The organism is Agrobacterium larrymoorei (genome assembly GCF_037722385.1).
Lineage (GTDB): Bacteria > Pseudomonadota > Alphaproteobacteria > Rhizobiales > Rhizobiaceae > Agrobacterium > Agrobacterium larrymoorei_C.
Map to the genome: position 1 here is coordinate 1 of NZ_JBBKAQ010000006.1, position 230686 is coordinate 230686.

The window sequence follows — 230686 nt, forward strand, 5'->3', positions numbered from 1 at the left end:
CGGGATGATGAATGTTAAAAGAGTCATGAAAGCTCCGTATCCCAAGGGTGGCGATTCAGCCTGCTTCTGCAGCCTTGGCACGCGCCCAGTTAATGCCATCTTCGAGAGATGTCGCTTTATAGGACAGGTCCGTTCCGCCTGAAAAAGCGGCCATGAACCGACGAATCTTCCCGTAGTTGTTGTCCAGAACGGCATGCGGACGGCCTGTCAGTAGCGAGCAGATATGCACGTGCAGGCGGTCTGTAACCAACGCCTTGCCGCGCGCAATCTGCGTGATACCGCGATTGAAGCGATGGTGAGCCGCCGCGTCTAGTTTGCGCAACCGCGCTTCGGACGGATGTAGATTGAGCCACGCCGATACGACACCTTTAGCCTTTTCCAGAAGCACCTCGTTGCGGTTCTCGGTGATCCAATCTTCCTTAGGGATATCGGGATAGGCTGAAAAATCTATCGCGCTCACTTGCTCCTTGTCTTCACGGAGCATCGCGAGAACCGGAAATTTGGGGTCGGCAGCCTTAACTTCGCCGATACAGAAAGCCATGTCCGGACACAGGATAACTTCACAATCGAAATGCTTCTGCGCGAAATCGAACGATTCTTCGTCACGAACGAGAAGCGTAAACTTCCCGTGCTTTCCAATAGCGCGCTTGGTTTTTTCCACACGCTCGGCCGATCCGTAATGTATTGACTGCGGAAATTGCACGATAGGACGTTGAGGAAACACTTCCATGACCTGCTCCCGGAAGTCTTGGTGACCAACCCAGATGTCGCCGAAATTGCCGCCGCCATGAATGAAAATCGGCCCTTCCGGCACCGCCTTCTTGAGTGCTTCGGGTGAAAAGTCCCCGGCTCGGCTTACATAACTCGGTCGCTTGCCGAAACGGTCCTTCAGATAGGCCATTTCACCCAACCATATCGCTGAATCGCCGCAATTCCTGATATCGGGAAAATCCAATATCGCCAGCGGCTGTTCAGGCACGACGAATTTCCCAAGGGCGTCATGGGTCTTGTCTTGCAAACTGGCGATGAGAGCTGAGCGGCTTAGAGATAACATCGTCTTTTCAACCTTAAATTATGCTGAGCTAGCTTTTAAAACGGGCAGGACGAAACTTGAGTAAGATCTTAGATATAATTTTTGCAGCTTCCGACTCTGGTCCGTCCGGATATTGCATCATGACCCACAACAGGAAACTTGAGCCGCAATAGCTAACTGCACCAGCGGTTATCAGACCACCAAGTTGCCATGCCAGATCTGAAGGTGTGGATTTCGTACCGAGATAGCGATGAAGTAGCAATACACACGCGGCCATGATTGCAGAACTCAGCAGCGCACGAAAATTCGCCCATAGTTGCGCAGAAACCGACAGGTCGATAAACCGCTTAACTACAAACATATTGACGATGGCTGCGAATACACCTGTAAAGATGCGGCTAATAATCAATCCAGGCAACCCCCACAAGACAAGTCCAATTGTGACAATCGGTACGCGAACCAGAAGCATCTGAGTATCCCTGAAAAACAGCGTCTTGGTTTTACCAAGCGCCATCCCCAGGGGTTGGCTGAGCGATCCGAGCGTCTGGATTGCATACACCGAAGCAAGCGCCTGCATGATGAAGATGACGGGAAGCCATTTTTCTCCAAGCGCGAGCCGCACGAGTGGATCGGCAATCACCGCCGTGCCAATGCCAGCGGGCAAGGCGATTGCCGTTACCAGTGCCTGAGAGCGCTGGTAAGCGGCTGCGAGTCGCTTGACGTCACCGCGAACATTGACGAATGCAGGATAGATCACTGCTGTCAGCGGGGCAGTGGCCTCACGAGTCGGCGTCGCGGCCAGCGTGCCGCCCAAGGAGTAAAAACCGATCGAACTCTTATCGAGAAACTTGCCGATCAACAAATAGTCGAAGCGCCAGTTAAGCGTATTCACAATTTGTCCAGCGGTTATCCAGATAGAAAAGGAAAGGAACTCTCGAATATGCCCAAACTTGATCCGCGGCATGAACGGCATCACCAAATAAGATGCCGCCACCATAACGACCTGCGAAACCACAACTCCGACAACCAATGCCCAATAGCTGTGATAAATCATTGCGACAGCCACGGTTACCACAAAACCTGCGATCTTCTGTGACACGTTGAGTACGAACTCCTGCCAAAAGACCAGATCGCGCTGCAGCATGATCCGTCTGGGATTGGCGAGGCCACCGACGAAGACGGAAAGACTCAACACTATTATGATGCCCGGAAGACGTGGCTCTTCATAGAGGATGGCCAAAGGATAAGAAATAGCGGCTAGGACAAGACTAAGGATGGCCCCTCGCATCGCCGACAAAGTCCATGCAGCGCTGAAATGCGATTCGTTGGGATCAGGATGACGGATTAACGCCTCATTGAGAGACATGTCCGTCACTGTCTGGACGATTACCAGAATGGTCGTGGCAATTGCCACCACGCCGAAATCCGATGGCAGTAGGTACCAAGCCAAAATAATGGTGCTGAGCGTCGAAAGCCCGTTCGTAACGGCTCGCGACACCGAGACCCAAAGGCTGCCTTTTAGAAGTCGATCGGCCACATTGGCCATGTTAAATCCTTGGCGACCGAGGAAATCAGTCTATTTTCGAATTGGCACCAAGAGACTTCCCGCCTCTCATTTCGCATATGCACACAGAACTTTCCGTTACGCAAGTAATCGGGGGCGCCAGGTTTCAAGCGATGGGACCGGTTTACTGCGTTATTCAGAAGCAATCCAACAACGAGCCTCCGAAGCGCGATATCTTTTTTAAATAGCCGATTATCCAAGTCTAACGGCGAGATAATCCATACGGAATACTCATGGTGTTAGACGCGACACAATCTATTTGGTAAGAAACTAGACAAGGCTCAGCCAACGAGGCGGAATTCGTTGCAGTTCTTAAGCATATACTTATTCAAAAAGTGGCGAACCGGAAGGTCCATTAATGTCGTGCATCCCCAAAATTGCTACCACGTTCCTTATTATGTGGTCGCTTTTGTCGCCCGCGACTGCCGATACCGCTGGACGCGATCGTGTAACGAATGGTTCCTTCGGGACAAATGAACTGCGCCCCTGGTGGGCCAAGGGGTATGGTACCGCGATAAAGGCAGTCGATGGCAGTAACGCGGTCTCGCTCCGGTCCGGCATGATCGTCCAAGAACATATACCGGTCACAGGTGGACGCAACTACCGGCTTTCAGCCAAAATATTCAGCGATACAGCACCAGCAAACACGGTTTATGTCCAATATAGTTTCCGCGCCAAAGAAAAGCAAAATGGAAGCTGGCGTGGTCCTGCTTCCGTCTCGGTTGATGACCGCTCTGAGGGCAAATGCGCTATGACGTCGGCGAAGCGGCGGGAAGCAGCAGCCTTCGTTACGGGCGGCGGAGTTGGCTGGCAGAGCCATTCGATCGTTTTTCGGGTACCCGAAGACGTGGACCAGATGGTTCTGTACCTACGCAAAACTATCTGCTCTGCGGGCGAGGCAGCGTTCACTGAAGTGTCACTCACTGAGACTGACGACTCCCCGACAACTGTCCCTGATGTCGGCAAGAACGCTCTTACCAAGCAGCGGTTGTCGCCGCCTGCCGATCCGGTCGCCAATTCCCGACAGTTGACGAGCCAACTTGCGCAGCCCGCGCCGGACGATCATCGCTATCGGCTTGCGGAGAATGGTCAAATGTCGATGCGCGTGCATGTTGGCACACAAGAAGATATCATTACGCTGCAAGCTGCAGCCGATCTATCCGACTTCACAGCTAAGCTCGCGGACGCGACGGCACCTGTGCAGCTGTCTACAGACGAAGCAGTGGCGGCAGAGCCGCTGCTGGTGGTCGGACGCAAAAACGCCATAGCGAAACGCGCTTTCACTGATGCAGACTTCAACGGGCTGGGGGACGACGGATTTTTGATCCGAACCTTTGGCGCGCATATACTGATCGCAGGCGCGACACCTCGAGGTAGTATGTACGGAGTCAATTGGTTTCTCGACCATAAACTTGGCGTTCGCTGGTTGTCTCCCACGTTTACCTATTGGCCCAAGACACCGGATATCACGCTCCCAGAACTTAACGAGCGTCAGGTGCCGCGCTTCGCTTTCCGTGAGGTCCTCAGCGTCGAAGCCGATAACAAACCGTGGAGGCAGCGCAATCTCATGAGCGGGCAATCCCACGGGCCTTCCTTTTTGCCCACGCCGAACGGCATTGACTCCTGGAACGAAAGCTGGGCAACCAGGGGGACCATCTTCAATTTCTACGAGTTATTGCCCAAGAAGATATATCAAGCTACCCATCGTGAGTGGTATGCGGGCGGGCAGCTCGCGATGATGAATAAAGACATGCGCGCGGAAATGGCGCGGGTCGTCGTCCAACGATTGAGAGCCCTGCCGGACTACCGCAAGTTATGGTTCTCGATCCACGACATGGACTGGGGCTGGGACATGGACCCAGCGAGCAGGGCTTTCGCGGCGAAGCACGGTGGCCATCCGTCAGCTCCACGTCTCGACATGATGATAGAGGTTGCCGATCTGGTGCGCGCGGAGCTTCCCGGCGCACGATTGGCGTTCAACGCCTATCACTGGAGTTTTACGCCCCCGGAAGGCATGACGGTTCCAGACTATATCCTCGTCTATCCTATGACCATTCAGGTGAACTACCGGGACGCACTGAATGGTCAATCCAATCAGAAGCTCGGCGAAGATCTGGCGGGTTGGAACGCGATTGCAAAGCACGTTCTGGTGTGGGACCACATCACAAATTTTGCCGGATATCTCCAGCCAACGCCCAATATCTTGCCGATTGGAAACACGGTAAAGTGGCTTGCTTCACTCGATCACGTCGAAGGTTACATGGGCGAAGGAAGCTTCAACACACGTGGTGCGGAATTTGCCGCGCTGCGCGCTTGGATGATCGCCCGGTTACTTTGGGACCCGAACCAGGACCCCTGGGCGATCATTACCGAGTTCTGCGAAAAATATTACGGCCCCGCGGCTCCGCAAGTGCTCGACTACATTCGCCTCATGCATGACAAACTCGCTGCCACGGATGACGTACTTTCCGAAAAGACGACGGTCGATATGGAGATGTTCGACGCAGATTTTATATCGCGCGCCGATTCGCTCTTCGATAAGGCGGAAAAGGCTGTCGTGGGAACGGGGTATGCCGCACAGGTTCATCTGGCCCGCCTGCCAGTCGATTTCGTTATTCTTAGACGACAGTCGGACTACCTGCGAGCACAACACGAGATCGGCTTCGACGTCGTTGCAACTCGTCCGGACCGGCTCAGGCGCTTCTGGCAAACCATAGAGGCGAATAAGATTGGTCAGTATATGCAAGCCAGCAGCGTGAAGGAACTCAAAAGCTTGCTAGAGATGACGACGATTGAGCCAGCGAGCCTTCCAGACATCGTCCGTGATAGCCCACAGTGGAGAGACATCCAGGATATTTCCTTCCAGCGTTATGCAGGATCAAAGAGCACCATAGTCAGCGACCCTATCGCGTCCGATGGCTCAGCGATTGCCCTCGCCCGGAGCTTTGAAGGCTGGAACACCCAACTTGTTTTCGACAAACTACCGAGGGAAGGGGCTTGGTGGGTGTATGTAGCCGTTCGCGGTAAAGGTGGTATCAAAGGGAACGAGGAAATTGCAAGGGTAGGGTCAACACCGCCAATGTCCTGCTTTACCACAGTGCATAATGATCCTGAATCGGGTGACGGATACCGGTGGGTTGAAGCTCCTGGCGGTCCTTTTCGCTTCACAACGGACGGCCGGCACCGGATCTATATCCAGCCGCGAAAAGGCCCTGACGGCTCAGCAGTTATGGTTGATAGGTTAATTGCAGTTTCGAAGCGCGTGACAAGGGGAGTTCAGAGCGCGATTGGTGGAAACTGCCGTTGAGATCGTGGGTCGAATGCGTCTATGATGAAGGCTTTAAGAATGAGTTAGCTGTTCCAGCAAGTGAACTCCAGACCATCAGAGCAGGTTTAAGCGCATGAACATGATCTCGCCGTAGTGGATGCGGCCTACGCAAACGACCGTACCCTTCTCGAGCAGCATCGTATGGTTCCCCATAATGCAATGCACCTGTTTGGGGCGAACGACAGGCTGATTGGTCGTTCACCTTTTGCGGTGGAGCGGCGCGGGAACCCCTCGTTGACCATAAGTGGGGTCTTTATCTGCCGGCCCCGCGAATGACGGGCAGAAGCACTGCATCCTCCGCCTTTTGGCGGGTTCCGCCACGCTATCGATGGCTGTCAATTATCAACATGTTGTCGAAGGGGAAGTTGAGGTGAGCGATTGGCATCTTTGTGTGCACCTCTGACGACAAACAGTGAATAAGGCGTTGACATTCCATCCAAGTGATCGTGAGAAAATGATGGATAGTCGGTCGAGGAGCTACTCTCTCCATTCCTTCGCAGGCTGGTTAGAGTTAATCTTGGTAGAAGGCCTCAATCGCCAAGGCGGCATCTTTGATTGCCCAAAAGCCGAAAACTGGCTCAAGAAAGCCAATGCAAAATAAGTCAAATCAGCCTGATGCAACGGGTTCAGCAGCGACCAAGCTGCAATCGACAAGATGGTGAGCCCTCGCCCGTCTCTTGCGCCACAGAAGATGAATGCCCAATACAGAAAGCCCACTGGCCCAGCTATGATAATCAGGTCGAGAGGAGTAGAAAATACCGCATTCGTGCCTTCGCCGAGGCCTTGTATCGAGTAAGGAAACTCGGACGAAAAATAGTATTCTACGTACCCAAAACCATGCCCGATAGGTTCAGCGAGGATAAGTTCTATGGCAGCGGTCAATGACGCGCCGCGCTCGTTCTCCAACCTTGCTTCGAGTGCGGACTGATCCAACTGAGAACTGAATATGTAAACAGTCGCGATTATGCCCACTCCTACCGCGATCGGCTTCAAGGTCCAGTTAATCTTAGCTGCAAAAAATACGATAAGCATTGAGCAGAGCATCATAACTTTGGAGCCGGATAGCAGTGTGACCGCCAAAATGACTCCCACAAAGATTACCGCATCGCGGCCGTCCCTTCGACCAGCTAAAAAAACTGTCGAGGAAATAAAAAAAAAGAAAAATGCGAGCCAGTTTCTTTCTCGGAAAGTCCCGTGGAGAGCATCCCGCTGAAAAGAAACGTCTTGAAAGATGATCGGAAGCGACAGCTTCTGGCACAACACCTGAAAACACAGAAACCCAACCACGAACTTCCAGCCAATTGGAAAATGGTTTTGTTTGATAAAAAAACGGGCGAATACCAAGCCAAGTAAATAGCTTGCAGGGTAAAGCACACCAAACTTAATGACCTGCTCGAATACCTTGAACTTTTCATAACCAGCAAACAAGGTCACAACGAGAGCCCAGAGCAAAAAAGAGCAATGAATAAGCAAGAAACGGGTGTCAGCGACCCTATATTTCTTTGTAAGAAAGAACAGCAGAGCTACCATGGTGTATACTTGAGATATACGCAAAAACGACAACTGAACAAACTGGAGAGAGCTCACAACAAGAAAAATGATAAACAGTATATCTACCAAATGATATTTCACGGATTGCTCGGCAGATTTTTTCTCACCCATCACTTTTCTCTACCATCTGCCGGGTCGGTCGTGAATTGGAGGGCGCCCACCAGGTCAATTCTATTCTTCTGGACACAAGCGCCATAAAAATAGTGGCAGCGGCGCAACTCAGCGTCGCCACGAGCGGGGCTGACTTGGCAACTCCCAAGGCGACCGAAAGCTGAATGATCGGAAAGTGATACAAATAAATACCGTAAGAAATGTCTGGCAACTTGTCTGGGAGCGACAGATAGGGAGCGAACACCAAAGAAAAAATTATAGTTGCCAGAGCAGGGGGATAAAGGACCTGTAGATCTTCACGAAACCAAACTATCCCAACCGAAAAAAGGATGACAACTAGTCGCACCTCCCAAACCATAGCCCTAAACTTCTCGATGAAAACGCAGAACAATATGCCCGCAACAAGAAACCTGAGCTGCCCAGGAGGTTGCCGCGAAAACACTTCGTATATTGAGTTTCCTGTCAACAAATAAGTGTGCTTCATATAGATGTAATACATCGAAGACGCCACATAAGTTGATATCAAAAGGGTGAAGAAGCCGACCCACCGCGAAAAGAAAAACAATAGTGGGATAGCAGCACAGAAGGAAAGCTCGACCTTCATGGTCCATAAGGCGCCGTTGGCTGCAGGAATAGGATTATCAGTAAAGAGTCCAGGAATATTAGGCGCAATAAAATTGAGAGTTAGAAGATTGAATATCGTGTACTTAAGAATTCCTATTACGTCGATCTTTTGTTGGCTCGCCGATATCCATATGAGCCCTATCAACAGGGTAAACATTATTGCAGCACAGTAGGGGGGATACAGCCGCTCCATACGCCGTTTAAGAAAATCGGATACAGAAGTGGTTTTTTTGTAAGAAAGATACAGAAAAAATCCGCTGATAACGAAGAACGATTGCACGCGCATTTCGATATCAGTGAATGACATAAAGCTTAGAAATTTCACTCCGGCAAGTATATACATGTGTGATAAGAAAACGAATACCGATAGGAGTATTTTAGTGATCTTTAGGTTGGTTTTTCTAGGGACAGAGGCGCTTGTTGATGAGTCCGATAAAATTGTCCTAAAGCGCATTAGAGTTCCTTCGGTCTGATTGCGTTTGTATCTAGCATGCGCCGGCGATCATCGTAAACCCGGATGGGTTGAGCTAGAAAACTCCAAACAGCTAGTGCTGCTGGAGATTAGAGGTTAGGTATATTCGGGCGGGTTTCGGAAAACCAGTTTTTAGGTCTTCTTAGGTGCGTCCGACACTGCATCGCGGTGAAGCTTTCTCATAGATGAGTCGCAGGAAAATCACCGACGCGCTACTTAGCGCACATCGAAGGAAGTGACGCAGTCCTCTATCGAACAAACTGCTATCGAATAAAAACCGCCACACTTTTCAGCGCCGACCAGAAAAGCTGGCGACTATGTTTCGCGTGCCAGGCGGCCGTATCAAAGGAAGACTGAATCTCCTGGCAAATTTCAATAGGCTCTTCAGATGCGTCTTCCCAGCAAAGCTGAATGCGCTGACAGCGCTTGAGCGCTGATGGTCATGCACCAGTTGCGCCTGCGGCAAACATTGGACACGGTACCCCTCGCACCAAACCCGGGCACAGAGATCAACATCTTCCATATAAAGAAAGTAATCGACATCCATGCCACCAACCGCCTCAAGGACGTCACGCCGGATGATAAAGCCCGTGCCCATTACCCACTCTGCGTCAAAAGGAATGTTCCTCGCATAGGCGTCTTGCATGAGATGGCGCTCGATCCGCTTTGGCATGAATGGCGAGAACGCTTTGCTTCGCCGCGCAAAGATATCGAGTGCCGAGTAAAAACGGCGCGCCGAATACTGGCGCGTTCCGTCCGGATTGATGAGATCCAGACCCACAATACCGACGTCCCGATTCTCTTCCATATGAGCAGTTACGGGCGACACACTGTCGTATTCGAAATAAGTGTCTGGATTTAAAATAAGGAGATATTTCGCAGTCAAACCGCGGCAGCCGAAATTGACGCCTGCTCCGAACCCTCCATTTGAGGGCGATTGGATGATCGAGATCCCCGGCAGAGCCGCCGACATCTCTTCGAAAGAAGAGTCGCCAGAGCAGTTTTCAACAATCGTAATTCCGGTCGGCGATACAATGTCGTGGCGTAAGATCGATTCAACGCAACGTATCGCTAGAGCCGGTGTTCTATAATTAACAATAACGACGTGGAGTTGATCTTTTAAGCACATTTGTTGCCCCGTCAAATATGCATTTGTCCTATAAATGCGCCATTTATCGCAGTGCGAAACACAATGTTCCATATGACACGCCAAATACCGTAAAGCAAGCCTACAAGTTTATCGCAGGGCGCTGCGGTAGTTTTATTTTATTATTTGCTTATTTTTAAGATTTAATACAAGCCACCGCTGTTCCAAGGCCGGCACGGTGCAAGATCGGTCTTGAAAGGCGCCATTCGAAACCGACACTCGAGTATTATTTTCTTGTGTTGTAAACTCCAATATCACTGAAGACCTGAACAACAGGTACCGGTGGTTTGCGGGTCACCGTAGCTGGACGTCGATCTTTTTCTCTTTCGGAAACCAACACAGGTCGGTTAGGGCGAGACTGCATTGAAACCCAAATCTCTGGGTTGGAGGACTGCATCTTCAACCAGAAGAGATCAGTTTTGCTCCAATCTTTTACCTGCGACGTGCGATTGTCGAGGACAAGATCTCCTTTTGAGGTTCGAATAACCAGGACAGCGTGCCCCTCTCCGGACGGAGTTATCGCGACTGCCATGCGTAGCGCTCGCGATGGCCATCCGAGTTCGAGCAGCCGTTTGCGTTTTGTCAGCGCATAATCTTCGCAATCGCCTGCGGCGACGTCAACGCTCCACACATCTGCCGTAGGCGAGTCACTCTTTGGCTTGATGCTACGGTTGACCTTTGAATTGACCCCGAAAAGTTCCGCTTGACGAGCGTCCGTTAACTCGACGACCTGACCCCCGGTGTCTCTGCATTGATCCGCGTTTTTCATGCAGAAGGCAACACTCGCCAGAGGGGCCAGTGCAAACTCTCCTTCGACAATCCTTTTGGCGGCGGCTCCCAAATCACGGGCGTAACCGCCTACACCTGCAGCAAGTCCATGCGACGGGCTCGAAGTGAGAATTCCAACGAAAGCGGCGATATGAAGGGTTACGTTTCTTATGGTCATCGGGTTATCCTCTTCAGACATCCCGACTATGGACAAGGTCGTTCTACATCCCGTTCAAATAATCATTAAAATGTTATCGATGCTGAAATTCATGGATCAACGGCTGTTGGATTTAAGGCTTCGAGACGTAATTGTCTGGCGCGGTGCTGTCGTCATTGAACGAGCCCTATGCTGGGATGGAGGGAGAAATGCTCTTCCATCAAACGAGCAAAGAGTCGGTACTAGAGTCAGCAGCATCGGTAACGGTGGCGGGCGTGCAGCTTAATGACTTAGCAGAATCTGATGATATATTAGATGTCGTGGACCGCCTCGCGACCGGTGGATGCAGGTATGCTCAATCGCTGCTCGTTGTCCTAGATTGTTGCGATAGCATACGTGGGAGTTTCATGGAAAAGCAAAAAAGCTTGCACCGCTTGTCAGCGGCGATGACCCTATGAAGTGGATTAAGGGCGCGTTCTTTAAGAAGAAGCAGAAAACCACAACGGCTCGTAGACGAATTGACACTGGCGACCAAGAGCCTAGCTACCCGATATACGCGATTGGTGACATACACGGATGCATCGATCTTCTGCGCGATGCGGAAAGCAGGATTGTCAATGATATGAGCCTATCGGGACGAAGTGGGCTTGTTGTCCTCTTAGGGGATTACGTCGCTAAAGGCCCCGCGTCCCAGACAGTACTGGACCATTTGATACGGCCGAGTAATCACGGCTTGCGGAGACTGGCTTTATGCGGCAACCACGATGATGTCTTCTATAAAGTGCTTCAGCACCCTGACGCTTACCCTACTTGGCTTAGTCAGGCAGGGAAGCAAACATTGCTCTCGTACGGTATAGATCTCGATTATCTAAAACGGCAGAAGGGATTTGGCAGCGCTGCGCTCACTGAGGTTATGAGGGAAGGCATTCCTCAGGAGCATATCGATTTTCTGGCGGGCCTACCGGTCAGCCTAAAGGTTGGACCATATCTCTTCGTTCACGCCGGGATCAAGCCTGGCGTGCCGCTTGATGCTCAGCACGACAGTGACCTCCTATGGATACGTGAGCCGTTCATTTCGCAAGGTCCCGATCTCCCGCTTGTCGTCGTCCACGGGCATACACCTCGGCTGGAGGTATCTTTTGGCCCGGGGAGGATCGGTATAGACACCGGCGCTTTTCAGACTGGAAATTTAACTGTCTTGAAAATAGACCGTGGCGACGTTTCAGTTTTATAGACTCTAAGCGCTGTCGGCGTAGGACCTGGCTCGCGAAGAACCCTAGTGGAAGTCTCTCCATACATTAATTGTCATGTGAATAAAGCGTGTGAGCAACTTACGGGCGTAACACAGAACATCAAGCTTGTGTCTGGTATGATTTGCTGTTGTACAGCAATAGTGCCACACTAAACTGGCAGTCTTAAAGTTCTGCATTTTAGTAAGCTAGCGAAAGGAGGTTCTCGTGAAAACGCTTCTCTTAATTATAACCCTTGCAGGCTTACCAATATCTGCTCAGGGCCAACAGGTGCGTAATCTCGACGTCGAGCCCGACGGAACCGGCGGCTACATGGGCACCTATGGAAACCAAAACTTCCAAGTTCCGCCGAACAACGGCGCATCGATCACACGTGACGGGAGTCGCCGTCGCGTAACGCCACCTCCAGTGATTGTTGTGCCCAACGGAAGCGTAGACGGCAACACGCACAAGCGTTGCTACGTAGATGGCAATGGACAGGCCTCGTGTTACTAAATTTTCCCCGCTGATCGCTACGCAAAAAGACGCAGCAGCGGTAGCTGGAGTTTCGCCCAGTGTGATGATGTGTTGCAGAACTGGTTGTGAGCCCGTCGTTCTGTGGCCTCTATAATCTGGCAGGGACTTTCGCGCGATTAGACTGCAACGTCATGGCACGTCACGAAAAGCCGTGCGACTGCCTCGAGGATCTTCTGGGTGCGGCCATTGCCTAATAAAGCTATCCTCCACCGGCTGTTCATTTACCTTCAACATCGTTGGAAGACACGAAAGATGGCGCTTAATTACCTGATGAACCGGGAATACCATACCAACCTAAGTAAAAGTGCTGTGGCTTTATAGAGCCCGCAACCTTTCTTTAGTTTATGCGTTTTCCATGCCGATTACGGGGAGATAAAGATGTTTAAAATTAACGCAATACTTACGATAATCAGCTTTACCGCATTGGGCGCACTCTTGATGAGTGGCAGCACCACCGCTCTGGCAGCAGATATGATCTCAGACTCTTACTATCGTGAGCAAGCAGCATCAGCGCCGAAAGCCCCTCGCCCTCACAGAATCGTGTACCGCGTTGTATCTCAGCCCCTGACAGAATGCGATTTACTCAAAGTGTCGTACCGCCCCCCCTATGTCCCAGAAACCGAGATTGTAGAAGTCTGCTACAAGCCCCTTGATCTCAGACCTGGGCGCTCCTAGCCAGCCACATGCCGCGTCTGCTCCAGCGAACTACGATATCGCCTCAGGAGGCGGATTAGAGGCTGCGCCCAATATCCAAGAACTTCTGGCGGCGCTCGGCGCGAAGCTGGCTGCCGGTCTGAGCTGTGAGTTCTTTCAGCGCGGATTCGATCGTTCTGCCGGTCGCAGCAATCACGCCTGATGGGTCGCGGTGGGCTCCGCCGATCGGTTCGGCAATGATGCCGTCGATGACGCCGAGCGCCTTCAGGTCGTCTGAGGTGATCTTCATGTTGGTTGCTGCTTCCTTGGCGCGGGTCGAGTCGCGCCAGAGGATGGAGGCTGCACCTTCTGGGGAGATCACCGAATAAATCGCGTGTTCGAGCATGTAGACGCGGTTGCCGGTGGCGATCGCGATTGCGCCGCCGGAGCCGCCCTCGCCGATGACCACAGACACGATCGGAACCTTGACGTTAAGGCACATTTCCGTCGAGCGAGCGATGGCTTCCGCCTGTCCGCGTTCTTCAGCACCGACACCCGGATAAGCGCCGGCAGTGTCAATCAGCGTGACTACGGGAAGTGAGAAGCGGTCGGCTAGTTCCAGAACGCGGATCGCCTTGCGATATCCTTCCGGACGCGGGCTACCGAAATTGTGCTTGAGGCGCGACTTGGTATCGTTACCCTTTTCCTGGCCGATAATGGCGACTGGTTGGCCGTTGAAGCGACCTAAGCCTGCCTGGATGGCGGCATCTTCGGCAAACTTGCGGTCGCCCGCGAGCGGCGTGAAATCCGTGAAGAGCGCGCTGGCATAGTCGATAAAGTGCGGTCGCTGCGGGTGGCGCGCAACTTGAGTCTTCTGCCAGGCATTCAGCTTGGAATAGATGTCCTGCATCGCGTCATTGACGCGCGCTTCCAAACGCGAAATTTCCTCAGACGTATCGATGCTCTCGTCTTCGGCGGCCAGTTTCTTCAGTTCAAGAATCTTGCCTTCCAGGTCCGAAATGGGTTTTTCGAAGTCGAGATAGCTGAGCATGAGATCCGTTTCCGATCGTTTTGCGCAAGGTTTGACCGGGCTCTCCCGGCGGTTCCGGTCGCTCTAATCAAGGTTTTTGCCCTGTTTGGCAAGAGGGTGGTGTGTTTGTACCAACTCTTGAAGGCGTTCTTCCAACACATGTGTGTATATTTGTGTCGTGGAAATGTCCGAATGGCCGAGCAGTTCCTGCACTGCGCGCAGATCCGCTCCGTTCTGCAGAAGATGACTGGCAAAGGCGTGCCGGAGTACATGCGGCGAGACGGCCGATGGTGTCAAACCGGCGCGGATCGCTATGTCCTTCAAGTCGCGAGCGAACACCTGACGGGGCAAATGTCCCTCCTTGCTGGCCGAGGGAAACAGCCAGGGACTTTCTTCTTTCGGCTGGGCCTTTGGCACAAGCTTTTTGCGGGCCGCGTCATATCGCTCCATCGCCTCGATTGCCGTTCGTGACAGCAGGACGACACGGTCCTTGTTGCCCTTGCCACGGATCATCAGGAAGCGACCTTCGTGACGAAGGACCTTTGCCGGCAGAGAGACCAGTTCGCTGACACGCATGCCGGTGGCATAGAGCAACTCCAGCAGAAGATGCATGCGTATACGCGCCAATTGGCCCGGCCCCTCTTGGTCCGCTTCTTCTGCGGCTTTGGCGAGAAGTGCCGTGACGCTCGTGACACTTATGGTTTTCGGAAGCGATCGACCTTTGCGTGGTGCATCCAAAATTCCTGTCGGATCGTCGGTGCGCACATTCTCCGAATAGAGAAACTTGTAGAACTGCCGGAGCGCGGAGAGGCGTCGCGCCTGCGAGGATGCGGCAAAGCCTTGAGCGGAGAGATGGGCGAGATAGGCCGAGAGGTCGGCTGTAGTCGCTTCGGTCAAAGACGCCTGGCGGGAGGAAAGAAACGCCATCAGGTCGGTGAGGTCGCGTTCATAGGAGGCAAGCGTGTTCATCGCCGCCCCACGCTCGGCGCTCATCATTTCCAGAAAGCCTTCCAGCCGTGCATGATCCTGGCGAGACATAATCTAACCCGATCCTCAAGGTGCCGGCGGGTTGAGCCGCTCGGAAGGGATGCGCACTGTCACCTCCCTTTCACGCGGCTTCACCAGCGAAACAAGCGACACCATACTCCCATAAATAATGCCGGCAATCGCCGCGAGGATGAAGATGAAACGGAAAAGGGTGGGCATGGTCACTCCGCAGCACTTGGTCGCCTTGCCTGTGGGAACATCTTGGCAAGGGCATGGCGTCGCTGGCCTTCCCGCATCACAGTGGGCATCATCCGGTCAGGCGATTTCTCTGGCCTATAAGCCGCAATTTGGCTTGACGCTTGGTAAACATTTGAAGATACCGAAGCCAAATGGGCCATCATTCATGAGCGAAACCAATTTATCCCTTCCCCAGAGCTTGGGCGAGAAAGCGCGTGCCGCTCTTGGCAGGCGCAACATCGTCTTCGTCGGGCTGATGGGTGCCGGAAAATCCGCCATCGGCAGGTCGGTCGCGCAGCAGTTGAAGTTACCCTTCATCGATACGGATGACGAAATCGAACGCGTTTCGCGCATGACGATCTCCGAGCTTTTTGCCACCTATGGTGAAGACGAGTTCCGAGCGCTGGAAACGCGCGTCATCAAGCGCCTGCTCCGCGGCGGCGCAAAGGTCGTCTCCACCGGTGGAGGGGCCTTCATCAACGAGAACACCCGCAGACATATCAAGCGCGGCGGCGTGTCGCTCTGGCTGAAAGCCGATCTCGAAGTGCTGTGGGAACGCGTCAACAAGCGCGATCATCGCCCGTTGCTCAAGACCGAGAATCCGAAGGCGACGCTCGCGGCGCTGATGGAGAAGCGTTACCCCATCTATTGCGAAGCCGATATCACCATCGAATCGCGCGATGTCCGAAAGGACATCATCACGACGGAAGTTCTAGAAGCCATCGCCAGCCTCACCAAGAAAGCCTGATGCCATGCCCTCCGCCATCCAGACCGACGAGCGCCTTGTTCATGTTCCGCTGGGTGAACGTGCCTATGACATCCTGATTGGGCCGGGCCTGATCGGCCGCGCCGGTGGAGAGATTTCCTCACGGCTGAAAGGCAAGCGCGCCGCCATCATCACCGATGAGCATGTCGCGCCGCTCTATCTCGAAACCCTGATGGATGGCCTGCAGACCGACGGCATCGAGGCTGTATCTCTGACGCTACCGGCAGGCGAGAAGACCAAGAGCTTCGATCACCTCGTCACCGTGTGCGATGCCATCCTTGCCGCACGGATCGAGCGCAACGATGCGGTCATCGCGCTCGGGGGCGGCGTCATAGGTGATCTGGCGGGCTTCGCCGCCGGCATCGTTCGCCGTGGTGTACGCTTCGTGCAAATTCCAACCTCGCTTCTGGCGCAGGTCGATTCCTCCGTCGGCGGCAAGACCGGCATCAACAGCCGCCACGGCAAGAATCTCGTCGGCGTCTTTCACCAGCCGGATCTGGTATTGGCTGACACGGCCGTTCTCGATACGCTGAGCCCGCGCGAGTTCCGTGCAGGCTACGCCGAAGTGGTCAAATACGGCCTGATCGACAAGCCTGATTTCTTCTCCTGGCTTGAGAAGAACTGGGCTGAGATCGAGAAAGGAGGCCCGGCTCGCATAGAGGCGATTGCGACGAGCTGCCAGGCGAAGTCCGACGTCGTGGTGGCGGATGAAAAGGAAAACGGTGTTCGCGCTCTGTTGAACCTCGGCCACACATTCGGCCACGCTCTGGAGGCGGCAACCGAATACAATAGCGAGCGCTTGGTTCACGGGGAAGGCGTTGCCATCGGCATGGTGCTGGCGCACCAGTTCTCCGCCCGCATGAATCTCGCAAGCCCGGATGATGCGAGCCGCGTCGAAGCGCATCTGAAGGCAGTTGGCCTGCCGACCTCGATGAAGGACATCCCAGGCCAGCTTCCGCCGGTAGAGACGCTGATGGCGGCGATCGCCCAGGACAAGAAGGTCAAGGGTGGCAAGCTGACCTTCATTCTGACCCACGGCATCGGCCAGTCTTTCGTGGCGGACGATGTTGCGGCATCTGAGGTTCAGAGCTTCCTCTCGGAAAAGCATCCCGGCTGACGCACCGCGGCGATCGACGTCTTATCTGATCAGAACCGCGTCGGCTCCCCTGGCGCTGCGGCTTCGATGGCAAGTGCGTGCAAACCTGCATCAAGTTCGGGTTTCAACAGTCCATTGATTGCCCGGTGGCGGTGGACGCGAGACTTGCCGGAGAACTGCTCACACACTATCTGAACACGCATATGCGTCTCGCCTGTGCCGGTGATATCCGGCTGGTGCCCGGCATGCATATGGCTTTCATCAATGACATTCAGGCGATCGGGCGAAAATGCCTCTTGCAGCTTGTTTTCCATGCGTTGGCGCAGGGACATGGCATCCATCTCCTGATTGTCGCGTTGTTAAAAGGGCTCTCTAAAAGCCTGCAACATTCCGCTTTGTCAATTCTTGTTGTGCACCCTTTTGCGCACCATAATTGGGATATCATGAAACTGGATTCGAAATATTTCGACCGCATCCGAACGCGTCGCAAAAGAGAGCAACCGCCGGAGGCTCAGGCCCCTGTCTGCCAGTGGGATGGATGCGACAAACCCGGTAATCACCGCGCACCCGTCGGCCGCAACGCCGAAGGGCAATTCTTCATGTTCTGTTTCGAGCATGTGAAGGAATACAATAAGGGCTACAATTATTTTTCTGGCCTCTCCGACAGCGAAATTGCCCGCTACCAGAAAGAAGCGATTACCGGCCACCGCCCGACATGGACTGTCGGGGTGAACAAGACAGCGCGCGACAGCCCCCTACATTCCACATTGCGCTCGGGTGCTGCAAATGCGCGAATCCGGGATCCTTTCGGCTTCACCAATGGTTTTGGCGACGGAAGGGCGGGCGGCCAGCGCGTCCAGCCGGACCGCAAGCTCAAGACCCTGGAAGCGAAGGCCTTCGACACGCTTGGTCTCGCATCCGGTGCCAAGCAAGATGAGATCAAACGGCGCTATAAGGAGCTTGTCAAAAAGCACCATCCTGATGCTAATGGTGGCGATCGCGGTTCGGAAGAGCGTTTTCGGGCTGTAATTCAAGCCTACCAATTGTTAAAGCAATCGGGTTTCTGCTAAGCCCTTTTGGTGATTGCCTTATGAAGATGTGGCCGGGTGGTTGCTACCCGCCTTGGAGACGTGATGAGCAAAATTGACCTTGATATTACCAACCTGCCGGATACGACTGTTTCTGTCCGTGAGGTCTTCGGTATCGATACGGATCTGCGTGTGCCGGCTTACAGCCAGGGCGACGCCTATGTGCCCGATCTGGATCCGGACTATCTTTTCGACCGCGATACGACGCTGGCGATCCTTGCAGGCTTTGCTCATAACCGACGTGTCATGTTGTCCGGCTTCCACGGCACCGGTAAATCCACGCATATCGAACAGGTGGCGGCGCGCCTGAACTGGCCGTGCGTGCGCGTCAACCTCGACAGCCATGTCTCTCGTATCGACCTCGTCGGCAAAGACGCTATCGTTCTTAAGGACGGCAAGCAGGTCACCGAGTTCAAGGACGGCATTCTGCCCTGGGCCTACCAGCACAATGTCGCGCTCGTCTTCGACGAATACGATGCCGGCCGCCCGGACGTCATGTTCGTTATCCAGCGTGTTCTGGAATCGTCCGGTCGCCTGACGCTGCTCGACCAGAGCCGTGTCATCCGCCCTCACCCGGCTTTCCGCATTTTCGCAACTGCCAACACCGTCGGCCTCGGCGACACGACCGGTCTTTACCACGGCACGCAGCAGATCAACCAGGCGCAGATGGACCGCTGGTCTATCGTTACCACGCTGAATTATCTGCCGCATGAGCAGGAAGTGAACATCATCGTCGCCAAGGTGAAGAGCCTCGACAACGAGAAGGGTCGCGAAACGGCATCGAAGATGGTGCGCGTTGCCGATCTTACCCGCTCGGCCTTCATCAATGGTGATCTCTCGACCGTTATGAGCCCGCGTACCGTCATCACCTGGGCTGAGAATGCGGAAATCTTTGGCGATCTCGCTTTCGCCTTCCGCGTCACCTTCCTCAACAAGTGCGATGAGCTGGAGCGGACACTTGTTGCCGAGCAGTACCAGCGCGCTTTCGGCGTCGAGCTGAAGGAAAGTGCTGCGAACATCGTTCTCAGCGCCTAATCCTTCCGGCGACAACCGGGAAGATCGCTGGAGCAGTTTCACGCAAAGGCGAACGTAGCTTTGCGTTCGAAGTTGCTCCCATTGCATGAAGACGAAGACGCTTCCGCGCGAAGGGCGTAGTGCCCGCGCGGGGCGCTCAGAATCGACAGGAAAGACCATGGCAACGCGCGGCGATAATTCGAGACCCAAATCCGGTACGGTGATCGACACCGAACCGTTGCGCCAGGCGATCACCGGCTGCGTACGTTCGGTTGCGGGTAGCTCTGAAGTCGAAGTGGTTTTCGCCAATGAGCGTCCTGGCCTTGCCGGCGAGCGCATGCGTCTGCCGGAAATTTCCAAGAAGCCGACGGCGCAGGAAGTGTCGATCACCCGCGGCCTTGGCGATTCCATGGCACTTCGGCTTGCCTGCCACGATAGCGATGTGCATGCGACGATGTCGCCGCAGGGTGCTGACGCACGTCAGATCTTCGACGCTGTAGAGCAGGCACGCGTGGAATCGATCGGCGCGCTGCGCATGCCGGGCATGGCGAACAACATTCGTGCGATGAACACGGAGAAATATGCCAAGGCCAATTTCGGCAATATCAACACACAGGAAGACGCGCCAATTGCCGAGGCGGTCGCGCTGCTGGTTCGTGAAAAGCTGACCGGTGAGAAGCCGCCGGAAAGTGCCGGCAAGATTCTCGACGTCTGGCGCTCCTTCATCGAAGACAAGGCGTCCGGCGATCTGAAAGACCTTTCAAGCGTCATCGAAGATCAGAAGGCGTTTTCCAAGCTCGTCCGCAAGATGCTGACCTCCATGCAGATGGCGGAGGATTTCGGCGACGAGAATGACGAGCCGGAATCCCAGGAAGCCGAATCCGACGAAGACCAGCCGCGCAGCAACGAGCAGCAGGAAGAGCAGGTCGAGGAAGAGGCCGGGTCCGATGCCGCTCCTGCCGAAGAGAGTGAGGCCTCTCAGGAGCAGATGGAAGATGGCGAGATGGATGGCGCCGAGATGTCGGAGGACGAAATGTCCGACGATCTCGATGAGGATTCCGAAACGCCTGGCGAAACCCGTCGCCCGAACAGCCCTTTCGACGATTTCAATGAGAAGGTCGATTACCGCATCTTCACGCAGGAGTTCGACGAGGAAATTCACGCCGAGGAACTTTGCGACGAAGCGGAACTCGATCGCTTGCGCGCCTTTCTCGACAAGCAGTTGGCGCACCTTCAGGGCGCGGTCGGGCGCTTAGCGAACCGTTTGCAGCGTCGTCTGATGGCGCAACAGAATCGCTCCTGGGATTTCGATCTGGAAGAGGGCTACCTCGATCCGGCCCGCCTTGTGCGCCTGATCATCGACCCGATGCAGCCGCTTTCCTTCAAGAAGGAACGCGATACGAAATTCCGCGATACGGTCGTTTCGCTCGTCATCGACAATTCCGGCTCGATGCGCGGGCGGCCGATCACAGTCGCCGCGACGTGTGCCGATATTCTGGCGCGCACACTGGAACGTTCGGGCGTGAAGGTGGAAATCCTCGGCTTTACCACCAAGGCCTGGAAGGGTGGGCAGTCACGCGAGCAGTGGCTGGCCAGTGGCAAGCCGCCATCGCCCGGCCGTCTCAACGATTTGCGTCATATCATCTATAAAAGCGCGGATGCGCCATGGCGTCGCGCAAGGCGTAATCTCGGGCTTATGATGCGCGAGGGCTTGCTCAAGGAAAACATCGACGGCGAAGCGCTTATGTGGGCGCATAACCGCCTGATCAACCGGCCCGAACAGCGCAAGATCATGATGATGATTTCCGATGGCGCGCCGGTGGACGACTCGACGCTTTCGGTCAATCCGGGCAACTATCTTGAACGGCACTTGCGTGCTGTGATCGAGCAGATCGAAACCCGTTCGCCTGTCGAGCTTCTTGCCATCGGCATCGGCCACGACGTGACGCGCTACTACCGTCGCGCCGTAACCATTGTAGATGCCGACGAGTTGGCGGGTGCGATGACCGAGCAACTTGCTGCGCTCTTCGAAGACACCAGCGCAAGCTCCGGCAAGCCATCCCGCAGGATGCGCCGTGCTGGATAAGATGCGTCATGGCGGGGGCAACTCCCCCCGCCGATCTTCCGGCCAACTGATCGCCGCGCTGTCCTTTGTTTTTGCAATTCTCGCCCCTGCGGCCATCGGTGCTGCGTCAGCCGAAGTAGCAGTCACCTCCACGCCGATCCGGGATTTCCTCGTCGGGTCGAGCGAGAAGCATTTCGGCAAGCTGCAATTCATCGGCGGGCTGTCGATGCGCTCATCCGATCCCGCCTTCGGAGCGATTTCGAGTATTCGCTTTCGCCCGGATGGACGCAATTTTGTCGCCGTTCTGGATACCGGCCACTGGATGACGGGCAAGATCGAGCGCGATGGCGCATCCGGCATGCTTAATGGCGTCTCCGCGTTGCACATCGATCCGATGCTGAATGAGACCGGAGCGGCTGCGCGCCGAAAAGTGGATATGGATGCCGAAGGTCTCGCGCTTCGCGGCGACCGGCTTTATGTCAGCTACGAGCAGTTTCACCGCATCAGCATTTATCCGGGCCTAGATCTAGCCAACGCCAGGCCCCGCGGTCGGCTCCCTCACCTGATCCGCAACAGCGAACTGCGCCGCAATGGTGGGCTGGAGACGCTTGTCGCCTCGCCGGAAAACTCACCACTTAAGGGTGCGCTTGTCGCAGTTGCAGAAGACAGCATGGATAAGAATGGCGACCTTTACGCCGCCATTCTTGAGGGGCCGTTGAAGGGCCTGTTTTCCGTCAAGAAACATGGCGATTTTGCCGCGACGGACGGCGCGTTCCTGCCCAATGGCGATCTGCTCTTGCTGGAGCGCCGCTTCAACTTCAGCGATGGCGCGGGTATGCGCATTCGGCGTATCGCTGGCCAGGATATTCGCCCAGGCGCTGTCGTTGACGGAGAAACGCTGATCGAAGCCGGCCCGTCCTATCAGATCGACAATATGGAAGGCATGGATGTCGTCACCCAGCCCGATGGGTCGACGCATATTATCATTGTATCGGACGACAACCACTCGTTCCTCCAGCGAAACCTGATGCTGGAGTTCAAGCTGAACTGATTTCAGGCTCGAGAAAAGCCGAGCTCGGCCAGTCGCTTTTGCGCGGTCGGCGGCATCGGCAGGTCAGGATTGTTGCGCGCCGTCTCGATGAGCAACTCGTCGCTGGCCTTTTCCGTTACGTCGATTAACGTCTTGAAGAAGGTATCGGGGTCGAGCCCCGGCTGGATTGGCGGCAGGATACGCACCTTGAAGTGGCCGGGATAACGCATGGTGGACCGGCGCGGCCAGAACAGACCTGGATGCATCGCAACAGGTACCACCGGAACCTTGAGATCGCGATAAAGGCGTGCGATGCCGTAGCGATATTCAGGCTCCGCTCCCGGAGGGCGGCGCGTGCCTTCGGGATAGATGATGAGCTCGCGACCCTTCGCCATCTCCTCTTTGGCTCGTTCCATCACCTTCAGCATCGCCTTGCCACGGGCGGCACGATTGACGGGGATCATCCGCTGCTTGGCGACGTACCAGCCAAAGAGCGGGATCCACATCAGCTCACGCTTCAGGATATAGACGGGGTCTTTCAGATCCGGCAGGAGCGCGTAGGTGTCCCAGAAAGACTGGTGCTTCGGCGCGAAGATGCAGCCGGTTTCGGGAATGTTTTCCAACCCCTCGACCTCGAATGTCGTTCCGACAATCGTCTTCATCAGCCAGTGATTGGAGCGCGCCCAGTTCTTTGGAATTTCAAAAGCAAGCTTGCGCGGCACGATGAAGTAGATCGGCGTCAGCACGATCATCCGAACGATGAGATTGAGATAAAAAAGCGTGTTGAACAGAACCGAACGTAGTCTGAGCATGAACCTGGCGTCTCCGGGCGCTTGAGCCGAAGACGGGTACCTCTTCACGCCAGCGCAGATGGGCAACGCCTACACGAAACGAGGGTCATGCAGCAAGACCTATCCGTGGCAAGGCCAGTCCAAACGCGTCAAGGCCTCAGTCTCTCAGGCCATTGCCCTTTCCGATGCCCGTCAGGTCCCGCAGCGCGGCGACGACGAATTTAGCGTACTCATACATCATGGTGCGCAAAACATCCGGATTGGCAAACCAGTTCGTGCGGCTCAAATCCGAGTTGATGACCGGGTAGGCGATGAACTCGGTATCGGGGCTGGCGCTGCGCAGTTCATGCAGACTGCGATGCATATGGTAGTTGTTGGTGACGACGACGACCGAAGTGTAGCCCTTGTCGCGTATCCATCCTGCTGCCTCATTGGCATTGCCGATAGTGTCGATCGCCTTGTAGCCCATATCGACGCAGCAGGCGAAGAGATCAGGAGAACTCTGCGTCATCTTGCGGATTTGCGCGCGCGTCGTGGATGGGTTGACGCCGGAAATCAGCAGCCGCTTGCCGACCTTGTCACGCAGCAGGCCGACTGCCTGATCGATCCTCTGATAGCCGCCCGTCAGAACGATAATCCCATCGGCTCGCGCGCCCTCCGGCGGGCGCATCGTCGCCACGGAATCCGCGAACCATAAAAATCCACCGAATACCGCACCGGCAATGACGACAAAGGCCAGGATGGCAATGCGTACGAAGCGGCGCAACGGTCCGCGTCGCGAGAACATTCGGTTCCGCGGCGAATCAGCCATGTGATCGTGCCGGTCTATGCGACTCATTGCCATGAGTTACCATAAGCACGGACTATGGCAAGGAACAGGCGGTTGTACCCCACCCCCTTGACCATAGACGCCCTTACAAGCCGTCGCTCTTCGACGGGTCGGAACGGATGCGGTCGATCTCGTCGATGGTCCGGATCACCGTCATGCGCGCCGTTATCGTCGTCAGCAGCGAGATGATGATCATCGTCATCAGGATACCAAGATAGCCATCGATGCCGACCGAGAAGGAACCGAACAGGGCTGTTGCCTGATCGCTCTGCGGGGTGGCAAGCGATCGCGACTGCCAGAAGCCTGCGGCGAGGAAGACGAGTGCGGCAACAGCACTCCCGGCACCCGATCCCTTCAGGCTGATCTTGAGAAAATGCTTCTGGAATTCGCGCGCGACAAAGCCGCTCTCAGCGCCAACGAAATGCAGCACCTCGACAATGTGCCGATTGCCGGAGAGTGCACCGCGGGTGGCGAAGATTACCGTCAACACCATGGCCGTGAAGACGAGCACCAGCACGCCCACACCGATCATCACTGTCGTATGGGCCATGGACACCAGACGATCCACCCAGGTGCGGTGGTCGTCGAGAAAGGCCTGCGGGATTTCCGTCTTCAGCATGGCTCGCATGGCTTCGAAGTCTGGAGGATTGTTTTCGTCAATGGTGATGATGACAAGACGCGGCACCGGCAGCTCGGACAGATCGAGACCTGAGCCGAGCCATGGCTCCAACAGACGGCTTGTCGCAGCATCGTCCATGATCGTGCCTTCGCGCGTTCCAACGAAACCGAGCGCCAGATTGCGGGCCTTGTTGAGCGCCGCATTCATATCCAGTCCCTCTTCCGGTTTGATCTGAATGGTGATCTCGCGCGAAATCTGGCTCTGCCAGCTGGAGGCGGTGGCGCGCACCATGCTGACGGCCCCCAAGGTCAGACAGGCTAGAAACGCCATGATGGCGATGACGACGATCAGCGCATTGCCCTGGATGTTGGACGGCGGGAGGATCGGCGCCATCGGGCGGATACGCATTTGCGGTGCACCCTGCTGCGGCGCTCTCGGCTTCAGCGTCTTGCGGTTCATCTCATTCATAGATGTCGAGCCGCCCTTCGGTCAGAATCATCCGACGTGCATCCACCTGGTCCATCAAGCCGAAATCGTGAGTGGCGATGACGACAGCGGTGCCGAGCCGGTTGAGCTCGAGGAACAGATTGAGGAGCCGCTTGGCCATGGGCGGATCGACGTTACCTGTCGGCTCATCGGCAAGAAGAATTTCCGGCTGATCCATCAGCGCTCTGGCAATGGCCGCGCGCTGCTTTTCTCCGCCCGAGAGAATGGCAGGAAGAACATTGATGCGCTCTCCGAGCCCAACCCACTTCAAAAGCTCGATCACATCGTTGCGATAGACACTTTCCTCCTTGCCACGGACGCGCAGAGGCAATGCAACATTCTCATAGGTCGTCAGATGGTCGAGCAGGCGAAAATCCTGAAAGACGATACCGACACGGCGACGCAGCATCGGAAGCTCGCTTCTCGGGATGCGCGAGATATCGCGGTTGAACATGCGAATATGGCCGCGTGTCGGCTGCAGCGACATCAAGAGCAAGCGCAGCAGCGTCGTCTTGCCCGCACCAGACGGACCGGTCAGAAACTGAAAGGACCCTTTGGGAATATCGAAGGTCATGTCCCTCAAGATTTCCGGGCCCATGCCGTAGCGCAAGCCGACATTTTCAAAATGGATCAACGCTTTTCCAGTCTCTTTCTTTTCCGACCCGCCACTGACTTCGGCACCCCTTGTCAAGACCACAATCGCCGCAAAGCGCGACGTGATGTAAGCGATCTTTGCGAAGCGTTAACCAATTAAATTTACGACTGGACAAGATTCCTTTCAATGCCCGGGTCAACCGGGCTGAAAACCTGACCAAGGGAACTTCATGGCTATGTTCCGTCCATTCCGCAAACACACGGCACATGATTACGACCTTTTGATGCCACATGCGCCCGTCGCCCGGCTAAAGCCGAGAGCAGCGAAGCAGCAGGAAACAATCGACGCCGACTTCGTGACCGTAAAGGAAACGGTCTATCGTGACTATGGCAACGACAATCGACGCGCGGCTTATCAACAAGGCAAGCGCCGGACGATCGGTGCATTCGAGACGTTCGAAGCAATGATCGCGTGGGTTGATCGCAAGCTCTCGTCGCTTTCGGTCGACGGCTACTCTGCCGTCGTTGCAGCCGCTGCCGTCGCGATGTTTTTCATGTCCGGTGGCTTTTCCGTGTTGCCGACGAAAACGCATGCTGTTGCGGCACCGCCGGACCCACTCGCCATCACTCATATCAGTATCACCCCGCAATATGCCGGTGGCATGGAAGTTCTGGTGATCAACGGGATTGTCGACAACAGGACGGACAATATCCAGGAAGTTCCTTCGATCCGCGCCGATCTCTTTGCTGCCAAGGGAGAAAAGGTCGCCAGCATGCTGATCGAGCCACCGATCCTCGAGATTGGGCCCGGCCAAAGCCACGGCTTCTCGGCAAAACTGCGCCATCCCGGTGGAAAAACGCCGGAAATCAAGCTTTCCTTTATCGAAACGGATGCTTCCGCCCGCTGACTGTGCTACCGCAGCCCCTTCATTTCATCCGCCGGCAGGATCTGTCTGGCTGCGAAGCAATGCAGGAGACACCATGCCCGTCGTTCGTGGAAAAAATATCGAGCCGCTTTACACCGCCGAACAGATCGCCGAGCGCAACCGCGACATGGCAAAGCATATCGCTGAAGGTCCGACGAAGGACCTGCTGGTGATCGCGGTTCTGAAGGGCTCATTCATTTTCGCCGCCGACCTCATCCGCGCGCTACACGATAGCGGACTTGCACCGGAAGTCGAATTCATCACACTCTCCAGCTACGGAACCGGCACCGTGTCGCAGGGTGTGAAGATCGTCAAGGATATCGACAGCGACGTGAAGGACCGCGACGTTCTTTTGATCGACGACATTCTGGAATCCGGCCGCACGCTGCGTTTTGCCAAGGAACTGCTGTTCGAGCGTGGCGCGCGTAACGTCTCCATTGCCGTGCTGCTGGACAAGAAGGTCAAGCGCAAGGAAGACCTGGAAGCGGATTTCGTCGGCTTCGAATGCCCCGATTACTTCGTCGTCGGCTACGGCATGGATGTGGCATATGCCTTCCGCGAACTGCCATTCGTCGGTGTGGTCACCGGCGACGCGGAATAAGCCGCCTCTTATCAAAAGACGACAACGAACAAAGGGCTCCCGAAGGAGCCCTTCATCATTTAGGCGGCGTCTGCCACCCCATCATGAGCCGAGGTGTGCTTGACCTTGAACAGCAGCCTGTCGGTACCGGAGGTCACCTTGACGGTGGATCCATCCGGAACCTCGCCACCCAAGATCATCTCGGCCAGCCTGTCCTGAACGGACTTCTGGATGACACGCTTCAGCGGGCGCGCACCATAGGCCGGGTCGTAACCCTTGTTGGCGAGCCAGGTCCGTGCATCCTCGTCCAGGTCAAGCGTGATCTTGCGATCGCTGAGCAGCGAGACAAGACGACGAAGCTGGATATCGACGATCGCGCCCATCTCATCGCGGTGCAGGCGATGGAAGAGAATGATGTCGTCGATACGGTTCAGGAACTCTGGGCGGAAGTGTCCGCGCACGCGCTCCATCACCATCTCTCGAACCGAGTCCACCGTGTCGTTATCACCCATCTGCGTCAGGAACTCCGAACCGAGGTTCGAGGTCATGATGATGATGGTGTTCTTGAAATCGACGGTTCGGCCCTGGCCATCGGTCAAGCGGCCATCATCCAGCACCTGCAGCAGCACGTTGAACACGTCCGGATGCGCCTTTTCGATCTCGTCGAACAGCACGACCTGATACGGACGGCGGCGAACCGCTTCCGTCAGCGCTCCACCCTCTTCATAGCCGACATAGCCAGGAGGCGCACCGATCAGCCGGGCAACGGAGTGCTTCTCCATATATTCCGACATGTCGAGGCGAACCATCGCGGTTTCGTCATCGAAGAGGAAGCGAGCCAAGGCCTTGGTCAGTTCCGTCTTACCCACGCCCGTAGGGCCAAGGAAGATGAAGGAGCCGATTGGACGGTTCGGGTCCTGAAGACCGGCACGCGCACGGCGGACAGCCTTGGAAACGGCTTGCACCGCTTCGCCCTGGCCGACGACGGACTTGCCGAGTTCGTCTTCCATGCGCAGCAGTTTCTCGCGCTGACCTTCGAGCATCTTGTCGACCGGAATACCCGTCCAGCGGGAGATGACATGGGCGATGTTGTCCGCCGTCACCACTTCCTGAACCATGGAGGCCGCACCGCTGCTGTCGCGTTCTTCCGCCGCAGCCAGCTCCTTTTCCAGGCCTGGAATGATGCCATAGGTCAACTCACCGGCGCGCTGGAACTGACCGTTGCGCTGGGCAATCGCCAATTCGTTGCGTGCTTCGTCAAGCTGCTTCTTCAGATCCGCGGCATGCCCAAGCTTCTGCTTTTCCGCCTGCCAACGGGCGGTCAAGGCATCGGCTTTTTCTTCCGTATCGGTTAGCTCATCCTCAAGCTTCTTCAACCGGTCAGCCGAAGACGCATCGGTCTCCTGCTTCAAAGCCTCGCGCTCGATCTTGAGCTGGATGATGCGACGATCCAATTCATCCAGTTCTTCCGGCTTGGAGTCCACCTGCATGCGAAGACGCGATGCGGCTTCGTCCATCAGGTCGATGGCTTTGTCCGGCAGAAAGCGATCGGTGATGTAGCGGTTCGAAAGGGTCGCAGCCGCAACCAGGGCCGAGTCCGAGATCCGGACCTTGTGATGCTGCTCATATTTTTCCTTCAGACCGCGCAGGATCGAGATCGTGTCCTCGACCGTTGGCTCGTCGACAAGCACCGGCTGGAAGCGTCGGGCAAGCGCCGGATCCTTCTCCACATGCTTGCGATATTCATCAAGCGTGGTCGCACCAACGCAATGCAACTCACCACGCGCAAGAGCAGGCTTCAGCAGGTTGGACGCATCCATCGCGCCATCCGCCTTGCCGGCACCCACCAGCGTGTGCATCTCGTCGATGAAGAGAATGATGCCACCGGCTTCGGCCTGAACTTCGTTCAGCACAGCCTTCAAACGTTCTTCGAACTCACCGCGATACTTCGCACCGGCAATCAGCGCACCCATATCGAGCGCCATCAGCTTCTTGTCTTTCAAGCTTTCCGGCACGTCGCCATTGATGATGCGCAAAGCCAAACCTTCGGCAATCGCCGTCTTACCGACGCCGGGTTCACCGATGAGCACGGGGTTGTTCTTGGTCCGGCGCGACAGAACCTGGATGGTGCGGCGAATTTCGTCGTCGCGGCCGATCACCGGGTCAAGCTTGCCTTCGCGCGCTTCCGCAGTCAGGTCACGGGCGAACTTCTTCAGCGCGTCAAAGCCTTGTTCGGCATTGGCGCTATCGGCCGTGCGGCCCTTGCGAATGTCGTTAATCGCCTGATTGAGTGCCTGCGCCGTCACGCCAGCCTTTTTGAGCGAGGAGGACGTGGACGCGGATGTCTCGATGGCGAGAGCTTGAAGCAGACGCTCCACGGTGACAAAGCTGTCACCTGCCTTTTTCGATAGATCTTCAGCCGTCGAGAAAACCTTGGCAAGCGGTGCCGTCAGCGAAAGACCACCACTACCGCCCGAAACCTTGGGCAATTTCGCCAGTGCTGCGTCGTTAGCCAGCCGTGCTTCCTTGGCATCGCCACCGGCACGCTCGATCAGCGAAGACGCCATACCCTGGTCGTCGTCAAGCAGGGCTTTAAGCACATGCTCCGCCGAAAATTGCTGGTGGTTCTGCGCCAGCGCATAGGTCTGGGCAGATTGCAAGAATCCGCGTACCCGTTCTGAGTATTTTTCAATGTTCATATCCATAACCTCCTTTGCCGGCCTGCCCGCTTTCGGCACAGATCGGAACGTTGGGATTGGAGCCCCCGTAAGCGGCAGACCCCTTTTCGGCTTCTCACATCTTGGATTTGCGAGTGCCGTGAAGCCTTGGCGGGTTCAATCGCCGCGGCTTGCTTAGCAAGGATATGGTGGGTGTTTTCATGCCTTTAAAGAGCACGCGGCAGTCACGCATGCAAATTTCTGCGGCCTGTTACTGGCATAAGGCGAAAGCCGCAGAAGCGTCAGGTTCACAAACCCATCGCGCATCCGTTCAATGGTGCGTCAGGCCGCGAGCGCGCGCGCTACGGCAAGACGGATGTCCGGCAATGCGAAGGGCTTGGGGACGACGTCGATAATCTTGGTGACGAGATCGTCGGCGCGTTCACGCTGCTCGGCGTAACCCGTCATCAGCAAGATTTTGAGGTTTGGATATTGCGTCGAGGCTCGATGCGCCAGTTCAATCCCGTCCATTACCGGCATGCGGATATCGGACAGGAGAAGATCGAAATCCTGTTCGCACAGTTTTTCGAACCCCTGCTCGCCATCGGCGGCCTCATGGGTTTCGTGTCCATCCAGGCGAAGTGCCCGGGCGACAAAGGTACGCAGAGCGTCTTCGTCTTCGGTAATGAGAATTCTGGCCATCTTCCATTGCTCCTGGTATTCATTCCAGCGAGCCCAAACTCGGTCATTTCCCTTTGCAATAAGTAAATGACAGGATGGCCACCGGTGGCATGGTTAACAACCCATGCCACATTTGCGTTCCACCCCATCACTGGCAGAACCGATAACCGATGAGTGAAGACATTGCAGCAAGAGCGGCCCACAGCGCGGCGATGCGAGAGCGCGCGCAAGAAGATATGGCTCGCATGGGTGTCGATGCGGCATTTATTTCCAAACTGGTCGAGACCTTCTACGAGCGTATCCGCGAGCACGACGCACTCGGTCCTGTCTTCGACAGCCGGCTTTCAGGCCGCTGGCCGGAGCACATGGAGAAAATGAAGAGCTTCTGGTCCTCTGTGGCGTTTAAGACCGGCGCCTATGGAGGAAAACCGGTCCAGGCGCATATGGGTGTCGGCGGAATGAGCGCCGATCTCTTTCCACAATGGCTGACATTGTTTTCGCAGACGCTGGATGAGATTGCGCCGACAGGCCAAGCACATGACTGGTTCATGCAGACCGCCGAGCGGATTGCCAGAAGCCTGACGCTCTCGCTCTTCTACAGCCCCGCCTTCGACGATCCGACGCACCGAGCCTGATCGATTCGTCAATCTCAACTTGCGGTTACGCAAGACTGGCCGAAATATCACCACTATTGTCTTGAAGGCTGCAATCGGACGTGATTATTACATCGGCGGGAGGCGTACCAAGCGGTTCGCCGAAGCTTCATTCAAGGCAATCAGTGATGGATCGCAGATCGTTTATCAGAAACGCAGGCGCCGCTGGCGCAGGCGTTACAGCAGCAGCACTCGCAGCGCCGGCTATCGCGCAGGAAAACCCACAGATCACATGGCGCATGACCTCCTCCTTTACCAAGGGGCTGGATATTCTTTTCGGCGCGGGTCAACTGGTTGCCGATCATGTGAAGGAAGCCACGGGCGGGAACTTCGTCATTCAGCATTTTGCCGGCGGTGAGATTGTACCAGCCCTCCAGGCGGCAGATGCAGTGAGCGCCGGAACGGTCGAGATGGCCCATACCTGCTCCTATTATTATGTCGGCAAAGACCCGACGTTTGCGCTCGGAACCGCCATTCCCTTCGGTCTCAACGCGCGCCAGACCAACGCCTGGTTCAATCAAGCCGGCGGCAACGATCTGCTGAACGCCTTCTTTGCCAAGCACAATATCTATTCCATCCTGCTCGGCAACACCGGCGCGCAGATGGGCGGCTGGTTCCGCAAGGAAATAAACACCATCGACGACCTGAAGGGTCTGAAGATGCGCATCGCCGGTCTCGCCGGTCAGGTCATGCAGAAGGTGGGCGTTACGCCGCAGCAGATCGCTGGCGGCGACGTCTATGCTGCGCTTGAAAAAGGCACGATCGACGCAACCGAATTCGTCGGCCCCTATGACGACCAGAAGCTCGGCTTCTACAAGGTCGCCAAATATTACTACTATCCGGCTTGGTGGGAGGGTGGCCCCGCGGTCCACGCCTTCATCAACCTGGAAAAGTACAATGGCCTGCCGGAAAACTATAAGCGCATCCTGAAAGACGCCTGCGCTGCCGGCAACGCCTACATGCTGGAGCGTTACGACACGCAGAACCCGAAGGCGCTCAAGGAACTCGTAGCCCAGGGCGCGATCCTCCGCCCCTTCAGCCAGGAAATTCTCGACGTCTGCCACAAGGCAGCGGTTGAGACCTATGCCGGTATCTCTGCGGTGAATCCGGACTTCAAAACGATCTACGAAAGCCAGCAGGCCTTCAAGAAGGACGCCTATCTCTGGGCGCAGATCGCTGAATACACCTATGACACCTACATGATGATCCAGCAACGCAACGGCACGCTTTAATCCGTACCGAGGCAGAACCGCGAAAGCCATCCGCCACGTGCGGATGGCTTTTTGTTTTGCAGAACACATGAAAAAGGGGCGCGGCTTTCATCGCGCCCCTTCCTTGTGTTTGTTCTTCCGAAATCAGACGAGATCGAAGCGGTCGGCGTTCATCACCTTGTTCCAGGCAGCAACGAAGTCCTTGGTGAACTTGCGTGCGGCATCAGCAGAGGCATAGACCTCGGCGAAGGCACGCAGCTGCGAATGCGAACCGAAGATCAAGTCGACGCGCGTACCGGTCCACTTCACCGCATTGGTGTTGCGATCTCGACCCTCATAGATGCCCTTTTCGCCGGCGACCGGAGCCCATTGCGTGCCCATGTCGAGAAGGTTGACGAAGAAGTCGTTCGTCAACACTTCGGGACGATCGGTGAAGACGCCATGCTCCGGCTTGCCGACGTTGAGAACGCGAAGACCACCGAGCAGAGCCGTCATTTCAGGACCGGTCAGGGTCAGCAGATGTGCGCGGTCGATCAGTGCCTCCTCTGCCTTCATGAACTGGTGGCGCTTCTCGTTGACGTAATTGCGGAAGCCATCGACGCGCGGCTCGAGTGCCGCGAAGGATGCGACATCCGTCTGCTCCTGAGAAGCATCGGCGCGGCCAGGCGTGAATGGTACCGTCACATCCTGGCCACCGGCCTTTGCGGCCTTCTCGATGCCAGCAGCACCAGCCAGCACGATCAGGTCGGCAAGCGAGATTTGCTTGCCGCCCGTCTGGGCCGCGTTGAAGTCACGCTGAACGCCTTCGAGAACCGCAAGAACCTTTGCGAGCTGCTCGGGCTGGTTTGCTTCCCAGTTCTTCTGTGGCTCCAGGCGAATGCGTGCGCCATTAGCACCTCCACGCTTGTCCGAGCCGCGGAAGGAAGAAGCGGAAGCCCAAGCGGTGGACACCAGTTCCTGCACCGAAAGGCCGGTCGCCAGAACCTTTGCCTTCAGCTCGGCAATGTCCTGATCGTCGATCAGTGGATGATCGACAGCCGGGACGACGTCCTGCCAGATCAGATCTTCTGCCGGAACTTCCGGACCGAGGTAACGAACCTTCGGACCCATGTCGCGATGGGTCAGCTTGAACCACGCGCGTGCAAAGGCATCGGCAAACTGTTCCGGATGCTCAAGGAAGCGACGCGAAATCTTTTCATATTCCGGGTCGAAACGCAGCGACAGGTCCGTCGTCAGCATGGTCGGCAGCTTCTTCTTCGAAGGATCGAAGGCGTCAGGGATCGACGGCTCGGCATTCTTCGCCACCCACTGCTTCGCACCAGCCGGGCTTGTTGTCAGCTCCCACTCGAAACCGAACAGGTTTTCGAAGAAGAAGTTGCTCCACTGTGTTGGTGTCTGCGTCCAGGTGACTTCCGGTCCACCCGTGATGGCATCTTTGCCGACGCCAGTGCCGAACTTGCTCTTCCAGCCGAGACCCTGGTCTTCGATTGCGCCGCCTTCCGGCTCTGCACCGATCAAGGACGGGTCGCCTGCACCGTGGGTCTTGCCGAAGGTGTGACCGCCAGCGATGAGGGCAACCGTCTCTTCATCGTTCATCGCCATGCGGGCAAACGTCTCACGGATGTCGCGGGCTGCGGCAACCGGGTCAGGGTTGCCGTTCGGACCTTCAGGGTTGACGTAGATGAGACCCATCTGAACCGCGCCGAGCGGTTCGGAGAGCTGGCGCTCACCGCTGTAGCGCTCATCGCCGAGCCAGGTGCCTTCCGGACCCCAATAGAGCTCTTCCGGCTCCCAGACGTCTGCGCGACCACCGGCGAAACCGAACGTCTTGAAGCCCATGGATTCGAGCGCGACATTCCCCGTCAGGATCATCAGGTCGGCCCAGGAAATCTTGTTGCCGTATTTCTGTTTGATCGGCCAAAGAAGACGACGCGCCTTGTCGAGGTTGGCATTGTCCGGCCAGCTATTGAGTGGCGCAAAACGCTGCTGGCCCATGCCAGCCCCGCCGCGGCCATCGGTGATGCGGTATGTACCGGCGCTATGCCAGGCCATGCGAACGAAGAGACCGCCGTAATGGCCGAAGTCGGCTGGCCACCAGTCCTGCGAATCCGTCATCAGCGCATGAAGATCGTTCTTCACAGCATCGAGGTCGAGCGACTTGAAAGCCTCGGCGTAATCGAAATCCTTGCCCATCGGGTCGGACAGGCTGGAATGCTGGTGAAGCTTCTGGATATCCAGCTGATCGGGCCACCAGTCACGATTACCTCTTCCACGCGGGGAAGAATGGGCGACGGGACATTTGCCCGCGCTGGCGTTGGGATTATCCATGGTGTTCTCCTGCTTTGCTAAATCAAATCATCAAATTCAATGAAGAGCGGTTGCGGAGATAATATGACCCACGCACTCGCCGCGCTGTCGATCAATCTTCAAGATGGATGCAGCCCGGCGCTCCTCGCGGTTCATGTCTTAGCCAATAGATGTGATAGTTTTAAGTTGGATTTACCGATTGCGTCGATAGGAAATGATTATCAACATTGCCTTCGACCGTGTTCGAACCACGAGCACCAAGCGAGCCGCCAGCGGATGAAAAAAGTAGCAAAAATATTCTCCACGCCAGCATCTTTTTGAACATTTCTGCCGTTTAATGCGTCACGCTTTATGGGATGAGACATCAACCGGAGCGATGTCATCCGGAACACAGGGAAAGGAATACCAATGGGCTTGCTCAAGACAATCGTAACGACGGCCGCAACCACAGTTGCTCTGAACGCCGTGTTGATCTCTCCGTCTGCCGCAGGAGAAAACCTCGATCAGATCAAGTCCTCCGGTGTCATCAAGATCGGCACTGAGGGTACCTATGCTCCCTTCACCTTCCATGATGCCAGCGGCAAGCTCGTCGGCTTTGACGTTGAAATCGGCCAGGCTGTTGCAGAGAAGCTTGGCGTGAAGCCTGAATTTATCGAAGGCAAGTGGGATGGCCTGATTGCAGGTCTTGATTCCAAGCGATACGACGCCGTCATCAACCAGGTCGGCATCACTGAAGCCCGCAAGCAGAAATACGCGTTCTCCGAGCCCTACATCGCGTCGAAGGCCGTATTGATCGTCAGCGATAAGAACACCGACATCAAGGGCTTTGCAGACCTGAAGGGCAAGAAGTCGGCGCAATCGCTGACCAGCAACTTCGGCAAGCTTGCCACCGAAGCGGGCGCAGAACTCGTCGGCACCGATGGCTTCGACCAGTCGATCCAGCTGGTATTGACCGGTCGCGCAGACGCCACCGTCAATGACAGCCTGTCCTTCCTGGACTTCAAGAAGAAGCAGCCGCAGGCACCGGTGAAGATCGTCGCAGAAAAGCCGGATGCAGACTATTCGGGCATCATCGTTCGCAAGGGCGACGATGAACTCGTTGCCGCCATCAACAAGGCGCTGGCGGACATCAAGGCCGATGGCACCTACAAGAAGATTTCCGACACCTATTTCGGCCAGGACGTTTCCAAGTAAGCGCTTTCTAAATAGCGGATGCGTCGCATCTGCTATATCCTTTGTTTATAGATCATTCGCAGACGAAGTCCGGCCACCGCCGGGCTTCCTTTTTGTTTTGAGGGTTTCTTCGTGCCGCACTGGCTGCAATTGATGATGGATTCACTTCCCACGCTTCTGTGGGCCGGGGTGAAGTTCACGATACCGCTGACGCTTCTATCCTTCGTCTTAGGCCTGGCGCTCGGACTTGCAACAGCGGTGGCGCGGCTCTTCGGGCCCTCACCAATTGCTCTCCTCGCACGCTTCTATGTGTGGGTGATCCGCGGAACGCCGCTACTGGTCCAGCTCTTCGTCATTTTCTACGGGCTGCCGAGCATCGGCGTTCTTCTCGATGCTTTTCCAGCAGCACTCATCGGCTTCACTCTCAATGTCGGCGCCTACACATCCGAAATCATTCGCGCAGCGATCTCTTCCGTACCGAAAGGTCAGTGGGAAGCCGCCTTCTCGACCGGCATGAGCTGGCGCCAGGCGATGCAACGTACGATCTTGCCGCAGGCTGGGCGCGTTGCCGTACCCCCTTTATCGAACACCTTTATCTCGCTGGTAAAAGACACCTCGCTTGCCGCCGCCATCACCGTGCCGGAACTCTTTCAATCCGCCCAGCGCATTGTTGCCACGACCTACGAGCCGTTGATCCTCTATATCGAAGCAGCCCTCATTTATCTCGCCATGAGCTCTGTCCTCTCGGCGCTGCAAGCGCGACTTGAAGCCCGCTTTGCCCGATATGGCGGCATGATGGAGAGCAACCGATGATCGAACTCAACAGCATTGAAAAGCGCTTCGGCGACGCCGTGATCCTGAAGGACATCACGCTCAGCTTTCCCGAAGGCAGCGTGACGGCTCTGGTCGGGCCTTCCGGCGGCGGCAAGAGTACGCTTCTGCGCTGCATCAACCTGCTTGAACTGCCAAGCGAAGGGACGGTACGGATCGGCACGGATAGCGTCTCTTTCCATCACGGTCGTAAAGTCGCATGGCAGGAGATCCAGAAAATCCGCCGTCAGACAGGCATGGTGTTCCAGAACTTTCAACTCTTCCCGCACAGAACCGCGATCGAGAACGTCATGGAAGGCCTGCTCGTCGTACAAAAATGGCCGATGGAAAAGGCTCGTGCGAGAGCGATGGAGCTTTTGACCAAGGTGGGCATGGCGCACAAGGCAGCTGCCTGGCCTGCGAACCTGTCGGGTGGCCAGCAGCAGCGCGTCGCTATTGCCCGTGCGCTAGCGCCCTCGCCAAAGGTACTGCTCTGCGACGAACCCACCTCCGCGCTGGATCCGGAATTGTCGGCGGAAGTGGTCGAGGTATTGGGGCAACTGGCGCGAGAAGGCACGACCATGGTCATGGCCACGCATGATCTGCGCCTCGCTTCGAAAATCGCCGGTCTTGTGGTGTTTCTGGAAGCCGGCAAGGTGGTTGAGACAGGCAGTTCCGACGCTATCTTCCGCAGTCCGCAGCAGGAACGGACGCGCCGCTTCGTCTCCTCCATCAACGCGGCTCAGACGCTGTCATAAGGCTCTTTCCAAAGCCTCATGCTCTTTGTGTCTACGCACGGCGCTCCCGTCTCTAGCTCCGCTCGACACCTTCCGCGCGCGCCCTGGTGCGCTCGAGCTAACGCGCCCCCAGCGGCCGCATTGCGCGCCAGCTCGTCGTGTCAAATCTGCGTGAGAATGACGGGAAGACGGCTGCACGGACGTCCGTGATATTGCGCGGCATCTTTTTATAAGCATCTATAACGACACGCATATTATACATCATTAAAATAATGAGAGCGGAATATGCGCTGACGCAAGAAACCGCTTGATTTTAAAAACGAACGTTCGTACTTAAATTTTCTCAAAGGACGTTCCATGGCCAGAACCCGTAAGATCAGCACCGATGATATTCTCGACGCAGCCGAGCGCGTTGTCATGCGCGACGGCGCAGCGGGCCTTTCTATCGACGCGGTGGCTCAGGAGGCCGGTGTCAGCAAGTCGCGGGTGGTCTATGATCACAAGTCGAAAAGCGCGCTTCTGGAAGCTCTCATCGATCGGCACATGTCTGCGGAGGAGACCCGCGTTCGCGAAGCCGTCGGTTCGCACAGCAAGGCTCCTCACCCCGAGCTTTTCGGCCGGATCAGCCTTGCAGAGGAGGCGCCGGACGATATTGATCGAGCTGTGTGTTTTGCTATTTCCGCCGCCATGTCCAGCGAGGAAAATGTTCACGAGCGCATGCGGGCATGGACGAAGGCCGACCTGGAGGCCATGAAAGCCGGACCGCGCCCGAAAGCGGCTCTTCTCGCCTACCTTGCCCTGACGGGTCTCTGTTGCATGGAACTGTTCGATTTCCACCGTTGGGAGACCAGCGAGAGACACGAGATCCTCGACGGCATCAAAGACATCTACGCCTCCCTACCCGATAAAAAATGACGATCGCTCGATAGCGATGAAGACGAGGACTTTATAAAATGCTGAGCAGAAAAGCTTTGCCCCGCCTTGCAAGCCTGTTCCTTGGCGGCATGATCATGCTGTCGGGTCCGTCGCTGCACGCGCAGGAAGGTGGCATGCAGATGCCGCCGCCCGCGGTCGGCGTTCTTGAGTTGAAGACGCGCGCTGTCCCGGTGGTCAACGAGCTGCCAGGCCGCGTCGCCGCCACGCGTGTGGCGGAAGTGCGCGCCCGGGTTTCCGGCATTCTTCTGGAGCGCGTCTTCCAGCAGGGCACGCTGGTGCAGAAGGGCGACGTTCTCTATCGCATCGATCCGAAGCTCTTCAAGGTCCGGGTGGAAAGCGCTCAAGCAGCGCTGCAGCGTGCGCAGGCAACGCAGGCCAATGCCCGCCAGCAGCTTGAACGCCAGAAGACGCTGCGTGAACGCAACGTTGCGACCGGTATCGAATACGACACAGCCGCTGTAAACCTTGCGCAGGCGGATGCCGATGTCGCGCTTCAGCAGGCGGCGCTCGATGAAGCAAAGATCAACCTCGACTATACGGAAGTCCGCGCGCCCATCACCGGCATCATCGGCGCGGCACTGGTGACCGAAGGCGCGTTGGTGACGGCTGACGGAGCGCAGAACCTTGCGCTAATCCAGCAGATCGACCCCATCTATGCCGACTTCACCCAATCGGCACAGGACATGCTGGCGCTGAAGCGCGCCGTCGAAGAGGGTAAGCTGGCAAGCCCCGCCCCGGACCAAGCAAGCGTCCGCCTCGTCTTCGATGACGGAACCGTGTATGCCGATGCCGGCCGCCTGCTGTTTGCCAGCGCCAGCGTCGATGCTACCACCGGTCAGGTGACGCTGCGTGCGGAGTTCCCGAATGCCAAGCGCAATCTTCTGCCGGGAATGTATGTGCGTGTGCGCATCGAACAGGCCGTGCGTCAGGACGCCATCACCATTCCCCAGCGCGCCGTTCTTCGCAACGCCGAGGGCAAGCCGATGGTCTATGTCGCCAAGGAAGACGGCACCGCCGAAGCTCGCCCCATCGAACTCGGACAGGCTGTCGATACGGAATGGGTTGTCGAAAAGGGCCTGTCGGCCGGCGAGAAGATCATCGTCGACGGCGCACAGAAAGTTCAGCCGGGCGGCAAGATCGCTGCAGAACCCTGGCAGCCGCAGCAGCCTGCCGATGCAGCCGCGCAAGCGCCAAAGCAGTAAGGTCACCTCATGGCACAGCTATTCATCAGACGGCCGATCCTTGCCTGGGTCTTTGCGCTGTTCATCTCGATTGCCGGCGTCATTGCCATTCCTTTCCTGCCGATCGCGCAGTATCCAAAGGTGGCGCCACCGCAGCTGACGATCTCGACCAGCTATCCCGGTGCCTCGCCGCAGGAAATCTATCAAGGCGTGACCCGTCTCATCGAAGACGAGTTGAACGGTGTCGAAGGCCTGATGTACTTCGAATCGACGTCAGATACATCAGGCCAGGTGTCGATCAACGCCACGTTCGAAGCCGGAACCAACATCAACCAGGCATCGGTCGATGTGCAGAACGCCATCCGCCGTGTAGAAGCCCGCCTTCCCCGGGCCGTGGCGTCCCAGGGCGTGACCGTTGAAGAAGCCTCCTCCGGCTTCCTCATGTTCATCACGCTCACCTCCACCGATGGCACGATGGACGAGGTGGCGCTTGGCGACTACCTCAACCGAAACGTTCTGGGTGAACTGCGCCGTATCGACGGGGTCGGCCGTGCGCAGCTCTTCTCCGCCCAGCGGGCCATGCGCGTCTGGATCGACGCCGACAAACTCGTTGGCCTCAACCTCACGGCCGCCGATATCAACAACGCGATTACTGCACAAAACGCTCAGGTCGCTGCCGGCCAGATCGGCGCGGCCCCGAACCCCGTTTCCCAGGACCTGACGGCGACGGTTCTCGTCAAAGGTCAGCTCACCGACACCAAGGAATTCGGCAATATCGTGTTGCGCGCCAATCCGGATGGCAGCTCTGTGCGTCTGAGGGATGTCGCCCGCATCGAACTCGGTGCGGAAACCTACAACTTTTCCAGTCGCCTGAACGGCCAGCCGAGCGCTGCCGTCGGCATCCAGCTATCATCGACCGGCAACGCAGTCGCCACCTCGAAAGCGGTAACAGCCAAACTTGAAGAGCTTTCGCGCTTCTTCCCTTCAGGCGTTGCCTATAGCGTGCCTTACGATACCAGCCCATTCGTTTCTGCGTCGATCGAGAAGGTGCTGCACACGCTGGTCGAAGCCATCATTCTCGTTTTCGTGGTGATGTTCGTCTTCCTGCAGAACTTCCGCTACACCGTCATCCCGACACTCGTAGTGCCGGTGGCGCTGCTCGGCACCTGCGCCATCATGTATGCGACAGGGTTCTCCATCAACGTGCTGACCATGTTCGCCATGGTGCTTGCCATCGGCATTCTCGTCGACGACGCCATCGTCGTGGTCGAGAATGTCGAGCGCATCATGGCCGAAGAAGGTCTGTCTCCCAAGGCCGCGACGCAGAAGGCAATGCGCCAGATCACTGGCGCGATCCTCGGCATCACGCTGGTTCTCGCCTGCGTCTTCATTCCGATGGCCTTCTTCCCCGGGTCGACGGGCATCATCTACCGCCAGTTCAGCTTGACCATGGTGGTGTCGATCCTGTTCTCGGCATTCCTTGCTCTGTCGCTGACGCCAGCGCTCTGCGCCACTTTCCTGAAGCCAATTCCAAAGGGCCATCATGAGAAGCGCGGCATCGGCGGCTGGTTCAACCGCAAGTTCGACAGCCTGACGAACGGCTATACGAAGACTGCGACGGGTACGGCCAAACGGGCAGGCCGGATGATGGTGATCTATCTGGCACTGGTCGCCGGTCTTGGCTACCTCTTCATCAACCTGCCAAGCGCCTTCGTGCCGGATGAAGACCAGGGCTTCCTGATCGTCGATATCCAGGGTCCGCCAGAGGCCAGCGCCAACCGTACGCTGGCGTCCATCAAGCAGATCGAGACGATCTTCAAGGCAGACCCTGCCGTCAAGGACATCGTTGCAATCCAGGGATTCAGCTTCTCCGGCAACGGCGCCAACGCTGCCCTTGCCTTCGTGACACTGAAAGACTGGAGCGAGCGTGGTGCTGGCAATTCCGCGCAGGATATCGCCAACCGTGCCAACATGAAGCTCTTTGGCCTGAAGGATGCGACGACATTCGCCCTTTCGCCTCCGCCCATCGAAGGCTTCGGCACCTCCGGCGGCTTCTCCTTCCGTCTGCAGGACCGTAACGGCATTGGCCAGGCTGCACTGTCTGCCGCAGCCGCAGAACTGATGCAGAAGGCCAGCCAGAGCCCAATCCTCACCGGCATGCGTGTCGAAGGACTGCCGGATGCGGCCCAGGTGCTGCTGGTCATCGACCGCGAAAAGGCCAACACCTTTGGCGTGACCTTTGCGGATATCAACAACACCATCACCGCCAATCTCGGATCGTCCTATATCAACGACTTCCCGAATGCCGGTCGCATGCAGCGCGTCATTGTGCAGGCGCAGGACCGCGACCGCCTTCAGGTGGAAGACCTGCTGAAGCTCAATGTCCGCAACGCGAGCGGCGGCATGGTGCCCTTGAGTTCCTTTGCAATCGCCCAGTGGCAAAAGGGTTCTCCGCAGGTGGTGGGCTACAACGGCTATCCGACGATCCGTATTGCCGGCGCACCAGCGCCCGGCAATTCCACCGGCGCTGCCATCACCGAGATGGAACGCATCGCCTCGGAACTTCCGGCCGGTATCGGCTACGAGTGGACGGGTCAGGCGCTTGAGGAAATCAAGTCCGGCTCGCAGGCGCCGTTCCTGTTTGGTCTCAGCATTCTCTTCGTCTTCCTGCTTCTTGCAGGTCTATACGAAAGCTGGTCCATTCCGCTCTCGGTCATGCTGGTCGTGCCGCTCGGCATCATCGGCTCGGTGCTCGCCGTCATGGTTCGGGATATGCCGAACGACATCTACTTCAAGGTGGGTCTGATTGCGATCATTGGTCTGTCGGCTAAGAACGCGATCCTGATCGTCGAATTCGCCAAGGACTACTACGCTGAAGGTAAGTCGCTCCTGGATTCGGCAGTGCAGGCCGCACGCGTCCGCTTCCGCCCAATCATCATGACCTCGCTTGCCTTCACGCTCGGCGTCGTACCGCTGGCGATCGCAACAGGTCCAAGTGCGGCAAGTCAGAACGCCATCGGCACCGGTGTTCTGGGCGGCATGATCTCGGCCACTATCCTTGCCGTCTTCTTCGTGCCCGCCTTCTTCGTCTTTGTCCTGACGCTGATGCGCACCAAGCGGCCGGTCACGGAGCATGAGGAACAAAAGGAGGCTTCGCCGACGGCGCCCCAACCTCACTCGTCCTGAACAAGTTAGACTAAAACACAAACGCCGCGGATCGAAACATCCGCGGCGTTTTCGTTTTCGGGACCTCCCGATGGCACATTATTTTGCCGCAGCATCGTCTTCGACATGCGCAGCAATCTTTTCCAGAAGTGCATCGCGAATGCCGATGGCCTTCAGATGCTCTACAGTATTGAAGACATAATCGGCATTAGGTCCGGAACTGCCTTCGGCCGTGCGGATGATCGAGGCGGCATCATCCACTTCCAGTCCACCGACATATTGCGGGTGGCAAGGATCAGCCACATAGGTCAGGGCGTTGAGCCGCCGCCCGTCCTCAAGGCTCACCATGATCAGGCGTTCCTTGTAGACATTGGTCACCAGTTCCCGCTCTCGCAGGTAGTCAAGCACAGGCTTGCGGCCTGATGCCTTGACCCGGAAAGCAACGCCCAGGCACGAGCCGCCGCGTTCTAGCCCCAGCACCAGACCCGGTCTTTCCTCCGTTCCTCGGTAATGGTTGGAGCGAATGCAGAGCGCTCGCCTGTAGCCGAATAACCGCGCCCGCTGACGCTCCTCAAACGGGAAGCCGGGGTTCCACATCAGCGAACCGTAGCCAAAGACCCAAAAATCGTCCATATCGCACGCCAAATCACTATTCTACGCCGCTCAGCATTGGAGATCATCATGGCAACGTCAAGCCAATCCCGTACAGGCAGAAAATTCCTTTTTCTCGGGCTCGGCATCGTGCTTGTCATCGCCATCTACACGGCTGGCTGGTTTTATGCTGCCAAGCGGCTGGAAGAGACTGTGATCAAAGCAATCGCGCCCGGCGGCACGTCCAGCATTCAGGGCGAGTGCACCGATATGGCCTTCCGTGGCTATCCATTCCGTATCGGCCTCTTCTGCTCCAAGGTGAATGTCGAAGATACCAAAACAGGGGTCACGACGTCCTTCGGCGCTCTGCGTTCGGCGGCACAGGTCTACGCACCGGGCCATATCGTCTGGGAACTGGATTCACCGGCTGAAATCCGCACGCCGCATGGGTTGTCTGTATCGGCGCAATGGGCGGATCTACAATCGAGCCTCGTGACCAAGCTGAAGGGCATCGATCGCACCTCGCTGGTCATCAATGGGTTAAAGGCGCAAGCCATCTCATCCGTCACCAATCAGACCATCGACTTCGATGCGGCAAAGACCGAAGTCCATCTTCGCCAGAACGGTGCCGATCTCGACGGTGCCATAACGCTGAACGACGCCGCGACAGTCGTTCAGGGCTGGCCGCAGATTCTGCCGCGCCTTAACGCCATTGCCGATGTGACGCTCGCTGGCAAGGCTGGCATGATCGACGGCAGCGACACGACCGGGCTTTACGGCACGAGCGGCGAACTGCGCCGGGTGATGCTCGATATCGGCGAAGGTCGCATCATGCGCATCAGCGGCCCGTTTGCTTTCGACGATCAGGGCTATTTGTCGGGCAAGTTCAAGCTGGAGATCGAAAAGCTGGGTGACTGGGCCGACAACGCCAAGCAGGCTTTCCCGCAGCTTCAATCGACCATCGACACCGCCCGCAAGCTTCTTGGCGCACTCGCCGGCGGCGGTGATCGCACATCTGTCGATCTGGTGGTCGATCGCGGCCGCGCTACCGTGAGCGGCTTCATTCCACTCGGCAAAATTCCGCCGATCTAACGATCGGGGCTTCGTGTAGCCTTAAAAGGCGCTATTTCTTCTGGTCCAGTGTATGACGACCGAAATCCGGCGCATCGACGTCCTGGCCTGCCTGGACGATGGAGCGGCGGATATCGCGCGTGCGGGAGAAAAGCTCGAACAGCTTGTCGCCCTCGCCCCAGCGGATCGCGCGCTGGAGATAGGCAAGGTCTTCCGAGAAGCGCGCCAGCATCTCAAGGATCGCATCCTTGTTGTGCAGGCAGATGTCGCGCCACATGGTGGGATCTGAGGCCGCCAATCGGGTGAAGTCGCGAAAACCAGAAGCCGAGTATTTGATGACTTCCGATTCCGTCACCGTCGAAAGATCGTCCGCCGTACCGACGATATTATAGGCGATGATGTGAGGAAGATGCGAGACGATCGCCAGCACCTTGTCGTGGTGCTCCGGGTCCATCTCGTCCACGCGAGACCCGAGCGCCAGCCAGAAGCCCTTCAAGCGATCGAGAGCGGCAGCATCCGTGCCGGGCAGCGGCGTGAAGATGCACCAGCGATCGCGAAAGAGACCGGCGAAACCGGCATCCGGGCCGGATTTTTCCGTACCCGCCAGCGGGTGGCCGGGAATGAAGTGCACATGCTCTGGCATATGCGGGGCCATCTGGGCAATCACGGATGCCTTGGTCGAGCCGACATCGGTGACGATCGCGCCCGCCTTCAAGTGCGGCGCGATCTGCTTTGCCACCTCTTCGGATGCGCCGACGGGAACCGAGACGATAATGAGATCGGCGTCCCCCACCGCATCGGCGACCGAGACAGTGTAGGAGGTGCCGAGTTCCAGTTCCTCGGCACGTTTCAGCGTTTCTTCCCGACGCGTCGAGATCACGACCTCGCGTGCAAGGCCGAGCTCCCTGATGTCGCGAGCGATCGACGAACCGATGAGGCCGATGCCGATCAGCGCGATCCGTTCAAACAGAATGTCTGCCATCACGCCTGACCCATGAACTCTCTGAGCGCGGCGATAACGCCGAGATTAGCCTCTTCCGAGCCGACCGTCATGCGAAGCGCGTTGGCAAAGCCATAGCCACGCACAGCGCGCAGGATATAGCCACGGCGGCTCAGGAATTCGTCCGCATCGGCGGCGCGCTTACCATCCTCATCCGGGAAGTGGATGAGAACGAAGTTGGTAACCGAGGGCGTGACCTTCAGGCCGAGTTCGGTGAAGACCGAGGTTAGCCTGTCGAGCCAGAGCAGGTTATGCGCCACGGCCTGCTGCATGAAAGCCTGGTCGCGAATGGCTGCAGCGCCAGCGGCAATTGCAGGCGCATTCATGTTGAACGGACCGCGCACGCGGTTCAGCGCATCGATGATAGCAGACGGCGCATACATCCAGCCGACGCGCAGTGCTGCCAGCCCGTAGACCTTGGAGAAGGTGCGGGTCATGACCACGTTTGCGTTGCCGGAAACGAGCTCAAGGCCTGCCTCGTAATCGTTCTTGCGCACATATTCGGCGTAAGCTGCATCGAGAACGAGGATGACGTTGTTCGGCAGCGTCGCCTGGAGCCGGCGGATTTCGGAGACCGGAACGTAGGTGCCTGTCGGATTGCCAGGGTTGGCGATGAACACCATCTTCGTGTTTGCCGTTACCGCATCGAGAATCGCGTCGACATTGACCGTGCAGTCGGTTTCCTTGACGGTGACCGGCGTTGCGCCTGCCCCCATGATCTGGATCTTGTAGACCAGAAAGCCATGCTCGGTGATGATCGCTTCGTCACCCGCACCGAGATAAACGTGGCAGAGCAGGCCGAGCAGTTCATCAGAACCATTGCCGCAGATGATGTTGGCCGGGTTCAGGCCATGAACATCGGCAATCGCCTGACGCAGCGCAACCGCTTGGCCATCCGGGTAGATTTCCAGATTGGAAGCTGCCGCCTTGAAAGCCTCGATCGCCTTCGGGCTTGCGCCAAGCGGTGTTTCGTTGGAGGAGAGCTTATAGACCTTCGCAACGCCGTCCACATGCTCCTTACCCGGAACATAAGCGGCGATATCCAGGATGCCTGGACGCGGAACAGGTTGGTTAAGCTCTGCACTCATTTCATCGACCTTCGGAAAAGTGCCGGGAAATCCGGCCTGACAATGCCGAAGGCATTAGACTGGAAGCGGCTCTTTGTCGAGTATCAGCGCGTCTTTTGCTGCTCGCGGCCATGCGTCAAGGTTGTCCGGGTGCTGGGCACGCCCTGCGGCGCAAGCACCGGCACGAAGACACGGCGGGACGCACGCTGCGTCACCGGCAGTCCCTGGTAGAGACGCTTTTGCGCCTCGACGATGATGACGCCGGAAAAGACCGGCCACAGTCTGCGCCCCATCGTTTCCATGTAGCGGCGAAATTTCAACACCGATCGCACTTTGGACGGTGGGAAGAACAGCGCTTCGGAAGAGGCGCCGGGGGTGAAGTTCGTCTCGCGCAGAAGGGCCGTCAACTGGCTGCGGGAATAGGGGCGTCCAGAACCGAAAGGCGTATGCTCCATACGCGCCCATACCCCGCGCCGGTTCGGCACCACGATCACAAGACGCCCGCCCGGCGCAAGCACCCGCCACAGTTCCTTCAGTGCCTCGCGCGGATTTTCGACGAATTCCAGCGAGTGGATCATCAACACGCGATCGATGGACGAATCGGGCAGCGGCAGTTCCTCATCGAAGACCAGCGCTGTAGAGGACAGCTCGCCTGCCGGCCAATTCACCGCGCCCTGCCCGGCCGGCATGAAGGCAAAGGTGCGCTCGGTATCGTGACGAAACCGGTCAAGAAACGGCACCGCATAGCCGAGCCCGACCAGACGTTCGTCCGGCAAGGACGGCCAGAGCGTCGCTAGCGCCATGGTGATCGCCTGTTCGGCAGATCGGCCAAGCGGGGAATGATAAAATTCGCGCAGATCGACGATATCGGTGTTCATGGCTGGAATGTAGCGGCTGTAGAGCGGACTTCAAGCTTGGACTTCAAGCGCCCGTCACCTAAATAGAGGAGATAGATTTGATGCGAAATAAGGGAGCGAACCATGAAGCCGCTGGATATCGAAGTCTTTCAATGCCGCAGCGATAATTTCGGCGTGCTTTTGCACGATGGCGAAAGCGGCACGACGATCTCCATCGACGCACCGGAAGAAACGCCGATCCTGGACGCCCTCAATCGCCGCGGCTGGCAGTTGACCCATATCTTCACCACCCATCACCATCAGGATCACGTGGACGCCAATCTCGCATTAAAAGAGCGCTTCCACTGCGAAATCCGCGGGCCGCATGATGAGGCGATCGCCATTCCCGGCCTCGACAAGACTGCAGCTGATGGCGACGAATTCGAGATTGCCGGACGCCGCGTACAGATCATTGCCACACCTGGGCATACGGCAGGACATATCTGCTACTATTTCCCTGACGATGGCTTGCTCTTTGCAGCCGATACGCTGTTTGCCATGGGCTGCGGCCGCCTGTTCGAGCGCCCAGCCGCCGATATGTGGCACTCGTTCCAGAAGCTGATGGTTTTGCCGGACGATACGCAAGTTTATTTCGGCCATGAGTACACGCTTTCGAATGCGCGCTTCGCGGTCACCGTCGATCCAGAGAACGAGGCATTGACGCGCCGCCTGAGCGAAGTCGAAGCACTGCGCAACGAGGGCCGCTTCACCATTCCCACGACCATCGCGCTCGAGAAGCAGACCAACCCCTATATGCGCGTGGCTGACTCCAGCATTCGCGCTCATCTTGGCTTGGAAAGTGCGACGGACGAAGATGTCTTTGCTGAGATCAGAGCCCGCAAGGACAAGTTCTGATGGCAGCCGTACAGTCTGCTGCCGCCATTATCGCCGCACTTAATCTTGAGCCACATCCCGAAGGCGGCTTTTATCGCCAGACCTTTCGCGATTCCAATGGTGGAGAGCGCGGCCACTCGACGGCGATCTACTATCTGCTCGAAAGGGGTCAGCGCTCGCACTGGCACAAGGTGGTCGACGCAGTGGAGGTCTGGCACTACTACGCCGGAGCACCGCTATCGCTCCATTTGTCTGAAGACGGCAAAAGTGTTTCGACCGTTCGGCTTGGCCCTGCGGTAATGGACGGTGAGCAGCCGCAGGCAATCGTTCCGGCGAGCTGGTGGCAGGCGGCAGAAAGCCTCGGCGACTTTACGCTGGTTGGCTGCACGGTAGCGCCGGGCTTCGTCTTCGACAGTTTCGTGATGGCGGAACCCGGCTGGGAGCCGGGTTAAGGAGCCTTTGTTTAAAAGCGATCAGCCGCCATATTTGGTCGCAGTGATGTAGACTTGGCCGACCTTTGTCGGGATGCGCGCATAGACCGGCGCATAAACATCCATGGTGTTTGCCTTGGCAAACCACACTTCCATGGAGATCGACTTCAGATATTCGATATCCTTGCGGCCCTTTCGGAAGCCGGATTTCGGAACGTAGCGCATGTTGCAGACGACAGCGTCGCCGGCAAAGCCATTGGTCTTGAACGGCTTGGTGCCGCTGGAGCTCAACACCAGATCAAGACGCGACTCACCGTCATAGATCGGCAAGCGGCTCGGGCAAATGCGCCCACCGACCGGGAAGATCAGCCCGGAGATCGGATCGAGCACCGAACGAAGATCGCGATCCCTCACGTCCACCCAATTATCCGGCCGAGATTTTGGCGCGGGATTGACGGTGGTGGAGGTAACGTTGCCATTGCGATACTGCACGTCGTATGTCCGCGTCCGCTTACCGTCCTTGTAGACCAGCGAGTATTCATTCGCTTGCAAGCGGTTGCCGCGCTTGGCGCCGGACACGGTTGTCTTGCCGGAAATGTCTTTGAGCACGCTGGCGATGCCCGCAGAGCTGAAAGAGCCGGAAATCGAATAGGTCGAGCCATTCATCTTGGTCGAGAAGTTGGCGCGCGCGATCGGCAATGGTCCAAGCGCGATCGAATACTCGCTGTCATGGCGCGATTCGGCGGCAACAGCCGGGGAAAGCCCGCAAAACACCAGCGTGGCCGCGGCAAAAAGTCTTTGTGCATTGACGATCATGGAGATATCACCTCGACGGCACCGAAAGCCGCGCATCTGCGGCGATCATATACGCCCACTTGTGGCAATAAAAAAGCGGAAGCCACAGCAAAACCGGTGAAATCGCGCACAAAAAGGCGCGAGCGGCTTGACTGCACCAACGGGTCTGACTATAGAACCGCAACTTTCCAATCATCGGCTGTTGGATTGCAAACCGGATTTTGCCGGAGAGCAGACTGACAGCCGCACAGTGACAACGAATAGGTGTACCCATGTCCCGTGTATGCGAATTGACCGGCAAGGGCGTCCAGACGGGCAACAACGTCAGCCACGCCAACAACAGAACCAAGCGCCGGTTCCTCCCGAACCTCTGCCAGGTGACCCTGATTTCCGATTCTCTCGGCCAGCGTTTCCGTCTGCGCGTTTCCGCAGCTGCTCTGCGCTCCGTTGAACATCGTGGTGGCCTCGATGCCTTCCTTCTGAAGTCTGACGAAAACGATCTGTCGATGCGCGCACGTCTGCTGCGTCGCCAGATCGCAAAGAAGACCGCTGAAGCCGCGTAATCGCAGCTCAGACGTCTATCCTTTTCAAAAGGCTTGAATGGCTCTGCCGCTCAAGCCTTTTGTATTTTGTGGAGGGCAGCCTTGTGCTTTGGCATCCGCTCTTCCCCCTTTTCACGCAAGGCTGCATAGCCGTCTGAGACGCTTGCAGCCTGCATATGTTTTCTCCAACTGGTGGCATCACCCAGGATAAAAAAATGCCTTACCTGCGCCAAACGCTCATCTATGTGTTGCTGATGACTCTCGTCGTCGTCGCATCCAATATTCTCGTTCAATATCCGCTGTCCGGTACGCTCTTCGGCATCAATCTCGGCGATTTGCTGACCTGGGGTGCATTCACCTATCCGGTCGCATTTCTCGTGACGGATCTAACCAACCGGCAGTTCGGTCCCTCCGTCGCGCGCCGCGTCGTGCTGGCAGGCTTTGTCGTCGGCGTGACGCTGTCCTTCTGGACCTCATTGCCGCGCATCGCGATTGCGTCCGGCACCGCCTACTTGATTGGCCAATTGCTCGACATCTCCGTCTTCAATCGTCTGCGTCGCCAGAGCTGGTGGCGCGCGCCGCTGGCGGGTTCAATGCTCGGCTCGGTTCTCGATACCGCCTTGTTCTTCTCGATCGCCTTTGCAGCAAGCTTCGCTTTCGTCGGTCCGAACGATGCTTTCGCCATTGAGAACGCGCCGATCCTCGGTATCTTCTCAGCCGAGGCACCGCGGTGGATATCCTGGGCGCTCGGAGATCTGTCGGTCAAGGTTCTGGTGGGTCTCGTCCTTTTGCTGCCCTATGGCGCTCTGATGAACACGCTGAAGCCCATGCCGCCAGCACGCTCGGCCTGAGCTAGTCTCACTTAATAGAAATCTGCCAGTTCGACATGAAACAGTGAAGGTTGATCGCCTTCGCTGCTTTTGTCGTTTGAAGCCGAAAGCGCCTTAAAACTTCAACCGCTCTCGGAAGAAGACGAACGCCACGAGAAGGCCTGTTGAAGCACCGATCAGCACATCGAGAAAGCGCGCGAGACCCGCAATCTGTGGCCCCATTAACAGCACCAGCATCGCGGATGCGCCAGCCTGGATTGGCACTACCGGCGGCATACCAAAGGCAACCGCGATCATCATAGCGATGAAAGTGGCTGACGCCATCCTGAGCTCTGCAAGTTCCGGCGGAATGACGAGCGCCAGTTCGCCGACCACAATGCCGACGGTGACACCGACGATCAGACCCATGCCTTGGCGAATCTGGCTTGGTATGCCTGGTGCCAGACAGATCAGGGCGCTGATTGCAGCAAAAACCGGCTGCTGATGGCCAAGCAGATGACGCGACGCCCAGAACGCAAAAGCGGCAGCCAAGGCTGCCGCAAGTGCACGGGTAAAAGCTGACTGGAGACGCTCGGCGATCAGCCTGAGCATCGATCAGTCCTTCTTGGACGGAACGACGCGCAGAGCCAGTTCGCGAAGCTGTGTCGGCGTTGCAGGCGACGGCGCGTTCATCAGAAGATCCTGCGCCTGCTGGTTCATCGGGAACAGCGTGATTTCGCGCAGGTTCTTCGCGCCGACCAACAGCATGACCACGCGGTCGATACCGAAGGCGCAACCGCCATGCGGAGGCGCGCCGTACTGGAAGGCACGGTAGAGACCGCCGAAACGCTCTTCCACGTCGCTCTGCGACAAACCGACCTTTTCGAACGCCTTGACCATAAGCTCCGGCGACTGGTTACGGATGGAACCGGAAGCGATCTCGAAGCCGTTGCAGACGGCGTCATACTGGTAAGCCTTGATCGACAGCGGATCATGACCGTCCAGCGCTTCCATACCGCCCTGCGGCATGGAGAAGGGGTTGTGGGCAAAATCGATCTTCTTGTCTTCCTCGTTGTATTCGAAGAAGGGGAAATCGACGATCCAGCACAGCTCGAAGCGGTCGCGATCGACGAGGTTCAATTCCTCGCCAGCGCGGGTGCGGGCCTCACCGGCAAACTTGTAGAACTTGGCAGGATCACCAGCCACGAAGAAGCAGGCATCCCCGGCTTCCAGGCCAAGCTGCGTGCGAAGCGCCTCGGTGCGCTCCTCGCCGATGTTCTTGGCGAGCGGACCGGAGCCTGCGATCTTGCCGTCCTCTTCCTTCCAGAAGATATAGCCGAGGCCAGGCTGGCCCTGGCCCTGCGCCCAGGCATTCATGCGGTCGCAGAAAGCGCGGCTGCCGCCGGTCTTGGCCGGGATTGCCCAAACTTCGACCTTTGGGTTCGACGCGATCATGTTTGCGAAGACCTTGAAGCCGGAACCGGCGAAATGCTCGGTTACCGCCTGCATGACGATCGGGTTGCGCAGGTCCGGCTTGTCGGAGCCGTATTTGCGGATCGCTTCGTCGTAAGGAATACGCGGCCATTCTTTCGTGACCGGCTTGCCTTCGGCAAACTGCTCCAGAACCGATGTCATCATCGGCTCCATGGTTGCCCAGACGTCTTCCTGGGTCACGAAGCTCATTTCCACGTCGAGCTGGTAGAACTCGCCTGGAAGGCGGTCGGCACGTGGGTCTTCATCGCGGAAGCAGGGCGCAATCTGGAAGTACCGGTCGAAACCGGCAACCATCAGAAGCTGCTTGTACTGCTGCGGCGCCTGCGGCAGGGCGAAGAATTTGCCTTCGTGAATACGGCTCGGCACGAGGAAGTCGCGCGCGCCTTCCGGCGAAGATGCCGTCAGGATCGGCGTCGTATACTCGGCAAAGCCAGCCTCGGCCATGCCGTTGCGCATGGCGGAGATGATCTGCGTGCGCTTGACGATGTTCTTGTGCAGCGTCTCGCGGCGAAGATCGAGGAAGCGATACTTCAGACGAACGTCTTCCGGATAATCCGGCTCACCGAAGACTGGCAGCGGCAATTCCTTGGCAACACCCAGGACTTCGATCTCTTGCGCGTAGAGTTCGATCTCGCCGGTTGCCATGCCCTTGTTGACGGTGTCTTCCGAACGCGCCTTCACCGTGCCGTCGATACGGATCACCCACTCGCCGCGCACCGTTTCAGCCGCCTTGAAAGCCGGGCTGTCCGGATCGGCAACCACCTGAGTGATGCCGTAATGGTCGCGAAGGTCGATGAAGAGAACGCCGCCATGGTCTCGAACGCGATGCACCCAACCGGAAAGACGAACGGTCTCGCCGACATGAGACTTGCGAAGAGCGGCACAGGTGTGGCTGCGGTAGCGATGCATGATGGTATCCTGAAGAAGGGTGTCATGGCCTCTGCGGCCGACTTTCGAAATTTGGCGGAAAAGCGCATGGCTGAATCGATTTGTCAAGGAAAAGCGCCACGCGCGCGGCTTCGCTGCCGCAGTAGATTGTCCTTAGAAACGCCACGGAGAGCCTGATCAGGGACAAAATACGGGTGAAGATGGACGATTGGCAGGGCAAAGCGCGAAGTAAAGCCGCCTCTCATATTGACATGCGGGCCCCAAAGGGAAAGTAAGACGGAGTGTTTTCCAGGACTGGCCGAACGTAATGATTGAAACGACAGCAGCACTCGCCGACGCCTGCAGGGAGCTGGCGAAATCGGAATTCGTCACCATCGATACAGAGTTTCTGCGCGAAACCACCTTCTGGCCGCAGCTCTGTCTCGTGCAGATGGCGAGCCCTACGCTTGAAGTGCTGGTAGACCCGATGGCGAAGGGGATCGATCTGACGCCGCTCTTCGAACTGATGGCAGATGCGAATGTCGTGAAGGTCTTCCACGCCGCCCGTCAGGACATCGAGATCATCTATCATCTCGGCGGTCTCATCCCGCATCCGATCTTCGATACCCAGGTCGCGGCCATGGTCTGCGGTTTCGGCGATTCGATTTCCTACGACCAGCTGGTGCAAAAAACCAAGAACGTCCAGATCGACAAATCATCGCGCTTCACCGATTGGAGCCGCCGTCCGCTTTCGGAAAAGCAGCTGGACTACGCGTTGGCCGACGTAACCCATCTGCGCGATGTCTATCTGGCGCTCAAGGCGCAGCTGGAGCGTGAAGGCCGTTCCTCCTGGCTCAAGGAAGAGATGGATATTCTCGAAGCGCGCGAAACCTATGACATGCATCCCGACGATGCATGGCTGCGACTGAAGTCGCGTCTGCGCAAGCCGACCGAGCTTGCCATTCTGAAATTCGTCGCGGCCTGGAGAGAGCGCGAGGCGCGCTCGCGCAACGTTCCCCGCTCCCGCGTGCTGAAGGACGATGCAATTTTTGAAATTGCGCAGCAGCAGCCGAAGGACGCAGAGGCGCTGTCGCGCCTGCGCACCATCCCAAAGGGTTGGGAACGCTCTACCTCTGGCACAGCCATCATCGAGACTGTCAATGCAGCGCTCGCCCTCCCCAAGGCGGACATGCCGCAGGCTCCGCGCCACAGCCATTCTCCGGAAGGCTCTGGCGCCGCGGTAGAATTGTTGAAAGTGCTCTTGAAGCTGACGGCGGACAAGCACGGCGTCGCCGCCAAGGTGATCGCCAACAGCGACGATCTCGACAAGATCGCGTCCGAAGGCGAGAAGGCCGAGGTTCAGGCGCTATCCGGCTGGCGGCGTGAACTTTTCGGTGAGCCTGCCTTGAAGCTCATCCGCGGAGAGGTCGCGCTGCGCTTTGCCGGCAAGAAGGTTGAGGCCGTGGAGATGCCCACTCAGGATCCGGGCACTGCATAACTCGTCGGCACAAGCCGGCCTCTTGCAAAACTGCCACAACTGCAGCTCTTCCTGAGAGATTGCTTAAACATCTCTTTTGGCGGCACCTGATCCGCATTATGATCCCGCACCGGAGGAATCGACCTGCTCACTTGGGAGGAAGTGGCACCCCACCCCTCTTTTAAGGGCAGACGATGAGAAAAATTCTGGCGATGCTGGACTATGTCGTGCTGTTTCTGGCGGTTGCCGGAAGCGGCGTGGTCTATGCATTCCTCGAATATGGCGGCGGTGCATTTATTGGGGCAACCTACGCCCTGTTCGCCTGCGCGCCGATTCTCGCCTTCGAACGTGGCCATATTCTCCCGGGCCTTTCCAAAAAGATCAGCATGCTGCCGACTCCCGCTTATATTGCGGTCGGAATGGTCGTGTATGTCATCCTCGTCTTTTGTGGATTCGGTCTCGGCGGCACCATTCTGTGGGCGACCGGCGTTCTTCCCACAAGCTGGGCGCGCGCCGTGCATGCGGAAATGCAGACGATGGTGTTTACGCTGGGTGTCTGCGCCATCATCGTCTTCATCATGCGTGTGCGCGAGCTCCTGGGACGCGACATCTTCATAGACCTGATCCTGGGACGCTATCGCAGGCCGGTCAGCGAAGAACGCGTCTTTCTCTTCATCGATCTCGTCGGTTCCACCTCCTTCGCCGAAACCCATGGAGACCTCAAGGCACAGGAGTTTCTAGGAGAGCTTTTCTCCGCCTATGCCGCTCCGGTCAGGAAACATGGCGGTGTCATAGACGACTATATCGGCGACGCGGCAATCATCACCTGGCCCTATCATCTTGCGATCCGTCGTGCGGCCTGCATCAACTGCGTCTTCGATATCCTGTCGCAAATCGAAAGCACACGCGCGACCTGGATCGCCAATTTCGGTACGGTTCCAAAACTCCGCTTCGCCATCCATGGCGGACCGGTGATTACCGCGGAAATTGGCGTGGACCATCACAAGATCACCTATTTTGGCGACACGGTGAACACGACAGCGCGGTTGGAATCGCTCAGCAAGATGCTTGGACACCCGATCCTGATATCGTCCGATCTTGCCCATCAACTTTTGCTCCCCAAGGGTATCAGAAGCGAATATCTCGGTGAACACGCAGTCAAAGGTCGTGGTCAGACCCTCGGTGTCTGCGCGCTCAGCCGCCAGCCGGCCTTATAAAAGAACATCGTCATCAAAGCTTCAAAGCGGTTTCGTGCGCCTGTCACAAAGCCCGCCTATCGGTCCGTTGCTCCTCTACAGCATCGGCCCGAAAATCGGAATCGATTTTCGGAAAGCACGATGCGTAGATTCAAAAAGTTAGAGCGTCCTTTTTGCGTCCTGAAAAACGCAAGGCGCTCTATGCAACAGACAGGTACGCTCCATGAAAAAAATCCTGCTTTCTTCAGCTGTTTTCCTCTCGCTCGGCACCCTTCATGCGGTTGCCGCTGAGAAAGAATTTCCGGCAAAGCTCGTGTCGCAGGCCGTTCTGCCAGCCAACACCATCATCCCCGCACCGACCGACGCCCCGGACTTTTTGAAAAGTGCAGGCAAGTTCACCACGGCGGACCGCAAGCGTGCGGACGGCATCGGCACCGTGCCGGGTAAGGATGGCGTTCGACCGACCGGCCTCTCCATGCCGTTTAACGGCCAGGCGATGCAAGGCTTCTCCGGCATCAAGGCGATGGAAGACGGGACCTACTGGAGCCTATCCGACAACGGCTTCGGCTCGAAGTTGAATTCCAGCGATGCGATGCTGATGCTTCACCATCTGAAGTTTGACTGGGATGCCGGCAATGTGAATGCGCTCGAGACGGTCTTTCTGTCCGATCCCGACAAGAAGGCTCCCTTCCCGATCGTCATGGAAGGATCGGACAAGCGCTATCTGACCGGTGCGGATTTCGATGTAGAGTCCATCCAGCCGGTCGCTGACGGTTTCTGGGTCGGCGAAGAATTCGGCCCCTACATTCTGAAGTTCACCCGCGACGGCAAGCTGACGGATGTCATTGCGACCAAAGCCGGCGACATCGACGTCAAGTCTCCGGATAACCCGATGCTTACGCTTCCCGGCAATCCTACGCAGAAGCTGCCTGCCTTCAACCTGAAGCGCTCCGGTGGCTTTGAGGGCATGGCGCTCTCCAAGGATGGCACGAAGCTTTACGGTCTGCTGGAGGGCCCTCTCTACACAGCAGATGGTCAGGTCGAAAAGACGCAAGACGGCGCAACGGGTCTGCGCATCATCGAACTCGATGTTGCCTCCAAGGCATGGACGGGTCGCACCTGGCTCTATCCTCTCGCTGAAGGCGGAGAAGCGATCGGCGACTTCAATATGCTGGACGACAGCACCGCACTGGTGATCGAGCGTGACAATGGCGCCGGCACGTCTGACAAGGCCTGCGCCGATCCCAAGAAGCCGGAGCCGAACTGCTTTGCAGCACCTGCCAAGTTGAAGCGCATCTACAAGATCGAGTTCAGCGACGCCAATGTCGGCAAGGTCGCCCGCAAGATCGGCTATATCGATCTGATGAATATCGCCGATCCAGACAAAAAGGCGAGCCAGGGTTCTGAAAACGGCATCTACACCATGCCGTTCGTGACGATCGAAAATGTCGATCGTGTCGATGCCAGCCATATCATCGTCGGCAACGACAACAACCTGCCCTTCTCGGCCGGTCGGGCACTGGACAAGGCAGACGACAACGAGTTCGTCATCCTCGACGTGAAAGATCTGCTTGACGCAAAGTGACGCGCTGGCAGATCACAAAACATCCAACGCCACCAGGTGGTGGTCAACAACCACCGGGTGGCGTTGGGGCTCTCAAGGCGCAAATGAGCACTCCGCGATGATCGATGACCTGCGCGCCTCATCCCTCCATCCCTGCGATCCTGCGCGCGACAGGCTTCCGCGCCGTCAGCATAGAGCCGGAAACGCCTAACGTGGTATTGCGTATTGTTCTGGCTGGAAGGGAACGGAATGTGGCAGCACGTGTCATGCGGTAAGTTATGCCGTTCACACCTTTGCGGCATTACGCGAGCTGCCGGCCCATTCATCAAGACGTCCTAGAGCCTTAGCCTATGCACACTTTGGTGCCCCCACCAGAGAGACCGCATCGCGAATTCCAAGGTTCGTTCCCTGCCCCCTGGACTGTGGACATGCTCCGCATCTCCGCACAGGATGAAGGTGCCAGCCACCAGGTGGGTGACAAGACGGTGATGGACGCGAAAACGCGAACTCCAGATAATCCGATCGATCCGCGCAGTTTGACGGACGTCGTCACGCTCATGCTGGAGCCGCGGGATAGCCGAGGCATCCGCGTAGTCCGGCGTGTCAGCAAGGGTTGCAACGATGCGATATCGCCCTTGCGATCATCGGAAGATGAAAGAATATAGGATGGCCGTTGCAGAAACAATTGCTGCGAAAATGAGTGTAATACGCAGGTTCCCCGCGTAAGCCTCCCCGGCTGTTTGAACAGGCGTTCCACAGTGAGAACAAACCGTCGATCCCGCTGGAAACCAACCTTCGCAGACGTGGCACATAATCATCTTGGTCTTCGTCATATCGTCACACGCCCCCGAACTGAGAGTGGCTTCAATAGTGAAGTCATGTTGCCTTGCGATGAGAATTATAATGCAAAAGCGGTAGCGCCGCCACGGGAACCATCAGGCGGGCCAAAAAGACAGCAATAGGGGCTTTGACCAAGAGGCAACACATGATTTTCGCGTCCACAAAAGCCGAAACAAACCCAACCCGTCCACAATGTGCGATTTCGCGGATATTGGCCGACTAACAGCGGCCAAAGGTCAAGAAAATGACGGACCCGCGCTTAGAACGAGCGCAATGGAAGCTTTGCGATGAGAACATGGCATGTCTATCGCGTGACGGACATGCCAAGCTCCGCAGAATATCAATCAATAGAGGGGCCCGTGCGCTACGCTGACATTACTCGAAAACGAATGCCAGCCGCTTACCCGTAAGCTTCCCCAGTTGCTGAAGACGGCCCTCAAGACGCTCACCAGCGAAATCGCAATAGTCGTGCGGCACGACGAATTCCAGATCGAGATCCGGGTTGTCAGACTTTCGAAACCGCAGATGATCGACCACACCGGGCATGGAGGCCGAGAACAGGTAGACGACACGCAGTAATCCGCCCAGCAGCTTGGCAAGCTCTAGCAGGCGAGGACCGGCCATGTCGGCAAGCGACTGCGTCGTGCCGTTATCGTTCAGGCCTTCGAAGCGATAGTAATTGGCAAGCGCAATGAAAGCCCGCCCTGGATGGGTGATCGACACGAAGGATGAATGGGCAATGACGTTCAGCGCCTGAAGCCCACGGTAATCTGGATGAGCGCGCCAGCTGATATCTGCGAGCAGGCAAGCTGCTTGCCGGTATCGGCCTTCTTCTTCGGTTTCATCGATGCCGAAAACCGGCACGGTTCTACCGGTCCAATCCGCCAGTTCGCGCGCGTGCTCAGGCGAACGGGCGCGCAAAACCGCCAGTTCATCGGCCGCGACAAGCAGTGGATCGGCAGCTTGATCAGTCTCGGAGAGAAGCGAATAGAGATAACCTTCACGCACACCTTGTGCCGAAAAGGCAATCTTCGCTGGCCTCATGACCTCCAAAACCTCACGCATCGCGATCGCACCAAAGGGCAGAAGCGAGCGGCGGTTCTTGGAAACGGCCTGCCAGGCCGGGTCCTTGCTGTCCTTGGAGGCGATGACCTCATTCAAGAAGTTCAACATTTCCTGAAGCGGAAGCTCATAGCCCTGCATCATATGCAGGGGATAATGGGTGATCTCCATATGCAGCTTGGCGATGTTGCGCCAGGTGCCACCGACGGCATAGAAGGTCCGGCCTTCGCCGGCCGCCAGCAAATCGCCACTCTTCTTGACCTGCTTTTTGGCAAAAGCCGTCGCCTTTTCGAGAGAGCCACCTGCCTGTTCGGAGAGCCTCAAACCGCCGAGCGGCAGCGTGATCCCCTGGCCGCAGATATTTCCCTTGATGTCGATCAATTCGAGCGATCCGCCGCCCAAGTCGCCGGCAATGCCATCGGGATCGTAAAATCCGCTGATGACGCCATAGGCCGAGTAAAGTGCCTCGCGCTCGCCGGAAAGAACTTCGATCTCGCAACCGAGAATGGCTTCCGCATCGCGAATGAAGTCGGGTCCGTTTTCCGCTTCTCGGGCCGCTGCTGTGGCCAGGACGTGCACCTGGGTCGCCTGTGCCTGATCGGACAGTGCGCGGAAACGGCGCAGCGTCATCAGCGCTCGCCGCACCCCTTCGTCGTCCATACGTCCGGTCAGGGCCAAGCCTTTGCCAAGGCCACAGAGAACCTTTTCGTTGAACAGCACCACAGGCGCGCGAGATAGGCCTTCATAAACGACAAGGCGAACCGAGTTCGAACCGATATCGATGACGGAAACGGGAGCATGGCCGACGAGCCGCCCCTGTGCTTCTGATCGTGTCATTCAGCCTGTTTCTTGCGGGAAGAGATCAACCCGGCAATCAGTTTTGGCGCACTGGATTTCAAAGCTTCACCACGTCCGGACAGGCTGGGATTGGTCATGAAATAGTGCTGCGCGTTGAACGGTTCCTCGCCCTTGCGCACCTCGATACGCCTGGACGTTCCGTCGGGAAGTATCTCGTAGCTTTGCTGGTTGTCAATGAGATTGCCGAGCATGATCTGTGAAAGAACCTGCTCATGCACAGTTGGATTGACGAGCGGAACGAGGGTCTCGACGCGACGATCGAGGTTTCGCGGCATCATGTCGGCGGAGCCGATATAGACCAGCGCCTTGTCCGATGGCAGGCCGTGACCATTGCCGAAGCAGAAGATGCGGCTGTGTTCCAGAAAGCGGCCGACGATCGATTTGACGCGAATATTGTCCGATAGACCCGGCACCTGCGGGCGAAGGCAGCAAATGCCGCGTACCACGAGATCGATTTCCACGCCTGCCGCACTGGCGCGGTAGAGCGCGTCGATGATCTCCGGATCGACCAGAGAATTCATCTTCATCCAGATGGCAGCCGGCGCACCATTCTTGGCGTGCTCGATTTCGTCGTTGATGTGCTTGAGGATGCGCGGGCGCAGCGTATAGGGCGAGACCGCCAGCTTCATGCCTTCTTCCGGCTCGCCATAACCGGTGATGAAGTTGAAGATATTGGCCATGTCATGGGCAATCTTCGGATTGCAGGTGAAGAACGACAGGTCGGTATAGATCTTCGCCGTAACAGGGTGGTAGTTGCCGGTGCCGAGGTGGCAATAGGTGCGCAGCTTGCCATCTTCACGGCGCACAACCATCGACATCTTCGCGTGGGTCTTGAGCTCGATGAAGCCGAACACGACCTGCACGCCCGCACGCTCCAGATCGCGCGCCCAGCGGATATTGGCCTCTTCGTCGAAGCGCGCCTTCAATTCCACGAGTGCCGTCACCGACTTTCCGAGTTCGGCAGCGTCGATCAGCGCACGAACGATCGGGCTGTCATTGGAGGTACGGTAAAGCGTCTGCTTGATTGCCAGAACGTCCGGATCGCGCGCGGCCTGCAGCAGGAACTGCACGACAACGTCGAAGCTTTCGTAAGGGTGGTGAACCACCATGTCCTTTTCGCGGATAGCGGCAAGGCAGTCGCCCATATGTTCACGAACACGCTCCGGGAAGCGGGCATTATAGGCTTCGAACTTGAGGTCTTCTCTCGGGGCCTTGGCAAGCTCAGAGATGGTGTTCAGCGCCAGAAGACCAGGCAGAACCGCCACACGATTTTCCGGCACGTCGAGTTCGTGGACCACGAACTGGCGCAAGGAATGCGGCATTTCACTGTCGGTCTCGATACGGATCACCGAACCGCGACGACGGCGTTTCAGCGCGCTTTCAAAGTAGCGCACCAGATCTTCAGCCTCTTCTTCCAGCTCGATATCGCTGTCACGAATAATGCGGAAGGTGCCGAAGCCACGAACGGTATATCCAGGGTAAAGCCTGTGGATGAAAAGACCGACCGTATCTTCCAGCGTGATGTATCGGATCGCTGTCTTGTCGTCGGGCAAGCGGATGAAGCGGTCGAGTGCGGTCGGCAGACGCAAGAGCGCCGTCATCGGCTCGCGGCCATTGACGCTGTCAAGCTGCAGACCCATCGAGAAGCCGAGATTTGGGATGAAGGGGAACGGGTGCGCCGGATCGATGGAGAGCGGCGTCAGAACCGGGAAAATTCGCTCCTCGAACTCGTTCTCAAGCCAGGTGCGGTCTTCGTCCGAAAGCGCGCCGGGGCGAACGATATAGATATCTTCCTTGGCGAGGTACTGCTGCAGGACGGCAAGCGAGGCCTGCTGCTCCATCTGCAGATTGTCGATTTCCTTCAGGATGTCTTCAAGCTGCTCGGCCGGCGTCTTTCCGTCCGGGGTTTTCATGGTCACCGACTGGCGCACCTGGCCTTCGAGGCCGGCGACGCGCACCATGAAGAATTCATCGAGGTTGGCGGCGGAAATGGAAAGGAAGCGCAGTCTTTCCAGAAGCGGATGCGCGGGGTTCAGCGTTTCTTCCAGAACACGGCGGTTGAACTGCAGCCAGGAGAATTCGCGGTTCACAAATCGAGTGGGGCTCTCCCAGAGATTTTCAACCTCCGTTGCCTGTGCCGACTGACCGCCTTCCAACTCTTCCTGCACCGCCGAATCCATCAAGTCGCCCACCCTTTGTCCAGTTTCCATGCCCGTATAACAGTTTGACGACGGAACTATGACAGTCAATCGTCCTGTGAAGCGGCACCCAATTCGTTCAGAACTTCTGCCGCCAACGACCGGCTGATGCGCGTGCCACGAGAAAGCGCCAGTCGATCCAGCCGCTCCACGATGATCTGCGCCGTATCCAGCGACCGCTCCATTCGCGCCACGATATAGCTGACGAGTTTGTCATCCATGTAAAGCTGACGGTCGGCGAAGAGTTTCATCAGCACTTGCGCCAAAAGGTTCTCGTCCGGCTCGCCGATCTCCACCACAGTCGCCGCTTTCAGGCGTGAGCGCAGATCCGGCAGCTTGACGGGCCAGGTAGCCGGCCAATGCCGTGTCGTGATCAAAAGCGACGTTCCGTTTTCCCGCACGCTGTTGATGACGTGGAAAAGCTCGGTGTCGTCGAAGCCGACACGATCGGCATCTTCAAGCAGGACGGGCGCCTTCTCGGCAGCGCGTGCGGCATCCGATCCCGGTTGAGGATTGATCGCCACGGCACCGCTGGTGTTCTTCCAGATCGCAGCAAGATGCGATTTTCCAGACCCTGGAGGGCCGGCAAGAATGACGACCGGAGACGGCCATTTCGGCCATTCATCGACGATACTGACGGCCGCATCCAATGGAGCGGCGACCAGCAAATCCTCGCGACCGGTGGCGCTACTATGAGAGAAGGCCAGCGGCAACTGTTCGGCTTTGGGCCGGAACGGGCCGGGCTTATCACTTTCGTTCATCAATCGGCTCTGGAATCGATCTGCGCATCGATCTTCGGCGAAGGCACGATATCGGGTTGCCAAGGCAGATTGGCCGCGCGTCCATGATAGAGATCGCTTTCCAGATATCGAGACAAGGCAAAGCGAACCAGAACGCCAACCGCGGCCGCTGCCGGCACAGCCACCAACAGGCCGACAAAGCCGAACAGCGCGCCGAAAGCAAAGAGCGCAAACATCAACCACACCGGATGCAGACCGACGCTGCTGCCGACCAACTTCGGCTGAAGAATATTGCCCTCGATGAACTGGCCCGAGAAGAATACTGCCAGCGTCAGGATGACATAGATATAATCCGGCCAGAACTGAACAAGCGCCACGCCAACGGCAAGAACCAGCCCCACCATCGAGCCAATATAGGGAATGAAGCTGATGGCGCCGGCAAACATGCCGATCAGGAGACCGAAGTTCAGGCCGACAAGCGAGAGGCCAACGGCGTAATAGACGCCGAGAATGATGCAGAGCGAGCCTTGGCCCCGGATAAAGCCGGCAATGGTCGCATCCATGTCACGGGCGATTTGACGCACCGTTGCAACATGATCGCGCGGTACCCAGCTGTCGACCTTGTCGATCATTCGGTCCCAGTCGAGCAGCAGATAGAAGGCGACGACGGGGGTGACGACGAGCAACGAAATAACGTCGACCAGCGACTTGCCCGAGTTCCAGATCTGGGTCAGCAAGGTGCCGATAAAACCCGCACCTTCCGTCAAAAGCTTGGAGAAGTTTTCCTTGACGGTGTCGATCTGAGCGCTGACCCAGGACGGAAGCAGATTGGTATCGGCACCGGCAATCAGGTTTTGGAGCGCGGAGATGTAGGATGGGATCCGACTGATGAAGTCCGACGCCTGTGCGGCGATCAACGGAATGATGATGATCAATGACAGCGCGAAGAGGAGCACGAAGGAGATGAGGATGAATACGCTCGCCATCATCCGGCTCAAACCGCGACGCTCCAACCAGTCGGCGACCGGATCCAGGAAGTAAGCAAGCGCCATGCCCGCAACGAAGGGCAGCAAAATGGAGCTGAACACCATCAGGAAGACGACGAAAACGACAAGCGCACCCAGCCAGAAGAATATCTGGCGTCTTAGATTGATGCCTCTGATCTGTGGCTGCATCTCATTTTCCTTCGCGGCACGTGACGCCTCATAACGCACTGCAACGAGATAGGATGCCCCGAGGGGAGAGGTCAAGGGTGACGACAGGTGGTCAGACACCTCAACAGCGCATTGCTCAAGGCCTCGACGCGGGCAAAAAGGCGCGAAAAACATTGGCTGCAGCGCTCTTATGCTTGCATCGACACCCGTCTCATGCGAATGGCGAGCCCAACAAAACCAGCGGAGACGAGAGCCATGAGCCAGTCAGGCAAGAACGGTCTTACCTACAGCGATGCAGGCGTCGATATCGATGCCGGAAACCTGATGGTCGAGAAGATCAAGCCGGCCGTCCGCTCCACTCGCCGCCCAGGTGCAGATGGCGAAATCGGCGGTTTCGGCGGCCTGTTCGATCTCAAAGCTGCGGGCTTCACCGACCCGGTTCTGGTTGCCGCCAATGATGGCGTCGGCACCAAGCTAAAAATTGCGATCGACGCGAATTTCCACGACACCGTCGGCATTGATCTCGTCGCCATGTGCGTCAACGATCTTGTCGTTCAGGGTGCAGAGCCGCTCTTCTTCCTAGACTATTTTGCCACCGGAAAGCTCGATCCGGATCAGGGTGCAGCGATTGTCAACGGCATCGCCGCAGGTTGCCTGGAATCCGGTTGTGCGCTGATCGGCGGGGAGACGGCTGAAATGCCAGGCATGTATTCCGATGGAGACTATGATCTCGCGGGCTTTGCAGTCGGCGCTGCCGAACGCGGAAAGCTTCTGCCGGCAGGCGACATTGCTGAAGGCGACGTGATCCTCGGCCTTTCGTCATCGGGCGTTCACTCCAACGGCTTCTCGCTGGTGCGCAAGATCGTGTCGCTCTCCGGCCTCGGCTGGGATGCGCCCGCTCCTTTCGCCGAAGGTAAGAAGCTCGGCGAAGCGCTGCTCACGCCAACCCGCATCTATGTGAAGCCGCTTCTAAAGGCGATCCGCGAGACGGGCGCGCTGAAGGCGCTCGCCCACATCACCGGCGGCGGTTTTCCAGAAAACATTCCGCGGGTGCTGCCTAAGCATCTCGCCGCAGAGATCGATCTCGAATCCATTAAAGTACCTGCCGTCTTCTCGTGGCTCGCCAAGACCGGCGGCGTTGCGGCGAATGAAATGCTGCGCACCTTCAACTGCGGCGTCGGCATGATCGTCGTCGTTTCCGCCGAGAATGCCAAGACGGTGACGGACGCCTTGACGGCGCAAGGCGAGACCGTCTTCCCGCTTGGGCGCATGGTTGCCCGTGAAGAGGGCGCGCATGGCACGATCTACAAGGGTACGCTCGCGCTATGAGCGTCAGCGCTCCCCGCAAGCGTGTCGTCGTCTTCATTTCCGGCAGCGGCTCCAACATGGTAGCGCTGGCACAAGCCTGCCGTGACCCGGATTTTCCGGCCGAAATCACCTGCGTCATCTCCGACAAGCCGACGGCAGGCGGCCTTGCCAAGGCGCAAGGCTTTGGCATTCCGACGCTGGTCTTCGAGCGCAAGAATTATGCGAGCAAGAGCGAGCATGAAGCTGCAATCCTGGCAGCGCTCGGCGAGCTTGCGCCTGACATCATCTGCCTTGCCGGCTATATGCGTCTGATCTCGGGCGCGTTTATTGCGCCTTATGAGGGACGGATCATCAATATCCATCCCTCGCTCCTGCCGCTCTTTCCGGGCCTCCACACGCATCAACGCGCCATCGACAGCGGCACGAAAATCACCGGCTGTACAGTGCATTTCGTAACAGAGGGCATGGATGAGGGACCGGTTATCGGCCAGGCCGCCGTGCCGGTAACGGCTGGCGACACGGCTGAGAGCCTCGCCGCCCGCGTTCTGACGGTTGAGCACAAGCTTTATCCGCTGTCACTGCGCTTGCTGGCTGAAGGTAAAGTGCGGATGGAAGGCGGGAAGGTCGTCCGGAGTACAGACAGCAGTTCCGAACTCCAGACGCTCATCTCCGTCTAACGGCGGATGTTAGCCAAAAGTCGTGATGACCGGGTCGCCATCCCATATGGAAGACGACCCCACAGCATCCTCACCAGCGCTGCAACCCAAGCAGCTTTTCACCCAGCGGGTTAAGTTTTGCCGTCTGCGCATTGTGCTTTTCCCACTCGCGCGGATCCCCGGGAAATGCATCGCGGCGCGGGTGATCGCGCTCTTTCCACAGCCGAATGCGCTCCAGTCGTTCCGTCTCGTTATCGAACTCGGCAGGATGCATGGAGATGTATTGCGCCATGCGCACCCGATCATCGGAGTGATTGGGTCTAACGCCGTGCGCCAGAAGCGAGTTGAAGAGCATTAGATCTCCCGGCTCCATGTCGATATTGACGATCGAAAGACCGGTCATGTCCGGATGCATCGGGTCACGATCCTCAGGCTGTGTCTCCACCCACTCGTCAAAATGCTCGAAAAGATACGGGACGCATTGGAAGCCCCCGACATCGCCGTCCTGCTTCTGGAGACTGAGCACACCTTGTACGCCAATCGGCAAGGGCCGGATGGACGTATCGACATCCCAGTGGATGAAGCCGTTCGGATTACCCTTCACTTTTTTGGGTGGGTTGAGATTGGCACGGTCAATCGTCACCCACAGGTCTTCCCTATCCCAGATATCGACGAAAATATCATAGACGCGCTGCTCCATGCGGTTATCCCAGAGATACTGATGGTTATAGATCTCCAGCATGCCGGTATTGTTGAGCTCCTTCATCTTGTGTTCGCGCCGCTGCGGCGCGTACCAGGTGGAAGGATCTTTCGGATCCTTCTCGTCAAAGCGCCAAAGCAGATCGACAAGCCGCTCGACATTGGCCGCAGGCACCGCCTGGCGGACAATGATATAGCCCTTGGTAATCCAATGCTCCCAATCGGCCTGCGATAAAACCCGCAGCGGCAAGGTTTTGTGGATATCCTTAAGCTGCGTTGTGGCAGTGGTCGTCGGATGGCTGTCGCGTTTCAGTGCTGCGTTAGCTTGCATGTTCCTCTCCCATCGAAATCTCCCTGAACAACAGGCGATGGATGCAGAATAAGCGATGCGAGCTATTTGTGTTGTCGAAGACGGGCCAATTTTGATACTATTCTGGCGTCTCCAACTTGGTGAGTGCGCGATGCGGCCTTATCTTGAACACCTGCCCTTGCCGCCCGGTTCATCCTGGAGCAGGCTGAACAGGCGTCTTGAAGACGGCATTCCATTCGAGTGGCATCACCATCCTGAATTCGAACTCACACTGACACTGAACTCCCGCGGCCAACGCTTTATCGGCGACCATGTGGATCGCTACGACGATGGCGATCTCGTTCTCATCGGACCGAACCTGCCGCACACATGGGCATCCCGGGATAAAATTCGGGAAGGCGAACCGCATAGCGCACTCGTCTTCTGGTTCAGCCGTGCATGGATTGAGCAGTTGACGACCGAAACGGTGGAGTTGCGCCCCGTCCGCCGCCTGATCGACCGCGCTGGCGGTGGTCTTGCTTTCGATCCGTCCATCGGCCTGTCGCTGGCGGCGGATTTCCAATCCATTTATTCCAGGCCACCAGCCCAGAGCCTCTTCGGCCTGCTCGACATTCTGCTGCGCATCTCGGTACTCGAGGCGCAACCACTTTCAGCAACCGCGCCGCCGCAGGCTGAGGCCAGTCGCGAGCGGATCGATCGCGTGTTGCAGCACCTGCATCATTCCTATCAACAGCCATTGCGCATGGAAGATCTCGCCGAGATCGCCGCGCTCAGCGTTTCAGGCCTCCATCGGCTCTTTCGCAAGCACACGCAGCTCAGTGTTTCGGAGTATCTGATCGGCCTGCGGATCGGCGAAGCCTGCTCGCGACTTTCGGCGACGAACCAGCCCATTCAATTCATCGCGGCAGAAGTAGGCTATGCGTCGCTTGCCAACTTCAACCGGCAGTTCCGCCGTCTGCGCGGCATGTCGCCGCGCGCTTACCGCGCATCGTTTCAGCGTTAGGCGAAGGCAAGGCCAGCTTACAAGCTCGCTCGGTTGAGCATCGCCCATTGCAGCATGATGATTGTCTTGGAGTCGGTGATCTCACCGGTTGCGATCATGCCGTAGGCGACGTCGAGGGACACGGTCAGAACTTCAATGTCCTCCCCCTCGTTTTCGAGACCGCCACCCTCTCCCGCCTTCTCGTCCAGATTGACGCGGGCGTAGAAAAGGCTGACCTTTTCGGTCAATGTGCCGGGGCTTGCATAGGTATCGAAGAGATAGCTCGGCGCGCTGACGGCATAACCCGTCTCTTCCATGGATTCGCGGCGAATGGCCTCATCTGGCTGATCACCATCCGTCAGCCCGGCGGGAATTTCCAGCATGAAGCTTGGATCGCCGTTCGCATAGGCGCCTGGGCGGAACTGGCGCACCAGCACCACTTCCTCCCGTTTTGGATCGAAAAGCAGGATGGCGGCTGCGACGCCGTGGTCGTGGACCTCGCGATGAATGCGGAACGTGCGCCCATCGCGTGCCTGCTGTTCGAAAATCATTGTCTGCAGGTGGATGAAGTTTTTCCAAACTGTCTGCTTTTCGATGAGCTTCACGCGCGCTTCGTCATCGACCTGCGATACTGGAACAGCGGTGGACCAAGTCATGGAAACTCCTGTCAGGCTTTCTTCAGCCACACCTTGTTATCGTGGAACGCCGCGCCGCCATAGGGCGCAACAGCATCGGCGCCCGTCAAGACATTGATGCCCTCGCCATCGAGATGCGCCTTGTTGGGCCATAGCCCTTCAGCGATCAGCACGCCGGGGCGAGCGCCATCGACGATTTTGGCGTGAATGCGCACTTCGCCGCGCGCATTGCCAATCTGCACCACATCACCTTCTGCGATGTCGAGCCGCAGAGCATCGACGGGCGAAATCATCAATTCCGGACGGCCTTCCTTTTGCACCGAGGTCTTGGTTTCCGCAAAGGTCGAATTCAGGAAGTTGCGAGCCGGAGACGTGGCAAGCCGGAAAGGATGTTCGGCGTCCACCCTTTCGATCACATCGACCTGATCGGGGAATTTTGGAAAGGCATCGGCAGGCCCCATGACGCCGATATTTTTCGGAGGCTTGTTGGGCGAAGGTCCGTTCTGCCAGTCCGGGCTGAAACGGAACTTGCCGTCGCCATAGCCAAACCCTTGGAGATAATGGGCAACCTCAAATTCCGGCTGGGCATCGATCCACTTTTCTTCGGCAAGATTGTCGAAGCTGCCCCAACCGCTGGCTTGAAGAATGGTCTCGACGTGGTCGCGTTCACTCAGCCCGAAGCCCGGCATTTGATCGACACTGAGACGCTTGGCGAGTTCTTCGATAACGAAGAGGTTTGTCCGCACAGTCTCAGGCGGCTCGACCAGCTTGGGCCCCAGCAGAATATGGTTCTGGCCACCCGCACGATAGAGATCGTCATGCTCGAGGAACATGGTGGCCGGCAGGACGATATCGGCAATCTCTGCCGTCTCCGTCATGAACTGCTCATGCACGGCGACGAACAGATCCTCGCGCTGGAAGCCTTGGCTGACCAGTCGCTGCTCGGGACAGACATTGGCCGGATTGGTGTTCTGGATCAACATGGCCGTTACCGGCCCGCCACCGCGAAGCGCTTTTGCATCGCCAGTCAGGATGCGACCGACCTGCGACTGGTCGAGCTGGCGGACATTCGGATCGGCATAGGCCGTTCCCATCAACTCCGCCTTGTTCAGCCGGAAGATGTCGCCGTTGTTGTGGAAGGCACCGCCGCCCTCATATTGCCAGGAGCCGAGAACCGTAGCGATCGACAGTGCAGCATGCATGGCAACAGCGCCGTTACGCTGCCTCGCAAAACCATAGCCCAGACGGAAAAAGCTCTTCTTCGTGGTGCCCACGAGCCATGCGAAAGCCTCGATCTCCTCCACCGAAAGCCCGGTGATCTCTGCAGCCCATTGCGGCGTCTTCGACGCAAGATGCACTTCAAGCCCTGCCGGATCGTCGGCGAATTTTTCCATGTAGGCGCGGTCGGCATAACCATCGCGAAAAGCGATATGCATGACGGCGCAGGCAAGCGCCGCATCCGTGCCCGGCCGCACGACCAGCTTCATATCCGCCTGCTTCATCGTTGGATTGTCGTAGATATCGACAACAACGATCTTTGCACCGCGTTCTTTTCGCGCCTTGACCGCATGGGTCATGACGTTGACCTGCGTGGCCACCGCATTGGTGCCCCAGATGACGACGACATCGGCTTTCGCCATCTCGCGCGGGTCCGGCCCGCGCAGCGCGCCGGTGCCCATCACGTAGCCGGTCCATGCCATATTTGTGCAGATGGAGCCGAAGAAGCCTGAATACTTCTTGGCGTGACGAAGACGCTCGATGCTGTCGCGCTGCACCTGCCCCATCGTTCCGGCGTAGAAATAGGGCCAGACGGCTTCCGCGCCATGCGCAGCTTCCGCCTTGATGAAGGCATTGGCGATCTCGTCCAGCGCATCATCCCAGCCAATCTCCTGCCAGTCGCCAGCACCTTTAGCACCCTTGCGACGCTTCGGCGTCAGCAGCCGGCCTGGATGATAAATCCGTTCCGAATAGCGGGCAACCTTGGCGCAGATCACACCTGCCGTGTAGGTGTTGGCATTGGCCCCGCGCACGCGGCCAATGCGGCCATCGGCGTTGATATCGACCTCCAGCGCGCAGGCGCTCGGACAGTCGTGGGGGCATACGGTATGGCCGACGCGGGTGGCTTCGGTCACGGCTTTGGCGGAAATCGGGGTCGCAACGTTCATGGATTTTCTATATGGCATGTCAAAGGCGGCCAAAAGGCCGAAGTGACGCGCATCAAGATAATTCATAAAAGGCATCGTCCCCGATGAACTACCGGCACATCTACCACGCAGGCAACTTTGCCGATGTTCTCAAACACGCCGTTCTCGCGCGGCTCGTCCGATACTTGCAGAACAAGGACAAGGCGTTTCGCGTGCTGGATACGCATGCCGGTATCGGCCTCTACGACCTTTCCTCCGAAGAGGCGCAGAAGACGGGCGAATGGCAGACTGGCATCGGCAAGCTGCTTGAGGCCGATCTTCCGGTCGAGGTGGCCGAACTGATGGAGCCTTATCTCTCAGCCGTGCGCGAATTGAACCCGGAAGGCGGGCTCAAATACTATCCAGGTTCGCCAAAACTTGCTCGTATGCTATTCCGGCCCCAGGACCGGCTTTCGGCAATGGAACTACACCCGGACGATTTTCGCGCGCTGTCACGCCTTTTCGAAGGTGATTATCAGGCGCGCATTACCGAACTCGATGGCTGGCTGTCGCTTGGCGCCCATCTGCCGCCAAAAGAGAAGCGCGGCCTCGTTCTGGTCGACCCGCCCTTTGAGAAGGAAAACGAATATGAGCGCCTGGCGGATGGACTGCACAAGGCCTACCGCCGCTTCGCCACCGGCACCTACTGCCTCTGGTACCCGCTGAAGAAGAACGCGCCTATCAAGGACTTTCATGAGCGCCTGCAATCCTACGAAATCCCGAAAATGCTTTGCACCGAGCTATCGGTCAAAAGTGATCGGCTGGAGGGCTTAAGCGGGTCCGGCCTCATCATCGTCAACCCGCCCTATACGCTGAAGGATGAGCTGCACACGATGCTGCCCGTGCTGAAGTCGATCATTGCGCAGGACCGATACGCGTCGCATCGGGCCTTTTGGCTGCGCGGTGAGGCGTAAAGATCCTACTTCTGTTGTAGCCGCCTCTCTTCGCGCTCGGCAGCTGCAAGCTGCGAACGCTCGAAGAACAGGATGATGAACAGGCCGATGACGAACGGGATGATCAGGTAAAACAGGCGGAAGACGAGGAGCGCGGCAATCACGTCTGCCGGGTTCATATCCGGCAGGCCCATGACGAAGACGAGCTCAAGCACACCCAGCCCTCCCGGCGCATGTGAAATCAGTGCGGCGGAGAAGGAAATCAGGAAAATCCCCAGGATCACCATGAAGCCTGGATTGCCCGCCTCCGGCAGCGCGAAATAGATGATACCGGCCGCGCCGATCAATTCGATCGGCCCGATGACCAACTGCTGCACAACCAGCTTCGGCACGGGGTAGAACAGCGTGAAGGAGCCGATCTTCAGCGGTCTCAGCTTCATGAGGCTGCCCAGAATGTAAAGTGCCACGATTGCGAGCAGCAGGATCCCGGTGGTGCGCGAAGCTTCCACAGGCAGGATATCGACAAAACGCTCGGTGATCTCCGGCTCATAGACCAGGATGAAGCCGACCAGCATGATGGTGCCGATGAGGAAGGTGAAGGAGCAGAGCGCGACCAACACTCCCACTTCCGCCGCACTCAGCCCTCTCGATGTATAGGCGCGGTAGCGTACCACGGCACCTGAAAAGACCGATGCGCCAACATTGTGGGACAGGGCATAGGTGGTGAACGATGTCAGTGTGATGAACAGCCAGCCGACCTTGCGTTTCAGGTGCTGCAAAGCGATGCGGTCGTAACCGGCGAGCGCGGCGTAGGCAACCAGCGTGCAGAGCCCCGACATGAGCCAGTGATGTGTATTGATGGCAATCAGGCTGTCCCAGACATCATCGAGCGAGAGATGGCGCAATTCCTTATAGAGCAGCCACACGGAAAAGCAGATCGTTGCAATCCCAATGACGGGCCAGAGATACTTTTTCATTTTCATGCGGACATGCCCAGGCTCAATCCTCCCTCCGGCTGACAGGTACGCCGGATTCGACAAGCTTATTCACTATACCAACTCCGGTTCAACACGAAGGATGCCGCGGCGATGATTTTTCGGTGGTCTATTTGCCATAGGGGGAAGATGATATAAAACCCGAAGCCTGTTCAACACATCGTCATCCTTGCCAGAAAGACACCGTCCTCGATGAAACAGTATTTCGGTTTTATCGCACTTGGCGCTCTGTCACTGGCAGCTGCTGGCTGGCTTGTCCTCGGTCAACCTCAGCCTGCACCTGGTCCCGTGGTGCCGCGAACTGAGACGCGTCCATCGCCGAGCTCGAGCAACAAAGCAGAAACCTCAGAAGCCGGTTTCGATTTCTATGTCCTGTCGCTCTCCTGGTCTCCGGCCTTCTGCGCCAGTGACGCCGGACGCAATAGCCGGCAACAATGCGGCTCGGAGCGAAAGTTCGGGTTTGTGGTTCACGGGCTCTGGCCTCAAAATACCCAAGGCTATCCGGAATTCTGCGGGGACGACAAACAGGAGCGCGTTCCTGACAATCTCGGTCGAAGCATGTTCGATATCATGCCGTCCATGGGCCTGATCGGCCACCAATGGCGCAAGCACGGCAGTTGCAGCGGCCTGACCCAGAAACAATATTTCGACAAGACGCGCGATGCTTACGACCGCATCAAGCTCCCTGCCGACATCTCGACCGGTGATCGGAGCAAGCGGCTTTCCGCCGACGCCATAGAGGCCGCTTTTGTGAATGCCAATCCAGGCATGACCAAGGGTGGCATCGCCATCAGTTGCGAAGGACCGAGACTGGAGGAGGTCAGGATTTGCCTGTCAAAGGACTTGTCCTTCCGCGACTGCCCTGAGGTCGATCGCCAAGGTTGCCGATCAAATGCCGCAGAGATTATTCCCATCCGTTAGTAAACAGGAAAAACCCAATGGAACTGCTTTATGCTCCAGCCTCTCCCTATTCTGCCAAGGTGCGCATGGCAGCGCGCTATCTGGATATCGGCATCACTGACGTTCGCGTCGACACCAATGCAGAGCCTGCCACGCTGATCGACAACAATCCGCTTGGCAAAATCCCCGTGCTCCTGCACGAAGGCGGCTCAGTCTATGACAGCGTGGCGATTATGCATTATCTCGACCGCGTGTCCGGCGGAAAGCTCTACCCGAAGAAGCACGCCAAGCGGACCGAGGCGGAAATCCTCGAAGCGCTTTGCGATGGTGTGATGGATTGCCTGTTGGCGATCGTCTACGAGAAGCGCTTCCGGCCGGAGGAAAAGGTTCACCAGGAGTGGATCGACAAGCAATGGCGCAAGGTGGTGAAGGCCCTCGATTTCCTCAACGACAATCTGCCGAAGACCGGCAAGAAGCTTCACGGCGGCCACTTTGCGCTGGCCGCGCTGATCGGCTACCTCGACCTGCGGTTCAGTGGTCAATGGGCGGACGGCCGCAAACGGTTGGCAGATTGGCCTGAAAAGTTTGGCAAGAAGTTCAAGCCGTACACCGAACTGAAATCGGCAGGCTGACTGCAGCCCGCTCACTAAAGCATTTAGCGCAAAAGCGTGCAGCGGCTTTGCGTCCCGCTCTGATGTAGAAATAGAAAAGCCGGGGCAAACCCCGGCTTTTCCGCATAGTTTTTGTCAGATTAGAATTTGACGCCGATACCAGCCTTGACGCTGTGATCGTCGAACCCGCGCGAGACATTGCCACCGTTGATGGCGAAGTCCTTGTCCTGATAATCGGTGTAACGATACTCAAGACGTGCCGTGATGTTGTCGGTGACGAGAGCTTCAACACCTGCACCAACCGTGTAGCCGAGAGCCGTCTTGTCGTCCTTGCTGCCGGTTGCGGTGTCACGAATTTCGTTGTTCGAAACTGCAAGACCACCCGTACCGTAGATCAGGAAGGGGTTCATGTCATAACCGACGCGAGCGCGCAGCGAGCCGTTGAGCTTCTGCTTGCCTTCCAGCGTGCCGCCAGCAGAGCCTTTCTCGTCGCCATAAGCGATGTCGGCTTCACCACCGTAAACGATCTGACCGCTCTGCCAGTTGTAACCGCCGTAGAGGCCGCCACCGAAGCCGTCAGCGTCGCGACCGTTGGTGCTGCCGCTGAAACGACCCCAGTCGTAGTTCACGGTACCACCGAGGTAGGCGCCGGACCAATCCTTGATCGGTGCGGGCTGCTCAACTGCGACTGGCGCCTGCGGAACTTCATTGACCGCATCGGCTGCCTGTGCTGCCGAGAAAGCTGCCGCGGCCATGGTAGAAGCCAAAAGTGTTGCAACGATAGTACGCATGCCATTCTCCTTTTCAAACCCGCGGGGGCACTCAAACACTCGGTCCCAAACGCGGTATAAAACAGTTAGTTCCCTGCCCGTCTGGAAATGCAAAATGATGGGGGAATGAGGAAATCACAGAGCCAAAATGTGAATTGATTGAGGCACAGCCGTGACAGAAATTGGACGTTGCCAAAAGGACACAGAAATCCATTAAGGATAATGCATCGTTAATTTAAGCAAAGCGTGTTTTTACTTGTGTTTACATCAAATTAAGCTGGTAAATCTTGCGCCCGATAATTCTGTATAACGCCATCAGAAGGTGGGCAAACCTCACCATTTCGATCTATATCTGAAGCTAATTGTGGAATAAGCAGTGCACAGGTCCGCTTTGACAGAGACTATACCGAAAACCGTCTTGATTACGGGCGCAGCGCGCCGCATTGGCAAAGCCATTGCCGATTATCTTGCTGGCGAGGGGTTTGCGGTTGCGATCCACGCGCGTTCGTCTGTGGCCGAAGCAGAGGAATTCGCTAACACTTTACGGCATAAAGGTGGCAAAGCGGTCGTCCTTCAGGCGGATCTAATGGACGTTTCTTCCACGGCCGAATTGATGGAAGAGGCGACAAAAGCACTGGGACCGGTGGGGGTGCTCGTCAATAACGCTTCTGTCTTTCAAAAGGATGAGGCTGAAACCTTCGACGCCGAGACGTTCGAGGCGCATTTTGCCGTGCATGTGCGCGCCCCTTCCATCCTCTCAGCCGCATTTGCAAGGCAACTGCCGCAAGAGCGTTCCGGCCTGATCGTCAACATCATCGATCAACGCGTATTGGCGCTCAATCCGCGCTTCTACTCCTATACATTGTCCAAGGCAGCACTCTGGGCCGCCACCCAAACCCTCGCGCAAAGCTTTGCGCCGCGCATCAGGGTTAACGCCATCGGGCCCGGCCCGACGTTTAAAAACGAAAGACAGAGCCCCGAGGACTTTCAGGCGCAGGTCGACGCCCTTATATTAAAGAGAGGTCCGAAGCCCGACGAGTTCGGGCGGACGATTCGCTTTCTTTACGATACCCCCTCGATGACCGGCCAGATGATCGCACTCGACGGGGGCCAGCACCTTGGCTGGGAAACCCCGGACGTGGCGGAGATTAATGAATGAACGGAAAGAAGCTGCCGGATGGCGGTGTTCTCTTCGATGAAACCGACGACGATGAAGACGATGTGGCACTCTCCACCGCCGAAACGCCCGTGGAGCGAGACAATGCCGGCATCGACTGGAACGCCGGGTGGAAGAACGAGTCCGGCCTGAAGGGCATGGATCTGATTGGCGAGTTCGTCAAACACCTGCCCAACAATCCCGGCGTCTATCGCATGTTCAACGAGGCTGGCGACGTTCTTTATGTCGGCAAAGCGCGCTCGCTGAAGAAGCGTGTCAGCAATTATGCCCAAGGTCGCGTGCATTCCAATCGCATCGGCCAGATGGTGCGGCTGACGACCCATATGGAATTCGTCACCACCCGCACCGAAACCGAAGCGCTCCTGCTGGAAGCCAACCTCATCAAGCGCTTTCGCCCGCGCTTTAACGTGCTGCTGCGCGATGACAAGTCGTTCCCGTATATTCTGATCACGGCCGACAATCGTGCCCCGGCGATCTTCAAGCACCGCGGCGCCAGAGCCCGCAAGGGCGCCTATTTCGGCCCCTTTGCCTCAGCTGGCGCTGTCGGTCGAACCATCAATTCGCTGCAACGCGCCTTCCTTATCCGCACCTGCACCGACAGTGTCTTTGAAAGCCGCACGCGGCCTTGTCTTCTCTATCAAATTAAGCGCTGTTCGGGGCCCTGCACCCATGAGGTCAGCGACGATGCTTACGCAGAGCTCGTACAGGAGGCCAAGGATTTTCTCTCGGGCAAAAGCCAGAGCGTAAAATCGACGATCGCCCGGCAGATGAACGAGGCGTCGGAAGATCTCGATTTCGAACGCGCCGCCATCTATCGCGATCGTCTTGCCGCACTGTCGCACGTGCAGAGCCATCAGGGTATCAACCCCGCCGGCATCGATGAAGCGGACGTCTTTGCCATACATCACGAAGGTGGTGTTTCCTGCATCCAAGTCTTCTTCTTCCGCACAGGACAGAACTGGGGCAACCGAGCCTATTTCCCGAAGGCCGATCCGTCCCTGCCTGGCTCGGAAATTCTCAATGCCTTCCTGGCGCAGTTCTACGACGACAAGCCTGTGCCGAGACAGATTCTCTTGTCCGAGACTGTAGACGAGCAGGACTTGCTGGCGGCAGCGTTTAGCGAAAAGGCCGGCCACAAAGTCGTCTTGTCGGTGCCACAGCGCGGCGAAAAGAAAGACATTGTCGATCACGTGCTGGGCAATGCCCGTGAGGCTCATGGCCGCAAGCTTGCGGAGACCTCGTCGCAGGCGCGGCTGCTGAAAGGCTTCGCCGAGACATTTGGCATGTCGTATATCCCGCGCCGCATCGAGATTTACGATAACTCGCACATCATGGGCACCAATGCAGTGGGCGGCATGGTGGTGGCGGGGCCGGATGGCTTCGTCAAAAACCAGTATCGCAAGTTCAATATCAAGTCGACGGACATCACCCCCGGGGATGACTTTGGCATGATGCGCGAGGTGATGACGCGGCGTTTTTCTCGCCTGCTGAAAGAGGAAGGCAAGCCCGATCGCGGCCAGCCGGCGTCGCCGGAAGACGCGGCTGACATGCCCTTCCCGGCCTGGCCTGATGTTATCCTCATCGATGGTGGTCAGGGGCAGATGACGGCAGTACGCGCCATTCTGGACGAACTTGGCATTCGCGATTGTGTGACTGCGATTGGCGTCGCCAAGGGCGTTGACCGCGATGCCGGACGCGAGCGCTTCTTTACCGATACACGCAGCGACTTTTCGTTGCCGCCGCGCGATCCCGTTCTCTACTTCGTCCAGCGCCTGCGCGACGAGGCGCACCGCTTTGCCATCGGCTCGCACAGGGCCCGACGCAAGAAAGAGATGATCAAAAATCCTCTCGATGAAGTGAGTGGTATCGGGCCGGGCAGAAAGCGTGCGCTTCTTCAGCATTTCGGCACGGCGAAAGCCGTGTCGCGTGCGGCACTCAGCGACCTGATGGCTGTGGGCGGCATTTCAGAAACTGTCGCAAAACAGATTTACAATCACTTCCATGAGAGCGGCCGCGAGTGACGCGGCGGCTTCTACCGCCGCCCGCTAAAAAAACACAAAGAGGTGTTGACGCTTCCACCTCGGAGCGTCATCAACGCTCTGATATCGATAGACAGGTTTTCCATGGCTTCGCGCGCATATAACATCCCGAACCTCCTGACCTATGGCCGCATTCTGGCCGTACCGGTCATCGTTTTGTGTTTCTTCGTCGAAGGAAAACTCGAAAGTTCGGATTTTGCGCGATGGACCGCGCTGTGGCTGTTCATCATCGCCTCGATCACCGATTTCCTCGACGGCTATCTGGCGCGCATCTGGAACCAGACCTCCAATATCGGCCGCATGCTTGACCCGATCGCCGACAAGCTTTTGATCGCCTCCATCCTGCTGCTGCTCGCAGCCGACGGCACGATTGCAGGCTGGTCGCTCTGGGCAGCCATCACCATCCTTTGCCGTGAAATTCTCGTCTCGGGCCTGCGCGAATATCTTGCGGCCTTGAAGGTGTCCGTGCCTGTAACGCGCATTGCCAAGTGGAAAACCACGATCCAGATGGTAGCAATCGCTTTCCTTCTGGCCGGACCAGCGGGCGACACGATCCTCCCCTACACCACCGAGATCGGCATCGGCCTTCTATGGATCGCAGCGGCGCTGACGATCTATACCGGCTACGATTACTTCAGGGCCGGCCTGCGCCATATCGTGGATGAAGAATAATGACCCATATCGTTTACTTCGCCTGGGTACGCGAAAAGATCGGCAAGTCTGAGGAGGATATCGACCTCCCGGCTGAGGTGAAGACGGCGCGCGAGTTGATCCTTTATCTGAAGACCCTTGGCGAAGAATACGAGGCGGCTTTCGAATATCCGAATGTCATTCGCGTTGCGGTCAATCAAGAGCATATCGAGCACCACGAAAGCATCGTTGGCGCACGGGAGATCGGCATTTTCCCGCCCATGACCGGTGGCTGACCGATGGGCGTGACCCCCACCATCCGGGTGCAGAGGCAGGATTTCGACGCTGCCGCAGAAGCCAGGCTCCTGACCCGAAACGATGCGGGAATCGGTGCCGTCGTGACCTTCACCGGCCTCTGCCGCAACGAGGGCGGGGCGCTTTCTGCATTGGAACTCGAACATTATCCCGGTATGGCAGAAGCGGAAATGACGCGGATCGCGAGGCTTGCCATCGAACGCTTCGAACTTCGTGGCCTGACTGCCATCCACCGCTATGGCAAGATCGCCATCGGCGACAACATCGTTCTCGTCATAGCCGCCTCATCCCACCGCCAAGCCGCTTTCGATGGCGCCAATTTCGTCATGGACTATCTGAAGACCGCTGCCCCGTTCTGGAAGAAGGAGCACGGTACGGATGGTGGCGCGGGTGAATGGGTCTCGGCAAAGGATGCCGATGAGAGCGCCAAGGACAAGTGGCGTTAAAGATCTCGCTCCCCCCAGTGTCATCACTTGGAACCGTCTCAGACTTCGCAGATGAGAAGCCTGAGACATGATCGCTGGCGGTTTTGAGCTGCGCCCTACTTCGCGACCCTGAGCAAGCGTAGCGCATTCATCGTCACAAGCACCGTCGCGCCCGTATCTGCAAGGATTGCCGGCCACAGACCCGTGACACCGATAATGGTGGTGACCAGGAAGACGGCCTTCAGGCCGAGCGAGATCGCAATATTCTGATAGATATTGCGCATAGTCCGCTTGGAAAGATCAATCATCCGGGCGACATCGCCAACGCGCCCATGCAGAATGGCGGCATCGGCTGTTTCCAACGCGACATCTGTTCCGCCCCCCATGGCGATACCGACATCGGCAGCAGCGAGGGCTGGCGCATCGTTGATGCCATCCCCGACCTTACCGACAACGAGACCCTGCTGCTTCAGTTCACCGACGATCCGCTGCTTGTCCTCCGGCAGAAGATCTGCTCGCACCTCAATCCCGAGAGACTTCCCGATAGCGCTTGCCGTGCGGGCATTGTCGCCCGTCAGCATGACGACCTTGACTCCCACCTCCTTCAGCGCCTGCAAACCCTCTGCGGCATCCGCACGCGGCTCATCGCGCATGGCGATCGCACCCGCAAGCCGACCGTCAACAATGAGAACCGACACCGTCTTGCCTTGATCATTGAGTGCGGTGATGGTGGCCTGATCGGCAGCCGGAGTATCGACCATGGCAAGAGCGGCTTTCGCCGAACCGAGAAAGACCGATTGCTCTTCAACGGTTGCAGACACGCCCTTGCCGCCAAGCGCCTTGGCATCCGTTGCGGAGGGCACAAGAATTTTATCTTCGGAAGCCTTTTCCAGAATGGCAATGCCAAGCGGATGGCTCGAGCCTGTTTCAAGCGCTGCTGCCAGACGCAGGACTTCCCGTTCCGACGGCCCGAATGATACCACGTCCGTGACCTTCGGCTTGCCTTCCGTCAGCGTACCCGTCTTGTCGAGCGCCACCGCCGTCAGACGACCGAGCCCTTCCAAGACAGCGCCGCCCTTCAACAACAAGCCTCTGCGCGCGCCTGCCGAAAGCGAGGCGGCGATGGCGGCAGGGGTGGAGATGACGAGCGCGCATGGGCAGCCGATCAGCAGAATGGCAAGTCCCTTGTAGATCCATTCATCCCAGCTCGCGCCCCAGAGAAGCGGCGGTACAAGCGCTACGAGTGCTGCGACGACCACGACGCCCGGCGTGTAGTATTTGGAAAAGCGGTCGATGAAGCGTTCGGTTGGCGCCTTGCTTTCCTGCGCCTCCTCTACCAGCCTGACCACGCGCGCAATCGTATTGTCGGCAGCTGCTGCCGTGACGCGAACCCGCAATGCGGCATCGCCATTGACCGTTCCCGCAAATACGCTGTCGCCAGCATTCTTCTGAACCGGCACGCTTTCGCCTGTGACCGGAGCTTCGTTTATTGCGCTCTCGCCCGAAACGATGACACCATCCGCCGATATGCGGTCGCCCGGACGAACCAGGATGATCGCGCCGGTCTGGAGACTTTCCGCTGGCACTTCACTGGTTTTTCCCGCGTCTTCCAGCAGGGCGGTCTTTGGCACAAGGGCAGCGAGCGATTTGATGCTGTCGCGCGCCTTACCGGCCGCGACACCTTCCAGCAATTCTCCGACCAGAAAGAGAAAAACGACGGCCGCTGATTCTTCCGTGGCGTTGATCGCCAGCGCGCCAACGGCTGCAATCGTCATCAGCATCTCGATGGCGAAAGGCGTGCCAGCCAGCGCCGCCATGATGGCTCGACGCGCAATCGGCACCAGGCCCACCAACATGGCCGCGGCGAAGGCATAAAGCTGAATGGACGGCACGAGATGACCGATTACATAGGCCACCACCAGAGCGGCACCGGCCAGCAGCGTCGCACGGCCCTTCTTGCTTTTCCACCAGGGGCCGTCGCTCGGCCCATGGTCATGGCCATGCAATCCCTCTACAGCAACAGCTCGGTCTCCGTCATCGGGTTTGCCATGTTCGTGGTTATCATGGTTGTGGCCATCGTGCTTGTGGGCATGGCCGGTATGCGTATGGTTCTCACCATCCGCCTGATCATGCGCATGGCCGCCACAGCAGGCGGCGCCATGGCTCACTGACGTTTGGTGATCGACGTGGCGCTCTGCCAGTCGCTCGACCGAGTAGCCAAGGCCGCGAACTTTCTTCCCGATGGCGTCCAGATCGCTCGTCTGATCGTGCCGGATGCTCATGGTTCCCGCGGTGACCGACACCAAGACATCTTCCACGCCCTGCATGCGCCGAACGGCTGTATCGATCTTGCTGGCGCAGGATGCACAATCCATGCCGCCAACCCTAAATCTGGTCTGTAAATCCGTGCTCATCTCGTCGGCCCTCTTAATGCTGACCACGTCTTACGACCTCTAGCCACTAGAGCTACAAGAGCTAAAATGATGTTTTTCGCAGAATACGGCGCGGCATGTGCTACATATATTGTGGCAAGGGAACGGAAGAGATTTGATCCGGCCTTTCCCTTCCACCATTTTTCGCTAAATTATCGGGTGATCAGGCTATCGGCATATCCTCCCTCCCGCCGATATGCCGAGAGAGAGCAATGCCCAGCCAATCGACCGGACTTCTCTACGCCCTCGGGGCGTTCTCAATATTTGCCGTGCAGGATGGCATTTCCAAACATCTTGGCCAGTACTATCCGCCCGTCTTCGTCGTGATGCTGCGCTATTGGGCCTTTGCAGTCTTCGCGGTAATTCTGGCCGCCCGCTCTCACGACGGGCTGCGAGCCACAATGCGCTCCAAGCGGCTATTGCTGCAGATCAGTCGCGGCGTGCTGCTTGCCGCGCAGATCGTTCTTTCGATCTTTTCTTTCAGGCTGGTCGGCCTGGCGCACACGCATTCCATTTTCGCCTGCATCCCGTTGATCGTCGCAGCGCTTTCCGTTCCAATGCTGGGGGAAAAGGTCGGCTGGCGACGCTGGTGCGCCATTCTCGTCGGCTTCATCGGCGTTCTGATCATCATCAACCCTGGCGAAACGGGCTTCGATCTAACCTTCCTGCTGACCTTCGTCGCCGCTTTCATGCTGGCGCTCTATGGCGTGATGACCCGCCTTGCCAGCCGCACAGATACCGCCATGAGCAGCTTCTTTTACACCGGCGTTGCAGGTGCTGCGGCGCTGACGCTGGTTGGCCCATTCTATTGGGTCAACATGGTTCCACACGACTGGCTGTGGATGCTGGCGCTCTGTATTACAGGCATGAGTGGCCACTACTTTTTGATCCGGGCCTTCGAACTGGCGGATGCGGCCTCGGTGCAGCCCTTCTCCTACTATCAGCTCGTGCTCGTCTCCATCGTCGGCGTAACGATCTATGGGGAAGTGCTCACCGCCCATATGGTGATCGGCGCCGCTGTCGTTATTGCAGCGGGTCTTTTCACCATATGGCGCGAGCAACTGACGGCCAGAAAACGGCGACTGCAAGGACTATGACACGGCAGCGGTCTGCTTCTTGGTGTCGGTGGCAGACATGGCCGCCTCGCATCGAAGCAGCATGCCATAAAGATCGCGTGGCTCGTCGGGATCGGCCAGAAGATCGAGTTCTGCAAAGAGACCCGTTTCCTTCAGCTTCGAGCGCACGTAGCGTAGCGCGGAAAAATCCTCGATGGCAAAACCGACACTGTCGAACAGCGTGATCTGCCGCTCGCTCGTGCGTCCGGGAATCTTGCCGGCCATGACCTGCCATAGTTCGATGACAGGATGATCGGCGTCCAATTGCTGGATCTCGCCCTCAATGCGGGTCTGCGGCGGGTACTCGACGAATATATCGGAACGCAGCAGAATATCCCGGTGCAGTTCTGTTTTGCCAGGGCAGTCGCCACCAATCGCATTGATATGGACGCCCGGACCGACCATGTTGTCGGTCAGGATCGTGGCATATTGCTTATCCGCAGTAACGGTAGTGATGATATCGGCGCCTTCGATCGCCTGCTCGGCGCTGTCGCAGATGGTGATTGAAAAGCCCAGCCCGCGTAGGTTTGCCTCGCATTTGCGGCTGGCACCAGGGTCGATATCGTAAAGCCTCAAATGGTCGACGCCGAGAATCGCCTTGAACGCCCTCGCCTGGAACTCGCTTTGCGCACCGTTGCCGATGATCGCCATCGAGCGCGCATCCGCCCGAGCCAGGTGTTTTGCTGCGACAGCCGAGGTGGCAGCGGTTCTGAGCGCCGTCAGGATCGTCATCTCCGACAACAGCATCGGATAGCCGTTGCCGACATCGGACAAAACGCCGAAAGCCGTCACCGTCTGACGGCCGTCGCGGGTGTTTTTCGGATGCCCGTTGACATATTTGAAGCCGTACAGCGTGCCGTCGCTCGTCGGCATCAACTCGATAACCCCTTCCTGAGAGTGGGAAGCAACCCGCGGCGTCTTGTCGAAGCTTTCCCAACGCAGAAAGTCTTCCTCGATCACGTCGGCCAGTTCACGCAGGAAAGTGTCGATGCCAACCTTGAGCACCAGCTTCATCATGTGATCGACGCTGACGAAGGGAACGATGTTGAGTTTCGCAATGGCTGTCATGGTGGGCTCCTCCTCAACCTGCTCGCGTCGGACGGTCGAGAACGCGCTTGCCCATCAGGCTTGCGGTCAGATCCACCATCAAGGTCGCAGTGCGCCCACGTTCGTCCAGAAACGGGTTCAGCTCCACGAGATCGAGGCTGCTGACGAGACCGCTATCATGCAGCATCTCCATCACCAGATGCGCCTCACGAAACGTGGCGCCGCCCGGCACCGTAGTGCCGACTGCTGGCGCAATCGACGGATCGAGAAAATCCACATCAAAGCTGACATGCAGCAACCCATTGGCCGCCTCGACTTTCGCCAAGAACTCCCGCAACAGCACGCCCACGCCATGCTCATCGATCATGCGCATGTCATGCACGGTGATACCGGAATCTTTAAGAGCCGCCCGCTCCGCCGGGTCGACGCTGCGAATCCCGATCATGCAGACATTGTTCGGATCGACAGGATGCGCGAGCGGCGGGAAATAACCGGCAAAGCCACCTCTGCCCGTATAATAGGCGACTGGCGTGCCATGCAAATTGCCGCTCTTCGTCGTCTCCAGCGTGTGGTAATCCGTGTGCGCATCGAGCCACAGCACGAAAAGCGGTCGCGTCTGCTCAGCCGCCCGGCGTGACAGCCCCGCGACCGTACCCGCGGAAAGCGCATGGTCGCCACCTAAGAAGATCGGCATGGCATTCGCACTTTCGCGGTAGGCTGCCTCGATCAGCGCTTCCGTCCAGGCAACCGTTTCGGGCAAGTGATGCACCGCCGCATTCGGATGCTGAAGATCGCGAAGCGGCGTGGGCGATACATTGCCGAGATCGGAAACACGATGCCCCAATTCTTCCAATGCCGCTTTCAGCCCGGCGACGCGCAAGGCACTTGGCCCCATCTCGCAACCAAGTTGCCCTGCTCCGATCTGCAGCGGCACGCCTATCAACTTGCAGTCCATACCTCGTCTCCCATGCTCGAAGCTCGCATCATCACACCACATCAAGATGGCAGGATGAACAGTGAGTATTGGCAAATTTCTCCATCAGGCTTATCATTATGATCAATTGTCCCACCAAAATGGTCTTCGATGGATCAACTCGACGAGAAACTTATCACCCTCCTGCGCCATAACGGACGAAAGAGCATCTCCGATCTCGCTATTGAGACCGGCGCCTCCCGTGCTACAGTCCGCGCCCGCGTGGAAAAGCTTGAGCAAAACGGCACGATCATCGGTTACACCGTTATCCTGCGAGCTGACGCGGTGGAAAATGCGGTGCGCGGTATCATGATGATCGAGATCGAGGGCCACGTCACCGACCGCGTGATCCGCGCACTCGGCGGCATTTCCGAGATTTCCGAAATCCACTCCACCAACGGTCGCTGGGACCTGATCGTCGAACTCAGCGCCGCCACGCTCACCGAATTCGACGCGGTACTCCGCCGCATCCGCCTCGTCCCCGGCATCACCGGCAGCGAAACCAGCCTGATCCTCTCCACCCAGAGATCCACCAAAGCAAGGCTTTGACCTGAACCGAAAAGGAGCTTTGGAAAAAATGCATTTTTCAGCTTGCATAGCCAACCAAATCATCTATATGACGACCCACCAAACGAAAGCGCCCGGCGCTTCTCGGATTGGGGAATAGTTCAATGGTAGAACAGCGGACTCTGACTCCGTCGATCTTGGTTCGAATCCAGGTTCCCCAGCCAATTCTCCCTAAAATGTCTTAATTCCTTGATTTTCCGATTGTGTCGGATATCGCTTTGGCATCATCGACGACCTGATGCCCAGAACTGTAGTCCACAGGTGATGCCCACGCGAAATCGCGCGCTAGCATTTCAGGTGGCAGGCAAGGGCAACAACCTCATGGCGATCCGCCACGACGTCGAAAACCTCACCCGCCGCGGCAATATCTTCTATTGGCGTGCGCGTGTCCCAAGCGCCTTCGGGCAGTGCCGACCAGGCAGCCGGCTTTCATTGAGCCTTCACTGTTCTGATCATAAGAAAGCGCAGGCTATCGGCCGCAAGCTGAACATGCTCGTCGCCGAACTGAAGTTGAAGCGGAAGGAACCCATGTCCAAGGCGCAGCTCCAAAAGCTTTGCGAATACGAATGAGACATGATGCTCACGCATCTGGAAGATGCCTACATGGTGGCGGGGCGCCATGGGCATCCCGCCGAGATAAAATTCAAGTCTCCCGGCAGCCAATTTCGACCGATTTTCTAATCCAAATCTGCGTCCACCTTTCTTAAGAAAGACGACTTCTCAATTACTTCGGCGATCTCAGCCTCGGTTTTTCAAATAATCTCCAGTGTTCGGACGAGGCTGAGAAAATTGGCTGGGGACCCGCGGCACCGGCTGCTTTTGGCCAGAGGATGGAGGAGCGATACAAATGGATGCACCAATTGCAAAAGCAGGATGGATCAGCTTAGCCCGCTTCAATACGAGCAAGTGGCCTGCATGGTTTTGATGTCGCCCCAAGTTGGGCTCTCACCGATGCTGAAACTTGCTCTTGAGCCAGAGAAGGATCGATGGCGAGCCCGCTAGCAACGATCCGCCATCGATCGGAGCGCCGCCTGTGAATGACGTAACAAGAGCCCCCGCTTCCTGAGCGATGAGTTTTCCTGCCGCGTAATCGTAGTGGCTGAGGCCATCTTCGAAATAACCGTCCAGTCTACCCGCACCAATGTAAGCCAGATCGAGTGCGGCCGAACCAAGTCTGCGGACGCCCGCTGTCTCATTGGTGATGGCGTCCAGGCTTTGAAAGAAGGTGCTGCGATCGATTGCCTTCAACTGTCCCTGGATAGGCATGGACAGAGAGAGTATCGCCTCATCCGGACGTTTGTCCTTCAATCGATTAAGCCTCTTTCCGTTGAGCCATCCGCCGCAGCCTCGAATGGCGGTGAACATTTCGTCGCGTAATGGATCAAGGACCACGCCTAGCAGTTCGCCATCGTCGTCGCAGAGAGCGATACTGACGGCAAAATAAGGGATGCCCCAGATAAAGTTGCTGGTCCCGTCAAGAGGGTCGACCACCCAGCGGTGTTTCGCATGCGCATTGCGAGTACCGGTCTCTTCACCGACAAAACCGTAATGCTCACCTGCCTTTGCCAGAATAGCGGCGATGGCCTTTTCGGCGGCGAGATCTGCTTTGGATGCATAGTCCCCCAAAGCTTTTCGTTGAACACCGTCACGCGAAACATCGCCGAAATGCGCCTTTAACTCGGCGCCTCCAGCTAGGGCTGCAGACAACGCCAGCTGCATGAGTTCTTCCAGGTGCAGGTCCGCCATCGCTTATGCTTCCACAGGTAGAAAAGTCATGGTCTCGAAGTCCACACCGACGCGCGATCCCACATCGAGCGCGTTTCGGGTCTCCGCGGAGATGGTCGTACCGTTCTCAAGCCGAAGGCTCTGGGTCCAGGCCTTACCCATGAAGCGCCGATCTTCCACTGTCGCATCAGTCAGCGCGCCGCCGCACTCGCGTATCATCACCTGCTCAGGACGCACTACGAGCGTGCCTTTACCACTGTGGCCTCTTTCTAAAAGAGGCAGCTTTGATCCGTCTGCCATGTGGAAGCCCGTCGCCTCAAAAGTACCTTCGAGGAAGTTCGCACTGCCAACAAATTCGGCCACGAAGCGGTTGGCAGGTCGCGAATATATGGTTTCAGGATCTGCAAGCTGTTGCACGATGCCGTTCTGCATGACCGCGAGCCGGTCCGACATTTCCAGAGCCTCTTCCTGATCATGCGTCACATAGATGGCTGTCAGGCCTAGCCTTTTCTGCAGACTGCGCAGTTCGTGGCGGAGAGATACGCGAAGACGCGCGTCGAGGTTGGACATCGGCTCATCCAAGAGGAGTAGCGGTGGATTGATGACGAGCGCACGCGCCAGCGCGATGCGCTGCTGCATGCCGCCACTCATTTCTGCCGGATAGCGCTTCTCGACGCCGTGCAGTTCGACTTGCGCCAACGCGGCCCGAACCCTTTCCACGACTTCGCCCTTAGGGACTTTACGCAGCTTCAGCCCGTACGCGACATTGTCGAAAACTGTCTGGTTCGGCCACAATGCATAGTTCTGGAAGACGAAGCCGATATTCCTGTCCCAGGCGGCAAGTGAGGTCACATTCTGCCCATTGAACAGGATCTTCCCACCATCGATGGGGTGGAAGCCGGCGATGGCACGCAAAAGCGTCGTCTTGCCGCAACCGGATGGTCCTAGCAGCGTGAAGAATTCGCCAGGCTTGATCGTGACACTAATGTCCTTAAGAACCGCGTGATTACCGAAGGTCTTGGAGACCGCGTCGATAACGACCTCGCAGCCTTGTGTGGGAGCTTTGGGCGATATGCTTTCAACCACCGGATTTTCCTCGAATTTGGCCGTATCGGACGATGAGATAAAGAGGGATGTAGATAATCAGCATCAGGAGAATGGTCTGTGCTGCAGAAACACCGAAATCGGCATCTACTAGCGTGTTCTCGAAGATTACGGCCGTCATCGGTTTCCACGGAGGACGATAAAGGACGATGGTGGACGACAGCTCCGTCACGATGTGGAGGAAGGTGAGCGTCGCCCCTGTCACTGCACCTGCCAGCACGAGAGGCGCAGTTATTGTGACGAACACTCTGAGCGGACGCGCTCCAAGACTGATCGCGGCCTCTTCGAGGGCCGGGTGAACGCGTCTGAGGGCCGCTTCTGACGCCTTGACCGTAAATGGTAGGTTACGAATGAGGTAGGCGAGAACGAGGATGAACCAAGTGCCCGTTAGTTGGACCGGCGCCTTGTTGAACATCATGATGAGGCCGATGCCGAGGACGGTTCCGGGGATGACGTAAGGCATCATGACGGTCAGGCTAAGAACGGGCCCGATGATCCGATAGCGCTTGCGTATGATCACATATGCAATCCCCAGTCCGATCGCTGTCGCCGCCACCGTTCCGGCAATGCCAAGCGACAAGGTCACCCAGGCAGGGCCCATTCCGGTGCGCCACATGGTCGTGTAGTTTGCCAGTGTCAGGTTCGGCGTTGGCAAACCAACCCGCCATTCCATGAAGCTGGAAACAAGTACCGTCAGGTGAGGCGTGAATGCCATGAAAAGGGCAACACCGGTGGCTGCGAGGACTGCGACGTGGCCAATTGGCGATAGTGGCTTGCGCTCCAAGGCGCGCGACGACACCACCGCGAAACCGCGTCGCGCCAGATAGATTTGCTGGGCCATGAGGAACAGGCTGGAGATGGTGATGAGCACCATCGAGCCTGTCGCCGCAAGGGCCGGGTTGCGTCCTGCCTCACTAAGGAAGGACGTGTAGATCAGAACCGGCAGCGCGTTAACGTCGAGACCGATGATGCGAGGTGTGCCAAAGTCCGATAGGGCAGCCATCGTTGCCAGATAAAGACCAGTGATTATGCCGGGAAGCGCGAGCGGAATTTCGACCGTCATTCGAACCCGAGGCGGCCTGGCTCCGAGGCTTTCCGCCGCCTCGATATGACCGGCATCCAAACTCTGGAATGAGCTGTGACTGAGCAGAAAGATGATCGGAAAAACCAGCCAGGTGATAACCCATATGACGCCATGCAAGCCAACGATCGAGACATCGAGACCGAGGTAATTGGTCACAACACCATTTCGTCCCAGGAGCAATCGCCAGGCATAAGCCCCCAAAAACGGCGGAGAAACGGACGCCATGGTGACGAGAAAGACGATGGCCATGCTGCCGGCGACTCGGTAGCGCGCGATAAGATAGGCAAGCGAAACGCCGATCAACGCAGCGAGGCCGGTTGACGTCAAGGCAATCAGCAAGCTGTTGACCGTGGCGGAAAGGGTTTCGGAGCGCGTGAAGAAATCGATGTAGTGAACCGGAGAGAACGACAGCGCCCTGTTTTCGAAAGTGATATAGGCATTTACGGCATGGGATAATAAGACGGAGTTAGGGCCCTGCGCCTGAAGGTCCAGTGGCGCCGGAGCTGTTGTGGCGAAGAGCCCGCGCGGCGCCTGTTGTGAGAGCGCGAACCGAGCGGTACCGAGATCGAGTTCGATGACCCCAGCCTCGTCCCTGCCAAGCGAAATCGGCTCTTGCGACGAGAGGCGAAGCGTTCGGTCGCCCTCGACACTGACAGTCAGGTGGTCGGTCGAATTCAACGCTATGGCGAGCCCGTCTGAAGTTTTCTCCACGCCGTACCGGGCGGTCATTTCCGGCACGGATTGCAAGCCATCCTTATTATGCAGAAGCGTAAAACGGCCACCTTCCTCCAGAAGGGAGGCGGCCATCAGGCGAACTTGCGGGACGATGATCGTCAGGCCGCAGAGCACGAGCGCGACGATTGAAAAGATCAGCCAATTGTCGCGCAGCACCTTCATTGTCCACGAAGCTCCTGGAAGCGAGCAACGACCACGGGCCGGGGATCGACAGCCGACACAATCGTAAGGGTAGACATGTCAGGCAGGGCGGCCGGGGGGGTGACATCCTTGCGCGCTGAACGCCGAACGGTGGCATCGCGAACAATTTCATGCGCCGTCTTGCTGCCCAGGAAATCGATAAAGCTCTTGGCATCGTCAATGTGCTGCGCGCCCTTGACGATCGCCTGAGCATCGATCTGTCCGGTTACGGCGTCGCTCGGATAGACGATATCGATTGGTAGGCCCTGGGCCTTCCACTTTGCGCCGAGATCTTCATTGATCCAGCCCACTGCCGCTTCACCGTCTCGCACGGCGTTGAATGCGTCGTCGGAACCGGGCGCGATGCGCGCACCTTTGGCCATGTGGCCGACGAAATCCCAGCCGAAGTTGCCAGCAAGGGCTGATAGAATAACGTAGCCGGTCCCGGATTTCGCGGGGTCTGGAATGATCAGGCCACCATTTTTCGCGAAATTAAGTGAAACAAGTTCCTTTTGCGTCTTGGGTATGGAGCCGGCCTCGACGCGCTTGGTGCTGACGATCAAAGGCTGCAGCAGCACCGTGAATGGATGCCAGATGTGATTGGGATCGTTGGTCACCATATCGGTGTCCGACTTGCTCTCGTATGCTTGGAAGAGCGCCGCATTTTCCTCGAAAGTCTGTGTCGGCCCGCCCCACATCACGTCCGCCGAGGAGTTGCCGCCTTCGGCACGCAGGCGCTCGATAAGCTCGCCCGTTCCACCGCGCACGACGGTAACCTTCACGTCCGGGTTTGCTTTGGCGAAAGCTTCGAGAATGGGAGCAGAAGTGGCCTCCCCATGAGCTGTATAGACGACAAGCTCTCCTGCATTCGCAACACCAAGGATTGACGCCGACGCCAACGCGCCTGCCATGATCCGCCGCAAGGTCCATTTCAGCATGACTGTGTTCCCTTTTTAAGTCACTGAGAAGTAGGCGACCAATTAATTCCATTAGATGGATTTAAAATCAAGCCGCATTTTCCTCGCTGTATTGGCTTTTGACGACAGTTATATGACAAATTTGCTTGATCAAGTCGATTCTCTCCAACTTGACCCTGCGATCTCAGACTGATAAAATCCATTTAATGAAATAAATAGGATACCGCACCCATGAGCATGATGGGCAGCAACCATACATATTCGGGCCGCTACAACCGTCGCCTGGTTTTCGACCTCATTCGGTCTAGCAATGGCATCAGCCGACGGGACCTTGTTCACGTAACAGGTCTGAAGCCGCAGACGATGTCCAACATATGCAAGGATTTGATCGACCGGGCACTGGTAATTGAATCGATTCAGCAAGAAGGTGCGCGCGGCGCCCCTCAAAAAAGATTGCAGGTGCGCGCAAAGGCAGGATGCTGCCTCGGGATCCATGTGGATCGCGACGGGCTTCTCGGTATTGTATGCGATATAGCAGGGCAAGAACTGGGACGTGAGACGGCGTATGCTTCGCTTGAAGATCCATCCGATACGATCCGCGCGATAGCTGATATCGCGCAGCGCCTGCGTTCGGTTGCGGCAGACCACCCTGCTTGGGGCATCGGTATCGCCATGCCAACGCTGCAGGAACCGGAGTTCGAGCATCCCGTCGGTCCGCCAGGCTGGGACGCCTGGACCCGCATACCTGTGGCGGAAGCTATTGAAGATTCGTGTGGCCTTCCAACGATCATCGAGAATGATGCCACGGCTGCCGCAGTTGCCGAACTCAGGGCTGGCAGAGCCTCAGAACTGACGCACTACGTTCATATTTTCGTCGGCCATGGGCTTGGCGCCGGCATCATAAACGACAGCATGCCGCTTCAGGGATTTTGGAACAATGCTGGAGAAATCGGCCTCCTGACCTGGCCTGCCGAATTCACTAATCCAGATGCCGATGGACAGACTCCGTTCTCCATCGACGAACTCGCGGCAATGCTGTCTTGTGAAAGCAAGGAAATCGCTAGGCCCGGCGTGTTGGAACAACTCTACGCTCAACGCAACAGTGTTTTGATGCGATGGCTCGACCTCAACTCAAAACGCCTCCGATTGCTGGTTTCGCTGCTTGAAAACATCATGGATCCGCAGACGATCATGGTCGGAGGGCATTTTCCGCCGGCGCTCAACAACTCCTTGATTGACCGGGCCTATCCCCTTTTACCATCGGTCAGCGCCCGAAGCCATCGGGATATTCCGCGGCTTTGCGCTGGCGCACTCGGTCCGGAAGCCGCCGCTTTAGGGGCGGCCATGTTGCCCGTGATTGCGCATGGCAGCCCGGACTTCAGGCGTCTCTCATCCAACCGTGGACGCAGCCAGACCATGGATTTCGAAAGACGCTTCGATCGTGTTGCTGGCGCGCCAGCAGATGACGACGAATCCTTATGATTTACCCACTTATCGCCAACAGGACTAAAAAATGAAAATTGCAGTCGCCGGGCTTGGCTTTCGGCTTGCCAATGTCATTGCTTCCTTCGCCAAGGCTTGCCCAGATATCGAGATCGTCGGCCTCATGGACCCCGAGCCCGCGGGACTGCCGGCCATTCTCTCCTCTGGCATGCCAGAGCCGAGACGCTTCGATACAGTTGAACTCATGCTGACGCAAACACGCCCCGATCTTCTTATGGTCGGTTCACCCAATGTTTTTCACCTAGACCACATCACTGCAGGGCTGCGCAGAGGGGCGCGGGTCTTCACCGAGAAACCGGTCGTGATCAATGAAGACCAGACAATGAAAATGGCGCGCCTGCTTGCCGAATACGGCTATGAGAGCGTTATGGTTGGGCTCGTTCTACGGTATTCCGACCTTTACCGGGATTTACGCGCAGCTCAGGCTCAAGGTTACCTCGGCACCATTACCTCGATCGAGGCATCCGAGCATATAGCGCCTTACCACGGAGCATTCTTCATGCGGGATTGGCGGCGGCATACTCGCTATGCTGGCCCATTCATCCTGGAGAAATGCTGTCACGACATTGATCTTTACAGCAGCGTCGTGGGCCAGCGCGCCATGGCGGTTGCCAGCTTTGGGGGCCGTAAGTCATTCGTAGCAGAAAACCGGCCTGATCAGCTCTCCGCGTTTCAACAGCAGGAATTCTACAAGAAGCCGAGCGGGTGGTTGAAGAGCGATGCCGTCTTCGAGAGCGACGGCGATATCATCGACTATCAGACCGCGATCGTAGAATATCACGGCGGAGCGACGATGGCTTTTCATACCAATCTCAACGTTCCAGATCAGTTTCGCCGCTTCTGCGTGATCGGCAACAAGGGGATGGCAGAGGGTGATTTCATCCGTAACCGCTTCGAGGTCCATTCCGCCGTCACCGGCGAAAAGCTTGTTGAGCGGCGTTACGAGGGCCATGAAAGCGATCACTATGGTGCCGATGATCAGATGGCTTCGGATATCTGGAACCATCTTACAGAGGCCACTCCACTCCCCGTCAATATCATTGCGGCTCTGGAAGCAGGACTTGTGGCAATCAAGATCGATGAGGCACGTCGTGCACGGCGCACCATCGAACTTGCCGAGACCTGGCAGCGTTTCGATGACGCGCTTCGAACCCCTCAAGCGGCAGCCTGAGGCCAAGCTCATGAACAGGCCAGCGCCAACATCAGCCGTTGTCATCCGCAACGCCCAGCCTTGCGATGAGGCTGCGATCCTGGATATCTGCCTGCGCACTTCAGACAGCGGGCAAGACGGATCACAACACTACACCGACGCGAGACTTCCCGGATTGCTATGGGCTCTGCCCTATGTCCGCTTCTGCCGCGAAAATGCTTTTGTGCTGACGCAGCGCGGCGTCGTGATGGGTTATTGTGTCGCAGCACCCCATACGACCGTCTATGAAGACTGGCTTGAGGCCGCGTGGTGGCCCGTCTTGAAAGAAGAGCTTCGCGATTTCTCAGCGCGGACGGCAGAGGACAAGAATATTCTTTCTTACATCCAAAGCCCGTCGAGAACATCAGCTCGGGTGACGAAGCGCTATCCGGCACATCTGCACATCAATCTTCTGCCTGAGCTGCAGAATGGAGGTCATGGGTCGTCACTGCTGCGACATCAACTGAATGCATTGATGATGTCTGGAGCGGAAGGGGTTCATCTAGGTGTGAACCAGCACAACGAAAAGGTTGTCGCCTTTTACGCTAAATTTGGCTTTGTCGAAATCGACCGGACACCGTCAATCCTGTTGGCAAAGCGGTTTGTTGATTGAAACGGAAGTGTCTGGAAGCAGTCATTCGAACGCGACAAGCCCAAACACGCCCTGCTGTTCACACCGTGCTCACCTTTTGAAGCCCAAGAAGGCGAGCAAGCAAACCGTTCTGATCAGTGACGGTCCATTCACCGGAAAGGCCGCCCTTCTTCAGCCATAGGAAGATTTCGAAATGTGCGATGGTTCGCCGCTCCGTTTCGAAAGGGCGGAAGCCACCTACCTTCGGCATGGCCTTCGTCATTTGGACAGGCTCACTCACGATGCCTTTTTTAAGACCCCTTATGAAATATTGTATCGGATCAGGCCGCAGAAACCCGTGATCCACTGACGTCTTGATCGTCGAGTGAAAGTGCTCGGCGCCGCTCGCACTGCGCTTCGCCGGTGAAAACAAGGGCTCGTCCTTCAGCATCCCAGGGAAGAAAGGCTTGGCGTCATCAAGATCAAGCTTCTCGGTAACAATAAATCCTTCGGGTTGCCGCGCTTGTCTATGCACGGTGCATAACCGATAACCCCAGCGATTGATCATGCTGTGATCGATCTCGAAGCGGCGCTAATGACACATCTCTTCCTCTTGCGTCTTGTGACAACTAAGCCAAAGCGTTGGATCTGTCGCAACAAAATCGGTGTAAGGCGTTCTCGTCGTGTTTTTTAAATCGAAAACACCAGTGTCGAACTGCCCCGCCTCATCACAAGACTAGTCACTATTTCACGAGCGCCGAGGTTTTGCGGAAAAGATACTTGCCGCCGATCGGCGCAGGGGTGATCGCTGATTCTTCGACAATCGATTGACCACGCAGCATTAGTCGTGTTGGCCATCCCTGCACCTCAAGACCTTCATAAGGTGTGTAGTCCGATCCATGCGCCAAGAGATCATTGGTGATTGTGACGCGCTTGCCAGGATCCCAGATGGCTAGATCAGCGTCAGCTCCAACAGCAATCGTGCCCTTCTGAGGATACAGCCCGTAGAGTTTCGCGTGGTTGGTCGATGTCTGGGCGACGAACTGGTTGAGCGATATACGTCCCTTCATCACACCTTCGGAAAACAGAATGGGCAATCGCGTTGCGACCCCTGGAATGCCATTTGGTATCCAGCGGAAATTCCGCTTTCCCTTTTCGTTCAGCTTGCCTTCAGCGTCCTCATAGCGAAACGGGCAATGGTCGGACGAAAAGAGGTCGAAGACATTCTGCTCTAAGCCCTCCCAGCACGCGTCCTGACTTTCACGATCTCGCGGTGGGGGAGAACAAACATATTTCGCGCCTTCCAGTGCGTTCTGATCGAGATCGGCAGCCGTCAGCATCAAATACTGCGGGCAGGTTTCACCGGCGATCTTTTGGCCGCGCATGCGCGCCCTGCGAATTTCTTCCATTGCCTCGCGATTGGAAACGTGGACGATCACGATTGGGACGTCCACGATTTCTGCAAGCGACAACGCCCGATGAGTTGCCTCTCGCTCGGCCGCAATCGGCCGCGTCGTGGCATGATATTTGGGAGCAAGCTTTCCTTCGTTTTCGTGGCGTCCGATCAGATAGCGGATCGCATCTTCATTCTCGCAGTGGACCATCACGAGCGCTCCGGTACGTCGCGCCGCATCGAGCGTATCCAGTATCTGATCATCGCGCAGCCGAAGCCCCTCATAGGTCATGAAGACCTTCAGGGACGTGTAACCGGCCTCAACCAGCGCAGGCAGTTCCTGCCCCAACACCTCAGGGGTCGGATCGGTGATGACGAGATGGAAAGCAACGTCGGTGTAACATTTGCCCTCGGCCTTGGCGTGATAAGCCTTGAGGGCCTCGCGCAATGTCTGCCCCTTCTCCTGCATGCAAAAGGTCAGGACAGTGCTATTGCCCCCGACAGCCGCTGAGCGCGTACCGCTTTCAAAATTGTCCGCCATGACGATGCCTTCGCCGGACGGTTGATCGAGGTGAACGTGGCTGTCTATCCCTCCCGGCAACACAAAAAGACCTGTGGCGTCAATGACCTCCGCTGCATCGTCAAGTCCGTTTGAAAGGGTCGCGATCGTTCCGTCGAGGATACCGATGTCACAGACAAAGGTATCGCTGGCGGTAGCCACGGTTCCGTTACGGATGATTGTATCGAAGCGCATCGACGCCGTCCTTTCTTCAGCTTACTTTCGCAAATCCCGTTTCGCCGGAAAGAATTTTGTCGAGAGCCTGCGTAAAGCGATCGACCTCTTCCAACGTATTGTAATGGACCATGGACACTCTCAGCATGCCACCATGATCGGTGAGGCCGAGATATTCGGCCAAACGGCGCGAGTGGAAATCGCCGAACCGCATTGCGATATGGTGTTTGTCCATCGCGCGGCATATCTCGGCTGCGTCGCGACCATCGAAGCGGAAAGCAATTGTGGGAACGCGCGAGCTGTCCCCATTATGGCTCTGCCCAACAATCTGGCAGTCGTTTCGCGACCGCAAGTACGACAACAGTCTCTCGGTCAGCGCATCTTCCTGAGCGGTGATTGCCTTGAACGCTGTCGCAATCCGGTCACGGACACTGCCTGTCGCTCCAGCGTGCTCTCCAAGTTTCGTCAGATAGTCCACGATGCCACAGGTGGAATAGGCAAGTTCGTAATTGGGGTTACCGGGCTCGAGCTTTCCCGGAACTTTGTCCTTGCCGTAAAAATAATGGTAAAGCGTATCAAGCTCGAGGAGATAATCGTATTTCCCGTACATGAGCGCGTAATGGGGCCCGTAAGTCTTGTAGAGACTGAAGACGTAGTAATCAGCATCGAAAGCCTGAACGTCGACAAGACGGTGGGGCGCGTAAGCCACCGCATCCACGCATAGCCGGGCACCTCGTGCGTGAACAAAGTCGGCAATCTCGCGTACCGGATTGATCGATCCGAGAATGTTGGAGACATGCGTCACGCAGACGAGCCGCGTGCGCTCGGACATCAAGGGCTGGAGGTCTGCCAGATCAAGGCTCAAACTGGTCTTGTTGAGCGGCCAGAACTTTATGATGACGCCCGCCGACTTCAGCCGGTCCCAGGGACCGATATTGGATTCGTGGTCACTTACGGTCACGATAATCTCATCGCCAGGCTTAAGCTGGCTTTCCATGGCACGCGCGAGATTTTGCAAAAGTGCAGTTGTCGAATTGCCGAAGACGATTTCTTCCGGTCGCGTTGCGTTGACAAGGTGCATGGCGGCCGTGCGCGCTTCGTAAAGGGCCTCCGCGGCCTTTTGCGACACCTCGTACGATCCACCGATCTGGACGTTGCGTTCGACCAGGAAGCTGTTGATGCGATCGATCGCGCCCTTTAGGATTTGCGAGCCGCCGGCATTGTCGAAAAACGTCCAGCCTCGTTCCAGACCGGGAAATTGGCTTCGCACGAATTCCGGATCGAGCGATGGCTTATCGTTCATGGTGTGTCCTCCACAGACATAATTCAGTGATTGAGTACCGCGCGCAGGAACCCGCGCGTTCTTTCTTCTTGGGGATTGTCGAATATCTGCTGAGGGGTACCTATTTCGACCAGCTTCCCGCCATCCATGAAGATGACGCGGTCGGCCACCTGCTTGGCAAAGCCCATTTCGTGCGTCACGACGATCATCGTGACACCGGTTCCAGCCAGACGCCGCATGACGTCCAGCACCTCCCCCACCATTTCCGGATCGAGAGCCGATGTCGGCTCATCGAACAGAAGAACCTTCGGCTCCATGGCGAGAGCCCGCGCGATCGCCACGCGCTGCTGCTGCCCGCCGGATAGCTGTCCAGGATATTTGTCCGCCTGTTCGGAAATGCCGACACGGGCCAAAAGGTCCCTCGCCTTTGCTGCAGCTTCCGCTTCAGCCAGCCCTCGCACACGCATCGGCGCCAGCATGACGTTTCTAAGCACCGTCATATGCGGGAAAAGATTGAAGGACTGGAACACCATACCGACTTCGGCACGAACTTTCGCAAGATCCTTACCGGGACGAACCCTGACACCATCAACGGTGATGGAACTTTCAGCCGAGAAAGCCTCCAGATGATTGATGCATCGGATCAAGGTCGACTTGCCCGAGCCGGATGGGCCGATAATGCAAACGACTTCACCTTCGGTGATGTCCAGATCGATACCGTGCAGCACGGTATATGTGCCATAAGCCTTGAACAGCCTTTCGACGCGGATCAAATTCTTGGAGTGACCAGTCATCTGCGTCTCCCTGCACCAAACCGCATCTCGAGGCGGGAAACGACTGCCACCATAGGCCAGAGCAGGAGGACGTAGATCACCGCCGCACCAATCAAGGGCGTGGGATTGGCGCTCAGAGCTTGCGCCTGTGTTGCCTGCTTCAACAGATCCGGCATCGCGACTACCGATGCCAGCGCGGTATCTTTCAGCACATTGATCGAATTATTGGTTAGCGGCGGGATCACGATCCGGATCGCTTGAGGAAGAATGATGTCAGCCATCGTGTGCCGGTTCGATAGGCCCAAAGCCGCCGAAGCCTCGAACTGACCGGCGGGTATGGCGTCAATGCCTGCCCGGAAAATCTCTGCCGTATAGGCCGCCGAGACAAGCGAGAGCGCTGCGACCGCAGACAAGAATGGCGAAAGCCTGATCCCCACGAATGGAAGTGCGTAATAGATGACGATGAGAAGAACGAGCAGGGGTATGGATCGGAAGACATCCACGTAGATGCGAATGAGAATGACGATAGCGCGCGGCGCGTAAAGCCGGGCTACAGCCAGAACAAGGCCGCCGACGAGACCTGCGACGATGCTGACAATGCCAATCTGAAGTGCGACGACGAGGCCCCACATCAGTTGCGGAAGGCTCTGGAGCAGGACATTGTAATTGAAGAAGGTGTTAATGAGATTCATGCCGAAAAGGCTCCCTCAAGCCAGCGGATCGAAGACCCACTGGCGGCTGTGGTGCTATCAGAGTTTTGGCATGTCCATGACCGTCACAGTCGATGTCTTCTCTTCGGCAGGCGCACCGAACCAAGTCTGATGAAGCTTGGCGAGATAACCGTCCTTCTTCATCTCGGTGATGACGCCATTCACCTGCTCTGCAAGCGCGTCGCCCTTGTTGAACATGACGGAGTATTTCTCGCCTGTCTCGATACGGGCAACCACCTTCAGTTCTGGCTTGTCCTTCACATAGTACAAGAGAGCTGGAATATCGCTGATGTAGCCGTCGATGCGGCCAGCAACAAGATCGAGCATGGCGGGAGAAAGTCCTTCGAACCGCCGGATGTCGGAGAACTTGTATTCGGCCTTATTCTTCTCAGCCCACATGTCGCCGGTCGAGCCAGTGTCGACGCCCACCACCTTGTCAGCTATCTCTTTCAAGCCGGTGATTCCGGACTTCGCTGTCACCGTAAGGGACTGGTCGCTGTCGTAATATGGCTGAGCGAAAGATACCGATTCGAGACGCTTTGGCGTGATGGTGATCGAAGAGATCGCCATGTTGATGCGGCCCGACTGCACCGCCGAAAACAGGCCATTGAATGGAGTGTTTACAAACTCGACCGACTTGCCGAGACGCTTTGCGACCTCGTTGACAAGATCGACTTCGAACCCGACGACCTTGCCGGACGCGTCCTGGAACTCCCACGGCACATTGCCAATATTTGCGCCTACTGTCAAATCAGCGGCGCGCGCTGCCTGCAGGCTCAAAAGAGCAATGCCCGCAGCCAATGAAGCGGTGAAAAATCTTGCTGTCATGCGTTTCATCAGTGTTCCCCTTGTTATTCGATACACGATCACACATTGTGGTCTAACTGGACGGACCAGTTAGACCACACAAGCACGGAGTTTTTGTCTTGGCAAGGCAGCACGTTGAAAATAGATGTTGAGTGAGGAACAGAGGGCGCGCGCAGAATGTTGAACAAAACGCTTTTGCCACAGACCGTGGCGCGCGAAATTCAAACAATGATCCAGACAGGCGTTCTCAAACCCGGCGAGAGGATTCAGTCGCAGCGAGAGTTATCAGAACAGTTCGGCGTCAGCCGTGCTTCGCTTCGCGAAGCCTTACTGACCCTAGAGACGCTTGGCATGGTGAAAACGGAAGCGGGACGCGGCACCTTTGTCACCGCACCAGCAGAACGTGCAGCAGGACCCGCAGCCAACATGGCGCCGTGGCGCTACTCGCAGAGCTACTCTGCTTTCGATGTCTTCCAGACACGCGCACTTCTCGAGGGAGAAATTGCAAAGCTCGCCGCAGGTCGGCTGACGCGCCGCCAACTGGACGAAATGGAGCAAGCAACCGAAACGATGGAACGTTCCTGGGAAAAGCAGGACGTCATTTCCAATGTCGAAGCCGACCTGCAGTTTCACTCGACGATCGTATCCGCCTGCTCGAACGTGATGTTGCAAGCGCTTTACCAGACTGTTCGTGAACTGATCACGGAAACCCAGCGCCAACCGATTCCCATCACTGATCCGACACGAATGAGCAACTCGATCGCCGAGCACCGCCGCGTCATCGAAGCATTACGCCTCAACGATGGAAACTTGGCGAAGGCCGAGATGGAAACACATATTCGTAACACCGCCCGCTGCGCTGGCCTTGATCCTTAAGAGAGTAACCGGAAGTACAACTATTTTGGGCGGCGCACTCGAGGCACCGATTTCTTGCCTGATGAGAATTCGACCTGTACTAAGACCGAACGTCGCCCGGAGCGCAGAGCCCCCACAAACCCCGCGGCACAGTCAGCAACCTCTTCGATCCAAACGGATCATATCCGCTGCCTTCTCGGCAATCATTACCACCGGTGAGGCAGTATTGCCGGAGACGATGCGCGGCATGATCGAGGCGTCGACGACGCGCAATCCTTGGAGGCCTTTTACGCGCAACGCCGGATCGACCACGGCGTCGGCGTCCGCTCCCATGCGGCAGGTACCGATCGGGTGGAAGATGGTCGTGGCAATGTCGCCTGCTTTTTGCAGGAGGTCTTCATCACTCTCGAACTCACGGCCTGGAAGGATTTCCTCTGGCTGATAGGGGCGCAGTGCGCTGGTCGCCATCACCTGCCGGGCTTGGCGGATGGCTGCAATGGCGACGGAACGGTCTTGGTCGGTCGACAGATAGTTTGGCCTTATCTCTGGTTGCTGGTGCGGGTTGGTCGAACTGATGTGGCAGGTGCCCACGCTGCTTGGCCGCAGCTGGCAGACGGAGACGGTAATGGCGGGGAACGGATGCAACGGATCACCGAGCTTGTCGGTGGAGAGCGGTTGAACATGGTACTCGATGTCGGGTCGGTTTGCGCCCGGCGTGGAGCGCGTGAACATGCCAAACTGGCTTGGCGCCATCGACATCGGCCCCGAGCGCATCAGCGCATATTCCGCTGCGATCTTGATCTTGCCGCGCCAAGAATTGGCAAGCTGGTTGAGCGTCACGGTGTTCTTGACCTTGAAGACGGTCCTGATCTGCAAATGATCCTGCAGATTCTCGCCTACCGCGGATTTCGCTAGATTGACCTTGATGCCAAGTGCTTCCAGACGAGCGGGATCACCGATGCCAGATAGTTCCAAGAGCTTCGGCGAGTTGATGGCACCGGCCGCCAGGATTACCTCTCCATCGGCTTTCGCATGGAACGAGCCTTCAGATGTGCGAAATTGCACGCCAGTGACGCGGCTTCCGTCGATCATCAGGCGCTCAACGAGTGCATGCTTGATGAGGCGCAGATTTGGGCGCTTGAGGGCCGGATGCAGGAAGCCGCGCGCCGTGTTCCAGCGCACGCCCTTATGTTGGTTCACATCGAAGAACCCCGATCCTTCGTTGTCGCCATCGTTGAAATCGGCGCGAGGCTCGATACCGAGTTCGCGCGCGCCCGTCTGCACTGCTTCGAGGATTTTCCACTTCAACCGCTGACGGCTGACCTTCCAAGGCCCTCCCGTCGAATGCATGTCGCCTTGCGGCCCGTGATAATCCTCGGATCGCTTGAAATAGGGCAAAACGTCGGACCATCCCCACCCCTCATTGCCGAGCTCACGCCAGCCATCGTAGTCGGCGGCCTGCCCTCGCATGTAGATCATGCCGTTGACCGAGGTGCAGCCACCCAGCACCTTGCCACGTGGATAAGCGAGGCTGCGCCCGTTAAGGCCTGCCTCAGGTGCCGTGCGCATCATCCAGTCAGTCCGCGGGTTGCCAATGCAGAAGAGGTAGCCAACCGGTATTTGTACCCAGTGATAGCGGTCCGAGCCCCCGGCTTCCAGCAGCAGGACACGCACGGATGGATCCTCACTCAGCCGGGCAGCCAGCACACAGCCCGCCGTCCCTGCCCCGACGATCACATAGTCGTATTGGCCGTCCAGGCCTGTCGTTTCCGCCATGCTTGATGTCCTCTTTGGCACCGATGGTCGCGATACATCCTTGCGAACCACCTCCCCTTAATTCTTCAATGCGCTCCAGAAATTGCGCATCTGCCCGGTAAGGGCCGCATAAATGGCGTAGCGTCTACGAAAATGCTCGAACCGCCTTGCTTCAGGACGAAAGTCACGGGCAGCTCGGGTCATCGCCTGAACGGCATCTTCGTAAGATGGATAGTGGCCGACGGCGACTGTCACGCCGATGGCAGCCCCTAAGGCTCCCGTCTCTCTCGCCTCCGCCACGTTGAGCGGGATCTCCAAGACATCTGCCATCATCTGCGGCCAGTGACGGCTTCGTGACCCTCCCCCCGACATGACGGCTCTGCTGACCGATAGTCCGGCATGCTCCAGCACCTCGATGTGGCGACGATGCTCGAAGCAGACGCCCTCGAAAAGCGCCCTCAGCATGTGGCCTTCACCGTGCCATCCGGCCAGCCCATAGAAGCCGCCGCGAAACTCAGCACCCAAACGCGAGCCGAAGATGAAGGGATGGAAGAAGGGATCGTCAGCACGCGGCGCGACCTTGCCGACTTCCTGATTGCAGCGCTCGAACGCCTGGTCGCCATGGTCGCCGCGCATGCGGTGAACATACCATTCAAGATTGGCAGCCGAGGTGGCGCTGGACTCGATGTTGACATATCTGTCCTTGCCGAAGACTGTGACCATGAAGACATTGTCGCTGATAACCGGCTTGTCGGCGAAGACCTGGTTGATGCTCCAGGTTCCCGCCACCACCGAAGCCTCGCCGGCATGTATGACGCCGGAGCCCAGCGCACTCGACACCACATCGAAGAAACCGCCGATGACGGGCGTTCCTTCGGCAAGCCCGGTGGCCTGCGCCGCCTTTGCGCTCACACGCCCAATGATCTGCGCCGACTCGACGCGATCGGGGAAGAAGGATAATGCATCTTCCAAATGGTAGAGGCCAAGCAAGGCCTCGTCGAGCACGCCCTCCGGCATGGCAAGCAGCCCTGCCCCGCTCAGATCCGAAATGTCGTTGGTCAACCGGTCCGTCAGGCAGAAGTTGATATAGTCTTTGCAGAACAGGACGGCGCCAATTCGGGCGTAAAGTTCGGCTTCGTGGCGCTTGACCCAGGCAAGAAGTGTCGGCGTCTGCGATGGCCAGGGCCGTTGAAGGCACCGCGCCTGAAGCGCCGCGCCATTCTCACGGTCGAGTTCGCCTGCAATATCGGAGGCGCGGCTGTCGAGAGACTGGATACCCTTGAGCGGACGCAACTCCTTGTCGAGCAGGTAAAGACCGTTGCCGTGGCCTGCACAGCCGACGCCAAGGATCCGACGTGGATCGACGCCGGAACTGGAAATCACCTCGCGGATCGCTCTGCAGCCATTTGCCCAAAGCTCGGACAGGTCGCGTTCGACATGTCCTGGTTCGGGAAAGCTAGACTTTCCGTCGATCGCGCATTGCGCGATCTGATGCCCTTGCGTGTCGAACAGCACGGCCTTAATGACCGTGTTGCCTACATCGACTCCCAGAACGAAATTTGTCTCAGCCACGGTTATAGATATCCCATGCTTCTTCGCCGCCGGCGCGCTGATGGATAATGGCCATAAGCGCCTTCACGACAGCCTTCGGATTGTCATGTTGATAGATATTACGGCCATAGACCATACCGTTTGCGCCCTGCTCGATGATCGCGGCAGATTTTGACAGAACGGTGCGCAAGTCCTCCTTGCCTCCCCCGCGCACGAGAACCGGGCACCGGGCGGCTTCGATCACTTTGTGGAAATCGGCAGGATCCGTTGTCGGATCGGCCTTGATGATATCCGCCCCCATCTCGGATGCGAGACGCACCAGGGTGACGATCTTCTCGGCATCGCCATCCACCTGATAGCCGCCGCGCACATCATTGGGCAGCATGACCAGCGGCTCGATCATCAGCGGCATGCCGTAGCGGTGGCAATCGGCGCGCACCCGGCTGATGTTTTCAACACACTGGCGAAACAGTTCCGGCTCATCCGGCAGCATGAAGAGGTTGACGACGACGCAGGCCGCATCCATTTCCAACGCACCGATGATCGGCTCTTCATAGTTTTGCAGCTGCGACCACATGCTGCGGTGGCGGGTGGAATTGTATGGATTGCCCATATCGATGCGCATGACGAGTGCCGGCTTGTCGCGCTCCGGCCTGGATTGCAGCAGGTCTGCCTGACCATAAGCCATCTGAATGGCATCGGGTCCCGCTTCAATGAGCCTGCCTACCACGCCAGCCATATCCTCCAGACCGAGAAGAAAGCTTGGTTCGTTGCAGACGCCATGGTCGAGTGCAACGTCAAGGCATCCTCCTTGACGAAACAACCTGTTCATTCTTGCTTTGCGGGAAACGCGCATCATGATGCCTTGTCCTTTTCTCTACATCTATTCTGAAGCATGTCGATCGACACGCCGTAATAGGCCTGCAGTTCGTCGATCACCTGTCGCCGTTCGGCGAGGGCCCGGTCGCCTGTCCAGCCGAGTTCACGCGACGCGACGGCAATCAGCGCATCGAGACTGTCGAGATCGAGATCGCCGGTAATGGCGAGGCTCGTGCGACGAAGGACAAGATCGGACAGATGTCGCACATCCTCAGCCCGGATGAGCCAGGCGATCTCAGCGAGTGTCAAAGCGGTTGTGGCGGAAAAAGAGACGTCGTCGGAGCGCGCCTGGCAGAAGGTCATCAAATCCGAGGCCCGAGACCCGTAGGTCGCCGCTAAATGATCTGCGCGCGCCTTGCCGATGGCGAACTCGCGGGAAAGCTGCACGGACAAAAGATCAGTGTCTCCTGGGTGATTCAAGCCGCCGCCGATGGGGCGGTTGTTAGTTGAGGTCAACCGGGACCGTCCAAGCTCGGCCAAGACCTCGTCAGTCACCTGCTCACCGAATGCGCGGAAGGTCGTCCACTTGCCCCCGACCATGCACAGTTGCGATGGGTCCGACTCCACGCGATGGATCAGGTGGCTGCGAGAAATCTTGCCGGTAAATTCCGCTTCGCTGCGCGGCAAAGGGCGAATGCCGCTATAGCTGAAGACGATATCCGAGGCTGCTACTTCGATGCTCGGAAAGACTGTGCGGACCGCATCGAGAATGTAGTCGCGCTCCTCCGGTTCACAGCGTGTCCGGCTAGGCGTATTGACCTTGATGTCCGTCGAACCAGCGAGCACGCGTCCGAGATAGGGAAAGAGAATGCAAACGCGATTGTCGACATTCTCGAAGAAGATCATGTGCCCATTGAGTGCCTGATAGAGCGACTGATTGGCGAGAATGACGTGGGAGCCCTTGGTACCGGTGACGGTTGGCTCATTGGTCTTGATGGCATTGTCGAGAGCGCCGATCGTCTCGTCGATCCAAGCGCCTGTAGCGTTGACGATCATCTTGGTGCGGATCGTAAGCGGTTCATCCGCCTCTTCCACCGCAAGATGATAAGCACCGCCGCTCCGGTTGAACTCGGCATAGTTCAGCGCGATCGCCTGTGGCGCGTCGCGGCGGGTATCCAGCACCAGTTCCAGTGCCAATCGTTCGGGCTGGCGAATCCAGGCGTCGTAATAGGTCGCAGAAGAGCGCACGCACGCATCGAGCTCCGGCCATCGCGATCTGGTGATGCGGTTGTTGTGAAACTCGTGCTTGGGCAGGAGACGGTTCTTGCGCGTCACGAAGTCATAGAGCGCTAGGCCGATCTTGATGGCTACAGCCCCACGGCTCGCGGGCTTACCCGATGAACCGAAGAACGTCGCTGCAGCATTGAAAAGACCGCCAAAGGTCGAGTAGATGGGAATGGTCGTCGGCAAGGGATGAACCATGTGCGGTGCCAGACGCAGCAGCGTGTCCCGCTCCCTCAGCGATTCTCGAACGAGGCCGAACTCACCGTTTTCCAGGTAGCGAAGACCGCCGTGGATCATGCGCGACGGTGCAGCACTGCATCCAGAAGCAAAATCATTGCGCTCCACCAAGAGCACCCTCAGCCCCTGCAACGCCAGATCGCGATACGCACCGATGCCATTGATACCGCCCCCGACGACGACAACGTCGAAATCGGCATCTTGTCGGATTCGTCTGAGCGCATCCTCGCGGAAATTGGACATGGAAGTACCGTTCGCTGGTTTTCAAGCCAACGTCCCAATCTTGTGTTGCGGTGTTTGAGGCTTAGCGGTCTAGGTCGACCAGATGCTCTACAATGCCGGCGGATATCATCGACATCTCTTCTGCCGTCAGACGCAGATGCGCCGCCCCGGCATTCTCGACGGCTTGTCTGGGATCACGCGCACCGCAAAGGGAGAAGGTGATCCCTGGCTGCGCCACCGTCCATGCAATGACCACCTGCGCGATGCTTGCCTGATGACGATCCGCCACCGGCGCAACCACGTCCATCAGCCGCGCCACCTTCTGGCGGTTGCCGAGGCTGAAGCGCGGGTTTTCCTTTCTCTGGTCGTCGCCGGTAAAGACCCTTTCCGGTCCCATCTTGCCGGAGAGAAGACCAAGCGCCAGCGACGAGTAGCTGAGGATGGAGACGTCATTGGCGAGGCAGGTTGGCACAAAGCTGGTCTCGATGTTGCGCTTCACCATCGAGTACTCTTCCTGAATGGCGTCGAGCGCACCGGTGGCGATGTAGGCCGCGAGATCCTCTTTCGAAACGTTGCTTGCGCCGATCGAGCGGATCTTACCCTCATCCTTCAACCGCACCAGTTCGCCGACGGTGTCTGCAATCGGCGTAGTCACGTCCTGCCAATGGGTGACGTAGTGATCGATGTAGTCGGTCCCGAGCCGTTTGAGGCTTTGTTCAATCTCGTAGCGGATCGAGACTGGACCAAGATAGCGGTGAACGGGCTTGCCATCCTGATGGAAGAAATAGGCGCCTTCCGCCACATGCCAGACCAGGCCGCATTTGGTTACGAGCACCACCTTGTCGCGCTGGCCGGCAATGGCCTTGCCGACGATCGTCTCTGCAAGACCCATGCCGTAAGCGGGGGCCGTATCGATGAGCGAGATGCCGGCGTCGATGGAAGCCCGGATTGCATCGACCGATGCCGCCTCGTCGGTACCGCCCCACATCCAGCCACCGATCGCCCAGGTGCCGAGCCCGACAGCAGACGCTTCGATGCCGCTTTTGCCGATTGGCCGCTTCAAGACATATGCGTCGTTCATTCGTGTAATCCTTCCCCAAAGGTTTCGAGCGTCTTGGCGATTTCTTCATCGACGACCAATGACGTCAAAAACCGTCCTGCAAGCGCTGCGGACACAGGGCCCGCCTTCAAATCCCCGGCCGCAACCCCGATGACGGAGGGGCAATTGGCCAGTTGTTGCGGATCGAGAGCAACGACCCGCGAGTTCAGATCACTCTCGGCAAGCGAACCATCCGCGCGGATGAGATGCGCCAGAAACTCGCCTGCGATCCCGGCATCCATCATCCCCTGGCTGCCCCGTGCGGGATCGGGCAAGAGATCGTAGTAGCCCGAGCCCGGAGCCTGGACCGAGCCGACACCGACCAGCGCGACCGTTGCCCGCCGTGCCAGATCGAACACGTCGCGGATCGAGGCAACATTCATCAGCACGTCGCGCTGCTGCCTGTCTTCAACGAAGAGCGGCGCATGAACCAACTGTGCCGTGCCGCCGAGCTTGTCCGCCAACTGCGTGGCAAGGTGGTTCACATCGGTATAATGCTTCCCCTGCACGCCGCCTGTCAGCGGCACAACCTGCACATCGAAACGCCGTTCCGCCTCTAGACTTTCGACCACCGCGCTGACAGCCTTACCACCCGTTATCGCGATCACATCGCCGTCTCGGATCGTTTCAAGCAGATGGTTTGCCGCAACGCGCCCGACCATCTGCAGGGTCGTTTCGGGATTGTCGGAGACCGTTGGCGTCACCATGGCCTGCTTCAGGCCGAAGCGCCCAACAACCTCGTTCTCCAGATCGACGAGCCGCTGATACGGGCTCGATATGCTGATTTTCACCATGCCCGCCTTGCGGCCAGCGGCAATCATTCTGTTGACCTTGGTGTGAGAGAGATTGAGCTTTTCTGCGATCTCCGACTGCTTCACACCCTCGATGAAATGTAAAACGAGAACGGAATACATCTGGCGCTGCTGATCGAATTCATCTCTGTAGTCCACCATATGCATCGTCTCCTTCTTGGCCGTCGGCACTTTAGCGGCGGCGCTTGACCAGGTAATGGTCGAAGAGCACGGCAGCGAGCAAGATGCTACCCCGAATAATGTCCTGCCAGTAGACCGACACATTGAGCAAAGAGAGCGAGCTTGAAACCACCGAAAGCAGAACGGCACCGAGGATCGCGCCGAGGATCGTACCCGAACCGCCCGATAGGCTTGCTCCGCCAATGACGGCAGCGGCGATGACGTTCAGCTCCATACCGACACCGAAGCTTGGCTGAGCCGAGCCGAAGCGGGCCATGTAGATCACGCCTGCCACGCCACAAAGCATCGAGCAAAGCGTGGTGGTGGCGAAGACGACGCGTCCGACGCGAATGCCGGAGTAGGCGGCAGCTTTCGGATTGCTGCCGACATAGAAGACTTTGCGGAATGCAGTGGTGCGGCGCAGCATCAAATCGAAGGCGACGACGACGACCACGAAGATAATAAGCACGAGCGGAATGCCGTAGACCGATCCCTGACCGATGAACTTGAACTCCAGCGGCAGAGAGAAAAGACTAAGCGGTCGACCACCCGTTGCAAGCAGGCACACGCCTCTGGCAATGACCATAACGCCAAGCGAGACGATGAAGTGATGCAGTCCGACGACGGTCGTCAGAAAGCCCATGGCCATGCCGATACAGGTGGTGGCCATGATTGCGAGGGCTGCTGCGGCCCAGGGGTCGACGCCGTTTAAGAAAAGCCAACCGGCAACCACCATGGCAAGTGCCGTGACAGAACCGACCGAAAGATCGATGCCGCCGGAGATCAAGAGGATCGTCATGCCGACAACGACAATGCTTTCGACCGCAAAGGCCATGGCCATCGCCCGAAGGTTGTCGACTGTCAGGAAGTAGGGCGAGATAAAGGACATCACGGTAAAGAGCGCGAGAATGATGACGATGAGGCCCGTCTCGCGCGCTTTGATCGCCGGTGTCCACCACTGCGTACGGGCTTCATGCCCGCTCGCTACGTGATGCTGTGTATCGATCGTTGCCATGTCTGCCGTTCCCCTCACGCTTCGCAGAGCTGCGATTGACTGCTGATCGATGCGAGATGCATGATCCGTTCTTCCGTCATGTCCGCACCGGTGACCTCGCCGGTGATACGTCCTTCTCGCACCACGAGAACCCGGTCGCTCACCCCAATGAGCTCGGGAAGCTCGGACGATATGACCACGACACCGACGCCTTCATTGGCGAGATCGCGGATCTGCCGGTGGATTTCCGCCTTGGCTCCGACATCGACGCCGCGCGTCGGCTCGTCGAGAAACACGACCTGCGGTTCTACCGACAGCATTTTCGCCAAGGCCACTTTCTGCTGGTTGCCGCCACTCAGCGTATTGACCGCCTCGCCGACATCATTGGAGCGCAGCTTCAGCCGATCGCCGAAGTAGCTCGCACGCGCAGCTTCTTTGCGACGGCTGATGAAGCCGAGCCCGCTGGACACGCGCCCGACATCGAGGGCCGACACATTGGTGGCGATCGACATATTGAGAAACAGGCCGTCCCCCTTACGGTCTTCGGACACGTAAACCAGCCCCTCGCGGATGCTGTCACGATAATCGCGCAACGAAAGCTTGCGCCCCCTGAGGCTGACCTCGCCCTCCGCTTTGCCTTCCAGCCGGCAAATAGCGCGGACGATCTCGCTGCGTCCTGCTCCGATCAGGCCCGCCAGCCCAAGAATTTCACCCTTGCGCAGGTCAAAGCTGACATCGCGAACCCTTCTCCCCTCCTTTAGTCCACGCACCGAAAGGATCACCTCATCCGATCTGGCATCCGGCGCCTGCTTTGGCGGGTAGAGCTTGTCGAGGACACGCCCGACCATGCTGTTGACGACATCCTGCGGGGTAATCGACGCGATATCCGCCGTCTTGATGTGGCAGCCATCGCGCATGATGGTGATGCGGTCGCAATGCTGAAAGATTTCTGCCATGCGATGGGAGATATAGATGATCGCGATGCCGCGCTCCGCTAGGCGATGCATGATCTTGAAGAGTGTCTGCGCCTCGGTCTCGGTCAAGGCCGCAGTCGGCTCGTCGAGAATGAGAATGCGGCAGTCGAGCGTCAACGCCTTGGCGATTTCGACGATCTGCTGCTGCGAGATCGATAGATCGCCGGCACGGCGCCTTGGATCGATATCACCAAGCTCCTTCAGAATGTTTTCGGCACGTTCACACAGCGACCGATAGTCCATCAACAGGGTGCGGCTGCGGCCCGTTTCAGCCATGAACATGTTTTCTGCGACCGAGATTTCCGGGCAGAGTGCGATCTCTTGGTGGACGAAACCGATGCCAAGGCGATTGGCGGCGTTGGGTGAGGATATGCGGGTGGCCACGCCGTCCAGACGAATTTCACCGCTATCCGGCTGCAGGATGCCATCGATGATATGCATCAGCGTCGACTTTCCGGCACCGTTTTCACCTGCCAGAGCGTGGATCTCGCCGCGGCGCAATTCAAGCTCGGCGCCCCGAAGAGCACGGACAGGCCCGAACGACTTATGAATATTCGTCATGCTGAGTACGACCTCGGCCATGACACCCCTCCCGATCGATCATTTCGACGATCCCGGCGATGCAGTCCGCACCGCCGGAGATACTGGAAACACTGTGCATCTCTCGGACGCACGGGGACGCTGGTCAGCGGCCCTTCATGTACGTGTTGAGGTCGAAGGAGTCGGCGTTGTCCTTGGTGATCACCGCAAAACCGTTGTCCATCGACGGGATCTGCATCGGGTTGAAGCCGGAGACCTTATAGTCGTTGAACGGATCGATCAGGTTGGGATGAGCGCCGAGGAACGTGTTGATGAACCCCATGAAGCCCTGAATGCCCTGGTTGGGGTTGATCGCCATATGGATGTTGCCCTGCTTGATCTGCTCGAGCGTCGCTGGCGTGATATCCGCGTGGAGAATAAGGACCTTCTTCTTGGCCGCAAGAACTGCAGCAACAGCACCTTCGGCAGAGCCGGCCTCGGGGATCCAGAGAGCGCCGAGATTTGGATTGGCCTGCAGCATAGCGGAGACCGCCTGATAGGCTGCGTTGGAATCCTGGTTCGTCGCCTGACGCGCCACGAGCTTCATGTCCGGATGAGTGGTGCCCATGTAATCGACGAGGGCGGTGACGCGTAGATCATGATTGCTCTGGCCCGGATTTTCGAGAACGGCATACTCACCCTTCTCGCCCAGAACCTTGACGATTTCGTCAGCCGCAAACTTGGCCTCCGCGACATTGTCTGAGGTGATATAGGCCGTGCGCTTGGACTTTGGTGAGTCAGCCGCAAAGGTCGTAATCGAAATGCCGGACTCAATTGCCTTGTTGATCGGCTCGATGAACGGGTCGGCCTGCATTGGGTGCAGCAGAATGCCCTTCGGCTTCTTGACGACTTCCTGTTCGAAGGAAGCGATCTGCTTGGTGATATCATATTCCGGCGTGCCGGTGAAAACGGCTTCGCAGCCCAAAGACTTGGCGGCCTGCTTGAAGCCTTCAAAGACGGGTACCCAGTAAGGATGGCCGGAGACCATGACATTCATCGCATAGGTTTCACCCGGCTCACAGGCGAACTTTCCTTCTGCATTGGCAGGCTTTACGGACCAGCCGGCAACAGCGACAGCAACCAGAGCCATGGCGGTTGCAGCTTTCAAAGACTTCAGCATTTTCCCCTCCCAGAGATAAATCGGTCAATGAAATAAAATTCTTCGTAAGAAATTTATTGCACGAGAAGACAACTAACGCACGGTCAGTCTTGCGTCAATGCCGTCTGCATAATATTTTCATGCATGAAATTTATTTCAGTGACGAGAAATCGTGATAGGGGAAAACGCATTGGTAAGTATCCGCATACGCATGGGCTGTGAGGCCTCACAAGCCGAAACGCTATTCAGGGAACTGATTATCCTGCAGCAAGAAACTCGCCTGGAGCCAGGCAATATCAGCTTTGACGTCTTCCGATCCAGCGGACAACAAACAAGCTTTCTACTGCTCGAAGAATTTAGAGATGAAGAAGCCGTTGCCGCGCATCGCTCGTCGAACCATTTCGCGGCGTTCAAACACAAAACAGCATCACTGGCGCTCACACTTGAACGGTATATGCCCGCTCCCTGATCTGTCGGGCGTTTGATTTCCTTCGGAACAGGAGTGGAATCCATGAGTTATCTTTGTCCCAACAACAGGAGAAAGATCATGGATCACAGCAATCACATCCGCCTCACCGTTGATGAACTGAGACCCTCAGTGCTCGCAGGAGCCACGGTCTACGGAGCAGACGATCACAAGGTTGGTAAGGTTGACCATGTCCATGGTATTGGTGAAAGCAGCAGCGTGATCATCGATGTCGGCGGCTTTCTTGGCATCGGCGCTAAACCTGTCGCGGTTTCCATTTCTGACCTCGACTTTATGCGCGATGAGGACGGCGATGTGCACGCCGTGACCTCCTGGACCAAGGACCAGCTCAAGGAGATGCCAGAGCATCGAGATTGATTTCTAGCAGAAGCAGAGGCAGCTCGCTTTGGCTGCCTCTCGCCTGCTCTTAATAGCAACAGACTGCCCACCGTCTACCGCAGTCCGACGCCCTCAATCTTCTCACGTTTCCGTTAGATAACGACGTCAGCCTTTGCGTCCAGCTGTGAGCCGCCGGAGCTTGCACGTCGGCGTCGAACAAGACAGACCCTACTTAAGCCGGTCCATAAGTGCGGAAATCTTATCGGACTCTGGCAGATGTGGCGCGTGTTCCAGTTTTGATTTCTGCCGATAGCTCGGGCTCGTTGCATACCATTCGATCAGCGCGGAGGCCACTTCCTGCGCCCTGCCGTCCGTCTTATCGACGCCGTTTTCTTCGCACCACGCATTCAGGAAGCGGTTGACCTCTTCCAGATCATCTGACGAGAGCGGAACGGTTGAGTAGGACGTAGGCTGTGTGTTCATCGTCGCACCAAGCAGTAATTATATATGTGATAACTTCCGCATAAATTATTTTGTTCCCATAAGTATCTGCTGTCGCTCATAATATTGAGGAATTCGCGGAGATTTGAAGATCGGCAGCGAGAGGTCAGACACTGCTGATGACGTAGAGGTACCGGAAATATATGTGATCCACTACGATGTCACGTTATGATACCTGTCTGAACACTTCGCCAACGTGACAGTTTTTAAAACACTTGTCTGACAACCGCACTGCTACTATTCAGTCGGCCATCTCCAGTGCACCACTTTGACCTGAGGGCTTCATGACGCAGACCACCAAACCGACGATCGATAGCGTAAAAACGGAAGAAGCCGCGCTCCAAATCCCGACATTCCACTATGAGTTCGCTTGGACACTCGGAAGCCTGATCCGTGAGAAGGCCGCAGCCGGGAAGCACCCTGTTGCTATAGAGGTTAGGCACGGGAGTGACGTTGTGTTTGCAACACTGCTGCCGGGCGCGACCATCGATAACTTCGGGTGGACTAGGCGCAAATGCGCCGTCGTCCACCGCTTCCACCGCAGTTCACTTCGCATGCGCCTTGAGGCGGAAGCCAAGGGGTATGACTTCAACGCGAAGTTCGGCTTGCCTGTAACGGACTATGTCGCAAGCGGCGGCGGATTTCCGCTTGTTTTAAAAGGCGGCACGCTCGTGGGCTCGGTCGCCGTGAGCGGACTTCCCGATATCGAAGATCACGCCATGATCGTGGAAAGCCTTGGTGAACTTCTGGCTGTCTGAGAGCGATCGGGCCACTCGAACGCAGTTCTGAGCGGAGTTAAGTGACGGTATGGCTAAAGCGAACGCCGCCGCTTTCACACTGCCAGCCTTGCATCCTGATGGTCGCAATGCCAGACAGGGAAGTGGGCTGGTAGACATATGACAGGCAGAGGCAGGATCATGGACAGGACGGTTTATCTCGATGGCGCGTGGGTTGCGGAAGGCGATGCGAAAGTATCGGTCTTCGATCGTGGCTTCCTGTTTGCCGACGCCATTTATGAGGTAACAGCGATCATTCAGGGCAAGCTCGTTGATTATCCCGGCCACCTCGCCCGCTTGAAGCGGTCGCTGGATGCGCTCGGTATTGCCATGCCGGTTGCGGAAGCCGAATTGCTGGAATTGCACAAGGAAATCGCAAGACGGAACAGCATTGAGGACGGCCTGATCTATCTTCAGGTTTCCCGTGGCGTTCAGGATCGCGACTTTGTCTTTCCTGATGCGATGGAGCCGACCTTCGTGATGTTCACTCAGGCCAAGAAGGTGCTGGACAATCCGAAATGGAAGACCGGTCTTTCGGTCAAGACAGTGCCAGAAGGCCGCTGGTCGGACCGGCAGATCAAGACCGTCCAGCTTCTCTATTCGTCGCTTCGCAAGACGGAAGCCAACAGGGAAGGCTACGATGACGTGGTCTTCGTCGAAAACGGCTACATCACCGAAGCAAGCTCCGCCAATTTCCACATGGTCACGCAGGACGGCGTATTGGTCACGCGCGATCTATCGAACGCGCTGCTGCATGGTATCACCCGCGGCTCCATTCTTCACCTCGCCAGGCAGGCGGATCTCCAGGTGGAAGAGCGCGCTTTCACCCCAGAAGAAGCCAAGTCCGCATCCGAGGCATTCGTGACGTCTGCAACCAGCTTCGTCACACCGGTCGTCAGAATAGATGGCGACAAAGTGGGCTCCGGCGAAATCGGCCCGGTCAGCCGCCGTCTTCTCGATATCTACATCCGCGAGCAACTCGCAGCTGGCATTCCCGTCAACGCTTAAAACCTGTCTCGCCGATACTCGATCATTCGCGCTCGGCTTGTCACAAGCTCCACATGGTCATCACCGAGCATGTGGAGGCAGACGCGCTTCGTCCAGGGACCATCGTGAAGAGTGGACAGATAGCGCCCGTTTCCGAGGGCGGTCAGTTCCATTCTTTGCCGAAGCGGGCCGATGCCCATGATGAGCCTACCTGCGATAATCTCGAACTCCGCGCCTTCGTCCGATCGCCAGCGTCCATCGAGCTTTGCCTGATCTTGTTCATCGGGCGCGACGGGCAGGAACCGTCGGGTCGCATGACCGACCTCTCCCACGACTGCCACTCCATCGAAGCGAAGACGAATTGGCGATGACGCTGAACGGGACGAGACCCATCCATCACCATCTTCGTAGAGCGTTTCTTCCGCATCGAGAAAACTGCAGGTGCTGCCTTTGATGTCCTGCCACCATGGCCCGGACTCGGTGACGTAGAGACCATCCGGCAAAGATGCCGCGGGTTTTGGCAACGGCAATCCCGTCAACGCCGCCATGCTTTCGAGTGCAATCTTGAAGCCGTTGGTGTCCTCGCGATTGGAAAGCACAACAAAGCCGGTGCCGTTCTCAGGATCGAGCAGAAAATAGCTCTTGTATCCGGGATGCGATCCGCCATGGCCGACGAAGCGGCGGTTGCCGAGATGGGTCCAGCGCAGGCCGAGGCCGTATTCGCTCAACCTGCCATCGCTGAGCGAACGCGGATCGGACAGTTGGCCGAATACGTCGGCGAAACCTTGCTCGCCCGCCAACAGGCAGCGCAGCCATGCAACCAAGGCTTCGGCACTTCCGGCAAGGCTGCCCGAGGCAGAAAGATGAAGGCCGGCCGCAGACAATTGCCAGCCTGTGTCGGATTTCCAATAGCCTGGGGCGAGTCCACGAACTGGATCATTCCAGACATCCGGAGCGGCCAGGGTAACTCCGATAGGATTGGCGATTCGCTTTTGCACAAAGTCGCCGAAGGGCAGGCCTCTTCGCGCCAACGCGGCCTCGACTAATCGGTAGCCGGTATTGGAATAGGACACTTCCGTGCCGGCTTGAAAATTCAGCCTTGTCTGGCGCGCGACATAATTGAGCAACGGCTCCGATTTGGTCTCGCTGTAAACCGAGAGGCCAAGCAGCGACAGGCATTCGCGCACATCCGGCAAGCCTCCGCTCATATCCAGCGCCTGACCAACCGTGACGTCGCTTAATGGGGATTGTAGTTCCGGCAGATGATCCCCAAGCCTGTCGTCGAGGTCGATGACCTCGCGATGGGTAAGGACCATCGCGCAAAACACATGTTTGGTAAGCGACGCGTAGCGCGCCACTGTCTTCGACGAAAAAGGCACAAGCGTGGAAAGACTTTCGACACCGCCAGCATGAACAAATCGAGTGCCGGATCGATCGTAGCCTATCACGCAGCCACCGGGCTCATTGTCACCCCAGTGAGAGACCAAATCTTCAGCGGCCTTCGATGCGGCGCTCCAGTCCATCGTCTTCACCATCACCCTCATCCTCTTGGTTCGACCAGGCGGCGGATGCCATTCTTGCATTGCATTTGCCCCGCTGTCGGGGATAGAGCAAGAACGCCATGACACCAGTTGGAAGCAATCCTATGACCGATCAAACCGTCCTGCCTGTCTTCGATGGACATAATGATGTTCTGTTGCGATTGAAACTCTCCGGCTATTCCAACCCGGAAGAACGTTTCATTGAAGGCGACAGCGCCGGCCATATCGATCTTCTCAAGGCTAAAAAAGGCGGATTGGCGGGCGGGCTTTGTGCCGTCTACATCCCGTCGCCGCGCGGAACGGATGCGAATGGCGACTTCCTGGCACCGACGCAGCAGACGGCACTGGCCACGACCCTTGCGATGGCCGGTCTGCTGTTTCGCATCGAAGCGCAGTCGAAGGGCGGCCTGAAGGTTTGCCGAAGTGCCGCCGATATTCGCGACGCCATGGCACGCGGTTCCTTTGCCTCGGTCTTCCACATCGAAGGTGTCGAGGCCTTCGACACTGACCTAGAAGCGCTTTACGTTTTGCATCAGGCAGGTCTTCGCACGCTTGGTCCCGTCTGGAGCAGACCCAACATCTTTGCCTATGGCGTTCCCTTCCGCTTCCCCTCTTCGCCCGACATCGGCCCGGGACTGACAGAAGCGGGACGACGCCTCGTCAAGACCTCCAACGAGCTGAAGGTCATGATCGATCTGTCGCACATGAACGAGCAGGGCTTCTGGGATATCGCCAAACTGTCGGATGCGCCTCTGGTGGCCTCGCACTCCAATGCTCATGCGCTCTGCAATCACAGCCGCAACCTGACCGACCGCCAGCTGGACGCCATTCGCGACACCGGCGGTCTGGTGGGTATCAATTTCGGCGTTCTCTTCCTGCGCCGGGATGGCATCAAGAACCCGGATACGGATATTCGCGAGCTGGTTCGCCATGTGGATTACATCGTCGAGCGCATCGGCATCGACCACGTGGCGCTCGGATCCGACTTCGATGGCACGACAATTCCGACGGCCATGCGCGATGCGTCCGATCTGCCGCTGCTTATCGAAGAGCTTCGCAAAGCTGGCTACGATCAAGCGTCGCTGGAGAAAATCGGCCATGGCAACTGGCTGCGGGTTTTAGAGCGCACATGGGGTGCGTAAGCCAGTATTGCCCGAAGAGTTTTAGACAAACGACATACTGTAGATAATCTCGTAAAGATTATGAATTTTCGTATTTGTGAAACCACAACGAATTACTGTCATAATCCTGTGATTGGCAAACTGCGCCTCGCTTTCGTGGAACATTAAATGACAGAGAAGAACGACGTTACGCCGATTGAAGAGGCCGAAGGTGGCCTCAGCGGTTTTTTCGAACGTTACAAACCCCATTTGACGTCGCTGGCGGTGATTGCCGTCTTCGTCATGATGACGGTGACGATCTATCGCCTCACCGCCGAGGTTCGTTATGATGACATCGTCGTCGCTCTTCTCGATACCAGCTGGAAGTCGGCCTTTCTTGCCGTGCTGTTTACGGCGCTGAGCTTTGCCGCGCTGATCTGCTACGATCTCAATGCTATAGAGTTCATCGGCAAAAGGCTAAAAAAACCTTCTGTCATCGCCACGGCCTTTATTGCATACGCCGTTGGCAACACTGCGGGCTTTGGACCTTTGAGCGGCGGCGCGATCCGGTTCCGCGCCTATACGCGCATGGGACTGACGCCATCCGACATCGCCCGTGTTATTGCGTTCGTCACCCTGTCCTTTGGACTCGGTCTATTATCCGTCAGCGCGCTTGCCACACTGATTGTTGCGCCACGTGTCGCCAGCATCATGGGCGTGGACGCGGTCTGGCTGCGCGGCGCGGCGGTGGTGGTCATCCTCATTCTGGCGACGCTGATCTATGTCGGTCGCAACGGGCGTGTTGTTCAGATCAGCCAGTTGAAACTGCGCCTTCCCGACAGCCGCACCTCGTCTCGCCAGTTCCTCGTTTCCGCGCTTGATATCGCGGCTTCGGCTTCGGTGCTCTACGTTCTGCTGCCGGAGACCAATGTCGGCTGGCCGAGCTTCTTTGCAATCTATGCGACTGCCGTTGGTCTTGGCGTTCTCAGCCACGTGCCGGCAGGTCTTGGCGTTTTTGAAGCGGTGATGGTTGCGGGCCTTGGCAATGCGATCAGCCTCGATCAGTTGCTTGGCGGCCTTGTCCTTTACCGCGTCATTTATCACGTCCTGCCGCTTCTCTTCGCCATCATCCTGATGCTGATCACCGAAATGAAGCAGTTCGCCGCAAAGCCGGTGATGGCCGATATCGGCAATCTGGCCGGTCGACTGGCGCCGTCGCTTCTCTCAGCCTTTGCGCTTATCCTCGGCGCAATGCTGATCTTCTCCTCGGTGACGCCGACGCCGAACAGCAATCTGGATTTCTTGTCCAATTTCGTGCCGCTTCCCATCATTGAAGCTGCGCATTTTCTCTCCAGCATCCTGGGCCTTGGTCTCGTCGTTGCATCGCGCGGCCTGAGCCAGCGCCTGGATGGTGCCTGGTGGGTGGCGCTGGTTGCGGCAGCAGGCGGCTTGTTCTTCTCTCTGATCAAGGCAATTGCGATCTTCGAAGCAATCTTCCTTGGTATTTTCATCGTCGCGCTGTTCTTCAACATGCGCGCCTTTACCCGCCACGCCTCGCTGCTGCGTCAGGCGCTTGGGCCAACCTGGATCGCTGCAATGGCGGTGATCGTTGCCGGTGCCGCGACCATTCTGCTCTTCGTCTATCGCGACACGGATTACAGCCAGACGCTGTGGTGGCAGTTCGAGTTTTCCGAAGAAGCCCCGCGTGGACTTCGCGCCGTCCTGGGCCTTGTTCTCGCCTCCTCCACCATCGCCATCTTCAGCCTTTTGCGGCCCGTCATCTACCGGCCGGAGGAGGTCAAACCTGACGACATCGAGAAGGCAACCGAGATCGTCGCCAAGCAGGACGTGGCAGACGCCAATCTGGTGCGCATGGGCGACAAGCACATCATGTTCTCGGAGAAAGGCAATGCCTTCATCATGTACGGCATTCGTGGCCGCTCGTGGATTGCACTTGCCGATCCTGTGGGCGACGAAAGCGAGTTTTCCGATCTGATCTGGCAGTTCGTCGAGACCGTGCGCGCCAATGGCGGACGCGCTGTCTTCTACCAGATCTCATCCGCATCATTGCCCTATTGCACCGATGCAGGCTTGCGCGCTTTCAAGCTTGGCGAACTTGCCATGATCGATCTCAAGCGCTTTGAACTGAAGGGTGGCAAGCTTGCCAATCTGCGTCAGTCTCTCAGCCGCGGCGCACGTGACGGCCTGAGCTTCTCGGTCGTCGACACGCCCGATGTTCCAGCCATCTATGACGAGTTGAGACGCGTCTCCGATTCCTGGCTCGAGCACCACAACACGCGCGAAAAAACTTTCTCGCTCGGCTCCTTCGAGCGTGACTACATTCTCTCTCAGCCGGTCGCGGTGCTACACAAGGACGGCAAGATCACCGCCTTCGCAAATCTGCTGATGACGGACACCAAGAGCCAGGTGACAGTGGATCTGATGCGCTTTGCACCGGATGCGCCACGCGGTTCCATGGACTTCCTCTTTGTCAGCATCATCGAACATATGCGCGAGCAGGGCTACGCCCAGTTTAACCTCGGCATGGCACCGCTTTCGGGCATGTCGAAGCGTGATGCCGCTCCGGTCTGGGACCGTATTGGCGGTACACTGTTCGAGCATGGCGAGCGCTTTTACAATTTCAAAGGTCTGCGTGCCTTCAAGTCTAAATTTCATCCCAAATGGGAGCCACGATATGTTGCCGTCTCGAACGGCACGAGCGCCGCTCTCGCCTTGATGGATGCAACGGTTCTCATCAGCGGCGGAGTGAGAGGAGTGATCGGTAAATGAGATTTTTGAAATGCCTCACAGGCGCATTGGTCACGGCAGCGGTCTTGCTGCCTTCACACGCGCCAGCGCAGGACGCTCAAAAATACGAGACCGGAATGATCCCGGCCGATCACATTCAGCTGCCCGATGGCGACATCACCTCCACCGTATTCCTTGTGTCGGATGGTAACGGCTGGGATGAGAGCGAGCAGAAAGAGGCAGATGCCCTGCTGGAAAAAGGTGCGGCCGTCGTCGGCATCGATTTTCCTGCCTACATCAAATCGCTTGAGACCGACCCGGATGATTGTGTCTATATGATTTCTGATATCGAGCAGCTTGCGCAGGAAATCCAGCGCAAGGCTGGTGTCTCGAATTATAGCCTTCCAATTATCGCCGGCACCGGCGATGGCGGCGCGCTGGTCCTAGCCATGATCGCACAGAGCCCGGTAGCAACGATTGGAGAGGCTGTCGCGGTCGATCCTGTGGCGAGCATTCCATTGAAGAAGGTTCTCTGCACGCCCGCGACGAAAGACAAGGTCGGCGATCGCACGATCTACGGCCTGACCGATGGTCCGCTTCCCGCGCCGGTCACAGTTCTCTTCACGCCGAAGGCCGATCCGAAGGGACGTGCCCATGTCGATGCGCTCTTGAAGGATCATTCGGACATCGACGTCAAGGATGTCACCGAAGATGCGGCGGCAGCATTGACTCAGGTTCTGGAAGACCGGATCGACGCGGCGGCCAACTCCGACAGCCCGCTCGGCCTTCCGCTGACCATTCTCGAAGCCAAGCCCACTATGGATACGATGGCAGTCGTCTATTCCGGCGATGGCGGTTGGCGCGACATCGACAAGGATGTCGGCGACTTTCTGCAGAAGGACGGTATCCCCGTCGTCGGCGTGGATTCGCTTCGTTACTTCTGGTCGGAGAAGAAGCCTCAAGACGTATCCGACGATCTTGCACGGATCATCGACACCTATCGCAAGGAATGGAAGGTCAACAACGTTCTCTTGATCGGCTATTCCTTCGGCGCCGACATTCTGCCTGCGACCTATAACGGGTTGCCGGAGAAGGATAAGGCGCGCGTGGTACAAATGAGCCTGTTATCGCTTTCCCACCAGGTGTCCTACGAGATTTCCGTCGGCGGATGGCTCGGCGTCTCATCGGATGGTGCACAGGACCCGGTCAACGATCTCGCCAAGATTAACCCCAAGATCGTCCAGTGCGTCTATGGCACGGATGACGATGAGAGCGCGTGCCCTGCCCTCAAAGACAAAGGGATGGAGCTTGTCGGCATCGACGGCGGCCATCATTTCGATGAAGACTATGAGGCGCTGACCCGCAAGATCGTCGCTGCGCTGAAACAGCGACTGCAAAAATAACCCTGCCTCGATCGCTGTCGACATCTTGAATACAGGCTGCCGCCTTTGTACTGCTTCAAGAAGCGCGTCGCTTCGATGGGTCATACACCCTTTCGAGACGCTCCTTGAGATCAATGGCCTAAAGCGTGGCGCGCCTGTCTGAGACTTCGCGAACATGCTTTGGGAACAGCAACCAACGTGTGTGACGATGCAATTCCCCAACAAGCCTGCTGCCATTTCCGATGCCGAACGCCAGGAGAGGCTTCAGCGCCTGAGGGTGAAGATGCGCGAGCACGGCTTCAGCGCTGTTCTCCTCGGCTCAACGGAAAGCCTGCGCTATTTTACCGGTCTGGTATGGCACCAGAGCGAGCGTCTGCTCGGCGCGGTCATCACCTTGGATGCTCTCCATTACATCGTGCCGGGGTTTGAACAGAGCCGGGTCGACACGCTTCCCCATATCGAGGGTGAGGTTCACCTCTGGCAGGAGGAAGAAAGCCCTGCGGCGCGCGTCGCGAGTCTCGCTGGCCCATCCGGACTGATCGCGCTGGACGACGCTCTTCCGCTCTTCATCTATCACAGCCTCGCCGCCAAGGTCGGGCCTGATCGTCTTGTGGACGGCGGTCCGATGATCCGAGGTCTTCGGCTTTTGAAATCCGCCGCGGAAATTGCCATCATCGATTATGCGATGAACCTGACGCTGGAAGTGCATAAACGCGCGCACGCGATGATGACGCCCGGCGTATTGGCCTCCGATATCGTGCGTTTCATCGACGAGCAACACCGCGCGCTTGGTGGAGAAGGTGGCTCTTCCTTCTGCATTGTCTCCTTTGGCGAGGCGACTTCGCTGCCCCACGGCGCCGATGGGGAACAGACCTTGCAGGCTGGTGACGTCATTCTCGTCGATACAGGCACGCGGATCGACGGCTATCATTCAGATCTGACCCGCACCTATGTGATGGACGAGCCGAGCACCGATTTTGCTCGCGCCTGGGCCATTGAGCGTGAAGCCCAGCAGGCGGTTTTCGATGCTGCGCAGCTTGGAGAAGCTTGCGAAAGCCTCGATGCTGCAGCCCGCGCTGTGATGGCACGGCATGGTCTTGGGCCGGATTACGCTCTACCCGGACTACCACACAGAGCAGGCCATGGTCTCGGACTGGAAATCCATGAAAGGCCTTATATCGTGCGCGGCAACACGCAGCCCTTGGTAGTGGGCATGTGTTTCTCCAATGAGCCCATGCTGGTCTATCCGCGGAAATTCGGCATTCGCCTTGAGGATCACATCTACATGGCTGCCGACGGTCCGCGCTGGTTCACACAGCCGGCAAACTCACCTGTCCAACCTTTCGGTTAAATTCACTCGTCGAGCCTTTCATCTCCTGTGTTAGCCCTTGCGTAAAATTTATATAATTTCTATCCCAAGAGAGCTTGAGGAGGAATCGATGTCCGTCGCCGAAAAAAGAAAAACAAAAACGCCCATTCTGGCCGATCGCATTGCCGACTTCATTGATAGGATCAAAACAACGCGCAAGGACGACGGCAGCTTTGATACCAAAGCGATCGGACGTCTCTGGGACGACGAGGTCCGGTTTCATTTCGAAAACGGTAGAACTGCCAAGACGCTGGAACTCTACATCGTCAAGTACCGCTATGCGCTGAAGGACGCATTCGGACCGAAGACGACGCCGCTCGCCATCTGCAACATGAAGAAGCTGCGCGAGCGTCTCGATACCTACATAGTTCGAGGCGATTACCCGCAAAGCGGGGTGGCAATGTCGATCGTGGAGAAGATCGAGAGAGCGGAGCATAATACCGCCGGACGCAAACCCCGCTTCCTGCTACGCGTTTCAGACTTCATTTCTGCCATCAACGGTGTCAGCACCAAGGAAGAGATGCAGAGGCTCTGGGACGGGGAAATGGATGCTATGGCCGGCAGAACGCAGGCGACGGTCATTTCCTATATAACCAAATATCGTAACGCGATCCGCGAAGCATTCGGTGAGCAGCATCCGATGCTGCGCATCGCCGCCGGGTCGCCGCAGCTTTACGATGAAGCCCGCAAGGCTAAAATGGCGAAGATTGCCACCAAGCACGGCTCGCTCATCACCTTCGAGCACTACTCCGAAGTGATGCGACGCTGCCGCCGCTTCCTTCACTCGGAGGATCCGTTGACGATCGGCATCGGCCTGATCGGCACCACCGGGCGGCGTCCCTTCGAAGTGTTTACCCAGGCCGAGTTTACTGCAGCACCCTATGGGAACGGCGTCTCGAAATGGAGCGTGCTGTTCAACGGCCAGGCGAAGACGAAGCAGGGCGAAGGCACCAAATACGGCATCACCTATGAAATTCCGGTTCTGGAACAAGCCAAGATCGTGCTGGATGCTTACAAGCGACTGAGAAACAGCAGCGACGGCAAGCTCTGGCTTGGGATGAAGGTGGACGAGTTTTCCACCGACGCCAGACTGCCGCTGCGCGATGCGATGATCGCAAAATTCGAGGATATCTGGCCAAAGGAAGAGCCACCGAAGCCCTATGGGCTCCGTCACCTCTACGCAGAAATCGCCTACCGAAACTTTGCGCCGGCCAATGTCACGAAAAACAGCTATTTCGCCGCGATCCTCGGGCATAACAACAACGATCTGGAAACGTCGCTGTCTTACATGACCTATGCATTTCCCGAGGACGAGCATGAGTCGCGAGCACGCGCCGAGCGGGTTGCTGATCGCACGATCCGACAAATGATCACCGTCAATCAGATTCCCGGCATGGCGGGCGAGTAAGCCGTGGCGAGCATTCGGACGGCCTTTGCGGACCATGACTTCGACGACTTGCGCGTTCCGGGGCTGCCTTATGATCGTATCGGACGATATCTGCGCGCCAGATACATTTCGACGCCTGCTCGCGTAAGGAAAGATGCCAGGCCGACAATAATCGCGACCACCCGGATGCGAAACTCATCGGCTTCGACCTCGGCGTGGCGGGTATCCAGCAAGGTGTGCTCGTTGACGGTGATCTCGCCAATGATCTCGCGGATCCGATCCATCGTTCCAACCGCCATGTAGCCGATTTCGTTCGTCCGTGCAGCGTCTGCACCGACGTCATCATAGAGCGATATCGAGTGCTTCAACTCTTCGAGCTTCTTCTCGATCAAAGCATCCAAGGATTTGACGCGGGCGACCTGGCCGGAATTGTCCGATATCCGGGTCATCAACTCATTCTGAAGCAGATGGAGACGCTCCATCGCCTTCTCATAGGGCGCCAGATAGCGCTTGTCGCCGCTGACGAGATAGCCTCTCTGCCCTGTCTCCGCATCATCGAGCGCGATCAGAACGTCCTTGGTGGTATCGATCGCTTCATAGGTGTGCACCACCATATCGTAATGGCCGCTCAAAAGATCATGCGTCCAGGACGTAGCGAGAATTCCGGCAGCCAAAACAACACCAACCGGTATCGACCGCAGCAGTGTGGGAAAGGTCAGATATTTCTGGCGCAGAGACGTCAAGGACCAGTCAGACATTTACGAGATCATCCAGGCAAGGTAGTTCAACGTCTTCATATCCGCCCAGTGCCCAAAGGGCCGGACGGGTTGGCACGCACTATGCCAGACGGTTCAACGCGATAACAATCAGGAAGTTCAAGCTTCTTCCACTGAATTCGATAAAACCCGTAAGGTCTTAACGGGCCTGGCAAACGTCTTGACAGGAAGCCGCATTTCTCATTTAGATTCAGCCATTCCGAGGGGAGCATTGAACGATGCTGAGATGGCGGTGAGCCGGACCCTTGAACCTGATCCGGTTAATACCGGCGTAGGAACGGAACGGTCGCCATCAGGCACAGCTTTCTTTCCATGCGTCATGCTTATCCGGATCCGCAAACGGCGTGTCTGGAGACGATCGGCTGATGGCAAACTTTCCCACCGCAGAAAAAGCGGCAGAACTTTTAAGCCTCGTGAGGGAGCGACGACCGCGCGTCCACTGCCTGATGAATACGGTGGTGCAGAAATTCACCGCCGACGGCATTACCGCAATCGGCGGCATTCCTTCGATGACATCGTCGGAAGAGGAAATCGAAAGCTTCGTGACCAAAACGGATGCGCTGACGATCAACCTCGGGACGCTGGACGAAGCGCGCCGCAAAGTCATCCGCATCGCGGTCGGTATTGCCAATAGACAAGGCAAGCCCTGGATCGTCGATCCGGTACACTGCGATTACTCCCCTTCGCGACTGGACTTCGCCCATGAGTTGAGCGAGCTGCACCCCTCGATCATGCGCGGAAACGCCGGGGAAATGGCGGTCATCGGCGGTGTCGGCGGCGCACTGCGCATTCAGACGGGAGCGGTCGATCGCTTGGAGGACGCAGACCGCAGGGTCCGGATCGTCAACGGTCACGCCTTGATGGCGAAGGTGACGGGAACCGGATGCCTGTCCGGTGGCGTCATTGCCGCCTTCATGGCTGTCGAGCCGGATGTGATGCTGGCGGCAGCATCGGCGCTTGCCGTCACCGGCGTTTCGGCAGAGATCGCCTCCAGACACGCAAGCGGACCTGGATCGTTCGAGGCGGCGTTTCTTGACGCGCTCTTCAATCTTACAAGCGAAGACATTCTCTCCCACGCCAGGATCGAACATGACGAAGATTGATTATCGACTGAACGCTATTGTGGACGCCTCGCTTGCCGATATTGCGTCACTTCCCGAACTCGCCGTCATTTCCGCGCAACACGGCGCGACGATCATCCAGTACCGCGACAAAACCACTTCGACACGCCAGATGATCGAACGGGCGAAAGGCATCGTCGATGCCCTGAAGGGCACAGGTGTGCCGCTGGTGATCAATGACCGGGTCGATGTGGCGATGGCGACCGGCGCGGATGGCGTGCATCTTGGAGCAGACGATATGGCTGCCGAAACGGCAAGGCGGCTTCTCGGCCCGGACGCGATCATTGGGCTCACCGTCAAGTCGATGGACGACGCCAGACGCGTCGCGCAAGCACCTGCCGATTACGCTTGCATTGGTGGTGTGTTCGAGACCACGTCCAAGAATAATCCGGATATGCCAGTCGGTCTTGCAGGACTGAAGGAACTCAGAACATACCTGCGTGACGAGCAGCCGGCACTCCCCGTCGGCGCCATTGCCGGCATCACCCTGGACCGCGTTCCTAACGTGATTGCCGCTGGTGCCGATGGCGTGGCGTTGATCTCCGCCCTGTTTCAGGCGAGCGATGTCGCGGCGACGGCCCAGGCGTTTCGCAAAGCCGTGGATGACGCGATCGGAGCACGCAAATGACCGCCATCGCATTGACCATTGCCGGCTCCGACAGCGGCGGCGGCGCTGGCATCCAGGCCGATCTCAAGACATTCTCCGCCCTTGGCGTCTATGGTGCCAGCGTCATTACCGCCATCACCGCACAAAACACCAAGGGCGTGAGTGCGGTTGAGGATGTCTCGGCAGCGATGATTGCTGCGCAGATGGATGCGGTATTTTCCGATCTCGATATCAAAGCGATCAAGATCGGCATGGTATCGCGTATCGATACGATACAGGCGATCGCCGAGCGGCTAAGGAGCCAACCCCAGCCGGTTATCATCGACCCGGTGATGGTGGCCACGTCGGGCGACCGGTTGCTTCAGGAAGAGGCGATCGAAACGCTTCGAAGCGAGTTGTTACCGCAGGCGGCGCTTGCCACCCCGAACCTACCCGAAGCGGCACTTCTGACGCGAACCGGGATCGCCACCGATCGTGCCGCGATGCTGAAACAGGCGGAGATGATCCTGACGCTCGGTGCGAAGGCTGTTCTGATCAAAGGGGGACACGGTGGCGGATCAGAGAGCGTCGATCTTCTTGTGGACAGTGAGATGACCCAAGAATTTGCAATGCCGCGCATCGATACGAAGAACGATCACGGCACCGGCTGCACGCTTGCCGCGGCAATTGCAGCCCACCTGGCGCTTGGTCTGCCGCTGACAGACTCCGTCGGTCTTGCCAAAGACTATCTGCAAGGTGCGCTTGCCGCGGGCCGCGATCTCAAGATCGGCGGCGGACATGGACCGGTGCATCATTTTTATCGCTGGTGGACACCCTGACCGAGTTCGACCGTTACGTTTTCCGCTCTGTCGCACGAGGCTTGGGAGCAGCAAGCGCATTGCGGATCGCAAAGCTCGAATGGATGCGCGACACACCCGGAAGCTTCGACAGTATATCCTTGTGGACCCGCTCGAAGTCACCCGCCGTTTCCACCTCGACGCGGAGAAAATAATCCGAGCCGCCGGTCATCAGATAGCATTCCCGCACTTCCGGATAACGTCGCACGGCATTTTCGAAACGGTTGAGAAAATCCTCTGTCTGCCGGTCGAGGGTGATCTGAACAATGACCGAGATCACCTCGCCGCCGGCGGCACTTCCCGTGATTGCCGTATAGCCACGAATAACGCCTTCCCGCTCCAGAATATCGACGCGGCGCAGGCAGGCGGAGGGTGAGAGCCCTACCTCTGCTGCAAGCTTGGCATTGCTGATGCGGGCATTCAATCGCAGCAGACGAATGATGTGACGATCGGTGGCGTCGAGAGCGGACATGATTTCATTTCGTTTACTCGCATAAAGTTGCGAGAGTGATAATTTTATCGAATTTTCTTCGCCTCAGACTGCTTAAATTCAACGATCATTGCAATACCCTGTTATGGTAAGAACAAAGGGAACGACAATGGACATGACCCTCCAGCAGCAGAAAGCTCAGGGTGGCGCAAGTGGCTATTTGACCATCGATCTTGCAGCCCTTCGCGACAACTACCGGACGCTTGCCGCCAAGGCCCCGCATGGGATAACGAGCGCGGTGGTGAAGGCAGACGCCTATGGTCTTGGTGCGGATGTCGTCGCTCCCGTTCTTTATGATGCCGGATGCCGTCATTTCTTCGTTGCCCATATCGATGAGGCGTTATCCCTTCGCCTGCACGTCGCTCCCGACGCAAAAGTCTTCGTTCTCAACGGCCTTCAGCCCGGCAACGAAACCTCCTGCGCGGCGCTCAACATCATTCCGGTTCTGAACTGCCTGGAACAGCTCGCCCAATGGAGCGCACATGCTGCAGCGCTTGGCAAGACGCTGCCTGCAGCACTGCAGATCGATACCGGCATGTCGCGGCTTGGGCTTGCGCCTTATGAGGTGGACACACTGGTGGCGAGCCCGGACCTGCTAAAGGGCATCGATCTCACTTGTATCATGAGCCACCTCGCCTGCGCCGACGAGCCGGATCATGAGGCTAATGCGGTGCAGCTTGCTGCTATGCGCAAGGCGACCGAGCGTTTCCCTGGCGTGCCCGTTTGCTTTGCCAATTCCGGCGGCATCTTCCTCGGGACGGATTATCATAACGCCTTGATGCGCCCCGGCATTGCGCTTTACGGCGGCGCTCCCTTGGCTGCGCATGCCAACCCGATGAAGCCGGTCGTGAGCCTCAGCGTAACCGTGGTCCAGACCAGGACCGTGCCTGCCGAAAGCTTCGTCGGCTATGGCGCATCGCTGCGCACCACGCAAGAGACCCGGCTGGCAACGATTGCCGCAGGCTACGCGGATGGCCTGCCACGTTCGCTCAGCGGCCGTGGCGCTGCCTATTTCAACGGCGTCCGACTTCCCGTTGCCGGACGCGTTTCCATGGACAGCATCACGCTCGACATTTCCGCCCTTCCCGAAGGCACACTGACGCATGGAAGCGTGGTGGAAATCATCGGCCCAAACCAAGCGCTCGAAGAGATTGCCGCCGATGCCAGCACCATCGCCTATGAAATCCTGACGCGGCTGGGCCAGCGCTATCGCCGCCACTATATCTATCCGGAAAAGCAGGCTGCCGCTTCTTCCACCATCACCAGAGACAAGTGAGGCCAGCATGAACATCACCATTCTCGGCGCCGGCGTCATTGGCGTCACCTCAGCCTGGTACCTCGCCAAGGCCGGACATTCTGTCACCGTGATCGACCGGCAGCCAGCCGCCGCGCTGGAAACCAGCTTCGCCAATGCAGGCGAAGTATCGCCTGGCTATTCCTCTCCGTGGGCCGCACCCGGCATCCCGATGAAGGCACTGAAATGGCTCTTCATGCAGCATGCGCCGCTGATCATCCGGCCTACAGCAGATCCTGCCGCCTGGCGCTGGATGATCCAGATGTTGAGCAATTGCACGGCTGAACGCTACAACGTTAACAAGAGCCGCATGGTGCGCATTGCCGAATACAGCCGCGACTGCCTGATGGCGCTTCGTGAGGAAACCGGCATCCAATATGACCAGCGCATGCAAGGAACGCTGGAAGTCTTCCGCACCCAAAGGCAGTTTGATGGCATCGGCAAGGACGTCGAGGTTCTGAAAGCCGGTGGCGTGCCGTACGAAATCCTCGATCGCGCCGCCTGCGTCGCAGCAGAACCCGGCCTCTCCGCCTCGCGCGACAAGATTGTTGGCGGCCTGCGGCTGCCGGGCGACGAAACCGGTGACTGCTTCATGTTCACCTCTGAACTGGCGAGACTGGCCGAACAGGCAGGCGTCAAGTTCATCTACGACACCGGTATCATGGGTCCGGTGGTCGAAGGCAACCGCATCAAAGCTGTCGAAACCAGCAAGGGGCTGATCGAGGCGGATATCTTCATCGGTGCTCTCGGCAGCTACACGCCGCATTTCCTTAAGCATCTCGGCCTTGACCTGCCTGTCTATCCGGTCAAGGGTTACTCCATCACCGTGCCGATCGTCGATGAGGCCAAGGCGCCGATCTCGACCGTCATGGATGAGGCGCACAAGGTGGCGATTACTCGCCTCGGCGACCGCATTCGCGTTGGCGGAATGGCGGAGATCGCAGGCTTCAACAAGGATCTTCCAGCCAAGCGCCAGGCAACCCTGACGCATTCGGTGGAAGACCTGTTCGGCGGTGCCGGCGATCAATCGCAGGCGAAATTCTGGTGCGGGCTGCGACCGATGACGCCGGATGGCACGCCGGTGATTGGCGCCACGCGCTATGCCAACCTCTTTTTGAACACAGGTCACGGCACGCTTGGTTGGACCATGGCCTGCGGTTCGGCGCGTGTCCTGGCGGATCTGGTGTCCGGCAACAGACCGGAGATCGAAACCGCAGACCTCGGCATCAGCCGCTACGCCGCGTAGGAAAACCGCCGCGCGCGCGCGCGTCATGATCAAAGCGCCAGCGCTTCCTTTAGCGCCAAGCCCTCCTTCACGCGCAGATCGAGGTCCGCCTCGATATGATCGATATGATGCATCATCAAGCGACTGGCCTTTTCGCCGTCGCGGGCTTCCAGCGCATCGAGAATGACGGAATGATCGCCGTGTCCGCAGCTTGAAACGCCCGAGCGTCCGTAAAGCGCGATGACCAGTGAAGAGCGGGCAACGAGTTCGCCCATGAATTTTTCAAGAATGGCATTGCCTGCGAGCGAGGCCAGAAGCAGATGAAAATCGCCTGATGCCTTGATCTCGGCACGCCGGGCCGATGGTCCGCGCTCGTGCTGGTGCCGGGTCTCTTCCTGTAGATGGGCGCGAAGGCTGGCGATGCCTTTCGGTGTCAATCGTTCAACCGCGGCGGCAACAATACCTTGTTCGATCAGGCGGCGTGAGGCAAATACCTGGCGCGCTTCATCCGGCGATGGATTGGAGACGAAAGCGCCGCGATTTCGCTCCGTCTTGACCAGACCTTCAAACGCCAGCATCTGCAACGCCGCGCGCACGACCGTTCGGCTGACATCGAACAGCGCTCCCACCTCGGCTTCCGAAAGCTTCGTCCCAGGTGTCAGACGCCGATCGGCGATGGCATCTCTGAGCGTATCGCGGATCGCCTGCGCTCTGTCTTCAGGCGTGTTGTCCATGTCGGGTTGAAGGTGCGAGAGGGTCATGTGGCGGTCCAAAGTTTTCCTCTTCTTAGCGCGAAAGCTGGACGCTTCAAATGCCAAACTGAAAGACTGCTGCGGAGGATTGGATACAATCCTCGCATCAATTGAAAACAATAGCTGCTTTTTTGTGCACACAAATAAAATGCACTGAGCAAAGCAGCGCCACTCAAAATAAAAGCCGCTTGGTTTCAAGCGCTTACGTCAGGCGCCCGCAAACTGGCACGGCTTATGCAAGTTCTTCTGCAACAAGCAGGGGAACACGCATGAGCAAAGCTGCCGAGATAGACATCGCCTTCGTCACCAAGGTCTATGGAAGCACAACCGCCGTTCACGCCATCAGCCTGAAGATACCGGCTGGCAGCTATTGCTGCCTGCTGGGTCCATCCGGTTGCGGCAAGACCTCGACGCTTCGCATGATCGCCGGACACGAAACCATTTCCAGTGGTGATGTGCGCCTTGGAAACACGGTGGTCACAGATCTGCCGCCGGCACGACGGGGCACGGCGATGATGTTCCAGTCCTACGCACTCTTCCCGCATCTCGATCTCATCGACAACGTCGCCTTCAGCTTGAAGATGAAGGGCGTGGACAAGGAAGCACGGCGCGCCAAGGCATTGGACATGCTGAAGCTGATGCAGTTGGAACCCTATGCGACCCGCCGTCCTGCCCAGCTTTCCGGAGGCCAGCAGCAGCGCGTCGCACTTGCACGCGCATTGATCACCGATCCAGAAGCGCTGCTTCTGGATGAGCCGCTTTCGGCGCTTGATCCCTTCCTCAAGATCCGCATGCGCGCGGAGTTGAAAAAGCTCCAGACGTCGCTGGGCATCACCTTCGTTCACGTCACCCATAGCCAGGAAGAGGCAATGGCGCTCGCCGATATCATCGTCGTGATGAATGACGGCCGCATTGAGCAGGCGGCAGCACCGCGCGAAGTGTTCGAGCGCCCTGCGACCGCTTTCGTTGCGCGCTTCATGGGCGATCATAATGTCATTTCCGGACGTTTAAAGTCCGTCGATGGCGGTGTCGTAACGCTGGAAGTGGCCGGCGGCGGCGCTTTCAAGGCCAGCGGCAAGGTGCCAGCGGACGACAGTGTCGATATCGCCGTGCGCACCGACCGCGTACGGATTGGCGAAGGCGAAGAAGGCCTTGGTTTTACCGGCATCGTAGCCAACGTCGAATATCGCGGGGCCAGCGTGAAGCTTGTCGTGACGGGTGCGGGCATCGACGAATTCAACGTGATTTTGACCGATGCGGTCTTCTTCGAAAATCCCATCAAGGTTGGCGATGCCATACCTCTTTCCTGGAATGCGGCCGATGCCATCGTGCTCGGACGGGTAGAGCAATAATCTCAACAAGAACAGCCAGAGGAGAACTTTAAATGACCGATACAACCAAGACGAAAAAGGGTCTGACCCGCCGCGGTCTCCTGAAGGCGGGCGCTGCCGCCACCGGTGCTGCCGTCGGTTCCGGCCTGATCACCGGCTTTCCCACCATCTGGGCGCAGAACCCGATCACGCTGCGCCAGTTCGGCACGGGCGTATCGAACATCAATGCGATTGCCGAAAAGTGCAAGGCGGACCTCGGCATTACGCTTGAAATGACGGCAACGGATTCGGACGCGGCCGCACAGCGCGCCGTGACCCAGCCGAACTCCTACGACATCGCCGATATCGAATACTGGATCCTCAAGAAGGTCTATCCGGCGGGCGTGATCCAGCCGATGGAAATCAAGAAGCTGAAATATTACGACAAGATCGTGCCGCTGTTCAAAACCGGCAAGCTGACGCCAGACAGCGTGATTGCACAAGGCACGGCACCGCATACGGTGGGCTATGTCGAAAAGCCAGGCGACAAGAAGTTCGCCAAGGGTGAAACCGAATACTTCACCATGGTTCCGACCATCTACAATGCCGATACGCTCGGCATCCGCCCAGACCTCGTCGGTCGTGAGATCACCACCTGGGCCGATATCATGGATCCCAAGTTCAAGGGCAAGACGTCGATCCTCAACATCCCGTCCATCGGCATCATGGATGCGGCGATGATCATGGAAGCCATGGGCAACATCAAGTATGCCGACAAGGGCAACATGACGAAGGCCGAAATCGACAAGACCATCGATTTCCTCATCAAGGCCAAGAAGGACGGCCAGTTCCGCGCCTTCTGGAAGAGCTTCGACGAGAGCGTCAACCTCATGGCTTCCGGCGAAGTCGTGATCCAGTCCATGTGGTCGCCGGCAGTTGCCGCCGTTCGTTCCAAGGGCATCGCCTGCAAATACCAGCCACTGAAGGAAGGCTATCGTTCCTGGGGTGGCGGTCTTGGCCTTGCCAAGCACCTCAGCGGTGCAAAGCTCGATGCGGCCTATGAATATATCAACTGGTACACCTCAGGCTGGGTCGGCGCCTACCTCAACCGTCAGGGCTACTACTCCGCCGCCATGGAAACGGCGAAGGAATTCATGACTGCCGACGAGTGGGGCTACTGGGTGGAAGGCAAGCCTGCCCAGGGCGACATCATCGCTCCAGACGGCAAGGTCATGGAAAAGGCCGGCGCTGTGCGCGATGGCGGCTCCTTCGAGGAACGCATGGGCAAGGTCGCATGCTGGAACTCCGTCATGGATGAGGACCGCTACATGGTCCGCCGCTGGAACGAGTTCATCGCCGCTTGATGCAGAAAAGAGACCGGCGGCTAGCTGCCGCCGGTCACGACAACAACAAAGGGCTCCATTGGATGGCGACGGTCAGATTTATAGGCGTTGGCGAAAAGAAAGAGAAAGCGGGCAAGCCCTTTGCCCTGCCCCTGGGGCTAGTGTCCTATATCCAGGCAGCACCTTTAGCCCTGATCCTTGGCTTCTTCCTTCTGTTGCCGATCCTGATGATCGTGGTCGTCAGCTTCTGGGACTATGATTTTGCCCAGATGTATCCGGACTTCGTTACTTTCAACTACACCGAAACGCTTGGCTCCTGGGTAACGTGGCAGACCTATCTCAATACGTTGAAATACGCTTTCATGGTTTGGGCGATCACGCTATTCCTCGGCTTCTGGGTCGCCTATTTCCTCGCCTTCCATATCCGCACCACCACCATGCAAATGGTGCTTTTCCTCATCTGCACCGTGCCCTTCCTGACATCCAACATCATCCGCATGATTTCCTGGATCCCGGTGCTCGGCCGCAATGGGTTGGTGAACAGCGCGCTTGTGAATATGGGGATTGTTACCGCACCCATCGAATGGCTGCTCTATTCCGATTTTGCCGTGGTGCTGGCCATGGTGCATCTCTACACGCTCTTCATGGTGACGCCGATCTTCAACACGCTGATGCGCATCGACAAGTCGCTGGTGGAGGCCGCACGTGATGCAGGTGCTTCAAGTTGGCAGGTGCTTTGGAATGTTATCATCCCCCTAGCGAAGCCCGGCATGGCGATCGGCACCATCTTCGTGGTGACGCTGGTCATGGCCGACTTTTCGACCGTGCAGGTCATGTCCGGCGGACAGAGCGCCTCAGTCGCCCTGATGATGAAGAACCAGATGTCGCTCCTGCAGTATCCGGCGGCGGCTGCAAACGCCGTCGTTCTGCTCGCCCTCGTTCTCCTGATGGTCGCAGGCATTCTGCGGGTCGTCGATATCCGTAAGGAGCTCTGATCCATGCATTCGGAAAAACGCGGTCGCGAATTCTACATCCTCGCCCTCTTCTTTGCCCTTTTTGTACTGTTTCTCTATGGACCGCTTTCGGCGATCCTGATCCTCGCCTTTCAGGGACCGAACGGCGGCCTGACTTTTCCGCTGAACGGCGTGTCGCTGCACTGGTTCGCCAACCTCTTCGAGCAGCAGGCGGTCGGCGATTTTGGCGGCTCCTTCCGCCGCTCCTTCATGCTGGGCGTGATGGTGATGATTGTCACGGTTCTGGTCTCGCTACTCGCGGGTCTTGCCTTCCGCCGAAAATTCATCGGCGCCACGCCGCTCTTCTATCTCTCGGTGGCAAGCCTCGTGGTCCCGTCGATCATCATTTCGCTCGGCATCGGCGTGCTCTTCCAACAGCTCGGCCTCGAGCCTGCATGGAACACCTCGGCCTTCGGCGCGCATCTCACATGGACGCTGCCTTTCGGCGTGCTCATCATGTTTGCAGTCTTCAACCGCTTCTCGCCATCTTATGAAGAAGCGGCGCGCGATCTGGGCGCGAATTCCTGGCAGACCTTCAGCAATGTCGTCCTGCCGATGATCGCACCTAGCCTGATCGGCGTCGGCCTGTTCGGCTTCACCCTTTCCTACGACGAATTCGCCCGAACCCTGATGACGTCCGGTACGTACAATACGCTGCCCTTAGAAATTTACGGCATGACGACGAACGTCACCACGCCGGTGCTCTACGCCCTCGGTGCCGTCACGACCTTCTTCTCGCTGATCGTCATTGGCGTAACACTTGGCATCATCGTCACCATGAACCGTCGCCGCTCGAAAGGCTGAACCGCAGATCATGCGCATTCTCGTCGTCAATCCCAATACCACCCAATCGATGACACGGACGATCGAGGCAGCGGCCAAGGCAGTCGCTTCCGCCTCGACGGAGGTGATTGCCGTAACCTCGTCGATGGGCCCGGTCTCGATCGAAGGCTACTACGACGAGGTCTTCGCCATTCCCGGACTTCTGCTGGAGATCGCCAAGGCGCAGAAGAATGGCGCCCAGGCAGCTGTGATTGCCTGCTTCGACGACACAGGACTCGACGCGGCACGCGCGCTTGCCACCATTCCCGTCATCGGCATCTGCGAAGCGGCTGTTGCGACCGCCGCCTTCATCGCCCAGCGCTTCACCGTCGTCACCACCATGGAGCGCTCCCGCCTGCCGCTTGAGCATCTCGTGCATCGCTACGGCATGGCAGCACGCGCAAAGGTGCGCGCGGCTGACATTCCGGTTCTGTCGCTGGAAGACCCTGCTTCAGACGCCCTGCCGCGGCTGCATGCTCAGATCGCTGCGGCACTGAACGAAGACAAGGCGGAAGCTATCGTTCTCGGCTGCGCCGGAATGGCGGATCTTGCGGCAGAGCTTTCGGACGAATTCGGCGTTCCGGTGATCGACGGCGTATCGGCGGCGGTCAAACATGCCGAGACGCTGATCTCGCTTGGGCTCACCACCGCAAAACGCGGAGCCTACGCCGCGCCGGTTGAGAAGCCTTATCTCGGGCTGATGGCGCCGTTTTCACCAACCCAAATGGCTACAGACTAGATCTCAATCCTGCCACAATTCATTCAGCGACCGTTCAGCCTGCTCGATCTATTTTCTTAACCATCGGATAACAACTGGCGGGAAACCGCCATTTTGATGGAAAACCAACATGGCTTCGATTGCAGCTAAATCCCTTCTGGCTCTTGCGGTCTCTGCAACCATCCTGGCACCCTTGAATACGGCGTCTGCAGGCGACTGGCGTCACAGAAATCGCGACGCAGCCATCATTGGTGGTGTTCTTGGTCTTGCCGCGGGTGTAGCCGTCGGCTCTGCCATGTCGCAGCCCCGCTATGAGGAAGAGCCGGTTTATGTCGAGCCTCCTCCGGTCCGTCGTTACCAAGCCTATCAGCCAAGCTACACATACGATGATCCGGACTACCGCGAGTATCGTCCAGCACCCCGCCCCGTCTATCGTGCACAACCGGTTTACGAGCCCCGCCCTGTCTACAGACAGCGTCAGGTTTATCGCACGATCGAGCCGTGGTCGCAGTCTTGGTATAACTATTGCTCGCAGCGTTACCGCAGCTTCAACCCGAACAGCGGCACCTATATCGGCAATGATGGCAACAGCCACTTCTGCGTAGCAGGCTAACGGCGACAGCCTCGATTGATCAAAACTTGAACCGCTCGGATCACCCTCATCTGGAGACGTAGTCCGAGCGGTTTATATTATGACGCTGCAGTTTGTCGTAGAAGGTCTTACGCGCTATTCCGAGAGCGGCGATGGTCTCGGCAACATCGCCCTGATGCTTTTCCAACGTCTCGCGAATGATGTCTGCCTCCTGCCGATCCATGCGTTCCGAAAGCGTTCCCGATCCACTCGATATCGCAGTAGGGCTGGACGTCGGCGGCTGCCCTCCCTCCAGTCCCAGCACGACGCGTTCGGCGAAATGGCCAAGCTCACGCACATTGCCCGGCCATGGGTGCTCGTTGAGATAGCGGGAGACTGATGCGCCGATCTGCGGCACGGGCATGCCGAAGCGGCTGGATGCCTTGCTGACGAAGTGGGAGAAGAGAAGCGGTATGTCTGCTCGGCGTTCCCGCAGGGGCGGAATAGACAGCGTCACCACATTCAAACGATAATAGAGATCTTCGCGAAAATCCTTGCGTTGCTCGGGATCGCCGAGATCGACCTTTGCGGCAGCAACGACACGAATGTCGACGGAACGCTCCTCGTTCGAGCCGACCGGGGAAACCTCGCGCATTTCCAGCACGCGCAGCATCTTCACTTGAAGAGCGGGCGGCATGCTTTCGATCTCGTCCAGGAACAGCGTGCCGCCGCTGGAATACTCGATGCGACCGATGCGCTTCTTCTGTGCGCCGGTAAAGGCGCCCGCTTCATGTCCGAACAACTCGCTTTCGATAACGGTCTCAGGCAAAGCGCCGCAGTTCAACGCCACGAAGTTTCCGTGGCTGCGCTTTTTGCTCCAGCGATGAAGGGCCGTTGCCACCACCTCCTTGCCGCTGCCGGTCTCGCCTGCCACCAGCACATCGACATCCGTATCGGCAATGTGGCGCAAGGTGTTTCGCAGCCGCTCCATCGCCGGCGTCTGGCCAAGCAGTGGCATATCGTCGATCGACTGTTCCGCCGCCTGCTTCAGCGCCCTGTTTTCCAGTACAAGACGGCGCTTTTCCAGCGCACGGCGCACGCTTTCCACCATGCGTTCAGCAGGAAAGGGTTTGGCGATGAAATCATAGGCGCCGTTCTGGAGCGCGCTGACCGCCATCGGTACATCGCCGTGGCCGGTGATGAGAATAACGGGCAAGTCCGCATCAATCTTGCGCACATGCTCGAAAAACTGCAGGCCATCCATGCCGGGCATGCGCACATCGGTGACGATCACGCCATCGAAATTCTCTTCGAGAGCGCCGAGTGCCAACTCCGCCTTGGGGAATGGCATCACCGTCATGCCTTCGAGTTCCAACGTCTGCCGCATCGCCTTGCGAAGCTGCGAGTCGTCATCCACCAGATAGACCGTTCCCATCACCGTCATGTCATGCCCGCTTCAAATAAACTGAAAAACACGTGCCGCTCTCTCCGGTGTCGACCTCGATCCGGCCACCATAATCTGAGGCGATATCGCTGGAGATAACGAGACCAAGGCCAAGTCCGCCTTCCTTCGAGGTGTTGAAGGGCGAGAAGAGCTGCTCAAGAATAGGCTCGGCAATGCCTGGTCCATTGTCGCGAACCTTCAGCACCACATCATCCTTGTCCTCCTCGACGCGAACATCGACGCGACCATCGTTCTTCTCCTCAACGGCTTCGAGCGCGTTCTGCAAGAGATTGATGACGATCTGCTCCAGACGAATACGACTTCCCATTACTTTGACGCTTTCATCGGGAAGATCGAGATCGAGAATATCCATGCGGCCGGAGAAGCGAGCGCGCAGCAACATCACCGCGCCTTCGACGACCAGCCGGATGCTGACAGGCTCGGCCGCGGTTCGTCCCTTGCGTGCCAGGATCTTGAGATCGCTTGTAATGACGCCGATCCGCTCGGTGAGGGTCGCGATGTTTTCCAGATTCTCGTCCGCCTCCTCACTGCGCTTTCGTTTCAAGAGCACCCGGGCGTTGTCTGCATAGGCGCGGATGGTCGCCACGGGCTGGTTGATTTCATGCGCGACGCCCGCCGCCACCTGTCCAAGGATCGAGAGCCGGTTGGCCTGGACCAGATCGTGCTGAACGCTCTGCAGTTCCTTACCTGTCTGTTCATGGCGCAGGATTTCCGCCTGAAGCTTATCCCGGGCCATGGTGAGGTCGACGGTCCGCTCTTGAACGCGGCGCTCCAACTCTGCCCGGTTTCGTTCTGCAGCAGCCTGCGCCTGCTCCGCTTTTAACCGGCGCCGAAGCCAGATTGCCGAGAGGGCAAAGAGGGGCATGAGGGCGGCCAGAGCGACGGTACGGCTTTCACGGATTGCGGCATTCGTTGCCGGCGTGACGGGCTGAAGATAGTGCAATGACCATCTGGTCGTCGGAACGGGAAGTTCGAGACGAAGATAGTCTCCCTTCAGCGTCGGCGGAGAGTTTACCTCAACCAGTGCCACATCCGGACCGAGTTGCGAGCGCAGTCGCACCGGCATAGGGGAAAGTGCTTCTTCGCCGAACTGAAGACTGGCCGAAATCATCCGCCGCTTGTCTTCATCGATCGAGGCCACAGTCTTGAACCGCCATTCGGGAATGCTGGTCATGAGCACCACCCCATTGGAATCGACGATGTAGACGGGACGCCCGCCGATGTTCCAGTCGCTCTCAAGCCGGTTAAATTCAACCTTGGCGATGACGACGCCGAGCGGCTTTCCATCCGCCCCATCGATCCGCCGGGAGATATAGAGCCCGGGCCGGCGGCTGACATTGCCGAGCGCATAATGCTCCGCCATGCCGGCATCCATCGCTCGCCGGAAATAGTCACGAAAGGCGTAGTTGGAACCGACAAAACTCTCCGAGGTGCGCCAGTTGCTGGATGCAATGGTGACGCCGGTCGCGTCTGTCACATAAATCACCGAGGCCTGCGTGCCTTCGATCAGTCCTTCCAGCTTTTCATCCAGCCGCTGGATGGCAGCACCGCCATTTTCAAGCGCCTCAGTGATATCTCGGTCGCGGGAGAGCACGAGCGGGAGAACGCGCGGGCGCTCCAGGGCCACATTCAGCAACGCCGTTTTCAATTCGGCGTCAGTGGTGGCGTCGGCAATCAACCACTGGGTGGCCTGGACACGGCCAATCTTATCGGCTGCGACGAACGCTCCAAATGCAATGATGACCCACATCAATGCGAAGGCCATCCAGCGGAAGCGGGTGCTATTTAAGAAAACGGACATTGATCACTCGAAACATCGCGCCTTCACTGTGCGGAAATCCACACAAAACACAAGAGATGGCGCGCGGGAAAACACACTCGTGAACCACGGGCCGCGTGGGCTTCAAATAAAATCTTTTATTTTCAATAGTTTATTTCAACCAATTCGAACTGGCACGCTATTTGCTCCTACGATTTTGAACGGCAGAGGGCCGGGCAAAATCAAAGGCAAACCCGGGAGGCCGTCAGGGCAGGGTTAAGCCGAGGAGGAACGAACATGATTGACAGCACAGCCGTGGCTGAAAGCCACGCCAGACTGCCGTTTTACCGGCACCTTTATTTCCAGGTCATCGTCGCTATTGCCGCAGGTATTGCGCTCGGCCATTTTTACCCCGCTCTTGGCGAACAGCTGAAGCCGCTCGGCGATGGCTTTATCCGCCTCGTCAAGATGATCATCGCACCCGTGATCTTCCTCACAGTCGCTACCGGCATTGCCGGCATGAACGACATGAAGAAGGTCGGCCGCGTTGCTGGCAAAGCGATGATCTACTTCATTACCTTCTCCACTCTCGCGCTCATCGTCGGCATGATCGTGGCCAACGTCGTTCAGCCCGGCGCCGGCATGAACATCGATCCGTCCACGTTGGATGGCAAGGCCGTCGCGACCTACGCCGCCAAGGCGCATGAGCAGTCGATCACCGGCTTCCTGATGAACATCATCCCGACGACGATCGTTGGCGCTTTCGCAGAAGGCGATATTCTTCAGGTGCTGTTCTTCTCCGTGCTGTTCGGCATTTCGCTCGGCGTCGTCGGAGAGCGTGGCAAGCCCGTCGTCGATTTCATGCACGCCCTGATGTATCCGATCTTCAAGCTGGTCGCGATCCTGATGAAGGCCGCTCCGATCGGTGCGTTCGGCGCCATGGCCTTTACCATCGGCAAGTACGGCATTTCGTCCGTCACGAATCTCGCAATGCTGATCGGCACCTTCTATCTCACGTCGCTGATCTTCGTGCTCGTCATCCTGGGCGCCGTCTGCCGCTACAACGGCTTCTCGATCCTGGCGCTGATCCGCTACATCAAGGAAGAACTGCTGCTGGTTCTCGGCACGTCTTCCTCGGAAGCCGCCCTTCCTGGCCTGATGAGCAAGATGGAAAAGGCAGGCTGCAAGCGTTCTGTCGTCGGTCTCGTCATCCCCACCGGCTACTCCTTCAACCTTGACGGCACGAACATCTACATGACGCTCGCTGCCCTCTTCATCGCCCAAGCAACCGGTATTCATCTGTCCTTCGGTGAGCAGGTTCTGCTGCTCCTCGTTGCTATGTTGAGCTCCAAGGGTGCTGCAGGCATCACCGGTGCCGGCTTCATCACGCTCGCTGCCACGCTTTCGGTCGTACCGTCCGTACCGGTCGCCGGCATGGCGCTGATCCTCGGCATCGACCGTTTTATGTCGGAATGCCGCGCGCTGACCAACTTCGTCGGCAACGCGGTCGCAACCATCGTCGTTGCCCGTTGGGAAGGTGAACTCGACCAGGAACAACTGGCAACGGTGCTGAGAGGCGAAGAGCCCAAAATCGTTGACGATCCGACAGCACTTGGGGTTCCGGCAGAGTAAGCCACATTTTTCAAGCAATCAGTCAAAGGCCCGCTTCGATCATTCGAGGCGGGCCTCTTCTTTTCTGGCGACGGGTCGGCCATGATGGGTTCTTCCTTTTCTCACCGGCGCTCCATCATGAAAAACCTGTTTCTGTCCTGGCAAGTCTGGGCTTTGCTTTCGGCGGCCTTTGCCGCACTGACCGCCATCTTCGCCAAAATCGGCATCGAAAACGTCAATTCCGATTTCGCGACGTTCATCCGAACCATCGTCATTCTTCTGGCGGCAGCACTAATGGTCTACATCACCGGGAACTGGCAAAGTCCTGCAACGATCGCGCCGCGCACCTGGGTCTTCCTCATCCTTTCCGGGCTAGCGACAGGTGCATTCTGGATCTGCTATTTTCGTGCTTTGAAAATCGGAGATGCCGCACGCGTTGCGCCGATCGACAAGCTCAGCGTCGTGTTCGTCGCAATATTTGCGGTTCTTTTTCTCGGCGAACGGCTCTCTCTTCCAAACTGGCTGGGCGTCATCTTGATTGCCTGCGGCGCGGTGCTCGTCGCCTATCGCGGCTAGAGCGAGGAATCTCTACGACCAAGGCAGCTGTTTCCATTCAACAATTTTGGCCTTAAGACTGCTTGTCGAATGCGATAGGGAGGTCTTATGCGTTCAGTCCTTCAAGAACTTGAAAGCCGCCGCGCCGAAGCTCGCTTAGGCGGTGGTCAGAAGCGTATCGATACGCAGCACGCCAAAGGCAAGTTGACGGCGCGCGAACGCCTCGACGTGCTGCTGGATGAAGGCTCCTTCGAGGAATACGACATGTATGTGACCCACCGGGCGGTGGATTTCGGCATGGCGGATCAGAAGGTCGCGGGCGATGGCGTCGTGACCGGCTGGGGCACGATCAACGGACGGCAGGTCTATGTGTTCAGCCAGGATTTTACCGTGCTTGGCGGCTCCTTGTCTGAAACCCACGCACAAAAAATCTGCAAGATCATGGATATGGCGGTGCGCGTCGGCGCCCCTGTGATCGGCTTGAACGACTCCGGCGGTGCACGCATCCAGGAAGGCGTGTCGTCGCTTGCGGGCTATGCGGAGGTGTTCCGCCGCAATGCGGAAGTGTCGGGCGTCGTGCCGCAGATCTCCGTCATCATGGGACCTTGCGCCGGTGGAGCCGTCTATTCTCCCGCCATGACCGACTTCATCTTTATGGTGCGCGACACCTCCTACATGTTCGTGACTGGCCCGGATGTAGTGAAGACCGTCACCAACGAGATCGTCACTGCTGAGGAACTGGGCGGGGCCTCCACCCACACGAAGAAATCCTCCGTTGCCGACGGCGCCTATGAGAACGACATAGAAGCGTTAGAGGCAGTTCGCGCGCTCTTTGATTTCCTGCCCGCCAACAATCGTCAGAGGTCGCCGACCCGACCGTTCCATGATCACCCGGCCCGCCTAGAGGCGAAGCTCGACACGCTGATCCCGGACAGTTCCAACAAGCCCTATGACATGAAGGAGCTGATCCACGCGATTGCGGACGAAGGTGATTTCTTTGAATTGCAGGAGGCCTTTGCCAGAAACATCATCACTGGCTTTATCCGCCTCGAAGGCGAGACCGTCGGCGTCGTCGCCAATCAGCCCATGGTGCTGGCCGGGTGCCTGGATATCGACAGCTCCCGCAAGGCAGCAAAGTTCGTGCGCTTCTGTGACGCTTTCAACATTCCGATCCTGACGCTGGTCGATGTTCCAGGCTTTCTGCCCGGCGTCGCGCAGGAATATGGTGGCGTCATCAAGCATGGCGCCAAGTTGCTCTTCGCCTATTCAGAAGCGACGGTGCCGATGGTGACGCTGATCACCCGTAAGGCCTATGGCGGCGCTTACGATGTGATGGCGTCGAAACATATCGGTGCAGACATCAACTATGCCTGGCCGACGGCGGAGATCGCCGTGATGGGTGCCAAGGGTGCGGCTGAAATTCTTTACCGCTCAGAACTGTCCGACCCGGAAAAGATCGCGGAACGGACGCGCGAATATGAAGAGCGTTTCGCCAATCCGTTCGTTGCTGCCGAACGCGGCTTCATCGATGAAGTCATCATGCCGCATTCCTCGCGACGCCGCATCGCGCGCGCCTTTGCGTCCCTGCGCAACAAGCAGGTGACGACGCATTGGAAAAAACACGATACGATACCGTTGTGAGGATGAGGCCTATGTTCAAGAAAATCCTCGTTGCCAATCGCGGCGAAATCGCCTGCCGCGTCATTCGCACCGCAAAGAAGTTGGGCATCGCAACAGTCGCAGTTTATTCCGATGCGGATGCCAATGCGCTGCATGTGCGCGAGGCTGACGAGGCCGTGCATATCGGCCCGGCCCCGTCCAACCAGTCCTATATCGTGATCGACAATATCCTTGAGGCCATTCGCAAAACGGGTGCTGACGCGGTGCATCCGGGCTATGGCTTTCTCTCTGAGAATCCGGCTTTCGCAGCGGCGCTGGAAAAAGAAGGCGTAGCCTTCATCGGGCCGCCGGTCAAAGCCATCGAAGCGATGGGCGACAAGATCACCTCCAAGAAGCTTGCAGCCGAGGCAGGCGTCTCCACGGTTCCCGGCCATATGGGGTTGATCGAGACTGCGGATGAGGCTGTCCGCATTGCGTCCGAGATTGGCTATCCGGTGATGATCAAGGCTTCGGCCGGCGGCGGCGGCAAAGGCATGCGCATTGCTTGGAACGACAGCGAGGCACGCGAAGGTTTCCAGTCATCGCGCAATGAAGCCAAGGCGTCCTTTGGCGATGACCGGATCTTTATCGAGAAATTCGTTACCCAGCCACGCCACATCGAAATCCAGGTTTTGGGTGATCAGCACGGCACAGTGCTCTATCTCGGCGAGCGGGAATGCTCCATCCAGCGCCGCAATCAAAAGGTGATCGAAGAAGCCCCCTCTCCTTTTCTCGACGAGGTGACGCGCAAGGCGATGGGCGAGCAGGCTGTCGCGCTCGCCAAGGCAGTTGGTTACTTCTCCGCCGGTACGGTGGAATTTATCGTCGATGGCGACCGCAACTTCTACTTCCTGGAAATGAACACCCGCCTGCAGGTGGAGCATCCTGTTACCGAACTCGTAACCGGCATCGATCTGGTGGAGCAGATGATCCGTGTGGCGGCAGGCGAGCGGCTTTCTCTTTCCCAAGCGGACATCAGGCTCAATGGCTGGGCCATCGAAAGCCGGCTCTACGCGGAGGATCCTTACCGCAACTTCCTGCCCTCCATCGGCCGGTTGACGCGCTATCGCCCACCGCAGGAGGGCCGCCAAGACAATCGCACGGTCCTTCGAAACGACACCGGCGTCTTCGAAGGCGGCGAAATCTCGATGTATTACGATCCGATGATCGCCAAGCTGTGCAGTTGGGGCGAGACGAGGCTCTCCGCCATCGATGCCATGGGGGAGGCGCTTGATCGGTTCGAGGTCGAGGGCATCGGGCATAACCTGCCCTTCCTTTCTGCTGTCATGCAGCATCCTCGGTTTCGTTCCGGCAATCTGGCCACCGGCTTCATCGCCGAGGAATTTCCAGACGGTTTTTCCGGAGTGGAGCCCGAGACGCAAGCCACTGAACGACTGACGGCAATTGCTGCGGTCATTCACCATCAGGTGCAGAGCCGTGCAGCGCAGATTTCCGGTACCATCGGCAACCATCGCCGCATTGTCGGCAAGGACTGGGTGGTTCAACTCGGTAAAACCGAGCGCCGCGCTTCCCTTGATCTGGATGGCGACGGTACCGTGGTTCAGATCGAAGACGGCGAGAAGCTGGCTGTTGAAACGGACTGGATGCCGGGCCGCAGCCTCGGCACATTCCGGCTAGGAGACGCAGTGCTGTCGGTGAAGATCGATCTTTCACCATCGGCGATCCGTATGCGTTGGCATGGGATCGATATCGTCGCCCGAGTTCGCAGCCCGCGCGTCGCCGCGCTTGCGCTTCTCATGCCGCAAAAGCTACCGCCGGATACATCGAAGATGCTGCTTTGCCCCATGCCGGGCGTCATTACCTCGATTTCGGTGGCGGAGGGCGATGAGGTGGAAGCCGGCCAGGCGCTCGTAACGGTCGAAGCCATGAAGATGGAAAACATTCTTCGGGCCGAGCGCAAGGGTCGGGTTTCGAAGGTGGCGGTGAAGGCTGGAGACAGCCTTGCCGTCGACGAAGTGATCCTGGAATTCGAGTGACGATCCCCGCCGCATGGAAATTCCGCTTCCCTGCCACGCCTTTTCTGGAATAGATATTCCAATCCAGGAGAGACGATTTCATTTGTGGGGGAGTGAAACGAGATGCAGGATCTTGCCGCACCGGCAACGGTAAAGGAGTTCGAGGAGAGGCTCGTCGAGGTGGCGCCGAAACTGCCGAAGAGATTGCGGCAGTGCGCGGATTATGTTGCAGCCAATACCGACCGCATCGCCGTCTCCACTGTCGCTGAAATGGCTGAAGCTGCAGGAGTCCAGCCGTCCGCGTTCATGCGCTTCTGCCAAATCCTCGGCTTCTCCGGCTTCTCCGAAATGCAGCGTCTGTTCAAGGAAAGCTATTCGGGTCGCTGGCCGGATTACGATACGCGACTGACCAACCTGCGCGACAAGGGCGAAGATAGTGGTGGCCGGCTTCTGGCTGAATTCGTCGAAGCCGGGCGCGCATCGCTGGAAAACCTGCTGAAAACCGTCGATCAGTCTGCCTTCGAGGCGGCAATTCAGGTACTTGCGGACGCGCAGATGATCCATATCGTCGGCTTGCGCCGCTCCTTTCCCGTCGCAAGCTACCTCGCCTACGCTTTCGAGAAGATGCAGGTGCCCTCCATGCTGCATGCCTCCGTCGGTCAGTTGCAAAGCGCCAATGCGATCCGTCAGGGCGATGTGGTTCTCGCCATCACCTTCGCGCCCTATTCGGCGGAGACAATGGAGATCGTTTCCTCAAGCCGTGCCCGAAAGATTCCTGTCGTGGCCATCACAGATACGGCGGTCAATCCGCTGCGTCAGTTCGATGCCACGGTATTGACCGTATCAGAGGTCGATTTCGGCGCATTCCGTTCTTTGTCGGCAACACTCTGCATCGCAATCGCGCTTGCGGTGGGGGTCGGAACACATAGACAAAACTGAATATTCATATTGAAAATAGAAAAAATGGAATTTATAGTCCAAATGAAAGTTGGGGAGAAAAGCGGCGGATATCCTTAATCCGCCCCAGGCGCCTCGCGGCGCGGAGGAGACAGTTGGTGAAGACACTCGATCTCATCACGATCGGCCGATCGTCGGTCGATCTTTACGGCGCGCAGATCGGCGGACGTCTGGAGGACATGTCCTCCTTCAACAAATATATCGGCGGCTCCCCTACCAATATTGCAGCCGGTGCTGCACGGCTGGGTCTGAAAAGCGGGGTTATCACCCGCGTCGGTGACGAGCATATGGGTCGCTTCATCCGCGAACAACTGGTCCGCGAAGGCGTCGACATCCGCGGCGTGCAGACCGACAAGGAGCGTCTGACGGCGCTCGTCATTCTGGGCATTCGCGACCAGCAGCAGTTCCCCTTGATCTTCTATCGCGAGAACTGCGCCGACATGGCGCTGAGCGAAGACGATATCAATCCGGCCTTCATCGCTGAAGCCAACTGTGTTTGCGCTACTGGCACGCATCTCTCCCATCCGCGCACGGAAGCGGCGGTATTGAAGGCGCTGCGCCTGGCGCGCGAGAATGGTGCCAAGACGGCGCTCGACATCGACTATCGCCCGAACCTGTGGGGTGTGGCTGGCCACGGAGACGGCGAAAGCCGCTTTGTCGAATCGGCCAAGGTTACGCAGAAGCTGCAATCCACCCTCAACCTCTTCGACCTGATCGTCGGCACCGAGGAAGAGTTTCACATCGCAGGCGGCTCCACCGACACGTTGGAAGCGCTGCGTGCCGTGCGGGCTGTTTCCAACGCCACGCTGGTCTGTAAGCGCGGACCGATGGGCGCAGTGGTCTTCCCAGACAAGATTCCAGATAGTCTGGACGACGGCGAAAGCGGCGAAGGCTTTCCCATCGAAGTCTTCAACGTGCTGGGTGCGGGTGATGGCTTCATGGCAGGTCTCTTCCGCGGATGGCTGCGCGGCGAAGACTGGCCGACCACATTGAAATATGCCAATGCCTGCGGCGCATTTGCCGTGTCGCGCCATGGCTGCACGCCCGCCTATCCAAGCTGGGAAGAGCTGCAATATTTCTTCCGCGCCGGCATTCGCAACAAGGCGCTGCGCAAGGACGATCAACTGGAACAGGTGCATTGGGCGACGAACCGCAAGGGCGACTGGAGCACGATGCGCGTCTTTGCCTTCGATCACCGTATGCAGTTGGAAGCTATCGCAAAGGACGTCGGCGTCGACGAGAAGAAGATCGGCTCCTTCAAGGAGCTTTGTCTGAGGGCTGCCCATCAGGTTGCCGGTGGCAATCCCGGCTATGGCATTCTCTGTGATGGCCGGCTTGGCCGCGACGCTCTCTATCAGGCCGCAGGCTCAGGCCTGTGGATCGGTCGTCCCGCCGAATGGCCGGGCTCGCGTCCTTTAACGCTGGAGCCGGACCTTGGACCCGATTGCGGCGGACTGAACGAATGGCCGGCCGAACATGTGGTCAAGGTACTGTGCTTCTACCATCCGGACGATGACGAGGCGATGCGCGCCGAGCAGGAAGAGACGGTCTCGCGTCTCTTTGCTGCCGCACGTCGCAATCGTCTGGAGTTTCTCCTGGAGGTCATCCCTTCCAAGGTGGCACCGATCAATGATGAAACGACTGCCCGCATCATAGACCGCTTCTACGAGATCGGCGTGTATCCAGACTGGTGGAAGCTTGAGCCTTTGAAGAGCGAGGAAGCCTGGCGTCAGGCGACCGATGCGGTAAAACGTCATGATCCTTACGTTCGTGGCATCGTGGTTCTCGGCCTGGAGGCGCCGCAGAGCGAGTTGGAGGAGAGTTTCAGGCTGGCGGCAGGCTTCGATCTGGTGAAAGGATTTGCCGTGGGTCGGACGATTTTTGCCGAGGCCGCGCGCAGCTGGCTTGCGGGCAAGGTGAGCGATGAGGAGGCGGTTGCCGACATGGCAGCCCGTTATGAGGCGCTTTGCCAGATTTGGGACAAGGCGCGCGCCGTGCATGTAAAGGGAGAGGCAGCGTGAAGACGGTACGATTGACGGCGGCACAGGCACTTGTGCGTTATCTGGCAGCCCAGATGAATGAGGATGGCGAGCCTTACATCGCTGGCGTCTGGGCGATCTTCGGCCACGGCAATGTGGCCGGCATGGGCGAGGCTCTTTACGGCATCCGCGAGGAACTGCCGACCTATCGCGGCCAGAACGAGCAATCCATGGCGCATGCGGCGATCGCCTACACCAAGCAGCTTGGCCGCCGCCGGACGATGGCGGTCACATCGTCGATCGGCCCCGGCGCGCTGAACATGGTAACGGCTGCCGCCCTTGCCCATGTTAACCGACTGCCCGTGCTTCTGATCCCCGGTGACGTGTTTGCCAATCGCGGTCCCGATCCGGTGCTGCAGCAGATCGAAGATTTCAACGACGGTACGGTCTCGGCCAATGACTGCTTCAAGCCCGTCAGCCGCTATTTCGACCGGATCATGCGCCCCGAACAGCTTCTGACCGCATTGCCACGCGCCTTCCGCACCATGACAGACCCGGCTGATTGCGGCCCAGTAACGCTTTCCTTCTGCCAGGATGTTCAGGCCGAAGCCTTTGATTATCCGGAAAGCTTCTTCGACAAAAAGGTCTGGCGCCAGCGCCGCCCGGAGCCCGACAAAGCGGAGCTGGAAGAGGCGATTGCCGCACTGAAAGCAGCGAAGAACCCGATCATCGTCGCCGGCGGCGGTGTGCATTTTTCCGGCGCGACCGAAACGTTGAAGACCTTCGCCGAGCGTCACTCCATCCCTGTCATCGAAACGCAGGCAGGCAAGTCCGCGCTCGCTTGGGACCACGAGATGAATTTCGGTCCCGCTGGTGTCACGGGTGCGTCGAGCGCCAATGCGATCGCCGAAAAGGCCGATCTCATCTTCGGTGTGGGGACCCGTTTCCAGGATTTCACCACTGGCTCATGGGCGCTCTTCAAGAACCCGCAGCGCAGGCTGCTGGCACTCAACGTACAAGCCTATGACAGCGCCAAACACGATGCCATCAGCCTGACGGCGGACGCCAAAATCGGCCTCGAGAAATTGACTGAGGCGTTGGGCAGCCACCGCTTTTCCGCACCGGATGCCAGCCTAAAGCAGGACTGGTTCGCCAAGGCCGACGCCGTGACTGCAGCGCCCAAGGAGGCCAACAGCCTGCCCACGGATATGCAGGTGATCGGCGCGGTTCAGCGTGCCTCGCGTGACAATACCGTCGTCATGTGCGCGGCGGGCACCATGCCCGGAGAGTTGCACCAGCTGTGGAAGGCGAAGCTGCCGCTTTCCTACCACATGGAATATGGCTTCTCCTGCATGGGCTACGAGATTGCTGGTGGCCTCGGCATCAAGATGGCAGAACCAGAACGCGACGTGATCGTGATGGTAGGCGATGGCTCGTACATGATGATGAATTCGGAGCTCGCCACCGCCGTCGCCATGGGCGTGAAGATCACTGTCGTCATCACCGACAATCGCGGCTATGGCTGCATCAACCGGCTGCAGATGGGCACAGGCGGAGCAGAGTTCAACAATCTCTACGCCCACACCAACCAGAAGAACCCGATCGCCATCGATTTCACCGCGCATGCAGCCAGCATGGGCGCGGATGCGCACAAGGTCTCGACAATCGCGGAACTCGAAACAGCACTCGATGCAGCCCGCAGCGCGGACGTTCCGACCGTGATCGTCATCGATACCGATCCCTACCCGACACCAGATGCTGGGGGCTATTGGTGGGATGTCGCCGTACCGGAAGTCTCCGAACGCAATGAAGTCAAACAGGCGCGCGCAGCCTATGAATCCGCACTGAAAGAAAGACGCTGATCATGATTCTTTACGGTACAAACCCCATCGCCTGGAGCAATGACGACGACCGCACGCTCGGCGCTCACATCAGTCTTGACCAGTGCCTGGACGAAACATCGAAGATCGGCTTCGACGGCATCGAGAAAGGCCACAAGTTCCCGCAGGAGCCGGAAGCCCTCAAGGCCGTGCTGGAGCCCCGCAAACTGCGCTACGTCTCCGGCTGGCATTCGCTGAACCTTCTGACCAACTCGATCGAAGACGAGAAGGCTGCGATGCAGCCCGCCCTCGACCTTTTGAAGGCGATGGGCTCCAAGGTCATCATCGTGTGCGAAACCTCCAATGCCATCCATGGCAAGGATGCAAAGCCAGTCAATGACCGCCCGAAGCTCGCCGACAGCGAATGGACGCGTTTTGGCGAAGGCGTCGAAGCGCTGGCAAAACATGCGGCCGATCAGGGGATCGCGCTCGTCTATCACCATCACATGGGGACCATCGTCGAAAGCGAAGACGAGATTGACCAGCTGATGGAGAACACTGGCCCGCACACCAAGCTCTTGCTTGATACCGGCCATTGCCTGTTCGGCGGCGGCAACCCGGAGCGGCTGGCGAAGAAGCACATGGGGCGCGTCGGCCACATCCACGCCAAGAACGTACGTCCGGTCATCGCCAAGCAGGTTCGCGATGAAAACCTCTCCTTCCTCGAAGGTGTGCGCCGTGGTGTCTTCACGGTTCCGGGTGACAGCGAGGGGGGCGTCGACTTCCTCCCCGTTCTCAAGGTTGCCGCAGAGCATGGCTATAGCGGCTGGCTGGTGATCGAGGCCGAGCAGGATCCGGATGTGCGCAATCCTTTCGAATATCAGAGCCTAGGCCTCAAATCGCTGCGCGGCTTCGCGAAGGACGCCGGCCTGGACAAGGGCTGAACAGAAAGGTCAAGACATGGCAAATCTGCTGCGCAAACCCACCGGCACGTCCGGCAAGGTTCACGACATCACGCCTGAGAGCGCCAATTGGGGCTATGTCGGTTTTGGTCTCTACCATCTGAAGCCTGGCGAGACGGCGACCGAACAAACGGATGAGACCGAGGTCATTCTCGTTCTCGTCGAGGGCAAGGCGGAAATCTCGTCGGAAGACAAGAATTTCGGCGAACTCGGCGACCGGATGAATGTGTTCGAGCGCAAGCCACCGCATTGCGTGTATATCCCGGCAGGCTCTTCCTGGACCGTGACGGCCACCACCGACTGCACGCTTGGCGTTTGCACTGCACCCGCTCAGCCCGGTCGTGAAGCCCGGGTAATCGCCCCCGCCGGCATCACGCTCGCCGAGCGCGGCAAGGGCGGCAACACGCGCTACATCTTCCCGATCGCCATGGAAGATCGCGATGTGGCCGACAGCCTGCTGGTAACCGAAGTCTTCACGCCATCCGGTCACTGGTCCTCTTATCCGCCACACAGGCATGACGAGGACAACTATCCGGAGATGACCTATCTGGAGGAAACCTACTACCATCGGCTCAACCCGGAGCAGGGCTTCGGCTTCCAGCGCGTCTTCACCGAAGACGGTTCGCTGGACGAGACCATGGCGGTCTCAAGCGGTGATGTGGTGCTGGTGCCGAAGGGCCATCACCCCTGCGGCTCGCCCTATGGCTATGAGATGTATTATCTCAACGTCATGGCTGGTCCGATGCGCAAATGGCGCTTCCAGAATCACCCGGATCACGACTGGATTTTTAAGCGCGACAATCCGTAGGACGTCACCGTCGTTGTTAAACGCGCCGGTCCCCACTGACCTGTTTGACCCGTCATCGTCAGCGGCTATGCTGACGGCCGAGGATCCGCGGAACTGCGGTCCTATGGCGTCGGCAATCGGGGGCTGTCCTTCCAGTCGGTTTGCTCCTCTACCAACGTGGGAAAATTGTAATATACGCAGGCACCCAACGAGTAAAACTTCAAACCGTCAGCGACCTCTTGAGCCGACATTTCCAGCTCAAACATATCCACGTCGTTGCCAGCGCCATACAGCATAGCCATATAGGTCAGTTCCCGCAAAGCGCCTGGAGCTAGCACAGAGCCAAAAGCGACTGCGTCCTTCTTGGAAAACTCTCCCTTGATCACCCGCTGGATTTCCAGTTCCGCACGCACCATGCGAGATTGCAACGGTTCGTCGGCAACGAACCCTAAATCCCCTATGAACAAGGACTTCAATCGGGCTTCCACAATGATCTGCGCCTTCTCGCGCATTTCAGCGCGTGGTGGGCAAGCCTGCATGGCGTAAGACGGGACGGTGAACACCATCATTGCTCCAAGCCATGCAGCCAGCCAGATCTTTGCACGCACCATGTTCTTCATGTAGGCGAAGCCTCTCAGGTGTGGAGTAAAGTTTGGTAGTGCATGACCATTTTTTTCGCCCATCAAGCCTCTACCCGCAACGCAGTCTGGGGAGCATAGCTCTTGTCACCATAAAGGTTGCTGTCTTCCATACAAAGAAACGCTCGCACCCGGAGAAAGGTGCGAGCGTTTCCATTTTATGCAGAGGAATGATCAGACGATCTGAACGGGCTTGCCGGTCTGCCAGCTTTCGGTGGCAGCATCCGCCAGCTTCTGCGCCTGAAGACCATCGAAACCGCTTGGACGTGGCGAGGTGTTGCCCGCATCGACAGCATCGATAAAGGTATTGATTTCGTTGGCGTATGCCTGGGCATAGCGCTCGATGAAGAAGTTCTGTACCGGGTCGCCGGCAATGCCGTTGGCATTCCACAATTCAACGCTGGAATTCTGGATGTTGCGCGCCGAAAGCATGCCGGTCGAGCCATGCACTTCGATGCGCTGATCGTAGCCATACGTGGCGCGGCGGGAATTGGTGATGACGGCGATCCGTCCCGATGCAGTCTGCATCTGCACGGCGGCGGTATCCACATCACCTTCTTCGCCGATCGCCTTGTCCACCAGCGCGGAACCCAGCGCATTGACGACCACGAATTCTTCTCCCATCAGGTAGCGGGCCATATCGAAGTCATGGATCATCATGTCGCGGAATAGACCGCCCGACGATTTCACATAGCTTGCGGGAGGTGGGTTAGGATCGCGGCTGATGATCGTCACGATCTCGATCTCGCCGACATCGCCGTTTCGCAGCCGCTTCTCAACAGTTGCAAAGTTGGGGTCGAAACGGCGGTTGAAGCCGATCATTAGCGTCGACTTGTTCTCTTCCACCACATCCAGGCACTGGTTGATGCGATCGACCGAAAGCGACACAGGCTTTTCGCAGAGAATATGCTTGCCGGCCTTCGACGCCGCTTCGATGAGATCGGCGTGACTCGGTGTCGGCGTTGCGATCAGCACGGCATCGACGTCCGACGCCGCGATAATCTCCTCAACGGATGCGACACGCGCGCCCGTTTGCTGCGCCAGTTGCTCTGCCGCCGCCGGGAACGCATCCGCAACATAGGCAAGCTTCGCCTTGGGATTGGCAGCAATCGTTGCCGCATGCACCTTGCCAATACGGCCCGCACCAAGCACACCGAACCTGATCATTCCATTTGCTCCACGCTAAATTCCTCCTCGGGACGCCAATTCCGAAGAAGCAGTGGCGTCCTGTCATCAACCGATCTTCTGTCGATCATGATCGGTGAGACCCTAGCTCAAGCCAAGGCAAAATCAAGTGGAAATTCCATTAGGAGAATGGGTGAAATATTTATTCTATTCCATCTAACAAACTCTCGGCTTGACCATTTCCATCAATAGCGAATGAGCGCCTTCATGAAGCCGTCCGGTCTGTCGCGCGTTTCGTTCAAGGCTGTCGCGAGTTCGGAGATTGAATAGCTGTGGGTAAAGAGCGGAAAGGGGTTCATGTCTCCGGCCTGCACCGCAGCAACCGCTTGGCGCATGCCTTCGATATAGACGGCGGGATCGCGCTCGTGGGCGTTGATGACATCGATACCCTTCCAGTTCCATGCCTGCATATTGACCTGCCGCGGGCCATCTTGATGATAGCCAGCGATGATGAGGCGACCGCGTTCGCCGGTCAGATCTGCTGCCAAATCCAGCGGCCATTGCTTGCCCACGGCTTCAATGACTCGTTCGCAAAGGGCGCCATCCGTCAGCGCTTTAACCTCCTCGATGATCTTCCAGTGATCGTCCATGGCGATCGTCACGGCCGCACCCGCCTTTTTTGCTGCCTCAAGTGCGTAGGGCCGCCGGGAGATGGCGATGACGCGCGCGCCTTTTCGGGACGCCAGTTGTGTCAGCAAGCTGCCCAGAAAGCCGGCGCCGATGATGGCAACGGTTTGCCCCGCCCTGATGTCGGATCGATTGAAGATGTTCATGGCACAGCCGAGTGGCTCTCCGGGAAACGGCAGGCCTTCCAGTTCAGGCGGCAAGCGCACGAGCATGTTTTCATCGGCGATATCGTGTGTCGCGTAAGCGTGTGACGTCAGAGATGCCACGCGGTCGCCGACCTTGAAGTCAGTGACGTTTTCCCCCACAGCATCGATGATACCCCAACCCTCATGACCCAAACCGCCTGCCTCCGTCGGAAAGGTCATCCAGTCCGGACCGGCCCAGGGGCCAAGGTTGGAAGCGCAGACCCCGCACCCTTCCAGACGAATGCGAACCTGTTTGCCTGACGGTGTCGGTAGCGGCAATTCCTGCACCTCTACCGAACCTGGCCCGGTCACAATGGCGGCCTTCATCGTTGCGCTGTCCACGCTCGTCATCATGTTCATCGTGTTCTCCATTCGCTGGCAGCGACGGAATAGCCCTCTGCCTGATGCGCGCCGAACCGCCGATCATCCGACCGGTTCCGGAAGAAGGAGTAGATGAAGTCATAAATGAAAAAGATGTCTCTGAAGAAGGAACCATCAAAGGTTGCTCTTGTTCGGGGCGCCAGTCAAAGCGAAACATTTGTATTGAGGGTTTAATGAAAACCGTTCTCGTGACCGGCGGCAGTGGCTTTATTGGACGTTACGTTACCTCTGAACTTCTCGAACATGGATACGACGTTCGCGTCATGGATGCTCTCATAGAGCAGGTCCATGGCGATGCGCCTGAAGCACAGAAAGGCGTCTCCGACGTCATCTATGCCGACGTGCGCGACAAGGCGTCAGTTCTGCGCGCCATCGACGGCGTGGACGCAATCATCCACCTCGCAGCTGAAGTGGGTGTGGGCCAGTCCATGTATGAGATTGCCCGCTATGTCGGCGCCAACGATCTCGGCACCGCCGTTCTTCTGGAGACCATGCTCGGCAAGAACATCAAGAAGATTGTCGTTGCCTCTTCCATGAGCGTCTATGGCGAAGGCCTCTATGCCGACAATGCTGGCCGCCGCTTCGACACCATCCGACGCAAGCCCGCAGAGATCAAATCCAAGCAGTGGGAGCCGCTTTCACCGGACGGAGAATGGCTGACACCACTTGCCACCGACGAACAGAAGCCCGTCGAACTCGCTTCCATCTATGCTCTTACCAAATACGTCCAGGAGCGGCAGGTTCTGCTCTTTGGCGATGCCTATGGCGTGGATGCGGTGGCGCTTCGTCTGTTCAACGTCTTCGGTGCCGGTCAGGCGCTGTCCAACCCCTATACGGGTGTTCTCGCCAATTTTGCCTCGCGCCTGATGAATGGCCAGAGCCCGACCATCTTCGAGGATGGGCAGCAGAAGCGCGACTTTGTGCATGTGAAGGATGTTGCGCGCGCCTTCCGTCTGGCTTTGGAGAAACCGCGCGCTGCCGGCCACGTCTTCAACATCGGCAGCGGCAACGCCTATACGATCGCGCAGGTCGCGGCCCTTCTCGCAGACGCCATGGGCCTGCCGCATCTTCAGCCGGAAATCCTCAACAAAGCCCGCTCCGGCGATATTCGCCACTGCTTCGCCGATATCACCAAGGCGCGCGAACTGCTGGGCTTCGAGCCGCAGCATCGCTTGGAGAATTCGCTTGGGCCTTTCGTCGACTGGGTCACCTCCCAGGTCGCGCCCGACCGCGGGCCGCAGATGCAGAAGGAACTGCTTGAAAGAGGGCTGGTTTCATGACAGTGCTCTCTGCCGCCCCACCTTTCCACGATGAAGATGCCAAGTCTTTCGGCTTTGTCGAATGGTTTCGCCCCGGCGAATATCAGCGTGTCGAACGCGCCATGGCCGCCATTGAGAAAAGCGGTGCGTCCTACTTAAGGACGCATCTGTCATGGGCCGAATATCTGGCTCCGGGGGGACAGGAATGGTTCGACTGGCTCATTCCCTTCGTCGGCAGCCGCATCGATCTTCTGCCATGCATCGTCTACACGCCTCCGTCCATGTCCCGTACGGGCAAGTCTTCCGGCGCGCCGCACGATCTGAAATCATACGCCGACTTCATCGACCACATCATCACCCGCTACGGCGAGCATTTTGCCCATATCGAGCTTTGGAACGAGCCCAATAACCTTCTAGATTGGGACTGGCGAGTCGACAAGGAGTTCAACCTCTTTTGCGAGATGGTTGGTGGGGCCGCCTATTGGATACAGCAACGCGGTTTGAAGGCCGTGCTCGGCGGCCCCTGCCCTTTCGATCCCTACTGGCTGAACCTCATGGGCGAGCGCGGAGTGCTCAACGTGGTGGACGCCGTTGGCTTCCACGGTTTTCCCGGCACTTGGGACAGTGAGGAAGCAACCTGGGGCGGTTGGGACATGCATCTTGGCGAAATGCGCAAGATCGTCGATCGCTACAATCCGTCCGCCGAAATTTGGATCACCGAAACCGGTTACTCCACCTGGCGCAAGGATGAAGTGGAGCAGGCCAAGCGATTCCTCAAAGCCCTCAACGTCAATGCTGACCGGATGTACTGGTATTCCTGGCAGGATGTGGCACCGGACGTGGCAGTGCAGGAAGGCCTCTGGTTCGACCCACGTCACTACCATCTCGGCGCTGTCACCCATGACGATCAGCCAAAACTCTTGGCGCGGCTTCTGACGGAAGGCGGGATCGATCGGCTTCTTGAGGTCGACAAGCTGACCTCACCCCATGTGGCCACATCTACGACACCGGTCGTCATTACCGGCGGCAGCGGCTTTATCGGCTGTAATCTGGCTGACGCCTTCTTGCGTGACGGCAAGGATGTCATCGTTCTCGACAATCTCAGCCGGCCCGGCGTCGACCAGAACATGTCCTGGCTGACCGAAAGGCACGGAAAGCGTGTTCATCCCGTTCTTGGTGATGTGCGGGATTTTCACGGTCTTGAGCCGGTGTTTCGCGATGCGGGAGCGGTGTTCCATCTGGCAGCACAGACCGCGGTTACCACCAGCCTCGTGCACCCACTCGATGATTTCGAGACGAATGCACGCGGCACCATCAATATTCTGGAAGCAGTGCGCAAGGCTGGCAAAAAGGCGCCGGTCATTTTTGCCAGCACCAACAAGGTCTACGGGTCGCTTGAGGATATCGACTTCATCGAAGCGGGCGATCACTACGCGCCAGCAGACGAGACCATCCGTCAGAACGGTATTTCCGAGCGCCAGCCGCTGGACTTCTGCACCCCGTACGGCTGCTCAAAAGGCGTCGCCGATCAATATGTGCTCGATTACGCGAAATCCTTCGGTATACCCTCCGCTGTCCTGCGAATGAGCTGCATTTACGGACCGCGCCAGTTCGGCACCGAAGATCAGGGCTGGGTCGCGCATTTCCTCATCCGCGCCATTCAGGGCGAGACGATCTCTGTCTATGGCGATGGCAAACAGGTCCGCGACATTCTGCATGTCGATGACGCGGTGGCAGCCTATCGTGCCGTGCTCGCCAATATTGGTGCTTTCAGCGGCAAAGCGTTCAATCTGGGCGGTGGACCAGGCAATGCGGTCAGCATTCTGCAGTGCCTGCAGGAAATCGAAACGTTGCTCGGATGCCCACTCGACCTCGGCTTCCACGACTGGCGCGAGGGTGACCAGCGCTATTTCGTCACGGACGCGCGCAAGCTGGCACAACAGGCTGGCTGGCAACCGGCCGTCCACTGGAGGGATGGCTTGCGACATCTAGCGGAATGGCTGCTTGCAGAACGCTTCAATGGCATGTCGCTTCCACCTGCGACAGCGGAGCGGAGAATGCTCGCATGATGGGCACCCGCGACATCGCCGGAACGCGCGTATTGCTGACGCTCGATGCCGTCGGCGGTGTCTGGCGCTTTACCCTCGACTTGGCGCGGAACCTGAAACGAGCCGGCGTGGTCGTGATTTTTGCTGGCTTCGGCCCCGCGCCGAATGAAGGCCAAATCCAAGAAGCGCAGGCCATCGGCAAGCTGATCTGGCTTGATGCACCTCTGGATTGGACAGCAAACAGTCCGCGGGAGCTGCGAACAATCCCCGCTCTGCTGGAAGACCTGATTTCTCACGAAGCCATCGATCTCCTGCATCTCAACCTGCCGTCCCAGGCGGCAGCGTTGGAAACGCATGTGCCGGTGCTCGTCATGTCGCACTCCTGCGTCACGACGTGGTTCGCCGTCATGCGTAAGGGCGACATAGCTGAAGACTACGCCTGGCATCGGGAGATCAATCAGGCTGGTCTGCGTCGTGCCGATCTGATCGTGGCACCCAGCCAAAGCCATGCTGACCTTTTGAAGAAAACGTATTCGGACATCGGGCCGGTATCTGTCATCCACAACGCTAGCGCACTTCAACATCATGCTGACGAAGAGGAGAACTTCATTCTCGCCGCCGGACGCTGGTGGGATGAAGGCAAGAATGGCCGCGTGCTGGAGCTTGCCGCCGCAAACCTGCGCTGGCCGTTTCTGTTTGCTGGCGCCGATGAAGGTCCGCGTGGCGAACAGACGGGGCTCTCTCAAGGTGTGCGGCTTGGCCAGCTTGGCCATGAGCAGATCGTCAATCTTATGCAAAGGGCGGCGATCTTCGTCTCGCCATCGCGCTACGAGCCTTTCGGTCTTGCCGCACTGGAAGCGGCGCGCTGTGGCTGCGCACTCCTCCTCGCAGACATTCCGACCTATCGCGAACTTTGGGATGGTGCAGCACTCTTCGCCAATCCTCATGATCCACAAGACATGCTCGCGAAGATCGAGGAGCTGATTTCCGATCCGACGCTTCGGGAAGAGTTGGCGCAGAGCGCGCGTCAGCGGTCATTGGAATTCAGCGAAGAGCATCAGGCAAGCGAAATGATTGCGCTTTATCGGCGGGCGATGACCCGCGCGCAAGTGACGGCGGGGTAACCATGAAATTTGTATTCTACACGCACTCTCTGGTTTCGGACTGGAATCATGGAAACGCCCACTTCCTGCGCGGCGTCATGCGCCAGCTGATGAAGGCTGGGCATAGCGCTGTGGCTCTCGAGCCGGAAAATGCCTGGAGCCGGGAAAATCTTCTCAGAGACGGTGGTGAGAAGGCAATCCAGAGTTTTCACGAACGCTTCCCGGATCTGACCTCGCAGTCATACGGTGAAGAGTTCGATCACGAAGACGCCATCTCGGATGCAGACGTAGTCGTCGTACATGAATGGACCGATCCTTCTCTCGTCGAGCGGATCGGGCGGGCGCGCCGTGACGGCGGTCGCTTTACGCTTCTGTTCCACGATACCCATCATCGCGCCGTCTCTTCCGAACAGGATATTGCCGGTCTTCACCTGCAGGATTACGACGGTGTCCTGGCTTTCGGAGAGACGCTTCGTCAGCGTTATCTCGATGCTGGCTGGGGCGAGAACGTCTTCACCTGGCACGAAGCTGCTGACACGACGGTCTTCCACCCGCTCCCCGTCGATCGTGTGGAAGGCGATCTCATCTGGGTTGGCAATTGGGGCGATGACGAACGTTCCGCCGAGCTGACCGAGTACCTGATCGACCCCGTCCATGAGCTTGGATTGAAGGCAAATGTCTGCGGCGTGCGCTATCCGGTCGAGGCGCTGGAGGCGTTGAAGGCGGCAGGCATCACCTACCGTGGCTGGATTGCCAATGCCGAAGCGCCTCTGGCCTTCTCCCGGCATAAGGTGACGGTCCACATTCCCCGTCGTCCCTATGTCGAACACCTGCCCGGTATTCCGACCATCCGTGTCTTCGAGGCACTCGCCTGCGGCATTCCCCTCATCAGCGCGCCTTGGAACGACGCAGAAGGCCTGTTCCGTCCGGGGCAGGATTATCTGACGGTGAAGAGCGGCGAAGAGATGAAGCAGGCGCTGCGTGCTGTTCTGAACGATCCGGTGCTCGCCGCCGAACTCGTAAAGTCGGGTGCCGAGACGATCCGCAACCGTCACACCTGCGCCCACCGGGTCAACGAGCTTTTCGATGTCTTAAGATCATGCGGGACAGCGGGCGTCAAAACTGCGCTCCAGATGGAGGAAATGGCTCTATGAAGATCGCGTTTTACGGATCAAGCCTTCTTTCCTCCTACTGGAATGGTGCTGCCACCTATTATCGTGGCCTGCTTCGGGCGCTTGCCGCGCACGGCCACGCCATCACCTTTTACGAACCCGACGTTTATGGCCGCCAGCAAAAGCGTGACATCGAGCCTCCTGAGTGGTGCAAGGTGGTCGTCTATGACGGGACGGTGGAGGCTCTGAAACGTGTTGCAGCAGAAGCCGGTAGCGCCGACATTGTCATCAAGGCAAGCGGCGTTGGTTTTGAAGACGATCTGCTGCTGGACGAGGTTCTGGCCCACAGCCATCCAAAAGCACTGAAGATCTTCTGGGACGTAGATGCGCCCGCAACTTTGGCAGAGCTGCGCGCAAGCTCTGACCATCCGCTCAGGAATGCGCTGAAGACGCTTGACCTGGTCTTGACCTATGGCGGCGGCGATCCGGTGATCGACGCCTATCAAGCTCTTGGCGCGAAGGAATGCGTGCCGATCTACAACGCGCTCGATCCGCACACGCACCACCCGGTGCCTGCGGAGGAACGGTTCAAGACCGATCTATCCTTCCTCGGCAACCGGCTTCCGGATCGTGAAGCACGTGTAGACGATTTCTTCCTGAAGGCGGCGCATGCCCTTCCCGAGCGCAGCTTCATGCTCGGTGGCGCCGGCTGGGATGACAAGCCGTTCAGCCCGAACCTCACCTATATCGGCCATGTCCCGACGAAGGATCACAACGCCTTCAACGTCTCAGCTCGCGCGGTCCTCAACATATCTCGCGACAGCATGGCGCAGAACGGCTTCTCGCCTGCGACCCGTGTCTTCGAAGCGACCGGTGCCGGCGCATGTCTCATCACCGATCACTGGGAAGGCATCGATACCTTCTTCGAGCCCGGCGAGGAAATTCTGGTGGCGCGAGATGGCCAGGATGTCGCCGAGCTGGTGCGTGAGCTGACGGCGGAAAAGGCCGCAGCCATCGGTAAGCGTGCTCTCTCCCGAGCGCTTGCCGACCATACCTACGAACAGCGGGCTCATACCGCAGACGCGTTATTCAAGGCACGCCTTGCAAGATCGATGGAAGCCGCGGAATGACCAGTCAGCTGAATATCGTCTTCATCGGCCTTTCTCTTTCCTCGTCCTGGGGAAACGGCCACGCCACCACTTTCCGCGCATTGCTGCGTGGGCTCCACGCCCTCGGACATAAGAGCCTGTTTCTAGAGCGTGACGTTCCCTGGTACGCAGCCCACCGCGATCTGCCCTCGCCGGATTTTTGCGAACTCGCCTATTACGACGATCCATCGGAGCTGAAGAGCCGTTTCCACGACGAGATCGTCAATGCCGATGCGGTCATCATTGGCTCATATGTGCCGAATGGAAAAGAGGTCATAGAGATCGTGCGCCAGATGGCGCCTTCCTGCCTGTGCTTTTACGATATCGATACGCCAGTGACACTCGCGAAGCTTCGCCGCGGCGATGAGGAATATATTGCCGCTGAGCAGATTCCGGTCTTCGACATGTATTTGTCCTTCTCAGGCGGCGATGTCCTCACTCATCTGGAACGACACTGGAATGCAAAGCGCGCCGAAGCGCTTTACTGCTCCGTCGACGAAGCCGCCTACCAGAACAGCGGAAAGCCATTCGATTGGGATCTTGGCTATCTCGGCACCTATAGCCCTGACCGTCAGCCGAAACTCGAAAAACTGCTGCTGGAACCGGCGCGCAGACTTCCGCAGATGCGGTTCGTTGTGGCAGGCCCGCAGTATCCAGACGATATCGCATGGCCGGACAATGTCGAGCGGATCGAACACCTGCCGCCTGCGCAGCATGCCGATTTCTACAGCCGGCAACGTTTTACGCTGAATGTCACGCGGGCAGATATGGTGGAAGCGGGCTGGTCACCCAGCGTGCGTCTATTCGAGGCGGCCTCTTGCAAGACACCGATCATTACCGACCGTTGGCGCGGACTGGAGCACTTGTTCCCGAGCAGTTCCATCCTGATTGCCGATGGCAGCGACGACGTTGTGGGAATGCTGCAAAACCGCTTGCCTGCTGACAGATCCCGCATGGCCGAGGCAGCGTGGAGGATCGTGATGAAGGCGCATACCGGTCGGGCAAGAGCCAACCAGCTGACCGAATATATCCGCTCTTTTCACAAAGCGGCCATACGCGAACACATGCCCATTGAAGTTTCAGTTGGAGGAGTATCTTCATGACGATGCATACAATCAGAGACGGTAGAAAGACCTCTGTGGTCGCCGGTGGCGCAGGCTTTGTCGGCTCGCATCTTTGCGACGCGCTCCTGGCAAAGGGCCACCGCGTCATTTGCATCGACAGCTACCTGACTGGCCGGGCAGAAAATATCATCGCGCTGAAAAACCATCCGCAGTTCCGCATGATCGAAGCCGACATCTGCAATGTCCAAATCATTGATGAGCCAGTGGATCAGATCTTCAACCTCGCCTGTGCGGCGTCGCCTCCGCATTACCAGGCCGATCCCGTTCATACGATGATGACCTGTGTTCAGGGAACGGCGAACCTGCTTTCGATTGCTGCTTCCCACCACGCGTCGTTCGTTCAGGCCTCCACCAGCGAGATCTATGGCGATCCGGAAGAGCATCCGCAACGTGAGGATTATCGCGGCAACGTCAACTGCACGGGCCCACGCGCCTGCTACGACGAGGGCAAACGTGCAGCGGAAGCCTTGTGCTTCGACATGTTCCGCTCCGGCAAGGTGGATGCGCGCGTCGCCCGCATCTTCAACACCTACGGTCCCCGCATGAGGCCGGACGATGGGCGGATCATTTCCAACTTGCTCGTCCAGGCGCTGAAGGGCGAACCGCTGACCATTTACGGCAGTGGTAACCAGACCCGTTCCTTCTGCTACGTGAAGGATCTCGTCTCTGGCCTTATTGGCTTGATGGAAGTTCAGCCAAACCCGGGCTTGCCGGTCAACCTCGGCAATCCGGGTGAATTCACCATTAACGAACTGGCGGATCTGGTGCTGGAACTCACAGGCTCACGATCCGAAACAGTTTATAAGCCTCTGCCCACGGACGATCCGCAACGTCGTAAGCCCGATATCGGCCGGGCGCAGGCTCTGCTCGCATGGGAACCGACAATTCCATTGACAGAGGGCCTTCGCATGACAGCCGACTGGTTTATCTTCGCGCTGGGCGGTGCGCAGGAACTGGCACGCAAAGCGCGTAAAGTGTCTGCGTCTCAGATGCCAATTGCCGCCGAAGTATAATAATGGCAGCGCGGCTCAGTGAGTGGAGCCGCGTCCCTGCGCCGCAAGCGCCGAGACGATATGTCTGATTTCGTCTTTTGCGCTGGAGAGCACGAACGGCCCCTGATGGTGGCCGACGGCGCACAGAGGAACGAAGAAAATGTAGGGGATCGCCTTGCTGTCCAGGACTTCCATCAATGGCAGCATCATCTCGGGTCCATAGCGCACATCGATAACCGCGCCACCAAAATGCCAGTCGTGATCGCTGGTGCCTGTTGCGGCGTAAGGACCTTGCAGAAGCATCGATGCCTGCGACCAGGCGGACACGATTGCCGGTGTAAGCGTATCGCTTTCGCCGAATACGGCTATCGTCAAGCGGTCGTTCGTCTCCATGCTCTGCTCCGTGGAAGATAAGGTCATTTAGCAGTCCTTTGCCTGGACTGATAGTCCACTTGCTTTTTTCAGCACGTTCGCAATCGTTGCTGCATTCCACTTTTTTATCTGCTGAGGAACCGAACTGCGCAAACGCGGTTCGGGCGCATCACAAAATTTTATTGTGAGCCTATCGGGAGGAATAAATTGATGAGCAATGAAATGGTATTGATGCCGCATGAGCGCGGCTGGGCTGTTCTTCACAATGGTATGCTGACGAAAGTCTATCCCAGCCGTCATCTGGCCATGCAGAAGCTTAAGGACGAAGTAAGCCGTCGCTCACTGAAGAACCAGAAGACGCAGCCGGCCGAAACCATTCATGCAGGGCGTCGACAGGAGAGTTCGGCACAAAGGCGGGATCAGGCTTAGCCCTCTGATTGGGGTTGGCTAAATGCCGCAGCCTTAAGCATTCCCTAATCTTAAAGAAGCGGCACCGGAACCTCAGCCCCCCTCCGGCGTTCGACCCCTGACGTCTATGCATCATCTAACCGGAGGGCGAACGGATTATTGGGGTGAACCAATCAGTTCCTTATTGCGGCCCTGCACCGCTACCATCCGAGGTTTGGGCCGCGTGGAACTTCGACCCCTTTGCCCTGGCGGTGGTTGTCGCGCTGACGATGCTATCGGCGCTGTCACTGCATCGGCACCGGGCGCGGATCGCTACAGCAGTTTTCCTGGTATCGACCCTTCTCCTGATCTCGCCGCTCTGCGCCCTCACCACCGCGCTCTTCTCGGTGCGCGTGATCCATCACTTCATCTTGATGACGGTGCTTGCCCCGCTCCTTACGACTGTGTTCAGAACGAGAGGTCCGGTTTCCAGCCGTCTGCCGCCCGAGATGGCGTTCATCATTCACACCCTGATCTTCTGGTTCTGGCATGTCCCGCCCGGTTATGCTTTCGCCCTTAATGGCATGATCCCCTATTGGATCATGCAGGCAGGCCTTCTTGCCAGTACCATTTGGCTGTGGGCGATCCTGCTGTCGCCGAGGACGGGCGTTTTCACTGCGGTCACGTTAGCGCTTGCCACCGTTGGACAAATGGGAATGCTTGCGGCGATCCTCACGCTTTCGCGTGAGCCGCTCTTCGCCGCCCATCTGGATACGACCCAAGCCTTCGGTCTGGAGCCGCTTCAAGATCAACAGCTCGCCGGCGTCATCATGTGGACGGTCGGCCTCTTACCCTATCTGATCGTGGCGCTGATGCGCCTTTATCGAAGCGTTGCTTCACGGGATAACAATGGCAGCTGGCAATGGTGATGCTGCTGAAATTCATCCACATCGCGGCCATCTCAATCTGGGCCGCAACGCTGATCAGCCTGCCTGCTCTTTACGTGCAACGCGCCCATGTTGGTGACCGCTCTGCGCTCTATGCCCTCCAGCGTCTCGTGCGCTTCTGCTATGTCGTCGTCGCCTCACCTGCTGCCTTCTTGTCGATCCTGACCGGCACGGGCCTTATTTTCTTCCAACAGACCTTCACGCTCTGGTTCACCATCAAGCTCGGGCTCATCGGCGTCATGGTGACGGCGCATATTTTCACCGGGCTGGTCATCATACGGCTCTTCAACGACGGAGAGGTCTACCCGGTGTGGCGCTTCATCGGCGCTACCGCGCTGACGGCTGCCACCGTGCTCTCGATCTTTTTCGTCGTTCTTGCAAAGCCCGACTGGAGCCTCACCCTGATCCCGATCGAGGCGGGCGGGCTGAAGGAGATCGCACGGTCGATCAGTCCTTGGACGATACCATGAGCCCGACACCATGATCGAAGATCAACTTGCCGCCATGCCAGCCAGCCATCCCCGTGAGACCGGACGCGATCAGCGACAGGATCAGGCCGTGGGGCAAGACATCGATGGCAGAAAAGTAGCGCCCACCCCAATTTGCACCGCAGACTGCAATCAGCGACATACCGGCCACTGCATGCGCCCAACTGGCGACGCGCGCGCGAATGCCAGGAACGAGAAAGAGTTCGGCCGAGCCAATCAAGCCTGCAGCAATGGCGCTGAAGAATGCAATACCCGTGGTCCACAACCCGACACGCAGCCAAAACGGATCGGCACCCCACCAGTACATGACGTCTGCTCCGAGCGTGCCGAATACCAACGCGATTGGAAAATGTACCGTCATGGCATGGAGCGGATGACCTGCAACGGCAACGGCCGAACTCGCGTCCTTTTCCTCCAACTTGGAGATGACCGGATTTTTCTTCGGCGCTGTATCCAAAACACGTCTCCTCTTTCTCCGACAACCAGCAGGTGGGGTCGGAGGTTCCGCGCAATTTCGTTGGCCGTCACCCTGCCCTTTATGCTCGCCGGCTGTTCCGGCGACCTTTCCACACTCGATCCGGCAGGACCGGCCGCGAGTTCTGTGGCGCAGCTTTGGTGGATCATGTTGATCGGATCGGCATTGCTGTTTGCTCTGGTGATAGGTCTTTTCTTCCTGAGCCTCTTCTCCCGCAAGCTTGCACATGTGCCAGCCTCGCGCTGGATTATCGGCGGAGGAATCGTCATGCCCATTCCCGTTCTGACGGTCCTTTTGGGTGCGGCCTTTCTTCAGGGCGAAACGCTATTTGGCGCAAAAGCAGCGGCGCCGTCCGATGTCATCCAGGTTAAGGCGAGTATGTGGAACTGGGATATACGCTATGGTGCAGCTGATGCCTCGCCCAGTAGCCGCAACGTTCTTCACATTCCGGCTGGGCAGACGGTCGAGGTCGTCGTTTCCAGTACCGATGTGATTCACAGTTTCTGGGTACCGCGTCTTGCCGGCAAGATCGATGCGATCCCCGGGCACGAAACACGCATTCGGCTCAAAGCCGACAAGGCTGGCACATTTGGCGGTGTCTGCGCCGAATATTGCGGCACCGGTCATAGTGCCATGACATTCACCGTGATCGCTCACGAGCCTGGCGACTACCGGCGGGTGATAGAAGCACTTCCAGATTCACAAGGATCGACGTGACGCAAAAGATTTCACCCATTCGCCTGCATCGGGAACTGGAAGCCATCTGGGGAACCGGAAAAGGCTGGCGCCGACTGGCGGCCGTCAACCATAACATCATCGGCGCGCGCTTCATGCTGACCGCTCTGGTCTTCTTCGGCATCGGCGGCTTTCTCGGCATGTTGATCCGCACCCAGCTCGCAACCTCCGAAAGCCGCTTTCTCGATGCGGCGGAGTATGCCCAGGTCTTCACCATGCATGGGACGATCATGATGTTCCTGTTCGCCATCCCCTTCTTCGAGGGATTGGCGATCTATTTGCTGCCAAAGTTGCTCGGCGCGCGCGACCTCGCTTTTCCGCGTCTTTCGGCTTACGGGTACTGGTGTTACCTGTTTGGCGGCAGCATGTTGATCATTGCGCTGATTGCCGGCGTGGCGCCGAATGGTGGCTGGTTCATGTACACGCCGCTCAGTTCGTCGACCTACAGCCCCGGCATCAACGCCGATGTCTGGTTGCTTGGCATCACCTTTGTCGAAATCTCCGCCATGACGGCGGCGATCGAAATTGTCGTGACGATCCTCAAGATGCGTGCGCCCGGCATGTCGCTTGATCGAATGCCGATCTTCGCATGGTATATGTTGGTGGTGGCTGGCATGATGGTTATCGGCTTTCCGCCGCTGATCCTGGGCTCGATTCTGCTCGAAGCGGAGCGCGCCTTCGGCCTTCCCTTCTTTGACCCCACACGCGGTGGCGATCCGCTTTTGTGGCAGCACCTGTTCTGGCTCTTCGGCCACCCGGAAGTCTATATCATCTTCCTGCCGGCAGCTGGCGTCATCTCGACCATCCTGCCAGTCCTCGCCCGCACGACCTTGACCGGGTACAAGATTATCATTGCCGGCATACTGTCGATGGCGTTCTTATCCTTTGGGCTATGGGTCCATCACATGTATACGACAGGCATTCCGCATGTGGCCCTGTCGTTCTTCTCGGCTGCCAGCGCACTTGTTGCCGTGCCGACCGCAATCCAGATCTTCGCCTGGATTGCGACGCTCAGCCAAGGGCGGCCATCCTTCACCATCCCGATGCTGCATATTTTTGGCTTTTTCTTCGTCTTCGTCATCGGCGGTCTGACGGGCGTGATGCTGGCGATGGTGCCCTTCGATCAGCAGGCGCATGACACGCATTTCGTCGTTGCTCACCTCCACTACGTGCTTGTCGGCGGCTTCCTGTTTCCGATGCTGGCAGGCGCCTATTATTGGGTGCCGCACATCTCCGGCCGTCAGCCAATTCAGCACATGTCGCACGCGTCTTTTTGGATGATCTTCATCGGCTTCAACCTGACCTTCTTCATGATGCATCTGACCGGTCTGCTTGGCATGCCACGCCGGGTCGATACCTACCCTGCGGACTCGCCGTGGGAATGGCTGAACCTGATGTCTTCGATCGGCAGCTTCATCATGGCGATGGGCTTTGTGCTGGCTGCGATCGACCTCATTCTCGTGTTCTTTTTCGGACGCCCGTTCCGTCGCAATCCCTGGAATGCTGGAACCTTGGAATGGGCGATGCCGACACCCCCACCATCCTATAACTTCGCCGCCTTGCCTTCCGTCGACAAACGCGCAGACAGGCTCGACATCGACCGGATAGGAGCTGATCTTGCGGCAGGCGGCGGCTATCTCGGCTTCACTCGCAACGGCTGGATGGAGACGTTAGGTGTGAGTGCGGTTCGAGCTCGGCCCAGCCAGATCATCATCCTGCCGCGCCAGACCTATCTTCCGCTGTTGACCGCGCTGGCGACAGCTCTGTTCTTCATCGCTCTTTTGGCAAAGCTCTATCTTGTCGCCTCCGTGGCGCTTCTGGGCGTCATCATGCTCTTCCTAAGATGGACACCGAATGAGGCGGCGCAAAACACCGGCGGCGAATTATACGCAGGCAATGGACTAGTCTTACCGCCGCATTTCGAAAGCGGCGATCCTCCCTCGCTGATGGCGATGCGTCTGACTTTGCTCGTCACAGCCACGCTCTTCACCTCGCTTCTGTTCGGCGGCCTGTTCCTCTGGGTTTCGGCCCCGGGTTGGGAGAACCTGCGCCCCTCTTCCATCGCATCGCTTTGGACAGTGTTCGGCTGCGCCATCGCTATCACCGCTGCCGTCTTAGGCTCCCTACCCGCAAAAACTTTGCTGCAGAAACCCTTCCTGGGTCCCACAGCCACCGCGTTATACGCAATGGCTGTCGCGTTGCTCATGGTTGATCTCGTCAGGGCATACGGGATGGAATTTCATGCCTCCGATGCCGTGATCTATGCCGTCAATGCCTACGGTCTCATTCACGTCGGCATCGGGATGCTGTTGTCCGCATTTTGCATCTGGCGCATCCGAACCGGCTACGTCACGGAAACCCGCTTGGCAGATCTGCAGATCGCTGGTCTGTGGAACAGATACGTGGCCGCGACCAGCGCGATCGTGGCCCTATATCCTTATCTCCTCTCGCATCTGCAAGGTGGAGGCAGCTGATGAGATATGCGCTTGCCACAGCCCTTCTGCTGCCCTTCATCGGCTGGAGCCTGGGCTTCCTTCTTCTCTATGGCGTTCAAGCGACAGGCTGTTCACTAGGATGGCAGGATATGACAATTGGCCCCGTCTCCGCATTGAGAGCGATATTGATCCTGCTTTTCGTTGTCACGACCATCGCCATAGCGGCGAGCGTCTTTCTCGCGCTGAGCGCTGGGAAAGTCTCCTCAACCACAAGCACAGCAATGCTTACGGTGACCCGGTACACAGCGGGCGCTGCACTGTTTAGCACTGCCTACGTTTTTTCAGGCATCCTCTGGCTGGATTTGTGCTGAAGTGCCGAGGCTTTCTCGGCATCTAGAGGCGCGAACATAGAACTTTTCCCCATCTCGAGCGTTCCCACTTTGGTGGCTTGAAAATCTGCGCCATCCCCGAACATGTGTGCCCGCGAGAGGAAGCAGGATGACGGATGATCACGAACGGCTTGCACGACAAAACCAGTTGATCTCGTTCCTGCCGGATGACATCCGCTCGGAACTGCTTAATAGAGCAGTGGCGACCGATCTATCCGCGGGTGAAACCGTCATCAAAGCTGGAGAGAAGATCGAGAAGGTCTTTTTCATCTGCAGTGGCATCGCCTCGATCCTCGTCCAATCCCGGTCCGGTAAAGTTACCGAGTCAGGCATAGTAGGGCGTGAAGGTTATGTTCCATCCGGGGCGCTTGTAGATGCCGAGACGAGCTTCACCGAAGTGATCATGCAGGTGCCAGGCCAGGCGATGGTATTGGACATCACTGCTTTCCAAGCGTTGCGCAACCGTCATCGTATATTGGAGCAACTGCTGACCTGCGCAACTCATGCACTGCGCACTCAGATCGAGTGCACGTTGCTCTCCAACACGACGCAGACCGTCAGCCAACGTTTGGCACGGTGGATCCTGATCTGCCATGACCGCGTGGACGGTAACCAGCTGCATCTGACGCATGAGTTTCTGTCGCTTATGCTGGCCGTACGGCGGCCGAGCGTCACAGATGCCCTGCATTTTCTCGAAGGGAGAGGGTTTATCCGTTCGGAGCGCGCAAAGATCACCATTCGCAATCGCGACGCCCTCGAAGAATATGCCGGTGACATTTACGGCTTGTCTGAAGAAGAGCACGATCGGGTCTTTGCTCGCTTCCGTGCCTCAGCGCTTCTGCGCCCTGCACCCGCCGACAATCGTTCTGCGGGTTGATTAAGCTTGCGGAGGCCGCCTCAGCTAAGGGCGGCCCCTTTCGCTACGTGCCGTTACCGCGAAGCTGTACGGATAATCCGGCAGAGCTTGACGAGATCTGCCTCATAGCCGCCCTTCATGATGTCAACGCAGCGTTTCGCCAGGCGGATCTGCTCCGTGCGGGACATATCATTATAAGCACGAATGATGCCGTTGGCCGGCAGCGACGGATTTGTGCCAGGATTGATGGTTCCGGGGTTCGGTCTTCCGGGACCGGTGCCGATACCGACATCAAGATCGACGTCCAAGGCTCTCGCGCCTCCTACAGTCGCGCCAACCGAAGCGTTTAATCCACGGCTTCCACCGACAGACGCGTTCACGTCGGCATCTGCAATACTGCGGCCACCGACCGTCGCACTCGTATTGGCGTTGATGCCTCTGCTTCCACCGACGGACGCATTGACGTCTGCGCCAAGGCCACCTCCCGAACGGCCTCCCACACTGGCTCCGGCATTGATACCGCCGCTTCCTCCCACAGAAGCGCCGACACCCAAGCCCCCGCTGCCATTGCTGCCAACGCTTGCGCTAATTCCTCCCACACTGACGTCTAAGGCATGCGCATTGATCGGAAGCGCCAGACAGGCGCTCACCAACAAAACAGTATTCAGTCTTGTCATGATTTTTTCTCCTCACACACGATACTCACTCCACATCAGCATCAAAGATGCCATCTAAGAGTGTATATTAGAGGATGCTGTTTTGAAACATCTATATATATTCGATACCTAATATACGGTCAAAAGCGACTTCACTTTTCTGTGAAATTAGAGTTTTGTCTCATTTTGGTACAAGTATTGTGGGCCGACCAAACTATATGCGGTATTAAGATACTTGCCGCGCGAGTATATCGGCCATAAGTCTATTGTATTCGCTCTCGGCGCGGCCGTACGAGCCCCCGGCTTCCAGTTCCAGACCCTGACGGTTTATGATCGTTATCTGCCCGCGAGAGGCGCGGATCAAGCCTTTTCCCTCGAGAATGTGGAGCGCGACAGTAACGCCGGGGCGCCGCACGCCAAGAACAACTGCCAAGAACTCGTGCGTCATCGCCACTGTCGCACCGTCGATCCGGTCGTGTATCATCAGCAACCAGCGCGCGAGACGTTTATCGAGTTTTGATAGACCATTGGCAACGACCGTGGACGCCGTTTGTGCCAGCAACGTGTGTATATAGGTGAGAAACAGGTCCCGTAACGTGTCGCTGGCTCTCATCGCATCTACGACTGCCGACGAGGGCACAGCAATCCCATAGCCGCCCACCTGTACAAAGGTGCGATGTGCGGTTTCCGTGCTGCCGAGCACGATGGCCGACCCCGTCATGCCCTCTCGACCCGTTAGCCCGACTTCAATGCTTTTGCCACCGGACAGGTGACCGATAATGGAGGCAAGACCTGTTTCAAAAAAGATGACTCGTTCGATGGCGACATGAGGCTGCTCTATGATGTCATGGGCATTGAGCTTGATGATCTGCATGCTGGGCCGCAGCAGCTCAAAATCGTCCGGACGCAAAGCTTTCAATAGTTTATTGCGCACAGAGTTCTGGTCAGTATCCATTGAAGTCTTCATTCCCCTCGATCGTCCATCGGACGTTTGAGGGAAACTAAACACTTGAAAACTTTGAGCAATGCACTGTCATATACCGTACAGAAATTGACCCCCGCCAAACGCCCTATTCATATGATAAATATCTAATTAATATGTAATGGTACGAATGAGAGCCCGCGTCGTGCTGCGAGGTCTGCGTTCAAGGAGATGACGATGGCACCCGCCAGATACCTCATCCGAAACACGCTTCTCAACGCCATGGACGAGCCCAGCTTCAAAAACGTGCGTAGCCTTCTCAAGCGGGTCGAACTCCTCGCCGGGGCCCGCTTGTTCGAGACGGGAGAAGAAGCCGCCCATGTCCTCTTCATCGAGGAAGGGATAGCGTCGAGCTTCCTTCCGATGCCAGATGGACGCGATGTGGAAATCCTCCAAACAGGCCCTGAGGGCATGGTCGGACGCCATGCGATTTCAGCGACAGCTGACACCCCCTACCGGACCACGATGACGACAGATGGCCTCGTTCTCATGCTGCCGGTCAAGGCATTTGTCGATGTGGTGCGCCAACACCAACCTCTCCAGCACTTGCTTGAACTTTATGTCTACTGCTGTGAGCTTCAACTGGCGCAATTCGCAATATCCTGTCTCAGCCATCGTTTGAACGTCCGGCTCGCACGTTGGCTGTTGATGTGCCAAGACAGGCTGCAATCCAACGCGCTTCCGTTCACCCACGACTTTGTTGCCTCGTGCCTGGGAACGCGCCGCGCTGGCATAACCAACGAGTTGCACATTCTGGAAGGGATGCATGCAATAAAGGCTTCAAGAGGCCTGATCGAAATCCTGGATGCCGAGCCCATCAGAAATGTCGCGGGCAACAGCTATGGCTTGCCGGAAAATGAATACCGGCGCCTGATCTCGCCGCTGGCAATCGCCAGCCGCGAGATACAATTAGCCTAAGACGAAGCGTCTCCTTACTTCTGCATCCCCTTGACCATCTCAAGATGATGCTGGAGAGCAGGAAGCGTACTTGCCGCCCACGTCTTCAATTCACCCTGATCGCCGCCCTCGGAATAGCGTTTGAACAGATCGACAGCATTCTCATGCGCCGTCACCTGATCGTCGATATACTGCTCGTCGAACTCGGCGCCGTTCAACTCCTTCAGGCCTTCCATCATGTCGGCCTGTGATGAAGCAAGCGTTGTCGAGGGCGTGGCTTTGACCTTGCCGGACTCGATCATCTGTTTCATTTCCATCGACGTCTTTTCATGGTCGTTGATCATCTGCTGGGCAAAGGCCTTGGTCTTTTCGCTGCCTTTTTGAAGTGCCAGCTTGCTGGACTCGATTTCGAACATGTCGCTTGCCGAAGCCTGCTGAACGAAATCCTCGGTGGAGGGCGCCACACCCATGACCGAGTTGATACCGGTCTTCTCGGCAGCCGACTGCGCCGCCGCAGGTCCCGCAATTGCGGCGGTTACGGCGAGTGCTGCAATAAGAACTTTCATGTCTTCGATCTCCTCTTGTTGGGACTGCCCTAACCGGAAGTCTCAGGGCATGTTCCAAGATCGGAAAAAGCAAAAACACGGAACCGCCTTCGCATGGGCCGGTTGGGACAGCGCGAAAGGAGAACAATATGACCAAGGATACGCCATCCGCCGGCCCTGCCGGCACGACTGACCAGTGGCCGCGCTGGGAAGGCCCAACCACACAGAAACCGCGAGGCTATATGCCGGCAGCAGACGACCCTGAGAAAGACAGGGATGCCGTCGGCGAAAATCTGAAGGATCCTGAAAAGCGCAATATCAGCGACGCGCTCAAGACGAAGGACGATCAATAGCAGTGAGAACGGAATGAGGTTCAAACGCAGGGGTGATCCGACCGCGCAACAGCTACGTACTTACGAGAACGCTAACATAAAGCGACGACATCCACTTGCTGCCGGACCGGAAGAATGCCGAAATATTACTTCCATGTGCTGACGTCTGAGGGACGCGTGATCGATCCTGAAGGGAGCGAACTCGACGACATGGAGGCCGCCTACAGATCTGCAATCGAAGATGCCCGGGCTTTGATGAGCGAGGCAATTCTGGAGGGCAAGGATATTTCGTCTCGCAAGATCGAAATTTGCGACGTGCAGGGCATTCCGTTGCAGATCGTCCCCTTCCGGTCTGCTCTCACCGTCGTGGACTGACCAAGGTAACGCAGCCAGAAGCGCCAGCACTTGTCATCGACGACAACCTGTAGTCTCGCCGAAATCCCCTCACAAATCGCGTTGATGGGTACGCTTCCGAACGTTTACGGTTTTCCGATACCGCCATATAGTTGAGGCATTCTTCTTTCCTCAAGCATGGGCCGGGTCGGTACTGCTCGGAAGATATAATGGCTTTTCAATATGAACATCAAAGCCAAGGCGTTTTCTTGAACGATGACATGCGCGTCATCCAAGCGGCCTACAGCGGCGTCATGTCCGAACAATGGGAGCCGCTTGGCCCGGATACTGCGGATGTCGCTCGCTACGTGTTACGCATGTATGATCGGGGTATTGTTGACGCGGAAAAGTTAACGCGCCTGACGTCTCTGCACTTTCGCAACCGGCTTGATACGCTTCGTTACGGTTGACGCCCTATTTGCTTCTAAGTCGACGTATCGTCCTTGCGAAAATCAGGACCGATTTTTCGGCAGATGCTATAGCGTCAAAAATCAGGAACATTGCCCTTTGCCTGCGGTTAGCTGCAGTAACACAGACTACTCTGGGGCACACCGAGAATGGCTTCCATCGACACGAATACAAACAGTTGGCGCCACCTGTGCATCGACATGCAGCGCATGTTTTCGGAAGAGACGCCATGGCAGGTGGACTGGATGCCGAAAATCCTCGGTAACGTCGGCCGCTTGGTTCAGGAATGGCCGCAGCAGACGATATTTACCCGCTTCGTCCCACCTGCCAACGCGAAGGCGGCGCCGGGCCAATGGCAATCCTATTACCGCAAATGGTGGATGATGACGGGCGATCACATTCGCCGCGAGCTGACCGAGGTTATTCCGGAGCTTGCCGCCTTCATGCCACCGGCTGTGGATTTTACCAAATATACCTATTCTCCCTGGACGGACGGGAGACTGCACCATTACCTGAGCAAACGTGACGTCGATACGGTGATCATCTCCGGTGGCGAAACCGATGTCTGCGTTCTCGCTGCGGTTCTGGGAGCCATCGATCTCGGATACCGTGTCTTCCTGATCGAGGACGCCGTGTGCAGTGGACAGGATGAAACCCATGATGCGTCGCTGGCCCTGCTAAGAGGACGCTTTGCGGCACAGCTCACCCTGGTGAAAACGGAGGAGATGATCGAGAGCCTGAACGAAATTTTGGCCCATCCCTGAGATGCAGGAACGGGCCATAAAAGATGTGAAGTCTTGATCGGATTTTCAGTAGAGGTCGCGGCGCAGCGCCTCGCGAGCGCGACTGACACGGCTCTTGATCGTGCCGATGCGGCAACCACACATATCAGCGGCGTCGGCGTAGCTGGTACCATCCGCGATCAAGAGCAGGGCTTTCTTCTGATCCGAATCGAGATCTCCGATAGCGCGCATAACCTGTTGATGCTCCAGACGCCATTCCTGGCTAGGCGGCGTGGAGATCATCTTCTCGACACCAGCCGGCAGGCCAACGCGTTCGCGCTGAGCAACCTTGTAGCGCGTACAGAATGTGTTGCGCATGATCGTGAAGAGCCACGATTTCAGAGCCGTTCCCGGCGTGAACCGATGAACGGCACGAAGCGCTCGCAAAATCGTCTCTTGAACGAGATCGTCTACCTCTTCCTCCGTTCGAACAAAGCGACGGGCGAAGGCAGAGAGCGCGGGGCTGAGATCGGCAATTCCCATTCTCAATTCGGCGAGCTGTTCTTCCGTGACAACCACTTCGGATGCGGTGCTGGCGTTTTGCGTGTCCATATTCCCCTCCGTTGATGTAGGTCTTAATGCCCGGAAAGGATCATCGTTGCTGTACGTCAGCGTACACATAGCGGTTGAATTAGAAAAAACTAAAGGAACAGACCGGGAATCCGGCGGTTCGGAACAGCGTTTCAGGAAGGAACTAAAGATGCAAAAACGAGCCCTTATCGCGCTGGGGTTGATCGTCTTCGTCATCCTGGCTTTCTCGATATTCAAGCCAGGAGATGACACAAGACCGGGGCAGCCCTCACCGCATGCCATTGATCAGAGCCAATGACGCAGAAATAGTGCGGTGCAATTTAGGATTGAAGCCGCTTTCGTCTCCCCTCCATAGCGGCCAGCGCTGCACCGGCGAGGATCAATGGTAGGGCGGTTATAAAGGTGCTGGAGAGCGGAGACTTGAAGATGAGCAAATCCGCCAGGATCGGCCAAAGGATGGCGAGATATTCGAACGGCGCCAGCAAGGATGCTTCCGCATGCCGGAAGGCGACTGTCATGGCAATATGCGCAAAACCACCGAACAGCCCTGCCAGAACGAGAAGTACAAAGCCTGTATGGTCCGGCATGACCCACCCAAAAGGAACGGTAAAGAGGCCGCCGAGCATCGAAGCGATGACGAAATAGAAAGCGATGGCGCCTGGATTTTCCGTTCTGCTGAGGCTGCGCACCATGATGAGCGCAAAGGAGGTCAACACCCCCATGAGCAAACCTAGGATATAACCCCACATGCGGTTCTCGTCCATGACGCCATGCCCGATCTCCGGCCAGACCAGCGTGACGACGCCGGCAAGCCCAAAGAGCACGCCGCCGACACGCCACTTCGTCAATCGCTCGGAGAGAAGCACCACGCCTGCAATGCTGGTAAAGGTCGGCGAGAGATAGGTGAGCAACGTCGCTTCAGCCAAAGGCAGCCGCGCGATGGAAGCGAAGGACGCAAACATCGCCGCAGCGCCGAGACTTGAGCGAAGCAGGTGCCCGAGAGGGCGCCGTGTCGCGAGCCCGCGCGGAAATTCGCTGCGCCACCACAGAAAGATCACCAGCGGGATGAGCGCGAAGGCCGAGCGAAAGAAGACGATCTGGCCAACGGGCACTTCTCCCGAGGTTGCCTTGATGCAAATCGACATGCCGGCAAAAAGAAATCCGGACAGAACCCGAAGGCCGATGCCAAGCGTCTGGTTTTCGCTGATCGTTTTCAAGAATGCCCTCTGCGCGATGTCCTATCGAAGGAACTGGATATGCGGCCTGCCGTGAAAGCGCGAGGCCTCGACAACGGCGTCGACCGAAAAGACATCGCGCAGAAGATCTTGCGTCATCACCCGTTCAGGAGTGCCAGACGTCACGACCTTCCCCTTATCGAGCACGATCAGGTGATCGCAATACATGGCAGCATGATTGAGATCATGGAGCGCGATGATGCTGGTGACCGGAAGTTCAGACACGAGACGCAGAAGACTGATCTGGTGATGAACATCCAGATGATTGGTCGGCTCATCGAGAATGAGTTCCTTCGGGGACTGCGCCAAAGCGCGGGCAAGATGGGCCCGCTGCTTCTCACCACCGGAAAGGTTCTGCCACGCATCGTTGCGCTTGGTGTCCATTTCGGTGCGCTCGAGCGCTTCGTTCACAGCCGCATCATCTTCCCGCGTCCAGCCCGAAAACATCGATTTGTGCGGAAAGCGCCCCAGCTTGACGACGTCGATGACCTTCAGATTGACGTTGGTCGTGGCGTGCTGCTCAATGAAGGCGATCCGCTGGGCCAGCGACTTTCGGCGGATCGTTTTGATGTTCTCGCCGTCTAGCAGGACCTGCCCGGAATGCGGTTTCTTCAACCCGGTGAGCAGCCGAAGCAGCGATGTCTTGCCGGAGCCATTTGGCCCCAGAAGACCGAGCATCTTGCCCGGCTCGACGGTGAAGGAGATCCCGTCTACGATCGTCTTGGCGCCGACCTTCCAGACCAGATTGTCTGCTGTAATACTCATGACGCGCGTTGCAGCCTGTAAAGGATGACTGAGAAGAACGGCACGCCAACCAAAGCCGTTACCACGCCTATTGGCAGAACCTGTTGCGGGACCAATGTCCGTGATGCGATATCCGCCAGAACCATGAAAATCGCTCCGGTAATGGCGCAGGCCGGCAAGAGCCTTGCGTGCAACGGCCCGACGACGAAACGTGCGGCATGTGGAACGACCAGGCCGACGAAGCCGATGGTTCCCACCATACTGACGATGGTGGCGGTGATGACTGCAGTCAAGGCAAAGAGAATGATGCGTGTGCGCCCGACATTCACGCCAAGCGACGCGGCTGCCTCATCGCCGAAAGCGAAAGCATCGAGAACGCGGGCGTGTAACAGACAGCAGATGAGACCCAGACCAACCACGATGGACACGAGACCGACATCCGGCCAGCGCACACCGCCGAAGCTGCCGAGAAGCCAGAACATTACGTCCCGGGCCTGCTGAGCATTGCCGGACGTGGTAACGACATAGGATGTGGCCGCGTTGAATAGCTGAGCCGCCGCAACACCTGCCAGGATCGTTCTATCCGCACCGCCGCGGGCACCGTTGGACAGGAGGGCAACCAGAAAAAATGCCGCGAAGGCGCCGACAAAAGCGCCTAGGGACAGAGACACCGCTCCAGCTCCAATACCGAGAATGACGACGGCCACGGCACCGGTAGAAGCACCGGCGGATATGCCGAGAACATAAGGCTCCGCCAACGGATTGCGCAGCATGGCTTGCATGATGGCCCCGCAGATCGCAAGGCCCGCACCACAGAACACCGCCACGAGCGCACGGCTCAGCCTATACTCCCAGATGACAGCCTCATGAATGCGGCTGATTTCCACCGACGTCCAGCCAAGCTTGTTGGTGATGGCGGCATAGGTCGTCGATAGCGGGATGGGCAAATCGCCAATCCCGACACTGATGCCGACAACGAGGGCGATCGTTACGAAGCAGGCAAGATAGAGCGCTACGGAGGCGACCAGCCGCCGCGTTACGCTTCCTGAGCCATCCTTCGCTGCCACCGAACTCACTTGAGGCCGAGGGTCTTCAATTGCTGAGCAATCTGCTCGGCGCCATAAATCGTCTGAACGCTCGGGTTCATGGCCTGCGCCGGCATGATGACGAGCGCTTTGTTCTTGACGGCATTCATCTGGCTGGTCGCCGGATCGCTATTGAGGAACTTGATCTTGGCGTCAGCCTTGTCGAGTTCCCAGCGATTGCGATCGACCTGCGTCACAACGATGACATCAGGATTGGCGGCGATGATCGTCTCCCAGCCGATGGCAGGAGATTCGGTTTCGGTGGTGATGGCATTTGTCCCGCCCAGCAGATCGGCGATGTAGCCGGACGGGCTGTTCTTGCCGCCCAGATACGCGTCAGCCGATGGTGAAGGGCTGGAGAACCAGAAGACATAGGAAAGCTTCTTGCCGTCCTTCGGAGCATCTGCGCGCAGGGCCGCTTCGCGCTTTTTCAGGTCGGCAATGACGGCCTGACCCTTGCCGGCGACATCGAAGATCTGCGAGAGATCTTCGATCTCCTTGTAGAGCGTTTCCATGTTCCAGAGCTTGGAGCGATTACCATAGCCTGACTTGTCTTTGGACATGTCATCCAGAGCGCACATGCTTGGCGAAAGATATGTCGAGATACCGAGCTTATCGAAATCTTCGCGCTTCGCCACCTTGCTGGTGGGTCCGACAAGCGTCGGCAACGCGGCGGTGACAAAGTCCGGGTTCTGCGCCAGGATGGATTCGAAGGTCGGGAACTCGACGGTCAGAACCTTCACCTTTGCGTTTGCTTCAGCAACCTGCGGCAGGACCTTATTCGGCCAGAACGCGGTACCGACCATCTTGTCCTGCAAACCAAGCAGCAGCATGATCTCGGCGCTGTTCTGACCAAGCGCCACCGCACGCTCAGGCGCCTTGTTGAAGGTAGCGGTCGCGCCGCAATTTTCGATCGTTAGAGGATAGGTCGTGGGAGCTGCTGTCGCAGAAGTGGCCGCAAGCCCGGCCAACGCGCAAATTCCAACAGTCGCAAAAAGACGCTTCAACATCATGCAAAATCCCTATGACCGCGGCGCTCGCCGCATAATGCTTGCGCCTATAATCACCTCTCCAGGGACAAAACAAGACCGTTTACTTCATATTTTGGTGCGGCGCTGTCTAAAGGCGTAAAATTTAGCCGAACGCGCCGCGTCGTTGCGCCATCGTATGGACCTGCCCATCAGGGCGCCGTGTGATGCCGAAGCTGCCTTCAACCTGATGGATCACTATCCGCGCACGATCGCGGCGATCATGATAGCGGCAAAGGCCAGGAACATGACGCTGCCGACGATGATCGTGACCAACGCCTGGGCAGATATGTAAGTGCCAGCTACGCCACCAAGCACACGCGGCCATTGGCTTGTGCCTTTCCCCTGCGCCATCGGATAGCCACAGGCTGGGCAGGCAAAGGCCTTGTCGGATACTTTGCCCTCGCATTCCGGGCAGACGGTCAGTGCCATATCAATCTTCTCCGATCACGAACTCGACGCGGCGATTCTTCTGCCGGCCTTCAGGATTATCCGCGCCTTGCGCAGTCTGGTTTGGCGCGACGGGGAAGCGTTCCCCCTTCCCTTCTGTCACCATGGACGATGTGACGCCATTTTTCGACAGCCAGCTCTTGACCGAAGCAGCCCGGCGCTTTGACAATTTGTCATTGTATTCGTCGCTGCCTTTGGAATCGGTATGGCCGACGATCAGGACTTTCTTCGGCTCAATCGCCACCAGCGTCTCGGACAGTTGTGAGAGCACGCGTCTTGCATCTGGCCTGATATCCGCCTTGTCAAAATCGAAAAGGACATCTGCCGGCAGGTTGACGATGATATGCTTGCCTTCTTGTCGCGCGCCAAGTGCCGTAAGGTTGTTCTCGGTTTTGAGACGCGTCTCTTCATCCATCGGCTTCAGATCAAAGGACGAGGCCTCGCTGGAAAACGAACCCGTGCTCTCCTGGCTTTTCTCGATGAAATGCGAGGCCGGAAAGTCGATTTCATGAAAGCTCGACCGTTGCTCGCCCCAGGGCGCGGTACTCGTTGTAACCTGATAATCCGCAGCGTTCACGGGCAAGGCAATGACAAGCCCGAGCAGCGCAAGCGCTCTCATTGCTTGAGATCCAGTGGGATTGTGACACCAGGGCCGCTGCGGTCATCGCCGCTGTTGCCGGGATTGAAAACGAGAGACACCTTTTCGACATTGGCGGGGATGGTGCCGGGGAAGATGATATCTCCCTCCATCGTCTTACCGTTGGCGATCCGCATCCAACGATTGTCAGGGATTTGGCGCATGTGCAGTCGTTCTTGCTCGCCCTCGCCCCAGGCGAGATAGGCGTTCTCGCTATCATTCATGTTGACGAAATTGGTGCCGGGATTGTCGAAGCTTGCCAGTAGGCGGATTTTGGTGGCATCGGGACCGACCGATACGGACTTGACTTGTACCGTCAAACCGACGGGCACGCTGACCTGGCCTCCTGTGATGGTGATATTGCGTTCCTGCGCCTGCGCGATACCCGCAATAGACAAGGCAAGCGTGAGTGACACGATCCGAAGCATATGCTCTCCTCAAAATCCCCAAGCGCCGTGCCTCCCGATAAATGCGAACAGGAAGCAGTGGCTTGGTGAGAACATAGGCGTCAAAATGGCAACAATGTGCCGCGCAACCTGAAGAGGTGCAGCTTCTTCACCTACGATGATTATGGGATGCGTCCGCTCAAGGGCCTTGAAGCATTCACGGCGGCAACTTGGGCGCCGCCGCGTCTGTTTCAATCAGCGTGCCTGCGTCCACTCCGGCAGCCACTCGCGATGGGCGACGAGAAGGTCGTCGACCAGCGACCAGATCTGATCGAGATCGAGTTCGGCCGCCGTATGCGGGTCCATCATGGCGGCGTGGTAAATGTGCTCGCGGTTCTCGCTCATCATCGCCCGAACCGTCAGTTCCTGGACGTTGATGTTGGTGCGCATCAGCGCTGTGAGTTGCGGCGGCAATTCGCCGATGAAGGTTGGCTGCACGCCGTTATGATCGACGAGGCAGGGCACTTCCGCCGCGCAATTATAGGGCAGTGAGGTGATGCAGCCATTGTTGCGCTGGTTGCCGTAGATGACAGACGGTTCACCGGTCCAGACCGAGTTGATGATCGAAGAGGCATATTCCTTCGATTGCTTGACTTCGATCTTGTCAGCGGAGCGATAGGCATCCGCCTCTCCCTTCCAGCGTTCGATCTGCTCGATGCAGCGCTTCGGATACTCATCCAGCGGAATGCCGAACTTCTCGATCAGGTCTTCGCGACCTTCCTTGATGAAATACGGCGTGTATTCGGCGAAATGCTCGGAGCTTTCGGTGACGAAATAACCGAGCCGCGTCAGCATCTCATAGCGGACCTTGTTGGGGCAGCGCGGATTCCAGCCGGGCTTCGGCGCACGGCCTTCGCGGTAGCCACGCACGAGATCCGGGTAAAGGTTCTTGTAGCTGCCATCCGGCAGGCGGTGTTCGAATTCAAGGAAGAACGCCATGTGGTTGATGCCGGCGGAGCGATAGCGGATTTCCTCGTAAGGAATATCGAGATCGTGCGCCAGTTCCATCGCCGTTCCCTGAACGGAGTGGCAGAGACCGACCTGGCGAATCGTCGGATATTTTTCCGCAATCGCCCAGGTGTTGATCGCCATCGGATTTACATATTGGAGCATGATGGCATTGGGGCAGACCGCCAGCATGTCCTCGCAGATTTTCCACAGATGCGGCACGGTGCGAAGGCCGCGCATGATACCGCCGACGCCCAGCGTATCGGCAATCGTCTGGCGCAGGCCGTATTTGCGCGGCACCTCGAAGTCGGTGACGGTGCAAGGCTCATAGCCACCGATCTGGAAGGCGACGACAACGAAATCCGCATCCGTCAGCGCCGCGCGCTGGTCGGTAAATGTTTCCGCCTTGGCGCTGACACCAAGCGTCGAGATCAGCTTGTTGACGACGATCGCGCTTTCGTCCAGCCGCTGCTGGTTGATGTCCATCAGCGCAATGCGCGCGCCGGACAGGGCTGGACGCTGCAGCACGTCGCCGATGATGTTCTTCATGAACACCGTGGACCCTGCCCCGATGAACGCGATCTTGGGATTTCTTGTCATTTCTCTCTCCACTTTCGGAAATTATGCGATTTCGAACGCGGCGCGGACCAGCCGCTGCGTGTATTCGGTTTTGGGATTGGACAGCACCTCTTCGACAGGCCCCTGCTCGACGATCTGCCCGCGCTGCATGACGATGACGCGGTGGCAAAGAGCACGCACGACCTTGAGGTCGTGCGAGATGAAGAGGTAGCTCAAGCCCTTCTCGTCCTGCAGCTTGCGCAACAGATCGATGATCTGCGCTTGCACCGAGAGGTCCAGCGCCGATGTCGGCTCGTCCAGCAGCAGAAACTCGGGCTCAAGCGCAATTGCGCGTGCTATCGCGATGCGCTGCCGCTGGCCCCCGGAGAACTCGTGCGGAAAGCGGTTGGTGACGTTGTCAGGAAGCCCCGCATCTTTGAGAGCTGCCCGCACCCGATCCAGCCGCTCGGCGCTGTTGGCGCCGATGTTGTTAACGACCAGCCCCTCGCCGATGATTTGTCCAACCGTCATGCGCGGATTGAGCGAGGAAAACGGGTCCTGAAACACCACCTGCATGCGTGAGCGTAAGGGGCGCATCCCGTCTCGATCCTTGTCATGGATCGGCTGCTTGTCGAAGAAGATTTCCCCGCCCTCGTTGCCTATCAATCGCGTCAGCGCCTGCCCGAATGTGGTTTTGCCGGACCCCGATTCACCGACGAGCCCGAGCGTTTCGTGACGTCTGAGATCGAGCGACAGCCCATCGACCGCCACGAGATCGTGGAACACCGGGCGGAACAGACCGCCGCTGCGAAGCCCGAAGGACACCCGGACATTCTTGCCTTCCAGCAGAATGGGCTGGTCTTCCGATAGTGGCTTGGCACGACCGCGCGGCTCGGAGCCAAGAAGATGGCGCGTGTAAGGGTGCTGCGGCGCCTCGAAAAGTGCGGCTGTCGTATTGTGCTCCTGCAGCAGGCCTTTCTGCATCACATAGACGTAATCGGAGAAGCGGCGTACCACCGTCAAATCGTGAGTGATCAGGACGACAGCCATGCCGTGCTTCTTTTGCAAATCCCTCAGCAGATTGAGGATCTGCGCTTGTACGGTGACGTCGAGCGCGGTCGTCGGCTCGTCGGCGATCAAGAGATCGGGATTGTTGGCAAGCGCCATGGCGATCATCACGCGCTGACGTTGGCCGCCGGACAACTGGTGGGGATATTGGTCGATCCTGAGTTCCGGATCAGGAATACGCACTTCCGCCAGAAGTGCGATGGCCTGCTTGCGTGCCTCCGACTTGCTGACCCGGCGGTGCGCACGGATGGCTTCGGATATCTGCGTGCCGATGGAGTAGAGCGGATTGAGCGAACTCATCGGCTCCTGGAAGATCATCGATATCCGGCTGCCCCGGAGCTGCCGGCGTCTTTCCCTCGAGTATTTCAGTATGTCCTGGCCGTTGAACACCACCCGGGCATTGGGGCTCACCGTGGCGCGCTTGGAGAGCAGCCCCATGACAAGACGTGCCGTCACAGATTTTCCCGAACCGGATTCACCGACGATGGCAATCGTCTCGCCACGGTATAGCTGGAAGGAAATATCCTGAACGGCAGAGACTTCGCCATGCTCGGTCTTGAAGTTGACGCCAGCGTGGCGAACATCGAGAAGCGGTTCATCCGTATGAAGCGCTGCGTCGAGACGAGTTTCAGGGATGAGGTTTTGTGTCATCGTGATCTCTTTCTCGGGCTCAATAGGGGTCGATCGCATCGCGAAGACCATCACCCAGCGCGTTGAAGGCGAAGACCGTGACCAGCACGAAGCCGACGGGGGCGAGGATCCAGGGATAGGAACCGATGACCGAGTAATTGGCCGTATCCTGCAGCATCAGACCCCAGGAGATCAGCGGCGGCTTCACGGCAAAGCCGAGGAAGCCAAGGAAGGATTCCAGAAGCACGATCGTCGGAATGTTCAGCGTCACGGCAACGATCACGTGGCTCATTACATTCGGGAAAATGTGCTGAAAGATGATGCGCCGATCCGTCGCACCGATGGCTATTGCCGCTTTCACATATTCGATGCGTGCAAGTGCCAGCGTCTTGCCGCGTACCTCGCGTGACATCTGCGCCCAGCCGAGCGCCGACATGACGACGATGACAAAGCCGAGAAAGACATTCGTCGGAGCCGTCACCGGGATCAGCGACGTCAGCGCCAGATAGAGCGGCAGTTGCGGAAAGGCGAGCACCAGTTCGACGAAACGCTGCGCCCATGTGTCGAAGGCACCGCCGAGATAACCGGAGACCATACCAACTGTCGTGCCGATCGCGGTGACGATGGTGACGACGGTGAGCGCAATCATCAACGAGATGCGAGAGCCATAGATCGCACGGGAAAGAATGTCACGACCGAGCTTGTCCGTGCCAAGGAAGTGAATTGGCTTGCCATCCGTCGATCCGAAGAAGTGGATCGTGGACGGTATGATGCCGAAGAGCTTGTATTCGAAGCCGGTAACGAAGAAGCCGAGCGTGCGGGGATTTTCGAAGTCCGGTCCGCTGACGGGCTGGAAGGTGATGGGATCCAGCTTCTCGGAATCGACCATCGGATAGACGCGAGGCCTGACCAGATTGCCTTCCTGATCATGGATGGAGATCGATTCCGGCGGCATGAAGGAATCTTCCGACAGCATCGGATCGACGGGCGCGAAGAATCCCGCGAAGACCGCCATGATGAGCAGCGCGCAGACAAGCACGAGACCGAGCATGCCGGTAAACGAGCGCCGGAAGCGACGCCACACCAGGGCCTGGTAGCTTTCATTGCCGGCAGGAGCCTTTGTCGCAGTCGGCTCGATTGTTGTTTCGGCTGGAACCAACATGGTCACGCTCCTCCCAGTCTGACGCGTGGATCAAGGGCTGCCAGCAGCATATCGGCGATGATGTTGCCGATGATCAGCGTGGCGGCCAGCACCAGCATGAAGGTCGCTGTCACATAGACGTCGCCCACATGCATGGAGCCAACGATGGCTGGTCCGACGGTTGGCAGCGCGAAGATGATCGCGACCTCGATTTCGCCGGTCAGCATGTAGGGCAGGACCACACCCTGATACATGATGAGCGGATGCAGCGCGTTTGGGACCGCATGGCGCATGACGACTGTACTTTCGCGCAAACCCTTGGCACGCGCCGTTTCGATATATTGGGCATTCAGCGTATCGAGCAGGTTGCCGCGCATCACGCGCATATTGTAGGCGAGCCCGCCGAAGGTGGCGATGGCGACCACCGGCCATACATGCTTCACCAGATCGACGAACTTGTCCCAGGACCAGGGCGCGCCGCCGTATCGCGGCGAGAAGAAGTTGCCGATTTCGCTGATATTGAAGTGGAAGACCAGGAGATAGACCATGATCAGCGCCATCAAAAAGCGCGGAATGGTCATTCCGAGGAAGGCGATGCCGGAGAGGATCGTATCGACCCAGCTATATTGGCGCGTGGCCGCAAGAATGCCGAAGGTGATGCCGAGGACCGAAGCGAAGATGTGGCAGACGAGCGCCAGGATCAGCGTGCGCGGCAGGCGCTCAGCCACGATTTCGCCGACGGGCCGGTTGTAGAACATGCTGTAACCGAAGTCCCCTTTCGCCACCATGTTCCAGATCCAGTTGAAATACTGGATGATCAGCGGCTGATCGAGACCGTGGGCCACGGCATACGCCTTGGCCTGAGCATCGGCCTGCTCGAAGGAAGCGCCGCCAAGATTCATCAGCTGCGACCGGATGTAATCTGCATAGTTGCCGGGCGGCGCCTGGATGATCGCAAAGGTCACGATGCTCAGGATCAGAAGCAACGGAATTGCGGACAGAAGGCGGGTAACCAGAAACCTCAACATTGGAACTTCTCCTCAAGGGGACGGTGGCGGTTCAGGGCTATCAAGCCGCTAAACCGCCACCATTTGGGTTCCACGCCCCGCCTGATGCTGCGGGGCGCGGATCCGGGAGGATCACTTACTTCTGCGGACCATCACCGCCGGGCTTGCCGGGCAGCATGTCCTTGAAGAGCTGGTAGTCGCCCTGGTCGGCTGCCGGAACATAGAGGCGTTCGCGGATAACCGAGTCTTCAGCCCAGTTGAACATGTAGATCGGTGTTCCGTTCGGCACGTTCTTGAAGCGTTTGTTGATGATCAGAGCACCGGGATATTCCACGAGACCGACGGTGTTGACGTTGGTCGTGTAGATCTTCTGATACTGCTTGATCAGATCGGCCTGTTCCTTCGGGTCGCTTGCTGTGACGAACTTGTTGATCGTATCGGCAAGCTCCTTTTCGAATGGCATCAGGTCGAGCTCATTCTTGTTGTTGGCCCGGTGGAACCAACTGGTGCGCGGGCCAGTCGGAGCAAGCTGCGGCGTGTTCTGCACGACCGACGCCAGTTCCGCCTGGGTGCGATGAAGCGACCAGTCGAACTTGCCGCCAAAGTTTGCCGCATCGCGATCCTTGCTGGCCTGGGCATTCAGCACCACGCGGATGCCGAGCTTCTGCATCTGGGCGATGACGCCTTCTGCAAGGCTCTTGTCGGTGGTGTAGTCATTGCTGACAAGCATCGAGATTTCGACATCCTTGCCGCCAGCCGTGCCGGCCGGGAAGTTGACGATGCCATTACCATCGGTATCTTTCAGACCGGCTGCGGCCAGCTCCTTCTTGGCGCCCTCAAGATCGAAAGGATAGTAGAATGTCGACTGACGATCGTAGAAGTTCGAGCCGGAGAGAATGCCACCGGCATAGGTCGCAACGAAAGGACCCTTGACGAGCGAGTCGCCCAGTTCCTTACGGTTGGTCGCCATGGTGATGGCTCGACGGAAGTGCTCGTTTCGGTTCAACTCGCGAATGGCCTGCTGGCGGGCATCCGGATCACCCCAGCCGTTGGCCGAGAAGTTCATCTCGATATTGTAGCCAATCAGGCGCGGTCCGAAGGCAAGTCTTGCTGGCGCGTCCTTCTGGGCGGAGCGCTTCAGCGACTCCACGAAGTTTTCCGGCTGCTCGAGGTTGGAAATATCACCGGAGCCTGCAACCGCCTGAACGTCCCGGTCGGCCCATGTCGACAACTTGTAATGCGTCTCATCCAGATATGGGAGCTGATTGCCCTTCTCGTCGACCTTCCAGTAGTAGGGGTTGCGGCGAAGAACGATGATGTCGTCCGGACGATATTCGACCGGCACCCATGCGCCCATGACCGGGAAGTTCATGTAGCTAGGCGGGAACGCGTTCTTGTACTGATCGTAGGTATTCTTCGAATATTTCGGATGCTGCGGCTTCAGCATATGGGCTGGACCTGGGCAGAAGGTGCCGTAGGCCATGTTGTAGATGAACTGCTTCGGAAACGCGTCCTTGAAGGTCCATTCGATCGTGTATTTGTCGATGGCTTTCAGCGTCGTACCGGCACCGAATGTTTCCTGGGTGGCGCCATTCAACGGCGAGACGTTCGGATCGAGGACGTTGTCGTCCCAGTAGAACATCACGTCGTCCGACGTGAAGTCCTGGCCGTCGGACCACTTCGCACCTTCGATGAGCTTCATCGTCAGTTTGTGACCGTCCTTGGACCATTCCCAGCTCTTGGCAAGGTTTGGAAGCGGCTGAAGGTCGTCAGCCTTGACCTGGAAGAGCGGTCCGGTGCGCGTCAGGCACTCGAAGAGACCGATATCGATACCACCCCATCCCTGGTTCTGACCAGCCCAGTAGTTCCAGCCTTCCGGACGACCGCCAATGACATGACGCAGCGTGTCGCCGTAAACACCAACGCCATCGGGCATGTTTCCGGTCTTGTAGACCATCGGCTCTTTCGGCAGACGATCCTTAACCGGCGGCAGCTTCTTCTGGTCGACGAACTGCTTCGTCACCCAGGAAGGTTCATGATATTCCGGCAGTGCCTTATATTCGAGGATGGCCGATCCATCCACATATTGCACCTTGGTTTGCGCCGGGAAATCCGGCGGCTGCGGTACGACGGTCAGTTCCGACGCCATGGCGCCATATGCCAGGGCGGACACGCCAACAAGAAGGGCGGCCGTTTTCACAAGATATCGGTTTGTCATCCTCACTCCCCTTTTTTAACAGCGGCTGCACCGCCGTACCTGCTTTAAGACCAGGCCTCCCGCCCGGCATATCGACGGCCCTCGTCAGAGGCCCGCCTGATTTCGTTATTCGTCGCCTGCGATCAGCTCGCCTGCTTGATTGCGCGCAGTTCCTCGACGGAGCGAACGGCGCGACGCGCCGAGCCTTCCCATTCGCGAGTTTTCACCGTTGCGTTCTTCAAGCGCTCGCGCGCTGCTGGAACGGCATCGGCATATTGCGGCAGCCACTGGGCCTGCGCCACAATCATCTCGTCGACCATCTGCCAAACCTCTTCCGGCGTGGACACGGCGCCAACCAGCGGATCATGCAGCACGGCAAGCTTCAACAGGTCGATGTCACCGGTCACGGCCGCATGCACAGACATCCGCTGGACATTGATGGACGCCATGCAGGTCGCTGCACAGGCTTCCGGCAGGGTAATGCCGGAGACCATGTTGATGCCGAAGCGATCGACGAAGCCGGGCGACTCGATGATGGCATCTGACGGTAGATTGCTGATGACGCCATTGTTCTTGACGTTGAAGTGACCGCGATAGACACGCCCGGTCTCAAGCGCCTCGAGAATATGGCTGGCATGTTCGTTGGAGCGCTTGGCCGGATCGATCGGCTTGTCGGCAACTGCCAGGAACTGCGGAAACTCCGTTTCGAACCAATTGCGCGTTTCGGTGGAGTAGCGGAGGTAGCCGCCGGTTTCGCCGTGGATCCAGTCCGACATGTCGATCCAGCGCGAAATTTCTTCCGGCCGCTTGCGGTACCAGGGCAGATATTCTGACAGGTGGCCATTGCTTTCGGTGGAATAGACGCCAAAGCGCTTCAGCACATCGATGCGGAGCTTTTCCTGCTGCGAGAAGACCGGATGAGCTTCGAAGGCGGCAACCAGCTCGTCCTTGCCGATTTTGCGTCCGTTGAGCCGCAGATCGACGAACCACGTTTGGTGATTGATGCCGGAGCAGATGTAATCCAGTTCGGAAGGTGACTTTGCACCCAGAACTTCGGCAATCTGTTCGGCCCCATGCTGAACGCCGTGGCAGAGACCGACGGTATCCACCTTGCCATACTCGATCGCAGCCCAGGTATTCATCGCCATCGGGTTGGCGTAGTTAAGGAACTTCGCATCCGGCGCGGCGACTTCACGAATATCGCGGCAGAAATCCAAGATGACGGGAATGTTGCGCTGACCGTAAAGGATGCCGCCTGCACAAATCGTATCGCCGACGCACTGATCGATACCGTATTTGAGCGGAATGCGGATATCCTCGGCGTAGGCTTCCAAGCCGCCGACGCGAACGCAGCTGATGATATATTTGGCGCCTTCAAGTGCGCGCTTGCGATCCGTACTGGCAGTAACCTTGACGTTCAGACGATTAGATTCAACGATCTTATCGAGAATGGCCTTGATCATATCCAGGTTGTGCTGGCTGACATCGGTCAGCGCCACCTCGATATCGTGAAATTCCGGTACGCATAGAACATCGGTGAAGAGCTTCTTTGTGAAGCCGACGCTCCCGGCACCGATTATAGCGATTTTGAAACTCATAACGCCACCTCTTTTTCGAATGGAAAGGGCAAAACGGGCCGAAGGACTCTCGCGTCACAAAAACTCCACCGACCTTCCATCACATTGGAAAATCAGTGTTATTGACGGTATCGTCTTAAAAAATCCTGCTGGCTGTCTCCTCTGCGGGCGATTATGCGTATAAAGATGGGCAATGCCAGAGAAGGATTATGCTTTAATGGGTAATTTTGTGCTGCACAATTTGATCGACCAGGGGCCTTGCATGCGCGCGGTCTCCCTGCCACGCGGGCGCCAAACGCTTCACACCATGCCCACAAGTAGCGGCTATGAAATCCGCCACGGCGGCAACTATGATTGGGATGGCAGAAAGCGCGGACAGACACCGTTTACGGTGCTGCAACATTGTATCAGCGGCGCTGGCAATCTGCGTTATGAAAACCGCCATTATGTCGTCAAGCCCGGTGAAACTCTGCTTGTTCTTGTTCCCCACAATCACCGTTACTGGCTCGAAGACAATGAAGAATGGGAGTTCTTCTGGATATCCATGAATGGGGAGGAAGCCTTGCGTATTCATCGCAACATCCTCGCCGTGACGGGACCTATTCTAAAGCTTCAGTCGCAGACGATCGATCACCTGGCGGAATGCTGCTCCCGTCTCGTCAACGGTGCTGAAACGCCAGGCGCCGCCTCCGCAGTCGCTTATGAAGCCGCCATGACGCTCTATGACGACGTCTTCGGCTCGCATGCGTCCTTCGGCGGCGAATACCGCACCATGCAGCAGGTGCTGAGCTACATTGATGGGCACCTGAATGAGCGCCTTTCCGTTAATGATCTGGCCGCTGTGGCAGGGCTCAGCCGCGCGCATTTCTCTCGGATCTTCACCGCCAATGAGGGTGTTCCGCCGGCAGAGTTTGTCTTGCAGCGCCGCCTTCGGCGGGCGGCAAAGCTCCTGACCACAGCCGCGAATATTCCGATAAAGGAAGTCTCGGTGCTTTGCGGATTCGATGATCCGAACTATTTCTCAAAGGTGTTCCGCAGGCTTTACGGCACAAATCCGAGTGAATTTCGCACCAGTGGGATGTATCCAAGCGCGCCTCATAATTAGAAACACGCATCGTAACCGACCATCGGCGAGCCTGCACTTTCATTCGGATATATTTTCGAAATAAAACAGTTATGAAACATTAACTTCGCTCGTAAGACCGGGCTTTACTCTTATCAGCTACCAGTCTCATCATTGACGATCGACATATGGATGGTGAGATGAGCGACGGCTTTGCGAATGCACGGACTGTAGAACAGGCCCGATATCATGCTCTGGCACGGACCTGGCCCGCACTCTACATCGCGCTGTGCGCGGACATCATTGCCGTCGCATTCGTCCATTCCACTCTCGCACCTTGGTGGGCTTGGGCAACTCTGCCTGCAGTTCTGGTCCCGAAGTCGCTGATCTGGGCCTATCTCTGGCATCGCAAGCGCGATGTTATTCCGCCGTCGGCAGAATGCACGCGCTCGGTTCGAATTCTCGGTATCGAGATCACGGTGTGGATGGCGATGATCGTCGGCTGGCAGGTCTGGCTTTCGCATTGGGGAACAGGCGAGTCTCTGCTCCTTTTGGCGCTTTGCATGGGCGGCCAGATGGTCTTCCTGCTGTTTGGCCTCCTGCACCTTCGAGTCTCCTCCATTTTATCGGCCACATTCTGCGTTCTCGGCATGCTTTACATCGGCGCCCATTCCGGTTCTGCGCTGATCGGCATCGTTGTACTCCTGGTCGGCGGTGTCGCAGGCCTCGCCTATGTCGCACAAGGCTACTATCGCGATTTCACCAGCCTGGTCTCATCACGGCTTTCGATTGAAACCAAGACGCGCGAGATCGAGACACTCAGCGAAGACAACTTTCGCATTGCCAATACTGACATGCTGACAGAGATCGGCAACAGGCGTCGCTTCTTCCGTGATCTGGAACAGGCTCTCGACCACGCGCGCGAAGCAGACAAACCGCTGGCACTCGCCATCGTGGATCTCGACGGCTTCAAGGCCATCAATGACAGCAATGGTCATCTTGTTGGCGACCGGTTGCTGAAAGCCATGGCACGACGTTTGCAGGATATTCTCTTGGCCCATGCCGAGGTCTATAGGCTGGGTGGCGACGAGTTCGCCTTCTTCATCCGCGGGGAGAATGATCCCGAGACACTGGTTGGCCTCGGCGATGTGCTGATCGAGTCGGTAAAGACGCCGATCTTTGTCGATGATCTACGCCTGTCACTCGGTTGCTCGGTCGGGTTTTCCACCTTCCCGCAGGCCGGAACGACCGCGACGGAACTCTATGATCGCGCTGACTATGCGCTTTTCCATGCCAAGAAAACTGGAAAGCAACAAACCGTACTGTTCAGTTCAGAACATGAGGAAACCGTGCGCGAAGCGGCTCTGATCGAGCGCAGCCTGCGTGCGGCCGACCTTGAGAAGGAATTGTTCCTCACCTTCCAGCCAATCGTCGATTCCGGTCGCAATGAGACGGTTCTGTTGGAATGCCTCGCCCGCTGGCAGAACCCAGCCCTTGGCCTTGTATCGCCAGCGCGGTTCATTCCCGTTGCAGAGCAATCCGGCCTTATCTCCACCCTCACCCCGCTCCTGCTGCGCAAGGCGTTGGACGCCGTTCGCCATTGGCCGGATACGGTCGGTATTTCCTTCAATCTCTCCGGGCACGACATCACCGCTCCAGACAAAATTCTGACCCTCATCACGATCCTGGAAAAGAGCGGCGTATCTGCAATACGAGTCGAATTCGAAGTTACCGAGACGGCATTGATGATGAACTTGGACCAGGCCATCGCCAGCCTGAACGCGCTAAAAGCCACGGGGGCGCGCATCTCGCTCGATGATTTTGGAACCGGCTATTCGAGCCTGAGCCAAATTCAGCGTTTGCCACTGGACAAGATAAAGGTCGATGCCAGCTTCGTCCGCGATCTTATCGACAGCGAGGCCAGCCAGAAGATCGTCCGCTCCGTCAGCTCGCTCTCGCGAGATCTGTCGCTCGATTGCGTCGTCGAGGGCGTGGAGACGGAAGATCAGCTCACCATGCTGACCGAAATGGGCTGCAACCTGATCCAGGGCTATATCTATTCACGGCCGCTCAAGGCTGTCGATGTTCAGCCCTTCCTGGACCAGCAGGTTCGCACGGAAACGGTGGCTGTAGGCTAAGGGCCATAGCAGCGGCTGGTTCGGTACGGCTTAGTTCTGCGGAGTGTTGCCGGCCGGTCGCGGTGATGGCAAAGGCACGTCGGCGGCCGCGGCTTCATTCTGCCAGGTGGTGATACGGTGTACGATGCCAGGTATCTCGTCATTGAGGTAGCTCGGCTGGCCAGGAAGGCCCATTGGATACATCGCTTCGCGCGCAGCTTCATATTGGACGCTCTGGTTGGTGCAGAGCCGTAGTCTCATATCTTCAGGCTTTACGTCCGGTCGGTTGGCAATCGACTCAACGGTCCCGAAACTTGGCGCAAGCTGTCCTTCAAATCCTTCGTTCAGATACTTGGCAGAGCGTTCATTGCGCTCTCGCTCAGTGGTCGCGCCTAGCACTACGACCATGAGGCGCCGGTTGTCACGCTTGGCCACACCGACGAAGTTGCGTCCGGAGGCGCAGAGGAAACCGGTCTTCAGGCCGGTTGTGCCACGGTAGCGGGTCAGAAGCAGGTTGTTGGACGGGATTTCTTTGCCATTGATCGATACGGCAGAGACCTGAAAGAAATTCTGGAACTGCGGGAATTGCTGCTCAATGGCGAGCCCCAGGATCGCAAGATCGCGCGCCGTAGTATAGTTGTTCTTGTCGAACAACCCGTTTGGGTTGGAAAAATGCGTCCCCGTCATGCCAAGGCGCCTCGCCGCGTCATTCATCTTTTCGACGAAGGGCGCCTCGCCATGGCCTATCCGTTCGGCGACGGCCATGGCCACGTCATTGGCGGACGCGACGATCATGGCATAAAGAGCATCTTCCAAGGTCATGGCCTGGCCCTGCGAGAGACCGGACTCCAGAAACGCCTCGCTGACGGATTTCTTCGTCATCGTCACGGGGGTCGAGAGCGAAATCTGGCCGTCACGCAGTGCCTCGAAGGTGAGAAACGCCGTCATCAACTTCGTCGTCGATGCGGGATACCAGGGAACGCCGGCATCTTCCTGAACAAGCACCTGGTGGGTATCGGCATCGAGGACGAGAACGGGCGTGGCCTGCACGGACATCGGCACCATCATCAACGATGCCAAGCAAACGGAGCCAATCAGTCTTTTCATCTCAATGCCAGTCCGGTGTTGTGGAAAAGGGGTTCCCTTAACAGGTAAACGATGCGGATGCCACAGAAGCGCGCACGGCAAACGCGTGAGCTGCTATGCAAGAAGAACACATCACTGAGTGAATTTTTAGAATTTGGAGCGGGCGAAGGGATTTGAACCCTCGACCCCAACCTTGGCAAGGTTGTGCTCTACCCCTGAGCTACACCCGCTCAAAGTCCGACGGTTCGGGGTAGATCGCTGAACCGCGGGTCGCCATGTTGCGGCAACGGCCGCTATATCGCTCAACCGACTTTCAAATGCAAGAGATAAATGCAGTGAGGGTGCGATATATCTGTTTCGCCCAGGCAGCGACGCACGCACGGCACAAACGCCGATCGCTTCACGATGACCGTCGAAAACACCGAATGAAAACTTTAATGAGAGATTTGGAGCGGGCGAAGGGATTTGAACCCTCGACCCCAACCTTGGCAAGGTTGTGCTCTACCCCTGAGCTACACCCGCTCAAAAATCCGACGGTTCGGGGTAGATCGCTGAACCGTGGGCGCCGTCTTGCGGCGACGGGCGCTATATCGCTCAACCGTTTTTCAAATGCAACAGGGAAATGACGAAAACTCGGAGAAAAATTTGTGCCTCATCGCAAGCATCGGAAAAGGCTGATCTTTTGTGGTCGCGGCGGCAGAATGGATTGCAAAAGCCGCGGGTCAAGCCTATTCACCTTATCAAAGACACACGAAATCCGGCAAAGGCACGCAGTGATGGTTGCAGAGCATTCCCCCAAGACGGCGCAGGATCTTTTCACCTTTCTCGATGGCCTTGGCATCAAACACACGACCACGCAGCATCAGCCGGTCTTCACTGTTGCCGAATCGGAGTCGCTTCGCGATCTGATCCCTGGCGGCCATACGAAGAACCTCTTCGTTAAGGACAAGAAAGATCAGTACTTCGTGCTTACCGTTGAAGAGAATGCGACGGTGGATCTGAAGACGGTTCACAAGATCATCAATGCCGCCAGCAAGGTCTCCTTCGGCAAGCCGGAAAAGATGCTGGAATATCTGGGCGTCGTTCCAGGTTCGGTCACGGTGTTTGGCGCCATCAACGATACTGAAAACCAAGTGACCTTTGTGCTCGACAGCGAGTTGATGACGTATGACCTGATCAACGGCCACCCGCTGACTAATGATGCTACGACGACGATTGGTCGTGACGACCTCGTGCGCTTCCTGGAGGCAACGGGGCATACGCCGCTGATCTTGAAAGTCACGGAATAAACCACGATCTGTGCGGTATGAGCGCACCGGAACGAGATGATATGGGAGACGAGATATGAGCGGAATGGATAACCCTTACGGAGCCTCGCTCGGAGGCCAGATGACGGGCGCTGCCAGCTTCGGCGCCGGACAATCCGGCTCTCAAGGCGCCTATATAAAGGACACGACGACCGCGAATTTCTCGAAAGACGTCATGGATGAATCGCGTCGCCAGCCGGTGCTTGTGGATTTCTGGGCGCCATGGTGCGGCCCTTGCAAGCAGCTGACGCCCGTTCTGGAGAAGGTGGTCAATGAGGCGGGCGGACGCGTTAAGCTGGTCAAACTCAACATCGACGATCATCCTGCCATTCCCGGACAGTTGGGCATTCAGTCCATCCCCGCCATAGTTGCCTTCGTCGATGGCAGACCTGTCGACGGCTTCATGGGTGCGGTTCCCGAAAGTCAGATCCTGCAATTCATTGAGAAGCTAGCGGGCCCTGCAGGCGATGATCAGAAGGCTGAGATCGAGGCAGCGCTCGCCGAGGCGACACAACTTCTGGAAGCCGGCGATTTTCAAAATGCCGCCCAGCTTTTTGGCGCGGTCATGCAGGCCGATCCGGAAAATGCAGCAGCTGTCGCCGGCATTGCAGAGTGCATGATTGCTGTCGGACAATATGAGCGCGCCAGCGAGCTTCTGTCTTCTCTGCCGGAAGAACTGACCAAGGATGCGGCCGTGCAGGCAGCATCGAAAAAGCTGGCGCAGTTCGAAGAAGCCCGCAAGCTTGGCGATCCGGCTGCCTTGCAGCAGGCGCTGCAGCTTGACCCGGACGACCACGCCTCACGGCTCAACCTCGCCAAAATCCTGAATGCACAAGGAAACCGGGATCAGGCCGTCGAAGAGTTGCTGACCATCATGCGCAAGGACCGGACTTTCGAAGACGATGCAGCGCGCAAGCAGCTGGTTGTATTCTTTGAAACCTGGGGCTTCAAGGACCCGGCAAGCATTTCCGGTCGCAGAAAGCTGTCATCGATACTCTTTTCCTGACACCGTCTTGCGCTTTGCCGACCTGCTCCTCATCTAGATTGGAGCGGGAACGATGAGACATAAGGAATCCATCCGATGCATGTCGGAAATGCGAGATATCTGAAAGAAAGCGATCTACCCGAGACGATACCTGTCTTCCCATTGTCAGGCGCTCTGCTGCTGCCGGAAGGCCACCTGCCGCTCAACATCTTCGAGCCGCGCTATCTGGCGATGTTCGACGCAGCCATCGCAAGCCATCGATTGATCGGCATGGTTCAGCCCGCCCTGCAGGCGCTCGAAGCCGGAACCGAGGGCGGCGCGCTGAGCCCGATCGGCTGCATCGGTCGTATCACGTCATTTTCTGAAACGGGGGACGGTCGCTACGTGGTCTCGTTGACCGGCGTCTGCCGTTTCCGGCTACTGGAAGAGCTGGAGGAAAAGACGCCCTTCCGCGTCTTCAGGCAGGCGCCCTTCATTGCCGATCTCTCGGGTGAAGATGGGGAGGACGACATTGACCGCGTCAATCTCTTGCGCGTCTTCCGTAATTTCCTTGAATCGAACCAGTTGGAAGCCGACTGGGACAGCGTCGAGCGCGCCGGAAACCGCGTGCTGGTGAATTCGCTGTCGATGATGTCTCCCTTCGGACCGGCGGAAAAACAGGCTCTGCTGGAAGCACCGGATCTGAAATCCCGGGCCGACGCGCTGATCGCCATCATGGAAATCGTGCTGGCTCAAGGTGGTGCGGATGGTGGTGTGATCCTGCAATGAGCGACATCCATGGATGAAAAGCTGAGCAAGGTCGACCCGAAACTCCTCGATCTTCTGGTTTGCCCTTTGACCAAGGGCAGGCTTAGCTACGACCGCGAGCATCACGTGTTGATTTCCGAACGCGCCAAGCTCGCCTACCCGATCCGTGACGGCGTGCCGATCATGCTGATTTCAGAAGCGCGCAAGATCGAAGACTGACGATCTCGGGCCGTCCCCTCAAAATAGCAAAATCCGATAGGCGCCACGCAACGCACCACCGGCATACCTCCCGCAAGGAACCGGCATGGGTCCCACACGTTCGATCCATGACAACGACGTCATGTTGCGAAGGAGGCTGAACGATGGACGACAAGAAGGCACGCGAGACGATCGAAGAGAACGACACGAACACCGAAAGCAATGGAGATATTCCTGCTGCAGGCCCTCATGCGAAGAAGCATCTGACTGACGACAGCAAGACGCCGGGCGCTGGTTCTCTGCCAGACGAGGATGATGAAGACGTCAATCCAGGCGCCGGCTGAGCGGTGATCCTGTATCAAGCCCCGTAATGGGTCGCAGCGACAAGCTTGTAAGCTGCGGCCAGCGCGAAGCTAAATCGAGAAACTTTCTACCCGCACATTTAATGAGCAAGCGCACACAGACGGCCTTGCCAACAAAAAATACGCACGCCTTTTAACGCTTTTTCAAAAGCTTGACTGCAAAAGTCTCCTCTGCCGAAAACCAATAATAATCAACGGCATAGAAATCATAGAGGCTTTGGGGCAGCATGTTTATTGATAGAGTTCTGGCACGTTTCAATATCCAGACGAAGGTTATCGTCTTTATCGCACCGTTTATTTTGAGTATTCTCGCGGTTGGGATTTCCGGACTTTACACCTCTAAGCTGCTTCAAGGTCGAATGGATATTTCCAACACGACCCTGCAATCCTTGACCGGCTTCAAGCAGGTCTTTGAAAGCATGACGTCGTTTCTTCACAACACCACAGAAGAGACGCGCAGTACGCTCCATCACCAGATCGACGAGCAAGTCAGCTTTCTCAAGATGACTGGCGACGGACGTGATCCCTCTATTCAAGACGCCATCAAGAGGACTTCGCTGATCGGCGTCCAGGTGGATGAGCTCTGGTCGTTCTACCAAAAGGAGCAGGCGCTTCGATCGCAGATGAACGGCGATATGGCGGGCGCGATGAAGGAGCTCAACGGGCTTCTGGCGAACGCCACAAACATCCGCAGCACGCTCGAAACAGATGAGACAAAAGCCAAGGTGATGTTGCGCGAGGCAGATAAGCTTGTTCGCGGCGCAACCCTGATTGCGACTGTCGTGACAGAGTTCAACAAGCGGACTGTGCCTGAAGAAAAGATTGCTGTCGTTCGCGACGCGATCGGCGGGCTGGAGACGACCGCGAAATCGCTGTCCGCCATTGCAGTCGCCGACCAGAAGCTCGTCATCGATCAGATCTCCGAAAACGTAAAACAGATCCGCCAGCAGATCGATGTCGGCGTCGTCAACGACGCGACGGTAGGAACGATTGATCAGGCGATCAACATGATGAGGCCTGCGACGATCCGCCTTCAGGGGTTTGCAACGGTGAAATCGCGCCAGGCGACCGAGATGTTCGGGCAGTTGGATGGCAAGATCGAACCCGCCGAAAACTTCCTGACGATGGCACGCCAGATCGGCGACGACGCGAAAAACCTACAGCTTGAGATGGCTGGCTTTGCAGCAGCCCCGACGAAGGACGGGCTTGAACGGTTCCGTGATATGGCCTTCCGTCTCAGCGTTTCGGCTGGAGCGGTTATGTCCGATAAGACGATGTCGGAAAGCGCCGTTAAAAGCGCTACACTGATCGACGCACTTTCGGCAAAGCTTGATAAGAACGCCACCGATCTTCTGACCATGTTCAATCAGCGCAAGGCGGCCTTCAGCAAGGCGACGGAAGAAATTGGCCATATCTGGGAGCAACTGACCGGCTTTGCCGAGTCCCAGCGTCTTGCGGCAGATAGTGAGCGTAGCAAAGCCGACGGCATCTCGATCTCCGCCATGTTCGCCGGCATTCTCATTGCGATTTTCGCCGGCATCGGCTTGGTCATGACCTTCAAGGGTCCGATCCTGACGATCGTCAGCGCCATGAAGCGTCTTGCCACCGGCGACGTCAATGTGCCGCTTAACGGCAACACCCGTCATGACGAGATCGGCGACATGGCGCGCGCCCTCGAAGTCTTCAAGGAGAACGCCGCACAACGTTTGCGTCTCGAAGCGCAGACGCAAGAACAGCGTGCAGCAGCCGACGCGGAGCGGCAGATGAATGAGGCGGAGCGCAGGGAGCTCGACCGTCAGATCCAGTTCGCGGTCTCAGCATTGGGCGATGGCCTTGAGCGGCTTTCGTCGGGCGATATCTCAACCACGCTCGATACACCCTTCACCGGGCATCTGGAGCAACTGCGCGTCAACTTCAATCAATCCATGCAGCGGCTGCGTCAGACGATCGGTGGCATTCAGGACAATGTCGGCACCATCCGCATCAATGTCCAGCAGGTGTCGGCTTCGACGCTTGATCTGTCCCGGCGCACCGAGCGGCAGGCCGCATCGCTGGAGGAAACGGCAGCCGCCGTTGACGAGGTAAACTCCAACATGCGCAATGCTGTGGAGCGTGCACGTCAGGCCAACAGCATCGTAGACAATACGCGGCGCCACACCGACGAGTCGTTGACGATCGTCAGAAATGCGGTTGCGGCGATGGAGCGGATCGAGGCAGCATCGCAGACGATCGGCAATATCATCGAGGTGATCGACTCCATTTCCTTCCAGACCAACCTTCTGGCGCTCAATGCCGGAGTGGAAGCGGCCCGCGCAGGCGAAGCCGGCAAGGGATTTGCGGTCGTTGCGCATGAAGTGCGGGAACTGGCGCAGCGTTCTGCCTCTGCCGCCAAGGAAATCCGCCAGCTGGTTGCCGTCTCGACGCAAGAGGTCTCGGCAGGCTCAAGCCTCGTCAACCAGACCGGCGACGCCCTGGCGGAAATCGGCGTTCAGATTTCCAAGGTCAGCGATCAGGTGCACCAGATCACACAAGCGACCCAGGATCAGGCGGTCGTACTGCAGCAGATCAACGGCTCCGTCGGAGAAGTCGATGTGCTCACCCAGCAGAACGCCGCAATGGTGGAGGAGACGAGTGCAGCGACGCAGCAACTCAACACCGAGACAGATCAGCTGCTGCAATTGCTGCAGCAGTTCCGCCTGACGAAGGACAGGGTTGCCACGCGTTACGCAGCCTGATTCCAAAAGAGCAGGGCTGCTACAACAGGTCCGGTCATTCGGCCGGACCTATGCGTTTGTAGAAGAAGGTCGTGTCGCAGTAACGCCCATCGGGGAAGAGCGCGAAATCCGGGATGACGCCGGCGCGTTGCCAGCCGAAGCGCGGATAGATGGCTTCGGCCTCGCTGCCTGTTGCCGTATCCAGCACGAGAAGCGTCCGACCAAGGCCTGCCGCCTCGGCTTCCACATGCGCCATCAATTGGCGTGACAGACCAAGCCCACGCGCTGTTCGATGGATCAGGAGCTTCATCACGTCGCCCCGGTGAGGCTGGTTGGGCTTGGTGGCAAGACCCACCTGAACCGTGCCAACCACTTTACCATCGTGTTCAGCCACCGCATGAAGTGTCGTGCCACGGCCCACCGCTTCTGCAACATCCTGCCAGAAGCTGCGCGCGTCACCTGGCCCGAAGGGCAGCATGAAGCCAACCGAGGCTCCGCCATTAACGCAGTCCGACAGGACGTCGCAAAGATCCGGCAGGGCATCGAGTGTCTCCTGGCGGTCTAAAAGCCGGATGTCTATAATGTTCTCTTCCATCATATACGCTTTCTCTGGTCCAGCACGACGGCATAGCGAGCGGGACTATCGGACGGATTGTGAAAAATGTGGCCCTCGCCAACGGGCATGAAGAGGCAGTCACCCTGCTCTAGCCGGTAGGTCTGCTCTCCAAGCGTCATGTGGAGCACGCCCTCGAACAGCCAGACGTATTGGGTCATGCCCTTGCTGGCCGGGTGGGGCGGGAAGCTGACGCGCGCGGATGCGGGCAACGAAACTTCGACGATATCGACATCCGAGCCCGTACGGGGCGGCGAGATGGCGCGGCGGACATAACCGGTTTCCGGATCTTTCCAGGTGGGCTGATCGTCTCTTTTCACCAGCGGGGAGGACAGCGTCTCGCCCTCTGCGAAGAACTGCGACAGTGAAAGGCCAAGCGCGGCACAGATGCGCGCGAGCAGCGATGCGGTCGGGCTTGCCTCCCCCCGTTCGATCCGTGATATCATGGCCCGGCTCACGCCGGACGCCGTCGCAAGTCCATCGAGCGTCAGCCCACTCTGCTCTCGCAGAAGCTTCAGCCGCGCGGCAATGACGGATTCCAGCAAATCATTACGATTTTCCATGATAAGAGAATATTCGATCTTATAATGGAGTCAATGGACAAAGATGAAGCCGGACCGCTAAGCGCGCTCCGGCTTCGCAATTGTCAATCAGACACTCGCCCGCTCGGGTATGGGTGCCGCAACCTGCTCGTTGAGCCTGATGTCGATCCGCTTGCCGGTCTCCATGTTGAAGAAATGCAGTCTGGCAGGATTGATGGTGAGCGCGAAGCTTTCTGGCAGATCCAGCTCGGCGGGTAGCGCTACCGTCAGCGGTTGATCTCCGACAAAACCATGCACCAGCCGCTGTGAACCCAGCTCCTCAACATAATCCAGGCGAAACGGTATTGCCGGTTCATCGCCCAGCGCAACACGCAAATCTTCCGCCCGCATACCAACCGTTACCGGGCCGGATGTCGGCGCAACACCATTCAGCGACAAGACAGCAGGACCGATCGCCAGACGATCACCATGCAGTTCCCCAGACAGAAGGTTCATCGCCGGAGAACCGATGAAGCTCGCAACAAACGTGGAGGCGGGCATGTGATAGACGTCGAGCGGCGCGCCGATCTGTTCGATGCGTCCCGCATTCAGCACGACAAGGCGATCCGCCAGAGTCATGGCTTCCAACTGGTCATGCGTGACGTAGATGGACGTGGTGCCGAGACGACGCTGCAGCCGCTTGATCTCACCGCGCATGGAGACACGGAGCTTGGCATCGAGATTGGAGAGCGGCTCGTCGAAGAGAAAGGCCGCCGGTTTGCGCACGATGGCGCGGCCCATGGCAACGCGCTGGCGCTGACCACCGGAAAGCGCTCGCGGTTTGCGCTCCAGATAGGGTTCCAGTTGCAGCATGCGCGCGGCTTCTGCCACGCGTGCATCGATCTCCGACTTAGGCGTCTTGCGGTTCTTCAGGCCATATTCCAGGTTTTCGCGCACCGACATGTGCGGGTAGAGGGCATAGTTCTGAAACACCATCGCAATGTCGCGGTCGGCAGGCTCCACATCATTGACGATGCGATTGCCGATGCTGACGGTGCCCTCGGAGATTTCTTCCAGGCCTGCCACCATGCGCAGAAGCGTGGATTTGCCGCAGCCCGACGGGCCGACGAGCACGATGAACTCTCCGTCCTTGATGGAAATATCCACATCGTGGACGGCGCGCATGCCGTTGGAGTAATCCTTGCAGACCTGACTGATTTCGATATCGGCCATTGTCGGTATCCTTTTATTTATCGCTTTCGGTGAGGCCCTTGATGAACCAGCTCTGGAAGATGACGACGATCATCACCGGGGGCAGCATGGCCAGAACCGCCAGCGCGAAAGCCTCATTATAATCGGGAAGTTGCGAACCGACCCAGACCTGCAGGATCGACTTGATGCCGCGCATCAGCGTGAAGAAGCTCTCGTCGTTGGTCATCAGCATGGGCCAGAGATACTGGTTCCAGCCGTAGACGAACATGATGATGAAGATCGCTGCTACCATAGTGCGCGAAAGCGGGATCAACACGTCGATGAAGAACTTGATCGGCCCTGCGCCATCGATGCGCGCCGCCTCCAGCAACTCGTCCGGCACCGACTTGAAGAACTGGCGGAAATAGAAGGTGCCGGTCGCAGAGGCCAGAAGAGGCACGATCAGGCCAGTGTAGGAGTTGAGCAGCCCCAGTTTGCTCATCACCTCGTAGGACGGCATGATGCGGACCTCGAGCGGCAAAAGCAGCGTGGTGAAGATGATCCAGAAGGCGAGCGTTGCAAAGCGGAAGCGGAAGTAGACGATAGCATAGGCCGCCATCATCGACAGAACGATCTTGCCGACTGCAAAGCCTATACCGAGGATCAACGAGTTCATCACCATGTTGAACCCGGTCACCTGGCCGGTGAAGCCGCCTTTCTGTGTCAGCACCTTTTCATAAGTACCGACGAAATTATCGCCAGGCGTTAGCGCCAATCCGTTCATGTGGATTTCGGCTGCGGTATGGGTGGATGTCATGAAGGCAACGATGACGGGCAGAACCAGAAACAGCGAGCCGAGGATCAGCACCAGATGGTCGAGAGGCTTGGTTTTATACATGGCTCAACACCTCAACCGTAATGGATGCGTTTTTCGAGGAAGCGGAATTGCATGACGGTCAGCACGAAGACGACGACCATCAGGATCACGGATTGCGCCGAGGAGCCGCCAATATCGTTGCCGCGGAATCCGTCGAGAAACACCTTGTAGACCAAAGTGATCGGGTTGTTGGCCGCTTTGTCCTTCACCATCACGTCGATGACGCCAAAGGTGTCAAACAGGGCATAGGTGACGTTGATGATCAGCAGGAAGAAGGCAGTCGGCGCCAGAAGCGGCATGATGACGGTCCAGAATCGGCGAAAGCCGGAGCGGCAATCCAGATAGGCTGCCTCGCGCACCGATACGGGAACGCTTTGCAGGCCGGAGAGGAAGAAGATGAAATTATACGGGATCTGCTTCCACACGGAGACGAAGACCATGGCAAAGGCCGTGTCGAAATAATTGACGCCCACCTGCATGTGCCAGCCGAAGAAGGCGGCGATCTTGACGAAAGGGCCGATATGCTGGTCGAAGAACATCATGCCGATCAAGCCCGCCACCGGCGGCGCGATGGCATAGACGGAGATCAATAGCGTCTTGTAAGCCGAAGCACCGCGGATGACGGCATCGGCCTTGACGGCCAGCAACAGACCAATGGCCAGCGAAAATACCGTCACGAGAATGGTGAAGATGCCTGTGAACTTCGCGATGCTCAGATATTCCGCGCTGAACAGGGCATCCGTGTAATTCGAAAAACCGACGAAGGTCGAGCCGAAGCCAAAGGGGTCTTCGATATAGAAAGAGGACTGAACCGCCTGCACCGACGGCCAATAGAAGAAGACGAAAATGACCAGAAGCTGCGGCGCGAGGAAGAGATAGGGCAGCAGCGAAGGGGAAAACTGGACGCGCTTGGCCGTCTCTGTCGCCGCGGCAGGCTTCTTCGCTTTCGCGGCAAGGCCGGGAAGAACCTGTGTGGCGCTCGGTTGGGAGGGAACGTAGGTCACGTCCGCAAACCTTCCTTGGTTATGGACCGGGCTTCAGCGAAGACGTCCGTCCGTGATTTTTTAGAGAGCCCTGCTTGTGTGCCGCGCATCATCACTGCCCATGGGGCAAGGATGGCTGCGACTTGAAAGCGGCTTGCACATATTGGAACGGACCTCTCCCCGATCCGAGGAGAGGTCCATCGATTGGGCGACCGTGTTATCAGCCAGCGGTCTTGGCGAAGCGCGCCAGAAGGTCGTTGCCTTCCTTCTCGATGATGTTGAAGGCATCCTTTACGGAGACTTCGCCGGAGAAGATGCGGCCATATTCACGCTCCATGATGGCGCGGATCTGCGGATAGAAGCCGAGGCGATAGCCCTTGGACCATTCGCCGCCTGGAAGCGACAGCTGCTTGATGCCGACTTCGGCAACAGGCTGCTTCTCGTAGTAGCCTTCCTTCTTCGCGAGCTCGTAAGCGGCCTTGGTGATGGCCACGTAGCCGGTGGCTTCATGGTAGAACTTCTGAATTTCAGGCGAGGTCAGGAACTGGAAGAAGTCGGCAACGCACTTGTTTTCAGGCTCAGGCTTGCCGGACATGGCAAAAAGGGCCGCGCCACCGATGAAGGAGTTGGTGCCAGCGCCCTTGATCGCGCCCCAATACGGCAGGAAGGTTGCCGAGAATGGCATCTGTGCGGTCTTCTGCAGACCGCCGAACGAGCCCGAGGAACCGATCCAGAGGGCGACCTTGTTCTCTTCGAACGGCTTCTGGTTGTCGTTCCAGCCAGCACCGTAATAGGCGAAGTAGCCCTGGTCCTTCCAAGACTTCAGCTTCTCGAACATCATGATGAGGTTCGGATCGGTCACCTTCAGCTTGGTATCGACGACGCTGTCATAACCATTGTTGTTGGTGGCGAACTGGATGTTGTTGCGCGAGAAGAAGTTCTCGGTGAACTGCCAGGTCAGCTGCGACTGTACGAGCGGGATGAAACCAGCTTCCTTCAACTTCGGCGCGATGGCTTCGAATTCTTCCCATGTCTTCGGCGCTTCGACACCGGCCTTCTTCAGGGCTTCGGTGTTGATGTACATGATCGGGGCAGAGGAATTGAACGGCATTCCAACGAACTTGCCGTCTGCTGCAGCGTAGAAGTAGCGAACGCCAGGAATGAAGGCTTCGCGATCGAACTTGTAACCAGCCTTGGTGATGATGTCTTCCGCTGGGATAACAGCGCCCTTGGCGTTGATGATGGTGGCTGCACCTGCATCGAAAACCTGGAGAATGTTCGGCTGCTCGCCGGAGCGGAAGGCAGCGATGCCGCTTGCCAGCGCTTCTTCGTAGGAGCCCTTGGAAACCGGCGTCAATGCGCATGCGGTCTGCGCGGCGTTGAACTTCTGCGCGACCTCGTTGATGACTTCGCCATTGCGGCCACCCATGCCATGCCACCAAGTGATGTTGGTTGCCGCCATGGAAGACGTTGCGGAAACGCTGAAGGCCATCACGGCCATGGAAATTTTCTTGATCATCTTTCGATCCTCTACCGCCCTTGTTGGGTGAGGATGCGAATAGGGACGTTCCGTGACGGGGATTTTACAGTTTCATGTCAGATTTATTACGCATCAAGCTCCGAAATTGCAGGACAATGCCACCGGACAATCGACGGTAGATCATCGATCTTGCTTCGAGCGCGCCGGATTGCCGATGACGATATCGCCCGGCGCCACGCTCTTCGTCACCACCGACCCCGCACCGACTATGGCTCCATCACCAATCGTCACACCCGGCACAATGATGGCGCCGCCGCCGATCCAGACATCCTTGCCGATCAATACCGACCGTGCCCTTTCGATCCCCTGCCCGCGCAATGTGATGTCGCGATGGTGATCGGCACAATAGATGTGAACGCCGGGGCCGAGCATGGAGCCAGCGCCGATCTCGACGCTGCCGGAGTCGAGGATGGTGCAGCCTGCATTGAGATAGACCCTTTCCCCCAGGCTGATATTGAGGCCGTAACTGCAATGGAACGGCGCTTCGATGAAAGCACTTGCGGCGGCCATTTTTAGAAGCTTGCCAAGCAGCGGGCCAATCGATCCACGCTCGTCCGGCGGCAGTATATTGTGCTGATGAACGGCGAAACGCGCCTTGACCCGGAGCGCGTCCAACTCGTCATCGAGACAGCAATACCAGTCCCCAGCAGCCATCTTTTCACGTTCGCTCGACATGGAATCGTCCTCAAAAAGCATCGATGAAATGGACTGGCAGGCGCCGCGGCAAGACAGCGACGATGTCAAAACGCAAAGACAACAGATGCGCATCTTTACGTCGTGCCAGCCAGAGATCGGCAGAGGCGCGAATACGCCGTTGGGATTGAAGGCTGACAGCATCAACCGCACCGGTCTCCGATCGACGGGCTTTCACCTCGATGAAGGCGATGACGTCCTTGCGCCGGGCAATGAGATCGATTTCACCCAACGGAGTGCGGTAGCGCAGCGCCAGGATGCGGTAGCCTTTCAACATGAGATAGAGCGCCGCCCAATATTCGGCGGCATGGCCGCGTTTTTCCGCGCGACGACGTCTCACATGCCGCGCATCAGCCGCCATTGCTGTCCTTCATGTCGAGCAGTCGCTGGTAGAGTTCCTTGCGCGGCAGGCCGGTGAGCTTCGCTGCCTCTGCCGCCGCCTTGGCTGCCGGCATGGTGGACACCAGATCCTTCAACAGCTTTTCGACATCCTCAATGTCGGGGATGTCATCATAGGATGGCGGCTCAACGAGAAGCACAATCTCACCCTTCACCGTGCGGTCCTCGTCATAATAGTCCGCAAGCTCGCCTAAGGTCCCGCGACGGAACTCCTCGAACGTCTTGGTCAGTTCGCGGCACACGACGGCACGGCGCTCGCGCCCAAGCACCTCGGCTGCAACGCGGACCGATGCGCCAATGCGGTGTGGGGACTCAAAAAAGATGAGCGTTGCCGGAATTTTCGACAGCTCTGCAAAGCGGTCGCGCTTGCCACGGTCTTTAACCGGCAGGAACCCGGCAAACAGGAAGGCGTCGCTCGGCATGCCCGATCCGACGAGTGCTGCAAGCGGTGCGGAGGCGCCGGGAATGGGCACGACGCGAAAACCCGCTTCGAGCGCCAGCTGACCAAGGCGGTAACCGGGGTCGGAAACGAGCGGCGTGCCTGCGTCGGAAACAAGCGCCACCGACTTGCCAGCCTCTAAAGCCGCGATGAGTTTTGGTCCTACCTCCTGGGCGTTATGCTCATGGTAGGCATAGGGACGGTTGCGTATGCCGTATCGCTCCAGAAGGATGCGGGTCACGCGCGTATCCTCGCAGGCGAGGACGTCAGCGGAGCTTAGCGTTTCGAGCGCCCGCAATGTAATATCGCCCAAATTGCCGATGGGCGTGGCGACGAGATAAAGCGAATTCTCAAGCGGGCGAGCCGGAACGGAAACGCCTGCGACGCGAAAGCTTTTGCCCGAAGACGTTTCCGTCTGGTCGTCGTTGGTTTCGTCTGTCACGGGTCAGTCCAATCTATTTTGCCATTCCAGGGAAGCACTTATGGGCAATCGGACGCGGCTGAACAAGCGCAAGATATCACTCTTATCTGTGGATCACGCTTGTTAGCGGGGAATAGCACGGGCTAGCGGATGCTGGCCTCTTGCATTTCACACGATAACTCTGCCATTTTGCCCGTCCCATTATCCGGCATCAGGCCGGGAAAGACTATCTTGCCGGTCCGGCATTGCCGGGTCGCAACGGTTGAAAGCGGTAGCGTCCATGCGTATTACTCTTGAGCGGTCCAACCTTTTGAAGTCGCTGAACCACGTGCATCGCGTGGTCGAACGGCGCAACACCATTCCAATCCTGTCGAACATTCTGCTTCGCGCCTCCGGCGCCAATCTGGACATGAAGGCGACCGACCTAGATCTGGAAGTGACAGAAGCGACACCGGCCATGGTGGAACAAGCGGGCGCGACGACCGTGCCGGCACATCTGCTCTATGAGATCGTTCGCAAGCTGCCGGACGGTTCCGAAGTGCTACTGGCGACCAACCCGGACGGCTCGTCGATGACCGTTGCATCCGGACGCTCCAAATTCTCACTGCAGTGCCTGCCGGAAACGGATTTCCCTGATCTGACCGCCGGCACCTTCACCCACAGCTTCAAGCTGAAGGCGACCGATCTGAAGATGCTGATCGATCGCACGCAGTTCGCCATTTCCACCGAAGAAACTCGCTACTACCTCAACGGTATCTTCTTCCACACGATCGAAAGCGGCGGCGACCTGAAGCTGCGCGCCGTTGCCACCGACGGCCACCGCCTGGCGCGCGCCGATGTGGACGCGCCGTCTGGCTCCGAAGGGATGCCGGGCATCATCATTCCGCGCAAAACGGTTGGCGAACTGCAGAAGCTCGTCGATAATCCTGAACTCGAAGTGGCCGTCGAAGTGTCCGACGCCAAGATCCGTCTGACCATCGGCGATATCGTCATGACGTCGAAGCTGATTGACGGCACTTTCCCCGACTATCAGCGCGTCATCCCAACGGGTAACGACAAGGAAATGCGCGTCGATTGCGGCAGTTTCGCCAAGGCCGTGGACCGCGTATCCACCATTTCTTCTGAGCGCGGACGCGCGGTGAAGCTTGCCTTGACCGATGGACAGCTGACGTTGACCGTCAACAACCCGGATTCGGGAAGTGCTACGGAAGAAGTGGCCGTTGGCTACGAAAACGATCCAATGGAGATTGGCTTCAATGCTAAATATCTCCTGGACATCACGGCACAATTGTCCGGCGAAGATGCGATCTTCCTGCTTGCGGATGCGGGCTCTCCCACGCTGGTGCGAGACACCGCAGGAGATGACGCGCTCTATGTCCTGATGCCGATGCGCGTCTAACACGACAATCCTGAAACAAGCCGGCGGAATTTTCCTCCGGCTTTTTTTGGCTCTATCGACAAGAAGAATTTTTCCATAAGCGACATTTCCATTTTTATCTGCGTCATGCGAGACAAGATGTCGCCATAGTTTCAACAAATGGTGTTTGACAACAAACAAGGGGACAAGACATGGGACTGAGCCTGAAAGAACGCTTCGGCCGGAAATTCGAGGAAGAAATCCGCTTCTTCAAGGGGATGGTCAATCAGCCGAAAAAAGTCGGCGCGATCGTCCCGACCTCCGGCATCACCGCACGGAGGATGGCAAGTGTCGTCAACCCTCACTCAGGTCTACCCGTTCTTGAACTTGGACCCGGAACCGGTGTCATCACTAAAGCCATCCTCGGTCGTGGTCTCAGGCCCGATCAGGTGACAGCGATCGAATATTCAACGGATTTTTATCAGCAGCTTTTGCGCAGCTATCCCGGCGTGAATTTCATCAATGGTGACGCCTTTGACCTGGACAAGACGCTGGGCGAGCAGAAGGACCAGATGTTCGACTGCGTGATTTCCGCCGTTCCCATGCTGAACTTTCCGATGGCTGCCAGAATAAAGCTGCTGGACGAGCTGCTGAACCGCATTCCACCCGGTCGACCCGTTGTGCAAATTTCCTACGGCCCGGTTTCGCCGATCGTCGCGCAGCCACACCTTTACCATATCCGCCATTTTGACTTTGTCGTGCGCAACATTCCGCCAGCGCAATTGTGGACCTATACCCGCACCTAGTCTAACGTCGGTGCTATGTACGCACTTTACATCACCCACCCGCAGGTTCGCATCGATCCGAAAGTTCCCGTTCCGGAATGGGGACTATCGGACATAGGAGCAGAGCGAGCCCGAAGAGCTTTCTCGCAGCCTTGGGTGCGAGACTTGCGCCGCATTGTCAGCAGCACCGAAACCAAAGCGATCGAGACTGCACAATATCTTGGCCGCGCAAGCGGTCTTGACGTTGAACACGTTGAGGCGATGCACGAAAACGACCGCAGCGCGACCGGTTTTCTGCCGCCAGACCTCTTCGAAAAGGCTGCCGACTGGTTCTTCGCCCATCCGCATGCGAGCTATAAGGGCTGGGAAACCGCAGCCGACGCGCAGGCTCGCATCGTAAAAGCTGTCGCGTCAGTGCTAGCCGATCACGACCACAGCCAGCCCATCGCCTTCATCGGGCATGGCGCGGTTGGAACCTTGCTCAAAAGTCACCTCAGCCATGACGTCATCCGACGCAACGGCGACCAGCCGCCCGGTGGCGGCAATCTTTTCAGATTCGATCTTGCGGACCGGAAAGTGACATGCGACTGGACGCCCATCGAAAACTGGCAGGGGTGAAGATGATGACCACGAACGAGCGCCTGATCGTTGGCCTGGATGTTCCAACCGTCAAGGAGGCAGAGTCGATCGTCAACATCATTGGGGATGATGTCATCTTCTACAAGATCGGCTATCAGCTGGTCTTTGCCGGTGGACTGGAATTTGCTCGCGAACTTGCCCAAAGCGGCAAAAAAATCTTCCTCGACATGAAGCTCTTGGATATCGACAACACGGTCGCTTCCGGCGTGGAAAACATCGCCAAGATGGGCATGTCGATGCTGACCCTGCACGCTTATCCCAAGGCCATGCGAGCCGCCGTCGCAGCCGCCAAGGGCTCGGATCTTACGCTTCTCGGCGTCACGGTTCTGACCTCCATGGACAATACCGATCTGGCGGAAGCAGGCTATCAGGGTGACGCCCGGTCACTGGTTCTCAAGCGCGCCGAACAGGCGAGAGAAGCCGGAATGGGTGGCATCGTCTGCTCGGCTGAAGAATCCTCAGCCGTGCGCGACATCCTCGGACCCGACATGGCGGTCGTCACTCCCGGCATTCGCCCGACGGGTGCAGAGGCCGGAGACCAGAAGCGCGTCGTTACACCTTTCGACGCCATTCAGGGCGGATCCAGCCATCTCGTCGTTGGACGTCCCATCGTCAAGGCAGCCGATCCAAGGGCCGCCGCGCGCGCCATTCTGGACGAAATGCTGCGCGCCAGCTTTCCAGCCAATCGATAATGCCAGTCAACCGATGAGTATTGAGCCATGACCAAAGCCTATTGGATCGCCCGCGTGGATGTCCGCGATGCTGAACGCTACAAGGATTATGTATCGACGGCCAAGCCAGCCTTCGAACGCTACGGCGCAAAGTTCATCGCCCGCGGCGGCGCCTTTACGGAACTGGAAGGTCAGGCACGCGCCCGCAACGTCATCATAGAATTCCCTTCGATGCAGCATGCCGTCGATTGCTATAACTCGGAGGAGTACCAGGCCGCAGCTAAAATTCGTCAAGACGTGGCCGATGCGGAAATGGTCGTCGTCGAGGGAATCTGACCTGCGTTAGGCGGCTCGGTCTATCGCCGATCTGCTCCACACTGTTCTCTCTTCCCGTGCGCCGAGGTTTCGGCTAAGACACCAGAATATATCCATTAACGCTTCGCAGGAGCCGTCCTATGCCCTTGGCCAACCTTCCTCCTCTCGTCACCGTTTTTGGCGGCTCGGGCTTTGTCGGGCGGCACGTGGTTCGCACGCTGGCAAAGCGCGGCTATCGCATCCGCGTTGCGGTTCGCCGACCGGATCTTGCAGGTTTTCTGCAGCCGCTGGGTAATGTCGGTCAGATTTCCTTTGCCCAGGCCAACCTGCGCTACAAGGACTCGATTGTTCGCGCTGTCGAAGATGCCGATCACGTCGTCAACTGCGTCGGCCTGCTGTTCGAAAGCGGTCGCAATACGTTTGATGCTGTCCAGGAATTCGGCGCGCGTGCCGTCGCAGAAGCAGCAAAGGCCGCTGGGGCAACGCTGACCCATATTTCCGCGATCGGTGCCGATGCAGACTCGTCGATCGGATATGCCCGCACCAAGGGCCGCGCAGAAGCCGCAATCCGCTCCATTTTGCCAGACGCCATTGTTCTGCGCCCCTCCATCGTCTTCGGTCCTGAAGATGACTTCTTCAACAAGTTTGCCGGCATGGCCCGCACGCTTCCCTTCCTGCCATTGATCGGTGGTGGAAAGACGAAGTTCCAGCCCGTCTATGTCGAAGATGTCGCAGAGGCCGTCGCCCGCAGCGTCGATGGTCAGCTGAAGCCGGGCGCTACTTACGAACTTGGCGGCCAAGACATTTTGACCTTCCGTCAATGTCTTGAGGCTGTACTGGAAGCAACCTACCGCGAACGCCCGATGGTGAACCTGCCCTTTGGCATTGCGTCCTTGATGGGTTCGGTGGCATCGCTCGTTCCGCTGATCAAGCCTCCTTTCACCTCAGACCAGATTGCTCTTTTGAAAAACGACAATGTGGTATCGGCTGAAGCGGAAAAGGCTGGTCTGACTTTGGAAGGTATGGGGATCACGCCCGTTCGCATCACCTCTGTGCTTTCGTCCTATCTGGTCAGCTATCGTCCGCATGGCCAGTTCAGCAACGCCGGGAAGGCTGCTTAAAACGCAACTCCTCCTCTTCGAAACGCCATGGGCGCGCCAACTCTCCGAGTTGACGCGCCCATCGTATTTTAGCGAAGACCAATCCGACTGCGTGGCAGTGCGCGCGGTTTTTTCCAAAGTGCGCTGCAACCAAAAATAAGCCTGACCGTTATGACGTGAACGAGCGTCCGGCGTTTCATTCGCCGCTTCGTTCAAGGGGTGGGAATGTCGCGGAAACGCGTGGGGAATGCCGCAAGCGTGGCGCCAGGGCAACGGTGGAAAAGTCTTCACATTAACCCGGTGTTCAGCAACGTCAGTTATTGGTAAACGCCACAATCACGACACATCCTCCATCGAACAACCAAGCAGCGGCGTGACCGCTCGTGTTTTAATTTTGAAAGGCAATGAGAAATGGGCAGGTCTATCGCACTGTTTTTTGCGTGTGCGGCGTTGGTTGTTCTGGCAGGTTCGTTTATGGCTCCGGGTACGGTTGCCGCGGGCAAGACCGGTTGCTCTCCTGCTTACGGGGTTGACCCATGCGCAACGAGCTCCATCTCCGCCCAGTGAAATCGATGGCCCTGGTGGCCGTTGCGTGAAAAGGCTTAGGCGCCCGGACGGAAATCCAGGGCGCTTTTTTATTGAGCCGCGCGCAGCCAGGGGGCAATGGTTGGTGCAGCGCAGCATTAAAGCTTCGTTAAAATTGCTTCGACTATTATTTCGGGCCGAAGTCGCACTTTGAGCTTTTTTCCACCACAGACAGACAACCGCAGAAACACGAACGCTGAGCGCAAATGCCAACTCTTTATCACTCCTCCATGTCGACAGCATCACGGTTCGTCCGGCTGATCCTCGCCGAATATGGCTTCCAGGTCGATCTCGTCGAGGAACAGCCCTGGGAGAAGAGGCGGGAGTTCTTGGCACTCAATCCAGCCGGCACATTGCCCGTTTATCTCGATGACAATATGCGCTCGCTCTGTGGGCCTTATGTCCTTGCGGAGTTTCTCGATGAGGCCCATGGCGTATTGAAGCGCGACCGGCGACTGTTGGCGGAAGAACCGTTTCAACGCGCTGAAATCCGCCGTCTCACCGAATGGTTCCTGCAGAAGATGGAAAACGATGTCACCAAGCCTTTGGTGCGCGAGCGCGTTTACAAGCTGCAGATGACGGCAGCCCAGGGCGGCGGCCCACCGGATTCCAAACTTTTGCGCACTGCGCGCTCGAACATTCGCCAGCATATGAAATACCTCGAATGGCTGGCCGGTTCGCGCACATGGATTGCTGGCGATCGCTTGAGCTATGCCGATCTCGCGGCCGCAGCATCAGTCTCCATTCTCGACTATCTCGGTGAGATCAACTGGCTGGAAGCACCAATCGCCAAGGAATGGTACCAGCGGGTAAAGTCGCGCCCGTCCTTCCGGCCGCTACTGGCAGAACGCGTGCCGCGTCTTGCGCCCTCCTCCCATTACGCCGATCTCGATTTCTAATCCTGTCGCGACACATTATATATAGCGTTAAAGTCGGCACAGTGCCGACAGGCGTCCCAGGAGAGAAGCTATCGACACGGTCTTGCAGAAGCAGGAGCTGCGCGCCCGCAAGCTGACGGACTTCGTTCGCGCAGAAGCGATCAGCCTCGGCTTCGACCTCTGTCGGATCACCTCGCCGGACGCTATTCCGCAGGCGCCGGACCGACTGCGAGAATTTCTCGACAGCGGCTTCCACGGCACCATGGGCTGGATGGCGGAAACTGAGGAGCGGCGGGCCTCGCCTAAAACCCTGTGGGGCGATGTGCGCTCGATTGTCATGTTTGGCCTGAATTACGGACCGGATGAAGACCCGCGCGCCATCCTTGAGCAACCGGACAAGACGGCAATCTCCGTTTACGCCCGAAATCGTGACTATCACGATGTGATCAAGGGACGGCTGAAGGAAATCGCAACACGCTTTGCGTCGCGTGCCGGAGAAGACGTGAAAGTCTTCGTCGATACCGCTCCGGTCATGGAAAAGCCGCTGGCTGCCGCTGCCGGTCTTGGTTGGCAAGGCAAGCACACCAATCTTGTCAGCCGATCCTTCGGCTCGTGGCTTTTCCTCGGCAGCATGTTCACCACAGCCGAACTCTGTCTCGATGAGCCTGAGAAGGATCATTGCGGCTCCTGTCGCGCCTGTCTGGACGCCTGCCCGACCAACGCGTTCCCAGCGCCCTACAAGCTCGATGCGCGGCGATGCATCTCCTATCTGACGATCGAGCATAAGGGATCGATACCGCACAAATTCAGGCCGATGATCGCCAACCGCATCTATGGTTGCGATGACTGTCTGGCAGCGTGCCCCTGGAACAAGTTTGCCGTCAGCGCCTCGGAAATGAAGTTGCAGGCCCGAGAGGATCTCAAGGAGCCTTCCATCAACTTTCTCCTTGGGCTCGACGACGCGGCCTTCAGAAGCTTCTTCAGCGGATCACCGGTCAAGCGAATTGGCCGCAATCGCTTTATCCGTAATGTCCTGATCGCTGCCGGCAACTCGAAAGATCAGCGCTTCGTTGAACAGTGCAAAGGCTTGACGGTGGATACATCGCCAGAAGTGCGCGGCATGGCGGTCTGGGCCCTGTCGCAGTTGATGGACAGGCAAAGCTTCCATGCTTACGCTGCAACGCACACGACCGACGACGATTCGGACGTGCAGGAAGAATGGCGTATCGCAGGAGCCTAGATGTCGCAGCTGATGATTTTCGGTGCCGGTTACTCTGGCAAGGCGATCGCTAAAAGTCTTCGGGGCAGTATGGAGCGGATTTGCGGAACGACGCGGAGCGCAGAACAGGCCGAAAAGCTGCAGACGCTCGACATTACTCCTTTCATCTTCGATGGCGAGACGCTTAGCGACGAATTGCGGTCCGAGCTTGCGACCATCACCCATCTCGTCCAATCCATTGCTCCCGGCAAAACGGGCGATCCGCTCCTGCGCCTCCGCGGTGGGGATCTCAGATCGCTCATGCCGCAGCTGAAATGGACCGCCTATCTCTCCACCGTCGGGGTTTACGGCAATCACGACGGAGCCTGGGTAGATGAGGAAACGCCGTGCAAGCCCGTATCCGCCCGCTCGCTGGAGCGCGTTGAGGCCGAACAGGCTTGGACCAAAGCGGCGAGCGATGCGTCGGTGCCTCTGTGCATCTTGCGTCTATCGGGCATTTATGGACCGGGTCGCAACGGTTTCATGAACCTGGAAAAGGGAACCGCAAGACGCCTGATCAAGCAGGATCAGGTCTTCAACCGCATTCGCGTCGAGGATATCGGAGGGGTGAGCGGTTTTCTTGTCTCGCATAACGCCAGCGGCATTTTTAACGTGACGGATGACGAGCCGGCACCGCCACAGGATGTGGTGACATTCGCTGCAGGACTCATGGCGATAGAGCCTCCGCCGGAACAATCCTTCGAAACTGTGGACCTCAGCCCCATGGCGCGGTCTTTCTATGGAGAGAATAAAAGGGTGTCGAACGGGAAGCTCCGCGACATGGGCTTCTCGTTTCACTACCCCAACTACCGCACATCGTTGCGCCAATTATGGGAAAGCGGCACCTGGAAAGATGAATGAACGTTCATCTTGTTAGGGTGAAAAATCCTTCCACGCTGCCTTTTCAGGATGTTTATCATCGTCAAATTTCTCTTTAACCTTTTATTAATGTGCAAATTTAGGGGAATTTTTCAGCTTTTAGAAAATTATTTCACCCGCATTTTGTGAACCGGTGACTCGAACGCCCTTGCAGCGACCCCTCCAAGCTTGCGGTTTGATTCTAAACAAATTTCTTAGAAACCATAGACGGCTATCTAAAATCCCCCGTCGCGTCATCGATCACAAATATTACAGCCTGTAACAGTTCGTGATTGGAAGAAGGCAAGTTTTTGCCATTTTTCCCCGGCCCTACACTCCTCGCAATTCATTCGGCGCGGGGCCGAGTATCAGGGAAGCACAGTTTGACGACTATCCGACGCATGACTATCGCGGCAGCAACTATTGCCGCCTGCTGTTTTATCGCTCCTCTTCAAGCCAATGCCGGTAATGGTTGCGGCGGCGCATCTTGGTATGCTCTAACCTCCAAGACTGCTTCCGGCGAGAGGATGAACCCTTCCAATCTGACTGCAGCCCATCGCTCCTTGCGCTTCGGCACCAAAGTCAAGGTGACCAACGCACGCAACGGCAAAGCCGTGGTCGTTCGCATCAATGACCGTGGCCCCTTCATCAAGGGTCGTGTTCTGGACTTGTCAAAGGCTGCAGCCAAGAACCTCGGCATGGTCAGCTCCGGCACCGCCAAGGTTTGCTACGAAGTCGTTGCCGCCAAGTAAGTCTTGTTTTGCCGCATGCCGTTTCGCTAGATCGTTCAGATGTTTGACGCGAACCATGCATTGATTTCCGAACAGCTCTTTCGGGAATTCCAGCCTAAGCCTTGCCCTCGCCGCCATTCGCGTCTACCAACCGGGCAATCACGGAAATGAGGTAGACAATGCGTTTGGGCGGGCGTTTGGCCGGAGCAATCGAAGTGTTGGCAGATATCGAGGCGCGCAGACGCCCCGTCGCCGACGCACTGAAAGACTGGGGACTGACGCATCGTTTCGCTGGTTCCGGCGACAGGGCCGCCATCGGCAATATCGTCTACGATGCTCTTCGCATGAAATTGTCCCACGCGTGGTTGATGGACGACGACAGCGCCACCGCGCTTGGATATGCCGTCATGCTGCGGCAATGGGGCAAGACGCCGGAGCAACTGACGCAAGAGTTCGAGGGCGATAAGTTTGCACCTGCGCCACTTTCCGAAGATACAATCAACGCATTGACCAGCCGCTCCTTGGCGGATGCACCACTGCACATCCAGGGCGATATTCCCGACTGGGTTCAGCCATCGCTTGAAGCGGCATTTGGAGACGACTGGCTTCGCCAGGCGACAGCACTGAACGAACGCCCCACGCTCGATCTTCGTGCCAACACGCTGAAGGCAAGCCGCGACAAGGTGCTCAAGGCGCTGGAAGAGACCGGCGCAGTCGCAACCCGCATCGCGCGCCAAGGTATACGCATTCCAGCGGGCGAAGGTCCATCCCGTCTGCCCAACGTCACAGCAGAGCTGTCCTTCCAGAAAGGCTGGTTTGAGGTGCAGGATGAGGGCTCACAGATCGTCGCCGATCTCGCTGGCGCCTCGGAAAGTGAACAGATCCTTGATTATTGTGCCGGCGGGGGCGGTAAGACCCTCGCCATGGCGGCGTCCATGAACAACAAGGGCCAGGTCCACGCCTTTGACGCCGACCGCAAACGACTGGCACCTATCATCGAGCGTCTGAAGCGTGCTGGCACGCGAAACGTCCAGGTGCATGATAGACCCGCCGGATTGAATGCCTTCCACGAAAAATTCGATCGCGTTCTCGTGGACGCCCCTTGTACAGGCACCGGCACGTGGCGCAGACGTCCCGATACGAAATGGCGTCTCACGCAACGCAATCTTGAAGAGCGCGTCGGTCAGCAAGCAGAAGCGCTGGATCAGGCAAAGACCTTCGTGCGCCCGGGCGGAGAACTGCTCTATGTGACCTGCTCGGTTCTACCGGAAGAGAACGAACGTCAGGTTCGTCGCTTCTGCACCGAAAACCCGGAATTCTCCATCACGTCAGCGCTCGACCGGTGGACAAAGATCTTCGGATCGGCAGCGGCCACGCCTCACTCCGCAGATGGTGAAACGGTCACTCTGACGCCAGCGACGACGGATACGGATGGCTTCTTTTTCTGCGCCATGACCCGAAAGGCATAGAAAGCATTTCTCATATGAACGACACTACCGGCGATAAGATCGCCGGTAGTTCGTTTGTTGGAAATCTTCTAAACTAGAATATTTGACACCAGTTTACGATTGGTTCAGAACTCGCCTTCACAGCCTCGTTATCGCAGTGCTGGACAGGAGAGAGCATGTTCCGCAAAACCATTCTGAGCGCCAGCATGGCGTTTCTTGCAGCTTCGTCGGCCTTTACTGCCACTCCCTCACGGGCGGCGACCGATCCTGGAGCCGTCGTCAAGCATTATGCAGAACTGGCGCAGGCGAAATATCAGGATTCGTTGACCACAGCTCAAGCGCTGGACAAGGCGATCGACGCGCTGATCGCAACGCCGAGCGAAGCGACGCTGAAGGCTGCCCGCGAAGCCTGGATCAAGGCCCGCGTTCCCTATCAGCAGTCTGAAGTTTATCGCTTCGGCAACCCGATCGTTGATGAGTGGGAAGGCAAGGTCAATGCATGGCCGTTGGACGAAGGCCTTATCGATTATGTCGATAGTTCTTATGGCACGGAAAGCGATGAGAACGAGCTTTACACCGCCAACATTATCGCCAACAAGAAGCTTACGGTTGGTGGCGAAGTCGTCGATGCATCGAAGATCACGCCTGAGCTAATTAGAAGCCTGGCGGAAGCCGGTGAAGTGGAAGCCAACGTCACCACGGGCTACCATGCGATCGAGTTTCTGCTGTGGGGCCAGGACCTGAACGGCACCGGCCCGGGTGCAGGCAACCGCCCCTACACCGACTATGATACAAAGAATTGCACCGGCGGCAATTGCGACCGCCGCGCCGATTATCTGAAAGCTGCTTCCACCCTGCTCGTCTCTGACCTGAAAGAAATGGCCGCGAACTGGGCGCCGGATGGCGAGGCGACGAAGAACGTCGAAGCCGATCCGAAGAAAGGCTTGACCGCGATCCTGACCGGCATGGGCTCGCTATCCTATGGCGAGCTTGCCGGCGAGCGCATGAAGCTTGGCCTGCTGCTGCACGATCCAGAAGAAGAGCATGATTGCTTCTCCGACAACACATACAACTCGCACCTCAACGACGCGATTGGTATCGCTTCGGCCTATACTGGCGAGTACACGCGCGTCGATGGCACCAAGATGACCGGACCTTCGCTGTCCGAACTTGTTGCCGCCAGCGACAAAAAGCTGGACGACGAGATGAAGGCGAAGCTCAACAAGACGCTCGACGCCATGCACGCCATGGAAAAGCGCGCTCAAACCGTTGAAGCCTACGACCAGATGATCGGCGAAGGCAACAAGGAAGGTAACGCCGTGGTGCAGGCGGCCATCGACGGGCTTCTCGACCAGACCAAGACGGTCGAGCGCGTCATTGCCGCTCTCGATCTCGGCAAGATCGAGCTTGAGGGCTCCCAGAGCCTCGACAATCCGAACGCCGTCTTCAAGTAAGATAGCTCGATCCGGAGATTGGATGAGGCCGTCCTTCAGGCGGCTTCATCAGTTCATTTTCATTTCCTCCAAGCCGGATCATCGTGAGCCGAGCACATGAAGCGCACTGATCTCGTTCGGCTCGTCACGCCCACCCTCGCCCTTCTCGTGTGCGGCCTGCCGTCATTGGCTGCCGATACGGCACGCCGTGACATTTCCGAAAGCGATCTCGCGCGCGTTCGCGCCGTCACACAACCGACGACCGATTTCTCCAAGGCTGAACCTTTCGAGGTCATGTCCGCCGGTGCTACGACAACAAGGGTCGCGACGGGTAACACGTCTTTTTCCCAACCATCCGCCAACATCGACTTGGAACAGGGTCAGAATTTCAAACTCGGCCACGCGCTTTTTCAAAAGCTATGGGTCTCCGCACCCTCGTCGACACAGGCCTCCGATGGTTTGGGGCCGCTCTATAATGCCCGCTCCTGTCAGACCTGCCACGTCAATGACGGACGGGGTCGCCCGCCACGTGAGGGCGAGGATGCAGTCTCGATGATCGCCCGTCTTGCTCGCCCTGGACGCACGCCTGAGGAGAATAAGCTTCTCCAGGATCATCGTGTCCTCAATTTTCCTGACGTGACGTACGGCGCGCAACTGCAAAACCTTGCCGTGCCGGGTTTGCAGGGGGAAGGAAGACTGAGCGTTTCTTATGAAGAGCGGAAGGTCACGCTTGGCGACGGAGAAATCATATCCCTGCGCACGCCGACCTATCGTGTCGACGGCTTGGTGGCTGGACCTCTTGGAGCCACGACGTCGATATCACCCCGCATTGCGCAGCCGACACTTGGCCTGGGCTTGATCGAAGCGATCGCTCAGGAAGACATTCTCGCTAACGCCGATCCTGATGATAAAAACGGCGATGGGATTTCCGGCAAGCCTGCCTTTGTTCGCGATCCTCGTTCAGGCGAGCTTTTGCCCGGTCGTTTCGGCTGGAAAGCCCAGAATGCCACGGTGCGGGATCAGGCTGCGATGGCCTTTTCACATGATCTCGGCATATCGACACCTGATGCCCCGAATGCCTACGGGGACTGCACGGAGAGGCAGACGGACTGTCTTGCCATGCCAACTGGCGTACAAAAACGGTTGGGCGACACCGAAGCGCCTTCCCCTGTCCTCGATCTCGTGACGTTCTATACCGAAAATCTGAGCGTTCCTGCCCGACGCAATGTCGATGCCCCCGATGTTCTGCGCGGTAAGCAGATGTTCTACGACAGCGGTTGTGCCGCCTGTCACACGCCCAAATTCGTGACCCAAAGGAATGCGAGCGATCCGCTTCACTCCTTTCAGCTGATCTGGCCCTACTCGGATTTTCTCCTGCATGATATGGGCGACGGTCTGGCCGACGGGCAGCAGGTTGGCGATGCAACAGGTCGAGAATGGCGCACGCCGCCACTTTGGGGTATTGGCCTCACAGGCGCCGTGAATCGCAACGAATTCTACCTGCATGACGGGCGGGCGCGTAGCCTGACCGAAGCCATTCTTTGGCACGGGGGTGAGGCGCAAAAGGCACGTAACATGTTCGCCACTTCGCAAAAATCCGACCGGCAGGCATTGCTGACATTTCTGGAGTCTCTTTGATGGACATTTCGATGCGGAAACTTCTCGCCATCCTGCCGCTGACAATCTTTCTCGGGTTCAACGCAACCAAGGCCCAGGATGTGGAGCTGATGCCACCGCCGCCACTCGACCCTGTTAAGGTTCGCACCACGATGGAAAAGGCCGTCGACGGCTTCATTCGCCCCGGCTACCAGGCCTTCCGAGACAACGCCCGTCTGCTGGAGGGCAAGATGCAGGAATTGTGTGCCGATCCATCTGACGACAAGATAAAGGACGCCAGACAGAGCTTTGCAGATACGGTGGATGCTTGGTCGCATATCGAAATTGTCCGTGTCGGTCCGGTCATCGAGCAGAACCGCTTCGAGCGTATCCTCTACTATCCAGATAAAAAGGGTTTGGGCTTGAAGCAGGTCCAGCGCTATCTCGCGGACAAGGACGAGAGCGTCACGACGGCAGAAGGCTTGAAGAGCAAGAGCGTTGCGGCTCAGGGTCTCGGCGCTCTCGAATTCGTGCTCTACGGCACTGGCGCCGAGGCTTTGACCGGCCAGAAGAATGACTTCCGCTGCCGCTACGGCGCGGCGATCGCCGGCAATCTTGCCAATATCGGAGAGGAACTGACAACGAGCTGGACGGCACCGGATGGGACAGCAAAGAGCTGGAAAGAGCCTGGGCCGAACAACCCCGTCTTCCGCGATGAGCGCGAGGCGCTGGTTGCGATGCTCGGTATTCTCGTTCACGCCTCAGAGGCGATCCGCGACCACCGGATCGAGACCTTCTACAAGGGACCAGACAATGTGAAGTTTCCGCGCACCGCTATCTACTGGCGCTCGGGTCTTACATGGAAGAGCATCGGCGACAATATCGCTGCCGTTCAGGACCTGCTCCACACGGCAAAGATGGGCGATCTCCTGCCGCCGGATCAGCGGTCGATCATCGGCTCTATCGACTTCATCGCCAAGTCCATGGTGAGAATCTCCGGCACAATAAATCCCGATGTCGAAAAAGCCCTTGCCGACGACAAGGAGCGCGCCAAGGTCGATTACCTTTTGCTGAACGGCAAGGATCTGATCTACCGCATCAACGACCAATATGGTGGCGCTATTGGTCTAAGCTCCGGCTTCTCCTTCTCGGACGGAGACTGACGTGAGCAAGGATCGGCGGCTCCTGATTGATCGGCGCAGCTTCATCAAGGCGGCGGGGGCGCCTTTTCTGGCCTCGCTTGCGCCGAGTTCGCTCTTCGCTCTGGAGCGCACGGACGCCGTTTTCGCCTCCGCCTTTCGCGGTCGCGACGGCGGCTATGGCGTGGCCACCTTGAGTGAGGCAGGCGAGATCATCGACAAGATCGCATTGCCTGCACGCGCGCACGGGATGGCTTCCAGTGGGGCCACGGGCATGACGGTCGCTTTTGCCCGCAGGCCCGGAACATTCTTTGTCGCGTTCGATCCGCATGGCCGCAAAGCGCCTGTCGTCATGAACACACCGGAAGGCCGACACTTCTACGGTCACGGACAGTTTTCGCCGGATGGCACGATCCTATATGCCAGCGAAAACGACTTCGACGGCAATCGCGGAGTGATCGGTCTTTACGACGCCCGCAACGGATTTCATCGTATCGGTGAATACGACGCCTATGGGATCGGCACTCATGACATGACGGTGAGCGCAGACGGCTCGATGATCGTAATTGCCAATGGCGGTATCGAAACCCACCCGGATTTCGGCCGTACCAAACTCAATATCGATCGCATGGAACCTTCGCTGGTGCTTCTCGATGCTACGAGCGGCAGCCTCATCCAGAAACACACACTTCCTGAAAAACTAAAGCAGCTTTCTACCCGCCATGTCGATCTCGGCAACGACGGCCGCATCTGGTTTGCATGTCAGTATGAAGGCCGGCGCAATGACCTGCCGCCACTCGCTGGCTATTTCTCCAAGGGCAACGACCTGAACTTCGTTGAGCTTCCCGATGAAACGACCACCCGTTTGGCCAATTACGTCGGCGCCATCGCCGTCAACCGCGAGGCGGGACTGGTCGGACTGACGTCTCCCAACGGCGATGCCTTCGTGACGCTGAACGAAACAGACGGTGCAGTTCTCTCGCAATTGACATTGAGAGAAGCGGCGGGCGTTGCCGCATCACAACGCGGCGTCATTGCGTCCTCCTATGATGGGGAGTTTGCGGGCAAAACGAGTGCGGTTTCATGGGATCAGCATATTGCGCGGATCTCACGATAATTTGCTGAGATTACGCGGGAACCAAAGCTCTTCCTCACCATTCATCCGGCATGAAGCACGCGCTCGTCGTCTATCTCGTTTTCATCGTTGTGGTTGTTACCTGTGGCGCGTTGATTGGCATCAACAACGTCCCGGGCGACTGGTACCAGTCGCTCAATAAGCCGCCGTTCAATCCACCCAATTGGATTTTTGGTCCGGTCTGGACAACGCTCTACGTGATGATCGCCATCGCGGGTGCACGCACATGGTTGCAAAGTCGCATGGGCGGACGCATGCAGCTTTGGGGCAGCCAGATGCTCCTGAACTTCCTCTGGTCGCCGATGTTCTTCGGCATGCAGAGCCCGGCAGCGGGCCTGATCATTATCATTCCGATGCTGGTCTGCATCATGGCCTTCATCATCATGACCTCCAGCCGTGATCGCCTGTCCATGTGGCTGTTTGTGCCTTACGCGGCCTGGGTCTCGTTTGCCACTCTCCTCAACGCCAGCATCCTATATCTGAACTGACCCGCTCCTGCGGCTGAACATGTGTCTCTAGGTGCCGACCGAGCGACCTTGTCTTGCGCGTGCGCCGACGCCATGCCATTTTTGAATGAAAATGAGAGGCAGGGGAATGGCATTCACCGATCCTGGCGATTTTCGCCAGCGCATTGAAAAGAGCTTTGCACGCCAAGGTGTCGTCCAGGCGATCAAGGCGGAGCTCTCGCGCATCGAGCACAGGCTGGTCGAAATCGAACTGCCATTTCACCCGAAGCTCACCCAGCAGCATGGCATTTTGCATGCGGGCGTCATTGCAGCAGCGCTGGACACCGCCTGCACCTACGCCGCCTACACCATCGTCGAGCCTGAAGCGTCTCTGTTGACGATCGAGTTCAAGGTCAATCTGATGTCTCCAGGGCGTGGCGAACGCTTCCTGTTTCGTGGCGAAATCACCAAGCCCGGGAGCAACATCATCGTTGCCGATGGACGCGCCTATGCGATCTCCGATGGGCCTGCCAAGCTGATTGCCTCGATGACCGGAACGATGATGATTCTAAAGGGTCGGGAAGGGTTCAACGAAAATGAGCTATGAACTGGTCGAGATCGAAGGCAAGCGCCTTCTCTTTGTTATGGCCGCCGATGCCGAATACGGGTCTCATCTCAAAGCCCGCTTCAAGCCACTGATGACCGGCGTTGGCCCGGTTGAGGCTGCGGTCTCTATGACCGCGGCACTGAGCGACCTCAACGGCCAGGCACGCCTGCCGCATCTCGTCGTTTCGCTTGGCTCCGCCGGTTCTCGCACGCTCGAGCAAGCGGAAATCTACCAGGCCGCCAGCGTCTCTTATCGCGACATGGATGCCTCCGCCTTCGGCTTCGAAAGGGGGCGCACACCTTTTCTCGATTTGCCGGCGGAAGTGGCATTGCCCTTCGAGATACCCGATATCTCGAAGGCGCGCGTGTCCACCGGTGCCAATGTCGTGTCCGGAACTGCGTATGAGGCCATCGATGCTGATCTGGTGGAGATGGAAACCTTTGCAATTCTGCGCGCATGCCAGCGCTTTAATGTGCCACTCATCGGGCTGCGCGGCATCTCCGACGGCAAAGCGGATGTTCACCATATTGATGACTGGACCGAGTATCTGCACGTCATCGACGAGAAGCTTGCAGCGGCCGTCGATAGGCTGCAGGACGCGATAAAGGCAGGAGCGATCGCACTCTGACGCTTGCGCGACAGCGCATTTTCTGGCTTTTCACGGTATCTGCCGGGTTGCCTTACGCTCGGCAATTCTTTAAAGGCTCGCCATGACCCAGATAGCCCATCCCGACAGCATCCTCATCATCGATTTCGGCAGCCAGGTGACGCAGCTGATTGCGCGCCGCATCCGCGAAGCCGGGGTCTATTGCGAAATCCATCCGTTCCAGAACGCCGCAGAGACGTTTGAGAAATTGCAGCCGAAGGGCGTCATTTTCTCCGGTGGCCCTGCGTCTGTTACGGCAGAGGGCAGCCCGCGCGCACCGCAGGCGGTGTTCGATGCAGGCATCCCGATCCTCGGCATCTGCTACGGCCAGCAGACGCTTTGCACCCAGCTTGGCGGCACGGTTGAAGGCGGCCATGCAGCGGAATTCGGCAGGGCCGATATCGAAATCAAGAAGGCAAGCCCCCTCTTTGACGGCTTCTGGGAACTGGGCGGCCGTTACCCTGTCTGGATGAGCCACGGCGATCGCGTCACGCAGCTGCCTGATGGCTTTGAGGTGGCCGCGACGTCCGAGAACGCGCCCTTTGCTATCGCAGTCAATGAAGAGCGCCGTTACTACACCACGATGTTCCATCCGGAAGTGGTGCACACGCCGGATGGCGCGAAGCTTCTTTCCAACTTCGTGCACAAGATCGTTGGTCTGAAATCCGACTGGACGATGGCAGCCTACCGCGCCGAAATGATCCGCAAGATCCGCGAGCAGGTTGGCGATGGCCGCGTGCTCTGCGCGCTTTCCGGCGGCGTTGATTCCTCCGTTGCGGCGATCCTCATCCATGAAGCGATCGGCGACCAGTTGACCTGCGTTTATGTCGACCATGGTCTGATGCGTCTTGCCGAAAGCGAGCAGGTCGTCGGCATGTTCCGCGACCATTACAATATCCCTCTGGTCCACGTGGATGCCTCCGACCTGTTCCTGACGGAACTGGCGGGCGTTTCCGATCCGGAAGTCAAGCGCAAGACCATCGGTCGCCTGTTCATCGAGACCTTCGAAGCCGAAGCTGCGAAGATCGCGGCCGACGGCAAGGGCGCGCCGGCATTTCTGGCACAGGGCACGCTTTATCCGGACGTCATCGAAAGCGTGTCCTTCTCGGGCGGTCCATCCGTCACGATCAAGAGCCACCACAATGTCGGCGGTCTTCCCGAGCGCATGAACATGAAGCTTGTCGAACCGCTTCGTGAACTCTTCAAGGACGAGGTCCGGGCCCTTGGCCGCGAACTCGGCCTGCCTGAAAGCTTCATTGGCCGCCATCCCTTCCCAGGTCCCGGCCTCGCTATCCGCTGCCCTGGCGTCGTCACCCGCGAGAAGCTCGACATTCTGCGCAAGGCGGATGCGATCTATCTCGACGAAATTCGCAAAGCCGGCCTCTACGACACCATATGGCAGGCGTTTGCGGTTCTGCTCCCGGTTCAGACCGTCGGCGTCATGGGCGATTACCGCACCTATGATTTCGTCTGCGCTCTACGCGCGGTCACGTCAGTGGACGGCATGACGGCAGATTTCTACCCCTACGACATGAACTTC

216 protein-coding genes, 3 tRNA genes, 1 pseudogene and 1 riboswitch (1 of these 221 cut by a window edge) are annotated in these 230686 nt (G+C 57.6%); of the genes and pseudogenes, 122 read left to right on the forward strand and 98 right to left on the reverse strand.

Annotated elements, in window-relative coordinates:
- Positions 1–55: 55 nt before the first annotated feature.
- Both WKI41_RS09680 and WKI41_RS09685 read right to left on the reverse strand, forming a co-directional pair.
- Positions 56–1054: a polysaccharide pyruvyl transferase family protein gene (locus WKI41_RS09680; protein WP_340193279.1), complete on the reverse strand. Its 999-nt coding sequence runs from the start codon at positions 1052–1054 to the stop codon at positions 56–58.
- Positions 1055–1082: 28 nt separating this feature from the next.
- A complete protein-coding gene (locus WKI41_RS09685) occupies positions 1083–2579 on the reverse strand; it encodes a lipopolysaccharide biosynthesis protein (protein ID WP_340193280.1) in 1497 nt (498 codons plus the stop codon).
- Between the two features lie 376 nt (positions 2580–2955).
- Here WKI41_RS09685 and WKI41_RS09690 point away from each other — a divergent pair, with 376 nt between their 5' ends.
- On the forward strand, positions 2956–5904 hold the full coding sequence (locus WKI41_RS09690) for a DUF4838 domain-containing protein (RefSeq protein ID WP_340193281.1): 2949 nt from the start codon (positions 2956–2958) through the stop codon (positions 5902–5904).
- 47 nt (positions 5905–5951) lie between these two features.
- Here WKI41_RS09690 and WKI41_RS09695 read toward each other — a convergent pair.
- The 5 genes and pseudogenes from WKI41_RS09695 to WKI41_RS09715 form a co-directional block, all read right to left on the reverse strand.
- Positions 5952–6241: pseudogene (locus WKI41_RS09695) on the reverse strand (IS3-like element IS426 family transposase); the annotation flags it as partial.
- A gap of 161 nt (positions 6242–6402) precedes the next feature.
- Positions 6403–7587, reverse strand: a complete 1185-nt coding sequence (locus tag WKI41_RS09700; RefSeq protein ID WP_340193282.1) for a hypothetical protein — start codon at positions 7585–7587, stop codon at positions 6403–6405.
- Positions 7580–8665: an acyltransferase family protein gene (locus tag WKI41_RS09705; RefSeq protein WP_340193283.1), complete on the reverse strand. Its 1086-nt coding sequence runs from the start codon at positions 8663–8665 to the stop codon at positions 7580–7582. Before WKI41_RS09705 ends, WKI41_RS09700 begins: the two co-directional genes overlap by 8 nt.
- Positions 8666–8972: 307 nt before the next feature.
- Positions 8973–9827, reverse strand: coding sequence for a glycosyltransferase family 2 protein (locus tag WKI41_RS09710; protein WP_340193284.1), 855 nt, complete (start codon positions 9825–9827; stop codon positions 8973–8975).
- Between the two features lie 229 nt (positions 9828–10056).
- Positions 10057–10776, reverse strand: coding sequence for a transglutaminase-like cysteine peptidase (locus WKI41_RS09715; RefSeq protein ID WP_340193285.1), 720 nt, complete (start codon positions 10774–10776; stop codon positions 10057–10059).
- 433 nt (positions 10777–11209) lie between these two features.
- Here WKI41_RS09715 and WKI41_RS09720 point away from each other — a divergent pair, with 433 nt between their 5' ends.
- Positions 11210–11989, forward strand: a complete 780-nt coding sequence (locus tag WKI41_RS09720; protein ID WP_340193286.1) for a metallophosphoesterase — start codon at positions 11210–11212, stop codon at positions 11987–11989.
- Positions 11990–13251: 1262 nt separating this feature from the next.
- On the opposite strand, the gene WKI41_RS09725 is transcribed toward WKI41_RS09720, so the two are convergent.
- The 3 genes from WKI41_RS09725 to WKI41_RS09735 all read right to left on the reverse strand — a co-directional run bounded on the left by WKI41_RS09725 (position 13252) and on the right by WKI41_RS09735 (position 15390).
- Positions 13252–14205 (reverse strand): acetyl-CoA carboxylase carboxyltransferase subunit alpha, encoded by a 954-nt coding sequence (locus WKI41_RS09725; protein WP_340193287.1) that lies wholly within the window; start codon positions 14203–14205, stop codon positions 13252–13254.
- A gap of 63 nt (positions 14206–14268) precedes the next feature.
- On the reverse strand, positions 14269–15222 hold the full coding sequence (gene xerD / locus WKI41_RS09730; RefSeq protein ID WP_340193288.1) for a site-specific tyrosine recombinase XerD: 954 nt from the start codon (positions 15220–15222) through the stop codon (positions 14269–14271).
- Between the two features lie 15 nt (positions 15223–15237).
- Positions 15238–15390 (reverse strand): hypothetical protein, encoded by a 153-nt coding sequence (locus WKI41_RS09735; protein WP_340193289.1) that lies wholly within the window; start codon positions 15388–15390, stop codon positions 15238–15240.
- 184 nt (positions 15391–15574) lie between these two features.
- On the opposite strand from WKI41_RS09735, the gene WKI41_RS09740 reads away from it, so the two are divergent.
- Both WKI41_RS09740 and aroB read left to right on the forward strand, forming a co-directional pair.
- Positions 15575–16156 carry a shikimate kinase gene (locus WKI41_RS09740; RefSeq protein WP_340193290.1) on the forward strand — a complete coding sequence of 194 codons (582 nt, stop codon included), beginning with the start codon at positions 15575–15577 and terminating at the stop codon, positions 16154–16156.
- A 4-nt stretch (positions 16157–16160) separates the two neighbouring features.
- The gene (gene aroB / locus WKI41_RS09745) at positions 16161–17291 is read left to right on the forward strand and encodes a 3-dehydroquinate synthase (RefSeq protein WP_340193291.1); all 1131 of its coding nucleotides are present in this window, start codon (positions 16161–16163) and stop codon (positions 17289–17291) included.
- Positions 17292–17320: 29 nt separating this feature from the next.
- Here aroB and WKI41_RS09750 read toward each other — a convergent pair whose 3' ends face one another.
- Complete coding sequence (locus WKI41_RS09750) at positions 17321–17602, reverse strand: BolA family protein (protein ID WP_340193292.1); 282 nt, start codon at positions 17600–17602, stop codon at positions 17321–17323.
- 111 nt (positions 17603–17713) lie between these two features.
- Here WKI41_RS09750 and WKI41_RS09755 point away from each other — a divergent pair, with 111 nt between their 5' ends.
- From WKI41_RS09755 to WKI41_RS09770, 4 genes are all read left to right on the forward strand, one after another.
- Entirely contained in the window at positions 17714–18340 is a 627-nt protein-coding gene (locus WKI41_RS09755; RefSeq protein WP_340193662.1) for a J domain-containing protein, read from the forward strand.
- 63 nt (positions 18341–18403) lie between these two features.
- Positions 18404–19393, forward strand: coding sequence for a cobaltochelatase subunit CobS (gene cobS / locus WKI41_RS09760; protein WP_340193293.1), 990 nt, complete (start codon positions 18404–18406; stop codon positions 19391–19393).
- A 157-nt stretch (positions 19394–19550) separates the two neighbouring features.
- Positions 19551–21458: a cobaltochelatase subunit CobT gene (gene cobT / locus WKI41_RS09765; RefSeq protein ID WP_340193294.1), complete on the forward strand. Its 1908-nt coding sequence runs from the start codon at positions 19551–19553 to the stop codon at positions 21456–21458.
- A gap of 1 nt (position 21459) precedes the next feature.
- On the forward strand, positions 21460–22488 hold the full coding sequence (locus WKI41_RS09770) for an esterase-like activity of phytase family protein (RefSeq protein ID WP_340193663.1): 1029 nt from the start codon (positions 21460–21462) through the stop codon (positions 22486–22488).
- Positions 22489–22490: 2 nt separating this feature from the next.
- Here WKI41_RS09770 and WKI41_RS09775 read toward each other — a convergent pair whose 3' ends face one another.
- From WKI41_RS09775 to ftsE, 4 genes are all read right to left on the reverse strand, one after another.
- On the reverse strand, positions 22491–23279 hold the full coding sequence (locus tag WKI41_RS09775) for a lysophospholipid acyltransferase family protein (RefSeq protein ID WP_340193295.1): 789 nt from the start codon (positions 23277–23279) through the stop codon (positions 22491–22493).
- A 136-nt stretch (positions 23280–23415) separates the two neighbouring features.
- Complete coding sequence (locus WKI41_RS09780) at positions 23416–24069, reverse strand: YdcF family protein (protein ID WP_340193296.1); 654 nt, start codon at positions 24067–24069, stop codon at positions 23416–23418.
- A 103-nt stretch (positions 24070–24172) separates the two neighbouring features.
- Positions 24173–25174: an ABC transporter permease gene (locus WKI41_RS09785; RefSeq protein WP_340193297.1), complete on the reverse strand. Its 1002-nt coding sequence runs from the start codon at positions 25172–25174 to the stop codon at positions 24173–24175.
- Positions 25167–25826, reverse strand: a complete 660-nt coding sequence (ftsE, locus tag WKI41_RS09790) for a cell division ATP-binding protein FtsE (RefSeq protein WP_340193298.1) — start codon at positions 25824–25826, stop codon at positions 25167–25169. Before ftsE ends, WKI41_RS09785 begins: the two co-directional genes overlap by 8 nt.
- Before the next feature lie 196 nt (positions 25827–26022).
- Here ftsE and WKI41_RS09795 point away from each other — a divergent pair, with 196 nt between their 5' ends.
- Together WKI41_RS09795 and hpt are read left to right on the forward strand one after the other, a co-directional pair.
- On the forward strand, positions 26023–26694 hold the full coding sequence (locus WKI41_RS09795) for a hypothetical protein (RefSeq protein WP_340193664.1): 672 nt from the start codon (positions 26023–26025) through the stop codon (positions 26692–26694).
- Between the two features lie 73 nt (positions 26695–26767).
- Entirely contained in the window at positions 26768–27313 is a 546-nt protein-coding gene (hpt, locus tag WKI41_RS09800) for a hypoxanthine phosphoribosyltransferase (RefSeq protein ID WP_340193299.1), read from the forward strand.
- A 59-nt stretch (positions 27314–27372) separates the two neighbouring features.
- Here the strand turns inward: hpt and clpB are convergent, their stop codons facing one another.
- Complete coding sequence (clpB, locus tag WKI41_RS09805; RefSeq protein WP_340193300.1) at positions 27373–29991, reverse strand: ATP-dependent chaperone ClpB; 2619 nt, start codon at positions 29989–29991, stop codon at positions 27373–27375.
- Between the two features lie 300 nt (positions 29992–30291).
- Positions 30292–30651: a response regulator gene (locus tag WKI41_RS09810; protein WP_340193301.1), complete on the reverse strand. Its 360-nt coding sequence runs from the start codon at positions 30649–30651 to the stop codon at positions 30292–30294.
- Between the two features lie 149 nt (positions 30652–30800).
- On the opposite strand from WKI41_RS09810, the gene WKI41_RS09815 reads away from it, so the two are divergent.
- A complete protein-coding gene (locus WKI41_RS09815; RefSeq protein ID WP_340193302.1) occupies positions 30801–31265 on the forward strand; it encodes a truncated hemoglobin in 465 nt (154 codons plus the stop codon).
- 146 nt (positions 31266–31411) lie between these two features.
- Positions 31412–32515, forward strand: coding sequence for a TRAP transporter substrate-binding protein DctP (locus WKI41_RS09820; protein ID WP_340193303.1), 1104 nt, complete (start codon positions 31412–31414; stop codon positions 32513–32515).
- A gap of 123 nt (positions 32516–32638) precedes the next feature.
- Here the strand turns inward: WKI41_RS09820 and katG are convergent, their stop codons facing one another.
- Positions 32639–34822, reverse strand: coding sequence for a catalase/peroxidase HPI (katG, locus tag WKI41_RS09825; protein ID WP_340193304.1), 2184 nt, complete (start codon positions 34820–34822; stop codon positions 32639–32641).
- A 63-nt stretch (positions 34823–34885) separates the two neighbouring features.
- Between katG and WKI41_RS09830 the strand changes: the two genes are divergently transcribed.
- The 7 genes from WKI41_RS09830 to WKI41_RS09860 all read left to right on the forward strand — a co-directional run bounded on the left by WKI41_RS09830 (position 34886) and on the right by WKI41_RS09860 (position 42824).
- Positions 34886–35122 carry a hypothetical protein gene (locus WKI41_RS09830; RefSeq protein ID WP_340193305.1) on the forward strand — a complete coding sequence of 79 codons (237 nt, stop codon included), beginning with the start codon at positions 34886–34888 and terminating at the stop codon, positions 35120–35122.
- Between the two features lie 87 nt (positions 35123–35209).
- Positions 35210–35995: an amino acid ABC transporter substrate-binding protein gene (locus WKI41_RS09835; protein WP_340193306.1), complete on the forward strand. Its 786-nt coding sequence runs from the start codon at positions 35210–35212 to the stop codon at positions 35993–35995.
- Positions 35996–36106: 111 nt separating this feature from the next.
- Positions 36107–36787, forward strand: a complete 681-nt coding sequence (locus tag WKI41_RS09840) for an ABC transporter permease subunit (RefSeq protein ID WP_340193307.1) — start codon at positions 36107–36109, stop codon at positions 36785–36787.
- Positions 36784–37542, forward strand: a complete 759-nt coding sequence (locus WKI41_RS09845; protein WP_340193308.1) for an amino acid ABC transporter ATP-binding protein — start codon at positions 36784–36786, stop codon at positions 37540–37542. The genes WKI41_RS09840 and WKI41_RS09845 overlap by 4 nt, the downstream gene beginning before the upstream one ends.
- 336 nt (positions 37543–37878) lie before the next feature.
- A complete protein-coding gene (locus WKI41_RS09850; protein WP_340193309.1) occupies positions 37879–38436 on the forward strand; it encodes a TetR/AcrR family transcriptional regulator in 558 nt (185 codons plus the stop codon).
- An 89-nt stretch (positions 38437–38525) separates the two neighbouring features.
- Positions 38526–39659, forward strand: coding sequence for an efflux RND transporter periplasmic adaptor subunit (locus tag WKI41_RS09855; RefSeq protein ID WP_340193665.1), 1134 nt, complete (start codon positions 38526–38528; stop codon positions 39657–39659).
- Between the two features lie 9 nt (positions 39660–39668).
- Positions 39669–42824 (forward strand): multidrug efflux RND transporter permease subunit, encoded by a 3156-nt coding sequence (locus WKI41_RS09860; RefSeq protein WP_340193310.1) that lies wholly within the window; start codon positions 39669–39671, stop codon positions 42822–42824.
- A gap of 78 nt (positions 42825–42902) precedes the next feature.
- On the opposite strand, the gene WKI41_RS09865 is transcribed toward WKI41_RS09860, so the two are convergent.
- Entirely contained in the window at positions 42903–43436 is a 534-nt protein-coding gene (locus tag WKI41_RS09865; RefSeq protein ID WP_340193311.1) for a gamma-glutamylcyclotransferase, read from the reverse strand.
- A 48-nt stretch (positions 43437–43484) separates the two neighbouring features.
- On the opposite strand from WKI41_RS09865, the gene WKI41_RS09870 reads away from it, so the two are divergent.
- A complete protein-coding gene (locus WKI41_RS09870) occupies positions 43485–44486 on the forward strand; it encodes a DUF2125 domain-containing protein (protein ID WP_340193312.1) in 1002 nt (333 codons plus the stop codon).
- 31 nt (positions 44487–44517) lie between these two features.
- Here the strand turns inward: WKI41_RS09870 and WKI41_RS09875 are convergent, their stop codons facing one another.
- From WKI41_RS09875 to WKI41_RS09885, 3 genes are all read right to left on the reverse strand, one after another.
- On the reverse strand, positions 44518–45447 hold the full coding sequence (locus WKI41_RS09875) for a prephenate/arogenate dehydrogenase family protein (protein WP_340193313.1): 930 nt from the start codon (positions 45445–45447) through the stop codon (positions 44518–44520).
- A complete protein-coding gene (hisC, locus tag WKI41_RS09880) occupies positions 45447–46553 on the reverse strand; it encodes a histidinol-phosphate transaminase (RefSeq protein ID WP_340193314.1) in 1107 nt (368 codons plus the stop codon). The genes WKI41_RS09875 and hisC overlap by 1 nt, the downstream gene beginning before the upstream one ends.
- 83 nt (positions 46554–46636) lie before the next feature.
- Entirely contained in the window at positions 46637–47410 is a 774-nt protein-coding gene (locus tag WKI41_RS09885) for a class I SAM-dependent methyltransferase (protein WP_340193315.1), read from the reverse strand.
- A 102-nt stretch (positions 47411–47512) separates the two neighbouring features.
- Between WKI41_RS09885 and gloB the strand changes: the two genes are divergently transcribed.
- Positions 47513–48283, forward strand: coding sequence for a hydroxyacylglutathione hydrolase (gene gloB / locus WKI41_RS09890; RefSeq protein ID WP_340193316.1), 771 nt, complete (start codon positions 47513–47515; stop codon positions 48281–48283).
- Positions 48283–48714 carry a cupin domain-containing protein gene (locus WKI41_RS09895; protein ID WP_340193317.1) on the forward strand — a complete coding sequence of 144 codons (432 nt, stop codon included), beginning with the start codon at positions 48283–48285 and terminating at the stop codon, positions 48712–48714. The genes gloB and WKI41_RS09895 overlap by 1 nt, the downstream gene beginning before the upstream one ends.
- 21 nt (positions 48715–48735) lie before the next feature.
- Here the strand turns inward: WKI41_RS09895 and WKI41_RS09900 are convergent, their stop codons facing one another.
- Positions 48736–49509, reverse strand: a complete 774-nt coding sequence (locus WKI41_RS09900) for a DUF3108 domain-containing protein (protein ID WP_340193318.1) — start codon at positions 49507–49509, stop codon at positions 48736–48738.
- 251 nt (positions 49510–49760) lie between these two features.
- Here WKI41_RS09900 and rpmB point away from each other — a divergent pair, with 251 nt between their 5' ends.
- Positions 49761–50051 carry a 50S ribosomal protein L28 gene (rpmB, locus tag WKI41_RS09905; RefSeq protein ID WP_062427600.1) on the forward strand — a complete coding sequence of 97 codons (291 nt, stop codon included), beginning with the start codon at positions 49761–49763 and terminating at the stop codon, positions 50049–50051.
- Between the two features lie 194 nt (positions 50052–50245).
- Positions 50246–50881, forward strand: a complete 636-nt coding sequence (locus WKI41_RS09910; protein WP_340193319.1) for a queuosine precursor transporter — start codon at positions 50246–50248, stop codon at positions 50879–50881.
- Between the two features lie 93 nt (positions 50882–50974).
- On the opposite strand, the gene WKI41_RS09915 is transcribed toward WKI41_RS09910, so the two are convergent.
- Both WKI41_RS09915 and aspS read right to left on the reverse strand, forming a co-directional pair.
- Positions 50975–51451, reverse strand: a complete 477-nt coding sequence (locus WKI41_RS09915) for an FUSC family protein (RefSeq protein WP_340193320.1) — start codon at positions 51449–51451, stop codon at positions 50975–50977.
- A 3-nt stretch (positions 51452–51454) separates the two neighbouring features.
- Complete coding sequence (gene aspS, locus WKI41_RS09920; RefSeq protein ID WP_340193321.1) at positions 51455–53242, reverse strand: aspartate--tRNA ligase; 1788 nt, start codon at positions 53240–53242, stop codon at positions 51455–51457.
- Positions 53243–53528: 286 nt separating this feature from the next.
- On the opposite strand from aspS, the gene rnd reads away from it, so the two are divergent.
- The 3 genes from rnd to WKI41_RS09935 all read left to right on the forward strand — a co-directional run bounded on the left by rnd (position 53529) and on the right by WKI41_RS09935 (position 57458).
- Positions 53529–54698, forward strand: a complete 1170-nt coding sequence (gene rnd / locus WKI41_RS09925) for a ribonuclease D (protein ID WP_340193322.1) — start codon at positions 53529–53531, stop codon at positions 54696–54698.
- Between the two features lie 173 nt (positions 54699–54871).
- Entirely contained in the window at positions 54872–55894 is a 1023-nt protein-coding gene (locus WKI41_RS09930) for an adenylate/guanylate cyclase domain-containing protein (RefSeq protein ID WP_340193323.1), read from the forward strand.
- Between the two features lie 202 nt (positions 55895–56096).
- Positions 56097–57458: an esterase-like activity of phytase family protein gene (locus tag WKI41_RS09935; protein ID WP_340193324.1), complete on the forward strand. Its 1362-nt coding sequence runs from the start codon at positions 56097–56099 to the stop codon at positions 57456–57458.
- Between the two features lie 314 nt (positions 57459–57772).
- Here the strand turns inward: WKI41_RS09935 and WKI41_RS21735 are convergent, their stop codons facing one another.
- From WKI41_RS21735 to WKI41_RS09960, 5 genes are all read right to left on the reverse strand, one after another.
- A complete protein-coding gene (locus tag WKI41_RS21735) occupies positions 57773–58060 on the reverse strand; it encodes an FAD-dependent monooxygenase (RefSeq protein ID WP_425341017.1) in 288 nt (95 codons plus the stop codon).
- 592 nt (positions 58061–58652) lie between these two features.
- Entirely contained in the window at positions 58653–60176 is a 1524-nt protein-coding gene (ppx, locus tag WKI41_RS09945; protein ID WP_340193326.1) for an exopolyphosphatase, read from the reverse strand.
- On the reverse strand, positions 60173–62446 hold the full coding sequence (locus WKI41_RS09950) for an RNA degradosome polyphosphate kinase (protein WP_425341011.1): 2274 nt from the start codon (positions 62444–62446) through the stop codon (positions 60173–60175). Before WKI41_RS09950 ends, ppx begins: the two co-directional genes overlap by 4 nt.
- The gene (gene hdaA, locus WKI41_RS09955) at positions 62443–63156 is read right to left on the reverse strand and encodes a DnaA regulatory inactivator HdaA (protein ID WP_340193327.1); all 714 of its coding nucleotides are present in this window, start codon (positions 63154–63156) and stop codon (positions 62443–62445) included. The genes WKI41_RS09950 and hdaA overlap by 4 nt, the downstream gene beginning before the upstream one ends.
- Positions 63156–64310 (reverse strand): AI-2E family transporter, encoded by a 1155-nt coding sequence (locus WKI41_RS09960; protein WP_340193328.1) that lies wholly within the window; start codon positions 64308–64310, stop codon positions 63156–63158. Before WKI41_RS09960 ends, hdaA begins: the two co-directional genes overlap by 1 nt.
- Before the next feature lie 234 nt (positions 64311–64544).
- On the opposite strand from WKI41_RS09960, the gene purM reads away from it, so the two are divergent.
- Both purM and purN read left to right on the forward strand, forming a co-directional pair.
- Positions 64545–65618, forward strand: coding sequence for a phosphoribosylformylglycinamidine cyclo-ligase (gene purM / locus WKI41_RS09965; RefSeq protein WP_340193329.1), 1074 nt, complete (start codon positions 64545–64547; stop codon positions 65616–65618).
- Positions 65615–66274: a phosphoribosylglycinamide formyltransferase gene (purN, locus tag WKI41_RS09970; protein WP_340193330.1), complete on the forward strand. Its 660-nt coding sequence runs from the start codon at positions 65615–65617 to the stop codon at positions 66272–66274. The genes purM and purN overlap by 4 nt, the downstream gene beginning before the upstream one ends.
- 70 nt (positions 66275–66344) lie before the next feature.
- Here purN and WKI41_RS09975 read toward each other — a convergent pair whose 3' ends face one another.
- A complete protein-coding gene (locus WKI41_RS09975; protein ID WP_340193331.1) occupies positions 66345–67283 on the reverse strand; it encodes a phytanoyl-CoA dioxygenase family protein in 939 nt (312 codons plus the stop codon).
- Between the two features lie 130 nt (positions 67284–67413).
- On the opposite strand from WKI41_RS09975, the gene WKI41_RS09980 reads away from it, so the two are divergent.
- Positions 67414–68265 (forward strand): helix-turn-helix domain-containing protein, encoded by an 852-nt coding sequence (locus tag WKI41_RS09980; RefSeq protein ID WP_340193332.1) that lies wholly within the window; start codon positions 67414–67416, stop codon positions 68263–68265.
- Between the two features lie 17 nt (positions 68266–68282).
- On the opposite strand, the gene WKI41_RS09985 is transcribed toward WKI41_RS09980, so the two are convergent.
- On the reverse strand, positions 68283–68900 hold the full coding sequence (locus WKI41_RS09985) for an NUDIX domain-containing protein (protein WP_340193333.1): 618 nt from the start codon (positions 68898–68900) through the stop codon (positions 68283–68285).
- An 11-nt stretch (positions 68901–68911) separates the two neighbouring features.
- On the reverse strand, positions 68912–71110 hold the full coding sequence (locus WKI41_RS09990) for a molybdopterin-containing oxidoreductase family protein (RefSeq protein ID WP_425341012.1): 2199 nt from the start codon (positions 71108–71110) through the stop codon (positions 68912–68914).
- Between the two features lie 17 nt (positions 71111–71127).
- Between WKI41_RS09990 and WKI41_RS09995 the strand changes: the two genes are divergently transcribed.
- Positions 71128–71976, forward strand: coding sequence for a 23S rRNA (adenine(2030)-N(6))-methyltransferase RlmJ (locus WKI41_RS09995; RefSeq protein WP_340193334.1), 849 nt, complete (start codon positions 71128–71130; stop codon positions 71974–71976).
- A 5-nt stretch (positions 71977–71981) separates the two neighbouring features.
- On the opposite strand, the gene WKI41_RS10000 is transcribed toward WKI41_RS09995, so the two are convergent.
- Positions 71982–72938 (reverse strand): lysylphosphatidylglycerol synthase domain-containing protein, encoded by a 957-nt coding sequence (locus WKI41_RS10000; protein WP_340193335.1) that lies wholly within the window; start codon positions 72936–72938, stop codon positions 71982–71984.
- 204 nt (positions 72939–73142) lie between these two features.
- Between WKI41_RS10000 and WKI41_RS10005 the strand changes: the two genes are divergently transcribed.
- Both WKI41_RS10005 and WKI41_RS10010 read left to right on the forward strand, forming a co-directional pair.
- Positions 73143–73871, forward strand: coding sequence for a ribonuclease T2 family protein (locus WKI41_RS10005; protein ID WP_340193336.1), 729 nt, complete (start codon positions 73143–73145; stop codon positions 73869–73871).
- Between the two features lie 17 nt (positions 73872–73888).
- Positions 73889–74482, forward strand: a complete 594-nt coding sequence (locus tag WKI41_RS10010) for a glutathione S-transferase family protein (RefSeq protein ID WP_340193337.1) — start codon at positions 73889–73891, stop codon at positions 74480–74482.
- 119 nt (positions 74483–74601) lie between these two features.
- On the opposite strand, the gene WKI41_RS10015 is transcribed toward WKI41_RS10010, so the two are convergent.
- Positions 74602–75252 (reverse strand): outer membrane protein, encoded by a 651-nt coding sequence (locus WKI41_RS10015; protein WP_340193338.1) that lies wholly within the window; start codon positions 75250–75252, stop codon positions 74602–74604.
- A 370-nt stretch (positions 75253–75622) separates the two neighbouring features.
- On the opposite strand from WKI41_RS10015, the gene WKI41_RS10020 reads away from it, so the two are divergent.
- The 5 genes from WKI41_RS10020 (at position 75623) to WKI41_RS10040 (ending at position 79838) form a co-directional block, all read left to right on the forward strand.
- Entirely contained in the window at positions 75623–76390 is a 768-nt protein-coding gene (locus WKI41_RS10020) for an SDR family oxidoreductase (protein ID WP_340193668.1), read from the forward strand.
- Positions 76387–78429: an excinuclease ABC subunit UvrC gene (gene uvrC / locus WKI41_RS10025; RefSeq protein ID WP_340193339.1), complete on the forward strand. Its 2043-nt coding sequence runs from the start codon at positions 76387–76389 to the stop codon at positions 78427–78429. The genes WKI41_RS10020 and uvrC overlap by 4 nt, the downstream gene beginning before the upstream one ends.
- 102 nt (positions 78430–78531) lie before the next feature.
- A complete protein-coding gene (gene pgsA / locus WKI41_RS10030; protein ID WP_340193340.1) occupies positions 78532–79119 on the forward strand; it encodes a CDP-diacylglycerol--glycerol-3-phosphate 3-phosphatidyltransferase in 588 nt (195 codons plus the stop codon).
- Positions 79119–79373, forward strand: coding sequence for a molybdopterin converting factor subunit 1 (gene moaD, locus WKI41_RS10035; protein WP_340193341.1), 255 nt, complete (start codon positions 79119–79121; stop codon positions 79371–79373). Before pgsA ends, moaD begins: the two co-directional genes overlap by 1 nt.
- Before the next feature lie 9 nt (positions 79374–79382).
- Positions 79383–79838, forward strand: a complete 456-nt coding sequence (locus WKI41_RS10040) for a molybdenum cofactor biosynthesis protein MoaE (RefSeq protein ID WP_340193669.1) — start codon at positions 79383–79385, stop codon at positions 79836–79838.
- A gap of 95 nt (positions 79839–79933) precedes the next feature.
- Here WKI41_RS10040 and WKI41_RS10045 read toward each other — a convergent pair whose 3' ends face one another.
- On the reverse strand, positions 79934–82231 hold the full coding sequence (locus WKI41_RS10045; protein WP_340193342.1) for a heavy metal translocating P-type ATPase: 2298 nt from the start codon (positions 82229–82231) through the stop codon (positions 79934–79936).
- 230 nt (positions 82232–82461) lie between these two features.
- Between WKI41_RS10045 and WKI41_RS10050 the strand changes: the two genes are divergently transcribed.
- Positions 82462–83346 (forward strand): DMT family transporter, encoded by an 885-nt coding sequence (locus WKI41_RS10050; protein WP_340193343.1) that lies wholly within the window; start codon positions 82462–82464, stop codon positions 83344–83346.
- Here WKI41_RS10050 and WKI41_RS10055 read toward each other — a convergent pair.
- Together WKI41_RS10055 and rocF are read right to left on the reverse strand one after the other, a co-directional pair.
- Entirely contained in the window at positions 83341–84432 is a 1092-nt protein-coding gene (locus WKI41_RS10055; RefSeq protein ID WP_340193344.1) for an ornithine cyclodeaminase, read from the reverse strand. The genes WKI41_RS10050 and WKI41_RS10055 overlap by 6 nt on opposite strands.
- Before the next feature lie 13 nt (positions 84433–84445).
- On the reverse strand, positions 84446–85366 hold the full coding sequence (gene rocF, locus WKI41_RS10060; protein WP_340193345.1) for an arginase: 921 nt from the start codon (positions 85364–85366) through the stop codon (positions 84446–84448).
- 129 nt (positions 85367–85495) lie between these two features.
- Here rocF and WKI41_RS10065 point away from each other — a divergent pair, with 129 nt between their 5' ends.
- From WKI41_RS10065 to WKI41_RS10075, 3 genes are all read left to right on the forward strand, one after another.
- Positions 85496–85933: an Lrp/AsnC family transcriptional regulator gene (locus WKI41_RS10065; RefSeq protein WP_340193346.1), complete on the forward strand. Its 438-nt coding sequence runs from the start codon at positions 85496–85498 to the stop codon at positions 85931–85933.
- 108 nt (positions 85934–86041) lie between these two features.
- Positions 86042–86115 (forward strand) — tRNA-Gln (locus tag WKI41_RS10070).
- Positions 86116–86215: 100 nt separating this feature from the next.
- Positions 86216–86521 (forward strand): DUF6538 domain-containing protein, encoded by a 306-nt coding sequence (locus WKI41_RS10075; RefSeq protein ID WP_340193347.1) that lies wholly within the window; start codon positions 86216–86218, stop codon positions 86519–86521.
- 375 nt (positions 86522–86896) lie between these two features.
- On the opposite strand, the gene WKI41_RS10080 is transcribed toward WKI41_RS10075, so the two are convergent.
- The 4 genes from WKI41_RS10080 to WKI41_RS10095 are packed head-to-tail and all read right to left on the reverse strand — an operon-like array spanning position 86897 to position 91717.
- Complete coding sequence (locus tag WKI41_RS10080; RefSeq protein ID WP_340193348.1) at positions 86897–87697, reverse strand: inositol monophosphatase family protein; 801 nt, start codon at positions 87695–87697, stop codon at positions 86897–86899.
- A gap of 3 nt (positions 87698–87700) precedes the next feature.
- Entirely contained in the window at positions 87701–88762 is a 1062-nt protein-coding gene (locus WKI41_RS10085) for an ABC transporter ATP-binding protein (protein ID WP_340193349.1), read from the reverse strand.
- Positions 88755–90761 carry an ABC transporter permease gene (locus WKI41_RS10090; protein WP_340193350.1) on the reverse strand — a complete coding sequence of 669 codons (2007 nt, stop codon included), beginning with the start codon at positions 90759–90761 and terminating at the stop codon, positions 88755–88757. Before WKI41_RS10090 ends, WKI41_RS10085 begins: the two co-directional genes overlap by 8 nt.
- Positions 90758–91717 (reverse strand): extracellular solute-binding protein, encoded by a 960-nt coding sequence (locus tag WKI41_RS10095; protein WP_340193351.1) that lies wholly within the window; start codon positions 91715–91717, stop codon positions 90758–90760. Before WKI41_RS10095 ends, WKI41_RS10090 begins: the two co-directional genes overlap by 4 nt.
- Before the next feature lie 210 nt (positions 91718–91927).
- Between WKI41_RS10095 and WKI41_RS10100 the strand changes: the two genes are divergently transcribed.
- Genes WKI41_RS10100 through WKI41_RS10110 form a run of 3 tightly spaced genes read left to right on the forward strand, consistent with a single transcriptional unit; the run spans position 91928 to position 95001 of the window.
- Positions 91928–93178 carry an ROK family protein gene (locus tag WKI41_RS10100; RefSeq protein WP_340193352.1) on the forward strand — a complete coding sequence of 417 codons (1251 nt, stop codon included), beginning with the start codon at positions 91928–91930 and terminating at the stop codon, positions 93176–93178.
- A gap of 31 nt (positions 93179–93209) precedes the next feature.
- Positions 93210–94370, forward strand: a complete 1161-nt coding sequence (locus WKI41_RS10105) for a Gfo/Idh/MocA family protein (RefSeq protein ID WP_340193353.1) — start codon at positions 93210–93212, stop codon at positions 94368–94370.
- A gap of 10 nt (positions 94371–94380) precedes the next feature.
- On the forward strand, positions 94381–95001 hold the full coding sequence (locus tag WKI41_RS10110; protein ID WP_340193354.1) for a GNAT family N-acetyltransferase: 621 nt from the start codon (positions 94381–94383) through the stop codon (positions 94999–95001).
- A 58-nt stretch (positions 95002–95059) separates the two neighbouring features.
- Here the strand turns inward: WKI41_RS10110 and WKI41_RS10115 are convergent, their stop codons facing one another.
- From WKI41_RS10115 to WKI41_RS10140, 6 genes are all read right to left on the reverse strand, one after another.
- Positions 95060–95527 (reverse strand): DDE-type integrase/transposase/recombinase, encoded by a 468-nt coding sequence (locus tag WKI41_RS10115; RefSeq protein ID WP_340193355.1) that lies wholly within the window; start codon positions 95525–95527, stop codon positions 95060–95062.
- 175 nt (positions 95528–95702) lie between these two features.
- The gene (gene hydA, locus WKI41_RS10120) at positions 95703–97106 is read right to left on the reverse strand and encodes a dihydropyrimidinase (protein ID WP_340193356.1); all 1404 of its coding nucleotides are present in this window, start codon (positions 97104–97106) and stop codon (positions 95703–95705) included.
- Between the two features lie 16 nt (positions 97107–97122).
- Entirely contained in the window at positions 97123–98388 is a 1266-nt protein-coding gene (locus tag WKI41_RS10125) for a cysteine desulfurase-like protein (protein WP_340193357.1), read from the reverse strand.
- A 23-nt stretch (positions 98389–98411) separates the two neighbouring features.
- Positions 98412–99161 carry an amino acid ABC transporter ATP-binding protein gene (locus WKI41_RS10130; RefSeq protein ID WP_340193358.1) on the reverse strand — a complete coding sequence of 250 codons (750 nt, stop codon included), beginning with the start codon at positions 99159–99161 and terminating at the stop codon, positions 98412–98414.
- Positions 99158–99832, reverse strand: coding sequence for an ABC transporter permease subunit (locus tag WKI41_RS10135; RefSeq protein ID WP_340193359.1), 675 nt, complete (start codon positions 99830–99832; stop codon positions 99158–99160). The genes WKI41_RS10130 and WKI41_RS10135 overlap by 4 nt, the downstream gene beginning before the upstream one ends.
- A 57-nt stretch (positions 99833–99889) precedes the next feature.
- Positions 99890–100678: a transporter substrate-binding domain-containing protein gene (locus WKI41_RS10140; protein WP_340193670.1), complete on the reverse strand. Its 789-nt coding sequence runs from the start codon at positions 100676–100678 to the stop codon at positions 99890–99892.
- 156 nt (positions 100679–100834) lie between these two features.
- Here WKI41_RS10140 and WKI41_RS10145 point away from each other — a divergent pair, with 156 nt between their 5' ends.
- Complete coding sequence (locus tag WKI41_RS10145; protein WP_340193360.1) at positions 100835–101533, forward strand: FadR/GntR family transcriptional regulator; 699 nt, start codon at positions 100835–100837, stop codon at positions 101531–101533.
- A gap of 132 nt (positions 101534–101665) precedes the next feature.
- Here the strand turns inward: WKI41_RS10145 and WKI41_RS10150 are convergent, their stop codons facing one another.
- The 9 genes from WKI41_RS10150 to WKI41_RS10190 form a co-directional block, all read right to left on the reverse strand.
- On the reverse strand, positions 101666–103288 hold the full coding sequence (locus WKI41_RS10150) for a GMC family oxidoreductase (protein WP_340193361.1): 1623 nt from the start codon (positions 103286–103288) through the stop codon (positions 101666–101668).
- A 57-nt stretch (positions 103289–103345) separates the two neighbouring features.
- On the reverse strand, positions 103346–104818 hold the full coding sequence (locus WKI41_RS10155; RefSeq protein WP_425341018.1) for an FGGY-family carbohydrate kinase: 1473 nt from the start codon (positions 104816–104818) through the stop codon (positions 103346–103348).
- Positions 104819–104831: 13 nt separating this feature from the next.
- On the reverse strand, positions 104832–105674 hold the full coding sequence (locus WKI41_RS10160) for a class I fructose-bisphosphate aldolase (protein WP_340193671.1): 843 nt from the start codon (positions 105672–105674) through the stop codon (positions 104832–104834).
- Complete coding sequence (locus tag WKI41_RS10165; RefSeq protein WP_340193363.1) at positions 105674–107401, reverse strand: glycerol-3-phosphate dehydrogenase/oxidase; 1728 nt, start codon at positions 107399–107401, stop codon at positions 105674–105676. Before WKI41_RS10165 ends, WKI41_RS10160 begins: the two co-directional genes overlap by 1 nt.
- Before the next feature lie 61 nt (positions 107402–107462).
- Complete coding sequence (locus tag WKI41_RS10170; protein WP_340193364.1) at positions 107463–108461, reverse strand: aldo/keto reductase; 999 nt, start codon at positions 108459–108461, stop codon at positions 107463–107465.
- Entirely contained in the window at positions 108458–109432 is a 975-nt protein-coding gene (locus WKI41_RS10175) for a sugar-binding transcriptional regulator (RefSeq protein ID WP_340193365.1), read from the reverse strand. Before WKI41_RS10175 ends, WKI41_RS10170 begins: the two co-directional genes overlap by 4 nt.
- Before the next feature lie 31 nt (positions 109433–109463).
- Positions 109464–110465, reverse strand: a complete 1002-nt coding sequence (locus tag WKI41_RS10180; protein WP_340193366.1) for an ABC transporter permease — start codon at positions 110463–110465, stop codon at positions 109464–109466.
- Between the two features lie 14 nt (positions 110466–110479).
- Complete coding sequence (locus WKI41_RS10185) at positions 110480–112000, reverse strand: sugar ABC transporter ATP-binding protein (protein WP_340193367.1); 1521 nt, start codon at positions 111998–112000, stop codon at positions 110480–110482.
- A gap of 103 nt (positions 112001–112103) precedes the next feature.
- Complete coding sequence (locus tag WKI41_RS10190; RefSeq protein ID WP_340193368.1) at positions 112104–113117, reverse strand: substrate-binding domain-containing protein; 1014 nt, start codon at positions 113115–113117, stop codon at positions 112104–112106.
- 169 nt (positions 113118–113286) lie between these two features.
- Between WKI41_RS10190 and WKI41_RS10195 the strand changes: the two genes are divergently transcribed.
- Together WKI41_RS10195 and WKI41_RS10200 are read left to right on the forward strand one after the other, a co-directional pair.
- Positions 113287–113565: a putative quinol monooxygenase gene (locus WKI41_RS10195; protein WP_340193369.1), complete on the forward strand. Its 279-nt coding sequence runs from the start codon at positions 113287–113289 to the stop codon at positions 113563–113565.
- 78 nt (positions 113566–113643) lie between these two features.
- Positions 113644–113940 carry a PRC-barrel domain-containing protein gene (locus WKI41_RS10200; protein WP_062423755.1) on the forward strand — a complete coding sequence of 99 codons (297 nt, stop codon included), beginning with the start codon at positions 113644–113646 and terminating at the stop codon, positions 113938–113940.
- A gap of 189 nt (positions 113941–114129) precedes the next feature.
- On the opposite strand, the gene WKI41_RS10205 is transcribed toward WKI41_RS10200, so the two are convergent.
- Positions 114130–114384, reverse strand: a complete 255-nt coding sequence (locus WKI41_RS10205) for a hypothetical protein (RefSeq protein WP_340193370.1) — start codon at positions 114382–114384, stop codon at positions 114130–114132.
- Positions 114385–114686: 302 nt separating this feature from the next.
- Here WKI41_RS10205 and WKI41_RS10210 point away from each other — a divergent pair, with 302 nt between their 5' ends.
- Entirely contained in the window at positions 114687–115160 is a 474-nt protein-coding gene (locus WKI41_RS10210) for a heme-degrading domain-containing protein (protein WP_340193371.1), read from the forward strand.
- A 159-nt stretch (positions 115161–115319) separates the two neighbouring features.
- Positions 115320–116186, forward strand: coding sequence for a D-amino-acid transaminase (locus tag WKI41_RS10215; protein ID WP_340193372.1), 867 nt, complete (start codon positions 115320–115322; stop codon positions 116184–116186).
- Here the strand turns inward: WKI41_RS10215 and WKI41_RS10220 are convergent.
- Complete coding sequence (locus tag WKI41_RS10220) at positions 116183–117700, reverse strand: serine hydrolase domain-containing protein (RefSeq protein WP_340193373.1); 1518 nt, start codon at positions 117698–117700, stop codon at positions 116183–116185. The two genes, WKI41_RS10215 and WKI41_RS10220, sit on opposite strands and share 4 nt — an antisense overlap.
- Before the next feature lie 110 nt (positions 117701–117810).
- Between WKI41_RS10220 and WKI41_RS10225 the strand changes: the two genes are divergently transcribed.
- The 5 genes from WKI41_RS10225 (at position 117811) to WKI41_RS10245 (ending at position 125713) form a co-directional block, all read left to right on the forward strand.
- On the forward strand, positions 117811–118848 hold the full coding sequence (locus WKI41_RS10225; protein WP_340193374.1) for a dipeptidase: 1038 nt from the start codon (positions 117811–117813) through the stop codon (positions 118846–118848).
- A 147-nt stretch (positions 118849–118995) separates the two neighbouring features.
- The gene (mprF, locus tag WKI41_RS10230; protein ID WP_340193375.1) at positions 118996–121596 is read left to right on the forward strand and encodes a bifunctional lysylphosphatidylglycerol flippase/synthetase MprF; all 2601 of its coding nucleotides are present in this window, start codon (positions 118996–118998) and stop codon (positions 121594–121596) included.
- Entirely contained in the window at positions 121593–122957 is a 1365-nt protein-coding gene (locus tag WKI41_RS10235; RefSeq protein WP_340193376.1) for a virulence factor family protein, read from the forward strand. The genes mprF and WKI41_RS10235 overlap by 4 nt, the downstream gene beginning before the upstream one ends.
- 187 nt (positions 122958–123144) lie before the next feature.
- Complete coding sequence (locus tag WKI41_RS10240; RefSeq protein ID WP_340193377.1) at positions 123145–124287, forward strand: M24 family metallopeptidase; 1143 nt, start codon at positions 123145–123147, stop codon at positions 124285–124287.
- 88 nt (positions 124288–124375) lie between these two features.
- The gene (locus WKI41_RS10245; RefSeq protein ID WP_340193378.1) at positions 124376–125713 is read left to right on the forward strand and encodes a telomere resolvase; all 1338 of its coding nucleotides are present in this window, start codon (positions 124376–124378) and stop codon (positions 125711–125713) included.
- A gap of 68 nt (positions 125714–125781) precedes the next feature.
- Here WKI41_RS10245 and WKI41_RS10250 read toward each other — a convergent pair whose 3' ends face one another.
- Positions 125782–126450: a CHASE3 domain-containing protein gene (locus tag WKI41_RS10250; RefSeq protein WP_340193379.1), complete on the reverse strand. Its 669-nt coding sequence runs from the start codon at positions 126448–126450 to the stop codon at positions 125782–125784.
- A 210-nt stretch (positions 126451–126660) separates the two neighbouring features.
- Positions 126661–126763, forward strand: a riboswitch (TPP riboswitch).
- 70 nt (positions 126764–126833) lie between these two features.
- On the opposite strand from WKI41_RS10250, the gene WKI41_RS10255 reads away from it, so the two are divergent.
- From WKI41_RS10255 to thiD, 3 genes are read left to right on the forward strand one after another with little or no spacing between them, the layout of a single operon-like run.
- On the forward strand, positions 126834–127571 hold the full coding sequence (locus tag WKI41_RS10255) for a hydroxyethylthiazole kinase (protein ID WP_425341013.1): 738 nt from the start codon (positions 126834–126836) through the stop codon (positions 127569–127571).
- Positions 127558–128217 carry a thiamine phosphate synthase gene (thiE, locus tag WKI41_RS10260; RefSeq protein WP_340193380.1) on the forward strand — a complete coding sequence of 220 codons (660 nt, stop codon included), beginning with the start codon at positions 127558–127560 and terminating at the stop codon, positions 128215–128217. Before WKI41_RS10255 ends, thiE begins: the two co-directional genes overlap by 14 nt.
- The gene (gene thiD / locus WKI41_RS10265) at positions 128214–129014 is read left to right on the forward strand and encodes a bifunctional hydroxymethylpyrimidine kinase/phosphomethylpyrimidine kinase (RefSeq protein ID WP_340193381.1); all 801 of its coding nucleotides are present in this window, start codon (positions 128214–128216) and stop codon (positions 129012–129014) included. The genes thiE and thiD overlap by 4 nt, the downstream gene beginning before the upstream one ends.
- A gap of 13 nt (positions 129015–129027) precedes the next feature.
- Here thiD and WKI41_RS10270 read toward each other — a convergent pair whose 3' ends face one another.
- Positions 129028–129504: an Lrp/AsnC family transcriptional regulator gene (locus WKI41_RS10270; RefSeq protein WP_340193382.1), complete on the reverse strand. Its 477-nt coding sequence runs from the start codon at positions 129502–129504 to the stop codon at positions 129028–129030.
- 127 nt (positions 129505–129631) lie between these two features.
- Between WKI41_RS10270 and alr the strand changes: the two genes are divergently transcribed.
- Both alr and WKI41_RS10280 read left to right on the forward strand, forming a co-directional pair.
- Positions 129632–130798 carry an alanine racemase gene (gene alr / locus WKI41_RS10275; RefSeq protein ID WP_340193383.1) on the forward strand — a complete coding sequence of 389 codons (1167 nt, stop codon included), beginning with the start codon at positions 129632–129634 and terminating at the stop codon, positions 130796–130798.
- A 7-nt stretch (positions 130799–130805) separates the two neighbouring features.
- A complete protein-coding gene (locus WKI41_RS10280) occupies positions 130806–132062 on the forward strand; it encodes a D-amino acid dehydrogenase (RefSeq protein WP_340193384.1) in 1257 nt (418 codons plus the stop codon).
- A gap of 29 nt (positions 132063–132091) precedes the next feature.
- Here WKI41_RS10280 and WKI41_RS10285 read toward each other — a convergent pair whose 3' ends face one another.
- The gene (locus WKI41_RS10285) at positions 132092–132802 is read right to left on the reverse strand and encodes a GntR family transcriptional regulator (protein ID WP_340193385.1); all 711 of its coding nucleotides are present in this window, start codon (positions 132800–132802) and stop codon (positions 132092–132094) included.
- Between the two features lie 260 nt (positions 132803–133062).
- Here WKI41_RS10285 and WKI41_RS10290 point away from each other — a divergent pair, with 260 nt between their 5' ends.
- The 6 genes from WKI41_RS10290 to WKI41_RS10315 all read left to right on the forward strand — a co-directional run bounded on the left by WKI41_RS10290 (position 133063) and on the right by WKI41_RS10315 (position 138612).
- Positions 133063–134145, forward strand: coding sequence for an ABC transporter ATP-binding protein (locus tag WKI41_RS10290; protein ID WP_340193386.1), 1083 nt, complete (start codon positions 133063–133065; stop codon positions 134143–134145).
- A gap of 32 nt (positions 134146–134177) precedes the next feature.
- On the forward strand, positions 134178–135467 hold the full coding sequence (locus WKI41_RS10295) for an ABC transporter substrate-binding protein (protein ID WP_340193387.1): 1290 nt from the start codon (positions 134178–134180) through the stop codon (positions 135465–135467).
- Positions 135468–135529: 62 nt separating this feature from the next.
- Positions 135530–136441 (forward strand): ABC transporter permease, encoded by a 912-nt coding sequence (locus tag WKI41_RS10300; protein WP_340193388.1) that lies wholly within the window; start codon positions 135530–135532, stop codon positions 136439–136441.
- Between the two features lie 3 nt (positions 136442–136444).
- Positions 136445–137263, forward strand: coding sequence for an ABC transporter permease (locus tag WKI41_RS10305; protein ID WP_340193389.1), 819 nt, complete (start codon positions 136445–136447; stop codon positions 137261–137263).
- Between the two features lie 10 nt (positions 137264–137273).
- The gene (locus WKI41_RS10310) at positions 137274–138020 is read left to right on the forward strand and encodes an aspartate/glutamate racemase family protein (protein WP_340193390.1); all 747 of its coding nucleotides are present in this window, start codon (positions 137274–137276) and stop codon (positions 138018–138020) included.
- Positions 138021–138129: 109 nt separating this feature from the next.
- A complete protein-coding gene (locus WKI41_RS10315) occupies positions 138130–138612 on the forward strand; it encodes a BA14K family protein (protein WP_340193391.1) in 483 nt (160 codons plus the stop codon).
- A gap of 46 nt (positions 138613–138658) precedes the next feature.
- Here WKI41_RS10315 and WKI41_RS10320 read toward each other — a convergent pair whose 3' ends face one another.
- Both WKI41_RS10320 and WKI41_RS10325 read right to left on the reverse strand, forming a co-directional pair.
- Positions 138659–140014, reverse strand: coding sequence for a sigma-54-dependent transcriptional regulator (locus tag WKI41_RS10320; protein WP_340193392.1), 1356 nt, complete (start codon positions 140012–140014; stop codon positions 138659–138661).
- Position 140015: 1 nt separating this feature from the next.
- Entirely contained in the window at positions 140016–141836 is a 1821-nt protein-coding gene (locus WKI41_RS10325; protein WP_340193393.1) for a sensor histidine kinase, read from the reverse strand.
- A 255-nt stretch (positions 141837–142091) separates the two neighbouring features.
- On the opposite strand from WKI41_RS10325, the gene WKI41_RS10330 reads away from it, so the two are divergent.
- The 9 genes from WKI41_RS10330 to iolB all read left to right on the forward strand — a co-directional run bounded on the left by WKI41_RS10330 (position 142092) and on the right by iolB (position 154121).
- Entirely contained in the window at positions 142092–143426 is a 1335-nt protein-coding gene (locus WKI41_RS10330) for a C4-dicarboxylate transporter DctA (protein WP_340193394.1), read from the forward strand.
- A 117-nt stretch (positions 143427–143543) separates the two neighbouring features.
- The gene (locus WKI41_RS10335) at positions 143544–143981 is read left to right on the forward strand and encodes an EamA family transporter (RefSeq protein WP_340193395.1); all 438 of its coding nucleotides are present in this window, start codon (positions 143544–143546) and stop codon (positions 143979–143981) included.
- 87 nt (positions 143982–144068) lie between these two features.
- Positions 144069–145601, forward strand: a complete 1533-nt coding sequence (locus WKI41_RS10340; RefSeq protein WP_340193396.1) for an acyl-CoA carboxylase subunit beta — start codon at positions 144069–144071, stop codon at positions 145599–145601.
- Positions 145602–145612: 11 nt separating this feature from the next.
- Entirely contained in the window at positions 145613–147616 is a 2004-nt protein-coding gene (locus WKI41_RS10345) for an acetyl-CoA carboxylase biotin carboxylase subunit (protein WP_340193397.1), read from the forward strand.
- Positions 147617–147718: 102 nt separating this feature from the next.
- On the forward strand, positions 147719–148534 hold the full coding sequence (locus tag WKI41_RS10350; protein WP_062423722.1) for a MurR/RpiR family transcriptional regulator: 816 nt from the start codon (positions 147719–147721) through the stop codon (positions 148532–148534).
- Between the two features lie 113 nt (positions 148535–148647).
- Positions 148648–150573 carry a bifunctional 5-dehydro-2-deoxygluconokinase/5-dehydro-2-deoxyphosphogluconate aldolase gene (locus tag WKI41_RS10355; RefSeq protein WP_340193398.1) on the forward strand — a complete coding sequence of 642 codons (1926 nt, stop codon included), beginning with the start codon at positions 148648–148650 and terminating at the stop codon, positions 150571–150573.
- Positions 150570–152393: a 3D-(3,5/4)-trihydroxycyclohexane-1,2-dione acylhydrolase (decyclizing) gene (iolD, locus tag WKI41_RS10360; RefSeq protein ID WP_340193399.1), complete on the forward strand. Its 1824-nt coding sequence runs from the start codon at positions 150570–150572 to the stop codon at positions 152391–152393. The genes WKI41_RS10355 and iolD overlap by 4 nt, the downstream gene beginning before the upstream one ends.
- A gap of 2 nt (positions 152394–152395) precedes the next feature.
- Positions 152396–153295, forward strand: a complete 900-nt coding sequence (iolE, locus tag WKI41_RS10365; RefSeq protein ID WP_340193400.1) for a myo-inosose-2 dehydratase — start codon at positions 152396–152398, stop codon at positions 153293–153295.
- Between the two features lie 16 nt (positions 153296–153311).
- On the forward strand, positions 153312–154121 hold the full coding sequence (gene iolB / locus WKI41_RS10370) for a 5-deoxy-glucuronate isomerase (protein WP_340193401.1): 810 nt from the start codon (positions 153312–153314) through the stop codon (positions 154119–154121).
- Positions 154122–154222: 101 nt separating this feature from the next.
- Here the strand turns inward: iolB and WKI41_RS10375 are convergent, their stop codons facing one another.
- The 3 genes from WKI41_RS10375 to WKI41_RS10385 form a co-directional block, all read right to left on the reverse strand.
- The gene (locus tag WKI41_RS10375) at positions 154223–154783 is read right to left on the reverse strand and encodes a hypothetical protein (protein ID WP_340193402.1); all 561 of its coding nucleotides are present in this window, start codon (positions 154781–154783) and stop codon (positions 154223–154225) included.
- 129 nt (positions 154784–154912) lie between these two features.
- Positions 154913–155905 carry an inositol 2-dehydrogenase gene (gene iolG / locus WKI41_RS10380; protein ID WP_340193403.1) on the reverse strand — a complete coding sequence of 331 codons (993 nt, stop codon included), beginning with the start codon at positions 155903–155905 and terminating at the stop codon, positions 154913–154915.
- 203 nt (positions 155906–156108) lie between these two features.
- Positions 156109–157095 carry an MDR/zinc-dependent alcohol dehydrogenase-like family protein gene (locus WKI41_RS10385; protein WP_340193404.1) on the reverse strand — a complete coding sequence of 329 codons (987 nt, stop codon included), beginning with the start codon at positions 157093–157095 and terminating at the stop codon, positions 156109–156111.
- Positions 157096–157289: 194 nt separating this feature from the next.
- Between WKI41_RS10385 and WKI41_RS10390 the strand changes: the two genes are divergently transcribed.
- Genes WKI41_RS10390 through WKI41_RS10420 form a run of 7 tightly spaced genes read left to right on the forward strand, consistent with a single transcriptional unit; the run spans position 157290 to position 165923 of the window.
- Positions 157290–158396, forward strand: a complete 1107-nt coding sequence (locus tag WKI41_RS10390; protein WP_340193405.1) for an NAD-dependent epimerase/dehydratase family protein — start codon at positions 157290–157292, stop codon at positions 158394–158396.
- Entirely contained in the window at positions 158393–160444 is a 2052-nt protein-coding gene (locus WKI41_RS10395; RefSeq protein ID WP_340193406.1) for an NAD-dependent epimerase/dehydratase family protein, read from the forward strand. The genes WKI41_RS10390 and WKI41_RS10395 overlap by 4 nt, the downstream gene beginning before the upstream one ends.
- The gene (locus WKI41_RS10400; RefSeq protein WP_340193407.1) at positions 160441–161547 is read left to right on the forward strand and encodes a glycosyltransferase; all 1107 of its coding nucleotides are present in this window, start codon (positions 160441–160443) and stop codon (positions 161545–161547) included. Before WKI41_RS10395 ends, WKI41_RS10400 begins: the two co-directional genes overlap by 4 nt.
- Before the next feature lie 2 nt (positions 161548–161549).
- Complete coding sequence (locus WKI41_RS10405) at positions 161550–162680, forward strand: CgeB family protein (RefSeq protein ID WP_340193408.1); 1131 nt, start codon at positions 161550–161552, stop codon at positions 162678–162680.
- Positions 162677–163768 (forward strand): CgeB family protein, encoded by a 1092-nt coding sequence (locus WKI41_RS10410; RefSeq protein ID WP_340193409.1) that lies wholly within the window; start codon positions 162677–162679, stop codon positions 163766–163768. The genes WKI41_RS10405 and WKI41_RS10410 overlap by 4 nt, the downstream gene beginning before the upstream one ends.
- Positions 163765–164889 carry a CgeB family protein gene (locus tag WKI41_RS10415; protein ID WP_340193410.1) on the forward strand — a complete coding sequence of 375 codons (1125 nt, stop codon included), beginning with the start codon at positions 163765–163767 and terminating at the stop codon, positions 164887–164889. The genes WKI41_RS10410 and WKI41_RS10415 overlap by 4 nt, the downstream gene beginning before the upstream one ends.
- The gene (locus WKI41_RS10420; RefSeq protein WP_340193411.1) at positions 164886–165923 is read left to right on the forward strand and encodes a UDP-glucuronic acid decarboxylase family protein; all 1038 of its coding nucleotides are present in this window, start codon (positions 164886–164888) and stop codon (positions 165921–165923) included. Before WKI41_RS10415 ends, WKI41_RS10420 begins: the two co-directional genes overlap by 4 nt.
- Positions 165924–165938: 15 nt before the next feature.
- Here the strand turns inward: WKI41_RS10420 and WKI41_RS10425 are convergent, their stop codons facing one another.
- Positions 165939–166322 (reverse strand): hypothetical protein, encoded by a 384-nt coding sequence (locus tag WKI41_RS10425; RefSeq protein ID WP_340193412.1) that lies wholly within the window; start codon positions 166320–166322, stop codon positions 165939–165941.
- Between the two features lie 162 nt (positions 166323–166484).
- Here WKI41_RS10425 and WKI41_RS10430 point away from each other — a divergent pair, with 162 nt between their 5' ends.
- The 3 genes from WKI41_RS10430 to WKI41_RS10440 all read left to right on the forward strand — a co-directional run bounded on the left by WKI41_RS10430 (position 166485) and on the right by WKI41_RS10440 (position 168078).
- A complete protein-coding gene (locus WKI41_RS10430) occupies positions 166485–166703 on the forward strand; it encodes a hypothetical protein (RefSeq protein WP_340193413.1) in 219 nt (72 codons plus the stop codon).
- Between the two features lie 143 nt (positions 166704–166846).
- Entirely contained in the window at positions 166847–167590 is a 744-nt protein-coding gene (locus tag WKI41_RS10435; protein ID WP_340193414.1) for a cytochrome c oxidase assembly protein, read from the forward strand.
- Positions 167590–168078 carry a CopD family protein gene (locus WKI41_RS10440; RefSeq protein WP_340193415.1) on the forward strand — a complete coding sequence of 163 codons (489 nt, stop codon included), beginning with the start codon at positions 167590–167592 and terminating at the stop codon, positions 168076–168078. The genes WKI41_RS10435 and WKI41_RS10440 overlap by 1 nt, the downstream gene beginning before the upstream one ends.
- On the opposite strand, the gene WKI41_RS10445 is transcribed toward WKI41_RS10440, so the two are convergent.
- On the reverse strand, positions 168056–168553 hold the full coding sequence (locus WKI41_RS10445; RefSeq protein ID WP_340193416.1) for a DUF2231 domain-containing protein: 498 nt from the start codon (positions 168551–168553) through the stop codon (positions 168056–168058). The two genes, WKI41_RS10440 and WKI41_RS10445, sit on opposite strands and share 23 nt — an antisense overlap.
- 60 nt (positions 168554–168613) lie before the next feature.
- On the opposite strand from WKI41_RS10445, the gene coxB reads away from it, so the two are divergent.
- The 4 genes from coxB to WKI41_RS10465 all read left to right on the forward strand — a co-directional run bounded on the left by coxB (position 168614) and on the right by WKI41_RS10465 (position 173007).
- Positions 168614–169288 (forward strand): cytochrome c oxidase subunit II, encoded by a 675-nt coding sequence (gene coxB, locus WKI41_RS10450; protein ID WP_340193417.1) that lies wholly within the window; start codon positions 168614–168616, stop codon positions 169286–169288.
- The gene (gene ctaD, locus WKI41_RS10455) at positions 169285–171780 is read left to right on the forward strand and encodes a cytochrome c oxidase subunit I (RefSeq protein ID WP_340193418.1); all 2496 of its coding nucleotides are present in this window, start codon (positions 169285–169287) and stop codon (positions 171778–171780) included. The genes coxB and ctaD overlap by 4 nt, the downstream gene beginning before the upstream one ends.
- Positions 171780–172112, forward strand: coding sequence for a hypothetical protein (locus tag WKI41_RS10460; RefSeq protein WP_340193419.1), 333 nt, complete (start codon positions 171780–171782; stop codon positions 172110–172112). Before ctaD ends, WKI41_RS10460 begins: the two co-directional genes overlap by 1 nt.
- A 127-nt stretch (positions 172113–172239) precedes the next feature.
- Positions 172240–173007, forward strand: coding sequence for a Crp/Fnr family transcriptional regulator (locus WKI41_RS10465; RefSeq protein WP_340193420.1), 768 nt, complete (start codon positions 172240–172242; stop codon positions 173005–173007).
- A gap of 53 nt (positions 173008–173060) precedes the next feature.
- Here the strand turns inward: WKI41_RS10465 and WKI41_RS10470 are convergent, their stop codons facing one another.
- The gene (locus WKI41_RS10470) at positions 173061–173663 is read right to left on the reverse strand and encodes a hypothetical protein (protein ID WP_340193421.1); all 603 of its coding nucleotides are present in this window, start codon (positions 173661–173663) and stop codon (positions 173061–173063) included.
- Positions 173664–173868: 205 nt separating this feature from the next.
- Positions 173869–174597, reverse strand: coding sequence for a Crp/Fnr family transcriptional regulator (locus tag WKI41_RS10475; RefSeq protein WP_340193422.1), 729 nt, complete (start codon positions 174595–174597; stop codon positions 173869–173871).
- A 249-nt stretch (positions 174598–174846) separates the two neighbouring features.
- On the opposite strand from WKI41_RS10475, the gene WKI41_RS10480 reads away from it, so the two are divergent.
- The gene (locus WKI41_RS10480) at positions 174847–175542 is read left to right on the forward strand and encodes a Crp/Fnr family transcriptional regulator (RefSeq protein ID WP_340193423.1); all 696 of its coding nucleotides are present in this window, start codon (positions 174847–174849) and stop codon (positions 175540–175542) included.
- A 14-nt stretch (positions 175543–175556) separates the two neighbouring features.
- Here WKI41_RS10480 and WKI41_RS10485 read toward each other — a convergent pair whose 3' ends face one another.
- A complete protein-coding gene (locus tag WKI41_RS10485; protein ID WP_340193424.1) occupies positions 175557–176087 on the reverse strand; it encodes a DUF4142 domain-containing protein in 531 nt (176 codons plus the stop codon).
- A gap of 128 nt (positions 176088–176215) precedes the next feature.
- Between WKI41_RS10485 and WKI41_RS10490 the strand changes: the two genes are divergently transcribed.
- The 4 genes from WKI41_RS10490 to WKI41_RS10505 all read left to right on the forward strand — a co-directional run bounded on the left by WKI41_RS10490 (position 176216) and on the right by WKI41_RS10505 (position 177963).
- The gene (locus WKI41_RS10490) at positions 176216–176419 is read left to right on the forward strand and encodes a hypothetical protein (protein ID WP_340193425.1); all 204 of its coding nucleotides are present in this window, start codon (positions 176216–176218) and stop codon (positions 176417–176419) included.
- Between the two features lie 114 nt (positions 176420–176533).
- Positions 176534–176773 (forward strand): DUF6894 family protein, encoded by a 240-nt coding sequence (locus WKI41_RS10495; protein ID WP_340193426.1) that lies wholly within the window; start codon positions 176534–176536, stop codon positions 176771–176773.
- A 188-nt stretch (positions 176774–176961) separates the two neighbouring features.
- The gene (locus WKI41_RS10500) at positions 176962–177201 is read left to right on the forward strand and encodes a hypothetical protein (protein ID WP_340193427.1); all 240 of its coding nucleotides are present in this window, start codon (positions 176962–176964) and stop codon (positions 177199–177201) included.
- 147 nt (positions 177202–177348) lie between these two features.
- Positions 177349–177963 (forward strand): cysteine hydrolase family protein, encoded by a 615-nt coding sequence (locus WKI41_RS10505; protein ID WP_340193428.1) that lies wholly within the window; start codon positions 177349–177351, stop codon positions 177961–177963.
- A 45-nt stretch (positions 177964–178008) separates the two neighbouring features.
- On the opposite strand, the gene WKI41_RS10510 is transcribed toward WKI41_RS10505, so the two are convergent.
- The gene (locus tag WKI41_RS10510; protein ID WP_425341014.1) at positions 178009–178533 is read right to left on the reverse strand and encodes a sigma-70 family RNA polymerase sigma factor; all 525 of its coding nucleotides are present in this window, start codon (positions 178531–178533) and stop codon (positions 178009–178011) included.
- 46 nt (positions 178534–178579) lie between these two features.
- Between WKI41_RS10510 and WKI41_RS10515 the strand changes: the two genes are divergently transcribed.
- Positions 178580–178810 (forward strand): hypothetical protein, encoded by a 231-nt coding sequence (locus WKI41_RS10515; protein WP_340193429.1) that lies wholly within the window; start codon positions 178580–178582, stop codon positions 178808–178810.
- A gap of 22 nt (positions 178811–178832) precedes the next feature.
- Here WKI41_RS10515 and WKI41_RS10520 read toward each other — a convergent pair whose 3' ends face one another.
- From WKI41_RS10520 to WKI41_RS10580, 13 genes are all read right to left on the reverse strand, one after another.
- Complete coding sequence (locus WKI41_RS10520; protein ID WP_340193430.1) at positions 178833–179729, reverse strand: DMT family transporter; 897 nt, start codon at positions 179727–179729, stop codon at positions 178833–178835.
- Between the two features lie 21 nt (positions 179730–179750).
- Complete coding sequence (locus tag WKI41_RS10525; protein ID WP_340193431.1) at positions 179751–180512, reverse strand: ABC transporter ATP-binding protein; 762 nt, start codon at positions 180510–180512, stop codon at positions 179751–179753.
- A complete protein-coding gene (locus WKI41_RS10530) occupies positions 180509–181519 on the reverse strand; it encodes a FecCD family ABC transporter permease (protein ID WP_340193674.1) in 1011 nt (336 codons plus the stop codon). The genes WKI41_RS10525 and WKI41_RS10530 overlap by 4 nt, the downstream gene beginning before the upstream one ends.
- A gap of 44 nt (positions 181520–181563) precedes the next feature.
- Entirely contained in the window at positions 181564–182589 is a 1026-nt protein-coding gene (locus WKI41_RS10535; RefSeq protein WP_340193432.1) for an ABC transporter substrate-binding protein, read from the reverse strand.
- Between the two features lie 213 nt (positions 182590–182802).
- Positions 182803–183036, reverse strand: a complete 234-nt coding sequence (locus WKI41_RS10540) for a hypothetical protein (RefSeq protein ID WP_340193433.1) — start codon at positions 183034–183036, stop codon at positions 182803–182805.
- Between the two features lies 1 nt (position 183037).
- Positions 183038–183673: an OmpA family protein gene (locus WKI41_RS10545; protein WP_340193434.1), complete on the reverse strand. Its 636-nt coding sequence runs from the start codon at positions 183671–183673 to the stop codon at positions 183038–183040.
- On the reverse strand, positions 183670–184119 hold the full coding sequence (locus WKI41_RS10550; RefSeq protein WP_340193435.1) for a hypothetical protein: 450 nt from the start codon (positions 184117–184119) through the stop codon (positions 183670–183672). Before WKI41_RS10550 ends, WKI41_RS10545 begins: the two co-directional genes overlap by 4 nt.
- 213 nt (positions 184120–184332) lie before the next feature.
- Complete coding sequence (locus WKI41_RS10555; RefSeq protein WP_340193436.1) at positions 184333–185685, reverse strand: alpha-galactosidase; 1353 nt, start codon at positions 185683–185685, stop codon at positions 184333–184335.
- Between the two features lie 21 nt (positions 185686–185706).
- Positions 185707–187362, reverse strand: coding sequence for a dipeptide ABC transporter ATP-binding protein (locus WKI41_RS10560; protein ID WP_340193437.1), 1656 nt, complete (start codon positions 187360–187362; stop codon positions 185707–185709).
- A gap of 19 nt (positions 187363–187381) precedes the next feature.
- The gene (locus WKI41_RS10565) at positions 187382–188503 is read right to left on the reverse strand and encodes an ABC transporter permease (protein WP_340193438.1); all 1122 of its coding nucleotides are present in this window, start codon (positions 188501–188503) and stop codon (positions 187382–187384) included.
- A gap of 2 nt (positions 188504–188505) precedes the next feature.
- Positions 188506–189510: an ABC transporter permease gene (locus tag WKI41_RS10570; protein WP_340193439.1), complete on the reverse strand. Its 1005-nt coding sequence runs from the start codon at positions 189508–189510 to the stop codon at positions 188506–188508.
- Between the two features lie 115 nt (positions 189511–189625).
- Positions 189626–191707, reverse strand: coding sequence for an ABC transporter substrate-binding protein (locus WKI41_RS10575; protein ID WP_340193440.1), 2082 nt, complete (start codon positions 191705–191707; stop codon positions 189626–189628).
- Between the two features lie 122 nt (positions 191708–191829).
- A complete protein-coding gene (locus tag WKI41_RS10580; RefSeq protein ID WP_340193441.1) occupies positions 191830–193284 on the reverse strand; it encodes an alpha-galactosidase in 1455 nt (484 codons plus the stop codon).
- Positions 193285–193480: 196 nt separating this feature from the next.
- On the opposite strand from WKI41_RS10580, the gene WKI41_RS10585 reads away from it, so the two are divergent.
- A complete protein-coding gene (locus WKI41_RS10585) occupies positions 193481–194368 on the forward strand; it encodes an AraC family transcriptional regulator (RefSeq protein ID WP_340193442.1) in 888 nt (295 codons plus the stop codon).
- Between the two features lie 158 nt (positions 194369–194526).
- A complete protein-coding gene (locus WKI41_RS10590; protein WP_340193443.1) occupies positions 194527–196464 on the forward strand; it encodes a putative bifunctional diguanylate cyclase/phosphodiesterase in 1938 nt (645 codons plus the stop codon).
- Positions 196465–196494: 30 nt separating this feature from the next.
- On the opposite strand, the gene WKI41_RS10595 is transcribed toward WKI41_RS10590, so the two are convergent.
- The 3 genes from WKI41_RS10595 to WKI41_RS10605 form a co-directional block, all read right to left on the reverse strand.
- The gene (locus WKI41_RS10595; RefSeq protein WP_340193444.1) at positions 196495–197550 is read right to left on the reverse strand and encodes a D-alanyl-D-alanine carboxypeptidase family protein; all 1056 of its coding nucleotides are present in this window, start codon (positions 197548–197550) and stop codon (positions 196495–196497) included.
- 134 nt (positions 197551–197684) lie between these two features.
- Positions 197685–197759 (reverse strand) — tRNA-Gly (locus tag WKI41_RS10600).
- 217 nt (positions 197760–197976) lie between these two features.
- Positions 197977–198051: transfer RNA gene (locus WKI41_RS10605), tRNA-Gly, on the reverse strand.
- Between the two features lie 254 nt (positions 198052–198305).
- On the opposite strand from WKI41_RS10605, the gene WKI41_RS10610 reads away from it, so the two are divergent.
- The 6 genes from WKI41_RS10610 to WKI41_RS10635 all read left to right on the forward strand — a co-directional run bounded on the left by WKI41_RS10610 (position 198306) and on the right by WKI41_RS10635 (position 203863).
- Positions 198306–198818, forward strand: coding sequence for a prolyl-tRNA synthetase associated domain-containing protein (locus tag WKI41_RS10610; RefSeq protein WP_340193445.1), 513 nt, complete (start codon positions 198306–198308; stop codon positions 198816–198818).
- Positions 198819–198873: 55 nt separating this feature from the next.
- Entirely contained in the window at positions 198874–199842 is a 969-nt protein-coding gene (gene trxA / locus WKI41_RS10615; protein WP_340193446.1) for a thioredoxin, read from the forward strand.
- A 75-nt stretch (positions 199843–199917) separates the two neighbouring features.
- The gene (locus WKI41_RS10620; RefSeq protein WP_340193447.1) at positions 199918–200589 is read left to right on the forward strand and encodes an LON peptidase substrate-binding domain-containing protein; all 672 of its coding nucleotides are present in this window, start codon (positions 199918–199920) and stop codon (positions 200587–200589) included.
- 9 nt (positions 200590–200598) lie between these two features.
- Positions 200599–200787 carry a Trm112 family protein gene (locus tag WKI41_RS10625; protein ID WP_340193448.1) on the forward strand — a complete coding sequence of 63 codons (189 nt, stop codon included), beginning with the start codon at positions 200599–200601 and terminating at the stop codon, positions 200785–200787.
- A gap of 143 nt (positions 200788–200930) precedes the next feature.
- Positions 200931–201110, forward strand: coding sequence for a hypothetical protein (locus tag WKI41_RS10630; protein WP_340193449.1), 180 nt, complete (start codon positions 200931–200933; stop codon positions 201108–201110).
- A 245-nt stretch (positions 201111–201355) separates the two neighbouring features.
- Positions 201356–203863 (forward strand): methyl-accepting chemotaxis protein, encoded by a 2508-nt coding sequence (locus WKI41_RS10635; RefSeq protein WP_340193450.1) that lies wholly within the window; start codon positions 201356–201358, stop codon positions 203861–203863.
- Between the two features lie 34 nt (positions 203864–203897).
- Here WKI41_RS10635 and WKI41_RS10640 read toward each other — a convergent pair whose 3' ends face one another.
- The 9 genes from WKI41_RS10640 to rsmI all read right to left on the reverse strand — a co-directional run bounded on the left by WKI41_RS10640 (position 203898) and on the right by rsmI (position 211540).
- Positions 203898–204425, reverse strand: coding sequence for a GNAT family N-acetyltransferase (locus WKI41_RS10640; RefSeq protein WP_340193675.1), 528 nt, complete (start codon positions 204423–204425; stop codon positions 203898–203900).
- Positions 204426–204436: 11 nt separating this feature from the next.
- Positions 204437–205018: a helix-turn-helix domain-containing protein gene (locus tag WKI41_RS10645; protein WP_340193451.1), complete on the reverse strand. Its 582-nt coding sequence runs from the start codon at positions 205016–205018 to the stop codon at positions 204437–204439.
- 87 nt (positions 205019–205105) lie between these two features.
- Entirely contained in the window at positions 205106–206209 is a 1104-nt protein-coding gene (locus WKI41_RS10650; protein WP_340193452.1) for a sn-glycerol-3-phosphate ABC transporter ATP-binding protein UgpC, read from the reverse strand.
- Positions 206210–206222: 13 nt separating this feature from the next.
- A complete protein-coding gene (gene ugpE, locus WKI41_RS10655) occupies positions 206223–207065 on the reverse strand; it encodes a sn-glycerol-3-phosphate ABC transporter permease UgpE (RefSeq protein ID WP_340193453.1) in 843 nt (280 codons plus the stop codon).
- Between the two features lie 11 nt (positions 207066–207076).
- Positions 207077–208048, reverse strand: a complete 972-nt coding sequence (locus WKI41_RS10660) for an ABC transporter permease subunit (protein ID WP_306929143.1) — start codon at positions 208046–208048, stop codon at positions 207077–207079.
- A gap of 199 nt (positions 208049–208247) precedes the next feature.
- A complete protein-coding gene (locus WKI41_RS10665; protein WP_340193454.1) occupies positions 208248–209546 on the reverse strand; it encodes an extracellular solute-binding protein in 1299 nt (432 codons plus the stop codon).
- Positions 209547–209687: 141 nt separating this feature from the next.
- Positions 209688–210242, reverse strand: a complete 555-nt coding sequence (locus WKI41_RS10670; protein ID WP_340193455.1) for a sugar O-acetyltransferase — start codon at positions 210240–210242, stop codon at positions 209688–209690.
- A gap of 10 nt (positions 210243–210252) precedes the next feature.
- The gene (locus WKI41_RS10675) at positions 210253–210621 is read right to left on the reverse strand and encodes a YraN family protein (protein ID WP_340193456.1); all 369 of its coding nucleotides are present in this window, start codon (positions 210619–210621) and stop codon (positions 210253–210255) included.
- Positions 210611–211540: a 16S rRNA (cytidine(1402)-2'-O)-methyltransferase gene (gene rsmI / locus WKI41_RS10680; protein WP_340193457.1), complete on the reverse strand. Its 930-nt coding sequence runs from the start codon at positions 211538–211540 to the stop codon at positions 210611–210613. The genes WKI41_RS10675 and rsmI overlap by 11 nt, the downstream gene beginning before the upstream one ends.
- 259 nt (positions 211541–211799) lie before the next feature.
- Here rsmI and dnaN point away from each other — a divergent pair, with 259 nt between their 5' ends.
- From dnaN to guaA, 19 genes are all read left to right on the forward strand, one after another.
- A complete protein-coding gene (gene dnaN / locus WKI41_RS10685) occupies positions 211800–212918 on the forward strand; it encodes a DNA polymerase III subunit beta (protein ID WP_340193458.1) in 1119 nt (372 codons plus the stop codon).
- Positions 212919–213088: 170 nt separating this feature from the next.
- Positions 213089–213682, forward strand: coding sequence for a phospholipid N-methyltransferase PmtA (gene pmtA, locus WKI41_RS10690; protein ID WP_296106891.1), 594 nt, complete (start codon positions 213089–213091; stop codon positions 213680–213682).
- Positions 213683–213697: 15 nt separating this feature from the next.
- Positions 213698–214279, forward strand: a complete 582-nt coding sequence (locus WKI41_RS10695) for a histidine phosphatase family protein (RefSeq protein WP_340193459.1) — start codon at positions 213698–213700, stop codon at positions 214277–214279.
- 5 nt (positions 214280–214284) lie between these two features.
- Entirely contained in the window at positions 214285–214992 is a 708-nt protein-coding gene (gene pyrF, locus WKI41_RS10700) for an orotidine-5'-phosphate decarboxylase (protein ID WP_340193676.1), read from the forward strand.
- Positions 214993–215019: 27 nt separating this feature from the next.
- Positions 215020–215307, forward strand: coding sequence for a DUF1330 domain-containing protein (locus tag WKI41_RS10705; protein ID WP_340193460.1), 288 nt, complete (start codon positions 215020–215022; stop codon positions 215305–215307).
- Between the two features lie 119 nt (positions 215308–215426).
- Positions 215427–216407, forward strand: a complete 981-nt coding sequence (locus WKI41_RS10710; RefSeq protein WP_340193461.1) for a complex I NDUFA9 subunit family protein — start codon at positions 215427–215429, stop codon at positions 216405–216407.
- A 770-nt stretch (positions 216408–217177) separates the two neighbouring features.
- Positions 217178–217870 (forward strand): glutathione S-transferase family protein, encoded by a 693-nt coding sequence (locus WKI41_RS10715; RefSeq protein WP_340193462.1) that lies wholly within the window; start codon positions 217178–217180, stop codon positions 217868–217870.
- A gap of 82 nt (positions 217871–217952) precedes the next feature.
- Positions 217953–219089: a tRNA epoxyqueuosine(34) reductase QueG gene (queG, locus tag WKI41_RS10720; RefSeq protein ID WP_340193463.1), complete on the forward strand. Its 1137-nt coding sequence runs from the start codon at positions 217953–217955 to the stop codon at positions 219087–219089.
- The gene (locus WKI41_RS10725) at positions 219090–219968 is read left to right on the forward strand and encodes an SDR family oxidoreductase (RefSeq protein ID WP_340193464.1); all 879 of its coding nucleotides are present in this window, start codon (positions 219090–219092) and stop codon (positions 219966–219968) included.
- A 380-nt stretch (positions 219969–220348) separates the two neighbouring features.
- Positions 220349–220717: a septal ring lytic transglycosylase RlpA family protein gene (locus tag WKI41_RS10730; protein WP_340193465.1), complete on the forward strand. Its 369-nt coding sequence runs from the start codon at positions 220349–220351 to the stop codon at positions 220715–220717.
- 158 nt (positions 220718–220875) lie between these two features.
- Entirely contained in the window at positions 220876–222165 is a 1290-nt protein-coding gene (locus tag WKI41_RS10735) for an RsmB/NOP family class I SAM-dependent RNA methyltransferase (RefSeq protein ID WP_340193466.1), read from the forward strand.
- 155 nt (positions 222166–222320) lie between these two features.
- Positions 222321–223598, forward strand: a complete 1278-nt coding sequence (locus tag WKI41_RS10740; protein WP_340193467.1) for an imelysin family protein — start codon at positions 222321–222323, stop codon at positions 223596–223598.
- Positions 223599–223694: 96 nt separating this feature from the next.
- Positions 223695–225215, forward strand: coding sequence for a di-heme oxidoredictase family protein (locus WKI41_RS10745; RefSeq protein ID WP_340193468.1), 1521 nt, complete (start codon positions 223695–223697; stop codon positions 225213–225215).
- Positions 225215–226336 (forward strand): imelysin family protein, encoded by a 1122-nt coding sequence (locus tag WKI41_RS10750; RefSeq protein WP_425341015.1) that lies wholly within the window; start codon positions 225215–225217, stop codon positions 226334–226336. Before WKI41_RS10745 ends, WKI41_RS10750 begins: the two co-directional genes overlap by 1 nt.
- 1 nt (position 226337) lies before the next feature.
- Positions 226338–227429 carry a DUF1513 domain-containing protein gene (locus WKI41_RS10755; RefSeq protein ID WP_340193470.1) on the forward strand — a complete coding sequence of 364 codons (1092 nt, stop codon included), beginning with the start codon at positions 226338–226340 and terminating at the stop codon, positions 227427–227429.
- Between the two features lie 50 nt (positions 227430–227479).
- The gene (locus tag WKI41_RS10760) at positions 227480–227935 is read left to right on the forward strand and encodes a TspO/MBR family protein (RefSeq protein WP_340193471.1); all 456 of its coding nucleotides are present in this window, start codon (positions 227480–227482) and stop codon (positions 227933–227935) included.
- Between the two features lie 106 nt (positions 227936–228041).
- Positions 228042–228500, forward strand: a complete 459-nt coding sequence (locus tag WKI41_RS10765; protein WP_340193472.1) for a hotdog fold thioesterase — start codon at positions 228042–228044, stop codon at positions 228498–228500.
- Positions 228490–229128: a 5'-methylthioadenosine/S-adenosylhomocysteine nucleosidase gene (locus WKI41_RS10770; protein WP_340193473.1), complete on the forward strand. Its 639-nt coding sequence runs from the start codon at positions 228490–228492 to the stop codon at positions 229126–229128. Before WKI41_RS10765 ends, WKI41_RS10770 begins: the two co-directional genes overlap by 11 nt.
- An 82-nt stretch (positions 229129–229210) precedes the next feature.
- On the forward strand, positions 229211–230686 hold the 5' portion of the coding sequence (guaA, locus tag WKI41_RS10775; RefSeq protein WP_340193474.1) for a glutamine-hydrolyzing GMP synthase. The gene runs 102 nt beyond the window's last position; 1476 of the gene's 1578 nt are visible here — the first part of the coding sequence; it begins with the start codon at positions 229211–229213; its stop codon lies off the right edge, out of view.

Excerpts from the sequence above, each read along its gene's own strand:
- WKI41_RS09680 (WP_340193279.1), bottom strand. The coding sequence starts at position 1,054 with ATGTTATCTCTAAGCCGCTCAGCTCTCATCGCCAGTTTGCAAGACAAG.
- WKI41_RS09685 (WP_340193280.1), bottom strand. The coding sequence starts at position 2,579 with ATGGCCAATGTGGCCGATCGACTTCTAAAAGGCAGCCTTTGGGTCTCG.
- WKI41_RS09690 (WP_340193281.1), top strand. The coding sequence starts at position 2,956 with ATGTCGTGCATCCCCAAAATTGCTACCACGTTCCTTATTATGTGGTCG.
- WKI41_RS09700 (WP_340193282.1), bottom strand. The coding sequence starts at position 7,587 with ATGGGTGAGAAAAAATCTGCCGAGCAATCCGTGAAATATCATTTGGTA.
- WKI41_RS09705 (WP_340193283.1), bottom strand. The coding sequence starts at position 8,665 with ATGCGCTTTAGGACAATTTTATCGGACTCATCAACAAGCGCCTCTGTC.
- WKI41_RS09715 (WP_340193285.1), bottom strand. The coding sequence starts at position 10,776 with ATGACCATAAGAAACGTAACCCTTCATATCGCCGCTTTCGTTGGAATT.
- WKI41_RS09720 (WP_340193286.1), top strand. The coding sequence starts at position 11,210 with ATGAAGTGGATTAAGGGCGCGTTCTTTAAGAAGAAGCAGAAAACCACA.
- WKI41_RS09725 (WP_340193287.1), bottom strand. The coding sequence starts at position 14,205 with ATGCTCAGCTATCTCGACTTCGAAAAACCCATTTCGGACCTGGAAGGC.
- xerD (WP_340193288.1), bottom strand. The coding sequence starts at position 15,222 with ATGTCTCGCCAGGATCATGCACGGCTGGAAGGCTTTCTGGAAATGATG.
- WKI41_RS09735 (WP_340193289.1), bottom strand. The coding sequence starts at position 15,390 with ATGCCCACCCTTTTCCGTTTCATCTTCATCCTCGCGGCGATTGCCGGC.
- WKI41_RS09740 (WP_340193290.1), top strand. The coding sequence starts at position 15,575 with ATGAGCGAAACCAATTTATCCCTTCCCCAGAGCTTGGGCGAGAAAGCG.
- aroB (WP_340193291.1), top strand. The coding sequence starts at position 16,161 with ATGCCCTCCGCCATCCAGACCGACGAGCGCCTTGTTCATGTTCCGCTG.
- WKI41_RS09750 (WP_340193292.1), bottom strand. The coding sequence starts at position 17,602 with ATGTCCCTGCGCCAACGCATGGAAAACAAGCTGCAAGAGGCATTTTCG.
- WKI41_RS09755 (WP_340193662.1), top strand. The coding sequence starts at position 17,714 with ATGAAACTGGATTCGAAATATTTCGACCGCATCCGAACGCGTCGCAAA.
- cobS (WP_340193293.1), top strand. The coding sequence starts at position 18,404 with ATGAGCAAAATTGACCTTGATATTACCAACCTGCCGGATACGACTGTT.
- cobT (WP_340193294.1), top strand. The coding sequence starts at position 19,551 with ATGGCAACGCGCGGCGATAATTCGAGACCCAAATCCGGTACGGTGATC.
- WKI41_RS09770 (WP_340193663.1), top strand. The coding sequence starts at position 21,460 with ATGCGTCATGGCGGGGGCAACTCCCCCCGCCGATCTTCCGGCCAACTG.
- WKI41_RS09775 (WP_340193295.1), bottom strand. The coding sequence starts at position 23,279 with ATGCTCAGACTACGTTCGGTTCTGTTCAACACGCTTTTTTATCTCAAT.
- WKI41_RS09780 (WP_340193296.1), bottom strand. The coding sequence starts at position 24,069 with ATGGCTGATTCGCCGCGGAACCGAATGTTCTCGCGACGCGGACCGTTG.
- WKI41_RS09785 (WP_340193297.1), bottom strand. The coding sequence starts at position 25,174 with ATGAATGAGATGAACCGCAAGACGCTGAAGCCGAGAGCGCCGCAGCAG.
- WKI41_RS09795 (WP_340193664.1), top strand. The coding sequence starts at position 26,023 with ATGTTCCGTCCATTCCGCAAACACACGGCACATGATTACGACCTTTTG.
- hpt (WP_340193299.1), top strand. The coding sequence starts at position 26,768 with ATGCCCGTCGTTCGTGGAAAAAATATCGAGCCGCTTTACACCGCCGAA.
- clpB (WP_340193300.1), bottom strand. The coding sequence starts at position 29,991 with ATGAACATTGAAAAATACTCAGAACGGGTACGCGGATTCTTGCAATCT.
- WKI41_RS09810 (WP_340193301.1), bottom strand. The coding sequence starts at position 30,651 with ATGGCCAGAATTCTCATTACCGAAGACGAAGACGCTCTGCGTACCTTT.
- WKI41_RS09815 (WP_340193302.1), top strand. The coding sequence starts at position 30,801 with ATGAGTGAAGACATTGCAGCAAGAGCGGCCCACAGCGCGGCGATGCGA.
- WKI41_RS09820 (WP_340193303.1), top strand. The coding sequence starts at position 31,412 with ATGGATCGCAGATCGTTTATCAGAAACGCAGGCGCCGCTGGCGCAGGC.
- katG (WP_340193304.1), bottom strand. The coding sequence starts at position 34,822 with ATGGATAATCCCAACGCCAGCGCGGGCAAATGTCCCGTCGCCCATTCT.
- WKI41_RS09830 (WP_340193305.1), top strand. The coding sequence starts at position 34,886 with ATGACCCACGCACTCGCCGCGCTGTCGATCAATCTTCAAGATGGATGC.
- WKI41_RS09835 (WP_340193306.1), top strand. The coding sequence starts at position 35,210 with ATGGGCTTGCTCAAGACAATCGTAACGACGGCCGCAACCACAGTTGCT.
- WKI41_RS09845 (WP_340193308.1), top strand. The coding sequence starts at position 36,784 with ATGATCGAACTCAACAGCATTGAAAAGCGCTTCGGCGACGCCGTGATC.
- WKI41_RS09850 (WP_340193309.1), top strand. The coding sequence starts at position 37,879 with ATGGCCAGAACCCGTAAGATCAGCACCGATGATATTCTCGACGCAGCC.
- WKI41_RS09855 (WP_340193665.1), top strand. The coding sequence starts at position 38,526 with ATGATCATGCTGTCGGGTCCGTCGCTGCACGCGCAGGAAGGTGGCATG.
- WKI41_RS09860 (WP_340193310.1), top strand. The coding sequence starts at position 39,669 with ATGGCACAGCTATTCATCAGACGGCCGATCCTTGCCTGGGTCTTTGCG.
- WKI41_RS09865 (WP_340193311.1), bottom strand. The coding sequence starts at position 43,436 with ATGGACGATTTTTGGGTCTTTGGCTACGGTTCGCTGATGTGGAACCCC.
- WKI41_RS09870 (WP_340193312.1), top strand. The coding sequence starts at position 43,485 with ATGGCAACGTCAAGCCAATCCCGTACAGGCAGAAAATTCCTTTTTCTC.
- WKI41_RS09875 (WP_340193313.1), bottom strand. The coding sequence starts at position 45,447 with ATGGCAGACATTCTGTTTGAACGGATCGCGCTGATCGGCATCGGCCTC.
- hisC (WP_340193314.1), bottom strand. The coding sequence starts at position 46,553 with ATGAGTGCAGAGCTTAACCAACCTGTTCCGCGTCCAGGCATCCTGGAT.
- WKI41_RS09885 (WP_340193315.1), bottom strand. The coding sequence starts at position 47,410 with ATGAACACCGATATCGTCGATCTGCGCGAATTTTATCATTCCCCGCTT.
- gloB (WP_340193316.1), top strand. The coding sequence starts at position 47,513 with ATGAAGCCGCTGGATATCGAAGTCTTTCAATGCCGCAGCGATAATTTC.
- WKI41_RS09895 (WP_340193317.1), top strand. The coding sequence starts at position 48,283 with ATGGCAGCCGTACAGTCTGCTGCCGCCATTATCGCCGCACTTAATCTT.
- WKI41_RS09900 (WP_340193318.1), bottom strand. The coding sequence starts at position 49,509 with ATGATCGTCAATGCACAAAGACTTTTTGCCGCGGCCACGCTGGTGTTT.
- rpmB (WP_062427600.1), top strand. The coding sequence starts at position 49,761 with ATGTCCCGTGTATGCGAATTGACCGGCAAGGGCGTCCAGACGGGCAAC.
- WKI41_RS09910 (WP_340193319.1), top strand. The coding sequence starts at position 50,246 with ATGCCTTACCTGCGCCAAACGCTCATCTATGTGTTGCTGATGACTCTC.
- WKI41_RS09915 (WP_340193320.1), bottom strand. The coding sequence starts at position 51,451 with ATGCTCAGGCTGATCGCCGAGCGTCTCCAGTCAGCTTTTACCCGTGCA.
- aspS (WP_340193321.1), bottom strand. The coding sequence starts at position 53,242 with ATGCATCGCTACCGCAGCCACACCTGTGCCGCTCTTCGCAAGTCTCAT.
- rnd (WP_340193322.1), top strand. The coding sequence starts at position 53,529 with ATGATTGAAACGACAGCAGCACTCGCCGACGCCTGCAGGGAGCTGGCG.
- WKI41_RS09930 (WP_340193323.1), top strand. The coding sequence starts at position 54,872 with ATGAGAAAAATTCTGGCGATGCTGGACTATGTCGTGCTGTTTCTGGCG.
- WKI41_RS09935 (WP_340193324.1), top strand. The coding sequence starts at position 56,097 with ATGAAAAAAATCCTGCTTTCTTCAGCTGTTTTCCTCTCGCTCGGCACC.
- ppx (WP_340193326.1), bottom strand. The coding sequence starts at position 60,176 with ATGACACGATCAGAAGCACAGGGGCGGCTCGTCGGCCATGCTCCCGTT.
- hdaA (WP_340193327.1), bottom strand. The coding sequence starts at position 63,156 with ATGAACGAAAGTGATAAGCCCGGCCCGTTCCGGCCCAAAGCCGAACAG.
- WKI41_RS09960 (WP_340193328.1), bottom strand. The coding sequence starts at position 64,310 with ATGCAGCCACAGATCAGAGGCATCAATCTAAGACGCCAGATATTCTTC.
- purM (WP_340193329.1), top strand. The coding sequence starts at position 64,545 with ATGAGCCAGTCAGGCAAGAACGGTCTTACCTACAGCGATGCAGGCGTC.
- purN (WP_340193330.1), top strand. The coding sequence starts at position 65,615 with ATGAGCGTCAGCGCTCCCCGCAAGCGTGTCGTCGTCTTCATTTCCGGC.
- WKI41_RS09975 (WP_340193331.1), bottom strand. The coding sequence starts at position 67,283 with ATGCAAGCTAACGCAGCACTGAAACGCGACAGCCATCCGACGACCACT.
- WKI41_RS09980 (WP_340193332.1), top strand. The coding sequence starts at position 67,414 with ATGCGGCCTTATCTTGAACACCTGCCCTTGCCGCCCGGTTCATCCTGG.
- WKI41_RS09985 (WP_340193333.1), bottom strand. The coding sequence starts at position 68,900 with ATGACTTGGTCCACCGCTGTTCCAGTATCGCAGGTCGATGACGAAGCG.
- WKI41_RS09990 (WP_425341012.1), bottom strand. The coding sequence starts at position 71,110 with ATGAATTATCTTGATGCGCGTCACTTCGGCCTTTTGGCCGCCTTTGAC.
- WKI41_RS09995 (WP_340193334.1), top strand. The coding sequence starts at position 71,128 with ATGAACTACCGGCACATCTACCACGCAGGCAACTTTGCCGATGTTCTC.
- WKI41_RS10000 (WP_340193335.1), bottom strand. The coding sequence starts at position 72,938 with ATGAAAATGAAAAAGTATCTCTGGCCCGTCATTGGGATTGCAACGATC.
- WKI41_RS10005 (WP_340193336.1), top strand. The coding sequence starts at position 73,143 with ATGAAACAGTATTTCGGTTTTATCGCACTTGGCGCTCTGTCACTGGCA.
- WKI41_RS10010 (WP_340193337.1), top strand. The coding sequence starts at position 73,889 with ATGGAACTGCTTTATGCTCCAGCCTCTCCCTATTCTGCCAAGGTGCGC.
- WKI41_RS10015 (WP_340193338.1), bottom strand. The coding sequence starts at position 75,252 with ATGCGTACTATCGTTGCAACACTTTTGGCTTCTACCATGGCCGCGGCA.
- uvrC (WP_340193339.1), top strand. The coding sequence starts at position 76,387 with ATGAACGGAAAGAAGCTGCCGGATGGCGGTGTTCTCTTCGATGAAACC.
- pgsA (WP_340193340.1), top strand. The coding sequence starts at position 78,532 with ATGGCTTCGCGCGCATATAACATCCCGAACCTCCTGACCTATGGCCGC.
- moaD (WP_340193341.1), top strand. The coding sequence starts at position 79,119 with ATGACCCATATCGTTTACTTCGCCTGGGTACGCGAAAAGATCGGCAAG.
- WKI41_RS10045 (WP_340193342.1), bottom strand. The coding sequence starts at position 82,231 with ATGAGCACGGATTTACAGACCAGATTTAGGGTTGGCGGCATGGATTGT.
- WKI41_RS10050 (WP_340193343.1), top strand. The coding sequence starts at position 82,462 with ATGCCCAGCCAATCGACCGGACTTCTCTACGCCCTCGGGGCGTTCTCA.
- WKI41_RS10055 (WP_340193344.1), bottom strand. The coding sequence starts at position 84,432 with ATGACAGCCATTGCGAAACTCAACATCGTTCCCTTCGTCAGCGTCGAT.
- rocF (WP_340193345.1), bottom strand. The coding sequence starts at position 85,366 with ATGGACTGCAAGTTGATAGGCGTGCCGCTGCAGATCGGAGCAGGGCAA.
- WKI41_RS10065 (WP_340193346.1), top strand. The coding sequence starts at position 85,496 with ATGGATCAACTCGACGAGAAACTTATCACCCTCCTGCGCCATAACGGA.
- WKI41_RS10075 (WP_340193347.1), top strand. The coding sequence starts at position 86,216 with ATGCCCACGCGAAATCGCGCGCTAGCATTTCAGGTGGCAGGCAAGGGC.
- WKI41_RS10080 (WP_340193348.1), bottom strand. The coding sequence starts at position 87,697 with ATGGCGGACCTGCACCTGGAAGAACTCATGCAGCTGGCGTTGTCTGCA.
- WKI41_RS10090 (WP_340193350.1), bottom strand. The coding sequence starts at position 90,761 with ATGAAGGTGCTGCGCGACAATTGGCTGATCTTTTCAATCGTCGCGCTC.
- WKI41_RS10095 (WP_340193351.1), bottom strand. The coding sequence starts at position 91,717 with ATGCTGAAATGGACCTTGCGGCGGATCATGGCAGGCGCGTTGGCGTCG.
- WKI41_RS10100 (WP_340193352.1), top strand. The coding sequence starts at position 91,928 with ATGAGCATGATGGGCAGCAACCATACATATTCGGGCCGCTACAACCGT.
- WKI41_RS10105 (WP_340193353.1), top strand. The coding sequence starts at position 93,210 with ATGAAAATTGCAGTCGCCGGGCTTGGCTTTCGGCTTGCCAATGTCATT.
- WKI41_RS10110 (WP_340193354.1), top strand. The coding sequence starts at position 94,381 with ATGAACAGGCCAGCGCCAACATCAGCCGTTGTCATCCGCAACGCCCAG.
- WKI41_RS10115 (WP_340193355.1), bottom strand. The coding sequence starts at position 95,527 with ATGATCAATCGCTGGGGTTATCGGTTATGCACCGTGCATAGACAAGCG.
- hydA (WP_340193356.1), bottom strand. The coding sequence starts at position 97,106 with ATGCGCTTCGATACAATCATCCGTAACGGAACCGTGGCTACCGCCAGC.
- WKI41_RS10125 (WP_340193357.1), bottom strand. The coding sequence starts at position 98,388 with ATGAACGATAAGCCATCGCTCGATCCGGAATTCGTGCGAAGCCAATTT.
- WKI41_RS10130 (WP_340193358.1), bottom strand. The coding sequence starts at position 99,161 with ATGACTGGTCACTCCAAGAATTTGATCCGCGTCGAAAGGCTGTTCAAG.
- WKI41_RS10135 (WP_340193359.1), bottom strand. The coding sequence starts at position 99,832 with ATGAATCTCATTAACACCTTCTTCAATTACAATGTCCTGCTCCAGAGC.
- WKI41_RS10140 (WP_340193670.1), bottom strand. The coding sequence starts at position 100,678 with ATGACAGCAAGATTTTTCACCGCTTCATTGGCTGCGGGCATTGCTCTT.
- WKI41_RS10145 (WP_340193360.1), top strand. The coding sequence starts at position 100,835 with ATGTTGAACAAAACGCTTTTGCCACAGACCGTGGCGCGCGAAATTCAA.
- WKI41_RS10150 (WP_340193361.1), bottom strand. The coding sequence starts at position 103,288 with ATGGCGGAAACGACAGGCCTGGACGGCCAATACGACTATGTGATCGTC.
- WKI41_RS10160 (WP_340193671.1), bottom strand. The coding sequence starts at position 105,674 with ATGCGCGTTTCCCGCAAAGCAAGAATGAACAGGTTGTTTCGTCAAGGA.
- WKI41_RS10165 (WP_340193363.1), bottom strand. The coding sequence starts at position 107,401 with ATGTCCAATTTCCGCGAGGATGCGCTCAGACGAATCCGACAAGATGCC.
- WKI41_RS10170 (WP_340193364.1), bottom strand. The coding sequence starts at position 108,461 with ATGAACGACGCATATGTCTTGAAGCGGCCAATCGGCAAAAGCGGCATC.
- WKI41_RS10175 (WP_340193365.1), bottom strand. The coding sequence starts at position 109,432 with ATGGTGGACTACAGAGATGAATTCGATCAGCAGCGCCAGATGTATTCC.
- WKI41_RS10180 (WP_340193366.1), bottom strand. The coding sequence starts at position 110,465 with ATGGCAACGATCGATACACAGCATCACGTAGCGAGCGGGCATGAAGCC.
- WKI41_RS10185 (WP_340193367.1), bottom strand. The coding sequence starts at position 112,000 with ATGGCCGAGGTCGTACTCAGCATGACGAATATTCATAAGTCGTTCGGG.
- WKI41_RS10190 (WP_340193368.1), bottom strand. The coding sequence starts at position 113,117 with ATGCTGAAGTCTTTGAAAGCTGCAACCGCCATGGCTCTGGTTGCTGTC.
- WKI41_RS10200 (WP_062423755.1), top strand. The coding sequence starts at position 113,644 with ATGGATCACAGCAATCACATCCGCCTCACCGTTGATGAACTGAGACCC.
- WKI41_RS10205 (WP_340193370.1), bottom strand. The coding sequence starts at position 114,384 with ATGAACACACAGCCTACGTCCTACTCAACCGTTCCGCTCTCGTCAGAT.
- WKI41_RS10210 (WP_340193371.1), top strand. The coding sequence starts at position 114,687 with ATGACGCAGACCACCAAACCGACGATCGATAGCGTAAAAACGGAAGAA.
- WKI41_RS10215 (WP_340193372.1), top strand. The coding sequence starts at position 115,320 with ATGGACAGGACGGTTTATCTCGATGGCGCGTGGGTTGCGGAAGGCGAT.
- WKI41_RS10220 (WP_340193373.1), bottom strand. The coding sequence starts at position 117,700 with ATGGTGAAGACGATGGACTGGAGCGCCGCATCGAAGGCCGCTGAAGAT.
- WKI41_RS10225 (WP_340193374.1), top strand. The coding sequence starts at position 117,811 with ATGACCGATCAAACCGTCCTGCCTGTCTTCGATGGACATAATGATGTT.
- mprF (WP_340193375.1), top strand. The coding sequence starts at position 118,996 with ATGACAGAGAAGAACGACGTTACGCCGATTGAAGAGGCCGAAGGTGGC.
- WKI41_RS10235 (WP_340193376.1), top strand. The coding sequence starts at position 121,593 with ATGAGATTTTTGAAATGCCTCACAGGCGCATTGGTCACGGCAGCGGTC.
- WKI41_RS10240 (WP_340193377.1), top strand. The coding sequence starts at position 123,145 with ATGCAATTCCCCAACAAGCCTGCTGCCATTTCCGATGCCGAACGCCAG.
- WKI41_RS10245 (WP_340193378.1), top strand. The coding sequence starts at position 124,376 with ATGTCCGTCGCCGAAAAAAGAAAAACAAAAACGCCCATTCTGGCCGAT.
- WKI41_RS10250 (WP_340193379.1), bottom strand. The coding sequence starts at position 126,450 with ATGTCTGACTGGTCCTTGACGTCTCTGCGCCAGAAATATCTGACCTTT.
- WKI41_RS10255 (WP_425341013.1), top strand. The coding sequence starts at position 126,834 with ATGGCAAACTTTCCCACCGCAGAAAAAGCGGCAGAACTTTTAAGCCTC.
- thiE (WP_340193380.1), top strand. The coding sequence starts at position 127,558 with ATGACGAAGATTGATTATCGACTGAACGCTATTGTGGACGCCTCGCTT.
- thiD (WP_340193381.1), top strand. The coding sequence starts at position 128,214 with ATGACCGCCATCGCATTGACCATTGCCGGCTCCGACAGCGGCGGCGGC.
- WKI41_RS10270 (WP_340193382.1), bottom strand. The coding sequence starts at position 129,504 with ATGTCCGCTCTCGACGCCACCGATCGTCACATCATTCGTCTGCTGCGA.
- alr (WP_340193383.1), top strand. The coding sequence starts at position 129,632 with ATGGACATGACCCTCCAGCAGCAGAAAGCTCAGGGTGGCGCAAGTGGC.
- WKI41_RS10280 (WP_340193384.1), top strand. The coding sequence starts at position 130,806 with ATGAACATCACCATTCTCGGCGCCGGCGTCATTGGCGTCACCTCAGCC.
- WKI41_RS10285 (WP_340193385.1), bottom strand. The coding sequence starts at position 132,802 with ATGACCCTCTCGCACCTTCAACCCGACATGGACAACACGCCTGAAGAC.
- WKI41_RS10290 (WP_340193386.1), top strand. The coding sequence starts at position 133,063 with ATGAGCAAAGCTGCCGAGATAGACATCGCCTTCGTCACCAAGGTCTAT.
- WKI41_RS10295 (WP_340193387.1), top strand. The coding sequence starts at position 134,178 with ATGACCGATACAACCAAGACGAAAAAGGGTCTGACCCGCCGCGGTCTC.
- WKI41_RS10300 (WP_340193388.1), top strand. The coding sequence starts at position 135,530 with ATGGCGACGGTCAGATTTATAGGCGTTGGCGAAAAGAAAGAGAAAGCG.
- WKI41_RS10305 (WP_340193389.1), top strand. The coding sequence starts at position 136,445 with ATGCATTCGGAAAAACGCGGTCGCGAATTCTACATCCTCGCCCTCTTC.
- WKI41_RS10310 (WP_340193390.1), top strand. The coding sequence starts at position 137,274 with ATGCGCATTCTCGTCGTCAATCCCAATACCACCCAATCGATGACACGG.
- WKI41_RS10315 (WP_340193391.1), top strand. The coding sequence starts at position 138,130 with ATGGCTTCGATTGCAGCTAAATCCCTTCTGGCTCTTGCGGTCTCTGCA.
- WKI41_RS10320 (WP_340193392.1), bottom strand. The coding sequence starts at position 140,014 with ATGACGGTGATGGGAACGGTCTATCTGGTGGATGACGACTCGCAGCTT.
- WKI41_RS10325 (WP_340193393.1), bottom strand. The coding sequence starts at position 141,836 with ATGTCCGTTTTCTTAAATAGCACCCGCTTCCGCTGGATGGCCTTCGCA.
- WKI41_RS10330 (WP_340193394.1), top strand. The coding sequence starts at position 142,092 with ATGATTGACAGCACAGCCGTGGCTGAAAGCCACGCCAGACTGCCGTTT.
- WKI41_RS10335 (WP_340193395.1), top strand. The coding sequence starts at position 143,544 with ATGAAAAACCTGTTTCTGTCCTGGCAAGTCTGGGCTTTGCTTTCGGCG.
- WKI41_RS10340 (WP_340193396.1), top strand. The coding sequence starts at position 144,069 with ATGCGTTCAGTCCTTCAAGAACTTGAAAGCCGCCGCGCCGAAGCTCGC.
- WKI41_RS10345 (WP_340193397.1), top strand. The coding sequence starts at position 145,613 with ATGTTCAAGAAAATCCTCGTTGCCAATCGCGGCGAAATCGCCTGCCGC.
- WKI41_RS10350 (WP_062423722.1), top strand. The coding sequence starts at position 147,719 with ATGCAGGATCTTGCCGCACCGGCAACGGTAAAGGAGTTCGAGGAGAGG.
- iolE (WP_340193400.1), top strand. The coding sequence starts at position 152,396 with ATGATTCTTTACGGTACAAACCCCATCGCCTGGAGCAATGACGACGAC.
- iolB (WP_340193401.1), top strand. The coding sequence starts at position 153,312 with ATGGCAAATCTGCTGCGCAAACCCACCGGCACGTCCGGCAAGGTTCAC.
- WKI41_RS10375 (WP_340193402.1), bottom strand. The coding sequence starts at position 154,783 with ATGGGCGAAAAAAATGGTCATGCACTACCAAACTTTACTCCACACCTG.
- iolG (WP_340193403.1), bottom strand. The coding sequence starts at position 155,905 with ATGATCAGGTTCGGTGTGCTTGGTGCGGGCCGTATTGGCAAGGTGCAT.
- WKI41_RS10385 (WP_340193404.1), bottom strand. The coding sequence starts at position 157,095 with ATGAACATGATGACGAGCGTGGACAGCGCAACGATGAAGGCCGCCATT.
- WKI41_RS10390 (WP_340193405.1), top strand. The coding sequence starts at position 157,290 with ATGAAAACCGTTCTCGTGACCGGCGGCAGTGGCTTTATTGGACGTTAC.
- WKI41_RS10395 (WP_340193406.1), top strand. The coding sequence starts at position 158,393 with ATGACAGTGCTCTCTGCCGCCCCACCTTTCCACGATGAAGATGCCAAG.
- WKI41_RS10400 (WP_340193407.1), top strand. The coding sequence starts at position 160,441 with ATGATGGGCACCCGCGACATCGCCGGAACGCGCGTATTGCTGACGCTC.
- WKI41_RS10405 (WP_340193408.1), top strand. The coding sequence starts at position 161,550 with ATGAAATTTGTATTCTACACGCACTCTCTGGTTTCGGACTGGAATCAT.
- WKI41_RS10410 (WP_340193409.1), top strand. The coding sequence starts at position 162,677 with ATGAAGATCGCGTTTTACGGATCAAGCCTTCTTTCCTCCTACTGGAAT.
- WKI41_RS10415 (WP_340193410.1), top strand. The coding sequence starts at position 163,765 with ATGACCAGTCAGCTGAATATCGTCTTCATCGGCCTTTCTCTTTCCTCG.
- WKI41_RS10420 (WP_340193411.1), top strand. The coding sequence starts at position 164,886 with ATGACGATGCATACAATCAGAGACGGTAGAAAGACCTCTGTGGTCGCC.
- WKI41_RS10425 (WP_340193412.1), bottom strand. The coding sequence starts at position 166,322 with ATGACCTTATCTTCCACGGAGCAGAGCATGGAGACGAACGACCGCTTG.
- WKI41_RS10430 (WP_340193413.1), top strand. The coding sequence starts at position 166,485 with ATGAGCAATGAAATGGTATTGATGCCGCATGAGCGCGGCTGGGCTGTT.
- WKI41_RS10440 (WP_340193415.1), top strand. The coding sequence starts at position 167,590 with ATGCTGCTGAAATTCATCCACATCGCGGCCATCTCAATCTGGGCCGCA.
- WKI41_RS10460 (WP_340193419.1), top strand. The coding sequence starts at position 171,780 with ATGAGATATGCGCTTGCCACAGCCCTTCTGCTGCCCTTCATCGGCTGG.
- WKI41_RS10465 (WP_340193420.1), top strand. The coding sequence starts at position 172,240 with ATGACGGATGATCACGAACGGCTTGCACGACAAAACCAGTTGATCTCG.
- WKI41_RS10470 (WP_340193421.1), bottom strand. The coding sequence starts at position 173,663 with ATGACAAGACTGAATACTGTTTTGTTGGTGAGCGCCTGTCTGGCGCTT.
- WKI41_RS10475 (WP_340193422.1), bottom strand. The coding sequence starts at position 174,597 with ATGGATACTGACCAGAACTCTGTGCGCAATAAACTATTGAAAGCTTTG.
- WKI41_RS10480 (WP_340193423.1), top strand. The coding sequence starts at position 174,847 with ATGGACGAGCCCAGCTTCAAAAACGTGCGTAGCCTTCTCAAGCGGGTC.
- WKI41_RS10485 (WP_340193424.1), bottom strand. The coding sequence starts at position 176,087 with ATGAAAGTTCTTATTGCAGCACTCGCCGTAACCGCCGCAATTGCGGGA.
- WKI41_RS10490 (WP_340193425.1), top strand. The coding sequence starts at position 176,216 with ATGACCAAGGATACGCCATCCGCCGGCCCTGCCGGCACGACTGACCAG.
- WKI41_RS10495 (WP_340193426.1), top strand. The coding sequence starts at position 176,534 with ATGCCGAAATATTACTTCCATGTGCTGACGTCTGAGGGACGCGTGATC.
- WKI41_RS10500 (WP_340193427.1), top strand. The coding sequence starts at position 176,962 with ATGGCTTTTCAATATGAACATCAAAGCCAAGGCGTTTTCTTGAACGAT.
- WKI41_RS10505 (WP_340193428.1), top strand. The coding sequence starts at position 177,349 with ATGGCTTCCATCGACACGAATACAAACAGTTGGCGCCACCTGTGCATC.
- WKI41_RS10510 (WP_425341014.1), bottom strand. The coding sequence starts at position 178,533 with ATGGACACGCAAAACGCCAGCACCGCATCCGAAGTGGTTGTCACGGAA.
- WKI41_RS10525 (WP_340193431.1), bottom strand. The coding sequence starts at position 180,512 with ATGAGTATTACAGCAGACAATCTGGTCTGGAAGGTCGGCGCCAAGACG.
- WKI41_RS10535 (WP_340193432.1), bottom strand. The coding sequence starts at position 182,589 with ATGATGTTGAAGCGTCTTTTTGCGACTGTTGGAATTTGCGCGTTGGCC.
- WKI41_RS10540 (WP_340193433.1), bottom strand. The coding sequence starts at position 183,036 with ATGGCACTGACCGTCTGCCCGGAATGCGAGGGCAAAGTATCCGACAAG.
- WKI41_RS10545 (WP_340193434.1), bottom strand. The coding sequence starts at position 183,673 with ATGAGAGCGCTTGCGCTGCTCGGGCTTGTCATTGCCTTGCCCGTGAAC.
- WKI41_RS10550 (WP_340193435.1), bottom strand. The coding sequence starts at position 184,119 with ATGCTTCGGATCGTGTCACTCACGCTTGCCTTGTCTATTGCGGGTATC.
- WKI41_RS10555 (WP_340193436.1), bottom strand. The coding sequence starts at position 185,685 with ATGACAAGAAATCCCAAGATCGCGTTCATCGGGGCAGGGTCCACGGTG.
- WKI41_RS10560 (WP_340193437.1), bottom strand. The coding sequence starts at position 187,362 with ATGACACAAAACCTCATCCCTGAAACTCGTCTCGACGCAGCGCTTCAT.
- WKI41_RS10565 (WP_340193438.1), bottom strand. The coding sequence starts at position 188,503 with ATGTTGGTTCCAGCCGAAACAACAATCGAGCCGACTGCGACAAAGGCT.
- WKI41_RS10570 (WP_340193439.1), bottom strand. The coding sequence starts at position 189,510 with ATGTTGAGGTTTCTGGTTACCCGCCTTCTGTCCGCAATTCCGTTGCTT.
- WKI41_RS10575 (WP_340193440.1), bottom strand. The coding sequence starts at position 191,707 with ATGACAAACCGATATCTTGTGAAAACGGCCGCCCTTCTTGTTGGCGTG.
- WKI41_RS10580 (WP_340193441.1), bottom strand. The coding sequence starts at position 193,284 with ATGAGTTTCAAAATCGCTATAATCGGTGCCGGGAGCGTCGGCTTCACA.
- WKI41_RS10585 (WP_340193442.1), top strand. The coding sequence starts at position 193,481 with ATGGGTAATTTTGTGCTGCACAATTTGATCGACCAGGGGCCTTGCATG.
- WKI41_RS10590 (WP_340193443.1), top strand. The coding sequence starts at position 194,527 with ATGAGCGACGGCTTTGCGAATGCACGGACTGTAGAACAGGCCCGATAT.
- WKI41_RS10595 (WP_340193444.1), bottom strand. The coding sequence starts at position 197,550 with ATGAAAAGACTGATTGGCTCCGTTTGCTTGGCATCGTTGATGATGGTG.
- WKI41_RS10610 (WP_340193445.1), top strand. The coding sequence starts at position 198,306 with ATGGTTGCAGAGCATTCCCCCAAGACGGCGCAGGATCTTTTCACCTTT.
- trxA (WP_340193446.1), top strand. The coding sequence starts at position 198,874 with ATGAGCGGAATGGATAACCCTTACGGAGCCTCGCTCGGAGGCCAGATG.
- WKI41_RS10620 (WP_340193447.1), top strand. The coding sequence starts at position 199,918 with ATGCATGTCGGAAATGCGAGATATCTGAAAGAAAGCGATCTACCCGAG.
- WKI41_RS10625 (WP_340193448.1), top strand. The coding sequence starts at position 200,599 with ATGGATGAAAAGCTGAGCAAGGTCGACCCGAAACTCCTCGATCTTCTG.
- WKI41_RS10630 (WP_340193449.1), top strand. The coding sequence starts at position 200,931 with ATGGACGACAAGAAGGCACGCGAGACGATCGAAGAGAACGACACGAAC.
- WKI41_RS10635 (WP_340193450.1), top strand. The coding sequence starts at position 201,356 with ATGTTTATTGATAGAGTTCTGGCACGTTTCAATATCCAGACGAAGGTT.
- WKI41_RS10645 (WP_340193451.1), bottom strand. The coding sequence starts at position 205,018 with ATGGAAAATCGTAATGATTTGCTGGAATCCGTCATTGCCGCGCGGCTG.
- WKI41_RS10650 (WP_340193452.1), bottom strand. The coding sequence starts at position 206,209 with ATGGCCGATATCGAAATCAGTCAGGTCTGCAAGGATTACTCCAACGGC.
- ugpE (WP_340193453.1), bottom strand. The coding sequence starts at position 207,065 with ATGTATAAAACCAAGCCTCTCGACCATCTGGTGCTGATCCTCGGCTCG.
- WKI41_RS10665 (WP_340193454.1), bottom strand. The coding sequence starts at position 209,546 with ATGATCAAGAAAATTTCCATGGCCGTGATGGCCTTCAGCGTTTCCGCA.
- WKI41_RS10670 (WP_340193455.1), bottom strand. The coding sequence starts at position 210,242 with ATGTCGAGCGAACGTGAAAAGATGGCTGCTGGGGACTGGTATTGCTGT.
- WKI41_RS10675 (WP_340193456.1), bottom strand. The coding sequence starts at position 210,621 with ATGGCGGCTGATGCGCGGCATGTGAGACGTCGTCGCGCGGAAAAACGC.
- dnaN (WP_340193458.1), top strand. The coding sequence starts at position 211,800 with ATGCGTATTACTCTTGAGCGGTCCAACCTTTTGAAGTCGCTGAACCAC.
- pmtA (WP_296106891.1), top strand. The coding sequence starts at position 213,089 with ATGGGACTGAGCCTGAAAGAACGCTTCGGCCGGAAATTCGAGGAAGAA.
- WKI41_RS10695 (WP_340193459.1), top strand. The coding sequence starts at position 213,698 with ATGTACGCACTTTACATCACCCACCCGCAGGTTCGCATCGATCCGAAA.
- pyrF (WP_340193676.1), top strand. The coding sequence starts at position 214,285 with ATGACCACGAACGAGCGCCTGATCGTTGGCCTGGATGTTCCAACCGTC.
- WKI41_RS10705 (WP_340193460.1), top strand. The coding sequence starts at position 215,020 with ATGACCAAAGCCTATTGGATCGCCCGCGTGGATGTCCGCGATGCTGAA.
- WKI41_RS10710 (WP_340193461.1), top strand. The coding sequence starts at position 215,427 with ATGCCCTTGGCCAACCTTCCTCCTCTCGTCACCGTTTTTGGCGGCTCG.
- WKI41_RS10715 (WP_340193462.1), top strand. The coding sequence starts at position 217,178 with ATGCCAACTCTTTATCACTCCTCCATGTCGACAGCATCACGGTTCGTC.
- WKI41_RS10725 (WP_340193464.1), top strand. The coding sequence starts at position 219,090 with ATGTCGCAGCTGATGATTTTCGGTGCCGGTTACTCTGGCAAGGCGATC.
- WKI41_RS10735 (WP_340193466.1), top strand. The coding sequence starts at position 220,876 with ATGCGTTTGGGCGGGCGTTTGGCCGGAGCAATCGAAGTGTTGGCAGAT.
- WKI41_RS10740 (WP_340193467.1), top strand. The coding sequence starts at position 222,321 with ATGTTCCGCAAAACCATTCTGAGCGCCAGCATGGCGTTTCTTGCAGCT.
- WKI41_RS10745 (WP_340193468.1), top strand. The coding sequence starts at position 223,695 with ATGAAGCGCACTGATCTCGTTCGGCTCGTCACGCCCACCCTCGCCCTT.
- WKI41_RS10750 (WP_425341015.1), top strand. The coding sequence starts at position 225,215 with ATGGACATTTCGATGCGGAAACTTCTCGCCATCCTGCCGCTGACAATC.
- WKI41_RS10760 (WP_340193471.1), top strand. The coding sequence starts at position 227,480 with ATGAAGCACGCGCTCGTCGTCTATCTCGTTTTCATCGTTGTGGTTGTT.
- WKI41_RS10765 (WP_340193472.1), top strand. The coding sequence starts at position 228,042 with ATGGCATTCACCGATCCTGGCGATTTTCGCCAGCGCATTGAAAAGAGC.
- WKI41_RS10770 (WP_340193473.1), top strand. The coding sequence starts at position 228,490 with ATGAGCTATGAACTGGTCGAGATCGAAGGCAAGCGCCTTCTCTTTGTT.